Origin of the sequence: Paenibacillus sp. FSL R7-0345 (genome assembly GCF_038595055.1) — a bacterium.
Taxonomy (GTDB): domain Bacteria; phylum Bacillota; class Bacilli; order Paenibacillales; family Paenibacillaceae; genus Paenibacillus_AQ.
The window spans coordinates 6,497,843-6,728,528 of the sequence record NZ_CP152002.1; the positions used below are offsets into that span (position 1 = coordinate 6,497,843).

Below are 230,686 nucleotides of genomic sequence, written 5' to 3' on the forward strand. Positions count from 1 at the left end.
AGGTGATCTCCGTCTTCCCCGCTCCCGTCACCGCCCAGAGCAGGAACCGCTCTGGGCTTTGCCCGGCTGCGCGCCCAAGCCGCGCAGCCAAAAACCCCAGTGCAGCCCCGGCGGCCCCCGCCTGGGCTGCACTAAGCCCCCACCGGCGTGCCGCAACGGTGGGGCTGGTCCCGGCCGCTGTGCACCGCACGGCCGGAGAGGCCGCGCTGCGGAGCAGCAGCGCGCAAGCCCGGCTGCGCCCGAGCGCGAGGCAGGCCTCGCAATAGGCGCAGCAGGCAAGGCCGCACGCAGCGCAAGGCGTGCGGCCTGTGGGTACGCTGCCGCAGCGCAGGCAGCGCTCATCAGCGCGGCGGCGGGCAGAGCCGCGCAGGAGCAGCTGCGGCAGGCGAAGCGCCGCGCGCACCGCACTCCAGCGGATGCTGCCCATTCCGCTGAAACCGTGCTTCTTTTTAATTAAGCCACCTTCGGTCCTCTCTTTATTTCTGTTTCTAGAGCCAACAGCAGCCCCCAGCATAAGCCGTCCCTGCAAATATGCAAGCTGGGCAGCAGCCATCCAGTGCTGTTCAGCACCAGGAGCCTGCTCTGCCAGCAGAGCCTCCACTTCCGGCTGCAATAGCGAGCGGCCTGATATTAGGGACACAAAATAATCAGCCTTCCTGCTGAGAGAAGCAATATACTCATGTGAATCCAAGCCAGCGCAGACATTCCCCTCACTTTCCCACCCGCAGTCCTCACTCCAACCTGAGCTGGCGCTATCACTTACCTGCTGAATTCTAATATCCTCAAACCACCTGTCTGTTGGCTTTCCGCAAGTCCTCTCTTCTTCATTGATTTCCATTTTAAGAACATCCATCAAACAACCCCGCCACTCCGCCGCCGTCCATCTCCCCATAGCAGATCCGCATCTAATCCGTTCCCGCAGCTTCACAGCCCATCCAAGAGGCATTGAAGATGTGAGCAGCACAATCCTTTCTGCTCTAGTGTGATTCCAGCCTTCTCCTCCCGCACCCTCCCACCAGATCCAGTCAACCGCCGGGCAAAGCGAGATCCGCAGCGTCCAGCGTCCTTCTGCTTCCACTGCATAGACACTAACTCTCATATTTCTCCTTCCTCTCCTGAAAATAAAGCTCCATGATCATCCTGTCCGCTCTTTCCAACACAAAACCAACATAAAAAAGCACACTCCCCCAAACTGGAGAGTGTGCTTCACCCGTTGCTTGCATATTCAGTTAGCTTCCGCCGCACGTTTATTGCGATCCCCCGCTTCCCGGCATCCGTAAGTCGATTACGGTCTGCCGCTGAGGTTCGGGGCCATCCTCATAACGATACAGCTGCATCAGCGGCGCAAATTCAATCAAAGAGCCGCTCCGGGCTAGTCTGGCGGCTACAGCCACAGTACCATCCCTGGATTCGTCATCAAGCAAAGTTACCTGATACGTTCTGCCGGCCCAGAAGGCCCGCCAGGCAAGCATCCGGATATAACCTTCAATAACCGCCTCATGATTACGGGTAATCAGAATATAATGAATCCGCTTGCTGATCCGTCCGGCATACCGGATTCGCTCCCGGTGCTGCAGGATGTGAACGAGAGCTACTGCCGATCCATAAACAGCCGCAATCCATATTAACTGGGCTACCATGGAGATGCACCTCCTCTTATACCGACACTATATGCCGGTGCTCCAAGGTCGGTGACTGCCCATGGTTCCCCTGCGGCTGTAAGCCCTTTGCTTCGCTGTACCTGACAGCGGGCAGGGTCAAACTGCCTATATCCGGGTACATACTTAAATCAGCATTTTGCAAAATTCGAATATAACTGCGACTGAACAATACGCTGACAGATGGTAAAGTAATACCTGCCGTTATGTAATGTTGTTCCGGATCATTTGGATTCTCCAAAACGCTCAGTTAACGTTATGCCGGTTATAGGGTGACCCAGCCGTATTTAATCGAATTGATTACAGCTTGTGTACGGTCATCAACTTCCATTTTCTGCAGGATACTGCTGACATGGTTTTTGACGGTCTTTTCGCTGATAAAGAGGTATTCCCCGATATTCTTGTTGCTCTTGCCTTCTGCCATTAGACGCAGTACCTCTGCCTCACGGCGGGTCAGCGGGTTATTGTCACCGGCAACGAACTTCACGCCTGCTTCTTTAACCGGAGTTTCGGCCATTGCACCTGTTTCATTAAGATAAGTCATCCGGCGCAGCTGGTTGATCAGCTTACCGGTAACCTTAGGGTGAATGAACGCATGCCCTTCACATACCGAACGGATGGCATTAATCAGTGACTCAGCCTCCATATCCTTCAGCAGATAGCCGTTGGCACCCTTGCGCAGTGTTTCGAATACATAGCTTTCATCATCATGAATCGACAAAATAATAACCTTAACATCCGGAAACATCTCACGTACCTTCTGGGTGGCTTCGACACCGTTCTCCACAGGCATATTGATGTCCATCAGTACAATATCCGGTTTGTTGACGTTGCAGAACTCCAGTACCTGAATACCGTCACCGCACTCGCCGATGACTTCAATGTCATCCTCCATATTTAAAATCCGCTTAAGCCCTTCGCGAAACAACTGATGATCATCGGCCAAAAGTACTTTTATCGGCAATTTGCCAGAGCTTTGGTTTTCCATCACATTACTCCTTCCCCTTTTCCACATTTGTCGGAATGTGAATAACAATAGTTGTTCCCTGATTCTCCTCCGACTCGATCTCAATTCTGCCTTCAAGCAGTTCTACACGTTCCCGCATGCCGACCAGTCCAAAGCTTTCCCGGCTGCCCTGCTCACTTACCTTCTTTACATTGAAGCCCAGACCGTTATCCTTAACAACAATTTTGATCAGCTGCGCCTGATAGGTGATTTCCACCAGCACATAGCTCGGATAGGCGTGCTTCGCAGCGTTGGTTAGCCCCTCCTGCACAAGACGGTAAACAGCTGCTTCCATAGCAGACGAGAGCCGGTGCTCTTTACCTCTTGTTTCAAAGGCAGTGCGGATTTTGGTTTTTTCCTCAAAGTCATGCACATATTTGCGGAGTGTCGGAATCAGCCCAAGATCATCCAGCGCCATAGGACGCAGATTAAAAATAACCTTGCGCATCTCTTCCAGACTATAGCGGACCTGTCCCTTTAAATCTATTATTTCGTCCTGCACCATGCCAAATTCCTGCTTTACCAGCATTCTTTCTACAATTTCCGTCCTTAGGACTAGATTTGCCAGCATTTGAGCAGGACCGTCATGAATTTCCCGGGCAATTCTTTTACGCTCTTCTTCCTGAGCCAAAATAATCTTAAGCCCGATCAGCTGCCTGTTCTTGGCCGTTTCTACAATCCTGGTTACTTGTCCCATTTCTCCGGCCAAATAATCAATAACTACACTCATTTGTGAGCCGATCGATTCTGCACGCTCGACTGAATTTTCTACACTGCGGACCCGCATCTGCAGCTCATCCCGTCTGCTGCGCAGATAAATCTCACGTTCTCTTGTCATCATAAGCTCGAGCTGCAGCTCAGTCGCTTTCTCATAAGCAATCCGGATATCCTTCTCCGAATAGCGGACGAAATCCCGGCTGACCTCGGTCAGCCGGATCCGTGAGCGGTGATATTGCAGCTCCAGCGTGTCAACTTTTTGCAATGTTTCATCCGTTTCTTCCATGACCCTCTGCAGTTCTTTAGTGAGTGCACCAAGCTCGTCCCGGGCAACATGCATTATTTCAAAAATCTGATACTTGCTGCTCTCCATCACGTCGATGGTATTCTTAATGACGCGATCTATCGCATCGGCCTGAAATTCCACGGATGCTGCCCCATTTCTATCGGATCGTATTAAAGGCTTTCCTTTATATTAACATATCACGATTCGATCGTTACGGTCTTCGTTTTCTGTTCCCATTTTACGGTCAGTCCAAGCTGCTCCGAGACGAGTCTAAGCGGTACTAAAGTCCTACCGTCTAGGATTAAAGGAGCTACTTCGGCACTTTGGCGCTTCCCGTTCAGTACATATTCCTTTTTGCCGACGGTCAGATCCATCGCCTTGGAACCGCGCAGAACCATAATTTTCTTAGTATTCTGATCCCATGCTGCACTTCCGCCGAAGACATCCACCACATATTTGATCGGGATATAAGTGGTGTTATCCTTAACGATCGGAGCCACATCAATCGTCTTCTTGGTTCCGTTAACGGTCAGGGATTTCGAACCGATGATCATCGAAGCTGTTCCTTTCGGAAGCCCGGCTTCACTGGACAGCGACGGCATAACAAAGGAAATATTATCAAAGCCTACCGTACCGGTCTTGGCCCGCTCGTCCTGGCCCTCCTCCACGTTGACTACATATACTCTTTTCAGGGATGCCGGGAACTTGATTCCCGATCCGGACAGATCAATGTTCAGGCTCTTCCAGCCATTCCAGTCAATTACTTTAGCTAAATCAATATACGCTGTGGTGCCTGCATTGTCGACTACCTCAGCCCGCAGCCAGTTAAGGCTCATATCGCCCATAACATCCAGCGACATGGAAGTCGCTGCGGCTGGAATGCTCTTGCCGGAGGTTCCGTTGAACTGGGCGTAAGCGTACATTTTTCCGCTGCCAGCTGTCATGTCATAGCTGAGTGACAGCACTTTCGAGCCTGCACGTTCTGCAGAACCTGCTACGACCGCTGCAGTTCCGGTAACGCCTGCTGCATTGGTAGTGAAGGCAATCGGATAATTCACATTTTCGAAATTCTCCCAGGCTGTAGCTGCTGCTGTAGACAGTACAACCGCTGTGCTGAAGCCGTCATACCGGGCAATAGCGTAGCCTGTCGTTACACCTGCGTTGACCGAGTTAACAGTAAGCTTGCCATTTTGCACACTCCCGTTAAAGCCGACAAATTCCCATTTCAGCGCCGAAGCCGGTACGGTCAGCGATGCCCCGCTTTTAGAGACTGCTGTAACAGGAACTGATACTGTTGTTCCTGCTGTCAGAGGAGCAGTGGCGATTCCGGCTGACAGGCTGGCAAGATCGTCGCCTCCCAGAACCGTTACCTTTGTTGAAGCACTGGCTGATCCGCTGGTAGCGGTCAGTGTAGCCGTTCCTGCCTTGACTGCTGTAACTTCCCCTGCGCTGACTGTCGCACTGCCGCCGCTTGCTGTCCAGGCCGGATTAGCTGAAGCCACATCTATCGGATTATAGTACGTATCATAGCCTTTTAGTGAATAAGTAGCCTTTTGCCCAATCAGAAGTACAGAGCTGCCGCTGATCTTGATTCCTTTTACTGCCCCCTGCGGAGCAGAGGTGTACACTCCAAGCCCGTTTACAATGCTGCGCTGTTCTGTGCCGTATTCTGTATTAAAGGTCAGTGTTGTCGAGGTTTCAGCCAGCGGGCGGTCTACCATCGTTGTAGAGCCCCCTCCATCGAGGTTTATTCCTTTCCATACTCCAATATTGGTCATAAAGGATTGCAGCTCTGTCAGCGACATACCGGTGCTGTTAGCGTTATCCTCTACTGCAATCAGATAGACATAGCGGCCATCCTGGGAGTATCCCAGCGCTGTCCGCGCCCGGTAGCCGCCAATACTGGAAGTCGACCGTGAGAACGTGGCTGCCTTGCCGTTGTTGACAAGAATGGTATGTCCGCCAATCATCATTTGCAGGCTGGCCGGATCAATGGACTGCTGGGTAGTCTTGGACTTCAGTGAATATACACTGCTCAGCTTCTGGCCTACTGCCAGATGGGCCTTGACGAATTGCGCGGCCAGCCCGTGAGTCCGCAGGATATAAGCCCCTTCCGGAACAGCCATAGGCAGCGCTGCATCCAGTGAGATCTGCGTAATCACATCATTCTGTACCAGCACCTCAGTCGGTGTTGTTGAGCTGTTCTTCGGCCGGTCCAAGGCAGTCCAGGCATCGGTATAGATGTAAGCAGCATTGGCATGGCTGTAGGTGGAGCTGCCGCCTTCCGGGTTGTAAGCCCCTTTGTTGATACCGGATAACGGGAACTGGGAACCGTCTTCTGCGGTAACAAGCCCTTCAAACGTATATTCATCAATGACCGGCTTGCGGTCCTTGGTCACTGCAAAAGCATACATTCCGTCCAGCTGCGAAGGCGTCGAAACCACTACCCCGCCGGATACCTGCCCCCCGATAGGAGCTCCTTCACCACCGGTATTAAAATAATCCCCGTTGATTGCCGCAACCGCTCCGGTCTCTGCTGCCATGCCGCCGGTACTCTGACGGGTAGTCAGATTACCTCCCTTGCCGGTCATCACATCCAGGGAAACATATGGATTATTCAAATCAACGCGGATGACGTCCGCCAGCCCGGTTGCACTTTTGCCTGAACGCAGTGCCGTGAATTTATATTTCATCATCAGCGCTCCGGAGGTAATGACCTCCTCACCTAACTTCGTTACTGTAAAAGAACTCGCTGCAGCCTGGGCTACAGGCGCTGTACCTGTTCCTAATCCCGGCAGTCCTTCGCTTCCGATCACCGGCATAATCCAGAGCACCCCGGCTAAAGATGCGGCAATCCAGCGTTTTGCCGCCGGCTTCCCTGTACCCCGTCCCGGCTTCTTGTCACTGTTCCCCATAAAAACTTCACTCATTTCAGCGTAACTCTCCCATCTCTTTGTATAATCTCAATCTTTCATTTGTCTGCGTCTATTTTGTAGTCAAAAATCAGGCATCTGCTTCCCCATTACTATTACATAGACTGAAATATGGATGAAAAGTTGCGAATATTGCTAGATTTGTCTCCTTTATTTGCTGGCTGCCGAGGCTGCATAGCACATAAAAAAGCCCCGCGTACGCGGGGCTTCCCTCTTTAAAACCAAGTTATTCTAGAGATATCCTGCCATATTCAGCATCCGCTGCAGCATGACCGCAGCCTGAGCCCGGGTGGCATTGCCCTGCGGCTGGAACTCCGTTGTGGTCATTCCCAGGATAATTCCTTCCTGAACGGCTTTTGCCACAAATTCGGCTGCTGCATTCTGGATTTTGTTTTTGTCTTTAAATACGCTCAGTTTGGAGGCTGCTGTACCGCTTAGAGTAATCGGATGCTCCGTATATTCCATCGCACGGATAATCATAATTGCCAGCTGTTCCCGGGTAATATTGTCGTTAGGCCGGAATGTACCGTCAGTATTACCGGTAATGATCCCTGCCTTGGCTGCTGCCCCGATATAGTCACCGGTCTGGGTTGAAGACTGTACATCCCCGAAGCGCTGTGCCGTTTCCCGGTCGCCCAGGAGTCCAAGCCCCCGGCTAAGCATTACAGCGAATTCAGCCCGTGTGACTTTCTGCTCCGGCTTGAAGGTACTGCCGTAGCTGCTGTCGATAATATTTTTGGCAGCAAGGAGTGTAACAGTCGAATTAGCCCAGTGCTTGCTCATATCTGTAAAGCTGCGGGTCGACAGGAATGTTCCGACTACCTGATTCCCTGTTACATTCGCCCGTATAACGGTATAGCTTCCGGCTGAACTGATCTTCGTCGGCAGATACGTCGCATCATAATAGACAAGATCCAGTCTGACAGCCGAAGTCTGGTCGCTGTTTAGCGTAGCAGTAGTCCGTACAGTATATTCTCCAGGGGAGCTAAGTACTGTGCCGTTCGAATAATTACCGCTCACTACTGCACTCATGCGGATATCAGTCAGGCCTGTTACAGTTTGCAGGCCTTGAGTTTTAAGCTTCTGTTCAAATGGCGTGTATGTGCCTGACGGCACCTTCTCCAGCCGGATCACAAGCGATATTGTGCTGCTGTCTGCAATGAGCTTGGCAGCAAGACTGTTCATGTCTATATCATCCAACGCCAGATTATACAGATTATCTCCGTACCGGATGCCGAAGGTTGATTTGCTGTTCCGGTTGACCGCATCCAGCAGTGGTTTTAACGGCACCGATACATAAGCGGCAAGCTCAGTCGCAGGCACCTCGAATACCAGGGAGGGCGTACCCAGCTTGTGCAGGTACTCATAGCTGGCAGCCAGACGGTCAGCTGTAAGCACATACCGTTTGACGATCTGGTTATAGACGGAACGGTCATCTGCTGTGGTAGCAGAGTCACTTTTGAGCAGCGGATATTCCTTGCCGAATTCACCGGCAGCAAGAATACCAAGATAGGACGGGCGGCTGGATGCTGAGGTTGAGCCTGCCGTTCCGGTCAGATTCTGTACAGCAAGAGCTGTAAACGAGGCAAGCGCAGTACCGCTGGCATCGAGAATGCTGCCCGCACCAGTCATGTACGATAAATCAACGGTTTGTCCCGTTTTGACTACCGTCGACAAAACCAGCTTCAAGGTTGTGCCGGATACATTAACCGTTTGTACGCCTACCGTACTGCCGTCCACCCGGACAGCAAACTGGCCGCTATACAGCGTTGAGCTCGCCTGCATGCTTTTACTAAAAGTGACCGTTAGTTCATCCCCGGCTATCATTGCTGAACTAATATTCGGCACAGTTGTAACACTGCTTCCGGAAACGGATACCGGCTGAAGATTGATGTAAGCGGCCCGGTTGCCGTTCAGATCACTGATTCCGGCAACTCCCGGAACATAAGAAACCGTGGTATAGCTGCCCGTTGACAGAGTGCTGGCCAAAGTCAATGTTACCTGATTGCCGTTCACAGCTACGTTAGTCACATAGTTAGGCGTGCTGCCGACCAGTACCGAGTACTGGCTGACCAGCGGCAGACTGGATGGAGAAAGCCCCTCATTATAAGTCAGAATAATCTGCTTGTCCGATCCTGCTGCGCTCTGGTAGACCGGGGGCACTGAATCGCTCGTATTCCGGACATAAAAATCACTGAAACTGGCTATGTTCTGCCCGTATTGATCCTGCAGCGGATAAGAGCCGGCATAATACGTTACGCGGACACTTTGCCCGCTAGCTGCAACATTATTTAAACCGAGGGTAAGGGAAGACCCGCTGGAGCTAACCGAACTAACTCCCAGGGAGACGCCGTCCGCATACACATAGAACTGGCCGTAACCGGCTGTTGACGCTGTTCTAAGCTGATCGTTAAAGTTCAGCACTAATGTTTTGCCGGACAAGGTTCCATCCTTAGGTGTAGGCAGCACAGACTGGATATTATTAGTCACCAAACGGGCTGAAAAGGAGCTTGCTGTATTTCCGCTTAAATCCTGTATCATTCTTATTCCCTGGGTGTAGGATATTCTAATAACTTGTCCCACGGCAACTCCGGTACTAAGCGTAACGTAGACACTGTCACCCTGAATGTAGACACTGTCTATATTCCGTTTCTCCTCATTAACCGTAACCGCAAAGCTGCTCAGCATCAGAGACACGCCCGAATGGAGTGCTTCATCGTATTTCAGACGGATGGTACGATTGTTCTCAAGCAACGCAGATGAGAGCAACGGAGCTGTCTTATCAAGAGCTACTGTTTTAAAACTCCAGCCGTTTCGGCCGTTTATGCCTTCGAACGGATTGTTACTGCCGTCAACAAAAGCTCCCTGGGCAATATCAACATAATAAATGGTATCATTATCGAGTCCTGTCGAAGGTGCAATAGTAAATTCCTTTGAGTCGGCACTCGGGGTTACACTCGTTGGAACTAATGTACCATTGCTCTTATATAAAGCTACCCCGCTCGGTGCAGTTAAAGTGGTTGCCTGGTTAAAAGCAATCTTAATCGGCTGCTTAATCTGCACTGCTTCACTGCGGTCAGCCGGACTTAGCGAGGTTATTCCGAAACCTGTAAGTGAAGTAGTGGTGAAGGTCCATGTGTACGATCCTGAGGCAGGAAATACATTACCATCCTGGTCGTAGAATGCCCCCTTCGGAATAGTTACCGTGTACTGAGTGTTGCTTAATAACGGATTCGCTGCTGAAGCAGCTGCCACACTAATGAACCGTGTTCCTCCGCCCGTTACCGAAGCAGAATTCACGTTAAAATATCTGGCATATGCTGTGTTACTCGGCGATACAGTTATGATTCCTGCAGCCGGCATCATCGGCTGATCAAACGTAAGCTGGATACCTGTTGATACCGGCACTGCACCTGCCCCGTTTAATGGAGAAACTGTCATTCCCGGCACAACCGACCCTTTTACCGAAAAGCTCCAGACGTTACCTGTGGTAATGCCTGCATAGGACTTATTGTCATCATCCTTTAGTGCATATGGATCGATCAGCACATAATAGCTGCTGCCGGCTGTAAGTTTACTTGCTAACGTTAGTGTTACAGTTGTAGTAGAATTTGTGTTGTCATTTTGCAGATAGAAGTACGGCTCTCCATCTTTAATTTTAAATTCCTGGACGACTGAATTATCCGCTGAAGCGATCAGTTTGATCGATCCGCCGCCCTTCTGTAGCTTATTATTTAGCTTTATGCTTAGCTGAGTGAGACTGCTGTCAACACGCGAGTAATTCGCCGGAGAATATTCCGTAGCAGTAATGGCAGTATTAATAGATGGCGCTGTAGTAAATGTTGAAGACGTCGCTAACGACTCGAGCCCTAGATTATCCTTGAACATCCCTTTTGGCACATTAACGGTATAGGTCTTGTTATATTCAAGCTCCTTGCCTAACTTAACCTGATACTCGGTTGAACTGCTGATCAGACCTGAACTCCCCACCGGAATTGTTACATACGGCTCACTCACTCCCTGAGCTGTTACTGTGATGTTGCCGCTTTGCGGGCTTACCAGCCTGTCAAAGCTAAGCTTAATGGATGAGCTGATATTGACGTTCTTTTCACCATCCGCTGGTGAGATGCCTACGCTAAATTCATTTGCGGCATGTACCGTCTGGCTGCCGATTCCGATAGACGGATACCCGGTACTGAGCAGCATATTCCCAGCCAGAATGAGTGCGGTCCAAATTGAAACTTTCCTTTTCATGCGCTAAAAGACTCCTCTCAAACCATACTTTCTCGTCTGTATACATATCCTTATATTTCGGCTTCCAGGCTTCCAAAGTTTAGAAGACACCCTCTTTTGAGGCAGTTACATACTCATTCTGTTGTAAAATAACGCAAAAAAGCCCGCAGCCAGTAGTCTTCTGCAATAGAAGTACTGTCCGCAGGCTTGTCCGAATTATATTTAAAAAGGTTAGATTCCAGCCTTGGCTCTCAGCATATCCGCTTTATCTACGCGTTCCCAAGGAAGATCCACATCAGTACGGCCGAAATGTCCGTAGGCTGCAGTCTGTCTGTAAATAGGCTTGCGCAGATCCAGCATCGAAATAATACCGGCAGGGCGAAGATCAAAGCTGCTGCTGATCAGTTCAGCCAGCTTTTCTTCACTGATTTTACCTGTTCCGTATGTATCCACATTAATCGAGACAGGATTAGCCACACCAATGGCATAGGCCAGTTGAATTTCGCACTTGTCTGCAAGTCCGGCAGCAACCAGGTTCTTGGCTACATATCGGGCAGCATAAGCAGCCGAGCGGTCAACTTTGGTTGGATCTTTACCGGAGAATGCGCCTCCGCCATGACGGGCATAACCGCCATATGTATCTACAATAATCTTACGTCCGGTTAGACCGGCATCGCCCTGAGGACCGCCGATAACGAAACGTCCTGTAGGATTAATGAAGTACTTTGTATTCTCATCCAGCAGTTCTGCAGGAACTACCGGCAAGATAACATGCTCTTTAATATCTGCCTGAATCTGCTCCAGCGTAATTTCCTCAGCATGCTGAGTCGATACTACGATGGCATCTACACGTACAGGCTTATCATCCTGATACTCAATGGTAACCTGTGTTTTGCCGTCCGGACGCAAATATTCCAAAGTGCCGTTTTTGCGGACTTCGGACAAACGACGGGCAATCCGGTGTGACAGAGCGATCGGCAGCGGCATAAGCTCAGGTGTTTCATTGGTTGCAAAACCGAACATCAAGCCCTGGTCGCCGGCACCAATATTTGCAGTTTCCTCAGCGACCTGTGCAGGATCACGGTGTTCCAGGGCAGCATTTACGCCTTGAGCGATATCGGCAGACTGCTCATTGAGCGAGCTCAATACAGCGCAGGTATTGTAGTCAAAACCGAATTTAGCACGTGTATACCCAATTTCTTTAATGGTATTGCGTACAATCGATGGAATATCAACATATTCCGATTTGGTGCTGATCTCGCCGATGACAAGCACAAGACCGGTGGCCACAGCCACTTCACAGGCTACACGGGCATTCGGATCATTTGCTAAAAAAGCATCCAGAACTGCGTCGGAAATCTGATCGCAGATTTTATCCGGATGCCCTTCCGTTACGGACTCGGAAGTAAACAAATGACGTCCTTTGATAGACATGTACTCAACCTCCCATATTATTAGTCTGACACTGTATAAGGGGGCTCCTTAAAACATAACAGGTCAAATATAAAGTATAAATAATAGCGTAAACGAACGGCTGCCCATTCAAAAAACGAACCTTTTCCATATGGAAAAGGTCTAAGGCTTTCCTCAAAAGTCATATTATCTTATTTGCCGGATGGTGTCAATTAAAGGCAAGTACCGCTCTAATTATAAAAGAGACTGCTCAGCCTGCTTTACAAGCCTCTTTGTAATTTCTCCGCCTACAGATCCGTTATCTCTGGAGGTCAAATGACCCAGATATGGACTCCGCCCAACTCCGCCCGAACCTCCCATAGCTCCCAGCTCAGATGCAAATTCAGTATCTGCTCCTCCGCCATAAGATGCACCATATAACCCGAATTCAGCTGCAATTTCATATTGCATTTGTTTAAGCATTGCGCGGCTTTCCGGTACTACTGTCCGATTAGTACGTGCCATGATACAGCACCTCCTGAATGATTGTTTAGAATTACAGGAAGTATTGTGTACCTGAACCATACCTTTAAACCGGGTTAATGTTTGTCAGGCGAGGGAAAGAGTTCCTAGCGTATGAAATCCGCTTTACAGGGGAATCTTATTATATAGAAAGAACACAAAAAGTTATTTCAGCGTGTACGATCCGCGTACCATTACAACGAGTCCCAAGGTTTGTCCGGCTTGGACCGATATTCCCCGTCCATCACGGGGGAAAGATAATAAATGATTAGATGGTGCGGCTGCTCCATTAAGAAGATCAACACCAGCAGTCAGATCAGCAACACCGTTACTATCCTGTGAAAAAATAACCGCTTTACCGGCTCGTACAATAAATTCAGCACCGGCCCCGGCAATTAAAGTCTGGCCCGGTTTAACGTCAACGATTTCCGAAGCATCCCCGCTTTGGACTGGAGCAGTTGTCGCAACTGGTGCAGTAGTAGCTGCAGGTGTTGCAGTTGCAACTGGCGCTTGCGTTGCTGCAGGTGCTTGCGTTGCTGCAGGTGCTTGCGTTGCAACCGAACCACCGCCGCCTTGCAGCGCCTTTTGAATTTGCTGGTCTACATAGCTTTTAGTAACTACAGGGTCATCTGCCGTTCCAGGCTGGGAACCGACACTTGCACCATCAGCAGTTACATTTAGTAAAGAGCCCGCCCATAAGCTGCCTGCTAAAACGCCTGTTGCCAAGGTGATTTTCCATACCGTTTTCATTAGCGTCCTCCTTATGTGTAAAAAAAAAGAATAGCCTCCGAAGAGGCTATTCTGTGCTTCGGTATAACCGAGAAGCTAATTATTTACCGTTAACAGTAGTGTCTTTAACGATAACATTACCGGAAGTATCCTTAGTTGCAGTGTTTACAACTGTAACAGTAATGTTGTTTACATAAGTTGCGCTCAGGTTAACTGCACCTGCTGCGTCAGATGTGTAAGCAATAATCTCGCTTGCTTGGATGCCTTCAGTACCATTTTCAACATAAAGTACTCTGGAATTGTTGTAAGTTCCCTCAGTAGCATTAAGTTTGAAGAAGTATTTGCTTCCGGATCCACCATCTGCAGTTACGTTCTTAATGGTTACACCGTTAACCTTGAATTCAAGGTCGCCAGCAGCCAGAACAACATCTTCAGAGAAGTTAACGATCAGGCGTTTGGAATCATCAGTAGATACGGATGCAGAAGCCAGCTTAGGTGCAATACCATCAGCAAGTGCAACTGATTGAACTACTGGAGTAATTGTGTTACCAGCAGTATCCTGGATACCGTTGATTACGAAATCAAAGCTCTTAGTAGCATCAATTCCAGTTCTAGGAATGTAGAGAGTTACAGTAACTTCCGAATCAACTGGTTTCGAGCTGCTGTAGTCAGTTGTGATGTAGCTTCCTGCAGGTAAGGCTTTACCAGCCAATGTGTAGTTGTTAACGTCACGAACTGTAGTGATGTTAAGACCATTAACATCTTTCACACCGAAGATGATGTTCTGATCAGCATTACCAGTATTAGCTGCGTACGGAGTTGTAACAACAACCGGACGGGAAGTATCTGTAGAAGTTGTAGCAGTAATCGCTACAGTGTGTACAGAAGCAGCGTTTCCGTTAGCTTGAGCAGATGTATCCTTAACAAGGCCAGCTGTCAAACGAAGAGTGTAGTTACCAGCAGACAATCCAGTTACATCTTTGAACAGGATGTCTTTGCTGTCGTTAGATGTGGAGTATGTTGCTGTGCTAACAGTTTTAGTTGTAGGGTTACCAGTAGCATCGCTAATCAATGTGTATTGGGCTCCAACTACAGGGTTAACTGTTTCAGAGAATTTAACTGTAAGACCAGTGCTACCGTAAGTTGCGCTAACAACTGTAGGAGCAGTAGTATCCTTAGCGAACGATACAGCTTGGCTGGAAGAAGAAGCTACCAGGTTACCCAGTACGTCTCTGATGCTGGAACCAAATACTACTGTTCCGCTGAACGAGCCGCTTGTAGGGAATGTGAAGGAAGGTGCTTTCAGTGTGAAAGTCTTCTTGTCACTACCAGCAGTAACATCGAAAGTATCTACTTTTACTCCGTTGGAATCCAACAGTGTAATGCTGCCATACAAAGAGTTGATATCAACGTCTTTGTTGAAGACAAGCTTAGCAGTTCTTTCACCCGTTACAGTGAAGCTAGAGATCGTTGGTGCAGCAACATCGGACACAACAGTAACAGTTGTTTTAGTTGGGTTCGGTGTAATATAGTTACCAGCAAAGTCTTTAACATTCAACAGGGAAACGTCATAAGTTTTGCCAGTTTCCAGAGTGGATGTAGTCAGAACGATTTCATCAAGAGTAGAACCCTTAACAACAGCTGCAGTAGCGCCATTTACATAAGCGATAATTCCGCCACCATTAGGCTCGGATACTACTGGCTCGCTGAATTTAACTGTTACTTTTGTAGTTGTAGCTTTAGCAACAGAAGAAACAGAAGCAATTGTAGGAGCAGTGGTGTCAGCAACAGTCAGCAGAGTAGTGTAGGCAGCTACGTCTTCGCCTGCAGAAGTGTTCACTTTATCAGTCAAAGTAAACGCATATTGACCCTTCAGATATTCAGTGCCAGCAAGGGTAATCCAAGCCTCAGTACCATCAGCTGCCAGTACTGCGTTAGCAATATCAGCATTTACTGCTGGTGCATCACCAAGTTTGCTAAGGGAAACAACGCCATCGATAAGGCTAGTTGTTCCACTTACTGTTTGAATAAGAGAATCAGCATCGATAGAACGGTTGAATTTAACAACAATCTGCTTGGAGTTAGGCGCAGTAACGGAAACAACCTTAGGAGCAGCCAAAGTTACTTTTGCTGTGTAGTTGTGACCATTGTTAGTGAAGTTAATTGTAGTTTCAACATTTGCTACCAGAGCAGTTGTCAAAGTTACAGTTGTAGTAGTTTTGTCAGAGAAAGTAACGAATACGCTAGTTGGGCTCAGCGCTTCAGCGGATGCTACAGTTGGAACTGCAGTCAGGTTGTCAACTGCATAAGCTGCTTCTACTACCAAAGAGCGAGTAGCGTTAGCTTTGAAGTTGGTACCTTGAGCAACCAGACCAGCGTTGATAACTGCTTGAGCATAGCCCTTAGCCCATGCGGATGCGGAGTTATCAGTTGTAGCTGGAGTTTCCAGTTTCAGAGCGCGGAACAATACAGCCGCTACTTCTTCAACTGTTACTTTACCGTTGTAATCGAAGATACCTTTAACAGTATCTTTACCTTGCATCAGGTTAGCTGCAGTAACAGCTTCGATGTAAGGAACTGCCCAGTTAGTAGCTGTGTAACCTTTGTCGTTGTAGGACAGTTTACCAGTTACTTCTGTAAGACCGAACAGCTTAGTAACGATCTTAGCGAACTCAGCGCGAGTAAGATCTTTTTCAAGGTGAGCTTGACCGTCTGGGTAGCCGTTCAGGATACCTTTAGCTGCCAAAGCGTCGAATTTAGCTTGTGGAGTTGTTGCAGTTTCACCAAATGCTACAGAGGCAAACATCGAGAATGCCATTGCTGTAGATAATGCTACGGATAAAATTTTCTTCATAACCTTTTTTTCTCCTCCTTGGACATTCATGAACTGAGATTTTTCTTTAGTTGGGTAGCTCATGTCACTCATTAGCCGATGCACCCCCTTTCCCGAGTTGAGCATATTAAGTATAAATAATGTCTGTGACGGGTATCACAGAAACTTGTAAACAGGTTTAAGGCATACTAATACTAGATTCCTAATTCTACCTAAGTATTATACAATGTGCCTCAAGTCACGTAAAGCTAATTTTTCCATCTGGCATTGCCCGAACCAACTGATACTAGGCAAATGCCCGGTGTAATTGACTCTACATCTTAAACGCAGAAGTTTTTAAAAAGTTGCGCTTGGTTCAAAAGTTTTTTAAAAAATAATTGCTTATGTCCTTTGATCCACTAAAAGATACATTTGTATCTTCTACTAACTATTGTTAATCATGGGCGGCTACGGGAATTAGTATAGCATAGCGAATTCGGCAGCGTCATTAAGCAATATTTGTTAAGTAAATAAACATAATTCTCCTGTTCTAAACCCACCTGCTGAAGCTTTAGAGCAACAAAAAAAGCGCCGTTGCCGGCGCTTTCCTTCTATAAACATATCCTAACGGATCTTCATGGACAGCTGAATCAGTTCCTGACGCTTCTCAGGGCTGAAATTTACATTTTCATACATCGCATCGATTGCCCCGCGGTTCTCGCGGTAGGCCTTCTCATGCTTGATGGTTGTATGGGACCATTCAATCAAAGCATTCTCCGCGATGACAAGATCATTGTATGCATCATGGAATCCGGTAGCCTGTACAAGCTCTTCCATTACTTCCTGTGTAATCTCCTGCAATGCGCGCTTTGCGGCAATTTCCTTCTCCAAAACTTTAGCTCTATTCTCAAACAGGTTCTTTGCTTTCGTGTAATCCAGTTGGGCTTTAGATAAAATCGGTTTCATCGATGGCTTTCACCTTTCAGAAAAAAATTATTTTCTAAGTTATTGTAACGTAAAACAGTACAGATTACAAAGTTAATGTCGGCGATATGTAATTTCCTTCAAACAGTCTGTTACAGATTCATAATCTAAAGTATATCCTCATCAGCACAAAATAACTCTCATTATAATGTAGAATTTGAGCAGTACACTTAATCCTGACTTAATAAAAGAACCGGGCCGCGAACAGTTGTCGCAGCCCGGCGTACTGTAATTAATTAAAAGTCTTAGGGAATATGCTGGTGCTCTTCTGGAGAAGCGCTACAGCAATTTTGCCGGCTTCCGCTCTGGTGAGCTTACCTTTTGGATTAAAGTTGTATACGGGCTTGGTCTGGCCGGTAACCGTAACTGCGCTACCTTCCATGATCTTGGCCTTCGATACTGCTTCAATCGCCGGACGGGAATAGAAATCCATGCTGCCTGAATCGACAAATGATTTACTGAGGCTGGAGAGCAGCTTGGCATCATTGGTGGACATTTTGAGCTTAAGAGCCCGGGCAATCATAACTGCCGCCTGCTCTCTTGTCAGTGGCTGGTCCGGACCAAAGAATCCGTCACTCAGTCCCGTTACAATCCCCGCCCTTGCCGCTGTCTCAATGCTCTTGAAGTTCCATGTTGTCGATACAGCCTCCGGTACAATATCAAAGAAGGTCTGCTTATTCGTATCGTACTCGAGCGGAATGCTGAGCCCGGTAACCAGCAGGGTAGCGAACTCTCCGCGGGTTGTTGTATCATCTGCACCGAAAGCATCGGACCGCAGGTTCGTCATAATACCTTTGGAATACAGGCCATTCAGTATATTTCTTGCCCACGGATGGTTCGTAATATCGGTAAATCCGCGGCGCAGTTTCATTACAGTATAGTAGCCGAACTCATCAAAAGGAACGGTTACTGTATGATTTTTGGTATCTACTTCCCCGCCGATATTCTCCCATTTACCAGCATCCGTGTAACGGAATACAGTTACGGTCGAACCCACTTCGTCAACCACGTTAGGACTGAAAGTAAGGGTCAATTCACCGCGCTGGGAAGGAACGATTTTGCGAGACTGGCTAATCTGTGTGAAATTGCCTTCGATGGAGTATGGAGCAACCCCGTTTGTTGCAGGCACATAACTACTGCTGCCCTTAGCGCCAACCTCACCTAAACCGCCGCTCAACCAGTAAATATCCGATACTCTGGAAAAGTTGCTGTTGGTCGCTGTTGAGGTGAAGCGGAGAACCAGCTCCTGCAGAATGACAAGCTGCTTCTGGACACCTACAAATCTTTCATCGACCGGGCTAACGTTAATGATATTACCGTAGTCGTTAGCACGCTCTACAACTCCGTCAGTAGGGTCGGCAATTCCGAACAGCAGCTTGGTGTCAGGATAATACTTAGCTGCCCCTGAACTGGTATAGCCCTTCATCAAGGTTCCTTTAGGGAAGTTCAGCTCCAGCTGCTTGTTGAATACACTATACTTGGTGGCAACCTTCTCAGCCATGTACTCCGTATCAATCTGCACCGCGCTGGCATAGTAGACAGTAATTGTATCATTAAGGGTTGAATCCTCGCGTACGATCTGAATCTTGATCGTTGTAGACTTGTCCGGCTTCAGTCCGACATAGTCATAGGTGAAGCGGTTAGCCAAATCAGTACGCGGCACTGCTTCATACTTATCGATCATTACCTTTGTTGCACCTTCAGCTTCAATGTCAAAACGCACGAAGTTTTTGTTTACAACAATCTGGTCTCCGACTGTAGCTACAGGAGCCAAAATACGGTAAGGCAGCACTTCACGGACTATTTCAATTCTTTGTGTCGTTCTCGCTCCGGTTTTATTGATCAGTTCCAAAGTGTAAACATGACTGCCTGGAGCATCGAACTTCAGATCACGGATACGCAAAAGGAAGTCCTTAGTTGTTCCAACATAATCGTAGATCAGTGAGCCGTACGTTCCTGGTGATGTAAAATCATCCTTGCTGTTTTCTTTAAGCATACTGGTGTTGCCAACAGTGGTGAAAACCAGGTCAGAGCCCATGTAGAGATTAAGGGTTGTAGCTCCTCCACCTTGCAGAACCAGATCGTAATTGTCTCTGGTTGTTACATACTTGCCGTCAGTGTAGGTAATCTCCGCCGGCAGAGCCAATATTGCATTCCGTTTAGCATCATTGGAACGGGAGTCGGTTTCGAATGGCTGACGGTTTGTCACCAGTACCGGATGGAACTGCGTCAGATTCGATACATTAGTATCAATAATATAGATGCGCAGCTCTTTGGTGATAACGCGCTGGTTACCTGATCCATCCATCGAAATCCCCGTGAATCTCAGTGTATTTTCCCCGTATACCAGCGGGCCAGCCTGATCAATCTTCAAAGTAACTTTGAATTTGGGTGCCTCCATGCTCACTTTGAACTGCGGAGCTGATGCAGGATCCCATGAGGCGCTATCCTTTCCATTAATCTGGAATTGCGCTCCTGAGATATTTTCAAAACCGATATACTCACCCTCAACAGTAATAGTTGTGCTTGAGTTAGAGTTGTACTCAATCGTCTGGCCGTCCTGCAGGTTGCTTACATAAATATAGTTTTTGGATACATAGGAGATATCAACGTTATATACCGATTTGGAAGTGCCATATTTAAACTGTACCTTCTGTTGTCCGTTAGAGAAGCCGGTAACTTTATAGACCTGCTGTGTACTGGTAAGTCCGTCAACACTTACATTGGTAAGCTCCAGACCTTTAGTGCTCAGAGGCAGGTACATTGCACTCAAAGTCCCTCTAGGCTCAACATTGGTTTCAAGCATGATGTAAAAGTTGTCTTTTTCCATCTGCTGTCCGTTCAGCGGAAGCTTGGATACTTCACTGATTTTTTTGCCTGTTGTGTAGTCCGGAAGGTAATAGATATTATTAATTACCGTTTCACCAGGAACATAATAGTAAGTCTTAACAAGCGACGCAGTATAATTGCCGAATCTTACAGTTAAAGTAAAGTCGTTGCTGCCGGTAGCAATTGGAACATCCTCAGAGGTTGTGAACTTTACCAGCTTGTATGCCGGCGTAATGCCGTCCGGTCCCGGGATAGTCTGCTCCTGAGTGGTGGTAATGGTTCTGATTGCAACCTCACCTGTTGTTCCGGCATTGATAATAAATTGTCCTGTTCCTGTATTGCCGCCGAAAGCAGCAGCATTGTATGGAAGCAGGATTTCCCCGGACAGGCCTGCAGTAAATTTATTCTCTACCGAAAGAGTCGGTGTATTGTTAATCAGGGAATACTTGCCGCCAGCATGAACCAGATCAAGGGAAGCATACGGCTGGTCTGTATCAAAAAAGTACACGTTGCGGTCTATGGTTATTTTGTCAGAAGCATTCTGGACAATAATCTGCAGTGAGCTTAACCCGGGCTGCAGAGTCAAGGCCGGCGTAAAGAAGGTTCCGTCCTCCAGCAGGGAGGTCTGAAGCGCTGTCCCTCCATTGAGTGATACAGTTACTTTAGTAGCATTGGCTACCTTACCCTGCAAAGTTATCGAGGATACAGGAACAACAACTTGTGTTCCTTCATTTAAGTTGAGCGCAGCCGGGCCGCCCAGTACCTGAAGTGATGTTATATAAGGCACCCTGTCATACAGCACATAAAAAGACTCCGAACGCGTCAGATTCCCCTGCAGACCCGAGAAGGTGACTTTATTAAAGCCGGAATACAAGGTTACTCCGCTCGTTGTAAAACGGTTGCCCGGGCTGTTGGTATCAGTAGTCACAGTCCCTGTGGTCAGCCGCGTGGAATCTGTTACCCATCTGCCTAAGCTGTCCTGCGACAGCTGCTCTACAACAACCTTCATTGTTGTAGAAGTTACCTGTGAGTAAACACCGGTTATATTAAGTGTGGAGTTGCTCGTCAGATAAACTTTGTCACGGGTAATGGCATTTGCTGATCCGGTAACAGCACTTGGATCCAGTACCACTGTGGACCGCAATGTCTGATCATCGGGAGTAAAGTACGTGGTGATAGCATCGGCTGCCGCCGCCTGAGGCATATATTTGCCAGGGAACATAGAAACGATCAGAGCCGCAAGCAGCACCCAGACAAATGGTCTCTTAAAGCGTTGCATGTGTATATCTCTCCTTTGAGTTAAAGTTCTCTTTGTGACCTTCACTTTTCTCTTTATCGGTCGTTTCCAGCTATCTTGTTAGGGAGAACAGCAAAAAACTCACCCTTAAAAAGGATGAGTTTTGGTAATTTTACAATATAACCCTGGATTAGAGCGGTAAACTAGGACTTTGAGCCGCGTTCAGGCGCAAGCTTGAGACGCATTCTTAAAAATAAATCAATCAGCGGACGTTTCGTTTTACTGATGACGCCGGTGATTTCTGCACCGATCTGCAGGAAGAACAGCATGACACAGATCACTACGAAAGTAACCCAGTTGGCTTCATAGAGCGAAGCGGAAGTCTGAATGACGGCCAGCACTCCAAAGAATGCGGCAATCCCGTAAATGATCAGTACCGTCTGACGGTGACTGAACCCAAGCTCACGCAGACAGTGATGCAGATGCCCCTTATCCGGCGCAAAGATCGGCTTCTTCTGCAGCTTACGGCGTACGATTGCAAAGAATGTATCTGATAAAGGTACTCCGATGATCAAGAGCGGTGTAATAAAGGATACGACAGCGATCTGTTTAAACCCGAGCAGCGCCAGCAGCGCCAGACAGAAACCAAGGAACAGCGAACCTGTATCCCCCATAAATATTTTGGCGGGATGAAAGTTAAAGAACAAAAACCCTAAAATACTGCCAAGCAGCAGCAGACACAGAAGCGCAACCATTGTATTCCCCATCAGGAAAGCCATAACTGCAATTGTAGCAATTGCTATACCTGATACACCGGCAGCAAGCCCGTCCAGGCCGTCAATAAGGTTAACGGCATTGGTGACACCGACAATCCAGAAAATCGTCAGCGGAATGGCGATCCAGCTCTCCAGCGAGGAATACGTATTATTAAATGGAATATTTACGAAATCAACAGTAATATTAAAACCGAAAACAACGATGCATGCTGCAGCAATCTGGCCCAGCAGCTTCACTTTGGCTGAAAGCTCGAACCGGTCATCCAGTCCGCCGATCAGAACAATCAGTCCGCCGCCGCAGAGCAGCGCTTTGATGAAATGTGTTTCCCGCGAAGTGAAATCGTATGGAATAATCGGCAATACGGCAAGCAGGCCTAACACAAACGCCAGAAAAATACCAAGTCCGCCAAGGCGGGGCATAATTCTCGTATGCACCTTACGGGCATTAGGCACGTCGGTGGCACCGATCTTGATAGCGAATCTCTTCACTAGCGGTGTCAGGAGAAGTGCAAGTCCCATGCACACAATAAATCCAGCGATGTATATGATTAACATTTGAAAAGTCGACCCCCATTTCTCTACCGCATTGAATTATACGCTGAACTAAAAGCAAATTCCAATTCCGTTTTTAGGCTGTTGTTCGGATTTTTCCGGTAAATTCGCTCGTTTCTTTAGGATTTTGTCACTTTATCTTTCTCACGCACCACTTTTACTGCAAATTTCGGCAGTGCAAGCATTCTTTTGTAACGTGTTGGTTCTTTCAAAAGCCGGTATAGCCACTCCGCACGCAATTTCTGGAAGGCAACGGGTGCCCGTTTGCTCTTGCCGGAGATCACATCAAAGCTCCCGCCTACCCCCATCATAACGGGAATATTCAGCCGGGATTTGTATTTGGCAATCCATGGCTCCTGACTGTCCGCCCCTCTGGCGACAAACAGCAGGTCAGGCTGGACCTTTACAATGTCCGCAATAACGGCCTCATCCGCATCGGGTCCAAAGAAGCCGTCACGGTAGCCGGCAATTACAATACGCGGATACTGAGATTGTAACCTGGAGACGGTCTCGCGAATCACCTCAGGTGTCGAACCCAGAAGATACACTTTCCAGCTATAGCTTTCTCCCTGACGAAGCAATTCATGTAAAAGGTCAAACCCTGCTACACGCTCAGCTACAGGCTCCTTGCAGTACTCAGCAGCCCACACTACGCCTGTCCCGTCCGGGACAACCAGCTCAGCTGACTTCATAATATCCATATAGGAAGGGTTCTCCAGTGCAGCCATAACCATAATGGGATTAGCCGTAATCACCTGATGAGGCTCCCGGTTACGTACGGCATCTGTCAAATAGGAGACCGTAGTCTGCATATCGACTTTGGAAATACGTATACCAAAAATCGGTACTGTAGGCAAAATACTATCTGCTTTCACGTTCAATCATCCTTTACGGCTCAAATATTCAACAATCCGGCGGGCTGGTGCTTCAGCTTCCTCGACCAGAGCTGAGATCAGCGACTCCCGCTCCTGCCTCCAGGCTTCCCCCTGCTTAAGAAGCAGCAGAAGTTCTGCGGCAACCTTGTCTGCTTCCAGTGTAGCTGTTGACCCGACAGGTCTGGAACGGACACGCTCCAGGAAATGGTCAATCTTCGGATCATAGGAGATACCCATCAGCGGCACCCGTCTGCCAGCGGCATAGATCAGGCTGTGCAGACGCATGCCAATCAGCGCATCACAAGCTGCAACCTCACGCAGCATCTGCTGCGGATGCAGCGCATCCTCGCATATACTAACGCTTCTCCCTAATGCAGAAACCTTATTCTCCAGCTTCTGCATTACATAACGTGATGCTTCATTATCCAATGGATGGTGGAATGGCAGGAACCGCAATTGCAGCGGCATTTCGGCACTGGCCTTCAGCAGCCCCTCCACAATGGCATTCAGCTCATGCCGGGACTCTTCCCAGTATCGCACGGAGATACCTACAGTCTTCTGCTTAGAAGCTGTCTCTGCAGCAGATACACCTGTGGCGGCCGGAGAACCGGCGCTTTGCGGAAGCTCCAAACCCATTACAGGGTCAGGTACAACCTGAATATTGTTCAGATTCAGTCCCATGCTCTGCAGCAGCTGGCGGGACTGCTCGTCCCGCACGGATATATAGGCAGATTTGCGGAAAACCGACTTAATCAGCGGGTGAAACAGCTTACGGTTAACAGGCCCGATCCCCTGCGCATAAATAAAGGTCGGCTTGCCCATCCATTGGGCAAGCTTCAAGATTCCCAGGTAGTACGGTATGGTCTTTGTGCCGGTTACGTCCTGCAGCAGGCTTCCGCCTCCGCTGATCAGTCCGGCACTTTCCGAGATGGCTTGCCGGACCTCGCCCAGCTTCATCCGGTGAACGGACTTGACGCCGTAGGTGGCGGTTGTCCATTCCGGATCTATCGATAAAACAACCGGTTCAATGGCTATGCCGGCGGCTTGTGACTGCCTCTGCAATGCATTCAGGATGGATTGCAGAACAGCCTCATCTCCGCTGTTGCGGAAACCGTAATAGCCGGAAATTACAATTTTTTGAGCAGTGGTGACCATCGTTTCCAACACCCTTCCGCAATCTGCCAGACGCCCACAGCAATCAGGCCAATAATCAGCCCGAGTCCCAATCCAAGGAGTCCGCGGATCAATGAAATCAGCGCCGGAGTATGAATATGGGCAAAGGTATCCACCATCGACAGCTGGCCGATGACCGCAATAATCATGATGAATGCGGCATTGCGGTATTTATAGGCCATAAAGGCTCCTAAAATAAACAGCGGATGGGCAAGCAGGAATTCCTTATTACGCGGCCGTACACCGACTGTATTCTCCAGGAAGATACGGAACGAACGTTCAAGCGGAGTCACACTTCCGCTGTTGCCCGTACGGCTCAAGTAGTACATCCCAACCACACCAAGAATGCAGGCGGCGATTACCATGGCTAGTGTAATTGGAGTGCGCAGAAGCTTGCCCGTCTTATTAAAGGCAAACTCTCCACGGTATAAGAGCACATATAAGGCAGTCAAGGCAATCGGGGCCAGATGCAGCAGGCTGACGCCGCGGAACTGATTAAGAACCAGGGCATAAGTAACGTTATTCAGCAAGGCAATAACAAACGGCACGGCACTCAGCGAGATAAGTGCGGTTTTGATATAGAGCACAAGGCTATGCGCCAGACGGCGTCCCGGGCTCATGACTGCATAAGTCAGCTTATTATGCCGCAGCGGCGGCCCCTGCTCATTGATTTTGCGGACAGCCAGCACAGTCGCAACCGTCGGTGCGCTTATGGCAACCGCAAGCGCAAGCGCCTGTTCAAACAGCTCCGGCTTCACCAGCATCAGACCGGCACTGCCTGCGAGGCCCAGAATCCAGGCAACAAGGGTAAGCATGGGAATGAAGTACGAAACCAGCAAGGCTACCATCGATACCGCACCGATCACTGCCCCCAGCTTAAAGTAACGCTGGTAGGAAGAATCAACGACATCAAACGCTTCAGCCTGTCCCAGTGTGAATCCGTTATCTTTGATCTTCTGTACGGCTCCGTCCGGTCCGCTTAGACTGGTCACCAGATTGTCCAAGGTATCTTTAATCTGCGCTGTAGTGGTATCCCGCGAAGGGATCGTATTAAGATACAGCATCCGGATGTTGCGGTCCTTGGTTGCCAGGGCAAACCGGTCCGCGATGACTTCCGGAGCCAGCCCGGAATCGCCTTCACTAAGCGAATACAGGCGTGCGACATTGTAATCAAGCAGATACGCCAGCTTACCGAAGCCCTTTTGCTGGGCTTTGATATTTTCAATAGCAGCCAGCCCTATCCCGCGTTCTTTAAGGAGATCAGCAAATGCGGTCAGACTGCCTGTATCAGCATCATCTGTAAAGCCTTTGACTGATTCGCCTTCAAACAGGATACGTTTAACACCAAGCTCCTGGTAGCGGTCAAGCAGCCTCGTAACAGCCTCCTCATTATAAGCAAGAGAATCCACCAGGCGGGGCACAATGCTAAAACCCTTTGCATGCAGCATCTCCAGATTGAACGGGTCAGGCTGGAGCGGCTTCAGGGTAGCATCTTCCAGCGGGGTCTTAATAATCAGCCCCTGCTGCCCGCGGAAGCTCCAATTTTCAGTCTCAATGTTAAGAGCATTAAAAGCTTGCTGAATTAACGGTGTGAGCACCGAACTATTCTCCGTGCTCGTAAAGAGGACGTATGTATAGTTCTCATTCTCGGGGATGACCGTATCGGTCAGATTGGCAATGTCCGTTGCCCCCCAGATCATCAAACGGCGGGCTTTGCGGTAATCCTCCAGCGTACTCTCATAAATAGCCATACTCTGAACGCCGGCTTCCTTCAGGCGGTCAAGCTGCTGGGAGATATAATCCTTGGGATTTACCCGGTAACTTGCTACCTCCACCAGATCACGGTAATCGAATACAAACTCAACTGTCTTGGAAGATTGCTCTGTCTGCAGGCGGTCATAGACAACCGGGAGAGCGGCCAGAACACCGATCACCACGAGTATCCATAACCATTTGCGTGAAGTAATATTCCATTGTTGCCATTTCTGATGCACCAAAAGTACCTCCTCTTTCACTTCCTTACTCAAGCAGAAACGGATGTGCGTCCGGTCAGGAGCAGTATCCGTTTCTGTGAGAAAGCTTTATATCCAGGATTATTATTTCCCGTCGACGCGGGTCATAACCTGCTCTGTAAGGGCAGCCACCTTGTCTTTGGCATTCTGAAGCGATTCTCCGCGAACCGCAAAGTATACTTTAATCTTCGGCTCTGTACCGGATGGGCGCAGGCAGAACCAGGATCCGTCAGACAACAGATACTTGAGTACATTTTCCTTTGGCAGCCCGTTAAGACCAAGTGAATAATCGAGTACCTCCGTGACAGAGGCGCCGGCAATTTCCTGCGGCGGATTGCTGCGCCAGTCACTCATGATCCCCTGGATCTGGGCTACACCGTCCTTGCCTTTAAGAGTACGTGATTCCAGGCTTTCCAGGAAGTAGCCAAACTGTTCATATAGCTCCTGAAGCACATCATACAACGTCTTGCCCTGTGCCTTATAATAAGCTCCAGCTTCAGCAATCAGCATCGAGGCAAGCACGGCATCCTTATCTCGGGCATAGTTGCCGGCCAGATACCCGTAGCTTTCCTCATATCCGAACAGATAGGTATATTCACCGGACTGCTCGAACTGGGTCATTTTTTCTCCGATGTATTTAAAGCCTGTCAGTGTATTGAACACAGTTGCACCATAATGCGAAGCTACAGCGGCGCCCATCTCACTGGTAACGATGGTTTTGACAACCGCACCATTGCTAGGCAGCTTCCCCTGCTCCTGCAGACGGCTCAGGTAATAATGGATCATCAGCGCGCCCGACTGGTTACCGGACAACACTACGAACTTACCTTCATTATCACGGACAACAGCGCCCATACGGTCTGCATCCGGGTCTGTTCCGATCAGCAGATCGGCATTAAGCTCCTCACCCAGCTTGATGGCCAGCGTAAAGGCCTCGCGCTCTTCGGGATTCGGCGATTTCACAGTCGAGAATTCAGAATCCGGCTGTTCCTGTTCAGGAACGACGTGTACCTCGGTGAAGCCGATTTTGTTCAAAACACTGCGGACCGGCAGGTTGCCTGTCCCGTGCAGGGGAGTATAAACGATCCGGAAATCCTTCCCGAGCGCAGATGTAATCTCTTCGCGGGCAACACTGACAGCAGCTACTGTATCCGTAAAGGCTTCATCCTCTTGTTCTCCAAGCCAGTGCAACAGGCCTTGGCCTTCCGCTTCTTCCCGGGAAAGACGTTTAACACCATTGAAGGAATCCACCTCCAATATGTATGAAATCACCTTCTCCGCTTCATCCGGTACAAGCTGTCCGCCGCCGGCATTGTATACCTTATAACCGTTATACTCCGGAGGGTTATGGCTTGCCGTAATAACTACGCCTCCTGAAGCCTTCAAGTGGCGTACGGCGAAGCTCAGCTGCGGAGTGGAGCGCAGGGATGGAAATAAATGCGTTTCTATCCCGTTACCGGCCAGAACTAGCGCTGCTTCCAGCGTGAATTCCGGCGAGAACCGGCGTGAATCATGAGCGATCACGACCGAGGGTCTGCCTTCACCTGTATGCTGCTCAAGAATATAGTTAGCGAAGCCTTGGGTGGCTCTGCCCACAGTATAACGATTCATCCGGTTGCTGCCGGCGCCGATTACCCCGCGCAGACCGCCTGTACCGAATTCAAGATCTCTGTAAAAGCGTTCTTCCAGCTCCTGCGGGTCGTCCGCCAAAAGGTTCAGCTCTTGTCTGGTGTTTTCATCAACAGAAGGGTCCTGCAGCCAGCGTTGGAGTGTCTCTGCGGCTTTCGGGCTTAACTGAGTCATATGAATCTCTCCTTCTCCATCTATAATTTAGGGTAGTATAACTGGAATTAGCTGAGCGCAAACATAATTTCTCCGGAAGCCACGACCTTACCGTCAACTTTAGCGGTAGCCTGGCCTTTTCCGATACTTCCTTTGAGTCTGGTGATTTCTACCTCAAGCGTAAGGGTATCGCCCGGCACAACCTGGCCGCGGAAACGGAAACCGTCCAGCCCTGCCAGAAAGCCGATCTTGCCGCGGTTGGCTTCAACCCCGAGGATTGCTACTGCACCTACCTGAGCCAGTGCCTCTGTAATCAGCACACCCGGCATAACCGGATAGCCCGGGAAATGGCCGGCGAAAAACGGCTCATTCACCGTCACATTTTTGATGCCTACCGCCCGTTTGCCCATTTCAATTTCGATAATTTTGTCCACCAGCAGAAATGGGGGCCGGTGGGGGATTATTTCCTGGATTTCATTGATATTCAGCATTTAGGCAAAGCTCCTTTCGGATTTAACCGCGTCGTTTGGCAGTCCTGCAGCAGGCTGCAGCTTTATTCTTTGCTGATCCCTGCATAAAGTTGGACTGCTCCGGTAAAAACTATAAATATCCTTCACCACCTGCAGCAGTGGAGGTTGAGATAAGGGGCTTTCTCCGCCGCACGCGGCAGCTTGACGGAGAGGGCCCTTTTTGGGTTGTCAAAAGGAATCCCTTTCGCGGTCCCCGCAAAGGTTCCCGGTTGCTTCCCTATGAAAGCTTTGCCTGTCCTTAAGTCCCCACTCATTATACATTTTCCAGTATAAAAAAGAAAACTCCCCTGTACAACAAGGGAGTTCCAAAAAACGCGTAAATTAAGGTGCAAAGACCAGATCATAGACATGCTTCCATGTGCTCCATTGAAGCACATCGCTGAATTCTCTTTTGCCGATAATAACATATCCCGCAACTAATCCGCCGGCAAGAGCAGCAACCAGCAGGAGCGGAATAAGAAACCATTGGGTAATCGTCCACTTGGATACACCACGCCGTTTGGCGGGCTGCTGCTTGTCCTCTTCAGGCGTTGGTTTATTCTTAGCACTCATTCGGTCACCTACCCGCGCATATTATTGGCCAGGCCAAGCATCTGGTCACTGGAGGAAAGCGCACGGGCAGCCAGCTGGTAAGTGCGCTGAAGCTGCATGAGCTCCGTCATTTCCCTGCTTAAATCTACATTGGACTGCTCCAGATATCCCGAGCGGACGCCGAAAGCTGTCTCTTCACCGGGCTGACGCTGAAGAAAAGCCTGCGCTTCCGCTACACCCTCAGGCAACGCATAGAAGTTACCGTCCACAGCCTGCAGCGCCGTCTTGCTCAGCGGCTCCACAATCATGATTGTCCCCGCTACCTGCGCAGGTGCATTCTCGCTGGTCTTAGTAAGCACACGGCCCTTCTCATCTATTGCCGCACTGACATTTGCCGGCACCCTGAGCGGGTTACCCTCCGTGTTCAGCACCGGATTGCCTGTATTGTCCACCAGCATCATCTGCTGTGCATCTGCCGGATCGGGAGTGAAGTGGAAGTCCCCCTGACGTGTATACGCTATCCCGCCGTTAACCTGCACCCCGAACAGTCCGTTGCCCTGCAACGCCAGATCTGTCGGATTGCCTGTCTCCTGCAGCGGCCCTTCCTCCCAGTTGCTGGTTACCGAGGATACACGGACCCCGAAGCCCATATTGAAGCCAAGCGGCATACTGCGGCCAGGCTGGTCATAATCCTTGGACTGCTGCTGGACACGGGTCAGCACATCTTCAAAGGAGCCTTCCTTGCTCTTGTATCCATTCGTATTCATATTGGCGATATTGTCCGCTATGATATCCAGACGCTGCTGAAGACTGGACATAGAGACGGCCGCACCGATCGTCGAATTGTTCACAGGTCATTACCTCCTAAAATAACCCCACAAAGTGAGGCTTTTACATCGAAGCTGACTCAGGTACTTTGCGGGGACCCCGAATATATATTGATATGTTCAGAAAAAACTTGTCCGCCTTGCTCCGGCTTATACTCTGCCCACTTCATTGACGGCCTTCTGCAGGCTTGTGTCATAGAACTGGATTACCTTCTGATTGGCCTCATATGCCCGGTAAGCGGCATTCATATCTACGGTCACCTGGGTAGCATCAACATTGGAGCCTTCAACATAGCCCTGTTGCAGCTGAAGGTTGTCTCCGTCTTGTGCAAAACGGATCTCTGCCGCATCTGTATCATCAGCATGGAACACGCCATTACCGTCACGTACAAGCTCCTGCGGTCTTCCAACAATACTAATTCCGATCTTCTCTCCGGAAGGAAGGCCGGTAGCCGGGTCCAGCAGGTTACCCTGCCCGTCCACTGTGAAATCATCCATCGGTTCTGTCAGAACAAGCGGATTGCCTGCAGCATCCAGCACTTTGAAACCTCCGGAGCTAAGAACTTCGCCCGTTGCATTAACAGTAAAACTGCCGTTTCTTGTATATAAATTATTGCCTTCATTATCCTGTACAGTAAAAAAAGCCTGCGGCTGGTAAGTAACCTCGCCGTCCTCGCTTACATTTTTGCCCGATCCGTCAAATAGCATGTCCGCTCCAGTCGCGGGATCCTGAATCCGCAGATCAGCAGACAGCGCAAAATCAAACGGCTTGCCGCTCTCAATCAGATCGCCCTGCAAATACTGGGAAACGGCCTGTTCAGCGAATACCCCGGTATTGAGACGTCCGACCTGCTTCGTTGTACCGCCGCTCATTGCCGAGATCAATACATCAGGAAAAGCGTGGGTTACCGTATTAACCTGCTTGTACCCCGTAGTATTTAAATTGGCAATGTTCTGCGTAGCCGTATCATGTCTGCGCTGCTGTGTGACCATACCGGCAGCGGCCGTATACAATCCTCTGATCATGCGGGCAATTCCCCTTCCTGAATCTGCTGTTATCCCTTATATCGGCAGCTTAGAACTTTTTCTTAACAACCTTGTCCAAATGATCGAGCATCATTCCCGTTCCCTTAACGACACAGTGCATCGGATCTTCAGCTACCCAGACCGGAACATGAAGCTGTTCAGAGAGCAGCTCGTCCAGTCCGTTAAGCATCGCACCGCCGCCTGTAAGGACGACTCCGCGGTCAATAATATCTGCCGACAGCTCCGGCGGCGTACGTTCCAGTACAGACTTGGCTGCTGCCACAATCATTGAAACCGGGTCCCATAGTGCTTCCTTCACTTCGCCGGACGAAATGGTGAGCGTCTGCGGAAGTCCGCTGACCATGTCCCGCCCTCTGATGTCCATCTCGGATTTCATGCCGCCGGGGCGCACGGAGCCGATTGAAACCTTGATATCCTCTGCAGTCCGTTCCCCGATAAGCAACTTATATTTGTGTTTAATATATTTTAAAATGGCCTCATCGAACTTGTCCCCCGCGACTTTAATGGAGGAGGCGGTAACGATGTCGCCCATGGAGAGGACAGCTACATCCGTCGTTCCGCCGCCAATATCGACGACCATATTCCCGCTTGGCTGATAGATATCCATACCCGCCCCGATCGCTGCAGCTTTGGGCTCCTCCTCCAGATACACATCCTTGGCCCCGCTTCGTTCAGCAGCTTCCCGGATGGATTTCTGTTCAACGGAGGTAATATTTGTGGGGGCACAGATCAATATGCGGGGCTTGGAGTACCAGGTACGTCCGCCCACGCGGTCGATAAAATGCTTCAGCATCATTTCCGTAATAGCAAAGTCAGCAATGACTCCATCCCTGAGCGGACGGATCGTTGTAATATTGCCAGGTGTACGCCCGACCATCCGGCGCGCCTGCTCTCCTACCGCAAGGACCCGCTTCGTATCACTTTCAAGTGTGACCACGGAGGGTTCATCCAGAACGACTCCCCTCCCTTTTACATGAATGAGCACATTGGCAGTGCCGAGATCGATTCCGATATCCTTGCTAAGCATAATGAAAGAGCCCCCAAAGTGTTATTTTAAATGAAGAACAGTCCGTCTTGGAACATGAACTTAAGAATGCTACTAGCGCCTCATTCTTAAGTTCATCCTATATAGTACCAAATTTAAAAATACCATACTTTAGGGGGAGTATACAATGCAGTAAAGCTTAATTATTCCTTAAATAACTGAAAAATTCATGGCTTTGCGGCTACGGCAACCTCACGTTTTTTTCCTGTTGATTTTTTGTACTTGATCTTGGTGGCTTCTCCCCCCCGCAAATGCCGGATTGACTTATGATATTCAAGAATGTGCTTCACCTGATCTGCCAAATCCGGATTGATCTCCGGCAGCCGTTCGGTTAAATCTTTATGCACCGTGCTCTTTGAAACGCCAAATTCCTTGGCTATGGTCCGGACCGTATGCCTGGTTTCCACGATGCAGCGTCCGATTTTAATCGTCCGTTCCTTGATGTAATCGTGCACGCTCCCGCCTCCCAACTGTGGATAGTTTGGTACATTATATGAGGGGCGGGCCTATATATTCGCGCTTTCAGGGCGTGACAAGCCTATGAAAGCCCATTTTCTTTCCGGGACAACCGTTTGGCCTGCTGATTTATGGAATTAGGACTAAAGTTGCGCTTTTTAAAATATGTATTAAAGGTTACCCGTCTCAGGACGCATCAAAAAAACAGGGAGCGTATGCCCCCTGTCTCCTGCGGATATGATTAGCGCTGAGCCAGCAGATCGGACGGGTTCACTACCTTGCCGTCCTCGTACACTTCAAAGTGCACATGATTGCCGAGATCCTTCTCGATCTCACTGCGTCCCGCCGTTGCCAGCGTGTCGCCCTGCTTCACTTCATCGCCCTGCTTCACTTTAACATCGCCGAGGCTCTGATAAACGGTCTTCAGATTGCCCGGATGGGTAATCTCCACCACTTTGCCAAATACAGCAACTTCTTCGACACGGGTAACTTCACCGCTAAGCGCAGCTTTAACGTCAAACGTTTTGTTGTCTTCACGGGCGATATCGATGCCGACATTCGGCACGAAGGTGTCATTATACTGCACCATAGCCGCCACATGATTTTCCTCTGTACCATTTTCATCATAGAACGGCTTAACAACCTGCACTTCACTTGGACTGGCTACCGGCCAGGCCAGACTTTCTGCTGATGCGACAACTTCCAGCGCCTCCGGATCAGCGGGTGTGCCGGCTTCATTGCCGGTACCGCTGACGTTCTGCGACACAACTGCGGCGGTGTCAGGATCAAGCGGCTTCTGGCCGGCATCCTGATAGAACCACACCAAAGTTAGGATAAGAGCCGCTGCCGCCGTGTAGACTGCCGGGAATACCCAGCGTTTGGATAATGCTCTGTTCCATGAAGAAGGCTTGGCGCCTGAATCTCCCTGCTTGTTTTTGAGAGATTCATCATGGTTTTGCTTGTTTTTGTCTTGTTCATTCATAGTTTATCACCTCAGTAACCAGTGTTACCGGGCGGTTCGCTTTTATACGTATCTTTTAAGTTATTTTTTCAGGAGAGTTGAGACTTGGGAAAACTGGACTCCGCTATAGTAGTGTTTGAGAATTCCCGTGGCTGTACTCCCTTCCTTTGCCATCCCGTTTGCCCCCCATTGGCTCATCCCTACTCCATGCCCGTTGCCGTAAGTGGTAATCAGCACTTCACTGCCCTGGCGCTTCCAGGTGAACTGGCTGGAGCGCAGCCCCAGCTTCTCGCGTACCTCCCGGCCGGTGAATATCTTTCCGCCGATCGAGATTTCCTTCACCCGGTGACCGTCGGTTAACGACAGCACCACGGCCGGCAGTGCCGAGGAAGACGAGGATACGGGCTTCACCTTGCCTGCAGCCGCCAAATCCTGCGACGCAGGCAGAGCTGCCGGGTCCAGCCCCAGCTTGCCCAGCAGCTCGGAGGTGGTGAAGCTGACCGTGACCGCCAGATTCGGTGTAATCTCCAGCTCCCAAGGGCTGGCTACGCTGCGCAGATAAGGAACAGCCACATTCCAGTAGTCTTCCGAATTTTCGGTATAGCCTCCGCTGGAGGCAAAGAAGGAAGCCGTAATCGGCTGTCCTTTATAGGTCATGATCACCCCGCGCGTCTCAAGGACCGCGCGGCGCAGTTTGGCCAGCGCGGCGCTCTTGCCGCCGTGCTCCCAGTCCCGTTCCAGCACCGCCTGCGAGATGTAAGCCTGATGGCTTACTGTATCGCTTACGTCGGCCTCCGGAACGGGCACCCCGCTGTGGTCGCCGGCCAGCAGGCGGCGGACGATAAAGGTGCGGGCGGCCACGGCCTGGGCTTTGAGCGCTTCGAGCTCAAAGTCCGCCGGCATCTCGGCCGCCAGCACGCCGCTGACGTAGTCCTCCAGCGGCAGGGTCTCTATTTGTCCGCTCTGCGACAAATAGACGGTCACTTCCGGCTGCGGGACTTCCGCAGCAGCCTCTGCCGGCGAGGCCGTGGCCTGCGGCACGGCCACGGGGGCTGGCTCATGTCCTCCGCGCAGCGGGACAAGAGCCAGCGGCAGCAGCAGCCCCGCGAGCAGCGGGGCTGCCAGCCAGGCGGCGGGGGCGAGCCGCCTGATCCGGGGAGCGCGCGGCCGTGCAGCGCGCCGGAACTTCATTCTGCGTTTCAGGTAGCGGAACTCTCTCATCTCTTCTATGGCTCCTTCCGTAGGCACTGGTGATTCTTATAGATATGAATCTGCGGAAGCTGCTAGAACGTGATTTCTGAGAGTCAGAGAATCCCGGAGCACAAAAAAGACCGTCCGCCTAAGCGGAACGGTCTTCGAATGAACAATGAATTATACCCAGGTCGGCTGAACCTGGAAACGAGGCTTCAGCTCTTCACTTTTAGGAGCTTCCGGCTGAACTGCTTCTTCCTTCGCAGCCGCCGCCAGAGCAGCCGAATCCTGCAGGGAAATACGCCAGATGTCCGCGCCAAGTCCTGAAAGCTTCTCAGCCAGATTCACATAACCGCGGTCAATGTGATGGGTTCCGCTTACTTCTGTGGTACCCTCGGCAACAAGACCCGCCAAAATAAGCGCAGCCCCTGCACGCAGATCCGTCGCGCATACCTTGGCGCCCACAAGCTGGGCATTGCCGGTTACGATCGCAGAACGGCCCTCAATCTTGATTTCGGCATTCATGTTGTGGAATTCATCCACATGCATGAACCGGTTCTCAAACACAGTCTCAGTAACGACAGAGGTGCCTTCCGAACGGAGCAGCAGCGCCATCATCTGTGACTGCATATCAGTCGGGAAGCCAGGGTATGGCAATGTCTTCAGATCAACAGCCTTCAGCGGCTTGTCACTGATGACACGGATGCCGTTCTCGTCTGGAAGAATGGTTACGCCCATTTCCTCCATCTTGGCAATTACCGGACCAAGGTGATCGGCAATAGCGCCCTCAACATAAACATCGCCGCCGGTAATCGCTGCAGCCGCCATATAGGTGCCTGCTTCAATCCGGTCAGGGATGACATGATGCTTCACGCCGTGCAGGCGCTCAACGCCTTCAATACGGATAACGCCGGTTCCCGCACCGCGGACAATGCCGCCCATGCCGTTCAGATAGTTGGCCAGATCGACAATCTCCGGCTCTTTTGCGGCGTTCTCAATTACAGTAACACCTTCCGCGAGTGCTGCGGCCATCATTATATTCTCAGTTGCGCCTACGCTGGCCACATCCAAATAGACCTTGGCTCCGCGCAGACGGCCGTTAGATTTAGCTTCAATGTAACCCTGGCCCAGACTGATCTCGGCACCCAGCGCTTCAAAGCCCTTCAGATGCTGGTCGATCGGTCTTGTGCCGATTGCACAGCCTCCCGGCAGTGAAATGCGGGTATGGCCCATACGGGACAATAGCGGGCCCATGACTAGGAAGGATGCACGCATTTTGCGCACCCATTCATAAGGCGCTTCACAGGAGGATATGTTTCTGGCATCCACCTCGATGATATCGTTCTGGTATGTAACACCCGCACCCAGAGATTCCAGCACTTTGCTGATGGTCATTACATCGTCTAGCGGAGGAGCGTCTACAATAACGCTGACTCCTTCTTCTGCCAATAGAGAGGCGGCTATGATCGGTAGTACGGAATTTTTTGCGCCGCTAACTTTCACGCTCCCGGTCAATCTGTTGCCACCGCGGACGATAAATTTGCTCATTTCGGTTTCCCTCCGCGTCCATTATTTCTTAATTTAATTTTTGAAGGTAAGATGCATCTGTTAAAATATCGGATATTCCGTCATTGCGCCCGATGTGCGGGCACGTTCCTTAAACATCAGTGTTGACATAATAAAACCTTATTATTCGACACCATTTTTGCCGTCTGGGCCTAAGACAGATATAACCAAACCACCTGCCATTAAAACATGTTGCGGATCTGCCCGCTCCAGCCCAGGTAATCCAGCAAAAAGCCAGCCACGAAGTGGCCCAGAACGATGGCCAGCAGCAAATGCAGCAGTCTGCCCTGAGGGCTCTTGGGATATCTTATGACCAGATCGAGCTTAAGGTTCTGAAGTGCCCACCAAGATAAGACTACACAGAGCAAAGAAACGATCATGGATACCAGACCGCTGGTACCGACCGCACTGGACAAATCTTCAACCAACAATTGATCCATGGAAAACCTCCGTGTAAGTTACTTGGAAATCGACTCTTATATCATACTTGTGCAGGTCAAAAGAATCCAGTACTTTTACAAAGTTTTAAACATTACATGCCCGAATAGCCTGGATTGTTACGAGATTTTCATAATATTTGCAGTACCGTACCATGAAAAAGCGGTCAAGCCTTAGGCTTGACCGCTGAATTGCTACTGTTGTCCTTTTCCGGTGGACACTTTAATCCGTGTAACAGCGCGCTGAAGCGCAAGCTCCGCACGGCGATGATCAATCTCGTCCTGTTTGCTGCGGGTCTGAAGGCGGCGCTGAGCGCGTTCTCTGGCCGCTTCGGCGCGTTCAACGTCGATGTCCTTAGGCAGCTCGGCGCTTTCAGCCAGAACTGTCACTTTATCTTTGTGCACCTCTACGAACCCGCCATGAACAGCGATAGTGGTCGTAACGCCGTCCGATTTGACAGTGAGCGGAGCAACCTGAAGTGGAGTCACCAGCGGAATATGTCCCGGCAAAATGCCCAGCTCCCCGTCAACTCCGCGTACTGTCAGGCTGGTAACCTGCTTGGAGTAAACGAGATGCTCCGGTGTGACAATTTCAAGCAGAAAGGTATTCACTTCCATTCCTCCTAAAAGCTTAACATCGTTAAGCTCACATCGTAAGCATAAGCTTAAGCTTTACGAAGTAAAGCTCGCTATCGAAAGCTTAATCTTAACAAAATTACATGGATTTCGCTTTTTCGACTGCTTCTTCAATCGTACCTACAAAGAGGAAGGCTGCTTCCGGAAGATCATCGTGCTTGCCTTCCAGAATTTCTTTGAAGCTGCGTACAGTTTCTTTGATAGGCACGTATTTGCCCTTGAAGCCGGTGAATTGTTCAGCTACGTGGAATGGCTGGGACAGGAAGCGTTCAACTTTACGGGCACGGGCCACGATAACCTTGTCTTCTTCACTCAGCTCATCCATACCCAGGATCGCAATGATATCCTGAAGTTCAGTATAACGCTGCAGCAGCTGCTTAACGCCTTGTGCCACATTATAGTGCTCATCGCCGACAATTTCCGGAGCGAGGATACGCGAGCTGGATGCCAGCGGATCTACCGCAGGGAAAATCCCCTTCTCGGAAATCTTACGCTCAAGGTTGGTCGTTGCATCCAAGTGGGCAAACGCCGTTGCCGGAGCCGGGTCAGTATAGTCATCCGCCGGTACGTAGATCGCCTGGATCGAAGTAACGGAACCCTTCTTGGTGGAAGTGATGCGCTCCTGCAGCTGACCCATTTCTGTAGCCAGTGTAGGCTGGTAACCTACCGCAGACGGCATACGGCCGAGCAGGGCGGATACTTCGGAACCCGCCTGGGTAAAGCGGAATATGTTATCGATAAAGAGCAGCGTATCGCGGCCTTCCACATCACGGAAGTACTCTGCCATGGTCAGACCGGTCAGAGCTACACGAAGACGTGCGCCCGGCGGCTCGTTCATTTGTCCGAATACCATTGCGGTTTTCTTGATAACGCCGGAATCCGTCATTTCATGATAAAGGTCGTTCCCTTCACGGGTACGTTCACCAACACCGGCGAATACGGAGATACCGCCGTGCTCTTGCGCGATGTTGTTGATCAGTTCCTGAATCGTTACGGTTTTACCAACGCCGGCACCGCCGAACAGGCCAATTTTACCGCCTTTGGCATAAGGGGCCAGCAGGTCGATAACCTTGATTCCTGTTTCCAGGATTTCCGCTTGGGTGGACAGCTCATCAAATGTCGGAGCCAGACGGTGAATCGGGTTGCGCTCTGCGACTACTGCAGCGCCGTTATCAATAGGATTGCCCAGTACGTTGAACACGCGGCCAAGTGTAGCTGCGCCAACTGGTACGGAAATCGGTCCGCCCAGGTCAATAACCTCAAGTCCGCGCACCAGGCCGTCCGTGGACGACATAGCGATACAACGAACCAGATTGTCACCCAGGTGATTGGAAACCTCAAGAGTCAAATCAATCGTACGGCCATTTTCCAAGCTGGTTTCAATCTTGATAGCGTTGAAAATCTCGGGCAGCTGGCCGCGTTCAAATTCAATATCGACAACCGGACCCATAATGCTTACAACGCGTCCTTTGTTCATCTTATTATTTCCCTCCTCGAAAGCTGTTGCATTGAGAAGAAACGGGAAGGCCTTCACCAAGCTCCGGCGCCCGTTTCCATTGTTTAAGACTGCGCGTTCGCTCCGGCCACAATCTCGGTAATTTCCTGGGTAATAGCCGCTTGACGGGCACGGTTATAAGTAAGTCTGAGTTCACCGATCATCTTCGATGCGTTCTTCGTGGCACTGCCCATCGCGGTCATTTTTGCACCGAGCTCACTGGCTTTGCCGTCGAGAACCGCACTATAAATCAGGGTTTCCGCATATTTGGGAAGCAGCACGCCGAGTACACCTTCAGGAGAAGGCTCATATTCGTAACTGGCACTTGCCTCGTGATGTTCCCCTGCACCTACAGTATCCATTGGGAGCAAGCGGTCTACGGTCGGCACCTGGCTGATCGCATTTACGAACATGTTATAACAGATATACAGTTCGTCGTACACGCCTGTTTCGAACTGCTGTACCGCCGAAAAAGCAATCGACTTGATGTCGGAGAATTTCGGTGAATCGGACAGTTCTGTTATTTCCTCTACAATCGGATACTCACGGCGGCGCAAAAAGTCGCGGCCTTTACGGCCGATCACGAACAAAGCATACTCGTCTTTGGATTTATGCTTTTCTGCCAGGAGCATTGTCACCTTACGCAGAATATTGGCATTGTATCCGCCGGCGAGGCCTCTGTCGGAGGTAACGATAAGATAAGCAGTCTTCTTCACGGGACGGCTCACCAGCATCGGATGGCTAATCCCCTGGGTACCGGCAGCAATGTTCGCTACAACCTCTTTCAGCTTCTCCGAGTAAGGACGGGCAGCTTCCGCTTTTTCCTGCGCTTTGCGCAGTTTTGAGGCGGCTACCATTTCCATTGCCTTGGTGATCTGTCTGGTGTTTTGAACGCTCTTGATTTGACGTTTAATATCACGCATGCTTCTTGCCATGATTTCACCACCTTAAAGCTTTGACGAAGTCAAAGCTATCTTCGTAAGCGTAAACTGAGCTTTAACAAAGTTAAAGCTATCTTTGTAAGCATATCCCGGAGCTTCGGCAGTGCCAACGCCCCGGTTCAGGCTATGTTTGTATGTGTATTAAAGATTAGCTGGTTGCGAAGCCTCTTTTGAACTTATCGATCGCTTCTTTGAGGGCAGCTTCGTTATCTGCAGTCAAGTCCTTGGTATCCGTAATGGACTGAACGATACCGGCAGCTCCGGAATCCACAAATGCCAGGAATTCCTTCTCAAACCGTCTTACATCTTTGACCGGAATATCATCCAGGTGGCCCTTAACAGCAGTGTACAAGCTGATAACTTGATGTTCTACAGACAACGGCTGGTTAACGCCCTGTTTGAGAATTTCCATCATACGCGCACCGCGGTTCAGACGGGCCTGCGTAGACTTATCAAGATCGGAACCGAACTGGGAGAACGCCTGAAGCTCACGGTATTGAGCCAGATCCAGACGCAGGGAGCCGGCAACCTTCTTCATCGCTTTGATCTGTGCCGAACCGCCTACACGGGATACGGAGATACCGACGTTGATCGCCGGACGCTGACCGGAGTAGAACAGGTCGGATTCAAGGAAGATCTGGCCGTCAGTGATCGAGATTACGTTCGTAGGAATGTAAGCTGATACGTCGGAAGCCTGTGTTTCGATGAAAGGAAGGGCGGTTAATGAACCACCACCAAGCTCGTCGCTAAGCTTGGCTGCACGCTCCAGAAGGCGGGAGTGCAGATAGAATACGTCACCCGGGAATGCTTCACGGCCCGGTGGACGGCGGAGCAGCAGGGACAACTCACGGTATGCAGAGGCTTGCTTCGAAAGGTCATCATAGATGACAAGCACGTGCTCGCCTTTGTACATGAAGTATTCGCCCATTGCGCAGCCTGCGTATGGAGCGATATACAGCAGCGGGGACGGCTCGGAGGCCGAAGCCGTTACAACGATTGTGTAATCCAGCGCGCCATGACGGCGTAGGGTTTCCACAACCTGAGCTACTGTAGATTGCTTCTGGCCGATGGCTACATAGATACATTTCATGCCATTGCCTTTTTGGTTGATAATCGCATCAATAGCGATTGCTGTTTTACCGGTCTGACGGTCACCGATGATCAGCTCGCGCTGTCCGCGGCCGATTGGCACCATCGCGTCGATAGCTTTAAGACCTGTCTGCATAGGCTCATGTACCGATTTACGGTCGATAACGCCTGGTGCATTATTTTCGACCGGACGGAATTCTGTTGTTGCAATCGGGCCTTTGCCGTCCAGCGGCTGACCCAGAGGATTTACTACACGGCCCAGCAGGGCTTCGCCTACAGGAACCTGCATAATTTGTCCGGTACGTTTTACTTGATCGCCTTCGCGAATTGCTGTGTACTCACCCAGGATAACAACACCGACGTTGCTTTCTTCCAGGTTGAGCGCCATGCCCACTACTCCGTTGGAGAACTCCAGCAGTTCCCCTGCCATCGCGTTTTCCAGACCGTAGACACGGGCGATACCGTCGCCGACTTGAATGACGGTGCCGATTTCGGCCACTTCAATATCGGCTTTATATTGCTCAATTTGACTTTTGATCAAACTGCTGATCTCTTCAGGTCTAATGCTCAATATCCTCACCCCTATCTTCTATGCTTATCATTAAAAGATTTCTCAAGACGTGCAAGCTTGCCCGCGAGGCTGCCATCATACAGCGTATCGCCGATAACGACCTTCAATCCACCGAGCAGACTTGGATCAACGAGATTCGTAACACGAATCTTCCGTTTGGTAAGCTGGCTGAATTCCCGGGCTACAGTATCCTGTTCCGCCTGGCTCAGTGCATAAGTAGAGTAGACAGTCGCATCGCCGATACCCTGGGCTTCGCCTTCTATCTTCACGTATGCTTCCAGCAAATCTGCAAAAATATCGGTTCTGCCCCGTTCTACCAGCAGCTCTACCGTATTCAGTACCGTATCAGAGAGCTTGCCCTGAAGTCCGGTGCGCAGCACCTTCAGCTTGTCGGACTGTGAAATGCGCGGTGCAAGAATAAACCGCTTCACCTCTTCATCAAGATGGAGCACCTCGACTACCGTCTTCAGCTGTTCTTCAACCTCAAGCGTATTGCCCTTCTCTACCGCAGCACTGTACAAGGCTTTGGCATAACGTTTGGCAACTACCGCACTGCCGCTCATGGCCGGCCTCCTACCTCTTTGAGGTATTGATTAACAAGCTGCTCCTGCTCGCCATCAGCCTTAACTTCTTTTTCAAGCAGCTTGGAGGCAATCCGGACGGAAGCAGCACCAAGCTCCCCGCGCAGCGCTTCCACTGCCTTGTTCTTTTCATTAGCAATATCACGGACAGCCTCATCTTTAAGACGGGCAGCCTCATTCTTAGCCTGATCGATCAGCTTGTCAGCCTGGTTAAGGCTGGTAGCCTGCGATTGCTGGATAATCTGCTGAGCTTCCTCGCGCGCCTTCTGCAAGGCTTGCTTCTGCTCTTCTACATAAGCGACCGCCTGCTCTCTGGTCTTAGCCGCTTCGTCCATCTGCTGCAGCACAAGTTCACGGCGTTTCTCCATGATTCCGAACAATTTGCTGAAAGCAAATTTACTGAGCAGGATATACAGGATTACAAATGCGACAATTGAAAATACTATGTTAGTCCATACTATAGTCACTGTGGTCACTCCTTTCCGTTACCGCGGTGTGCGGATATATACAAAAGTAAGGCGCGGATGGCACTAGCCCTCCCCGCCAAACCGTAAGAACGGTTTATTATGAAAACATGATCAAGAATGCAATAACTGTTGCCGCCAAAGGAATAACTTCGACGATACCTACACCGATAAACATTGTAGTCTGCAGGGCGTTACGAGCTTCCGGCTGACGGGCGATAGATTCAACCGTTCTACTTACGATCATACCGTTACCCAGACCTGCGCCGAGTGCGCCCAAACCAACCGCGATTGCTGCTGCCAAAAATTCCATTGAAAATATCCTCCTTTAATTTCGGTTCATTTTTTGTGGTTTTAATGATATAAAAATCTCCCGCGAAAACCCCATGGCAATTGCCGCTCAGTCTCACGGCAGTTCATTAATGCGCTTCTTCTTCGTGAATGGTCATCTGTGCGATGTACACCATCGTCAGAATGGTGAAAATAAACGCCTGGAGTGCCCCGACAAAAATACTGAAGCCTTGCCAGACTGCCAGGAACGGTATACTTACTATTCCCAGCTTGAGAATTACAGTGATCAGAACCTCACCGGCAAAGATATTCGCGAACAAACGAATAGCCAGTGCAACCGGCTTAGCCAGGTTTTCGATGATGTTGAGCGGCAGGAAAATCGGAAACGGCTCAATGTAGTGCTTGAAATAATGCTTGCCGTTCTGCTTGATGCCCAGGAAGTTCATCAGTACGAAAACGATGATCGCGAGTCCGGCAGTAATGTTGATGTCGGCAGTCGGTGACTTATACCAGAGCAGCTCAACATGGTCGCCGTGCGCCAGATTTTTGGTCGCATCAATCACGTGTCCAAAAATATATACTGGCTCATGGGCCTCAGTGATAAAGGAAAAAGGCAGACCCAGGAGATTGGAGACAAAGATAAACAGTATCAGCGTCAATCCCAGTGATATGTACGGCTTGCCCTTTTTCAGGTCCATTGCACTGCTGATAATCCCTTGTACGAACTCAACTACCCACTCCATAAAATTCTGGAGTCTGGACGGATTATCGACAGACAGGTTGCGGACAGACAGCATCACCAGAACAAAAACAACAACAGAACTGATTAGCAGTGTCAGTACAGCAGATAGATCAATTGGTATGCTGCCAAGATAGATTATTGGCATTTCATGCATGGTATCATCCCCCTTTCCCTTTAATCTTACATCTTGTTCTTTACACTTAAATAAATCCCTACCGGAATAGAGAGAAGCTGGGGAATAAAGACTCCAGCAATAGTAGCCTCAAGCGAGAAATGCTCAATCTTGACCGAGAACATAGTGACCAGAATGGCAAAGCTGATCCGTGTTACAAACCCGAGACTGAAAGCCTTCCCCTCATTATTTGCAACCGATTCAGCTACCCGCCGCACCTTTACGGCCAGATAACGGAAATTCACTATACCCGCAAGCAAACCGAGTGTCATCCCCAGTGTGACTGCACGGGTTTCATGATGAAGAGCATATCCCATCAGCAATCCGGCCATGAGTACAAATGTGACTCTTGTTACGGCATTGATCATGGGAGTCATATTATCCATTTTGCTCCCCCAGAAATTTTTTAATTAACAGGACGACGTTAATAATTCCCAGAGCCATTCCGGAAATCGCGCCGATTGCAACCCAGAATTCAGGGCCGTCAATCTGGCGTTGAAGCCACCTTGCTGCAAAGATACCTATCATAATGTAAGCGGCAAGCAAAGTGCCTGCACTTGCAATCACCAGAGCGGTTTTTCCCAGCCCGGCTTCACGCTTCGGCTCTTTCATAGGCTACAATCCCAACTAATTTTACTGAATATCCAGACTCTTTGTCAATTCACCGAAAATTGCCCAAAAGTGCATGAAAACATGAAAATAATCACAGCATTTTTATTCAAAACCATACAAACCGTACAGTTTCACTGTATGCTGTATTTTCATTTTCGTATATTAGTAATTTTAGCCTTTTACCTCATTTGTGAACGTTTTATGAAATTCTTCTGGACGATCGGCATTTACACCGAAATGGTGCTTAATCGCATTGACAATTCTTTCAGAAGCTTTGCCGTCTCCATACGGGTTGGCGGCCCGGCTCATCGACTGGTAAAGTGCCTGATCAGTCAGCAGAGCATGTGTCCGTTGATACACCTTCTCCTCGTCCGTCCCCACAAGCTCCAAAGTTCCGGCCTCGATCCCTTCCGGGCGCTCAGTCGTATCACGCAGCACGAGCACAGGAACTCCAAAGGAGGGAGCTTCCTCCTGCAGGCCGCCGGAATCGGTCAAAATCAGGTGGGTATGCGGATAAAAATTGTGCAGGTCAACAACATCCAGCGGATCGATCAGCTTGATTCTCGGATGTCCGCCCAGGATCTCATGCGCCGGTTCCTTGACTGCAGGACTCGGATGCACAGGATAGACAATAGCGACATCTTCAAACTCATCAGCGATTCTTTTGACAGCACGGAAAATATGACGGTGCGGTTCGCCTTGAGACTCCCTGCGGTGCGCCGTCATCAGAATTAATCTTTTTCCCGCCGCAAAATCGAGCACCGGATGCCGGTAGTCCGGCTGTACGGTATATTGAAACACATCGGTTACGGTGTTGCCTGTGATATAGATACTTGACTCTTTTTTGTTCTCGTGTCTCAAATTCCCTGCAGACCAGTCAGTCGGAGCAAAGTGTAAATCAGCCAAAACCCCTGTTAATTGACGGTTCATTTCCTCAGGATATGGAGACAGCTTGTTCCAGGTCCGTAGTCCCGCCTCTACATGTCCAACCTGAATCTGCTGGAGGAAGGAGGCATAACTGGCCAGGAAGGTTGTCAGTGTATCACCATGGACAAGTACCAGATCCGGCTTGGCTTCACGGAGAACAGGCTCAAGCCCCTCCAGCACACGGATAGTGATTTCATTAAGCGTCTGCCGGTCCTTCATTACGTCCAGATCATAATCGGGAACGATTTTGAACACTTCCAGTACCTGATCAAGCAGCTCACGATGCTGTGCGGTTACACACACAACTGACTCGATATGTTCAGGATGCTTGTTCAGCTCAAGTACGAGCGGCGCCATTTTGATAGCTTCCGGACGCACGCCGAAGATAGTCATTACCTTTATTTTCTTAGTCATTTCCCCACCCCTTTCTACTATATAGGTAGCAAGCCGCACAGACAGAAGTCTGCGCCGCTATTCTCTAATACTCCGTTACGTCCTATTTGGTTCCGTATAAACGGTCTCCGGCATCCCCGAGTCCCGGAATAATGTATCCGTGATCATTCAGGTGATCATCAAGCGCAGCTACGTAAATATCAACATCAGGGTGAGCAGCCTGTACAGCCGCAACGCCTTCCGGAGCAGCGATCAGGTTCATCATCTTGATCTGGGTACAGCCGCGGTTCTTCAGCGACGTGATTGCCGCAATAGCAGAGCCGCCTGTAGCCAGCATCGGATCGATTACAATCAGTTCACGCTCCTGTACATCAGTAGGAAGCTTAATGTAATATTCAACCGGCTGCAGCGTTTCCGGATCACGGAACAGGCCTACATGGCCTACCTTGGCTGCAGGCAGCAATTTGAGAACGCCCTCAGTCATTCCAAGACCGGCGCGGAGAATCGGAATCAGCCCGAGCATTCTGCCCGAAATAACCTTGCTCTCTGTTTCTGCTACCGGTGTTTGTACAGTGATTGTCTCCAGCGGAATATCCCGTGTAATTTCATAAGCCATAAGTGTCGCCACTTCATCTACATGCTCTCTGAATTCTTTTGTGTTGGTCCGCACATCGCGGATAAATGTCAGTTTGTGCTGAATCAAAGGATGATCGCAAATTACCAATTTTCCCATTTCTGTCCCTCCGGTAAATGTAAGTCTTGTCAGCCGCAGAAAGCGCTTTTGCCGCTTCTGAGGCTAAATCTTGTCTATTATATCATCACCGGAGGTGTATTTCACCTCCGAAGGGAAAGTAGCTGCATAAAACTGCAGCTCCTCCTGAAGCCTGTAAAGACAAGTCTAGGCTTATTCCTCAATCTCTCAGGATATAAACCGAGCCTTAGTGTATGCTATTTCACCTTTTTAATACCATTCACATTTTTTTCACTGTTTTTATTGAAATTTCCATGAACTTTCATGGATATTTCATGGAATTTATCGACAATTTCCGCGTTTAAATTGTGAACATTATGCAACTTTACACCTTAGCAATAAAAAAAGCCCCGGCAAAGACCTTCAAAAAACAGTCTTTGCCGAGGCGTAATTCCGCTCCATAAGCTGAAGCCGGATTAGTTATTAGTATTGCAAACCAGGATAGATCGGGAATTTCTCGGTAAGCTCAGCTACCTCGCGGGCCGCTTCACTCAGCACCGTCTCATCCTTAGGATTCTTCAACACCTTGGCAATAATGCGGCCGATGACGCTCATCGCCTGCTCGTCCATTCCGCGGGACGTAACCGCCGGCGTACCGATGCGGATACCGCTTGTTACAAACGGGCTGGTCGGATCAAACGGAATAGCATTTTTATTTACGGTAATTCCGATGGAATCCAGCACCTTCTCTGCATCTTTACCGGTAATATTCAGGTTACGGGTATCCAGCAGCATCAGGTGGTTGTCTGTACCGCCGGAAACGATATTAATACCTTCACCGATCAGCGTTTCCGAGAGTACCTTGGCGTTCTTTACAACATTCTGGGCATAGGTCTTGAAGGATGGCTGCAGTGCTTCACCAAAGGATACGGCTTTGGATGCAATAACATGCATCAGCGGTCCGCCCTGGGAGCCCGGGAACACAGCCTTATCAATAGCAGCAGCCCAAGGCTGTCTGCACAGGATCATCCCTCCGCGCGGTCCGCGCAGCGTTTTGTGGGTTGTTGTTGTAACAAAATGGGCATGCGGCACAGGGCTAGGGTGGAGTCCGGCAGCAACGAGGCCGGCAATGTGCGCCATATCAACCATAAACAGCGCACCGACATCATTTGCAATCTTGCCAAGCGCTTCGAAATCAATTGTCCGCGGATAGGCGCTTGCTCCGGCAACAATCAGCTTAGGACGGTGCTTGAATGCAGCTTTGCGCACTTCGTCGTAATCAATCAGGAATGTATCTTCCTGTACACCATAAGCCACAAAGTTATACAGCAAGCCGGAGGCATTAACCGGACTGCCGTGCGTCAAATGACCGCCATGGGCCAGGTTCATACCCAGTACAGTATCTCCAGGATTCAGCGCAGCCAGATAGACCGCCATATTCGCCTGGGCACCGGAATGCGGCTGAACATTGACATGCTCGGCACCGAACAGCTCCTTGGCACGGTCGCGGGCAAGGTTCTCCACGATGTCTACATCTTCACAGCCGCCATAGTAGCGTTTGCCGGGATAGCCTTCGGCATATTTATTCGTAAGCACAGAACCCATTGCTTCCATTACAGCTTCACTGACGATATTCTCTGATGCAATAAGCTCGATGTTGGCACGCTGACGGCTCAGCTCCAGCCCCATTGCTTCCAGTACTGCCGGGTCACTCTTGCGCAATTGTTCCATGATTTCTTACTTCCTCCCTGTATTGCTCATAATTTTATGTGGTGTTAAATCAAAACCTCTGGCTGACTGCTGTACGATGCTGCAATTTTTATTCCGCGGGTTTAATCACACTGCGGGGAGCCGCTGGTCTCCTGTGTGCGGTAGACCGCACGTTCACCGCCGATCAGCGGCGGTCTGCTGAAGGCGGCATTCACTCTGGCTAAGCCGATATACCGCAGGCTTGGCCGGAAAGGCACAGCCACCCGCCGGAGATGCATGCCGATCAGCGTCTCGCCGATATCAATGCCGGCATGGGCCTCTACTGTCTCGGCCAGAACCGGATCTTCCATGGAGCCGTAGGCTGCTGCAGCCATCGAACCGCCGGCGCCGGGAACCGGCACAGCCGAAACCTCCCTCAGACCCAGAGCTTCCAGCAGGGAACGTTCCATAACCAGTGAGCGGTTCAAATGTTCACAGCACTGGTATACAGTATGGAAGCCCCGCTCATCTGCTATCCGGCGTATTCCCTGCAGCAGCTGCTGCGCCACATCCAGGGCACCGCCGGTGCCGATCCGTACACCCGCAACTTCACTGGTGCTGGCCCCGACTACAAGAATCCTGCCGGGCCCAAGCTTACCGGCTTCCGCCAGCTCGCCCACAACCACAGCAGCTGCCTCTGACAGCGAAAGCTCCGCACCCGCCGGAGACTCCCCCTGCCCTGATATACTGCCTGCTGCGCGTTCTTCCGGCGAGTCCTGCTTCATGACCTCATCCATCGCTTACGCCTCCTCCAAGCACTCATTATGTCAATTTAAACAAAAAAGAGCAGTCCGCAGGTGGCTGCGGATGTGCTCTTTTGCCCAGGCGACCGGCCGTTTATTCCAGTGCTCCATCGTGGTTTCATCCACACTTGTCGCCAGTCACACCGGAACCGGGTAATATTTATTACATCTTAATGGATAGCCTGCAAAAAATCAACCTTCTTTACAAACGGCGTAAGGACTCTAATTTGTCGAGCAGACTGTAAAGCGCAGTCCGGATCTCGGCAGCGGCAAGCTCATAATCCTCACGGGAGCCGCCAAACGGATCAGAGATATCGAAGCTCGGAATCCGCTGCCGGATTTCAATAATCCGCTGCAGGTCTGCTGATTTGGGCTCCCGGCCGAGTGCGACAGAGAGCTCTGCCTCCGCGTACAGGCTGTCCAGCTCCTTAATATCGCCGTTTACAGAGTCCTCATTATATACATATTCCTTGAGTGTGTGAGTTTTGGATACCGCCTCCGGGAAATACTGCAGCAGATGCCGTTTATGCCCGCCGGTCAGCGTCAGCACCAGGTCCGCCCAGTTCACGGCCTCCGCACTAAGCTGGGTGGAGCTCATCGGATCGTTAATTCCTTCCTCGCGCAGAATCGCTGCGGCATGTCTGGATACGGATGTGCCGGAAATGGCGGAAACGCCTGCAGACCGTACTGCAAGCTCGATGCCCCGCTCCTTTGCCAGCTTCCTTAAAAGCCCCTCAGCCATAGGACTGCGGCATGTATTGCCGGTGCAGACGAATAAAATATTCAGCATGCTTTCCACCTCCATGAAGGATAATATAAAATTCTGATGCCGTTATTGTATCAGAAGATGAACAGCAAGCCAAACCCCAAAAGAATCGCTCCGCCCAGCGCCTCACCGTAATCACCAAGCCCGCGGCTGACATGCCTTCCCAGTAGCAAACCGGTAATAGCCATGAAACCGCCGCAGACTCCAAAGGCCAGTACGGTTAAAATAATACTGTCCACGAACATCCCCAGGGATACCCCTACAGAGAAGGAATCAATACTCACACTCAGTGAAATAAGCAGCATGCCCCAGAAGGTGCGGTGATCCATCGGCCGGCTTGTGTTTTCCTCTTTGCGGAAAGTGTTCCAGACCATATGCCCGCCCAGCAGAATTAGCAGTCCTCCGGCTGCATATGTCGTTACTTGTCCCAGCAAATGGCCTACGTAACTGCCGGTGAACAAACCGAGCAGAGGCATCAGTACATGAAAAAAAGCAATCAGCAGGCTGAGCTGCAGTACATGCAACAGACGGATGCCCTTCATTCCAATCCCCACGCCCAGCGAAAAGGCATCCATCCCCAGTGCAATTGCCATGATGGCAATCGTTACAAGCTGGCCCCAGCCAGCATAAACCCCCGCCATGCCCATACCCCCAAAGTCTGAATGTCTTGTACAACAACGATATGCAGACAATGGGACAATCATGACTGGGGAGAGGCTGTGCGCACAATAAACGGCCCCATCCAGGACGGGGCCGAAGCTGCTATATTACTATGACCAAATATTCATAATTCCGGATCAGGCCCACAGCCCGCTAATCCAATTCCATAGATTCTTCAGCATATCCCAGAGGAAGAAACGCACCTCCGGCGCTTCTGCTTCGCCGCCGTCTGCAGCTGCCGCTGTTTGTTTTAAACTATTATCATTGTTATCCGCAGTCTTATTATTCATGCTTGTCTCAGCTCCGGCAGCCGAAGCAACTCCTGTTCCTTTAGCGGCGGCGTCACCAGTACCTGCATCAATGAAGCAGAGCGGCGGAAACAGCACGCACCACCAGTTTTGTCCTTTTCCCGCTCCCAGCGTAATCCGCACGGCTTCATACTCACCAGCCGGATATACTGTTCCGCCATACAGCTTGGTCGGGAATGGCACGACACCGAGCTCGACCTGGAAATCATAATCAATTCCCCGCTGCAGCAGTTCCCGGGCAACCAGCTCATTCAGCTCCGGTAAATGGCTTTTGATCAAAGCCCGTGCCTGTTCCAGACTTTGCGGGTCCTCCAGTCCGGAAACCCACTGGTTCATCTGCTCCACCACGGCATCGCGGATCTGGCGTTTGACCAGCTGATCCCCGGCTCCGTCAGAATTAGCAAGAATGCGCAGACGGATCGATTCCTGCGGAATAGCCGACTCTGCTACAGCCGCATCGCTTTTTTGTCCTTCCCAGACCATCATCAGCACCATCAGAAAAGAAAATAAAATGGCAGTATGCTTAAAAGTAACGCGTAAGGCTTCCTGTCTCTCCGGCGAGAATAATTTCATTTCCTGCAGCCCCTCTCCCTGAACCTCTTATACTCCCAGTATGTCCGGAAATGAGAGACTGCAAACCTATTAAACTATTAAAAGTTTATCTCCTGCTTAAAAATACATTGCGGGGACAGGCAGCTCCTCCTCCACATCCCGGCCGTATATATGCACACTCATGGCAATGCCCATACTCGCCATATTAATCAGAACCGAAGTGCCCCCAAAGCTGATGAACGGCAGCGTAATACCCGTAAGCGGCATCAGGCCGATATAGGCTCCGATATTCTCCAGAATCTGATACAGCAGCATCGCAATTATGCCAATGATCAGAAAAGGCCCGGCCTTATCCTTGCATTCCAACGCGAATAGAATCATCCGGTGAATCAGGATAAAAAACAGCATCAGCAGCACCGCTGCGCCAATAAACCCGAATTCCTCAGCAATTTGCGCAAAAATGGCATCAGAGTACAGCACTGGTATTTTATTAGACTGGACTGAACTGCCCTCAAGATAACCTTCCCCGCTCAGGCCGCCTGAGCCAATAGCGATCCGCGCATTTCGCGTCTGGTAGCTGTCATCACTGCTGGCCCGCTCCGGCACCAGCCAGGGGTCAAAGCGTTTGATAAAATGCTCCCGGCCGATCGTTGCGCTCAAAAAATCCGCCGTTTGCTCATGATAGTTAATATAGCTGTAAACAAAAGCCCCAAAAGCGCCTCCGGCTATCAGCAGCCCGATCAGCGCGTGTGAAGCCTTGATCCTGCCTATCCACAACAGGCCGACGAGAATAACCATATAGCTAAGGGCATTCCCCATGTCATTCTGGAGAATAACGATACCAAACGGCAGCAGGCCAACCAGGCTAAGCGGTACAACATCACGCCAGAACCGGAGTTGGCTCCGGCCAAGCCGGACCAGCAGGGCCGACAGCGCCAAAATCAGAATCAGCTTGAACAGTTCAGCCGGCTGGAAGCTGAAGCCCCCAATTTCCAGCCAGGCTCTGGCGCCAAACTTTACGGTTCCAAACAAACTGACCAGCACTAGAATCCCGATCCCCAGAATGTAAATATATATTGCATACCTGACCAGAATCCGGTAATCGAATAAGGATAATCCGAAAAAAACGACAAAGCCCGCCGCGTAATATTGGGCCATCTGGATATGGAAGCCGTCCTCAGCCCGGCCATGGGTAACGCTGTATATCGACAACATGCTGACAGCCATCAGCAGGAGCAGCACGATTACGATTATCCCGTCTATCTTTTTAATTCTTTGCAGCATCTGGCGGACTCCTATCAGTACAGGAAATAACTTCTAATTCCCATATTAAAGCATGCCGCTGCCAAAATACAAATGTACGGGTATTCACCAGCCAAATAAAAAAAACTGCCGGAGCCCCAGTTCCGAGGTCCGGCAGTTTTCATTATCCCGTCTTTAATTATCCTTGCTTAGCGGCAGCCGGGTAGACAGCAGGAGCCGGCAGATCCTCCTCCACTTCCTGCCCGTGCAGGCGAACACTCATGATAAGGCCGATACTTGCCATATTAATCATCAGTGAGGTTCCCCCGAAGCTGATGAACGGCAGCGTAATCCCCGTGAGCGGCATCAGGCCGATAAATGCACCGATATTTTCAAATATCTGATACAGAATCATCGCCACAACACCGACAATCAGAAAAGGTCCGCTGCGGTCCTTGGCCTCCAGGGCTATCAGAATCATCCGGTGAATCAGGATAAAATACAGCAGCAGCAGCAGAGCAGAGCCGACAAAGCCGAACTCCTCGGCAATCTGCACAAAGATCGAGTCAGAATACGTATACGGTACGCGGTCGGTCTGCACCGAGCTTCCGTTCATATAACCCTCCCCGCTCATGCCGCCTGAGGCTATAGCCAGCTTCGCATTCTTGGTGTGGTAACTGGCTTTAGCCGTCGCTTTTTCAGGGACGAGCCAAGGGTCAAACCGTTCAACCCAGTGCGAACGGCCGATATCGGTCAGAAAGGTCTTCAGCTCATCGTGATAATGGATATAACTCATTATTCCGGCAATTGCCGTTCCCGCTACGAGCACAATTCCGATCAGCGCATGCGAGAATTTGATATTTCCGATCCACAGCAGGCCGGCCAAAATGACGATATAAGACAAGGCATTACCAAGGTCGTTCTGGCTGATTACAATCACGAACGGCAGTAGAGTCAATAGCCCGAGCGGCACGACATCCTTCCAGAACAGCAGCTTGTTCTTATTTTTGCGGAACAGCACCGCCGCCAGAAACAGAATCAGGATCAGCTTAAACAGCTCCGCCGGCTGGATGCTCAGGCTTCCGATCTTCAGCCAGCCCTGGGCACCATTCTGGGTTTTGCCGATAAAACTGACCAGCACCAGAATTCCGATACCGGTTATATAGATATAAAGTGCATATTTGACGATCAGCCGGTAATCAATGAACGTCATGCCCAGAAAAGCAACCAGGCCAAGGATATAGAACTTGATCATTTTAATATGATGACCGTTCAGGCCGTCTCTTCCGTGGGTCACACTGTATATAGAGAGAATGCTGATAACCATCAGCAGCAATAGAACGACTACGATAACGCCGTCAATCTTTTTAATCTTCTGAAGCATATCCTGTCTCCTTACTCGTTACTTGAGCTTCCACTTCAGCAGCTGTAGAAGTCCGTTCATTCTTATTGTAAAGGAAGGGGCAGCAAAAATACAATTTCACCGCCGGCTGTTCTTCTAACAGCGGGGGCGGTGAAAGATAGAGAATTACATTCGTGTAATGCGCGTTAGCTCAGTGTAAGGCTCACGGCCTGCGGCTGAGATGCAGGGGCTCAAGCAGAGGCACTTAGCGCGCGATGCCCAACACGTGGCGGGGGATGCCGGCGAGATCGTCGATGGTGACGATCTCGGTCCAGTGGCCCGCCGCGCGCAGCAGCGCGGCCACATCGCCGGCCTGTCCCTGGCCGAGCTCAAAGCCGACCAGGCGCGGGGCTGCCGGCAGCAGCGGCAGCTGCTCCATCATGCGGCGGTACGGGTCCAGCCCGTCGTCGCCGCCGTCCAGTGCAGTGCGCGGCTCATGGTCGCGCACCTCGCGCTGCAGCCCGGCGATGTCACCGCCGGGGATGTACGGCGGGTTGGAGACGAGGATATCCGTCTCCATCCCCGCAAACGGCTCGAGCAGATCGCCGAGCCGCAGGTCCACAGCCGCGCCATGCCGCAAGGCATTGCGCGCGGCCACGGCCAGTGCGCCTGGCGAGATGTCGCCGGCGCAGACCCGCCACGCCGGCGCTTCGGCCGCCAGCGTGACGGAGATGGCTCCGCTGCCGGCGCCGATGTCGACGGCGGCCAGCGGCCTTGCGCCGTGTGCGTCGCCAGCGGACGGGACGAGCCCGTCCGGCCACAGCTCCGCACCGTACTTGAGAATAGCCTCGACGAGCAGCTCCGTCTCCGGCCGCGGAATCAGCACGTCCGGCGTTACCTCGAACGCCCGTCCGTAAAACTCCTGCTCGCCGATGATATACTGCACCGGCTCACCAGCTGCCCGCCGGCGGACTGCAGCTTCCCAGGCGTCCTTGAGCGCCGCGGGAAAAGGGTCAGCCAGCGCCATATAATAAGCGGCTCCGCTTACGCCCAGCACATGCTCCAGCAGCAGCTGGCTGCTGCGCTGCGGCTCGTTGCACCCGCTTTTGTCCAAAAAAGAAGAAGCCTCCGCAAAGGCTTCCCGGATGCTTTGCACATGAGGCATGACATATAAGCCGTGTTTCAAAGCATTATTCTCCTTTTTCCATCAATTCTGCCTGCTCAGCAATCGACAGCGCCGAAATGATGTCTGTAATTTCCCCGTTCATTACCTGCTCCAGACGGTGCAGCGTCAGGCCGATCCGGTGATCGGTTACCCGGCTCTGCGGGAAATTGTACGTGCGGATCCGCTCACTGCGGTCGCCAGTACCGACCTTGCTCTTACGTTCCCCGGCATACTTCGCTTCCTCTTCCTGCCGTTTCACATCGGAAATCCGGGCACGCAGTACCTGCAACGCCTTCTCTTTGTTGGAGTTCTGCGATTTGCCGTCCTGACAGGTAGCTACGATACCGGTAGGAATATGGGTTACGCGCACAGCAGATTTAGTCGTATTAACGGACTGTCCGCCCGCTCCGCTGGAGCAGAACGTATCAACGCGGATGTCTTTATCATGAATCTCAATTTCAAAATCTTCCGCTTCCGGCATCACTGCTACCGTTGAAGTGGAGGTATGAATCCGTCCGCCGGATTCTGTGGCTGGAATACGCTGTACGCGGTGTGCGCCGCTTTCGTACTTCATCTTACTGTAAGCACCGCGGCCGTTAATCAGGAAAATAACTTCCTTGAAGCCGCCAAGGTCGTTTGAGTTCACATCCATCAGCTCAACGCGCCAGCCTTGGGCATCGGCATAACGGGTGTACATCCGGTACAGGTCGGAGGCGAACAGCGCCGCTTCATCCCCGCCGGCCGCGCCGCGGATTTCGACGATTACGTTCTTGTCGTCATTCGGATCCTTGGGCAGCAGCAGAATGCGGATTTTCTCCTCCAGCTCGGTCTGGCGCGAGGACAGGTCCTCGATCTCCATTTTGACCATTTCTTTCATTTCATCATCAAGCTTCTCGGCCTGCATCATCTTGGCTGCCTCGAGCTCTTCCATTACATTTTTATATTCAGCATAGGCCTCAAAGGCCGGCTGCAGATCGGATTGTTCTTTGGAATAGTCCCTCAGTTTCTTACTGTCGTTTGCAACATCCGGGTCACAAAGCAGTTCACTGAGTTTCTCATAGCGGTCCGCCAATGATTGCAATCGGTCCAACAACAAGGGAATTCACCTCTCCTGATTCAATATATTTCGCTTAAATACTTAAAATTACAGGTTACAGTAACAATAGATATACGACTTTATATTATAGCACCGTTCTTGTCAGTTGGCTACAGTACGGCGTGCTGAATGCGTATATCTTTGCAAAAAAGTTTCCAGCCGCCCTATAGTATGCAGAACCCTTTGTCATTTATTCCGACGGTCCTGCAAAAAGAAGCCATTTCAGCAGCGGATACCCGCCGCAAAAATGGCTTCCTATCTTTAAGCGCTAGCAGCTGTGCAATTTACACATTGAAACGGAAATGCATAACATCGCCGTCCTGAACCAGATATTCCTTGCCTTCGAGGCGCAGCTGTCCGCGTTCTTTGGCACCGTTCATTGAACCTGCAGCGAGAAGGTCGTTGTAGGCCACAACCTCGGCACGGATAAAGCCGCGTTCGAAGTCGGTATGGATAACACCGGCAGCGCCCGGCGCCTTGGTTCCTTTGCGAATCGTCCAGGCACGGACTTCCTGCACACCGGCAGTGAAGTAAGTGTACAGACCAAGCAGCTTATAAGCCGCTTTAATCAGACGGTTCAGACCGGATTCCTGCAGACCCAGCTCTTCGAGGAACATTTCTTTGTCTTCGCCTTCCAGCTCGGCAATTTCAGCCTCAACCTTGGCACTGATCGGCACTACTTCAGCATTCTCAGCAGCTGCAAATTCACGGACCTGCTTAACGTACGGGTTCTCCTCAGCAGTTGCCACTTCATCTTCGCCCACGTTAGCTGCATACAGCACCGGCTTCAGGGTCAGCAGGTGCAGATCGCGCACGATCAGCCGCTCGTCATCCGACAGCTCCAGGCTGCGCGCCGGTTTGTCTTCGTACAAAGCTTCCTTCACACGCTCCAGCACTTCAACTTCCTGGGCGTATTTCTTGTCGCCGCCCTTGATGTTTTTGCGGGAACGCTCAATGCGCTTCTCCACGCTTTCAAGGTCAGCCAGAATCAGCTCCAGGTTAATCGTCTGGATGTCGCTGATCGGATTAACCTTACCGTCTACGTGGGTTACATTCTCATCCACAAAGCAGCGGACAACATGCACGATTGCATCCACTTCACGGATGTGGGCGAGGAACTTGTTGCCCAGGCCTTCGCCTTTGCTCGCACCGCGTACCAGTCCGGCAATATCAACAAATTCAAAAGCGGTCGGAACTGTCTTGTTCGGCTGCACCAGCTCAGTCAGCTTGTCGAGACGCTCGTCCGGCACTTCCACGACACCGACATTCGGGTCAATGGTGCAAAAAGGATAGTTAGCGGATTCCGCACCCGCTTGTGTAATTGCGTTAAACAATGTAGATTTACCAACGTTTGGCAATCCGACGATACCAGCTTTCAAAGCCATTTATATGACAACTCCTATTTTCGGTTGTATTGATCCACCGCATAATTACCGACTTGTGATCTAAACCATTATATATTAGAACAAAACCGCCAGCAACAGCGGATGTCCGGGGGGTGTGTCAGAAAAAAGGCGGGGTCCGGACGCAGACTGTACAGCCGCTTCTATGGTATGTGTAGGAAGTAATGTGCGTTTTCCCCTGATGCGTGTGCTCTTCAGTATGAAAATACGGCAAAACACATCATTCCGCCTGCCCTTGGCCCGACCCATAATTCTAACGGACTCAGATGCGCTTATTCGAGCCAAAATCCGCTTTGAGGCACGCTAACGGACTCCAACGCTCTTATTTACGGAATTTTGTCTTGGTTGTGGTCGTTTGTGAGCAGATAAGAGCGGTACAGTCCGTTAGCGCTTCCGGCCAGCCGTTGCATCAAGAAGGGCGGCCGCAACCTGCGGATACAGTTACTTAATGGGGCAATCCAACCAGCAGCTTATCTGAGTAACTCAGCTGAACACTCCTCTATCCCCCGGCATGCGGCTTTTAAACCATTACAGCTGCTATTCCTCCCGTAACCTTTGGCAGCTCATGCTGGCTGCGGTGGTTTATAACACATCCGGCCGGGATCGTACCCGCACAGGCGCAAAGTAGCTTTTGCAAAATAGACAAAAAAAGACCCCTATGGAGTCTTTCAAGTCCAAGTCCAACTTCCAGCTCCGTTAAAGCTTTTTGGACATCGTAATATCCGTAATCCCGTAGCCCATCTTCTGATACAGCTTAAAGGCGCGGTCATTATCACCGAAGACATGCAGGCCGATCCGTGTTACTCCCATGGAGCGCGCCTCCTCATCCAGCAGTGTCAGCGCCATGCTTCCATATCCGTTCCGCTGGTAAGGCTCGAAGATATAAAAATCGTAAATAAAAGCTTCCTTGCCCTGGCGGCCCTGAACCACGTTAAACCAGATGTATCCGGCCTGGTCATCGCCGGCGTTCTCGACAATGGAATATAAGTAGGCACCTTCGGTGTACAAGCCCTGCGGCAGATAGCCGCTCATCTCTTCCTGAGACAGCTGCATCGCGGTGTCCTGCTCCCAGGCTCCGATTCTTATTTTGTCCTCCGCATAATCGCGGGTTGACTGCTTTAGAAAAAATTGAAAGGTCGGTTCGTCCATCCTGACCAGCTTAATCATGTGTCCAGCACTTCCTTTATACTTCATTAATTATTGGCGCTTCAGCAGACGGGGTGTTCCCCGCAGTGCTGACAGATCGGCTGCGCCGATGCCGAACATGGCAATCCGCAGCTCCAGCTCCACCTGAGCCAGCGCCCGGTCCAGCGCCTCCTCGGACTCCACCGCCGGCCCGAGCAGGCTGCGGCCGAAGCCGGCCAGATCAGCGCCGAGTGCGAGTGCTTTGGCGGCATCCACGCCATGCTTCAGGCCGCCGCTGCCGATCAGCGCGCCGTGCGGGGCGGCCGTCCGTACCCCGCGGATGCATTCAGCTGTCGGAATGCCCCAGTCGGCGAATGCCTCCGCTGCTGCCCGCCGCACAGGGTCGGTGCTGCGGAATTTCTCCACCTGGCTCCAAGAGGTGCCGCCTGCACCGGCCACATCGATGAAAGCCACGCCGGCATTGTACAGCCTGAGCGCAGTATCACCGTCGATGCCCCAGCCAACCTCCTTGATGCCGACTGGTACCGGCAGCGCCCGGCATACTTTTTCGATTTCGGCAAGCAGGGAAGCGAATCCGGTATTGCCTTCCGGCTGGAACACTTCCTGCAGCCCGTTCAGATGCAGCACAAGCCAGTCAGCCCCGGCGATCTCAACAGCCCGCCGGCACTCCTCTACACCGAATCCGTAGGACAGCTGCACGGCCCCGATATTGGCGATAATCGGTACGCCGGGCGCCCGCTCACGTACACGGAACGTCTCGGCCAGCTCCGCCCGCTCCACGGCTGCCCGGACAGAGCCGACACCAAGCGCCCAGCCCCGGCGACCGGCGATTTCAGCCAGTCTGGCATTAATCGCGCCAGTTGCCTTGCTGCCGCCAGTCATGGAGCTGATCAGCAGCGGTGTCTGAAGCTCACGCCCCAGGAAGGCTGTGCGCAGTGAGATGTCGTCGAAATTCAGCTCAGGCAGCGCATTATGCACAAACCGGTAATCTTCCAGCCCGGTCGTAATTCCGCTGCCGCCTACGTCCTCATTCAGACAGAGCCGTACATGCTCCAGCTTGCGCTCCCCTGTTGTGGAGGAAGGCAGCAGGGACTTCTCCCCGGCAGCGACTGGCAGCTGCGGGTCCCCGCCATCTTCAGCCGATGAGGATTGTGTAATCTTATACGGCAATTGTTCCATGCTGTCTCCTCCCTTGTTCCTGATCTGCACATCCAAAACCGTAAAATGCCGGACCGGCCGGCATCTCTTTTGCCAAGAGCACGCTTCATTATAGCATCGCTGTCCGGCAATTGACAGAAACGCAGGCCACTCCTAGCTTTCACCTGCAATATGCTCGCCTACAAGCCGTCCCGATAAGGATACGACCGGTGTCCCTCCCCCGGGATGCGTCGTTCCGCCCACATACCACAGCCCCTGAACATCCCGGGAACGGTTAGCCGGGCGGGAGAAGGTCTGGCGGACAGAATTGGAGGAGATGCCGTAAATCGCGCCCTGATGGGCAAGAGTGTCGGCAGCAATATTTTGCGGGGTATAACGCTGAAGCACCTCGGCCTGCTCCAGTCCCCCAATCCCGAAGCCGTTAAGTGTCTCTGTGATCCGCCGCCCGTATACCTCCGCCTCTCCGGCCCAGTCGCAGCCGCTGTTCAAATAAGGGGCGTTAGCCAGAATGAACAGATTGCTGCCATCCTCCGGGGCCATGCCGGGCTCAGAGTAACCGGAATAGCATACGTATACTGCCGGGTTTTGCGGAGGGCGTCTTTTGCCAAAAATGTCTGTGAACTCAGGCTCATACTGCTCCGGAAAAAATACCGTATGATGCAGCAGCTGCTCATATTTCTGCCTCACACCGGCAAGAGTCACCAGACCAGACAACGAGGGTTCATAGCGCGCGATCCTGCGGTCACTCATCGTCCTTCTGGCAGATCCAGGCAGCAGCATGCGGCTGACGCTGAGCACATCCCCGCCGGCAATAACAGTCCGCGCCGGATAAAAGCCGCGTGAAGTCTCAACCCCTTCGGCCCTTCCGCCAGCCACAGCGATGCCTGTAACCTCTGTTCCGGTAATGATTTCGACGCCCAGCCGCCGGGCCAGCGCCACCAGCCCTTCCACCAGCTTATATGTACCGCCTTTAACCCCGTATACTCCAAGTTTAGCCTCTACATGGCCCAGCATCGCAAAGATCGCCGGAGACTGGTAGGGGGATGATCCCACATAGGTGGCATAACGCCCCAGCATAGCAAGTGTATTGGGATGTCTGAAATAGCGCTGAAGCAGTGACTGCAGAGTTAGAAACGGCCGGACCCGCAGCAGGTCCCGTACCAGCGGCAGGGACAGCTTATCTTTCCAGGAGAGCAGCAGCCGGTTGAGGAACTGCTTTTCACTCAGCCTGTACAGCAGTTCAGCTTCGGCCATGAATTCCCTGTAGCGGTCAGCGTCATGAGGAGAGTAGGCTGCAATCTGTTCACGCATAAATGCCGTGTTCCCTGATAAGTCGACCGTATGCCCGTCTGCAAAAATATTCCGTGTCCGCGGCTCCAGCTCATACAGCTCGACGTACTCCTCCATCTCAGCGCCGGCAAGCTCGTAGAGCGAGCGGAATACATGCGGCATGGTTATAGTGCTCGGGCCCCTGTCAAAGGTATACCCTTGCTCCGTAACACGCTGCAGCTTGCCGCCAGGCTGTGCCTGCCGCTCCAGCACGGTCACCTTCCAGCCCTTTGCCGCCAGCGTGACTGCACAGGACAGGCTGCCGAAGCCGGCACCGATAATAACCGCCTGCTTGTTCAACGGTACCGCCTCCCTTTCCATTCATAGCCCTGGCCGGATACAGCGCCGCGCCAGGATGCGGCTCCAATGGCAATCAGGCTGACCATACTTGCCGGCAGCAGCAGGCAGAACCAGACCGGCTGCCGGCCTGCACGGTCGGCCGTTCTTTTTATGGCAGCCCCTCCGGCTATGGCGGCTGCCGCCCAGACCAGAGCCTCCATTTCTCCGGTGATCAGCGCCCCGACTGAGGCAATCACCGGGAATACATACAGAAGCGCATAAAACAGCAGTACACCCAGCAGCAGCAGCGGTTTGCGTCCGAGGCCGGCGTAAATGTTTTTGCGGTAGCCCTTCCAGACCTCTGCCGCATTGTGATACATCCGCATTTCTGTATGCCCTGTAATATCGGCCAGGGTCACCGGTTCACCGGCCAGCTTGACCGCTCTGGCCAGTGCCATATCGTCCACCAGCTGGCCCCGGATACCGCTGTGCCCGCCGCAGCGGGTGTAGCTGTCCCGGTGGATCAGCATGAACCCGCCGTGGGCGGCCACAAACCGCGGGTCCCTGGAGCGGCGGACGAGCGGAACCGGCAGGTGGCAGACAATAGTAAACACCATCAGCGGAACCGCCAGACGCTCCAGCCAGGTGCCGGTCAGCTGCCGCGGAAAGCCGGTGATCAGGCCGCTGCCCTGCGCCGCTGCTGATGCTAATGCTGCTGTAAGCGCCTGCGGCTGCAGGCGGATGTCCGCATCAAGGAACAGCAGCCACTCTCCCCCGGCTGCTTCGGCCAGCTGGGCGCAGGCATGGCATTTACCTGCCCAGCCTTCGGGCAGCTCTGCGCCTGCAAGCACTTGCGTCCGCGGGCCTCCGGCAGCTGCGGCAAGCTCAGCAGTGCCGTCGGCTGACCGGTCATCCAGCACGATTATTTCAATATGGCGTCCAGCGGTGCTGCAGGCAAGCACGGAGGTCAGGCAGGCGGTGATATTCGCCGCCTCATCGCGAGCCGGAATCAGCACCGACAGGGAGGGTACTTGTGTACCAGCCGGCTTTGCCGGCTTTTTCCTGTGCTGTGCATCCGCTGGCTCTGCCTGTTTATTCCTGCGCTGCGCCCCCAGCACGGGAAGCCGTGCAGCATTCCACACAGCAAACGCCAGCTGCAGCAGAACCATAGCTGTAATTCCTTGCAGTACGGCAATCATCGGCTTCCCCTCCGCCAGGCGTCATATCGTTCATGAACCGATCCGCCGGTTTTGATCAGCGGTGTAAAGCAGGAAGGCATATGTCCCTTATGCTCAAGAATCAGCTGGCGGTGCCGGTCCAGCTGCTCCTGCAGGCAAGAGGCCAGCAGTGCTGAAATACCGCTTCTGTCCAGCTCCTTCCACGGCTGCAGCAGCGGTTCACCTGCCAGCAGCGTAGCCTCAGGCTTGGGATGGAAGAACAAGCCGTGATACAGGGTCACAGGTACAACCGCCGCATCCGGACACAGACGCAGCACAACTGCAGCCCCTTCCTTAAGCTGCAGCGGGCGGTGCTCAAGCGGCAGAAGCTCCCCCTCAGGGTACATCCAGACGCTGCCGCCTTCACCAAGCAGCCTGGCTGTATACCGCAGCGAGGCACGTACATCCGCCGGCTCATCCCGGTTGATTGAATAAGCACCCAAACGGCGGAAAAATTGAAATTTGCGCAGCTGCGCCTCCTCCATCATGAAATACTGCCTGCGGCGGGTCTGCATTCTTGCTGCATGATAGGCCAGCAGACCGTCCCACCAGGAGCTGTGGTTCATGATGTACAGCACCGGCCTGCTCCCGGCTGAAGCCGGCTGCAGGTCACCTGAGAGCCCGATAAAGCGGAAATGCCTGCGCAGCAGATAGGAGGTATTATAGCGGCTGAACACCGCATCAAAGCTTCGGGATTTGGCTGCTTCGAGCATAGCGCAGGCTCCCCTCCGCCAGAACGGCCCCAATACCGGCGATGACCATGCACAGGGGAAGGCCTTCACGCAGGCCGACAAGGCCGAACATAAGGATCACCGCCTGATAAAGCCTGGTGCCGCGCCGCAATGCCCTTCCGGTTAAACGGACAGGAGGGACAAAGAGCGACAGCAGCGAGCCGGCAATCAGCCAACCGATGAAGTTACTCACAGGTACCCCGTAGAAGCCGCCTCCGTCTCCCCAGCTCCAGAAGCCCCGCGCATGGGCAACAGGATCAAGCACCAGGTCCAGCAAAACGGTCCAGAAGCCGACCTGCACCGCCCGCAGCACCATAAGCCGCCAGCCGGACTGGCCGAAGTCACGGGCCAGCAGAACGGCATTGCAGACTACTGCAATCCAGGCGAAGCCCAGAGTGGCCGGCACACCGTACAGCAGCGGACCGAGGATATCAGAGTATCCGTAACTGCCGAACAGATGACCGGTATGAACGCCATACCATTCCACAGCCATTCCGCCGGTCCAGATTAACACAGCAGAAATGAGGAAACGGACCGGATCAGGCTGCGCCGAAAAAATGACTGACCGGTCGGCCACAAAAGGGCGTTCATATCCCTTGATGATAAGCTCTCCGGCATAAACAGCATAAAACAACAGGAAAAGTCCATTTGAAAACTGCAGGCCCTGAGGCACAGTGAAAAAGATAAGCAGCAGTGCCCCGATTGCATACCAGATCCAAAATACAGTCCTGATCATCTACAGTACCGCAGCCTTCGCGGTTCTGCCGCCCAGCCTTGAGGCATAACGTGCCGCTGTACGGCCCAGCATCCGCAGCTTGGCTTCATCGCTGACATACGCCCTGTTGCGGAATACATCGTACCCGGCTTCAGCCACCGAATCCAGAATAGCCGCATAAAATGCCGCCGCCAGCTCTACCGCCAGACCGCTCTCAGGCGGATAGGTCTCCACATGGGCAAGCCCCTTTTCGAACCAGCCCAGCGCTTCCCGGCGGAGGTCTTCGATCACGTTCACGAAACGCCGGTCGACGATCCCCGACTCCAGCTCCTCCTGGGTGTACCCGTGCTTCTGCATAAGCGCAAGCGGTATATAACGCCTGCCCCGCCGCAGATCTTCGCCTACATCGCGGATAATGTTGACAATCTGCATACCGATACCCAGTGCAATGCCTGCTGCCTGCACATCCTCATCCGAATCATCGCGCAGAACCGGAAGCAGCATCTCGCCGACAGTGCCGGCTACCAGGTAGCAGTAGCTTTCCAGCTCTTCCATGGTCTCGTAATGGGTGAACGTCAAATCCCCCAGCTGGCCCTGCATCTGCAGCAGGAACGGTTCCCTTGTAAGCTTCGGGAAGCTGGCGAACAGCCAGCGCAGCGCCGGCCAGATAAAGTGGCCTTCCGCTTCATCAAGCTGCTTAAAGTGCCGGCGCAGCTCATGGATGGTGTATGGCGACTTTTCGGGCTCATCTACACTGTCGTCAATAATCCGGCAGAAGGCATAGATGACATGCACCGCTTCCCGGCGCGGGCTCGGCAGTCCGGCAAACGCTTTATGAAAGGAGGTAGAGCCCTTCTTCATCAGTTCCTCACACTCACGCATAATGCTCTCATTTATCATTGTTTCATCTCCTTCATAAGTTCATGGACAGCCATCCTTGCTCCTTGCATAACAATCGGCACACCGCCGCCGGGATGAACGGAAGCGCCGGCAGCATAAAGACCTTTAATCGGGTAAGGCCGGGGCTGTGGCCGGAATACACCCAGCTGGCTGAGCACCGGAGCAATGCCGAAGCTGCCGCCGCCGTACAAGCCATCCTTCTGCGCATCCGCAGGGGTACGGATTGTCTTCCACCGCAGACTGGCCTTCAGGCCCGGAAAGCCTCTCTGCTCCGCATCATCCAGGACACGTTCCGCCAAAGGCTCTGCAATCGCCTCCCAGTCCAGCCCCGGATCAGCAGGCACGGGAATCAGGAAGTAAAGAGCGCTTTCCCCCGGCGGGGCCGCACTGTCGTCAAGCGCCGCCGGATTAAATACATAATAGGAGGGCAGCTCTGAAATTCTGCCCTGGTCAAACAACTCACGCAGGTTGTCGTTCAGGCTGTCCGGCAGGAAAAACTGATGCGTCTGGGATTCCGGCCAGCGCCGGTCAGCACCGGCATAGATCAGCACACAACCTGAGGAGGGCTTATACCGGCCGCGCTTGATCCGGCCTCCAGCACCGGAGCTGACCTTCACTGCCCCGTTCCCCGGGTCTGTACTCCCGGCGAACAGCTCAGCCGGCAGCAGCCCTTCCAGCTGCGGGAACTCACCGTTGTAGAGCACAGCATCATACGAATGCTTGACGCCGCCGGCTGTAAGTCCGGTGCACCGTCCATCTTCAACGGTCAGGCCCTCAACCTCTGTGCCGGTATGAATCTCAACCCCGCGGCTGAGCAGCTCGCGGGAGAGAATCTGCGGGAGCTTACCGTAGCCGCCCTTCAGCATCCAGATGCCGAACGCGCTCTCCGCATACGGCAGCATCGTGTATATGCCCGGGGTGCGGAACGGGGCTCCGCCAATATACAGGCTCTGCAGGGAAAAGGCATCCCGCAGCTCCTCGCTGCGGAAATAGCTGCCGACCGCCGACCGCAGGCTGCGGTAGGCACGCAGACGGCTCATCAGCCGCAGATTCGCCGGACTGAAGAACTCACGCCGCCGGTGGAACGGCTGCTCCAGGAAGGAAGCCTTGCCCCGGGGGAACAGTCCGGCCATATCGCCCATAAACCGGAGGAAGCCGCTGCCCTCTCCGGGGAATTCACGTTCAATCTCCGCTGCCTGCTCCTCCAGGCCCGCCACCTTGGTCAGCACACGCCCGCTCCGGAAGTGAATCCGGCAAAGCGGATCGCAGCGCAGCAGCTCCAGACTGCCGGGCGGAAGCCCACCTTCCTCCAGAATGCCGTTCAGCATCTCCGGCAGCAGTACAATCGTCGGCCCCTGGTCAATCCGGTACGGCCCCTCCTCTTCAAAAGCGACCCGCCCGCCGACCCTGCCGGCACGCTCATAGATAGCAACCTGCTGCCCTTGGCGGCTTAACAGCAGCGCCGCGGTCAGCCCGCCGATGCCGCCGCCGACGATAGCTACGCGGCTCACAGCGGCACCCCGCTGCCCGCTGTCCCCGCAACGGCAACTGACCGGCTGCGGGCAGCCCGGTCATGCTCCTCAAGCAGGCGCGCGCTGATCTTCGCCGACTCAAAGATCGTCGGCAGCCCGCTGCCCGGATGCGTCCCGCCGCCGACCAGCCAGATGCCGGACACCTCCTGGAAGGTATTGTGCGGGCGCAGGTACATCATCTGGCCGAGGTTATGGGCCAGGTTGAAGGTTGCGCCGTTATATACATCCAGAGTGTCCCGCCAGTCCAGCGGCGAGAAGAATTTGCTCTCCTCCACCCGGGAAGACAGGCCGGCAAGCTGCGGAATCTGCTCCAGCCGCTCCATCAACTGCGCCCTCACAGCCGATCCCTCCTGCCGCCAGTCAATACCGGCCTGCAGATTGGGAACAGGCATCAGCACATACAGCGACGATTTGCCGGCCGGAGCCAGGGTAGAGTCAATAACCGAAGGATTGTGTATATAAATGGACGGGTCAGCCGAGAGGACGCCCTGCCGTGTAATTTCATCAACATTACGGCGGTAATCTCCCGAGAAATGAACAGAATGATGCGCCAGGTCAACGGCGCCGTCCACCCCGAGATACAGCATCGCGGTAGAGCAGGAATAACGCTTGCGCGCCATCTTGACCGGTGTATATTTTTTGAGCAGGCCCGGCTCGAACAGCTGGGTTACTGCTGTCCCGAAGTCAGCTCCGAGCACAACGTAATCGGCGTGCACCTTTTCCCCGTCCTCCAGCAGCAGGCCCGAGGCTTGCCGGTTATTAACCAGTATCCGCTTCACTGCACTTGAAGTATGGATCCGCCCGCCATGCTCCTTAATAACATCCGCCATAGCCTCCAGCACCTTATTAATACCGCCTTCAGGATGATACAGGCCGTAACGGTGCTCCAGGTAAGACAGAATCGTGAACGTGCCGGGACATTCCCAGGGCGACATCCCGAGGTATTTGGCCTGAAAGGTGAAGGCGTAACGCAGCCGTTCATCATCAAAATACTTGGAGAGCCGGTTGTACACCGTATCGGTCGCGTGCAGCTTAGGCAGCGCGTGCAGCACATCTCTTTTTATGTAATCTGCAGGTGACTGAAAGGGGCGCTGCAGCAGCGGCATAACCCTGGCAAACTTATCGTCCTCATCAGCCATAAACCGGCGGTAACCGGCCCCGTTCCCCGGAAACAGCCGTTCAATCTCCGCTGCGGTCTGCTCCTGGTCGGTAGACGGCCGGAACACGGTCTCCCCGAAGTGCAGGGAGTACAGCGGGTTAAGCTCCTTCATGGAGACATAGCTGTGCAGGGAGCGTCCTGCCATCGTAAACAGCTCCTCCAGCAGATGCGGCATCATCAGAAAGGTGGCCCCGCGGTCAAAACGGTATTCACCCAGCCGGAGCTCGCCCGATCTTCCGCCGACCGTATCCTGCTTCTCAAAGACCTCTACCTCATAGCCCTTTGCGGCCAGAAGCATGGCGGCAGCCAGACCTCCCGGGCCGGCACCGACCACCGCAACCTTTGCGGCGCTTTTTCCAGTCATCAGTCCCACTCCCTAATCCACTTGGTTTTTATTTCTCGTATACATCGTTATTTGCGCAAACATTATACAAAAACTATACATTGGTGATACAAATATCATACATACTTTATTTACCCCTGTAAACAGCTACCCTTAACCCGGTTTACCGGAAAAAACAGGATTATTTAAAATTAAGGAAACTGATTTTCATTTTCCCGGATAAAAAATGCACAAAAAGCCCTTCCGCTTCACCTGCAGGTGATTCAGAAGGGTTTTTGCAAGTTCTTGTTCAGCGCTGATTCCTGAGTGCCGTAAATGAAAAATCAAACCATTCCTGCCAGCGTCCGGGAGGACCCGATATCACTTCAGCACCTTCCGGAACAGGCACTCCCGTCTCTTCATAGGCCTTGCCTCCCAGTATAAACCGCATGTCCGTCCGTACCGTTTTCAAGCGTGCAATCAGCTCTTCACAGTAGGGCAGCAGCTCCTTGTCGGTAACCGACATGCAGACAGCCCCGATCCGGCTCTGCGTTTCCAGCATGGCTATAATCCCGGCCTCCGGCGTATTGGCACCGAGATAGACCACTTCGACCCCGTTTTTGCGCAGGAAAAGCGAAAACAGCAGCAGGCCGACCTGATGATGCTCTCCCTCCGGACAAAAGGCCAGCACTTTCGGCAAATGGGCATACACCGGGAACAGATGGAAAAACTGATAGAAGCGGTTGGAGACCATATGCGTCATGTAATGCTCCTGCGCCACTGTCGCCGTGCCTTCTTCCCAGGCATCGCCAACCCTGACCAGAACCGGTACAAGCACCTGATGGAACATCGCCTCATACCCGTACATGGAGAAGCCGAAATCAATCAGCGCATTCGCCCGCTCGCCCTGAAATTCCAGCAGCGCTGTATAAATCTGCTGCCTCATCTTCGTGAAGGCTTCCCGGGACGTCCCGTCGCCCCCTGCCGGGCTTTCTCCCGCCGGACCCTCCTTACGGGCTTTCAGCAGCCGGACCGCATGTGAAATACTGATCCCCTGCTTCTCTGTCTGCTCCTTCAGCCAGCGCAGGTCTTCAATATTGTCCTGGGTGTACAGCCTGTAGCCGGATTCCGTCCGCTCAGGTGTAACCGCCTGATACCTGGTTTCCCAGGCTCTCAATGTGACAGACGGTATGTCCAGCATTTCGACGACCTGTTTGATCGAGTACACGTTGCACCCCACTCTCTTTCCCGTAAACCGTTACATAATATTTAAAAATTCAAACCTTATACAAATCATTTACACTCATTATACAGTCGTACCTGTATTATGTCATCAGATGCAGCTAACAGCAGGAGCTGTGAGTGCCGGCGAATAAACCTGCCATGCTCCGGCAAAAAATACACGTTCAGGCTTTTTGGATACAGCTGCTTCACTTGTCCTTCCGGGGCGGTAATAGGTAGTTACAATACCAGGAGCAGACTCAGGAGGATCCTTCCATGAATTCAAGCAAGCAACCCGGCACACCGGAACGGCTTTATCAATTCAGCAATTCCATAAGCGCACCTTCCACTGCCTCCTCCAGGCAAAAATGGACGCTCCGCCGTAAAGTATCGGCAGTGATCCTGCTGCTTATTCTTTGGCTGGCCGGTGTCATGCTCTACCAGACGCACAAGCCCCTGCCGCCTGGCATTTCCTACGAAAGCCCGGTGTATAAGGTTAATGACGTTCAGTTCTGGCATGATCTGACTTATCAGGACGGCAGCACGGACGGGGCACGGGAGGAGCAGATTCTGCCGAGGATTTTGCAGATTATCGGGGAGTCCAGGCAATTTCTTGTTATTGATCTGTTCCTGTTCAATGATTATACCCATAAAGACCAGCAGTTCCCGGCAGTCAGCCGTGAGCTTACAGATAAGCTTATTGCCCATAAGGCCGCTTATCCGGAGATGGAAATTGTTTTTATTACCGATGAGGTTAATACGAACTACGGCTCGGCTCCCAATCATCTGCTGGAGGAGATGAAGTCTGCCGGCATCAAGGTGGTTATCACCGATACAGACAAGCTCCGCGATTCGACGCCTGCTTACTCTGCAGTATGGCGCACCTTCATCCAGTGGTTCGGGCAGTCCGGCAGCGGCTGGATTCCCAATCTGATGGCCAGCGGCGGGCCCGATATTACTGCCCGTTCTTATCTGAAGCTGTTGAATGTAAAAGCCAATCACCGCAAGGTCGTGGTCAGCGAAAATACAGCGCTTATATCATCAGGCAATGTGCATGATCCGAGCGCCTATCATTCCAACATTGCGCTGGAGGTACAGGGTCCGGTGATTACCGACATTCTGCGCACCGAGCAGGCGGCGGCCAACCTCTCCGGTGCAGGCCCGCTGCTGGACAGAACGCCCGAGGGTACGCAGGCCAAGGAAGGTCCGCTGGACATCCGCTATCTGACGGAAGGCAAAGTCTACAAATACACGCTGGAAGGTATCCGCAGCGCAGGAGCGGGCGACACCATCTGGATGGGCATGTTCTATCTGGCCGATGATGCCGTCATCCGGGAGCTGCTGAAGGCAGCAGAGCGTGGTGCAGAGGTGCGGCTGCTGCTCGATCCGAACCAGAACGCCTTCGGCCGCGACAAAATCGGCATCCCCAACCGCCCTGTAGCCATGAACCTGAATAAGCGTTCCGGCGGGAAGATCGAAATCCGCTGGTATAACACTGGCAAGGAGCAGTATCATACCAAGCTGATGTTCATTGCCAAGGCTTCCGGCAGCTCTATTGTGCTGGGCGGCTCGACGAATTTCACAACCCGCAATCTGGATGATTATAACCTGGAAAATAATCTGTGGGTGTCCGTGCCGCAGGACCAGCCGCTGTATACAGAGATGACCGGCTACTTCAGCCGGCTGTGGAATAACGAAGGCGCCGAGTACAGCGTGCCTCTTGAGGAGTACCAGAGTGAAGTGACCTGGCTGAAATACATTCTGTTCCGGATGCAGACCAGGCTGGGCTTTACTACTTTTTAAGCAGCAAAAAACCGCCGGGAAGCCTGGATCGCTTCTTCCGGCGGTTTTTGTATTGGCCCGTGCTTGTCCCCGATACGGCGTTCTCCGTCCTGCTTACAGCAGCGGCGACATCAGCCGGGCCGCCGATTCCAGCAGCCGTTCCAGCAGCCGCTTGTTCATAAAGGCCTCATGTACAATCTGGCGGGTGGACAGCAGGTCACGCTCAAAGTCAGCCACAATGCGGGCCACACTTTCCGTCTGCAGGAGCAGCGCATTCACCTCAAAATTCAGGTGGAAGCTGCGCATATCCATATTCGCTGTGCCGATCGTGGCCACTTCCCCGTCGATGATGAGCAGCTTGGAGTGAATAAAGCCTTTTTCGTATTCGTAAATCTTCACACCGGACTCCAGCAGCGCCGGAAAATAGGAATGCGAGGCCAGAAAAGGCAGCCATTTGTCCGGCTTGGCCGGGAACAGCAGGCGCACATCAAGCCCGGACATGGCGGCTACCCGCAGTGCAGTCAGAATGTCCTCATCCGGGATAAAGTAGGGGCTGGCGATCCAGACCGATGTTTCCGCAGAGGTAATCATCGAGAAAAAGATGTTCTTCAGCGCGCGGCGCTCATTGTCCGGCCCGCTGGCAATAATCTGCACAGCCCCGTCCCCGTTCGTAAACCGCAGCTGCGGCGAGAGATAATCCTGCTCCAGAATCGACTCACCGGTGGTATGCATCCAGTCCTGCAGAAAAATAATCTGCATCGTCCGCACCGCCTCGCCCCGCAGCAGCATGTGGGTATCGCGCCAGAAGCCGTATGTTTTGCTGCGGCTGAGGTATTCATCCCCGACGTTAAGCCCGCCCATAAAGCCAACATCCCCGTCGATGACAACGATTTTGCGGTGGTTGCGGTAGTTAACGCGGCTGGAGAAGAAAGAGGTGGAATTGCCGTAAGCCGCCACCCTCACCCCTGCATCCGTCATTTCCTTCAAAAAAGCCTTGGAGAGCTGCATGCTCCCCACCGCGTCGTACATAAATCTGACAACGACACCGGCACGGGCCTTCTCAATCAGAATCTGCTGAATCCGCGTCCCGATGTGGTCAGCCCGGAAGATGTAATACTCCATATGGATATGATGCTGCGCCTGCCGCAGCTCCAGCAGCAGTGTGCCGAACGTCTCTTCCCCGTTGGTCAGAATCCGCGTCTCCGAGCTGAACGAAACCGGCGTGCGCGCCAGCCGCTGGGACAGCCCGAGCAGCTTTTGGCGGGTGGAATCAAATATGGACCAGTCCTGGTATGTATGCAGCGCATCATTCTCAATCCGCTCGTAGGCCATCAGGTCACGCTGTGCTTTTTTATCATACTTGCGCCGTTTAAAGACGTTCTGTCCGAACAGAAAATAAAAGACCAGCCCCAGCACCGGAATAAGCGCCAGCAGCAGAATCCAGGCCATCGTAGTGGAGGGGTTACGGTTCTCCATAAAGATACCGAGGCCGATGGAAATCACCGTCAGCGTGGAAAAGATACTGATAATGGTCCCCGCCGTACTGCCGAAAACACCGAAGCCGAAATAATAAAATGCCAGCAATGCCGCAATAATGACCAGAGCCTGCAATCCTCTTCTCATAGGCAACCTACTCTCTTGTTCAACCTTTCAACACTTGAATTTCCCATCTATATATTACCTGAAGATTCGGTTACTTCCTATATGAAATACTTTGTAAAAAACAATTTAAAACCACCTCTCCCGCCTTTGCCGGAGCGCGGTTTGTAATGGCCCGGAATCTATACTATAATCTTTCTGACCATGCAGTCAATTGTAGAACCATTCAGTCAGAAGGGGGGTTATACTGCTTGTGGCTGATAAAAACGCAACCAGACAGGAACTGATTATCAAGACGGCTATGCAGCTATTCGCGGTAAAAGGCTCGTCCTCCACCTCCATGCAGGAAATTGCCGAGCTGTGCGGGATTTCCAAAGGCAGCCTCTACCTGGTGTTTAAATCCAAAGAGGAGCTGGAACGCAGCATCTATATGCATTGCTTCCGGATGATCCATGATCCGCTGCAGCAGGAGGAACAGAACAGCCGCAGTAACCCGCGGGAAAAGCTGCGCAACCAGGTGGAGATTCTGCTCACGCATGTACACGAGCTGCGCGGGTTTTTGCAGCGCCAGTTTCAGGAGGTCGCCGGAAGAAGCGGGGACGAGATACCGGAATGGATCCGTAAGGCCAATGCGCCGCTCGTACTCTGGTTCCAGAACAAGCTCACCATCCTCTACGGCCCGGCAATCCTCCCGTATACAGGTGATTTATTCCTGTTCGCGGACGGCATGATCCATGCCTTTATCCGGCTGATCTTTGGCCAGGAATCGCCGGTATCGATCTCCCGTATGGCTGATCAACTGGTCGATCTGCTCGACATCGTTGCACAAGGCCTGCTTGCCGGCAGGCAGGAGCCGCTGATTGCCGCAGCCGTGCTGGAGAGCTGGCTGAGCGGCCATGAGGACAGCCGGCGCCGCAGTCCGCTGCAGCTGATCAAGGAGATGCGGACCACACTCAGCAGCGCTCCGCCTGCCGGCCAGCCGACTGCAGACGACGGCCTGGAATCCCTCGCCATCCTGGAAAGCGAATTTCTGATGCCGGAGCCCCGCAAAGCTATTATCCGGGGAATGATCGCCAACCTGCAGTCTTATCCTGCTGTACATGGGGAGCTTGAAGCACTGCAAAAGCTAGTTTCGCCTTACATTCCAAATTCATGCGGTTTTTTACAAGAGAGAGGAGCAGAAACGTAACTTATGAAAAGCCTGATTCAATTTTCCCTCAAAAACAAATTTGCGATTTGGCTCCTGACGATCATTATCGTATTTGCCGGACTGTACAGCGGTCTGACAATGAAGCAGGAGACACTGCCGAATATCAGCATTCCTTACCTTAGCGTAACTACGATTTATCCCGGCGCTGCACCTGAAGGTGTCGTCAATGATGTCAGCAAGCCGCTGGAGCAGAAGCTTCGCAATGTGGACGGCGTTAAGACCATTACGTCCTCCTCGCTGGAGAATGCCTCCAGCATCCAGATCGAGTTCGACTACGGAACCAATCTGGATAATGCAACTGCGGCTGTACGTGAGGCTCTAAATGAAGTAACCCTGCCGGCTGATGCCCAGAAGCCGCAGATCTCCCGCTTCAGCCTGAGCTCGCTGCCGGTTATCTCGCTCAGCCTGACTGATAACGGGTCAACGGATCTTGAGGAGCTGACCCGTATAGCCGAGAACGATATCCGGCCGGCCCTGGAGGATATCGAGGGTGTCGCGTCTGTGTCGATCGCCGGCCAGTATGTGAAGGAAGTCTCCCTCAAGTTTGACCAGGCGAAGCTGAAGCAATACGGCCTGACCGAAGACACAATAAAAGGTATCGTCCAGGCCTCGTCCCTGCGTGTCCCGCTTGGCCTGTTTGAAATGGACAAATCGCAGAAGGCGGTTGTCGTAGACGGCAACATCAGCACGGTCGAGGATCTTGAGAATCTGGCGGTGCCGCTGGTTCCTTCTGCAGCCTCCGGAGCAGGTACTGCGGCTGGTGCGGGCGCTACAGGTGCAGATGTAGCTGGTGCTGCAGGTGCAGGTGCAGGCGCGGTTAATCCAGGTGCCGCAGCTGCCGCCGGGCTGCCGACAGTGAAGCTTGGAGAGCTTGCTTCCATTGAGGTTACCGGCAAATCAGAGTCGATCTCCCGCACGAACGGCAAGGAATCGATCGGGATTCAGATCGTGAAAGCCAATGATGCCAACACTGTAGAGGTTGTAAACAGCGTAAAGGACAAGACTGAGGAGCTGAAGCAGCAGTACAGCTCGCTTGATCTGACCGTATTGCTCGATCAGGGTAAGCCGATTGAGGATTCTGTGCACACCATGCTGTCGAAGGCTTTATTCGGCGCCCTGTTCGCTGTCGTGATTATCCTGCTGTTCCTGCGGAACATCCGCTCCACTATCATTTCCATTATCTCGATTCCACTGTCGCTGCTAATTGCTGTACTATGTCTGCGCCAGATGGATATCACCCTTAACATGATGACGCTGGGCGCGATGACCGTGGCCATAGGCCGGGTAGTCGATGACTCGATTGTTGTTATCGAAAATATTTACCGGCGCATGTCGCTTTCCGGCGAGAAGCTGCGCGGCAGAGAGCTGATCAGCGCGGCTACGCGCGAAATGTTTGTGCCGATCATGTCTTCGACGATCGTTACGATCGCCGTATTCCTGCCGCTTGCCTTTGTCAGCGGAATGGTGGGCGAGCTGTTCCTGCCTTTTGCCCTGACTATGGTCTTCTCCCTTATTGCATCGCTTATCGTAGCTATCACCCTGGTGCCGGCATTGGCCCACTCGTTGTTCCGGGGCGGCCTCAAGCAAGGCAAGAAGGTACACGAAGAAAAGCCGGGCAAAATGGCTGCCGGCTATCAGAAAATTCTGGACTGGTGTCTCTCCCATAAACTGATTACCTTTGGAGCCGCAGTTCTGCTGCTTGCAGGCAGCTTGTTCCTGATCAAGCCGATCGGGGTCAGCTTCATGCCGTCCCAGGAGGACAAGAGCGTAATCATGACCTTCTCGCCGAAAGCCGGGCAAACGGCTGAGGACGTGCAGGAGCAGGGTCTGAAGGCAGAGAAATTCATTCTCGCCCAAGAGCATGTATCAAACCTGCAATATTCCATCGGAGGCGGCGGGTTCATGGGAATGGGCTCTAATAACTCCGGCCTTTTCTACATTACCTATGACAGCGACACCCCTGATTTTGATACGGTAAAAGAAGAGCTGATTGAAAACCTGACCACTGAAGTGCCTGACGGCGTATGGGGTGATATGTCCGGTATGGCTAGCGGCGGGCTCGGCGGCAATACGCTGACCGTAAATGTCTTTGGCGACACACTTGAGCAATTGAAGCCGGTGGCCGACGAGATTGCCGGTATTGTGAATGCCGACACCAAAAACTTCAAGGACGGGGAAACCAGCCTCTCCGAATCGTATGAGCAATACACCATCGTTGCCGATCAGGCCAAGCTCAGCTCGCTGGGTCTGACTGCCGGACAGCTTGCCATGAAGCTTAGCCCGGTCAATACCCGTCCGGTGCTGACTGAAGTGGCAGTGGACGGCAAGAACTACAACGTCTACATTGAAGCTGATACAACCACTTACAGCAGCATTCAGGAGATGGAAGACGCGATGCTAACCTCACCGCTTGGGTTTACGGTGCCGGTCAGCCAGGTCGCAACGATTGAAAAAGGCACCTCGCCGGACTCAATCACCCGGATCGACGGCAAAATGAGCGTTGAAGTCACTGCAGACATTATTGCAAATGACGTCAACAGCGCCTCCAACGGTGTGAAAGAGAAAATCGAAGACATCGACCTCCCTGATGGAGTTACCGTATCCTTTGGCGGTGTAACTGAACAGATCAACGAAACGTTCGGCCAGCTTGGAATTGCTATGGCGGCTGCTATTGCCATCGTATACTTCGTGCTTGTCGTCACCTTCGGCGGCGGTCTGGCACCGTTCGCGATCCTGTTCTCCCTGCCGTTCACCGTCATCGGCGCTCTCGTCGCCCTGCTGCTGGCCGGAGAGACGCTGAATGTATCTGCACTTATGGGTGCGCTGATGCTGATCGGGATCGTCGTGACCAACGCGATCGTACTGATCGACCGTGTCATCCATAAGGAAAATGAAGGAATGACCACACGCCAGGCCTTGCTGGAAGCCGGCGGCACCCGTCTCCGCCCGATTCTGATGACAGCACTCGCCACCATCGGCGCACTTCTTCCGCTGGTCACCGGGCTTGAGAACAGCGCCGGCATTATCTCCAAGGGACTCGGCGTGACCGTTATCGGCGGTCTGGTCAGCTCCACCTTGCTGACACTCGTGGTCGTGCCGGTAGTTTATGAGTTCCTGATGAAATTCCGCAAGAAGCGGGTAGAGGAGTAAGCTGCCCGGGAGCGAATAGGCATACAAGTAGCTTGTTCAACAAGCAGAAATGTGAAGCAGCCTGTGATGAACGACCCTGACTCTGCGCTCCACCATTACGTGTTGCTGAATAGCTGTATAATGTGCAGCTAAAAGTCATCGAAATTAACATTTGCGTCATATAAGTGTATTCTGTGCAGCTAAATTTGCCCGAATCAGCCCAATTCCGAAATATTAGGTGGTTTAGTTGTACGAAGTACACTTAAACAGAGGCTGTGCTGGAAAATGGGCAGGTTTAGTTGTACAAAGTGCAGTTAAGTTGACCATCTAGTTCAGAAATTAACTCTGCGGGATTTGTTGAAAGGGATTGTTAAACAAACAAAGAGGACTCTCTTCAACGTCAGCGTGTCCCCTTCATACAACAAAGCCAAAAGGCGCCTTTCTTAAACAGAAAGGCGCCTTTTCAGCGTTAAGCATATTCCATTCAATATAGCTCAGATCGCATTCCCGCCATCTTAAGCCATCGACGAGGCGCTGCTCTCCAGCGAAGCCTTCCAGGCCCGCAGCATCTGCAGATCCTGCGGCAGAAATTCCTCCAGCATATGGCTTAGGCCGAGATATAAAGGACTGGTAGTCTCTTCCTTAAGCAGACTGCAGAATTGTGGAATCCACTTCAGCAGATGCTCCTCCAGAAAGCGCTCCTGAATGTCCAGCATTTCCATTGACCTGCGGACAGAGAAGCTGTTGAACAGCATCCGTTCATGCATAACGGCCATGAACTCCAGTTCAATCGAGATATGGTCATCCGCTTCTCCGCTGCACTTATTAAACACAATACCTGCTGAAGCATACAGCTCGGAGAGCTCATTGCAGAATTCCTTCTCGCGGCCGAGCTGAATGGCTTCCCGCGCGGCGAACGGGCTTACCGTACGGTCGTTCAGGAGCCTCATATATTCGGCCTTTTCCTTCTCGCAGATCTGCGGAAGCTCTGACGGGTCCTGTCCGCACAGGTAGCGCTTCAGCTCCCGTCCGCCCTCTGTCATCTCGGCAGCAATACTCATCATCTGCCGGTTTGCCCTCCATTGAGCGACGAGTGAAAGCGTCGGCTTGCGGCCGTAAAAATCAACCAGGATCTGATATATTAATCCGCGGCTGTCCAGCCAGCGGCTGAACACCTCCGGTACAACAAGCGCTGGAACAGTGGGTATCGTCATTTTGCAAAACCTCCCTATTGGTTTTACCGGGCGCCTATTCTATGGCAGCAAATCTGCTGCTGCGCTTCCGGTATCATAGCTGTGTCTTTCGCAAAAGTTCAAAATTTAAGACTTCTGTCTAGGCACCTTTATTATATCGAACATGTAAAGCGCCTTCGGTGAGCATTCTATGACCATTAGGATAAATTGTCGCACTTCTGTCAAATTCAGGCTGCGTGTCTATGCTTCTGTCCCCTATTATTAGGTTGTCCTTTTATTGACGGGAACAAAAGTAATCTTTAAAATTTAATATAAACTGCATCACGAAGAAGGGAAGAGCCTATGGAACCACTGACGGACCCTTTTGGACGACTACATGACTATCTCCGCATTTCGGTGACAGACCGCTGCAACCTGCGCTGCATCTATTGTATGCCCGCGGAAGGAATGCAATTCCAGCCGCAGGACGAGATTATGAGCTATGAGGAAATTACCGCCGTAGTAGAGGCACTCGCGCCGCTCGGACTGCGCAAGGTGCGGCTCACAGGCGGAGAGCCGCTGGTCCGCAAGGATCTGGAGCAGCTTGTCGCCATGCTTGCCGCCATCCCCGGCATTGATGATATATCGCTCACTACCAACGGCCTGATGCTCCCTGCCAAAGCCGCCCTGCTGAAGCAGGCGGGGCTGTCGCGGGTCAATATCAGCCTTGATTCACTGAAGCAGGACCGCTTCTCGATGATCACGCGCGGCGGCGATGTCTCCAAGGTGCTGAAGGGAATTGAAGCCGCCCACGCGGCAGGCCTCTCCCCGATCAAGCTGAACGTTGTCCTGATGAAGGGGATTAACGACGATGAGATCAAGGATTTCATCTCGCTTACTTTGAACAGTCCGCTTAACGTGCGGTTCATTGAATACATGCCGATCGGCAGCGCAAGTGATTCCTGGCGGCAGACCTACCTGCCGCTGGAGACGGTCATCGATGCCTGCACTGCTGCTGGCTGGACAACCGAGGAAGCCGAGCTGCCCTTCGGCAACGGCCCGTCCCAGAACCGGCGTGTTACCGGAGCGCAGGGTACCTTCGGGCTGATCCATCCGGTCAGCGAGCATTTCTGCGACAACTGCAACCGGCTGAGGCTGACGGCTGACGGCCACATCAAGGCCTGCCTGTACTGGGAGGACGAATACAATGTGCGCCCGCTCGTGCAGGACCCGGCAGCCGTGCAGGACTTATTCCGCCGGGCGCTCGGCAACAAGCCGCATAATCATGAGATGGCGCTGGCCTTGGAGAAAAAGGCGCAGAGTCATACCCCGACCAAGCGGCGCATGTCGCAGATCGGCGGTTAACAACGAGCAGGGGTATTCCACAAGCCATGTAACGGCTATTAGGAACACCCCTGTTTTTCTAAATTAAAACCTTACTATGCGGAGGATGTTATGCCTGAATGCTTCCCCATAACTGCAATCCCATATAAACAGCCATAGCCCAGATCAGCAATGCAGATCCCCTGTTCAGCAGCCGGATGGCCTTGCCTGAAGTATCCGCCCGCCCCAGTATTCTCCCTGCAGCTGCCAGACCCAGGAACCACAGCCAGGACACCGCGGCTGTAGCCGCCGCAAACCCCCAGCGTTCAGCCCCATCGTAACCGAGCGAGCCCGTCCCGATCACACCAACCGTATCCAGCAGGGCATGCGGATTCAGCAGAGACACCGACAGCGCATAGCCGATCTGTCCTCTGGTGGAGAGCTGCTTTGCATCCCCGGATGCCGGAGCTGCCGACCATATCTGCCAGCCCATATACAAAAGGAACAGCACACCCGCACCGTAGACTACCGGAGTCAGCCAGTCCAGTGTAAGCAGCAACAGCGACACACCGCCGACCGCAGCTGCAATCAGCAGCGTATCACACAGCGCAGCTGTTACTATGACCGGCAGTACACTGCGGAACCGCGAATGCAATGCCCCCTGGTTAAACACAAATATGTTTTGCACCCCTAGCGGTAATATCAGTCCAAAAGCCAAAATCATTCCGTGTACAATTGCCTCAGTCATTCTAAACTCCCCTTTTCCGCCATTCATATGCCCACTTATCGTACACGCTTCCGTCCCTGCAGTAACCATCCAAAGTTTAATCAGCCTACCAGCCAAGTTAAGAACAGACTGCGGAATATGATATACTCCGGGTAAGTGTCCCCAAGGGATGAGACATATACAATAAGCATGCTTAGCATAGAAAAGGAGTCTGCCCTTTGAATTCTAACTTCAGCCAGCCGGACGGCTGGCAAGCCTCCGCTTACTTCCATGAAGATTGGCGGCCCGATCCGGCTTCCCCTCTGCCGCTGCACCTGCAAATCTCAGCATGCTTCAGTGCAAGGATCAGCAGCGGCGCCTGGCCGCCGGGCATGAAGCTGGCCCCGCAGCGTGAGCTCTGCCGCCTGCTCGGCGTGAACCGGAGCACGCTGATGACGGCACTGGGGACGCTTGCCGGGCAGGGGCTGATCGAGGGCAGACGGGGCGGGGGAACCCGGGTTGCCGCCACCGGCAGCCACAGTAACAGCAGCACAACTCCCGGCAGCTGGACGGATTATTTGGAAGAGGGCACACACTATCCTAATCTGCCCGCTGTGCAGGCCATCAACCGGCTGGAATTTGAGCCGGGGCTGATCCGCCTCGGCACCGGTGAACCCGCGCCTGAGCTGCTGCCCGGCACAGCCATGAACCGTGTGCTGGCAGAGCTCGCCGCCGGGCCGCTGCCGCCTTTATCCTATGAGGAGCCGCTCGGCAATCCCGGACTACGGAGTGCTGTCAGCCGCCAGCTGCTGAAGCAGGGGATTCAGGCCGATCCCGGCTCCATTCTGATCACCTCCGGCGCGCTTCAGGGGCTGCAGCTGATTGCCCTCGGCCTGCTGCCGCGCAGCTCGACAATCCTGCTGGAGAAGCCCTCCTACCTGTATTCCATTCATGCCTTTCAGTCCGCAGGCGTAAAATTCAGCGGCCTGCTGATGGACGAAGGAGGCATAGTAGTCAGCCGGCTGGCGGCGGAGGCCCTGCGGACCAAAGCTGCCATGCTCTATACCATTCCCAGCTTCCACAACCCAACCGGGATTGTCATGGATGCGGAGCGGAGGCAGGAGCTGATGGCGGTCTCCGGCGGGCTTGGACTGCCCATTCTGGAGGACGGAGCTTATCAGGAGCTTTGGCTGGACGCTCCTCCGCCGCTGCCGCTGAAGGCGCTGGACCGCGAAGAAAGAGTGCTGCATCTGGGCACACTCTCCAAGGCAGCCAGCCCGGGCCTGCGGATCGGCTGGATCGTCGGCCCGGAGGCGGTCATCCGCCGGCTTGCCGACATCAAAATGCAGACCGATTACGGTGCAAGCTCCCTGTCACAAATGGCCGCCGCCCGGTGGCTGGACGGCGGCTACCACGAGGAGCATCTTACGCTGCTGCGCGGCAGGCTGCGAGAACGCCGCGCGCTTATGCTGCAGCTGCTGGACACCCACTTCAGCAGGCTGGCCTCCTGGAGCGTTCCTGCCGGCGGCTTCTACATCTGGTTGTCCCTGCACCGCCCGCTGCCGCTGCGCCGGCTGTTCGAGTCCGCCCGGCAGGCCGGGCTGCTGCTCAACACCGGCGATCTGTATGACCGGAGCGACAGCCGGCATCTCCGGCTCTCTTACTCCTATGCAACGCCTGGACAAATGCACAGCGGAATACCCGCACTTGCTGCAATAATAAAACAAGTATCAAATGACAAATAATATTATTTGTCATTTGATACCGTCTATGATAAGCTACGTTAAAGAAAGGAACATCACTTATGAATAAAACCGGATCTTTTTTGAGTAAAACTGAAATACTGGATGCCGCTGAACAGACCCTGCGCAGATTCGGTCCCGATAAAACCTCGGTAACCGATGTTGCCAAGCTGCTGGGCGTGAGCCATGGTACACTGTACAGGCATTTTCCGAGCAAGGCTGCGCTTCGTGAGGCCGTAACCGAGAGATGGCTGGAGGAACAGATCATCCTTCCGTTAACTGAAATAGCTGAGGCTGAAGAGACAGATTCGCTTAAACAGCTGCAGCAGTATATAACAAGACTGTTTGAGCTTAAAGCGCATCATGCCGAGCAGGACGGGGAGATGTTCAGGATGTATGCAGCGGTAACCGAGGAAGCCGCAGCTCTGATTGAAGCGCATATCGTGCGGATCATCAGCCAGCTTAGCACAATCATACGCAGAGGGCAGGAGACTAATCAGCTGTCACAAGCTGAAAGTGCCTCCACGCTTGCCCGGGCACTGTTCTATGCAACGGCCCGGTATCATCATCCGGCTCATGCCTATGAATGGCAGAGCAGCCTGATCCGGCAGGATTTCACACAGCTCTGGGAGCTGCTGGCCAGAGGACTGAGCCCAGCTGCGGGGCCGCATATCTAAAGGAGGAAATCATTATGATGAATGATCTTCAGGGAAAAGTCGCTATTATTACAGGCTCATCAAGGGGCATCGGACGGAATATTGCCGAGAAGCTTGCTGAACAAGGGGCGGCAGTTGTTATAAATTACTCCAGCAGCCCGGAGCTGGCAGAGGAAGTTGTCCAGGGCATACAGCAGAAAGGCGGCCGGGCAGCAGCTGTTCAAGCCGACGTCAGCAAGCCTGGGCAAATCGCCAGGCTATTCCTGGAGGCAAAAGATAATTTCGGCAAAATAGATATTGTCGTCAACAATGCCGGCATTATGATCAACTCGCTAATCGGGGATGCTACAGAGGAACAGTTCGACAGGCAGTTTGCAATCAATGTCAAGGGTACTTACTTTTCCTGCCAGCAGGCATTCCTGCATCTGGAGCAGGGCGGCCGGATTATTAATTTCTCCACTTCGGTCAATGGCCAGATGTTCCCGGCTTACAGCATCTATGCCGGCACCAAAGGTGCAGTGGAGCAGTTTACCCGCCAGTTAGCCAAAGAATTCGGTGCAAAGGGTATTACAATTAATGCCGTAGCTCCCGGTCCGGTTGCAACAGAGCTGTTTCTGGAAGGCAAGTCAGAGGCTCAGCTCGAAGGGCTGAAGAAGGCCAATGCCTTCGGCCGTTTAGGGGAGACTGAGGATATCGCCGGCGTTGTCAGCTTCCTGGCCGGCGAACAGTCCGCCTGGATTACCGGACAAACGCTGCGGGTGAACGGCGGCTTTATTTAAGCCGCTGCGGCAGCCGGACCACAAAAGCCGTCCCCTCACCGGGGCGGCTTGTTACCGTTATGCTGCCTTCATGGAGCTCGACAATCTTTTTTACCAGCGACAGACCCAGCCCGCTTCCGCCCCCGCTGGCGCTCCGCGCTTTATCCGCCTTGTAGAACCGTTCAAAAATCCGCGGCAGCTCCTCCTCCGCAATCCCGATTCCGCTGTCCCGCAGCTCCACTTCGACGCCATCCTCCACCGGCCGCAGCCGGACATAAATCTGTCCGCCCTGCGGTGTAAATTTGATGCTGTTATGCAGCAGGTTCGTCCATACCTGGCTCATCAGATCCTGGACGGCAACGACCATGGTTTCCCCCAGATCTGCCTCCACTTCAATATCCTTTTCCAGCCATTGCGGCTCGGCAGCCAGAATCATTTCGCGCAGCTGCCTGTCCAGCCGGTACGGCTTCGTCTCAAAGGGAAAGCTCCCTGCCTCCAGCGCCGACAGCTTCAGCAGGTTATCGCTGAGCCCCGACAGCCGGCTGCTCTCCGCCTCAATAATATCCAGATAATGCAGCCTGGACTCTGCGCTTAAGCCTTCATTCCGAAGGGCACGGGCAAAACCGCGGATGGAGGTCAGCGGCGACTGGATCTCATGCGACACATTGGAGATAAAATCCTGGCGCATAATCTCCATCCGGCCCAGCTCACTGGCCATTTCATTAATCCCTTCAACTATGCTGCCGAATTGCCCGTAGCGCCGGCTGTTTTCGATCTCCACCTTGAAATTCCCTTTAGCAATTTGCCGCATGGCTGTAATGATCGGGATATAAAAGGCCCGTTTATCTCCTCTCAGCCGGCCGATCAGCGCTGAAGTCCCGGCCAGCAGAAACAGAATAAAGAACTGCAGCACCATCGTCAGCAGCTGGGATGTGTACGGCGTCAGGGACCAGCCAAAATACTTCTCGAGCAGCTTTAACCCGAAATACCCGCCGTTCCAGGAAAGATAGAAGCCTGTAATTACCACAAGGATTCCCGCAACTGCTTTTAAAATATCCCCGGCCCTGCTCCTGTCCATCTACTTATCCACCTCCAGGCGGTAACCCAGCCCGCGAATAGTGCGGATTTGGAACGCATACTGTTCCCGGGGAAACCGCTCACGCAGCCGCCCTACGTGCACATCCAGCGTCCGCTCGTTTCCCTCAAAGTCATAGCCCCAGATTTCCTCAATCAGCCGGTCGCGTGTCAGCGTCTGTCCCGGATAGCTCGCCAGCTTGAACAGCAGCTCAAATTCCTTGAGCGGCAGTGTAAGGCTGCCGAGCTCCGAGGAGACCTCATAGGTTTTGCGGTTCATCCGCAAACGGCCGCTAGTAACACTCTGCGCAGCGGAAATCTGGTAGCGCTTCAGCAGCGCTTTTACCCTGGCAATCAGCACCGGCGGCTCAAACGGCTTCACCAGATAATCGTCTGTACCGAGCTCAAACCCTTTGACAATCTGCGCGGTCTCTCCCTTGGCAGTCAGCATCAGTATCGGAATATCGTAGCTCCTGCGCAGCTCGCTGCACAGCTCCCAGCCGTCCATACGAGGCATCATCACATCAATAATTGCCAGATCGGCACCGTTATCCTCCATGAGCCGCAGCGCCTCCACACCATCGGACGCACAGCAGACCTCATCCAGCCCCTCAGCCCTCAAAAAGACTTCCACCAATTCGCGGATGTTCGGATCGTCGTCCACCACCAGTATTTTCGCCATATTCAAAAGGTCCTCCCTCTGCCCGGCTGCTCTCCGGCTCCGGTACGTTCATCTGCAGCTGCTGCTCTGCGAATTCCCGGTACAGCTCATGGTTCTGCAACAGCTCTTCGTGCGTGCCTTTGCCGGTAATCCGGCCTTTTTCCATAAAAACAATCTGATCCGCGTTCACGACCGTCGCCAGCCGGTGGGCAATAACAATCGTCGTCCGTCCCTTCATCAGGTTCGAGAGTGCTCTCTGTACTACCGCTTCTGACTGGCTGTCGAGACTGGACGTCGCTTCATCGAGCATCAGAATCTGCGGATCACGCAGCAGCGCCCGGGCAATCGCAATCCGCTGGCGCTGTCCGCCGGAGAGCTTCACGCCGCGTTCACCGACATCCGTCTGGTACCCGTCCGGCAGCTCCTCAATGAACTTGTCAGCATAAGCCATCTCCGCCGCACGCTGCATTTCTGCCTCCGTGACTTCCCGGTCCAGCCCGTAGCCCAGATTGTCGGCAATTGTGCCGGCCAGCAGCGGACTCTCCTGAGATACATAGCCGATCAGCTTCCGCCAGGAGCGCAGTGAGAATGTGAATACCGGCTTAGAGCCAAGTTTAATGAGACCATGACTAGGCTGATAGAAGCGCTCCAGCAAAGAGAATAGAGTCGTTTTTCCGCCGCCGCTCGGACCCACAATTGCGGTTACCTGGCCCGGCTGCATCGTAAAGCTGACCTCCTTCAGCACCTGCTCACCTGTTTTGTACGCGAAGCTCAGGTCTTCCACAACAATCGGCGCCTCCGCCTGAACGGCTTCCTCTGCACCTTCGTATACTTCCTCTTCTGCTGCCAGCGTTTCAATGATCCGTTCCGAAGCGCCCTTGGCTTTCTGAATCTGGGTGAAAAATTGCGTAAGCTGCGTCAGCGGCATAACAATCTGAATCAGATACAGGATAAAAGCGACCAGCTCTCCCGCAGTTAACGCACCCGATGACACCTGCATGCCCCCGTAGCCGATAATCACCACCAGCAGCATCATGAATACGAAGGAGACGAGCGGACTGATCATTGCACTGATTTTACCTTCCCGTATGCCAAAAGAGAGCAGATTCATAATGCCGGTCCGCCCGGCCTCATATTCTCTATCTTCCGCCCCCGAGGCTTTCACCAGCCGGATTTCAGACAGCACCCCGCTTAGCGTTGCGGTAAAAGAAGCTGTCTCGTCCTGTGTTCCTTTGGATATTTTGTACATCTGCCGGCCCAGCGGCACAAGGATGAGCGCGGACAACGGCAGGACTGTGAATAGTACGAGTGTCATTTTCCAGTTCAGATACAGCAGCACTGAAATCGAGCCGACAATCGAAATCACGCCGGTGAACAGGCTGGCCAGATGCTCGGAAATAAGCGTCTTAAGAATCCCGGTATCATTGGTCATCCGGCTGACACTTTCGCCTGTGCGGTTATCGTTGAAATAGGACACGGGTAGCATCAGGAATTTGCGCCATAGCCGGTCGCGCAGCGCCGCTACCGTCTTTTGCCCCACATAATTCAGCAGATAAATCGAGACGCCGCCGGCAATAGTCTGGGCGATGAATGCTCCGGCAATGCCGGCAATCTGCAGCTTGCTGATAGAGGCAAGGGAGAAGCCGTCGACCAGATTTTTGGTGAACATGGGAATGACAAGGCCAACCAAAGTGGAGACCATGCTCAGCAGAACGGCGACTGTCAGCAGCCCGTAGGAAGGTTTCGTCTGATGCAGCAGCTTCAGAAACGGCTTCATGGCCGCACCCTGCCGCTCCTGCCGGGGCGATTTAATGTTATTCATGGGAATTCCTCTTTTCTTGGCGGATTGATCTTCTGGAGCTTAAGTCTTGCGTTTAGGTTCTCCGCCTCAGTCCTTATCATATTGCGGCAATTTAAACTGAAATTAAACAGGTTCCTTGAAAAGCTGTCTAGCGGCGGTTTACTGTACCATTGCTGCTGCTGCAGCGTAGTCCTCCGGTGTATTCATGTTGAATACAGGCGAGGGTGCTGAGGGATCAGCTGGTATAAACCCGGACTCCGGTACATACAGGACATCCAGCTTGTTAAGACAGTCCATGAACCTGTAATTTCCGGCAGCAAGCGCGGCCTCCAGTACCGGAACCACCCGCTTATGATACAGACCGAGCAGCGGCTGCACCCGGCCTTCGCGGGATACTGCTACTGCGGCATCTGCGCCGCTGCCTTGGTTAGAGCTGCCCGTATGTGTTTGAGCCTCCGTATGAGTGCCGAGGATATAACGCAGAAACTCTGCCGAAGCAAAAGGCAGATCGCAGGCTGCTATCAGATTCCACTCATGCTGCGTATGGCTTAGCGCCGCATGAAGTCCGGCCAGCGGCCCGCAGCCCGGGTAGACGTCCGCAACCTGCTGCAGCCCGAGGCCGCTATACTCCTGCCGCTGCCGGGGGCCGCAGGCAATGATTGTGCTGCCGGCCAGCTGACCCAGCTCGTCTGACAGCCGGGCAATGACGGGTCTGCCGCCAAGCTCCAGCAGCGCTTTATCTGTGCCCATCCGGCGCGAAGCTCCGCCGGTGAGTATAATTCCTGAATAGTGTGCCATATTATCCTCCTGTTGCGGGATGTAATAGGATAAGCGTAACAGACTTTACAATCTGAAAACAGCAGCCCTCCGCTAAAAACGCCGGCATGTACTCTTTTTAAGCTTGCAATTTGTAAAACTTGGTTTGTATCCCTTTTCAACTAATGTTACAGTGATATATGGGGCCTATCTTCTTGGTGCCTCCATGGAAGGCATGGCATCTGGCGGGAAAGGAGTGCCCAATTTGCGGGACAATAACAGTAAGCAGCCAACTTTTGCCTCTCTGAAATGGTTTAACTTTTTCGTATACGGGACAGTCGTTCTGTTCACCAGCTTTTTTCCGCTTTATCTGCAGGATGTCGGTATGAACAAGCTCGAAATCGGCAGCCTGATGTCTGTAGGCGCGCTGGTTTCCATCGTAGCCAATCCGTTCTGGGGAATCTGGACCGATAAGTACCAGAATATCCGGAGGATCGTCCTTGTTATGCTTACCGGGACGCTGGTGCTGTCGCAGCTTGTTTTTCAGGCCTATACATATGAAACGATCTATATTTTCATCCTTTTTTTCTATTTCTTTCAGGGACCGCTGTTTGCCCAGAGCAACACCATGATTCTCAGCTATATCGAGGATACCGGGCACCGCTTCAGCTCTTTCCGGCTGTGGGGATCGCTGGGCTGGGCATTTACGGCTATTTTGGCGGGTCCGGTGATTGAGTGGGCTGGCGTATCCGTGTTGTCTTACCTGTTTGCAGTACTGCTCGGCATGGCAATGCTCGCTCTGGTTGCGCTGCCGCGGCTGAATCACTCCATCGGGATTGCGCCGTTGCCGTTTAAGGGCTTCCGGCAGATTTTTTATAATCCGTTCTTTTTGTGCTTCATCCTTTTCGGCATCCTGGTGTCCATCCCCAATACGATGAATAACACCTTTGTGTCGCTGTATATAACGGAGCTGGGCGGCAGTAAAACCATGATCGGACTCGCCGTCTTCCTTTCCTCCATCCTCGAGATGGGCGTGCTGGTGCTGTGCGACCGTTTCCTGAAGCGCAAAATATCCGTGCTGCTGGGATTGCTGGCTGCGGTGAGCGCACTGTTCCTGATCCGCTGGGGCCTGATGGCTGAGGCGACAACCCCGGTTCAGGTAGCGCTGATCCAGATTCTGCACTGCATCACCTTCGGCGGCTTCTTCTATGTCGGCACCCAGCTGACGATGCTGCTGGTCCCTGCTCCGTTCCGTTCCTCGGGACAGGCTCTGTATACACTAGCCTGGAGCGGCATCGCCGGCATTCTGGGCGGCGTGCTTGGCGGCTGGCTGTACCAGAACCTGGGCGCGCAGAGCATGTACCAGTCCGGTGCGTTCCTCACCTTTATCGGAACCTGCGGCTTCGGCCTGATGGCGCTGTTCGTCATCCGCGGCGGCTACCGTCCTAATGATGAGGAGGAGCTGGAGGAGTTTTAGCATTGATGTAATGGATGTTCAACTTCCCCGGCTCGGAATGCCGATTCGTCATTGACGGTGCAAACCTAGGGATTTTATAATCGAAATAAAACGGACGAAGAACGTCCCGTACTCCAAGCTTATTGGGGTGCGGGACTTTTTTTATATTATTATATAGGGGAGATTTAAAAATGGGATTTGCTGAAGAGCATGAGAAATGGCTGAGCCGCCATAAGCGGAGGAGAACCGGCGAACGTCTGGATCGTCTGGAGCGGGGGCACGGGCATGGGGAGAAGTTATTTGCAGAGCGGGTATGGTGGCCGTTATTCGGGGATTTTACACATCTTCATCCAGAGTATGAGGTTTCCGATTGGCGCGGCCGTCCTTACTTTATTGACTATGTCTGGAAGCCGGGGCAGGTTAAGTTTGCGATTGAAATCAAGGGCTATGGCCCCCATGTACAGAACACCGACCGGACCAGATACCGCCAGGAGCTGAACAGGGAAACTTATCTGCAGATTGCAGGGTATCGTGTGGTTGCCGTGCCGTATGATGATCTGGAGTCTGCGCCGGAGTTGACTATATCATTATGTAAAACTTTATTATTCCCGTGTCTGCTGCAAAAATCCGCCGATAGGCTCAGCAAATATACAAAAGTGGAGCGGGAAATCCTGCAGATTGCAGCATGCTCGAACGGGATCATCCGGCCTGTTGATTTAGTAAATGGTCTCGCGGCTGATCCAAAAACGATCAAAAGGTACATCAATCAATTGTGTGAAAAAGGCAGGCTGAAGCCTGTCCCGGGCCCCAGCGGCAGCCGAATCCGAAAATATGAGTATATTCATAATATGCTGGACAATGATCTATGGTAGTAGTTAACGGGATTTTTCCCTCTATTCGTGCGCTCAGCAGGGTAGATCGGGCTTGTTAGTGGGATTTTTCCCTCTATTCGTGCACTCAGCAGGGTAGATCGGGTAGCGTCAAGAAGTTTGTGTAAGAAAGTGAAAAGTGGGTTCTCAGGTCTTTATTATTTCAATATGGGTGTTCTAGGGGCGGGGGAACCCCGGCCCTAGAACACGGGAATTAGGTTGCTTGCTACAGGTCTTCTAGCACCGGGTACCTGGCTTCAAACATAGCAGTCAGTTTCTTCCGGACTCCCGGATCGCCAAAGCCACGAGTGACTCGCTCGGCAAAACGGCTGTTGTACTCCATTATTTCAAGGTAAATAATTTTCTCTGCTGCGTCCATGTTCGTCAGACTGTTCATCGGCTTAAGACGCTTGCGGATTTCCTTGTTCATTCGTTCAATTGGATTCGAGGTGTAAATGGCCTCCTTTATGAGCGGAGGGTACTTGTAGAATGTCAGCAAGGTAGAGAATTGGTTCTCCCAAGACTGTAACTCTTTTGAATACAACTTGCCCCATTTCGCCTTCACCGTATCGAACGCAGCCAGTGCTAATTCATGGTCTACAGCTGTATACACTGTCTTCAAATCTTCAAAAAAATCGGTCTTGTGCTGAACCCGAATATTAGGAAAGGTTCCACGGATTTTGTGGACGACGCAGTGCTGCACATCCGCCTTGGGATAGGTTTCACGGAAGGCGGTATCTAGTCCTGGCAGCCCGTCAAATACACCCAGCAAGACTTCATGGACGCCGCGGCTGTACAGATCTTTAAGCACCTCACGCCAGCCGTTTGCGCTCTCCTGGCCGCCGACATAGAAGCCAAGGATCTGGCGCTGTCCATCTTCGTCGATTCCCATCGCGAAATAGACGACTTCACCACTCACGGTTCCGCGCTTCAGTTTGACGTATAAACCATCCAGATAGATGACCGAGTAACGTTTGTTTAGCGGCCGTTTCTGCCATTGCTGGATGTCTTCGAGTACAGTTGCTGTAATGTTGCTGACGGTGGTCGCAGAGTAGTGGCTGCCAAACATACTTTCAATGAAACGGGCTACATCCCGTGTGCCCATGCCTGCTTTGTACATTTGGATGACAGCCTCTTCTAGCCAACCGTCTCGTCTTTGGTACGGTTCAAACATCTGAGTCTGGAATAGGCCCTGACGGTCGCGGGGGACCTCTAGATCCTCCACATTGCCATACTTCGTGTGTAGATTTCGGGTGTAGTATCCGTTGCGGCTGTTGCGTGTACCGGCAGCTTCACTGGACATGAAGGCCCCAATTTCCGCACGCAGGATCGATTCCAAATTTTCTTTTACGAAGTCAGTGACAAGTTTTTCAAATAGATTATTCAGCATATTTTCGGGTACAATAGTCATTGAGTAGGGCTCCTTCTCGGTGGTGTGGTAATCCCGAGAATACCCTACTTTTTTGTTGCCTGCTAGGCTCCAAATCTTGGTACACAACTTATTTTACGCCATCGTAGATCGGGCTTGTTAGTGGGATTTCTCCCTCTATTCGTGCGCTCAGCAGGGTAGATCGGGCTTGTTAGCGGGATTTTTCCCTCTATTCGTGCACTCAGCAGGATAGATCAGGCCTGTTAGCGGGATTTTTCCCTCTATTCGTGCGCTCAGCAGGGCAGATTGGGCTTGTTAGCGGGATTTTTCCCTCTAAATTCGTGCCGGTAGCAGGCCGCTGACCCGAGCAGCTACTGTCACCAACCGCCAGCAGGAAACAAACAGGCCGCAAAAAAGGCTGCCCCCGTCAGCGTAAGACAACAGGGGCAGCCTTTTATAGTGCAGCCTTACTTCCCAGGCTGGAATGAGCTTTTCAGCGACACGACCAGGTTGAACACGAGGTGTTCAGGTGTCGAGTATTTGCTGTCCACGTTAAAGTAACCGTGGCGGAAGAACTGGAACTTGTCCTGCGGCACGCTGTCCTTCAGGCCCGGCTCGACGAAGCCCTGCAGAATCTGCAGCGAGTTCGGGTTGAGCTGATCGAGGAAGGTTGGCTCCGGCTTGTCGGCAGACACCTCAAGGCCTTCTACTTCTGCCTCAGCATCGGCTTCTTCAGCCGAGATCAGCGGCTCATACAGGCGGAACTCCGCCGGAACAGCCTGACCGGCATCGACCCAGTGCAGGGTGCCTTTGACTTTACGGCCGGTAAAGCCGCTGCCGCTTCTTGTCTCCGGGTCATAGGTACAATGCAGCTCCACAACCTCGCCGTTCTCGTCCTTAATGAAGTCATTGCATTTGATGAAGTAGGCGTTCTTCAGGCGAACTTCATTGCCCGGGAAGAGACGGAAGTACTTGTTCGGCGGCACTTCCATGAAGTCGTCGCGCTCAATGTAGATTTCACGGGAGAATGGAATCTGGCGGTTGCCCATCTCCGGATTCTCCACATTGTTCTCGATCTCAAAATACTCCGTCTGCCCTTCCGGATAATTCGTAATTACGACCTTCAGCGGCCGCAGTACGGACATGGTGCGCGGCACCGTCAGCTTCAGGTCCTCCCGGATGAAATGCTCCAGCATTTGCAGGTCAACAAGACCCTGGCTTTTGGAAATGCCAGTCTCATGTACAAAGCTACGGATCGCTTCCGGCGTATAGCCGCGGCGGCGCAGTCCGGAGATAGTCGGCATGCGCGGATCATCCCAGCCGTCCACATGGCCTTCATCCACCAGCAGCTTCAGCTTCCGTTTGCTGGTCACCGTCTGGGCCAGATTAAGCCGGCCGAATTCATACTGATGCGGCGCCGCCGGCATCTCGCATTCGGCAATAACCCAGTCATAGAACGGACGCTGGTCCTCGAACTCCAGGGAACACAGGGAGTGGGTCACAGATTCAATAGCATCCTCCAGCGGATGGGCAAAGGTATACATCGGATAAATACACCAGGCATCGCCTGTATTATGGTGATGGGTGTGCGAAATCCGGTAGATTACCGGGTCACGCAGGTTGATGTTAGGCGAGGCCATATCGATCTTGGCGCGCAGCACCTTCTCGCCGTCCTTGAACTCACCTGCACGCATGCGCCGGAACAGGTCCAGGCTCTCTTCGCTGCTGCGCTCACGGTACGGGCTGTTCTTGCCGGGTTCAGTCAGCGTGCCGCGAAGCTCGCGGATCTGGTCGGCGGACAGGTCGTCCACATAGGCTTTGCCCTTTTGGATCAGCAGCTCAGCACGCTCGTACATTTCTCCGAAATAGTCAGAGGCAAACCGCATCTCCTCCCACTCATAACCAAGCCACTTTACATCCTCTTTGATGGAGTTTACATATTCCGTATCTTCCTTCAGCGGATTGGTGTCGTCAAAGCGCAAGTTGGTTTTGCCGCCGAATTCATCAGCCAGTGTAAAGTTAATCCAGATCGCCTTGGCATGTCCGATATGTAAATAACCGTTCGGCTCCGGCGGAAAGCGGGTGACCACTTCTTTTACTTTACCCGAGCTCAAATCTTCGGTAATGATATTCTTGATGAAATTGGAGGGTGTTCCACGGTTCTCCACAGCTATCAACCTCTCGTTCTGTAATTTACGTCCTTGTATGAACATGTTTCCTATTAATATACCCGTTAACCGGAGAATGATCAATGAAATGGGTATGGGAGCCCTTTCTCCCGTGATGCTTTGACTTCACTCCGGGCGATAGAGTAGCATTGGAAGCATAAAGCTTTTACATTTTTTTCTGCCAGGCTGAAACGGACATGCGGTCCCAAACAAGACGGCAGCCGTTTCAGCGAAAAAAGTATGCGGGGAATATTTACTTTCTATTTTTATAAAAAGGGGGATTCATCGTTATGAAGCCAATGAAGCTGCCAAAAGAACAGCGCGATCTGATTACCGAAAATATCCGCAGCTACTTTGAAGCGGAACGCGGAGAGACGATCGGCCATCTCGCGGCGGACAGTCTGCTGGACTTTTTTCTCAAGGAGCTCGGTCCGGCTATTTACAACACTGCGCTAAGCGACTGCCGCACCCTGGCTGTGCAGCGGATGCAGTCGCTCGAAGAGGACATTTACGCCCTCGAGTGGAAAAAGCGTTAAGCACCATACCGGCCCCGTGCCGTGAGAGGAGACAGCAGCATGTTTAATTATGTCGTAGATGATGAGCTTGTACTGAAGCTGCTGATGCCGGAGCATGCCCGCCAGATGTTCGCGCTGGTTGAGCGCTCGCGGCTGCGGCTCAGACAATGGCTGCCATGGGTAGACGGGGTTGCCGAACAGGCCCATATCACCACCTTCATCAAAAATGCCGTCAAGCAGGGCAGCGACAACGGCGGCTTCACCGCCGGACTGTGGGTCCGCGGGGAGCTGGCCGGCATCATCGGGTACCACGAAATTGACTGGCTGAGCCGTTCGGTCGGCATCGGCTACTGGCTGGGCGAAGGCTATGAAGGCCATGGCTATATGACCAGCGCCTGCCGGGTATTTGTCGATTACGCCCTGCTGGAAATGGAGCTCAACCGGATCGAAATCCGCTGCGCCACCGGCAACACGGCCAGCCGGGCCATTCCGGAACGGCTGGGCTTTGTATTCGAAGGCGTGCTCCGCCAGTCCGAGAAGCTGCCCCACGGCTATGTAAACCACGCCGTATACGGCCTGCTCCGCAGCGAGTGGAAGCTGCTCGGCTAGTGCCTGGGCGGCCGCGGGTCACACCGCAGTCTACACTACATACACAAGCAAACAGCCTGGGGGCTTGGCCACCCAGGCTGTTTGCTGCTCCGGCAGCAGCTTCCGGCCGCTCCACTGCTGCTCCGGCAGCTTCCAACCGCTCCACCGCTGCTCCAGCAGCAGTTTTCCGCAGGACGCAGACTCATCCCCTCAGCTGCTACCCGCTCCACCGCTGCTCCGGCAGCAGCTTCCCGCATGCATGCCGTAGCTTCAGCCCCGGCTGTAGCCCTCTACCGGATGCAGCCCCTTCGGCTATCTGCTGAATCCAGCCGGTTCTATTCCCGCTCCAGCCATTTCCGGAAATCCTCACGGATTTCGTCGGTCAGCGTGCTTATCTCAGCCAGTTCTTCGAGATCAGACTTATCCTTCCGGCCGACCTCCATCGCTTTGAGCACCCGCCGGACGGTGTAATCCCCCTCACCGGTTTCCACTTTCACCACAGTGTCACCGGCGCCAACCGCGCCCTCGCGCAGTACGCGGAAATAAAAGCCGCTGTACCCGGTGGACAGCACCTTGGCCGGCATGTCGTTTGCACCATGCTTCTGTGAAAGCTTGAAGCACGGGAAGCGCGGCTGGCTGACCTGCAGCAGGGCTGTACCGATCTCGTACACATCGCCGATGCAGACCTCGGTTTCCAGCAGTCCGCTTACTGTAATATTCTCTCCAAAGGCGGAATACGCCAGCTTTTTGCCGAGGTGCTCCTCCCAAAAGGTATAATGCTCAATCGGGTAGACACAGACTGCCCTGTTGACTCCCCCATGATTGACGAGATCCGCCTGGCCGTCACCGTCGAAGCCCAAAGCGTGGAGCCGTACCGGCCCCTCCGCGGGCAGCTTGTAAATCCCTGTCTCCAGCGGCTTGCCGCGGTAATCTACCGTTACCGGCTTGCCTACATTAAGCGAAATGACTTCCATTCTGATTCCCTCCAGTCAGCATACAGCTCATAAACACTTCATCGACATAATGACCGCCCAGGTAAAATTCTTCCTTCAGCCGGCCTTCCTCCTGAAATCCGCATTTGCGGTAAAAAGCAAGCGCCGGCTCATTGCTCGACAGCACGCGCAGCCGCAGCTTCCGGATGCCGTTGTCTGCGGCATGCTGTTTGATCGCCTCAATCAGCCTGCTGCCGATTCCCTGGCGCTGAAACTGCGGATCGACTGCGATGTTCACCTCACAGACATGCCGGTTGCTCTCCATACCGCTCGGACAGCCAAAGCCCACATATCCGCACAGCTCGCCATGCTGCAGGGCGACAAGCTGTGAGCCCGGCGGTGCATGCAGCAGATAATCCTCACGGGAACGCCACATAAGCGGCCCCGGTGTCGTATCTTCTGTCCAGATCATATTGTCCAGGAGGATCAGCTCACGCACATCCCTGATTTCCGAGAGACGGATCGTAAGCGAGCCTTCGTTGATTTGTTGCATAACGCTCCACCCCTTGCCTTGCCTTTTATCTCCAGGTTCTATCTCCAGATTACCGGATACGCATCCAGTCAGCTTTATCCATTATACCGCATTTTGCTCCAAGTGACGGGATGAACGGTTAACGTAAGCGTGGATAATAAAAAATCCGACGGCCAGCACGGCCATTGCACAGGCAAGCCATCCGGTGGGCGCAAGCCCGCCCTGGTCGAACAGGCCGCCCATCAGGGCCGGTCCGATAACTCTGCCCGCCGCTCCGATTCCGCCGCTAAGCCCCATGTAGAACGGGGCGCTGCGTCCGGCGGTGTCCGCGATAAAGGCCGGAGTGGCCGGGGAGATCAGCATCTCACCAAGCGTTGCCAGAATCATCGCCAGCACAAGGCCGGGATAGCTTGGCATGAGCAGAATGACCGCGTATCCGCTCAGGTAAAACACAGCGCTTGCCGTCATCTGGGCATTGGACGTACCGGCGAACCAGCGTTTAATCAGACTTACGACCGGCTGCGCGACAAAGATCAGAATGCCGTTAAGCGTCCACAGGAAGCTGTAGAGGCTCTTGGACCAGCCTTCCGAAATAATAAACGGGGAAACGCCCGTGTTCCAGACAGAATTGCCGATCAGCAGGAACATCGATCCCAGCGACATGTACAGGTACAGACGTGTGTTGCCGGCCAGCTTCCAGGCTGACTGCTCCCGCGTCCGGTTTCTGTGCGGCACATGCTCGTACTCCGGCGCATTGGTGATTTTCCGCAGATAAATCAAGAAAAATACAGCAAATATGGCTGAGGTCAGCCCGTTCATCACAAAGCTTAGCATATAGGATATTTCGGCCAGGAAGCCGCTGAGGATCGTGCCGAGCGCTACCCCGATATTGTTCGCAACATAAATGATATTGAACAGCTCGCCCCTCCGCTCCGCAAAACGGAAGCCGACAAAGGCCTGAATCGCCGGCTGTGCCATGGAGTTAAACAGGCCTACCAGTCCCATAGCTACCATAAACAGATACCAGTTGGTGCTTGCTGCAGGCAGTGCAAACAAGGCGAGCGCGTTCATAGCCAGTGCGCCGACAATCAGGCGCTTGACGCCGAGCTTATGATAGAGTGAACCGCCCAGCAGCTGTCCGGCAATCCCTCCCAAGGACTGGATAGCGATCACGAATCCGGCTTCCTGCATACTGCGGCCGAGCTCCTCAAAAACATACATCGTCACGAGCGGCCACATAAGTGCGCTGCCGGTCGCATTGACGAGGCTTGCGATCAGAAATACTTTGACTTCTCTAGGATAGTCCTGCAAAAACTTCATGGCTTGTCTTTCATCCCCTGTTACTTATGTGTCATCAATCCATCCAGTATCATCCCAAAACAGGGTGAAGGGCAAGCTTTTACATTACCGCTTTATCGCGTTATTCAAATATAGAAATAATAAGACCATTTTGTCCCTGATCAGCTGCAACCTGGCTCGGCCAAGGGCTGCTCCCGTTTCTTAACTTCCACTGTAGCCGAGAAAAAGGTGGCCCCGCCGTCCATATCACTAAGCCGGTCGGGCGTGAGCACATTGATCCGCTGCTTTTTGCCTTTGCCGCCCCACCACAGCCCCTGGCTGATCACGGTGCCCGGCAGCATTTTGTCAGTAACCATGGCTGTAATCTCAACTCTGCCTCTGCCGTTATACACGGTGATTTCATCGCCGTGCGCGATGTCCCGGGCTGCCGCGTCCGCAGGATGAATCTGCAGGACAGGAGCCTTTTCCATCCGCTGATGCTTCTCCACATTGCCGAAGGTTGAGTTGAGGAAGTTATGATTCGGCGGAGAGATGAACATCAGCGGGTAGTCCGCTCCCTGCTCCGGACGCCGCACCCCGTCATAACCCTCCTTAACCGGAGTGTAGACCGGCAGCGGCGGCAGACCAGCAAGCTCCATCGCTTTCGAATAGAGCTCGATCTTGCCGGAAGGGGTCGGCAGCGTCTCCAGAAAGTGCGCCTTCGGCGACATATCCAGCTTAACGAAGCGCTCTGCCTTCAGCCGCTCAAGCGTCACCCCGTTCAAGTACGGGTTGTCCGGATAATCCAGCGCTTCCCGGATCATGTCCTCCTCCGGCTGGCCAAATATCTCCGGATCAAAGCCCATAGCCAGCCCCAGCAGCGAAAAGAGCTCGACATTGCTTTTACATTCACCCTGACGTTCCAGTACAGGCTCCTGCAGCTGCATATAATGATGCCAATATGAGCTGTACAAATCTGTATTTTCAAAAGTGGAGGTGGCCGGCAGCACAATATCCGCATACATCGCTGTGTCCGTCATAAACAGATCATGCACGACCGTGAACAGGTCCTCCCGCGCAAACCCCGCCTTCACCTTGTCGGCACTCGGCGCGACAACCAGCGGATTAGTACCATAGACGAATAAGCTCATAATCGGCTGCTCCTGCTGGGCCAGTGCCTCCCCGATCCGGTTCATGTTAATGCTGCGGGCCAGCGGATTACTGCGCAGATCATGCCGGGCCAGCGCCTGGGAATGAACAGAGCTATAGCCGCCGTTGGACCTGATCGCCCCGCCGCCCGGCTTCAGCCAGGCCCCGACCAGCGCAGGCAGGCAGGCAATACTGCGGACGTTCATTCCGCCGTTGTCATGATGCTGCAGCCCGTTGCCGATGTGGATATACGGCACCTTGGCTTCACCGTACAGCCTGGCCAGCTGCTCGATATCTGCTACAGTCACGCCGGTAATCTCTGATACCAGCTCGGGCGGATACCCCAGCACCTGTTCGCGCAGTTCCTCATGTCCAACCGTGTATTCTTGCAGAAAGGCTTCATCGGCCAGTCCGTCGCGGAACAGGATATGCATCAGTCCGAGCGCCAGTGCAGCATCCGTCCCCGGGTACAGCGGCAGGAACCAGTCTCCCCACTGTGCAGTGCGGTTGCGGTGCACATCAATAACTACCACCTTTGCCCCGCGCTTGCGGGCCTGCTCGGCAAAGACCACCTGATGCATATTGGTGCTTACAATATTGCCCCCCCAGACGACGATCAGATCGGCGTTCACCGTATCCTCCGGACTGGCTCCACCGTCGATCCCCATCGTGTACTTCCAGCCGGTTGTCCCGGCTGCATTACAGATTTTGGCGTCCAGGCGGCTTGCACCGAGCCTGTTAAAGAAGCGGCGGTCCATCCCGCCGACGCTGAGCATACCCATATTTCCGTAAAAGTAATAGGGCAGGATACTCTCCGGCCCGTAATCTTCAGACAGCTGCTTGTAACGTCCGGTGATTTCTGTAATCGCCTCGTCCCAGCTAATCTGCTCAAAGGCTCCGCTGCCTTTAGGGCCTGTGCGGCGCAGCGGGTGCATCAGCCGCTCGGGGTGATGTACCCTTGACGCCATGTTGCGCACCTTGTTGCAGATGGCCCCTTTTGTGACCGGATGTGCCGGATTTCCCTCGACTTTTACAATGTTACCGTTCTGCTTATGCACCAGCAGCCCGCAAGTGTCCGGACAGTCCAGCGGACATACCGCCGGAAAAACACCTTCACTGCTATACTTCAAAGCGGATGCCCTCCTTCCTAATTTACGCGTATAATCTGAAGCTTTTGATCATATAAACAGCCCGTCTGTCCATTGTAAAACGGGGGCTTCATCGCGTAAAGAAATTCACGGAAAACGGGTGATTCGAACTTATTATGTCCGGGTAATAGAGCATATGAAACACTCCCTATTTATTCGCCGTGAATCCGATTTCGTTCCCCCGAGTCGGATATGCACGGCGAATTTTGTTTTGTAAACCTTTAACTATGAAAAAAACACTCCCTGATGTCCGCTTCCCCTATCCATTACTAACGGACGTTGGCGGTCATACAAGGAGTGCCTATTACTATTCCTTCTATATAAATCTGTTCCAGGCAAGCTTCAGCTCACTGCTAAGCGTGCTTCTTCACTGCAGAGGCCGCTACACCTTCAACCGTCTGGACGGCTGCCGGCGTTTTGCGCAAGTAAGCCATGTAATAAGCCGCTGCTACAAAGACCGCCCCCCCGGTCAGGTTACCGAGCCACACCGGAACGAAGTTGTTGAAATAATCCAGCCAGGTAAAATGTCCTTCAAATATAGCAGCAGGGATCAGGAACATGTTAGCAACAACGTGCTGGAAGCCGATAGCAACAAACGCCATTGTCGGGAACCAGATCCCGAGAATCTTGCCGCTGAAATTATCCGCCCCGTAAGAGAGCCACACCGCCAGCGCTACCAGCCAGTTACAGCCGATCCCGGAGACAAAAGCCTGAACAAAGGTAACATCAATCTTATGCTCAGCCATACTGATCAGTTTCTCCAGATAGACGCCTTCAGCCGTCAGGCCGACTACATGACCGAAGAAATAAGCAACGAACAGGGCGCCTGCCAGGTTACTGAGCGTAATCAGCACCAGGTTCTTCATGAGTTCCCAGAACGAAATCTTTTTTGCCAAAAAAGCCAGCGGTACCGCCATCATATTCCCTGTCAGCAACTCCCCGCCAGCCAGCAGCACCATGATCAGCCCGACCGGGAAAACAGCCGCCCCGATAAAGTTGGCGATGGAGCCCCATTCTGCAGGTGCACCCGCAATGACACGAATATCCAGTAAAAATCCGAGCGAAATAAATGCTCCTCCCAGAAAACCGAGAATAAGTACGGCCGCAAGCGGGTTATGAGCCTTCTTGACTCCGTTCTCTACCGTTACCTCGGCAATCTGTTGCGGTTTGTTGTATGCCATGATTCCTATCCCCTTCGTAAAAATACTTAAAATTTGTTCCTTTATCTCATTGTAGCGTGATCCCAATCACATTTACGTGATAAATATCACCACAGGAAACGCTTCGTGAAAGTTTTCACTGACATGTCAAATTTAGCACAGCACAGGTATGGTGAATATAAAAAAAGGCACAATAACCGTTCACCCGTTTTTATGTATACAGCACAAAAAAACCGGAGCCAGGGCGGCTCCGGTCATCATCCTCATCTATAGGTTATACATTCACTGTCTCTTTACGCGGGGTTGTCTTAGGCAGGGCCTGAAGACCTGCTGTGTTCAGGAAGTTCCAAGGCTTGTTGTAATGCGGCTGGAAGAAGAAGTCGATAAAGGCCAGCTGATCAACAGTCATCCGGTTCTGGATGCAGACCGATACGGTATTGATCGACTGGGTCAGGTCCATTTTGGACATGATCTGCGCTCCGAGAATCCGGCGTGTGCCGCGGGCATAGACTACTTTCAGCTGTACCTGCTCCACAGTCGGCATGAATTCCGGACGGTAGTTGTCGGTGATCATCACACTTTCTACCTCAATGCCTTCCGCTTTAGCTGCTTCTTGGGTCAGGCCGGTGCCGGCAATGTTGTCTTCGTATATTTTGATGCCGGAAGTGCCCTGAGTGCCCATATAAGGAATGGTGTTCTCAACCAGATTGCGGGCAACCAGTGTACCCATGCGGACTGCGTTGGTAGCCAGCGGAATATAAGCATGCTGACCGGTCGGGTTGTAATGGATCGCACAGCTGTCACCGGCAGCGAATACGTCCGGCAGGCTGGTCTGCATATAATCATTGACCATAATCGCCCCGTTTGGCAGCATATCCACCTGGCCCTTGAGCAGCTCTGTATTCGGACGGAAGCCGATGCAGAGGATAACCAGATCCGTTTCATGTTCGCCTTTGCTCGTAACAACCTTGGTTACTTTGCCGTTCTCTCCAACAAATGAGCTTACCTTTTCGCCGAGGGCCAGCTTGATCCCGTGATCCTCAAGTGATTTTTGAATCGGAGCGGTAAACTCTTCATCCAGGTATTTGCTGAGAATGCGTTCTTCACCGTCAATCAGAGTTACCTCTTTTCCGTTCATCTGGAAGGCTTCAACCAGCTCTACCCCGATGTAGCCGGCACCGACAACGGTAATTCTTTTTACCTGCTCAGCCCGCTCAATAATGGTATTCGAGTGGTTATAGTTCTTGGAGAGCAGGATGCCGTCCAGGTTCATACCTTCGAGCTTAGGAATAATCGGCCAAGAGCCGGTAGTCATGATCAGCTTGTCATACGTATCGTTAAATTCCTCACCGGTTGCCAGGTTACGGGCACGCAGTGTTTTGGCGGCGGTATCTACATTAATCACTTCATGGCGCATCTTGGTGGTCACACCGAGCTCGGCAAGCTTTTCCGGCGATGAGTAGAACAGGCCTTGCGGGTCTTTGACTACTCCGCCTACATACAATGCAATGCCGCACGACAGGAATGAGATGTTATCGTTGCGTTCGTACACCGTAATCTCGGCATCCGGGTACAGCTGTGCGGTATTAACAATTGCGGCGGTTCCGGCATGGGTACATCCAATGACTGCTACTTTCATGATTTCTTCCTCCTCCAAATTGGAAAGCTTATTTAAGGTATAATGAATGTCATTTGTGATTAATTTCACTTTATACGTTGATTATATTGTGATTTTTCTCACATTACAAGTATAATTGTGATTTTTCTCACATTGTTCACAATTTGGATTGCCTCCTGATTTGTTACCTGCAGCCGGCATGGTCTCCGGTTATCTTATTTTCCCCAAGCAGGCAGAGTTTATGTCTCCGGCGGCAGGATGCGGCGATGTAAGGAATCCGGGGTGGATCCTATAGCGCCTATTTATTTTTACCCAAAAAAAATCCCTGATACCACAGCGGCAAGCCGCCGGGCACAGGGAGCCGTATTAAATTTTTTTCATTTAGACAGTCTATTCCAAGCCGTGCAGCACGCCATCCTCATCGACCAGCAGCCCCTCGGCAGCAGGCTTGGCCGGAAGTCCCGGCATCGTAACGATATTGCCCGTAATAACTACGGCAAAACCGGCGCCAAGCGACAGTGTAATATCCCGCACTCCCATCGTAAAGCCTTCCGGTGCACCTAACAGTCTCGGCTGGTCGGAGAAGGAGTACGGCGTTTTGGCCATGCATACCTGAAGCTGCTGCAGTCCAAGCTTCTCGATAACGGCCAGGCTGCGTTTAGCCGCCGGAGAGAAGGCTACTCCTGTGCCGCGGTAAATTTCGGTGACGATTTTATTGATTTTGGAAGGAATATCGAGCTGATCCTCATAGAGCGGCGCGAAGGTTGCTGCGGGCTCACGGTCAAGCAGCTTTTTGAGCTCTTCGGCCAGCTCCAGCCCGCCGGCTCCGCCCCCGGCCCACACCTTGGAAACGGCAGCAGGCACATCCAGACGGCCGCAGGCCTCCAGCACAGCGTTCACCTCATCAGGTGCGTCGCCCTCAAAATGATTCAGCGCGACCAGCACCGGAACGCCGAATTTGCCTAGATTCTCGATGTGGCGCTCCATGTTCGCCAGCCCCGAGAGCAGCGCCGCACGGTTGCCTTCATACAGCTCCTCCTTGCGGACGCCGCCGTTGTACTTCAGCGATTTTACAGTAACGACAAGTACAGCTGCATCCGGAGCAAGCCCGGCCTGGCGGCATTTAATGTCCATGAACTTTTCTGCTCCAAGGTCAGCCCCGAAGCCGGCTTCAGTGACTACCACATCCCCCAGCTTCAGCGCGTAACGGGTGCCGATTACACTGCTGCAGCCATGTGCGATGTTGGCAAAAGGCCCACCGTGAATAATGACCGGTGTTCCTTCCAGCGTCTGCACCAGATTGGGCTTCACCGCCTCCTTGAGCAGTGCAGTCATCGCTTCAACAGCTCCAATCTCCTTAGCTGTAACCGGCTGGCCCAGCATATCGTAGCCCACCAGCATCCGGCTCAGCCTCTTCTTCAGGTCGGCAAGGTCATCACATAAGCACAATACCGCCATAATTTCGGAAGCCGTCGTAATCTGGAAGCCGCTCTCCCGTACTGTCCCGTTACCGTCGCCGAGACCGGTCACAATGTTCCGCAGACTGCGGTCATTCATGTCCATTACACGTTTCCAGACAATGCGCTGCGGATCAAGGCCCAGGGCATTCCCCTGGAATATATGATTGTCAATCATCGCCGACAACAGGTTATGTGCGGAAGTTACGGCATGAATATCCCCTGTAAAATGCAGATTGATCTCGTCGGCCGGGACAATCTGAGCTTTGCCGCCGCCTGTTGCTCCGCCCTTCATACCGAGGCAGGGGCCGAGTGAAGGCTCCCGCAGCGCAGCTACTGTTTTTACGCCGGCTGCATTCAGCGCCTGGGACAGTCCGATCGTGGTCAGTGTTTTCCCTTCACCGGCGGGAGTAGGATTAATGGCGGTAACAAGCACCAGCTTGCCGTCCGGCCTGTGCTTTACCTCTTCCCAAAGGGAAGGAGCCAGCTTGCTTTTATATTTTCCGTACAGCTCCAGATGCTCCCCGCTGATTCCTGCTGCTGCTGCTACCTCTGTAATTAATCTCATAACTGTATAAAACCCTCCTGCCGTTATTATCCTGCTCAGCTTGCTCTTTATGTATGACGCGCGGTGATGTTTCCTTCTTCAAAGAATACATTGTCCGTGAAAAGCGTCAAGGAATATTTTCATAGTATACCCGCCGGCAGGGTCTGCACTCCATAGCAAAAAAGCCCTCCCGCAACCGGTAATCCCGGTCAGGGAGGGCTGGCTGAACATTTCATGGTAATTGCAGCTGCACCGTGCAGTTACAGCAGGGACTCAATAAGCTCCTTCATGGATTCCGGCGATTCCTTCGGCTCTACCCGTGCCGTCACGTTACCGCTGCGGTCAACCAGGAACTTGGTGAAATTCCACTGGATGTCGCTGCTGTCCGCCGTCCCCGGCTGCTGTCCCTTCAGATACTGGAACAAGGGGCTTGCGTCTGGGCCGTTAACATCGGTCTTGGCGAATACGGGAAACGTTACCCCGTAGTTAACCTGACAGAACTCTTCTGCTTCCTCACTCGTTCCCGGCTCCTGGCCGGCGAATTGGTTGCAGGGGAACCCGAGCACAACAAGCCCCTGGTCGCCGTATTGCTCATACAGCTTTTGAAGGTCCCCATACTGCGGAGTAAGCCCGCATTTGCTGGCTGTATTGGCAATCAGCAATACTTTGCCCTCGTAATCCTTGAGCGGCACTTCCTTACCCGCAGGGGTAACAGCGGCAAAACTATAGATCGACATTGGCTTTTCATCCTCTCGGCTGTTTGATTTAGTCAATGTCATCATACCTTATACTGCTGTGTGAATACAAAACAGGAGACAGATTACCGCCGGGCCAGCTTAACCAGCATATGGGCCAGCCGGTGCCGCTCCTCCTTGTTGCCGACTTTCCACAGCTCCTGCAGCAGCTTCTCCTCACTGTTGCGCGGCTCCTCGTGATCGGCCAGATAATCAGCGACTTTTTCCGCGGCCACTGCTAGCTGTTCCTCACCGAGCCCGATTTTCTGCGCCAGTTGAATGCGCTTACTTAAATAATTTTGGAAGCTTCCGAAATCCTCAAGAATCTGCTCCCGCTGCTGTGGAGCAATCCGCTCCAGGGCATCACCCACCCGGTTAATGCTGACATCCCCTTCCTTGCTGACCACGTGATTATGCTCAGACATCTCATCCGCCTCCCGATCTAAGTTAGTATGGTTTCCCAGTACTTAACCAGCCGTTTACAGGGTGAACCACTTGTCCTTTTAGAGCAGGGTAAGTCCGTGAAAGAGGGAATATCCGGGCATCCCAGCGAAAACGAAAATAAGTAGAAACGGCCACACGAGAATTAGAAGGATTATTGATAGCCTAGAACATACTTAAAAAGGCAGCCCCGGATACCGGGACCGCCTGCTTATTAGTTCGATACCGGAACGGCATCGTAGTATTCTTCCAGCGTAACGCCTCTGGCCACAATATCCTCAGCGATATCGATGCCTACATAACGGATATGCCACGGCTCGTATTTGTAGCCGGTAATCGACTGCTTACCTTCGGGATAACGGATAATAAAACCGTATTCTGCGGCATGGTCAGCCAGCCAGCCCGCTTCCTTGGTTCCTCCGAAGCAGCTCTCTGCGGCACATTTACCGTCACTGCCGGATACGTCAATCGCCAGCCCTGTCTGATGCTCGCTGTGGCCGGGAACGGCGCTGTAGGTACGGGCTTTCTCTTCGCCATCGCGTTTGACATAATTGTTAAACAGCGTGGTCTGCGTTTTCTCCGAACGGTAGGCGGACACGCCGGCAAGATGGACACCATCACTCTTCGCACCGGCAAACATCTTCTCCAGCGCTGCGGCCGCTGTCTTGCGCATCATCCGCTTCTCAATCTTCTCCGAGAAAATAAACGGGACATCCGGATAGACCAGATCCGCAGGCTTGTACCCTTCGGGCAGCTTGTACTGCTTATTAACCATGACCGTTACGCTGTCCGGCTCGGCGGCAGTAAGCTCGGCATCAGCGGACCCGCTGCCGCCGGATGGCTTAGCGGTTGCGGCCGGTTTAGTAGTTGGCTTAACGGTAGGCGCCGGCTCGGACGGCTTGACTGTTGGTGCTGCGGTAGGCTCGGCCGCTTCAGTCTGCTGCGGCGCAGCAGTGGCCTCCGGAGTAGCCACCGGCACAGCAGACGCCTCAGAGGATGCCTCAGGCTGGGCAACCGGCGGAGCCTGAAGCTCATTGCCTGCGCCTGCAGACGCCCCTTCTTCCTGTGAAGCCGAAGGCGACGAGGAAGTATATTTGCCGATTCCCCAGCCTATGGCGATTACGGCTATGAATAAGATAACGATTTTGACAGTTCTGGACATATGCTGCTTCCTCTCAAGTTGTTTTTTATGATGTTTAACCTGCTGACCTGCCGTGAAACTTTATTTTCAATTTTCATTATAGACAAGCTTTGCGTCCAAAATGTTTCAAAATGTTAAATTTAATGTAATCAATGAACGCTAGCAGGAGTGGAAATGAGTAAAGTAGTGCAGTTATTATGACAGCTTTCCCTCATAGGAGGGTAACCTAGCCGGCTTTGGGCGGAATCAAGGGCATAAGTGCCTTTGATTTGCTGCTCGGGCCGGCTTTGGGCGTAATTAAGGGCAGAAGTGCCTTTGATTCGGTGCTCGGGCCGGCTTTGGGCGAAATCAAGGGCAGAAGTGCCTTTGATTCCGCGCTCGGGCCGGCTTTGAGCGGAATCAAGGGCAGAAGTGCCTTTGATTCGGCGCTCGGGCCGGCTTTGGGCGGAATCAAGGGCAGAAGTGCCTTTGATTCGGCGCTCGGGCCGGCTTTGAGGGGAATCAAGGGCAGAAGTGCCTTTGATTCCGCGCTCGGGCCGGCTTTCGGCGGAATCAAGGGCAGAAGTGCCTTTGATTCCGCGCTCGGGCCGGCTTTGAGCGGAATCAAGGGCAGAAGTGCCTTTGATTCCGCGCTCGGGCCGGCTTTGAGCGGAATCAAGGGCAGAAGTGCCTTTGATTCCGCGCCCGGCCGTGTTAGGCTGGATCGCCGAAAAAAAATGTTACCACAGGAACGGCAGCCTATTGTGCTGGCCACCGCCTATGGTAACAGGTTTCGATCTTATTCAGGCGCCTTTATCTGGAGGAGCCGCGTCCGCCGCGTGAGCCGCCGGAACCGCTGCCGCGCCCGCCGCGCGATCCGCCGCCGCTGCTCCGTCCGCCAGCACTGTAGCCGCCTTTACCGCCCTTGGCGCTGCCTTGGCTGTAGCTGCCGTAACTGCCTTTGCCGCCCTTTGCACCGCCGGCATTGCTGCCGCTGCGTGAGCCGCCCGCGCCGCTGCCGCCGCGGGAGCCGCCGCCCTTGGCCGGCGGCGAAGCGCTCCATGCGCCCGCTTCATTGCTGCGGGCGACGTTCGCTCTGTGTTTCGGGCTGGCCTTAGCCCCGCCCGGGTTATAGCCCTCGCCGGAGCCGGCGCCCTTGGAGGCTCCGTAGCTGAAGCCACCGGCATCCGCACCGCGCGATACGTTGGTGCTGTAGCCGCTGCTTGGGCCGCCCTTGGAACCGGCGGCCCCTCTGCCGCCGCGCTTGCCGGCGGCGTTCACTCCGGCTGCAGAATCTGCAGCCGCATTGCTGCGGGCGTCGAAGCTGCCGTAGCCGCCGCCCGGTCTTGGCTTCGCCGCGCTGCGGCCGGCGGAGTCTCCGCCTCTGCGCGCTGCTGCGTCGTAGGCGCTGCGCTTGCCCGCGGACGTTTCGCTGCGTCCGCGGCCTTCTGCAGGCGCGTCCCAGCCGCCTGCTTCTTTACCGCGTGCGCGTCCGCCCTGGCGCGCACCGGCTTCCGCACGCGGCGCTCCGCCGCTGCGTCCCTGGCTGCGCCCGCCGCGGCCGGCACGGGCCGGCTCAGGCGCACCGCTGCGGCGGCCGCCCCGCGGGGAGCCGCCGCCCTGCACGGAGGTGAATTCGCCGACACCGAATTCATCCTTCTCATAGCGGCGGCGGTCCAGCCGCTGGGAAGTCCCGTGCTCGATCAGATCGAGCAGGTTGTATTCACGCGGCGAGGCGAAGGTAATCGCCAGGCCTTTGCCGCCGGCCCGGCCGGTCCGGCCGATCCGGTGGATATAGCTGTCCGCATCCAGCGGCAGGTCATAGTTGAAGATATGGGTAACCCCTTCAACGTCGAGTCCGCGGGCGGCAACGTCCGTAGCAACCAGCAGCTGCAGCTTCGCATCGCGGAACCGCTTCATGACCGCCTCACGCTTGGCCTGGGACAGGTCGCCGTGCAGCTCGTCGCAGTCATAGCCTGCAGCCTGCAGTGCTTCGTTCAGCTTTGACACCCGGCGCTTGGTCCGGCAGAAAATAATCGCCAGATAAGGACGGTCCCGTTCAATCAGCGCCTGCAGCGCCTCTTCCTTATTGCGGTCCGAGACCTCTACAACCTGCTGGCGGATATTCTCCAGCGGAATGGAAGATCCGCTCTTGATAATGATATCCAGCGGCTCTTTCATATAATTCGCAGCCAGACGCTTGATCGCGTCCGGCATCGTTGCCGAGAACAGCATCGTCTGGCGGCGGTAAGGAACGGCTGTAATGATGGTTTCCACGTCCTCCAGGAAGCCCATGTGCAGCATCTGGTCTGCTTCATCGAGCACGAGCATTTTCACGCCGCCCAGATCCAGGGTTTCGCGGCGCAGATGGTCAAGCAGCCGGCCCGGAGTACCGATAATCAGGTGCCGGCCGCCTTCCAGCTTGCGCAGCTGCTTCTCGACATCCTGTCCGCCGTAGACGGCCAGGATCTTCACGCCTGTATGACGGGCAAGCTTACGCGCCTCTTCCGTAATCTGCAGTGCCAGCTCACGCGTCGGCGCAAGAATCAGGGCTTGCGGATAAGCCGCTTCTACCCGGATCTTGTCCATAATCGGCAGCAAAAAAGCCAGCGTCTTTCCCGTTCCCGTCTTCGCTCTGGCGATAACATCCAGTCCCTGCACCAGCGGCGGAATCGCTTCCTCCTGCACCGGCGTCGGTTTAACGATGCCTTGTCCTTTCAGCAAATCACTCAATACTTCTGAAACGCCCAACCCTTTAAATCCCGGCAATTGCTCCACCTCACTAATTTCATTAATTTGTCCTGTTACATAACTTATTGGCATCCATGTCCGGAGTAATGTACGATCGATTTCCCTTTAAGGGACAAATAAAAGCGGAAGAACCCGCCTTCCCGGGTCCTTCCGTCCCATATGCCGCCTTGTACCCAGCAGAAGTGCGGTCAAAGTACGGTATCTGGGGCAGCAGCGATCCACCGGACATTGATGACGGCATTCCTTTTGCGTTCCATTACACTCTATACAATAGTCTGTCCGGCAAGCAGCTCCCGGAAACATTATGCCAAGTAAAAACGGCTTTGCCCGTCCTGAACAGGACGGCATCCGTTTCTGCGCGAAATATAAGGATAATTTATAGTGTAAAACATATACATTCTTATATTTTTAGAAAGTTATCCTACTTATTGTACTTGATCTTGGCGTCTTTGTGTAAATTGCTTGAAAATAATAATTTGACCCTGCGGCCGTTAGAACCGTCCCGACTTGAAAATCGACAGCAGCAGCCAGATCACCATCAGCAGCGCGATGACAGCACCGATCTCGACCGTGGGAAAATCCCACAGCAGCGACGGCGTGCCGCGCAGGGAAGAGCCGATAATCAGGCCGGCCATAATGATGCTGAAGGCCAGCAGCACAATACTGAAGGACAGCCGGTTGCCTACCCGGCTGAATTTGTGCTCCATATCTTTCAGCTCCGGCAGGCCCACCTCAACCTTCAGCTTGCCGCTGCTGATCAGCGCCGACAGCTGGCGGGCCTGCGCAGGCAGCTCAACCAGGCTCTCGGCCAGATCGGCTATGCCTTCCAGCACCTTGCGCTGCACCCGGCTGCCGCTGAAGCGCTGCTTCACCAGCTGCCTGCCAAAAGGCTCCGCCATCTGTACGATGCTGAAGGACGGGTCCAGGTTGGCCACCACACCCTCCAGGGTCAGCATCGTTTTGCCGAGCATCGCCAGATCAGGCGGAATGACCAGCCTATGTTTTCTGGCGATACCGAACAGATCGTTCAGTGCCTTGCCGATGCTGACCTGGTTAAACGGAATGTCGTAATAAGACTCCCGCAGCCGGTCCATATCATCACGCAGGGCTACGCGGTCGGCATCCTCCGGGATGACTCCCAGACGCAGAATGGCCCGGACCATCGAATCGGTATTCCTGCGCATCAGCGCGATGATCAGTGCGGACAGGCCGTCCTTCATTTCTTCACTGAGCCGCCCGACCATACCGAAATCAATGAGGGCCAGCTTGCCGTTGTCCAGCAGCATCACGTTGCCGGGATGGGGATCGGCATGAAAGAAGCCATGGATAAAAATCTGATCCAGCATCATTTCAACCAGCTGCTGGGCAACGGTCTTCAGCTTAAGCCCGCGCGTAAGCAGTTCCTCCCGGCGGTTCAGCGTAATGCCGCTGACGTATTCCATCGTCAGGACTCTGGCTGAGCTGTAGTCCCAGTAGATTGCCGGAACAACCACTTTAGCCTTGGCCTGATCCGGCTGCTGGCCGGCAATACGCTCAGCGTTGCGTCCCTCCTGGGCATAGTCCAGCTCGGCCAGCAGGGAGCGCGAGAATTCCTCGGTCATCCGGGCCAGCCCGTACTGCCTGGCCCAGTCGAGTTTTTTCTCGGCCAGGATGCTTAGATCCTGCAGAATTTCAAGGTCGCGGTGCATCGTGCGTGTGACACCGGGACGCTGTATTTTGACCGCCACGCTCCGGCCCCCATGCAGCACAGCCCGGTGCACCTGGCCGATCGAGGCCGCCGCGAGCGGCGTATCTTCAAAGGCTTCAAATATATCATGCAGCGGCTGGTCCAGCTCCTGTTCCACAATGCTGCGCGCAGTCTCCGCCGGAAACGGCGGCACGCTGTCCTGCAGCTTGACCAGCTCGGCAACAATGGACTCGGGCAGCAGATCTGAACGGGTGCTGGCAAGCTGGCCCAGCTTTACAAAGGTAGGTCCCAGATCCTCCAGCACCAGCCGGATGCGTTCCCCGAGGGTAAGTGCGGCATGTGTCTCATGCTTGATGATCCGGCGCGGCAGGGACAGCAAATGGTAAAGCCCCAGTTCCTCCACCATATAGCCGAAGCCATGACGCATAAGCGCCATGGCAATGGTCCGGTACCGTCCGGCGTGTCTGATTCGTACTGCCATTTAATCCGTACGCGTATCCGTAATAATATCTTCCTGGGAACCGGCGGAACCGGAATCCGGGACAGTAGCTGCGGAGCCGCCTTCCAGCTCGGCTACCCGGCGCTCAAGCACAGCAATGCGTGCCTCCAGCTCAGCGATATCGCTCTGCACAGGCACCTTCAAATCCTTCAGTACCTTCTGAACCTGCTCCTGTACTGCGGTCTTGAATGCGCCGCGTTCTTCATCGCCGCGCTCCACCAGCCGGTCAATCAGCGCTTTCGACTCCGAAGGAGCGAGCTCTCCGCGTTTTACCAGCTCATCTACTGCCTTCTCGACTTTCTCTTTGCTGACTATGGTGAGGCCTACTCCTAATGATATTGCTTTCTTGAACAAATCACTCATCGCTTTTTCCTCCCAAGGATTGCAGTTATGGATAAAGTATACCCCTTGACGGCCTAATTCACAAAATTTGGGCTGCAAGGGGCAAAGGTATCATCTGATGAAATTATCTTGGAATACGTGCCGCCCAGGTAGCCGCCCGCAGAATCAGCTGACGGACCGCAGGATGGCGGAATGTAGGCTCATGATGGCCGGGCATCAGGAATACAACCCGGCCCTGCCCGTAGCGGTGGCACCAGGCCGCCGGATAAGTCTCGCCATCCGCCTCATATTCAAGCAGCACCGTCTTCTCCGTGAACGGATCGAACTCAAAGCGGTACGGCTCCTCGTCCAGATGGAAATCTTCGATGCCCTCTGTAATATCATGCTCCCGCACTTTGAATTGCAGCGGGGCATACGGCGGATGAGTCGTAAATCTCGCTCCGATCAGCCCGGCCAGCTCGTACCGTTTGGCCAGCGAGATGCCGGTATGCAGCACAATCAGGCCGCCCCCTCCGCTTACATAACTAAGCAGACCCGCCGTCTGCTGGGGGGAAACGGTCTCGTTCCATAGCTCGTTGTAGGCTATGCATAAATCATATCCGGCCAGATGCTCACCGAGCATCAATTTTTTATTCTCTGAACACTGAACGGTCAGCAGATCGTTCAGAATTTCACCGATTTGCTGGTCCACACCCTGCAGCGGGTGGAACCGGGGATGGGTGTAATCGCCCAGGAGCAGGCATTTTCTCTTGTCCATAAGTATCCTCCTTCATGAATCTTTCCACATAATTTGTCGTATACGTTGCTACTATTCTAAGGAAAACTGCTGAGGATGTCCATGATGATTGCCCGGCGCCGGCCGCCAAAAACAAATCCCGCTCCGGCAGGAACGGGAACACACCTCTGAGCTTGCTTTAACGGCCTGCGGCCACATAACGCCCCAGCTCAACGAACATGCTGCCCATCCGCTCATGCTCAGGCATTACAATTCTCTGTAAGCCTTCTTCCTTCAGCGCCTGAGAGGTAATCTTGCCTACAGATACCGCCAGCACTGTATGTTCAAAGGCATGCAGCATTTGCTCATGCTTCCCTTGCTCCTGTGCATACTGCGACAGAAAGCGGAATTGCGGCGCACTGGTAAATGCCACTGCGTTTACCTTCGCCTCAAGAATTTCGGTGAGCAGCAGCTCCAGCGCCCCGGGCTCAGGCGGAGTATGACGGTAAGGCTGGACTTCCCTGACCGAAGCCCCTGCTGCCTCAAGCCAGGCAATCAGCCGGGGTGCGGGCTCACCGTGCAGCTGCAGCACAACCGATTTACCCGCAAGATCGAATTCCTGCAGGCCGCGGATCAGTCCGCTGGTGCTTCCGTCATCATCACGTACGGCGGGCACAAGGCCGCGCTTCTTCAAGGCATTAACGGTCTTGTAACCCCGGGCTGCAATGGAAGAAGCAGAGAGCACCTCCAGAAAACGGCCGCCGAGCCCCATTTCTTCAGCCATGCCGAACAGCGCATCCAGCCCCATGCCGGTAGTCAGAACCGCCCAGTCAGGCGGCTGCAGTGTCCAGGAGTCCAGTCCTTCACGCAGCGCTGTGTCATCCAGAAAGACCGTCCCCTGGGCCGGACGGAACAGCGGGATGCCGCCCATATTTCCGACCAGCTTGGCCATTTCCTCCGATTTACGCGGACCCGCAAGGGCGACGGTCATTCCCTTCAATTGCTCTGCCATAATCTTCGTTCCCCCTTGTTAACCCTGCATTATTGTCTACCAGTATACTTGCAAAGGGTGTAAAAAGAAAAGCGCCATGTAAGCTGTTTCTTCACTATTCCTTCTTGACGGAATGCAGATTGAAGCGGCTTACCAGCTTCTGCAGCTCCTCGGCCAGATGACTCAGATTGGCTGTCGAGGACGAAATCTCCTCTACGGCTGCAAGCTGCTCCTGTGCTGCCGCAGAGATCGTCTCGGTACTCCCGGCTGCTTCCCTGGAAATACCGCCAATCTCACCGATGGCCTGCTCCATGCTGGCAGCTTCAGCCGACAGGGTTTGCACTGCACCGCCCATGCCTTCGATTTTTTCGGCTGCCCCCTTCACTGCCCTGCGGATCCGCGAGAAGGAGCGGCCGGTGGTATCTACCGCCATAATGCCGTCTGATACCCGGTTCTTGGCATCTTCCATCGTGGCTGTAGCCATCTTCACTTCTTCGTTGATGGAGGAGATCTGCTCATAGATCATCCGTGCCGATTTCTCCGACTCTTCTGCCAGCTTGCGTACCTCGGAAGCGACAACAGCAAAGCCGCGGCCCTGCTCGCCGGCCCGCGCTGCCTCGATAGAGGCGTTAAGGGCAAGCAGATTGGTCTGGCGTGAGATGCCGGTAATGACCCCGACAATGCCCTGAATCTGCTCTGTACGCACATTAAGCTTATCGATTACAGCGCCGAGCTCCTCCACGGTTTCATGAATGCCGTTGATTTTGTCGACCACACTGATTACCGATTCATTCCCTTCCGCAGCGGACAGCGACGTTTTATCCATCATCGCTGAAACCTGCTCCATAAAGCCGGAAATATACTGGACCTCACTTGCGGTAGCGGCTGTGCTCTCCGTCCCCTTTACCACACTGGCCACCTGGCGCTCCATGCCCGCGGCGACCTCCTGTATGGCGAGCGTAACATGCTCAATCGCCCGGGTGGTCTGGTCAGCTCCGGCAGCCAGCTCCTCGGCGGAGGAGGACACATCCTCGGTCATCTCCTGAACGCTGGTAATCATTTCACGCAGACTTATAACCATCACACGGAAATTGTCGGCAAGCATGCCGATCTCATCGCGGGGGAAAGCTCCGATATCCTCTGAAAGGTCCCCTTGCGCGATCACAGCTGTAGCTTGACGGAGTCTGCCCAGCGGACGCAGAATAGACTGAACATTGATGTAGATCAGAAGGAGTGCCAGCACAACCGAAATGCCGATTACCAAAAAGACAGTCTGGCGGATATCAGCTGTCGCACCCGATACTTCGCTTTTATCGATTGTCCCGGCGATTCTCCAGCCGGTCAGCTCATTTTGCATATAGGTCATTTTTTTGTCTGAATTCTTGTATGTATAGTCAAACGCTCCGGAGTCTGCTTCAAACATCTTTTTGACAAACTCATCAGATGATTCCTGGCCGACCTTTTCCGTCGGATGCACCAGAAACTTCTTGCTGCTGTCCAGAATGAAAATATAACCCTGCTTGCCTACTTTAATACTTGTAAGCTCTGCGAGTGCCGACAGATCAAGATCAAGAGACACCACCCCGTTCCCGCCCGCAAGCACAGCTGAAATGGCAATTACCGTCTCGTTATTCACAGTTTGAAAGGCCGGCGAGATGACGACACCGCTGCCATTTTTCAGCGCGTTCACATAAGAACTCTCCTTGCGGGGGTCATAGCCCTCCGGCCGCTCCTTCTCAGAAGCATGAAGAACCCCCGCCCGGCTGGTTCCCACATAAAGATCCATAACATCGGGATGCAGCGCCGCATACTCCCTTAGCCGGGCCGTAATACCGGCCGGAGTCCCTGCCGATTCTGAATTGACGTCTTCGGCAGACAGACTGGCTGCAAAATACTCAATATCATTCATTTTGGCTTCAATGTTGGCATTGATAATCTCATTAACCGCCTCAACACTCCCAGCAGCGTTATTCATCAGCTGCTCCTCCACTTTGCTGCTGGCTGATTCGTAGGTCTGCCAGCCTATAATCAGACTGGGCGCCAGGAGGACGAGCAGGTATGTAAGTGTCAGCTTCATACGGATGTTCCAATGGAATCTTTTTCGCAAGGTGGTCACGCTCTCTTTCGTTCAGGTCTTAAGTACGAGCAACTTTGTCATTTAATATAATTATATACCGTAGCTAAAAACCCTTTTTTCAAGTCGCAATTATTGTTTTTCTCCTATATTATCTGAGAATTTTTATAAAAACAGCAAAAGACCGCTTTCGTGAAAGCGGTCTTTTGTTATATCTATATTTAGTTAGCGGCAGCCATTCCGCTTTGCTTCAGCCTGTCCCGGGTCCTAATTCACTACTTTATTCTTGCATGCCGGGCATACTCCGCCAAAGACAACATGAGCATGGGAGATCGTATATCCGGTTTCCTCCGCTACGCTGTTCATCCACTCCTCCGGCACATGGGTCATCACTTCATCCACCGCTCCGCAGACCTCGCACAGGATATGCTGGTGGTCGTCCATCCGCGCGTCATATCTGCTCGCAGCCTCCCCCAGCTTCAGCTCACGGATCATCTCTTTATCGGTAAGATAACGCAGAGAGTTATAGACAGTGCCGTAGGCCAGGTTATGACCCTGCTCTACCAGCCGGTTCATCACTTCTGCAGCAGTCGGGTGGTCATGCGAATTACGGACGATATCATAAACGGCTTGCCGCTGTGAGGTTAAGTTCAGGTTTCTCATCGTTATCATCCTTTAACTTATTTTTAGATCAAGTATAAATCCTGCAGACTCCAGCGTCAATCTATCGCCCGCCTATTTTATTTGATCAGCCCGGAATACTTCACTCTCACGACAGCCATAATTTCGAATTTCAAGTCAGGATACAATGCCTCCCAATCCTCTGCTTCCGTTTCGTTATTCCAGTGCTTTGCCCCGTAGCGCAGTCCCCAACCGAAGGGATCAAGCCGCTTTTCCTTGATTTTTTCAAGCAACGCCTTAACCGACTGTTCCAGCTCCTTCCCGCCGGCCTCCGATATTTCCCCCAGCAGATTGTGGGTAATCAGCTCCTGGGTGCTGTTCTCCTCTACAATGCCTTTAATCTTGATCTTATAGCGGATCAACGGCGCTCCTGAGGAGGATGTTGTAATCTTGTAGCTGGAAGCGCTGCTCTCTGTATAGTACTGGAAATCGCTGTCCTCCACCCTGGCCGGAAAATTGGTCCGCAGGTCAGACCTGGTCAGCAGATTAAACAGCCGTGTCTCCTCCGGATTCAGCACCAGCTGAACCTTTTGTTTGTCGAAAAGGGCTATTTTATCTATCAGGAACTGGGTCTCACTTTCCGCTTCAATGACCGGCAGGATCGGATCCTTGCCCTGCTCGTATATATCCCTCATCAGCTGGTAGGAATAGACGCTGGCGATAAAAGGGGACTCCGTGCCCTGACCGCTCATCGCCATAATCAGGGAATTTGAGGGAATCCGCTCAGACGGGGGCTTGACCTTGAGTACATCCAGCGCCGCCGGACGCCCGATGGCAAAATTAAGGATCAGCTGGATATCCCTGCGCCGCACCGCCCAGTCGAGGATATGCCTGATATTCCGGCTGGCCATTTCTTCCCCTATGATGATTGATTTGCAGTGTACGTAGTCCAGCTCCTTTTCAACTTTCGATTTCATCAGGCGGAGCGCCTCGGAGATGCTGTCCGATTCTTCCGTAATAATCAGCATTTTCTCATCAATCTTGGTTACCTCTCCCTGCGGGATTGCCAGCTTCAGGCTGACCTTGAAATCCTCCTTCTCCCCGGGGTCAATCCCGATGGCAACCACAAATATCCGCCGGTCAATATCCTTGTACTCGCAGCCTGTTGTAAGGCACAACAGCACGATTCCTATGTACAGCAGCAGCCTTCTCACGTGCTCCGCCTCCTGTAAGCTGCCGCATAGCAATAGAACAGCAGCATAATCATAAACAGCTCTCCGAACCAGCGGGTATAAAGAAACACAACCCCGAACTGATTGAGCTGATATTGGTCAAGCCGCATAAAAAACAGGGTGATTCCGCTGAACAGACCGAGAACCGCCAGCTCCTGCCATACCTTGGTCCGGGCCTTTGCCCGTTTGCGCTGGCCGAACAGACCGGTAAGGAGTTCCTTGCCGACGTGCCAGTGAACCGTCACACTGACCAGGGACAGCGTTAAATAGGCAATATAAAAAATAAACAGCATCCGTTCTATTAAAAAGGTATCGATCCGGATACTGTCTGCTGTAGAAAACCAGGTATAAACGTGTTTTTCCACACCGATCGTCCCGAAATAGCCAATGGGCACATAAAAGGTCAGCAGCAGCACAGCCAGCCCGTTAACCGCATAAACCCAGCTGTGCTTCATCTTCATCTTGGGCAGTACCCGGTTAAAAATAGCGAGATTGAAATAGCCGCTGAAGGAGAAGGTGGCGGCGGCAATGCTTTTCATATCCGGTGCATGGGCTGAATAAGTCACAATCTGCTGCACCGAATCCCAGTTGAAATCGGGATTGACCAGCGCTTTGATAATGGCGTACAGAATCAGCGGCAGGATGATCGCCAGCATCATTTCCATTCCGTACAAAATGGATAGGGAATCCATACGTGCACAGAAGCATACCAGAACAAGAAAGCTGAGAATTACGAGTTGCGGGCCGGTATCCGGACTGACAAAGCGAAGTGTAATGTCCACAAAAGACAGGAGCGTAATCAGTCCGGCAACACACCAGAGTGAAGCAAACAGAATAATCAGCGGAATAATCAGCCATTTTGGCAGGGCAGTTTCAAGAATATCCTGAATGCTTTTACCCGGAAACTTTGCGATCAGGATAGTGAAGACAGTCAGAAAGAGGGTCCCAAGAACGACAGCAACAAGGATCGAGGTCTGTGCCCCCTTGAAACGGGCGTCCAGCAGCTCCCGCGGGACAAAATTCAGGATGTTCAGCAGGCTGTTCATCAAAAACAGCCAATACACGTAGCGGCTTTGGTTCATCAGCTTCCGCCGCCCTTCTGTTTGCCTGAAGAAGCTCCCAGGCTGTCCAGAACGAACATTTTGAAATAAGGCTGGCCGAAGCTGCGCTGGCTGCACAGATACATGGTGAATCCGACCAGACAGACCACAACACCCACCAGCCCTACTGCGGCGGCGGCTATAACAAACAGATATTTAAGGACACGGATGGAGAAACTCATCATATTCAGGGGGATCATGAAATTAGAAATGGCGACCACCGATACCAGGATAATCATAATATTGCCGACCAGTCCGGCCGCCGTTGCCGCCTGGCCCAGAATCAGACCCCCGACCGTCGTTGCCGTCGGCCCGATTGCCCGCGGCAGCCGCAGGCTCGCCTCCGTCAGAAATTCCATCATGATCAGCATGATCAGCACTTCCACAAAGGAAGGATAGGGTACAGTGGCCCGGCTCCCGGCAACCAGCAGTGCAATCTGCACCCTTATAATCTCCGGATTATAGGAAGTGAATGCGACATACAGCGCGGGCAGCCACAGCGTCATCGCTACACCCATAATTCGCAGCAGCTTCAGGAAGCGGCCGACAAAGGGAAGTTGAATTTTATCATCCATCGCTACAAAGAAATCATTGAAGATTACCGGCAGAATCATCGCGAAGCCCGTTGTATCCAGCATGATGGCAATTTTGCCCTCAGCCAGATTGAAGACCACCCGGTCGGGCCGCTCCGTTACAATCGTTTTCGGAAAGATGCGCAGCTTGTCGCTGCTGATGTATTTTTCCAGCTCACCCGAGGCCTGCAGCATATCTACCCGGAGTGTGCTCAGTCTCTCGCGCAGCTCGTCAAGCACCTGATGATTCACCCTGCTGTCATCATACAGAATGGCTACTTTCGTTCTGGAGATATTTCCGATAAGCAATGATTCCATCTTCAGCTCCGACGACTGGTAGCGCCTGCGGATCAGGTTCAGATTGACTGCCAGATTCTCTGTAAGCGCATCTGAAGGCCCCTGGGTAATGCTCTCCGTCACCGTCTGGCTGACACTGCTGGTCTCCGCCTTCAGGGCATCAAAGAAAATCAGCTGTCCTTCGACCTCCACACAAGCATAGCCGGCCAGCATCAGGTCCATCGCCTGCTTGTTGTCCTTAACGGCCTGGCTGCCCGGGTAGTGCGCCAGATATTCGGCATAGGCGGCCGGATCATTCATTTCATAAAAGGCTGCGACCAGGCTGCGGTTAATAATCTGCGGGTCGGTGATGCTCTTGATAAACAGCAGTTTTCCCGTTCCGGACGCTGCGGTCAATACCCTGTTCTCCAGATCAGCAAAGTTGTCCAGCTGCCCCTTAATTTCCTGAAGTGTTACCCCTTCCGTGTTTTGCTGTGCCGGCATCCTTACTCCCCCTCAGCCGGATTTCTCCGGAAATTATACCTTATTCTGACACACAGATACTTCTTTCATGCACAGAGACGGGTTTAGGTTTCTTTTGGCGGGAGTGTGGTAATAAATGAAATGAATCTTGCTTATGGAGGGATTACAGATGAGTACACCGAACGGCCAGTCCGAGAATACAGGTTCACAAGGTCTTCCGCAATTTCCGGAATCCCTGTGGAGAGGCACGACAGAGCTGCCTGCATTTCCGAAGCTTGCGGAAGATCATGTTACAGATGTAGCCATTGTGGGAGCGGGAATTACCGGAATTACGGCGGCTTATCTGCTTAGCAAGGAAGGCTACAAGGTCACACTGCTGGAAGCCGGTGAAGTACTTGGCGGCACAACCGGGTTTACCAGCGCCAAAATCACAGCCCAGCACGGGATGATCTATGCCGATCTTATGAAGAATTTCGGAGAGGAGCAGGCCTGGGCTTATTACCAGTCAAACAGCGAGGCGCTGAAGTGGATCATCCGTACAGCCGAAGAGCTTGAGCTTTCCTGTGGCATACATGCTGAGGATGCCTATCTGTATGCAGACAAAGGCGACGACAAAACACTGAAGCAGCTGGAGCAGGAGTTTGAGGCTTACCAGAAGCTCGGTATTCCGGGGGAATGGCTGGACCATATTCCGCTTCCGCTGATGGTAGCCGGGGCGATCCGGTTGCCGGATCAAGCCCGCTTTCATCCCCTGCATTATCTGAAAGGCATGCTGCAGTTCGTACTGGATAAAGGCGGTGTAGTTTACGAGCATACCATGATCGGCGAAAAAGTGGACAAGGAGGACCGTATTACCCTGTACACGGAAGGCAGTGAGCATCAGATCCGCTGCCGGCATGCAATCTCGGCTTCCCACTTTCCTTTTTATGACGGCGGAGGGCTGTATTTCTCACGCCTGCATGCAGAGCGTTCCTATTGTCTGGCCATTCAGCCGGAAACAGATTTTGCAGGCGGAATGTACCTGAGCGCAGGCGAGCCTACCCGCTCGCTGCGTGCCGTGGAATGGAACGGACAGAGCCTGGTCATCGTCGGCGGAGAAAATCACAAAACCGGACAAGGCATCTGTACATTCGGGCATTACGAGAATCTGGAGCAGTTTGCCGGCGGGCTGCTGGGCATTAAGCAGATCCCGTACCGCTGGTCGACCCAGGACCTTATTACGCTGGACAAGGTTCCTTATATCGGCCAACCCTCTGAGGATAAAGAAATCTATATCGCAACCGGCTACGGCAAGTGGGGCATGACAAACGGTACGCTGGCGGCACAGATCATCACCGACCAGATTGCGGGCCGTGCAAACCGCTACAGCGATCTGTATGACCCGTCCCGGTTCAAGGCGCGCCCGTCGATCAAGAACTTCATCATGCAGAATGCCAATGTCGCCAAGGAGCTGGTGGTAGGCAAGGTGGAGATTGTCCATAAAAAGACCAGTGAGCTCGGTGCTGATGAAGGGGCTGTTGTTTTTCATGACGGCAAGCGGGCCGGCGCCTACCGTGATCTTGAGGGCAAGCTGCATCTGGTGGACCGAACCTGCACCCACATGGGCTGCGAATGCGAGTGGAACAACGCGGAACGCTCCTGGGACTGCCCGTGCCACGGCTCCCGGTTCTCCTATGAAGGTGATGTGCTGGAGGGGCCGGCTACCGTACCGCTGACCAAGCTTAAAGCGGACGCATAGCACCGCGCTCTGCCGGCCTTGAAGACGGGCTGCTGCCCAGCCGCTGCCGGAAATAACCGCACCACTGCCGGCCGTATACGCGCAAACAGGGATGCCCCGCCTGGCCGTAAGGCCAGCGGGGCATCCCTGTTTATGTTACCGGTCGGCGGTGAGTCACCCGCCGCTTATTCTTTGCTGCCGGATGGCTGCGGCTGCTCTATATGCTTGCCGGGCCAGAACGCCCAGCGGCCGCAGAGCATCGTAATCGCCGGCACCAGAAACGGCCGGACGATGAAGGTATCAAGCAGCACACCGATGGCAGTGATGATGCCGAACTGCACCAGCACCTGAATCGGCAGGCTGGCCAGGACGGCGAAGGTGCCGGCCAGGATCAGCCCGGCAGAGGTGATGACCGAGCCGGTCTCATTAACCCCTTCGGCAATAGCCTGCTTCAGCGGCATCACTTTACGCTTTTTCCAGATGTTCGAAATCATGAAGATGTTATAATCTTCGCCAAGCGCAACCAGAAAGACAAACGAGTACAGCGGAATAGCCCCCTGGATCGCATCGGCGCCCAGTACATAATGAATAATAATCCAGCCCAGGCCAAGCGCGGAGAAGAAGGAGAGAATTACCGTTCCCACCAGATAGACGGTTGCCGTCACCGACCGCAGATAGATCAGCAGCAGCAGCGTAATCATACCGATAACGACCGGAATAATCAGGTCGGTATCACGCTCACCCAGCTCTTTTGTATCATACTGGGTAGCCGTCTGCCCGCTTACCCATACGCTGTCATGCGCCTGCGATTCCTCAAAGCCCGATTCCACCAACGCCTGCTCCGCTGTGTTCAGCAGAGCCGGGATATGATTCATCGCCTCCAGGGAATAAGGATTGTCCTTGAACTCCAGGTCAAAGCCGATCATTTGCGGATTGACTGCCCCCTGCTGCGGGTCGGATACGGTATCCACATAGGACAGTCCGCCAAGAATCACCTTGAAGTCCTCTCCGCTTACCTGGCCCTTAGTATCAATGATCAGCTTGGCCGGAGCCAGCTCGCCCGGCGAGAACTGTGTACCTATCAGGTCAAAGCCCTCCCGGGATTCCATATCCTCAGGGAATGAGGAGAGCAGATCATAAGTAAATTTAATGCCGGTGGAGAAGGAGGCTAATATGCCCAGGCCGATAATTGTAACAGCTACAATCGTCCAGGGGCGGGATACCACCAGGCCGCCGATCCCTTTTTTGCCAGCTTTCTTCGCATTCGGCTGTGGCACCGGTTTGCCTTTAGCTCTTGCCCGTTCCTCCTCCATCTGCGGTGTCCGCGGTACAAACGGGAAGAATGACATCCGCCCGAAGATCGCCAGCAGCGCCGGCACCAGCGTCAGGCTGGCAATGCCCATGATCAGGATGGAAACGCTGAATGGTACTGCGAACCGGTGATACGCCCCGTATTTAGCCAGCAGCAGCGCGAACAGCGCAAGCACCACCGTAAAGCCGCTCATCGCAATTGCTCCGGAGGAATGAGTGATCGAGCTAAGCAAAGCCCGCCCCTTGTTCTCCTCTACCTTAAGCATCTGGCGGAACCGTGAGATCAGGAACAGGCAATAGTCCGTTCCCGCCCCGAACAGGAGCACGGTCATAATCGAGATGGCCTGTGAATCTACTGTAATCCAGCCTTCTCTGGCCATCAGGCCCAGCACCGGGCTTGTCACCCCGTAAGCGAAGCCCACGGCCACCAGCGGAATCAGCGCCAGAATCGGTGAACGGTAGATCAGCAGCAGAAATACAAGCACGAGAATTACAGTGGCAATCAGCAGAGAGACGTCAGCATTCTCGAACAAGCCTGTGGCATCAATTGAAATACCAACCGGTCCGGATACGCGCAGGCTCAGCTCATTGCTGTCCACACCGGCTGCAGAAGGATCAGTGCCCGTTTCCTCACGGACCAGTGTCTTTAGTTCAGTGATGCCTTCACCCAGCGCGTCACTGTCTGCCGACTTGTCGAACAGCACCGGGGTTACCAGTGTACTGCGGTCCTCCGACAATGAAGCCTGCAGCGCCTGCGGCGGCAGCTGGCCCAGCGGTGGCACAAAATTCTGGGAGGGCAGCGGCTGCTGCTCCAGCTTGCCGTACAAGGCAATAATATGTACTAAATCCTCCTCCGATAATCCGCCGTCACGGTGCCACACCAGCAGTGCAGGCACACCGCTGCCGCCCGGAAACTCCTGATCCGCAACAGCCGCTGCCTGGACTGACTGTGAGGTCTCCGGCAGGTTCTGCGCATTGTTGATTACCTGTGAATTCACGGAAGGCCATAACAGCGTGAGCACTCCCACCAGCACGATCCAGATCAGCAAAGTGATCCACTTTGTAATCCGGCCAGCCACCCATTTCCCGTAGCCCGACATCCTGTTCATCCTCTCTTTGCCCAGACTCTTCTCAAAAATGAGCCGCGGGTCATTTTATCATCCTTATCATATATACCCCGAAAATTTTAATCAAATCTTTTTTTAAAACAGCCCTTCCATTATTATCCTTGCCACTCTTTCCATAATAAAAACACCGCTCCCTATAAATACAGGAGCGGTGCGGGCGGTGCATTTTGTGGTGAGCTTTAGCCTGCATCCGGCAGATCGTCGCCGGAGAACTGGCTGTTGTACAGGTCGGCGTAGAAGCCGCCCTGCTCCAGCAGTTCAACATGCGTACCTTTTTCAATCACGCTGCCCTGGTTCATGACCAGAATAAGATCGGCATCGCGGATCGTGGACAGGCGGTGGGCAATGACAAAGCTCGTTCTTCCGGTCATCAGCGTCTTCATTGCCTTCTGGATCTGTACTTCAGTCCGCGTATCGACGCTGCTGGTCGCTTCATCCAGAATCAGAATCGACGGATCGGCCAGAATCGCCCGGGCGATCGTCAGCAGCTGCTTCTGTCCCTGGGAAATATTCGATGCTTCCTCATTCAGGATCGTGTTGTAGCCAAGCGGCAGTGTACGGATGAAGTGGTCGGCATGAGCCGCTTTGGCCGCGCGTACCACATCAGCTTCCGTAGCACCTTCACGTCCGTAAGCGATATTATCACGGATCGTACCGTTAAACAGCCAGGTATCCTGCAGCACCATCCCGAATTTGCTGCGCAGCTCGCTGCGCTTCATTTCGGTGATGTTGACACCGTCGATGACAATCTCGCCGCCGCTGATTTCATAGAAGCGCATCAGCAGGTTGATCAGCGTTGTTTTACCGGCGCCGGTCGGTCCGACAATCGCAATCGTCTGTCCCGGCTTGACGTCGATATTCATGTCTTCGATCAGAATCGCATCCGGTTTGTAGCCGAACTTCACATGGCGGAATTCAACAGCGCCTTCTTCAGCGCCAGCGGCAGCCTTAGACCGGGACACTGCTGTTTCCGGCACTTCCTCTTCTTCGTCGAGCAGTTCAAAGACACGCTCTGCCGAAGCAATCGTTGACTGGATGATGTTGGCGATATTGGCCGTCTGGGTGATCGGCATTGTGAACTGGCGGGAATACTGGATAAAGGCTTGAATGTCACCGACTTCAATCACCTTGCGGGTTACAAAAATCCCGCCGACTACACAGACAAGCACGTAGCCAAGGTTACCGATAAACATCATCAGCGGCATAATCATCCCGGACATGAACTGGGAACGCCAGCCGGAGTTGTACAGATCATCGTTGATTTTATTGAAGTCGCTGAGCGACTGCTGCTCACGGCCAAAGGCTTTGACGATCCGGTGCCCGGTGTACATCTCCTCAACATGGCCGTTCAGCTGGCCCAGTGATTTCTGCTGGCCGATAAAGTGGCCCTGGGAACGCTTCGTGATGGCCATAATGACCACAAAGCTCAGCGGCAGGGTGATGACTGTAATCAGGGTCAGCCACGGGCTGATCGTCAGCATCATGATGATGACCCCGATAATGGTCACGATGGACGTTATCAGCTGCGTCAGACTCTGCTGCAGCGTTGTACTGATATTATCTACATCATTGGTTGCCCGGCTGAGAATTTCCCCGTGGGTACGGGAATCAAAATATTTCAGCGGCAGCCGTTCCAGCTTGCTGTTAACCTGCTCCCGCATATCAAATACAACCTTCTGGGCGACTCCGGCCATTACGTACTGCTGAACGTAACTGAATAAGGAGCTGAACAGATACAATCCGCCCAGAATAAGCAGAATTCTATTCACATAATCGAAATCAATGTGTGCTCCCTCTACTCCGGTCAGCATCCCGTAGGCGCCTTCGAACAGCTTGGTGGTCGCCTTCCCCATCACTTTCGGGCTGAAGATGCTGAATACGGTACTGGCTATAGCCGTGATAAAGACAATGAGCAGCTGCACCTGACGCGGACGCAGGTACGTAATCAGCCGGCGGAGCGTACCCTTGAAATCCTTGGCCTTCTCCGGAGGCATCCCCATGCCGGGGCCGCCGTGACCGGGGCCGAAGCCGCCGCCGCGGCGGGCCGGAGGCTTCATTTGCTGATTTCTTTCACTCATGCTATTTCCTCCTCTGACAACTGCGAGGATACAATCTCGCGGTACACTTCGCTATTCTCCATCAGCTCACGGTGATTGCCGATGCCGGCCACCCGGCCTTCATCCAGTACAATAATCCGGTCGGCATCCATAACAGTGCTGACCCGCTGGGCGACGATCAGTACCGTTGATTCCGTGGTCTCCTCCTTCAGGGCAGCGCGCAGCTTGGCATCTGTCTTGAAGTCAAGTGCGGAGAAGCTGTCATCGAACAGATAGACTTCCGGCTTGCGGACCAGTGCCCGGGCGATGGACAGCCGCTGCTTCTGGCCGCCGGAGACGTTGCTTCCGCCCTGGGCGATCTGTGAGCCGAAGCCTTCCTTCATCGCCGAGACGAAATCATAAGCCTGGGCCACCTTGGCCGCGTGGATGATTTCCTCATCGGTTGCATCATCTTTTCCGTAGCGGATATTCTCATTGATGGTGCCGGTGAATAATACCGCCTTCTGCGGAATATAGCCGATCTTGCTGCGCAGGTCCTCCTGCGTCATTTCACGGACATCCACGCCGTCCACCCGCACAGCCCCTTCAATCACGTCATAGAAGCGGGGAATCATGCTGAGCAGCGTCGATTTACCTGACCCGGTACCGCCGATAATAGCCGTAATTTCACCCGGACGGGCACTGAAGCTGATTCCGGACAGCGCCGGCTGCTCCGCTCCCGGATAAGAGAAGGATACGTTATCGAACTCGACGTAGCCGCGCAGGCCGTCCCGTCCGTCCAGCTTTTTCGCATCGGAGGTGGCCAGCAGGTCTCCGGCTGTCGGATCAATAATCTCAGGCTGCATATCGAGCACCTCATTGATCCGCAGTGCGGAAGCAGACGCCCGGGGAATCAGTACGAACATCATGGAAACCATGATCAGGGAGAACATAATCTGCATCGCATATTGGATAAAGGCCATCAGTGAGCCGACCTGCAGGTCTCCGTCACCGATCCGGATACCGCCGTAGTACAGAATGCCGATCATGGAGAAGTTCATAACCAGCATCATAATAGGCATCAGGCCGGCCATAATTTTGTTAACCTTAATCGCCGTATCCGTGAGATCCTTATTGGCTGCGGTAAAGCGCTTGTTCTCATGTTCAATCCGGTTAAAAGAACGGATAACCCGGATACCGGTCAGATGCTCGCGCAGCACCCGGTTTAGGGTATCCAGCTTCACCTGGATTGCTTTGAACAGCGGCAGTCCCTTCATCCCGATCAGGAATATCGCTCCTACGAGCACCGGAATGACAACGACAAAGATCAGGGACAGCTTGGCATCCTCGGATACCGCCATAATAATCCCCCCGATCATCATCATCGGAGCGCCGACCATCATGCGCAGCATCATAGTCAATACTGTCTGTACTTGCGTAATATCGTTAGTAGTGCGGGTAATCAGCGAGGCTGTGCCCAGCTTATCAAACTCATGCAGTGTAAAATTCTCTACATGCTCGAACATCCGCGAGCGGGTGTTTCTGCCGAAGCCGGCAGCTACCTTGGCCGACAGATAACTTGCGATGACTGAACACAGCGCTCCGCCGCCGGCAACCAGCAGCATGTAAGCGCCGATTCTCCAGATATAGGAGCGGTCTCCCTGCACAATCCCTTTATCCACGATATCGGACATCAGGGTTGGAAGGTACAGATCCCCCATGGATTGCAGAAAGACCAGAATCAGTACTGCAGCTACGCCCCACCGGAAGGGCTTAAGTCCCTTTAACAATTTAATCAATCTTCTCATCTCCGTTCGTTTGTAACAGGTCCAGATCAGGCCGCGGATTCTCTTCGACAAAAGTCTGCACCTTCATCAGCAAGTCTGCTAGAAGGTTGCTCTCTTCTTCACCCAAATATTCCACCAGCTTGCCCAGTGAGGCGTCCATATGATTTCGCGCTTTTCTGGTTACAATCCTGCCCTGCTCAGTCAGGCGGATCCGCACCACTCTGCGGTCGGAGGGGTCCGGCTGACGCTCTACCATGTCTTTGGCCTCAAGGCTGTTAATCAGCTGCGTAACCGTGGGGGGCGTGATTCCCAGCAGACGGCTGATTTCGGAAACCTTGAGCCCTTCCTCCGGCGAGCGGGATTTTCTGGCGAGGCATATCAGTAAAGTCATTTCACTCGGCTTATGCCCGTCTACAGCCTGATGCACATGTGCTTTGCGCAGCTGCCGCAGGGCCATAAACAGCCGTTGTGCGACTGGATTTTCGTTGTTTACCCCAACGTTTTCCGCCTCCTCATTTTAGTTAGGTCTACTAATAATTAAACACAGTATTAATTAGGCAACCTAATTATATTTTCAAGCCCGCCCTTTGTCAAATACTGAATGCGTTATCAAATTTTACGGAATAACGAACAGTTCTGCCTGCCGCAAAACGCAAAAACTCCCCTGCCATATAAGCGGAGGAGCAGCTATAAATCACATGTCAAATGGAGCGTTCTGTTGTGCCGGAGAGCAGGCGCCCCTCTTCAGCCGGTTCCTTTTGCGGCCCCAGCCCTCTGATAAGCTCGCTGTATCGCTGCAGCTGCTGCCTGGACGCCTGTCCGCGGTTAGCTTCAAACAAAGCCACACATTCAATCATATCCCGGGCGCTGTTTAGCAGAACTGCCGTTTTGAGGCATTGGAGAATATAAGTGACTCCCCGCTGAGCCTGTCCCCGTTCCAGATAATACGCAGCCAGCTGATAGCCGAGCCGGTATATGCGGTCAATATTGATATAATCCTTGAACCGGTCAAAGCCGGTCATTTCCTTGGAAAACCGCTCTAACACATGATCGGCAGAGAAACCAAAGCGGTTGGCCGCCTCCAGAATGCTCAACAGACCGGCCAGCACTTCAGAAGGATACTCTTCCAAATAGGCGATATAATCCGACAGAACCGTAATATTTCCCTTTAAGAGCTCCAGTGTATAGCGGTTACCGACGGCATACGACCTGAAAGCATCAACAAGGCGCTTCCCCTCCTCATCCAGCACTTCGAACCAGCCAAGGTCAGCATACAGGTTGGTAAAGGTTATAGCCTCCTCATACTTCCCCTGTTTGGTAAGCGAAGTCGCCTTCATCAAATGCCCATGGCCGTAATACAGCACGAGCGGCCGCAGCAGCTGCAGCTCCCCACTTCGCCTGCCGGCTTTCTGCCTCAGCTGCTCCCGGTAAGTCCCGGTTGCCAGGCTTCTGAGCTCGTCGGCGTATTTCCCCATATCATCCCACCGGTGCAGGGAATAACAGACATTGGCCAGCTTCAGCAGCCCGTCAAGCTGCAGATGCTCCGGCAGACGCCCGCGGAACGGCTCAAAAGCAATGACCCCCCGCAGCATGTCCTCCGTATCAGCAACAGTTCCCAGTGCCTTGAAGAGGCGGTATTGGCTGATAGCCATCCTTTCAGAGTAGCCGTCCTGCTCATGCTCCACAATGATTTTATAAAAAGGTTTGGATTCCTGAATTTTTCCGCAGGCAAATAGCTTCTCTGCAACCGAATAGATGACATCGAGCGGCTTCTGGTATTCCATAATCCGGCTTATACTTTCATCTATACACTGCTGCCGGCCAGTGATAGCACAGCGGACCAGAAAGGGTTCCACTCTGCGCCTCGAGATCTTCTCCTCACTAAAGCATTCATCCACATAAAGCGGGTAGAACCATCCTTCCGGATATCCTAAAGCCTCTGTTAAGGTATCCAGCTGGCCGAGCGAAACCGGCTTGGGGGGATGGCCATGGAGAATAGCGCTCAGGCTGCCGCGGTTAAGGCCGGACACTTTCGCAAACGAAGCGAGATTGTATCCGGAGCGGGACAGATTTTCCTCAATTGCAGAACGTAATGTTGTCAGCTTGTTCTCCACCGGGCGCCTCCTTGCCATACAAAATTAGACTTCTTTTTAATCCCATTATAGGTAATGATTATTGAAAGCACAACAAAACGGCCCCGCACATGCGGGGCCTCAAATAATGTAGTAAGTTAATGTAGGAAGAATGGGGCTGGGGGATTACTGCTGCAACGCAGACTTGCTTCTTACGCGCTTCTTTTTGGAAATGGCCCCGTACGGGACGGGCTCCTTCTGGCGGCTCTTGAGGCTCTCCATCATTTTGTTCTGGGCCATCACAATGTATCCGTCCAGACGCTGGCTCAGCTCTACCACCATATGATCACTGAGACTGCGTTCCTGTGCGACCTCCAGCAGCTCACTTCTAAGGCTCTCTATAGTTAAAAACAACTCATCTTCTCGGTAATCGCTCCGGTCTTCATGGGAACTGCGGTAAAATTTCATAATCAGCCACCTGCCCTCTATCAAGTTCTTTCCTATCATAAGGCATGATGCCAAAAAACATATTTTGAAAAAAAAGAAAAAAATGTCGGATTTATTACAGCTGGACTTACATTTATTTCATTTTAGCATTTTTTTTCGGCGGAAGATAGAGCTCCCCCAGAACCTCCATGGCAAAAGAAATCCACTCCCGCGCCGCGAAGGAAAGATAGCGGTCCCTGCGCCAGATCATGCCCAGCTGCCAGGGAATAACCGGCTCCGTGAGCGGTATTACGGCAATCCGTGTGCGGTCCATGTCGCGGCAGATCGTCTCCGGCAGCAGGGCGATGCCCATTCCGGCCTCCACCATCCGGCTGATCAGATCCCATTGCGAGCTTTCATAAACAACATTCGGCTGAAACCCCGCCTTTACACACTCGGTAATAATCCGGTCATGCAGGGCAAAATCCTCACGGAACAGCACAAATTCCTCTGTTTCCAGCTCCCGGAGCGCGACACTATCTGCAGCAGACAGACGGTGGCCTGCCGGCACGAGAAGCTCCAGCTTCTCTTCAACAAAGGTAAAGCAGTGGAATTTCGCCGTATCCACCGGCAGCACAATTGCCCCGATATCCAGCAGCCCTGTCTCGACATCATCCGCCACCTTTTTGGCCCCGTCCTCATGCAGCCGGATGGTCACATCAGGATACCGCCGGTGAAATTCTCCGATAACCGCAGGGAAAAAGCTCGCGCCCACCATCGGCGGCAGGCCGATGCGGATATGCCCGCGCTGCAGCTTGCGCAGTCCGTCCAGCTCTGCGGACAGATTGGAGAAGGACTCCACAATATTCTGTGCCTTGGCCAGCAGAATTTCGCCTGCGTCGGTCAGCCGGATGCTCTTTCCTTCACGGTAGAACAGGTCGGCTTCAAGCTCCTCTTCAAGATTGCGGATCATTTTGCTGATGGTCGGCTGGGTAATAAACAGGGATTCTGCCGCTTTAGTGAAGCTTTTCAGCCGTGCCGCCTGCACGAAATACTGCAACTGTCGTATATCCATACTATTCACCTCATACATAGACAAAAGGAATGTCATTTATTCAATCTATTCATTTTACCTATGAAAGTAATTGATGTAAACTTTCAATATATTGAAAGGGGCGAAGCCTTATGAAAAAATTAATTATAGGCTTGCTGCAGGTTGCCGGACTCACGGTTTTCTCCATGCTTATTAATACATTAACTCCGCTGCTGCATCTTCCCCTTCCGGGAAGCATTATCGGCATGCTTATCCTTTTCCTGCTGCTGGAGACCGGTGTGGTCCGGCTTAGCTGGGTAGAGGTAGGCGCTTCTTGGCTGCTTGCCGAGCTGCTGCTGTTCTTTATCCCGTCCGCGGTCGGAGTTATGAAATATACGAATCTGCTTGAAGTAAACGGACTTCAGGTGCTGGCAGTCGTATTGGTCGGAACCTTCGCTGTAATGGCCGGATCAGGGCTGCTCACAGGCGCTATATATAAAGTAAAGGAGCGTAGAGGCTCATGATTACAGGAATGGTTCTGTTAGGAATCACGTTACTGGTCTATCTGCTGGCTAAACGGATTTATACCACCAGCGGCAAAATGTACTTCTCTCCGCTGATCCTTACCCCGCTGATCATCATCGGCATTCTGCTTGTGACCGGCGTTTCATACGAATCCTACAATGCGGGAGGCAAATGGCTGACGGATCTGCTGCAGCCGGCAACCATCGCCTTTGCAATCCCACTTCATAAAAACTTCAAGGTGCTCAAAAAGCACGCCGCGGAAATTGCGGCAGGCGTGCTGTCAGGAACGGTTATTGCAGTGCTCTCCTCGATGCTGCTGGCCAAATGGCTGCATTTAAGCGGAGAGCTGGTTAACAGCCTGGTGCCCCGGTCGGTGACTACACCGATCGCCATGAGCATCTCCCAGAGCATCGGCGGTGTTCCAAGCATTACGGCAGTCTTCGTTATCCTGACCGGTGTGCTGGGCACGATGATGGGGCCTTCTGTCCTGCGCCTCTTCCGCATTGACAATGAAATTGCGCGCGGTGTATCGCTGGGAACCGCGGCGCACGGTACCGGCACCTCCAAGGCCTTCGAGCTGAGCTCGCTGACCGGTACCATTTCAAGCATTTCAATGATACTGGCTGCGCTGTTATCCATTGGCCTTGCGCCGGCGCTGCTCACTGTTTTCCTCCACTAGGCCGACCCCGCTTGGGCCGAAAGGCCGGCAGATCTGTTAGCAGATCTGCCGGCCTTTTTCTTTTAGAGCTTTATAGGCAGCCCGCTCTGGGCTGATTCGAAGGCTGCACAGGTCACCTTCAGCGTCTTATACCCGTCCTCATAATCGCTCAGGATCCGCGAGCGGTCCCCGGTACGCACAGCGTACAGGAATGCCTCGCTCTCAGCCAGATAAGGATTGCCGGAATTGGCATGCTCTATACTGTCGCCGCTGCGCACCTCCAGCAGACGTTCCGGATTCCAGTCCAGCAGCCCGTTGTCGTTGTAGAAGCTGATGCCGCTGCGCCCTACGCCGCCCGGTAACACGCAGGTGTTCGAGATATTGGCAATTACACCGCTGGCCAGCTTTAGCGACACGGTCCCGACATCGGCTACAGTCACTCCGTCATGCTTCTCATGCATAATCCGGTTGCCGAACAGGCCGTATACCTCGGTCACCTCGCCCGCCAGATAACGCAGCAGGTCGACAATATGGGTGGTCTGCTCTGTGAACTGCCCGCCGGACTGCTCCTGGTTGCGCCACCAGGCTACTCCCGGCATGTCACCCATCCATTGGCCGACGATCATGCCGACCTTGTCCCCCTGCAGCGCACCCTTCAGCCGCTGGATATTCTCCTGATACCGGAAATGGTAACCGACCGAGGTCAGCAGATTCTTCTCTTTGATATCCTGCAGCAGGCTGGCCGGGATTTCCGTGCTTGATCCAAGCGGCTTTTCGATAAAGAACGGAATCTCCCGCTTGATCAGCGACCGCTCAATAGCCCCGTGCGATTGCGGGGGTACACAGATATAGACCGCATCAAGCTTCTCCGCGTCCAGCATCTCCGTGATTTCACCATAACCTTCAGCCCCGTATGGACGGGCCATTTCTTCACCTTTGGCTTTGCTGCTGCCGCAGACGGCCTTCAGGGTCACATCCTCCATCCCCGCCAGCAGATCTGCATGTACCTTGGAGAACCAGCCGGTGCCTACAATTCCTATGTTTAGTGTCATCTTCTTCCTCCCGTGGGTGCTATTTAAAATGAATTCAAGAATTCAATCTGGCGTAGGGCGACTACGGAGAATGTTTGGACTTCCGGCCGCTCCCCGCCTTATTGCAGGCTTAAAAATCATTTTAAATAGCCGATTTTTATTCCGCCTTACTTCCGCCTAAATTAAAAGCCTATTATAGGTTGTGATTCTATAATTAATAGTTATTATAAGCGCTTACGTGAGGACAAGGTAGTCCTGCCATTCATCGGGAAGCAGATGGCGGTAAGGCTGCTGGAGAAAACGGTCGTCGGCGAGGACAATGACCCCGTTGTCGCTCTCGCTGCGGATCAGCCGGCCGCCGGCCTGCAGCACCTTGCACATGCCGGGGTAGACGTAGGCGTAATCGAAGCCGTTTTTGCCCTGGGACTGAAAATAGCTGCGCAGCAGATTGCGCTCCAGTCCCACCTGCGGCAGGCCGACGCCGACCACCATCACGCCGTTCAGCCGGTCACCCGGCAGATCTACCCCCTCCGAGAATATCCCGCCCAGCACGGCAAAGCCGAGCAGTGTCTGCGGATTATCCGGACGGAACGAGGCGAGGAAGCCCTCCCGCTCCGGCTCGCTCATCCCGGTGCTCTGCACAAGGGTCGGCACCTCCGGATATTTACCGGCAAAAAGTTCATATACATTCTGCAGGTAAGCATAGGAAGGAAAAAACACAAGATAATTGCCTTTACGGGCCGTCATTCCCTTCAGAGCATCGCAGAGCGGAAGCAGCGAGGCTTCCCTTTCCCGGTACCGGGTAGATACAGGAAGCACCGACACCTGCCACTGCTCCTTATGGAAAGGAGAGGGCACAGTGAGGCTGTAATCCTCTTCCCCGGCGCCGATCATGTCCCTGTAATAGGAGAGCGGCGACAGTGTAGCCGAGAACAGAATCTGGCTGCGGAAGCTCTTGCCCATCTGCTGCAGCAGATGGGACGGGTCCAGATTGAACAGCTTCAGGTATACATCCCCGCGCCGGACCTCGGCATAGGTGATGTACCGCTCATCATAGGTTTTGAATGTACGGAGCATATTCTGCACCGTAAAGTAGGTATCCAGCAAGCCTTCCCCTTCTTCAGCTTCCGCACCGGGCACAGGAAGCAGAGAAGAAGGTGACAGCAGCTCAGACTCGGCCTCAATGGAAAAGGCCTCAAGCAGGCCGGGCAGCTCTTCCGGGTAAGTGCTCCACTGCCCTTCCCCGTCTTCACTGCAGCTTTTGCGCAGGGCGATGAAAAAGGCATTAACGTCCTTGGCCGCCGTACTAAGCGCCTTGTTTACAGTCTTAAACTGCCGCTGCAGGGCGAGGAAGGGCGCTTTTGTAAGCTCCGCCGAATACATGGACCGCCCGCGGTCGACCAGATTGTGGGCCTCATCGACCAGCAGCACGGTCTTGCGCTTACGCTCCTCCGGCAGGCGTTTCAGGCTGATCCGCGGGTCATAAATATAGTTATAATCACAGATAACTGCGTCACAGGCATACGCGGTGTCCAGCGAGAATTCGAACGGGCATACCTCATGCTTTCTGGCGTAGCGGGCAATAACCTCCTGGGTCATCAGCGTCTCATGCTCCAATATGTCGAGCACTGCCCCGTTGATCCGGTCATAGTATCCTTCCCTGTAGGGGCAGGCTTCGCTGCTGCACAGTCCTTCCTCCCTGAAGCAGGACTTGTCCTTGGCGGTGAGCGTCACCGTATGCAGCTGCATACCTTGTGCAATCAGCATTCCGATAGCCTCCTGCGCCGCCAGCCGGTTCACGGTCTTGGCTGTCAGATAGAACAGGCCTGCCGCCTTCCCCTCCCCCAGAGCTTTGAGCGCCGGAAAAAGCGTAGACATCGTTTTGCCGATCCCGGTCGGCGCCTGGGCGAACAGATTCACCTTCTCCGACACCGATTTGTAGACGGCCGCCGCAAAGTGCCGCTGCCCGTTCCGGTAGTCCGGAAAGGGAAATGCCAGCGCACGGATGCTCGCATCCCGCTGCTCCTGATGCCGGACCAGCAGCTCCGCATACGGGGCGTACCTGGCAACAGTATCGGAGGCGAATGCCTCCAGCTCTACTGACGTCATCTGCCGGTACAGGCTCTGCTGCTCTTCCCCGCCGCGCCGGACATAAGTAAGCTTCACCCTGATCGCTGTGAGCTCCAGATCCAGGCAAAGGATGTGGGCATACATCAGCGCCTGCGCCCAGTGGACCTCTTTTCCCGCAAAATCCGGCTCCAGCAGCTCTCCTGTAGATTTAATTTCCTCTACTGTAACTGTCCCGTCCTCTCCGGTCAGCAATCCGTCACAGCGCCCGTCAATGATAAACTTAAGCCCTTCATGAACCAGCTCTGTTTTTAAATAGACCTCTTTCCGGTCACCTTCCTTGTATTGCTTTTGTATATGCTGATGAATGCGTGTCCCCTCTGCCATCGCAGCACCGCTGCTGAACCCGGGCATAAGGCTCCCGCTGCTGAATACATATTCAACCAATGACCTTACTGATATGGAAATTTCCGCAAAATGCATTTGTCCAGCCCACCTCCATCAGTTCCCTCGCCCTTTTTTGGCGTGAACCGCCGTTTTCATGCTTTTCAATCCGTATACTCTCATCCGGGTAAGATTATATCAGGCTTACAGAGCCGCATCATTTATTACGCAGTTCAATGAGGTTATACGGCATTTCTGTTTTTTGACATTCATAAGCCAGCGCTGCATAATAAGGTCTATTAATATAGGAATTCTCTTGTCCAAGCGCTGCATCCTCCCAGCCGGGAGCGGCGTTTCATCTCTTAGAAAGAAGGCGAAGCTGTGTCATCCCTTACTATTAAACGGTGGGTAGTTAAACCATTCGTGTTTTTCACGCTTATTTTTATCCTCAAAAGCTTCCTGGCCTGGGGCGTTATCTTCGGTGATCTGCTGTCCTGGAAATCACTGATTACGGAAATCCCCTTCATTTGGGCCTTGTTCTGCCTGATTGAGGCCTTTGCCTCCAAACGGAAAATGGGACTTTATATGCTGGTCAATCTGCTGGTTACGGCGATCTTTTTTGCAGCGATTATGTACTTTAAATATTACGGGGTTATTGTCACCTATCAGGCGGCTGAGCAGGTCAATCAGGTTACCGCTGTACGCAACAGTGTCTTCTCACTGATGGACCCGTATTATCTGCTGATCTTTTCAGATATCATCATCTTTGGCATTTATTTCTTTTTCAATAAGAAGGGCCGCAATTATAAAAAAGAAAACATCAACCGTCGCAGCGGCAACACCCGATTCTCCTTTAGCCTGCTGTTTGCCGTATCGCTCGGCTTGTGCCTGTTCAATGTGCTGCCTAATAAGGCCAGCATGAACGAAATCAAGAAGGCCCAGGAGATGGGTATTCTTAATTATGAGGTCTACGCGATTTTTGCTCAAGACAAACCGGAGCTCGTTCAGGCCAGCGAAATTACGCAGGATGCTATCAATGAGGTAAAAGGGATTGATCCTGCCGCAGTCTCCCCGTTCGAAGGAGCGGCCAAAGGCAAAAACCTGATTATCATCCAGCTGGAATCGTTCCAGAGCTTTCTGCTGGGCCTCAACATCGACGGCCAGGAGATTACACCTAACCTGAACAGCCTGATGAAAGACAGCCTGTATTTCCCTAACTTTTATCAGATGGTCGGCCAGGGAAATACCTCGGATGCGGAATTCGTAGTCAACTCGTCCTTCTATATTCCGCCAAAGGGTGCGGCAACGATGTCTTATGTCGATAAAGAGCTGCCAAGTCTCCCGCGCCTCCTGCAGGCCAGCGGCTATCAGACGGCTACCTTCCACACTAACGATGTGGAATTCTGGAACCGCGGGGAGCTGTACAAGGCACTCGGCTTCGAGAATTATTATGATCACAAGTTTTTTGGGGATGAGGATACGTTCTTCTTCGGACCATCCGATGAAGTGCTATACCGCAAGACAGCTGATAAGCTGAAGGAAATGGATCAGGACGGCAAGCCATTCTATGCTCAGGTCATTTCGATGTCTGCCCATCACCCGTTTACCATTCCTGAAGAGAAATACAAGATGAAGCTGCCTGAACGTTATGAGGGCACCTTTGTAGGCGATTATATCCGTTCACAGAACTATGCGGACTATGCCTTCGGGCAATTCGTTGAAGAGCTTAAGGCCAGCGGTGTCTGGGACGACAGCCTGATCATGGTCTACGGAGACCACATGGGTCTGCCGATTTATTCCCTGGATCATGACGATAAGCAGCTTATGGAAGAAATCTACGGACATGAGTATGAGTACGCGGACATGCTGAACATTCCGCTGATCATTCATGAAGCGAACAGCCTGCAGCCGCAGACACTGGCGCAGGTGGGTGGAGAAGTCGACATTATGCCGACTGCGGCCAGCCTGCTGGGCGTTTCGCTCGACAGCACGATTCATTTCGGGCAGGATCTGACTGCCCAGACGTACAATCTGCTGCCGCAGCGTTACTATCTGCCGACCGGCTCATTTATTTCCAGTTCCGCGCTGCTTATTCCCGGCAACAGCTTTGAGGATAATACGCAGTATGGTCTTGCTGCCGGAGGGCAGGCGCCTGCCGGAACAGAGGACGAATATAACCGTGCACTGAGATTACGCCAGCTGTCTGACAGCTATGTCACCCAGCTGCCGGAGAAAGAACCTGCTGCCGAGTAGAATGCAGCAGTAAACCACAACAAACAGCCAGACTCCGGTAATGGGGCCTGGCTGTTTGTTATTTATAATACACCGGCCGCAGCCGATCGGTCATTGCCGCTCCTGTGTCTCCAGCATCGTATAAATGTCAGCCAGCTTCTTCAGCTCATCCGGCTTAAGAATGGCCAAATGCTCGGTCAGCAGAACCAGCGAGCGGTTCTGCGCTTCCTTGAGCAGCTCCTCGCCTTTTACCGTGAGGGTCACGGTTACAGCTCTCCGGTCATTCTCATCCGGTACGCGGGCGGTAAGGCCAAGCAGCTCCAGACGGTCCAGCATCACCGTTACCGCGCTTGACTTCACATCAAGCAGATCAGCCAGCTGGATCACCCGCGCTTTTTTTTCGCGGGCAATGATATGCAACAGATGAAATTGCGGCACGGTCAGGCCAATTTCTTTATGCAAAGACATCTGTGATGTTATTTTACGCTGTACTCTCCACATGGATAATCCAAGGGCTTCTATCAACGGATCAATCTTCTGTGCCATCTTTTCACTCCCAGTCCGTTTGTCCTGCTTCAAGCGTACCATTTTCAGCAGTGCTGATTCAATGTTTTTGTCGTTTGGACATGATGAGAGTCATTGCAAAATCAAGGACTATGCTTCCAACTCTTACATTCATGCCCGCCAAAAAGATTGAATTTGAACGATTCCTCCAGCATTACAAATCTGCGGTTTTCCGACACAAAAATACTATATTCTCGCTGATGCTCCCTGAACATTGTTGCGCTATAATCGTAGCAGTGATAGCAATTATCACCTAATTTTAGAGAGTCAGGGCTGGTGGTACTAACAATGAAACTGGCAACAAAATTAACTTGGATGATGCTCATCGTATTACTTCTCGTCGGATCATCCATCGGGTTCTTCGGATACCGCGCCGCGTACAAGCAGTTAGATGAAGCAGCGGGGATCGAGTTGGTCGGCTGCGCCAATATTACTACCGGACTCGTCAATCCCGCAGATATTTCAGCACTGGCTGCAGGAGATACCAGCAAGCTGGCTGCTATTGAAGACCGTATCGGCTGGATCAATGACCATAAACCCATTTTTAAAGAAGCGTTCATTCTCTCCCTGGACGGCACCATTCTTGCCGCTGACGCTAACCTCAAGGAAAGAGGATATAAAGCCGGCGACCCTTTCTACTTCTCGGAAGAAGATAAACATATGATTACCACCATGAAGCACTCCGCATACTCCAAGGTTTACACCTATCAAGGTACCTCCCTCAAGACCGGCTACGGCCCCATCTATCAGGATCATGATCCCACTAAGCCTATCATCGCCCTAATGGCTATTAATTTCGACGGCACTCTGGTGCAAGACCGGACGCAGGATATTATCCTTCAGCCCTTCATCATCGGCACATCTATCCTGATCACCGCCATTCTTGCAGCTTACCTGTTTATCCGCAGAACAACCAGACCGCTGACCAGACTTTCCCGCTCCGTGAACACTGTTGCCAAGGGCGATCTTTCCCATGAGCCGCTTCTGTTCAAAAGCAAGGATGAAATCGGCACGCTGGCCCGGGACTTTAATGAAATGACGACCAGTCTGCGCAATCTCATCACTCAGGTCAATGATACGTCGATGCTGGTTGCCTCCTCTTCACAGGAGCTGTCTGCCAGCGCGCAGGAAACTAATCGTGCCGGAGAGCACAGCGTCAATGTCACTATTGATCTGGCTGACGGAGCTAACACCCAGCTGCGCAATCTGGAAGGCAGCTACCGGTCTGTACAGGAAATGTCGCGGTTTATTACTGAAATCGCCAGCAATGCCGACAGCGCCATGAACACAGCTGCCAGCAATGCGCTCAAGGCACGCAGCGGGCGCGAATCCATGGACTCCACCACCTCCCAGATGCAGGTCGTCAGCGAGAGTATCAGCGACCTGTCAGGGATCATCGAAAAGCTGGGCAGCCATTCCAAGGAAATCGAGAGTATCGTCGGCACTATCGCCAGCATAGCTGAAGAGACTAACCTCCTCTCATTGAATGCAGCGATTGAAGCCGCCCGGGCCGGCGAAGAAGGCCGCGGCTTTGCCGTAGTGGCCGCCTCTGTACGCAAGCTAGCTGAGCGCTCGGCCAGATCAGCAGCCCAGATCGGCGAGCTTGTCAGCCTCATCGTTAATCAGATGGACAAGGCCGGAGAGACCATGCAACGCTCCACCGATGAAATGGTTGAGGGCAAAGCCATGATTATGGCTGCCGGCAAATCGTTCTCGGAGATTGAAACCTCTGTATCAGACATGTCCTCCCAGAGCCGGCAGATCTCCGAGACGGTCCGTGATCTCGCTCTGATCTCCGAGGATCTTGTGGCTGCGATCCAGAGCATCGTCGCTGTCTCGAATCAGACTGCCGAAGGGGCGGAGATGCTTTCCGCATCTTCTGAGGAGCAGCTCGCTGCCATGCAGGAGGTGGAGGCATCCGCTGCTTTTCTTTCTTCGCTGGCGGAGAAGCTTCAGGTACTTGTTGAGAACTTTAAAATATAGGATTTGTTATACATATACTAAAAGAAAGCTATCTCACGTGAAGGGCGCAGTTGCAGGGAATGTTTGGACTTCCGGCTGCTGTTGTCTGCAGATTTCTTGATTTAACCGCTATTCGCGGTGGAAATCCAAACATAACTTATGCTTCCGATGCTAGCTTTCCTTTGGAAAGCTTTTAGGCAGACGCTGACGCTCCTACAGTTCCAAACTTCCCTTCCACCGCTTTCACCATGAATCTTTTAGTATAATAATTATAAAGAATCCCCCCTTTAAAGAGGGGGGAGAAAAAAGCAGCAAGTCCTGTTAACGGACTTGGCTGCTTTTTGGGGTTAGTTTTAAGGATAAGAAGGTTTTTCTGCGTTAAACCTTTCGGCGGACGTTACCTTAAGGCGGCAAACTCCAATTCTGAAACTCTCACAGCTTACATCTGAAGCTCAAACCATCTAATTGGATTTTTGCTACTTAATTCCGGTGTTTTTCTGAATTTACGGCTATTAAGTGGAAAAACGTCATCTATATTAAGCCTTATATCGCCCTGGAGGCTATTTCAGCGAAATTAAGTAACGTTTTTCCACCTAGTCTTCCGTCAGCAGCAGAAATCAGAGAATTAGATAGCAAAAATCCAACTAGCTTCCGCGACAATCGCAGCGTCCGCGGATTTATCAGCTATTTCTCATCTATATAAGAAGAAGGTAGCGGATCGCTACAGTAAATTACTGTATTACCCATCGTGATAGCTGCGCCAGAGGTGTTTTGTCCGTATTCCGCGTAACAGCCGCTTCCAGCAGGAATAGAAGCACTTTCGCACCTCAAACCAACCTTTTCCCGGCTAATAAAAAAATACGCGGCAACCCGCTCTTCAAGCAGATTGCCGCGTAAACAACGGGCAGATACGTTATGTACTTGTCTAAGCCGTATTCTCAATAAACCACTGGTCCAGCTCGTTCACCGGCATCGGGCGGCCGTAATAGAAGCCCTGCATGACCCGGCAGCCCAAGGACTGCAGCAGCTCGATCTGCTCGGTCGTTTCGACACCCTCGGCGACTACCTCCATATTGAGGTTGCTGGCGATGGCGATGATATTGCTGATGATGGCCTTTTTAGAGTGCATTTTGCTTTTGCGGATAAAGACCTGGTCAATCTTGAGCGTGTTAACTGGAATCTCATCGAGATTGCCAAGTGAGGAGAAGCCTGTCCCGAAATCATCCAGAGATACGCGGACCCCGATATCCCGGAGCTTGGAGAGCTGTGCCACCGTTTCCTCCATATTGTTCATCGCAATCGATTCGGTAATCTCCAGCTCGAGGAAATGCGGCTCCAGCCCGGAGCCCGTCAGCGCCTCTTCCACTACATCGTACAGGCTGCCGTTCTCGAACATCCGTGCTGACATGTTAATGGATACAGGGACATTCGCAATCTGCTCCTTATGCCAGAGCATATTCTGGGCACAGACATCATGCAGCATCCAGTAAGTAATCGGGACGATCAGGCCGGTCTCTTCGGCAATCGGAATGAATTCCGCCGGAGAAATGAGCCCGTGTTCCGGGTGCTTCCAGCGCAGCAGCGCCTCAAGGCCGACTGTAACGTTCATCAGAGAGTCCCATTTCGGCTGATAGACAACAATAAATTCCGAGCGGGCAAGCGCTTTGCGCAGATCCTTCTCCAGCGACATGCGCCGCAGCTGAAAGCTGTTCATCTCCTGATCGAACACACTGAATTTGTTCTTGCCGGAGTCTTTTGAAGTATACAGCGCCGTGTCGGCAGCCTTCATCAGGGCCGAACGGTCTGTACCATGTGCCGGTGTCATACTAATACCGACGCTGGCCGTCACATACAGCTCATTGCCTTCTATGCTGTATGATTTCTTAAGCTCCTGCAGGATGTGCTGAGCTTCTTCCTCGGCAGTCCCGATGCTGGCACCCGGGAGGGCGATCAGAAATTCATCACCGCCGAGCCGGAATACCCTGCCTTTGGAGCCTACGCATTGTCTTAGACGGTCTGCAACCTCCTGCAGCAGCAGGTCACCGATATCATGCCCAAGGGTGTCGTTAATCGACTTGAAGCGGTCCAGATCCACGAAGAATACGGCGCCGGTATTGACCCCGAAGAATTCGTCTTTAAAATAACGCTCCAGACCATGGCGGTTCGGCAGCTCTGTGAGCGGATCATGGTAAGCCATCCGCTCCAGCACATGCCGGTCAAGAAACACTGCCCCGCCGGAGATCGCCAGCATAAACAGGGTCACAAGTGACACGCCTGTCAGCAGAATAACGTCCGTCTCCATCACAACCGGCTTGGAGCCGAGCCAGCTATCGTATTGAATATGGCTCGTTCTGAGACTTATATAGTGCATACCGGTAACTGCGAATCCGATGAACAGGGCGGAGCCGAACTTCCAGCGCCGGCTGAAGAACTCCTGCTCCCGGAAACGCCGGAACAAAAAAATACCGATGTAAGATGCCAGCAGGGCGATCAGAACCGAGATGCCCTGGGCAAGCGGCTCAAAATGAATGGTGCCGTTCATCTCCATAGAGGAGATTCCTATATAGTGCATAATTGAAATTCCTGTACCAAGAATCAGTCCGCTCACAACCAGCCGCCACATCCTCTGGCGCGGCACAGCAGCAATCCACAGCGCCCCAAAGCTGCACAGCATGCTGACCAGCAGGGATAAGACCGCTCTGCCCGGGCGGTAGCCGATCTCAAATGGGAAATGAGTAGCCATAATACCGACAAAATGCATCGCCCACATTCCGCTGCCGAGAACGCATGCAGCTGACATCAGCCAGAGCCGGCGGATTCTTCCGGAGGACTGGGGAACCTGGGAAATCAGGTTAAGTGCCGAGTAGGCTGCAGTCACAGCAAGTGCAAAAGATAGTAAAACAATCCAAGTATTATAGTGGGTTCCCATTTGATCCATAGTTGACCTCTTCACCGGTTATAATATCATTATCGTTGAGCTCATTCTCAAGTACAAAAATCTATATACAAATATCAGATAGACGGAAGAGTGTTTAGAGATCATAGAATGCTATGAGAATTGACTTTAGCTGTATTCTACCTTGTATTTGCTGGACTGTCTAAGTAAATACTGGAACTTAGACCCTTTTTTCGAAGGCGGCAAAAAATGTCCATATTTCTCCGCCCCTGCAGCCTTTCCCGGCTGGCAGCTATTGCTCCTGCAGCTCCGCCGGGGGAAAAGTAATCCGCCAGATCCACCAATTTGCAATTACCAGAACTGGAGCGTAGATGTAAATTCCAAACGGGATCAGACTGACTACATAATGAAGTCCCGCCAGCCCTATCAGAATAAAGATCTGCACAAAGGCGATTCCTGTAAAATCCTTTTGCTTAGCAGCGCTATACTGCTCCGAGAACGGCAGCGCCTTCGGCAGAAGCCGGAAGCACAGCACCGAATACAGCAGCAGAGCAGGCAATACAACAATCAGGTGCGGCAGAAAGCGCGTACCGAATAACCACGTGAAGATGGCCCCTTCAATGACCAGAAGCGGGATCTGCAGGCGGAGAATCGCCGCCTTGAGCATTCCGCAATAGACCGGGGACATACCTGGCAGCGGAATAGTCCTGTAAATCCAGGCTGCCCGGTAGCTTGTCGAATAACGCAGCATCTGCACAGCTGTCGGCATCAGCAGCGCACAGAGATAAATAAACAGGAACGCTGCGGTGCCGCGAAGATCCTCCAGGTTGCCGCCGCCCCACAGAACATTAAAGATGAAGATAAACGGCAAAATCAGCGACAGGCCAAAGTTAGGATAGACCTTAAGCTTGAAATCCCGCTCATTACGCATCATTGACCAGGTGAAACGGAAGAACAAGGCTTCCTCCTTACCCATGCAGAATATATCCGCTAACCGGCGGGCAACATTCCCGGTGTCTTTACCGGCCCCGTCCTCTGACGCCAGCTTCTGCAGGCTCCGTTCAAACAGCGGCATCAGCCTGATATATACAGCCAGCAGCAGCAACGGAACCACCAGGGCTAGCACGGACATCACGGCCAGATGAGCCGACCGGTTGCCGCTCAGCAGAAGCTCAAACGGTGCTGCGAACCAGGCCGGCGCAACCAGATACTGCCACCAGGCCGGTTTATAGGACACCGTAAGATCTGCAAGGTTGAACATGCGGGAAACCAGCTGGTAACCTACCGTAATTCCTATGGACAAAATGATCTGCACATAATTAATGATGTCCTTCAGCTTTTCCCCGTCAAAGACCCGCATAATCAGTAAATAGATCAGTGCTGTAATGACAAGAATCAGACAATCCAGCAGAATAATAGCCGCGGCATAGAGAAGGAAAAAGACGATGCCCTGCTTGAACAAGGACACAATCAGCGAGGGGCCCGTAATGGTCAAGGTTAAAGTAAGCAGATAGATCAGGATATGTAAGCTTTTAGCCATATTCAAAGTACGGCGGTCAACCGGCTTGGAGAACAGGATATTTTTATCCCTCAGATCCAGCATGACCGAGGAAAAGTCTGAGATCAGCGTCGTTGCGATCATAAACATCAGAATAGCGAAGGTGATGCTCATAGAAAAGATATAATTGCTGTCCTGCACAACGAAAAGAATCAGCATCAGCCCCAGCAGCAGATAGATCCACTGAATCCGGAAGGGTGAACCTTCTGCATCAGCCTTCTTGCTATCCTTCCCTCCGGCCAGTACGGTCGGGGTACGCCTGCTGTCCATGGTCAGCTTGACCTGGAGAATGCTGCGCAGCACAGGGTAATTAACCCCGATTCTCCGGAAACCTCCCTGCAGCCGGTCAAGCAGCTTCAGCACATAAAATTCATTCATAGGAATCACCTTCACCAATAACGGCAACGAATTCCCCGGCAATATCCCGGAAACGGTCAAATCCCGTCAGCTCATTAAAAATCGCCTCAAGCGAGCCTTCCCGGCTCTTCTCCTTCAGCTCGGCAAAGCTTCCGTCCGCTACAATATCCCCGCCGTTAATCAGGATGATCCGGCTGCTGATTTTCTCAACCACGTCCATAATATGCGAGGAGTAAAAAATCGTCTTGCCGCGGGCAGCAAGCGATGCAAAAATCTCCTTAACAATCATTACACTGTTGGCATCCAGCCCGCTCAGCGGCTCATCCAGAAACAGGATATCCGGATCATGCAGCATGCTTGAGATCAGCAGTACCTTCTGCTTCATTCCCTTGGAATACGAGGAAATCCGCATATCGTAAGCGTGTTCCATGTTAAGCAGCTCCATCAGCCGCTGTGCTTTCTGCTCGGCATCCGTCCGTTTCATCCCGTAAAGCTCACCGATAAACCCCAGATATTCCTTGGCCGTCAGGCTGTCATAAAGCTCGGCAACCTCCGGCACATAACCGATCCGTCTTTTGTAGGCAGCATCTCCGTCTGAAATATCCCTGCCAAAAATCCGCACCGTACCCGTATAGCCTTCGACCAGGCCCAGCATAATTTTAACTGTAGTGCTCTTCCCAGCCCCGTTCGGTCCGATATAGCCGATAATCTGGCCGGGATACACTTCTAGGTCAATTCCCCGCAGCACCATTCTGTCACTATAATTCATCCATAGGCCTTCTATTGCGATAACCGGTTCTAGCGCCTGGCTCATAAGTATAGAAACTCCCTTCAGCAGCTGTAGTAGGAAATAAGGAAATGAAATCATTTGTTTTCCAGCAATATTCCTATTCTACCAAAATTCAACTTAGGCAGGCTATTATAATTATCCGCAGCAAAAAGGCGGCCCGGGGGCCGCCTCCTGCTCTTTTACCGCTATTGTTACAGATTATTTGGACAGCAGGTTGTAGATAACCTGGGCTGCCTGGGCCCGTGTCGACAATCCCTGAGGATCGAGCTTGCCGTTATTTCCTTCAATAATGCCGCCTGCTGTAAGAGCCTGCAGCGCTTCCTGTGCATAGGCTGCAACCTGTGCAGCATCGCTATACCCGGACAATCCGGCAGATGCGGTTCCTTCAGGCAGCTCATTCAGGATTTTCAGCGAGCGGTACAGCAGTGTGAACAGCTCCTGACGTGTAATCTGGTCATCCGGTTTAAACCGGTTATCCCCGGAGCCTGTTGCCACTCCAAGCTTTTTGGCTGAGGCTAAGTAACCGGTATAGTACGTGTTGCCGGCATCCGCAAAGTTAACAGCACCAGCCTCTTCCGGTGCAATGCCGTAAGCTTTCAGCAGCAGCACTACGAACTGGCCTCTCGTAAGCGCAGCATTCGGGCTATAGTTATTGGCATCCGTGCCGGAAGTGATGCTTCTGGCTGCCAGGTAGCCGATTGCCTCGCTGTACCAGGAGGATGACGCTACATCAGTAAAGCTGACCGGATTGTATCCGATGATATATTGCGAGAAATGGGTGGTTACAAAATCCACCTTGCCCGATGCGGCCTGATAATTTCCGCGTACAGTCTCCAGACTGCCTTCAGGCGTAATGTAGTAGATAACTACAGCATGGGCAGCCTCACCCGCCTGCAGCGTATAGGCAACACTAACCTTAACTTTGCCGCCGCCAAATTCGCTGACATTGCTGTCTCCCGCTTTTACCGCCAGGTCATATACCGGTCTGTCGCCAAGCACCGCTTTGCCTTCTTCGTTCAAAGACACTTTGGCAATGGTAATACTGATATCCCCCGCATCGGCTGCTCCGCTGATCGCTGCTGCCGTCTGGGCATCAAAGGTGATGGTTCCCACATTAGCATAATTGATTTTGATGACCGCATCGGTGCTTTCCGCAATGGCATTAAAAGCGCTTCTTGGCAGCTTCAGCTCTGCCGTCTGTGTCAGGGCTGAAGACGCTACTTCAATCTCCAGCACAGCCTGCTTGCCTTCAGCTTCAGCTTTTTTGGCACTGTCGGCAAGCTGCTGGACTTCAGCCGCTGTAAGGGTCGCAGTAGTCACACCTGTCGCTTCATCCGTAGTGACTGCAGCTTTGGCTACTGCCGTTACGGTGTTGCCGGAAGTAGTCGTCGCAGGGGCTGGAGTAGCCGCCGGAGCCACGGCACCTCCGCCAGAGGAGTTGTTCCCGTTAGAAGGAGCTGTGTATGCCGGAACCACGACATCCGTTACCTTACCTGCCTTATATCCCTCTTTTGCTACAAATCTTACATGATACGTCCCCGGAACAAGTCCGGTAATCTCCACATCGGTTGCATATACATATTCCGTTACTGTGGACAGCTTATACTCCAGTGCCTTTGTTGTCCCTGTAATACGTCCGTCCTTGTTCTCCGGCGTAGTCGGGGCAACACCGGCAAGACCGGTCGGTGCAGCCTGCTCACCGTAAGCCGGAACCTCTATTGCAACGGATTCTCCTGCGTTATAAGGAATTGCTGTTGCACCGTCTAGAGCAGTCGGTCCCTGATAGCCAGGCTTGGAAGCATATCGGACCAGATAAGTTCCCGGTGCAAGACCGGTGATGGCTTCCCCGGTTACCGCAGTGTACACGGTATCCGTAACACTTCTGTATTCCAGTGTTTTGTTCAGCGTGCCGGTAATCTTCCCGTCACTGGCTCCGGCAGCAGTAGGGGCTGCTCCGTTCAGTCCGGATGGTACAGCTTCAAGTCTGGAGAAGATGCTGTTCAGCGCCTTAACCGTATTGTTGAATCTGTGTCCTGTAGGATAGGTAGTATTTCTGGTATCCACATAAGTCGGCTGGATATTCTCCCAGCTGTACATCAATTCCACATGTCCGAGAATCGGTGCGCTGTTGCCGTCTGCATCCTTATTGTCCTTGTTGTAAGTGAACAGGTATGGCACCTGCAGCCGGTCACCTGTAATGGTGTTGCCGTTCGCATCAACATAGCTGATAACCGAAGGCTTTGCAGCTGTGTTGTTTTCTGTCTTGATATTGGTCAGATAAGTCTCAACCAGATCCACATACAGCTTGGCATAAGCATGATTCGTGGTCCGGATCTGCAGCTCGTTGTTATTATGCGGGTTCGCACTGCCTTTGGTCCCGCTGTTGTTGCCTGACTCGGCAACAGTCACACCGGCGTCAAGCTTCGTATCGAAGAAGTAGACCTTACCGATATTATGTTTTTTGGCATATTCGTTGATGTACTTAATGATGGCCTGTGTGTTCGGGCACCAGGAGCCGCCGAACAATATCGCATAATTGCCCTGGCTGGCAAGAATCAGCTTCAGCTGGTGATAAGTCACATGCTCAAACACAAGGTCTCCGTCGGCCTCCGTGAAGATCGTCGGCTTGCCTTCATTCTCACCCTCATAATTCAGATTGAAGGCTGCTTTGATATAAGCCGATTCATCAATCACGTTGTAAGTACCCACAGCGCCGAGCACCTTGCCCACCTGGGCTTTATACGCACTGACCTTAGCTGTATCCAGCGCACCGCCGGTCTGGAAATCACTCCAGGACTTGCTTTCGTTCAGATAAGCAACGACCGGTGCCTTATTGCCGTTAGCATCGACATTGTTTTTGTTATAAATGAACAGGAACGGGGATTCAATTTTATTAGCGGTAACCGTCTGCCCGTCTTTAGTAACATAGCTTACATTGTGCTCAGGATCATTTTTATCATAAAGATTCAGGTTCTTCAGATATTTACTAACCAGATCCACATATTTGTAGGCAAATTTATTCGAGCTGTCCGCAATATTAAGACTGTCGCCATCCAGCCGGGTATCAAAATTGTATACGGTCGATACTCCATACTCCTTGGCTACCTCATTGATAAAACCGATCTCGGCCTGGGTCTGCTCACTCCACGCACCGCCCACCAGCACCGCATAGTTCCCTTCACTTTCAAACAGATGGACAATATCCTCATAGGTTGCTGTCTTGAAGACATGGTTCTCATCATTCAGGTGCTCATACACGTTGTTAAAATAGTTATAATGGCTGACTTGCCCTTCAGGCAGGCTGCTCAGGACAGCTTCCGCCTGTGCCGCCGGATCTGCCTTGGCGGCGTGAACCGGCAGGACAAGCAGGGAGGCTGCCAGGAAAAGCGATAGTATTTTTTTGGTTTTTAGCGGTCGTATCATGTATGCACCTCGTCTTTTGGAATTGGATTACAGCTCATCTGAAGCCGGACCGGGGAGATTCAGGACGTACGCTTTGCCTGCCGCTTACGGGCAGATCTCTTCCTCGGCCGCTGGTGCAGGTGCGGCTGCAGGCTCAGCAGCTGGTGCACTTACCGTTTCTGCCGGTGCGCTTACTGTGCTTGATTGTGCAGGTGCCGGAGCTGCGCTTGCTTTCGCCTTCACCACTTCCGTTGTCGAGAACGTAACGGCCTTGGCCGGTGCAGGTGTCGCTGCCGGCTCAGCTTTAGCCGCTGGTTCAGCCTTGGCCGCCGGTGCAGGTGCTGCAGTCGCAGCAGGCTGTGCAGCCTGGGCTGTTACCTTAACAGGCGCAGCAGTCGCTGCCCCCTTTGCAGCCTGCGGCTTGGCAGGCTCAGCTGCTGCCGGAGCTGCGGTTGCCGCTGCCTTCACCGGAGCAGCAGCCGCTGCTGCGGCAACGGCCTGCGGCGCTGTGCCCGCAGCCGCCTGCTTCACGGCAGCGGCAGCAGGCGCAACCGCCGGTGCTGCCGGCTGGGCAGCTTCCGCAGGTGCTGCCGGTGCCGCTGTTGCCTGCGGCTGTACCGCTTCAGCCGCTGCAACTTCTGCCGCCGGCCCTGTGCTCACCGCCGGTGCTGCCTCTGCGGCAGCCTGCGGCTCGGCAGCAGGCGCTGCCGTTGCTTCAGGCTCCGGTGCGCTTTGCGCCGGTGCAGCTTCAGCAACAGCTGCCGGAGCAGCAGCTGCGTCAGCTGTGGTTTCATTCTTGGCCGACACCGCTACAAAGGTTAGTGCAGAGAACACTACGGCTCCCGCAACAATAGCAATCGTAAGTTTTTTCATAAGTAATCCCATCCTTTTCTTCATAATAGTTAAGATCCCGGCGTTTTCGAGCAACAAAAAAAGATCCAACATAGATACGCATAGCTGCGTCTCATGCTGAATCTCCGGCGGTCCAGTCGATTCCAGAATCACTTGCAATTAAGTTCCATATTATTCATGCTTCCATCCCTTGTCAATTAAAATTTTATTTTTCTTAGTGGTATTATCGGAATTAAAATTTATTACATAATATTACATTGACAATCATATCATTCCTTTATACATTATTCACATCAAAAAAGTCGGCTTAGGGGGTCTTTGGTTACAATGAAAGATATTGATAACAATCTGCTGTCCGCGCTTCAAACGAGCTGGTATGGCCTTGTCGTCTCCATTGTTGTATTCGCAGTGCTGTTTATCCTGGCACGCAAACGCATCGGATTCGGCACACGGGTCATCATCGGTCTGGCGCTCGGACTGGTCACCGGTATTTTCTTTCAATATTTTGAATTTGCAACAAACGCGATTACAACATTCGGCAGTATTTATGTCAGCCTGATCCGCATGCTCGTCATTCCGCTGGTCTTTGTTCTTGTGCTCAACAGCATCGCTTCCTTAACCAACCTGGAGGCCCTACGCAAAATCGGGATCAAAACCTTTGCCTGGTTCCTTGGAACAACCGGTATCGCTTCTATTATCGGGCTGCTCATAGCCCTCCTCTTCAACCCGGGAAGCGGAATCCAGCAGGCTGTGCCGGAAGACTTTACTGCCCGGGAGATTCCGACCTTCTCACAAGTTATTCTGGATCTTGTGCCTTCCAACCCTGTTAATGAAGCTGCTACGGGTAAGGTTGTGCCGCTGCTTATTTTTGCGATTTTTGTAGCGGTTGCCATCATTAAAGTAGGCTCCAAGAAGCCGGAAGCCGTCAAGCCCGTTCGCGATCTGATTGAATCCCTGACTGCAGTGCTTCATCAGGTTGTAAAATTCGTAATCCGGCTGACCCCTTACGGTGTATTCGCTCTGATTGCAGGCATTACAGCCCGCTACGGCTGGGAAACCCTGCAGGAGCTGGGCAGCGTCATTGTCGCCTCTTATGTAGCACTCATTCTGCATTTTGTGCTTGTGTTCGGCGGACTGGTGCTGCTGGTGGTTAAAGTGAACCCGCTGCGCTTCTTCCGTAAAGTGTATCCTACAATCACTGTTGCTTTTACTACCCGCAGCAGCTATGCTACACTTCCGATCAACCTTGAGGTGATCACCAAGCGCCTGCATGTTTCGCCCCGGATTGCCAGCTTCGTTGCCCCGCTGGGAGCATCCGTGAACTTCAACGGCTGCGGCGGTGTATGGCCCGCCATCGTAACGGTGTTTACCGCCCAGGTCTATGGCATCCAGCTCACCTTGACTGATTACATTACGCTGGTGCTAGTCAGCATCATCTCTTCCATCGGAGTAGCCGGCGTTCCCGGTCCTGCTGTAATCTCAACTACTGTCGTGCTCACAGCACTCGGGCTGCCGCTTGAAGGCCTGGCCATCGTTGCCGGTGTAGAAGCACTGATCGATATGGGCCGTACAGCAGTTAATGCTACCGGAACCTCTGTTACTGCGCTGCTGGTGGCGAATTCCGAAGGTGAATTTGACCGCGAGGCATTCAACAGCGACGACGATGATGTCCTGCTTAGCCCGGTATAAGCATTAGCGGATCATTGCTCCGCAACAAAAACCCCAGTACCCGCTGCACTAGCGGGTACTGGGGTTTTTACGTACGTTTATCCTACAGCAGGCTGACCCGCTCGCGCCGCCGGGCAGAGTCAAGGCAGGCTTCGATCAGCTGCATGCTGAGCACCGGATCATTCTCAGCGGCAAGCGGCGTGGCGCCGCGGACGGCTGCTGCGAAATCATCAGCCTGGACCACATACGGATTGGCGCCGGCCGCGGCAAACCGGCTTACCTCGCCGCCTTTGTACATCAGGAAATCCGCATCCTCAAATCTGGCGTTGAACGGCATCGGAATCTCGATCATCCCTTCCGTACCGAGTACCTCCAGCAGCTGGCGGTTATATGCCCACATGCCGCAGTCGAAGGTCAGGCTCAGGCCGCCCGGGAACTCGACCAGACCGGAGGCCATCATATCCACGTTATCATGCTCCGGAGAAAAGATTGCCTGTACCGTCACCGCTTCAGGCTCCGTACCGAACAGCAGCCGCGCCGCGCTGAGCGGGTAGCAGCCGACATCATACAACGAGCCTCCACCCCAGGCGGACTTGAAGCGGATATTCGTCGTGTCCGTTGCATCGTTGTAGGTAAAAGCGCCGCGGATCGCACGCAGCTCACCGATATCGCCCCGGGCGATGATCTCCCGCAGCTGCACAATGCGCGGATGATGCCGATACATGTACGCTTCGGCCAGATGCACGCCCGCTTTGCGGCAGGCCGCTACCATTTCCTCCGCCTCGGCGCTGCTGAGCGCAATCGGCTTCTCACACAGTACATGCTTGCCTGCTTCGGCTGCACGGATTACCCATTCCCGGTGCAGGTGATTGGGCAGCGGAATATATACGGCATCAATTCCCGGATCAGCCAGCAGCTCCTCATAGCTGCCGTAAGCCTTGCTGATGCCGAACTCTGCTGCCACCCTGCTGCTTTTCTCCAGCCCCCGGCTCGCCACCGCCTCGATTACACCTGTCTCTGATTCCTGAATCGCCGGCATCACGGAGCCGGTTGCGATCTGGGCACAGCCGAGTATTCCCCATCTGAGCTTCTGTGTCATAGATGTACACCCTCCTTGTATAAGAATGTAAATATATCTACTGACACCATATCATAGAATAGGAGGCATCACTAATCAGACAATTGTCAGATATTCAGCAGACCCAGCAGAACTGCAGCCGCCAGTACAATAATCCGGGCTGTACTCATCAGCACAAAATTTTTGACCGACAGGATAAAGGTTGACGCCTTCTCCTGCTTCTGCTGGAACAGTGCGATATTCCGGCGCAGGGGAACCAGCGTAACCAGCAGCAGCGCCACCAGCAGCGGATTGACCCCGAGAATCAGCAGAACGATCATATCGACAAAAGAGACATAATAGAGCAGCTTGAACAGCAGCAGTGCATTGTTGCGGCCGATATAGACCGGCAGCGTATACCGGCGGTTCTCCAGGTCATCTTCGATATCGCAGATATTGTTGGCCAGCATAATCCCGGCAATCCCGAGGATTGCGGGCACGGAGAACCAGAAAATGTACACAACCTCGATAAGGTTAACATGCAGGTCGACCCAGCCATTTTGCAGCAGCAGCGTAACCACCCTCTGGTCCGAGTGGATATAAGCCGAAATAAAGATAATCACAAACCCCATAAACAGTCCCGAGAACAGCTCGCCGAGCGGCATCCGCGATATCGGAATCGGCCCGAAGGAGTACAGGATCCCGATCAGAAACGACAGCCCGCCCAGCAAAAAGATCAGCAGCCCTGTCTGGGAGACAAGAGCAATGCCCCCGCCCGCCGCCAGAACGAGCAGGATGATGATGGTTGCGACTACCGTGCTTTCTTTTAGCTTATAGTGAACAATGGCATTATGGGTCTCATAGCCGTAGCCGTGCTTCTTGGCGGCTTTTTTAAAATCATAATAGTTGTTGATGGCCGTTGTCGCCATATCGAAGCTGAGCAGGGACACGAGCATCAGGATAAACCGCAGCATATAAAAATCCTCAAACCGGTACAGCGCGTACAGTGTCCCCAGAAGGAACGGAAGCATACTGGCCACCTTGGTCGGCAGCTCCACAAACCGCAGAAAGCTCCTTACATTCACCGCAAACCCACCCTTATCCTTAAAAAACTTAGCTCATGCCCTTTAGCGTGCAGTCGTTGTTACAGTTACCGGAGACCATTCGGCAATGACTGTCTGTCCATGCGCCGACACGCTGCCTTCCGGAGTCAGATCCTTCTCCGTCATAATGCCGAGCGCCACGGTAAAGCTGTTGAATTTCACCGGAACATTCCGCTCGCGGCGCACTTCCTTACCATTGACATAGAAGACCGCCTCGTCATTGCCGCGGTGATATGTGATTTTGTAGGTGTTAAATTCGCGCGGCTTGAAATCCTCCGCTTCTGTAAAAATGCAGAAATATTTTGTACCGCCTGTATCCGGAACCTGGACGCCCGGGAAGGGCAGGATGCCGTAGACGCTGGCGTATTTATCATTGCCGGCAAAGAAATCAAGCGCCGCACCGGTCGTGAAATCCAGCAGATTCAGTGAGACATAGCCGTCGTACAAATCTCCCGGAGCCGTCCCCTGCGTGCGGGCGCGGATCTGCAGCTCGAAGCTGATCTCCCCCTCCTCCGGAATGTCTACCGGCTGTGCCGAATAATACATATGCTTGGCATTGTCGAGAATCTGCACCTGGTTATGCTGGCGGCTGAGCTGTGCCCGGACATACAGATAGCCGTTGCGTACAATTACTACCGCCTCCGGCTCACGGTAAGCCCAGAACGAGCCGTCAGGCAGGGCAAATCCGCCCGTCTTCCACACTTTTCCCTCTGACAAAATGGTATGAAAATCTCCCAGTACAGTCTGGCTGCTCACAGCCGGCTGCAGCTGCTCGGCATTGTCTTTATTATTGTCCATAATCGCTCTCTCCTTCTGGAATGAGATGTTAGATGAGGCCCTGGATCAGCAGGGCCAGTGCCATAATAAATCCGCAGCGCACGGAGGCCTGCTGTGAAGCGCCCATAAGCGGCAGATATGCCATGGAGGCATTCTGCGGCTCAAGCCCGCGGTACACACGCAAAGGGGCAAACACGGTAAGCAGCGCCAGCAGCGCATAAACCGGCAGTACGCCGGACAACACACATACAACCAATGAACCATAGGACAGGAACAGCAGGATGCGGGAAAGCACCAGGGCTTTGCGTTCTCCCCAAACGACAACCAGCGTACGTTTACCGGCCTGCTTATCTGCTCTCCAGTGCAGGAAATGATGATTGAACAAGAGCAGTGTAGTTAACAGGCCCACCGGAACAGACAGCAGCACAGGCTTCAGGCTGAATTCCCCTGTCTGTACGAAATAAGAGCCGAGTACGGGCATTACCCCAAAAGCGACAAAAATGGCAAACTCACTATAGCCCTTGCCCCGGTATCCGAAGCGCAGCGGCGGTGCTACATAGAAATAGGCGATCAGCGCTCCGCCGAGCACGAACCAGAGCGTCTCCCAGCCGCTGGAGATACTGAGAATAAGGCCGCAGGCCACGGCCAGCGCCAGCAGAGCCCAGGTCATCAGAGCAAAGAGGGATTCCTTCATCAGTCCGCCTGACAAAAAACCGGAGTTCGTCGAAACCATTCCCGGTGTATTCTTAGCTTCAGTATCCGTTCCATTACGGAAGTCCCATAAATCGTTCACCATATTCGAGAACAAATGGGCGGCGACCGCACCAACAAGCGTTATAACAAACAAAAACGGATGGAAGCTGCCTTCCCAGACATAGGCTCCAACCGTCCCCAGCACAACCGGTATGAGCATTACAGGAATCGTTCCAAACCGTGTAATCTTCTTAAATAATGTCCATTTATCCATTGCCTGACGCTATCTCCTTCTATAATATTTATGTGATTATTATTATTGCAAGATTATTATACATCAAATTTCGACACATGGGACAGATTTACTCTGCAAAATATTACCTTTTCATGGTACACTGGATAAGGTGGTACTAATTTCCTAATTAAAGTCTATTATTACTAGAAGGGAAACAACATGAAGCTGAGCAGAAAAATAATCATTTTCGTCTGTGTTGTGGCCCTGTTCGGATTAGGTGTTACTTATCTACTCCTGCACTTCATTCTGCTGAACCGCTTTGAGCAGCTGGATGAGGCCACTCTGCGGAGCAAGCTGGATAACGTGGTTTCATCTTACCAGAGCGAGCTGCAGATGATGAGAACCGGATTGCTGAAGTATTCAACATGGGACGATACATACCAGTTTATGCAGCCGGAAGCGCCGGACAATCCGGCAGCTTCTGACAGACAGGATTACCTCGACAGCAATTTCAGCCCGTTCACCTACGAGATCAATCAATTCGATATGGCGGCGCTGCTGGATAATTCCGGAGAGCTCCGGTATGGCGGTGTTTATGATCCCGATACCCGGGCGGTCTCCGCCCTGACTCCGGAATACCCCGCGCTGTTCAAACGCATTCAGGACCGGCTGCCAGGCTTGACGGAGACCGCGGAAAGCCGTTCAGGCATCGTGCTGCTGGATGATGGCCCGATGCTGATTACAGTTGCCCCGATCCTCAACAACAGCGGCGACCAGCCCGTAATCGGCACAGCGGTTGCAGGGAGGATGCTGCGGCAGAATGAGATTACCCGGATCTGGGAAGAAACGCAGTCCTCCCTGCAGATGACGGTCATCAATTCTGCTGTATTGGCAGAGAGCAACGGCCAGACCACGTGGATGAGCTCAGACACCGGCCAGATGATGTCCATCCATACTGTAGTTAACGACCTGTTCGGGAATCCTGCAATCGAAATGACGCTGAAGCAGCCGCGCGAGATCTACGAGAGCGGGCTGAAATCCATCGTCAGCTTCCGGAAATTCTTCCTGGCCTGGACCCTGCTGATGTGTATAGCCAGCCTGGTCTTCGTCAAACGTTCCATCCTGCGGAGAATGTCCTCCCTGGTCAGAAACATCCGCGCCATCAGCAGCAGCAAGGACCTGTCCATCCGGGTACGCAGCTCCGGAAACGATGAATTCAGTGAGGTGGAGCATGAATTCAACCGGATGATCGGTTCACTGCAGCAGGCTCAGAAGGAGCTGCAGCTGCAGTCCATGCTGGATCCGCTGACCCAGCTCCCCAACCGTTCGCTGTTTTTCACCAGACTTAATGAAGCTATCGCCTCGGTTAAAGATACCGGCCGGCAGATCGTCCTCGTCTTTATTGATCTCGACCATTTCAAGACCGTCAATGACACGCTCGGCCATGATTTCGGGGATGCGATGCTGAGGGAGACCGCCCTCCGGATTTCCAGGGTCATCGGCAAGCATGATGTGGTCTCCCGCCTTGGCGGAGACGAATTCACCATTCTGCTTGCCGACGCTCCTGATTCAGACAGCATGAACGTACAGCTGTCGCGCATACAGGAGGCACTCTCATTGCCGCACCGCATCCAGGGGCACCTGCTTTATAATACTGCCAGCATCGGGGTCAGCGTCTATCCGCAGAATGGCGAAGACGCCGACTATCTGGTCAAGCAGGCTGATCTGGCCATGTTTCATGTCAAAGAATCGGGACGCAACAACATCCTGCAATACTCAGAGGAGCTTGAGGAAAGCATCCGGCGCCGGAAGGTATTGTCCCAGCAGCTGCTGTCCGCAGCCATCAATGATGAATTCGAAATCCATTACCAGCCGATCCTGGGCTCCGACAGCCTGAAGGTCGCCAAGCTGGAAGCCCTGCTGCGCTGGACCAGCCCTACTTACGGGCCCATCTCTCCCGCTGAATTTATTCCGCTTGCCGAAACCAGCGGCTCCATTATCAGCATCGGCAGCTGGGTGCTGCGGCAGGTCTGCTCCGACCTGAGCCGGTTCCGCACAGGCGGCCTGGAGCTGACGGCTGCCGTTAACATCTCGGCAGTACAGCTGATGCAGCCTGGGCTGACTGAACTCCTGCTGGCGCTGCTGGCGGAATATCAGCTGCCCAGCTCCAGCCTGGAGCTGGAAATTACGGAGAGCGTACTGGTCTCCGGGGACCATATCCTGTCCTCCCTTCAGGAGCTGAGAAGCCACGGGCTGTATATCTCGCTGGATGATTTCGGCACAGGCTTCTCCTCACTGAGCTATCTGCGCCGCTTCCCGGTGGATGTGATCAAGATTGACCGCTCCTTCATTTCCGAGATGACCCTGGAGCCGCAGGGCGATGTGCTGGTTAAGGCGATTATTGAGCTGAGCCATAATCTGGGGCTGAAGGTAGTAGCTGAGGGCATTGAGCTGAAGGAGCAGTTCGATCTGCTCCGCATGCTCGGCAGCGATGAGCTGCAGGGCTACTATATCAGCAGGCCGGTGCAGGCCGTGAATATTCATTCCTTTTTATCGCAAAATAATCTGATAATCGCCAAAAATTGACCACTTCTTTTATAGGCAAGCTCATGGCGATATGATATGATAGGCAAGCTGATAACAGCACCCGGTCCGGGTGCTGTTATACTATGCGAACAATTATGAAAATTGGAGGCTTTAATTGCTATGTCAGCGCAATCCCCATCCACGCAATCCGTCAAAATCGTCACTGCCGATCCCAGCGCCATCGGCTTGTTCGGACTTGCTATCGTTACTCTGGTCGCTTCTTCTCAAAAGCTCGAAATTACAACAGGACTCAGCTACGCTATTCCTTGGGCAATCTTCCTCGGAGCCTTTGCTCAGCTATTCGCCTCGATTCAGGATGCGAAGCACAATAATACCTTCGGCATGACTGCATTCGGCGCATATGCCTTCTTCTGGTTCGGCATGGGCGCAAGCTGGCTGATCAAGCTCGGCGTATTCGGCGCTACACTCGCTGAAGGCGTAGACCCTAAGCAGCTCGGCTTTGTATTCCTGGGCTATCTCGTCTTCACCCTGTTCATGACCATCGGTGCAGTTGAAGCCAACCGGGTGCTGCTGATTATCTTTATCCTGATCGACTTCCTGTTCCTCGGCCTTTCCATGGATGCTTTCGGCGTAGCTGCGGAATTCTTCCACAAGCTGGCTGCAGTATCGGAATTGGCAATTGGTGTGGTTTCCTTATACGGATGCGGAGCATCCGTGCTTAACGCCCATTTCGGACGCACCTTCCTGCCGATCGGCGCACCACTGCGTATTTTCAAGAAATAAGCTGACGCTGGCTTTGCCGAAATATATATAGCAACACCTGCAAGAGCAACGGATAAATACAAGCTGCCCTTAGGCGGTCCGTATTTATCCGTTTTTTGTTCTCTCCCCGGCTATCAGGTTTCTCCTTGCACAAAAACACAAAAAATGACATGCTATAGAGACACCTACGACATATCTCGACATTTGACGGTGGTGCAGGAACCACTTTGGCCCAAATTACTTATACAATGTTGAATTTTTATGATATCGGAGGCACTCCATGGCTTTCATTAACAAAAAGCCTTTAACGATCATCCTCGGCTTCCTAGTCGTGCTGCAGCTTTCTCTCTTCTATTACTATTCCATATCGGTAGAACGGGAATACCGGGCTGAAAAAGCCGATTTATCCTCTCAAGCCGTCACACTCACCTCAAACCTTGAAGAGAAAGTATCGATTGTCAAAGGAATCAGCTCCTTCATTCAAACGGTAGGCTTTGACGCAGAGCCCGCTCTAATTAACCAGTATCTGCTTACTGCCTACAACAGCTCAAGTACAAACGTTTTGAATATTGTGATTGCTCCCGACGGAGTGATCCGCTATCTTTTTCCGCTGTCCGGCAACACCGCCATTTTGAATAAAAGCCTGCTGCTTGATCCTGCCCTGTCCTCATCCGGCAAGGTTCAGGAAACGATCCGCTCCCGCAGTATCACCATCGACGGCCCCCGCATGCTGGCCCAGGGCCAGTACGGCATAGTCATCCGGCAGGCCGTTTATAACGGCAATACCTTTGCCGGTATCGTCTCGGCAACGGTAACAGTGGAGGATATTGCCGAGCAGATGCAGTCTCTGGATTCTTCTGTTTATGTGACAGATGCAGACCACAACCTGCTGTTCGGCAAAGAAACCCGGGCTGCAGGGCAACTGGTGGCAACACCAATCGATATTTATAACCAGCACTGGCTGATGGGGACTCTCATTCCGGCGCAGACCAAATGGGCGGTATTCCGCAGCGTTCTCTGGATTGATATTGCCTGTCTGCTCATAATCGCTTTTATCCTGTATTTTTACTGGCATCAGAACCGTTTCAACCATGAGCTGGAACGTGTAGTCAGCCTGCGGACCCGTGATCTCAGTGTTTCCCAGAAGCTCTACGAGAAGCTCGCCCATTATGACAGTCTGACCGACATTCCGAACCGGCGGTATTTCATGGATGAGTTCGAACGCCTGCTGCAATGCTCGGAGCCGACACAGACCTACACCCTGTTCTTTTTTGATTTGAACCGGTTCAAGGAGATCAACGATACACTGGGCCATTCCATCGGTGATCAGGTCATCAAAACACTGGCCGGCCGGCTCAAATGTGCGGGGCTGCCTTACCAGCTGTTCGCGCGTACCGGAGGCGACGAGTTCGTCATGGTCTTCTCCAATCTGCCGCAGGAGCGGATTCCGGAAACCGCCGGACAGATCAGTATGCTGATCTCTCAGACGCTGCTGATTGCCGGGGCGCATCTGAGCCTGTCTACAAGCATCGGCATTTCGCTGTATCCCGAGCACTCTTCCGGCACGGATGATCTGCTGAAGTTTGCCGATATGTCGATGTATCAGGCCAAGTCGCAGGAGGACTGTAACTACTTTATTTTTGACTGGGAGCTGCGTGAGAAGCTGGAGCAGAAGACCATGATCGCCAAGTACCTGCATTCTGCACTGGAGCGGGAGGAATTCGTGCTGCATTACCAGCCGCAGATCAATGCAGTCACCGGTAAAATGGTCGGGCTGGAGGCGCTGGTCCGCTGGAATCATCCCGAGAAGGGGCTGATCGGACCGGGCACCTTCATTGCCGCCGTCGAGGAGGCCGGACTGATGATCCAGCTGACCGACTGGATCATCGGCGAGGTATGCCGGCAGCTCTGCGAGTGGCAGAAGCTGGGCATGCCGCTGCTGCGGACTTCCATTAATATTTCCAACAGCTGGTTCTACAACCGCAATCTGATTGAGAATCTGCTGTCTGTGCTTGATCATTACGGTCTGGATACCGAAGTGCTCGAATTTGAGATTACCGAGAGCACAGCCCTGCTGGAGGAGCACTATCCGCTGCTGCAGCAGATGCGCGATCACGGCATTGTCGTCTCTATCGATGATTTCGGCACCAAATATTCGTCACTCAACTACCTGAAGCATTTTCCTGTCAACAAAATCAAGATCGACCGCACCTTTATCACCGGTATCGGCATCAGCTCGATTGACGAGACGATTATCAAGTCCATTGTCTACGTAGCTTCACAGCTCGGCTATGATCTGATTGCCGAAGGCGTTGAAACAGCGGAACAGCTGGAGTTTCTGGTCAATCACGACTGCCCGCATATCCAGGGCTTCTACTTCTCCCCGCCGCTGCCGGCGGAGGAAATCCTCAGCAGAATGGCTTCATAAAAACCTGCGCGGTCTGCACTTGGTAAAACAGCTGCGGACCGCTATAATAAGCTTGTACTACTCTGCTGCAATGAGCAGGAAGTTAACCCGAAAGGATTTCGAGAAAAATGAATGCGTTTACTAATTCAGAACTGATCGGCACCATTATCTTTGCGCTGATTCTGGCTCTGCTCGCTTACCGGATCATCCGCGGCATGCCCGCAATGGAAGGGAACATCACCGCTTTCCGCAAAAGAACGCTGGTCTGGACACAGGTTGCACTTGTCCTGACTGTTCTGCAGCTGAACTTTAAAGCCGGCGACTGGCGGTTTGCCATCATTCTCGGCCTGATCGTGCTGTTTACCGGCAGCATCTGGTGGGCCGCCCGCCATTATGACATGCTCCGCCCGGCTGAGAGCGAGCCCGCCGTCAAGGAAAGCTCTGAAGAGCAGTAATGCAGCGCCCGGCCGCCATACTATAATCAAGCTCCCTGCCGGGGGCTTTTTTGTTGCAAAAAAGTTGCAGGAAATTTGGCAGATAACGTGATCCCTGGTACATCTTTGTGAAGGCGGGCATACGCCGCTGCCTCTGCAAGCATACTAGTTGCATCCTGAAATAGCGGAGGTACACAGAGATGGACAAGAAATTAAATCTGCTGATGTTCAGCGGAGAGTATGACAAAGCAATGGCCGGACTGATTCTGGCTAATGCAGCGCGGGATATTGAGGTTGAAGTTACGATGTTTTTTGCTTTCTGGGGCTTGTTTCTTGTGCGTGACCCGGAAAAAATGACGCTGGAGGACAAGACGGTCTATGAAAAGCTGATGGATGTGTTCACCCCCAAGGGCCCGCAGCAGCTGCCGCTCTCCCATATGAATTTCAGCGGCCTGGGCCGGATGATGCTGGAGGAAATGATGGAGGATAACAACGCGCCGAAGCTGATCCATTTCCTCAAAGGCGCACGCAAAAAGAACATTAAATTCTACGCCTGCAAGCTGTCCGTTGAGATTATGGGATTCAAGCCTGAGGAGCTGCTCCCGGAGGTCGAGATTATGGATGCCTCCGCTTATCTGAAGGATGCGCTGGAGAGCGATATGCAGCTCTTTATCTAGCGGCAGCATGGGCTTTAACCTATCTGCCCTGCCGGGCATATACTGAGCCATAATGACACAGCCGGAGCCTTCAGGTATCTGCCGGCGAGTGTGTCAGCCAGAAATAACCGGCTGGAGGGATTGTCCGTGCTAACCATCAATCAAGCCTTCCCGGAGGAGGCACCGGCTTCGCTTGCGGCGCATTTCACCGCCTTTCGCGAGCGTACCATCGGCATCCGCCATCAGATTACGACGCCCTTTGGGCGGAAACCGCTGATTTACGCTGACTGGACGGCCAGCGGGCGCCTGTATGAGCCGATTGAGCGCCAGATCCAGGAATCCTTCGGTCCTTATGTCAGCAATCCGCATACCGATTCCAACAGCACCGGGCTGACGATGACGCTGGCCTACAACGAGGCCCGGAGAATTATCAGACAGCATGTCCACGCAGGTCCACGGGATGTTCTGCTCTTCTGCGGCAACGGCACGACTGGCGCCATTAATAAACTGCAGCGGCTGATAGGCCTGAAGCTGCCCGAGTGGCAGCATCCGGCCTTCCATTGCCCTCCCGAGGAGCGCCCTGTCATCTTCATCAGCCACATGGAGCATCACTCCAACCTGCTGCCCTGGCAGGAAGGAATCGGCGATGTCATTACAGTACCTGCCGGAGCGGACGGCAGCATAAGTCCGGTTGACCTCGAGGAGCTGCTGATCCGCCACCGGAACCGCCGCTTCAAGATCGGCTCCTTTACCGCCTGCTCCAATGTTACGGGAATCGAGACCCCTTACAATAAGCTGGCTGCCGTCATGCACCGCCACGGGGGTCTGTGCTTTATTGATTTTGCCGCCAGCGCGCCCTATAGGGACATTAATATGCATCCCTCTTCACCGCTGGAAAAGCTCGACGCCATCTTCTTCTCCCCGCATAAATTTCTCGGCGGCCCCGGCACAGGCGGAGTGCTGCTGTTTGACGAAGCACTCTGCAGCGGCAGGCTTCCGGATGAACCCGGAGGCGGAACCGTCGTCTGGGTCAATCCCTGGGGCGGACGCCGCTACATAACCGATGTGGAGGTCCGCGAAGACGGAGGTACACCGGGCTTCATGCAGGCCATCCGCACCGCGCTCTGTATAAAGCTGAAAGAGCGGATGAACGGCAGCGGGGAATGGATCAGGCTGCGGGAGCAGGAGCTGTGCCTGCGGCTCCTGTCCGGACTCAGCCGGATTCCCGGCTGCAGCATCCTGGCCGGCGGGCAGACAGAACGTCACGGAATTGTATCTTTTACCCTGCACAATATCCATTACAATCTTGCCGTAAAGCTGCTGAACGACCACTTTGGCATTCAGGCCCGCGGCGGCTGCTCCTGCGCCGGCCCCTATGGCCATTATCTGCTGGGGCTTGGCCGCAAGCAGTCGGAGCAGATTGTCCAGGACCTGCATGCCGGCAACCAGTCCACCAAACCGGGCTGGGTCCGGCTCTCCCTCCATCCCATCATGACTGAGGCCGAAGTTGACATTATCATAACAGCTGTGCAGGACATTGCCATTCACGCAATGGAGTGGAGCGGGGATTACAGCTACAATGCGGCAACGAACAGCTGGGTCCACCGCTCAGGCCAGACCGAGACAGAATCTGCTATCCGGCACCTATTCACGGTGTAACGGATCTCCCGCCGAGGCCCGGGCAAACCGGGCTTCAAGTGCCTTCACACACCATAAGGACACCCCGATAAACAGCAGCACATAGATTATTTCCCACGGATTGCGGATAAACCGCTGCACATCATTACCGATATAGGATACGGCAAACACCATAATCGCCTTGCCCGCACTAATAGCCAGCAGATAGGAGCGCAGACGCATGCCGGCCAGCCCTGCGGCCATATTAATGACGACAAACGGACCGACCGGAAACAGGCTGAGCAGAAAAACATAACTGAATCCGCTCTGCCGCACCCAGGTCATACTTCTGGCTACCTTGGGCCGGCGGGCCCAGTTTTGCAGATAGGGATGGGAAGCAATTTTACGGATAATCAGAAAAGTCACCGCACAGCCTGCAACCAGCCCCAGCCAGGAATATAAGAAACCCAGCCATAAGCCGTACACCGCCCCGTTTAAGCCTACGATGGCAATAGTCGGCAGCGGCGGAACGAAGGATTTCATAAAAGTCAGCCCGATTCCGGGCAGCGGCCCCAGCGTCCGGTATTGTTCCAGCAGCATCCGCAGACGCTCCTCCGTCAGCCATGACGATACATCCAATAAGTACATCGCTTGCCCTCTCCTCATCCTACTCCTGATTTCTTGAACCACGAGCCTCAATTATACAACACTTTTCCAGACACTTGTGACTGGACAAGCAGAAGCTGGCAAGGCTATGATGAAATTATTGACGAAGGTTGAGGAATTTTCTGGAATGCTGTATTCTACGAAGCGAGGTTTCTATGAAACTGTTTAATTTTAGGCCGCTGGCTACAAGAGCCTTGGGTCTGCTCTGTATCCTCCTGCTTACTGCCGCAGCAGTATACCCCCTGCTAAATAGCAGGAGTGCTTCATGCGCCGTAGCAAAACCCGGCATGATTGATTTATCAGCCTGTACTTTCGATAATAATTCAACCTACAAGCTGGATGGAAAGTGGGAGTTTTACTGGGGGCAGCTGCTTGATCCTGCAAACATAAGCCAAGCAGAGGGTCTCGGCTATATTTCTGTACCAGGAAGCTGGAAAACAATCACACAAAGAGAGTACAACCGCTATGGATTTGCCACATACCGTTTGGAGCTGCTGCTGCCGGCGGACAGCGAGTCCTTTGCACTCAAGGTGAACAATATCCGCAATGCCAGCCAGCTCTTTATAGACAGCAAGCCGCTGGGAGGCAGCGGCATTCCCGGACAAACGCTGGAAACCACGAAGCCCCGCAATCAACCCTATTCAGTTAGCGCCCCGAGCATTAATGGGCGGGCTGAAATTGTTATCCATGCATCCAACTTCACCTACGACAGCGGTGGAGTCGCTGAATCCATCCGGATAGGAACACCAGAGGCAGTTTGGGCACTCGACAAGCGGAACAGCATCTACGATATCATGTTTGTGGCCGGCTTCGCCTTTATCGCCGTTTATTTCCTGGGTCAGGGACTGCAGCGTAAAGAAGACTCCTCGTTTTTCCAGCTGGCGATGTTCTGCTTTACAATTGTCTTATATATGCTCACCCACAGCGAAAAGCTGCTGTTTGACCTGTCTCCTTCAATCTCATATGAGTGGTTCAGCAAATTACAGCTAATTTCGGGCGTAATCGGCTTTTCCTTTGTGGCCGGCTATACCTACACTTTGTTCCCTGCCCTGTATTCAAGGCTATTCATGCGGATTACGTTCACCTACTCTATCGGGTTCTGTCTCCTGACGCTATTAAGCTCAATTCGGGTTTACTCACGGGCGTCCAGCCTAATGCTAATCTTTTGCGTAATATCAATAGTCTATACCTTCTATGTGATGCTCCGCTCAGTGGTCCGGAATGAAATCGGCTCCTTTTATTTGCTTATCGGTGCAATCGCCGCCATTATGTTTACGCTCTCGTTGACCAGCAACCTGGCGCTGGGTACAGGGTTTTATTCCGTACCGCCGGTGTCCGGGCCCATCTTCATTCTCTCCGAAGGGCTGTTTCTTTCCGCCCGGCAAGCCCATGCCTATGAGACGATCAAGCTTTTGTCCCAGCAGCTTGCGCGCAAGGACAGAGACAAGGATGAATTCCTGCTGAAAACCTCTAATGAGCTGCGCACACCGCTGAATGCCATCATCAATATCTCATTATCACTCTATGAAGGCAGCGGAGGCTCGCTCAGTTCCTCACAGCGCGAGGATATGCGCCTGATTCTCGGAACCGGCAGACGCCTGGCATTCATGGTCCGGGATATCCTTGATTATGAGCAGATCAAACGGGAGCGAATCACGCTCCACTGGAAGCAGGTCGACATCCAGGGGATTGCCAATATCGTTATTGAAGTGTTCCAGTTTCTGAATATAAAGGATGACATCCGGATCAAAAACCGTATTCCCCCCGGGGTCTATCTGATTGAAGCAGATGAGCACCGGCTGATGCAAATCCTATACAACCTGCTTGATAACGCCCTCAAGTTCACTGACCGCGGCAGTGTCGTCTTCGAGGCAGAGCGGCAGGAGGACATTATCGCCATCTCCGTTACCGATACAGGCAGAGGGATTCCCGCTGAACGACTGGAGCAGATCTTCCGCGATTATGAGCAGGTCAATGAAGCCGACTCTCTGGAGAGCGGCGGACTCGGTCTGGGTCTGGCTATCACCCGTAAGCTCGTCGAACTGCACGGAGGCAGCATTAAGGTAGAGTCGGTGCCGGGACGGGGCAGCACCTTTACCTTCACCCTCCCGGTCAGCCAGCCCGGGGCGGTAATAGCAGAAGCCGAAAACCGCGAGCTGCTGCTTACACCGGTAAATCCTCCATTGGAGGCTTGGGATGATGATTGGAAGTATCCCAATATCCCGCTGCCACAGTATACCCGGGATGAAGAAACCAACGGGTCTGCTCCGCGAATCCTGGTGGTAGACGACGACTACGCCAACCTGAAGGCATTAACCAATTTGCTGTCACTGGAGAATTACAGGATCACCAGCATCCGCAGCGGTAAAGAGGCGCTCGCCATTCTGGCGGAGGACCGCAATTTTGATCTTTGTATCATCGATGTGATGATGCCGGAAATGTCCGGACTGGAGCTATGCAGAATCATCCGCAAAACCTTCAGCCCGCTGGATCTGCCTGTTCTTATGGCTACCGCCGGACAGCAGCTCCATTTCAACGAGTCTGCCTTCCGGGCCGGAGCCAACGATTTTATCCATAAGCCTTATGCCTGGAGCGATTTGAAGGGACGTGTCAAAACACTGGTTGATCTGAAAAGATCGGTAGCCGAGCGGCTCAGCTCGGAAATCGCCATGCTGCGCGCCCAGATCAAGCCTCACTTCCTATACAATGCAATTAACACTATCATCTGGATGAGTACAAGAGATAACGAGAAGACAAGGCATCTGCTGTATGATCTCAGCCATTTTTTGCGGGGAAGCTTTGATTTCAGCAATCAGGAAACAGCGATCCCTTTTGAAAAGGAGCTGGAGCTGATTGAAGCCTACTTGTCACTGGAGCAGGCCCGTTTCGGCAAACGCCTGAGTGTGCAGTACAATATCGAGGTCTCTGAATTTACTCTGCCGCCGCTGATCGTCCAGCCCATTGTCGAGAATGCTGTCCGGCACGGCCTGATGGAAAAAATCGGCGGGGGCACGCTCATCCTCAGCACCCGTCTGCAGGGCGGGAACATTGTCATTACCGTTGCCGACAACGGCAAGGGCATGAGCGATGAGCAGCTGGCTTCCTGGATGATGGACGATTACCGCTCGTCCTCGCGTCAGGGGACAGGGATTGGTCTAAAAAATATTAACCGTCGGCTGCTGAAGCAATTCGGGCATCCGCTGCTGCTTACCCGCGGCGAAGACGGCGGGATCGAAGTACGTATAAGAATACCGTGGAAGGGTGAGGTCTCCTGAATTACTCTGTAATGGTTGTAGATGACGAATGGCCGGCGCTGGAACAGATGCGCGAGCTGCTGCAGCAATGTGAGAACATTGCGTCAATCCATGTTTTTGATAATCCCCGGGAGGCCTTCACGGCCGCCGCTGAGCTGAAGCCGGATCTGATCTTTCTCGATATTCAAATGCCCGAGCTCTCCGGGCTTGCCTTTGCGGAGAATCTGCTGCCGTTCTCACCGGATACGGAGATTGTGTTCGTAACCGCCTACCGCAGCTACGCTGTTGAGGCTTTTGACCTCTCGGCGGCCGATTATCTGCTGAAGCCGGTAGACCCGCCCCGGCTGTTCAAAACCTGGTCCAAATTCCTTTCCAAGCGGATGCAATCCGGACAGCCCGGACAGGCAAGTCCAAGCGCACACTTTCAGTATCTTGGCGGCCATTCCTTAACCGGGCCGCTTGGCGCAGTCAAGTGGAGCACGCACAAGGCCGAGGAGTTGTTTGCTTATCTATGGATACATAAGCAAGGCAGTGTCAGTGTCATTCTGAACGACGTCTTTCCGCAGTGGAATTACGAGAAAGGTAAGCAGTATTTGCACACTACCGTCTATCAGATCCGCAAAACCTTAAAAAATGCCGCTCTGGGCGACAATATTGAACTGACCTCGGACCGGGAGAATTATCGTCTGGAGGCCAGAGACATTGAAGGGGATGCTGAACGGTTCCAGGAAGCAGCCCTTGCTGCGCTCCAGGACAATAATCCGGACAAGCTGCGGGATGCCTCTTCCCTTTACAAGGGCGAGCTGCTGCAATCACTGGACAGCCTCTGGATTTATTCCGCCAGGGACAAATACCGCAAGCTGTACCTGAAGCTGCTGGAGCAGCTTACTCTGGGGCTTATCCAAACCGGCCGCCACTATGAGGCAGAGGAATACGCCCTGCGCCTGGCCGAGCTTGAGCCGCTGGAAGAAAGCTACGCCCTGCAGATCATCTCGCTCTATTATGAGATCGGCAAACCCCTAAGGGCCCAGCGGCGCTATACCCAGTTTCGTGATTCCTACAGGAACGAAATGGGCGGGGAGCTTCCCGAGTGGTTCCTCGAAGCATACGGGCGCCTCGGAAGCTGATTGCACACTTCAGATAATCACGGGCACCAGGACGTCAGTTGGTATAATTTTTTGATGCTTAAGTTACAAAAAAGTAGCCCGGCAGCAGTCTGCCGGACTATTTTTTTTCGCTATTTTTCGTATAAAGCGGTATCATTTCGATTTTTTCTGCCAGTCTTCGACTTTTTATCAGTGTTTTATCAGTGACAAATAGTACCATTGATTTACAAGGCAATGATTATTACTCATCGGATAGTCTCATACGAGTATATGGAGGTTGTTACATTGAACAGATGGCTGGGATTCAAAAAATATTTTAAAGGTACGAATTTACTGACACTTATGTTCTCCATGGTGCGCGAGGTCACTGTAGACAATACGCCGTCCGCTATGTCTGTAGAGGTTACAACCGACCAGGCTGCTTATGCGCCGGGAGACGAAGTAACTGTGATGGTGAACCTGCGGAATTTTGCTCCGAACGACAGCGGCTACAGCTATATGAATTTTACTGTGCAATATGACAGTGAAGTTTTTGATAACTCAGAGTATCTTGTACAATCAGCCTATAACGATTCTTCCTTTACACCAGGCAACGAGGTTGGCAACATTTTTCAGTTTAATTTCCTGAATCCGGTCGACGGAGGTGTTTACTTCGGAATGGACACAACCATGCGCGGTATTGATATTCAAGTAGAAGCGAACTCGAAGCATGCGCAGATTCCTGCTGTTGATCAGACACTGCTTACCTTTAAACTCCGCGTGAAGGAGCATACCCTTGCATCCTCCGGCTCAATCAGTCTGGCCAATGAGTTCACCCGGATCAGAACATCCGAAGCTAACAACAGCTATTATCTATATTCTCCGGACATCACCGCACTCGAATCCGAACCAGTAGCTATTGTCCCGACCCCTCAAGTCTCCGTATACTCGATGGGACCTAACGCTACTGCTCACCGCTTAGCTTAATAATAGCCATTGTATGTATGTATTTATGTATGCTATCCGGCATATTTAATATAATTAACCAAACTTTTTAGTGATTAATCAGGCTTTTCTACGTTTCTTATAACGGGATGCGGGAAAAGCCTTTTTTTGTGTTGGTATTCCTGCTAATCCTGAGACAAGAATTTAAAGAACTTACTTCCCACACGCGGTAGATAAAACTTCCTTCTATACAAAAACTGCCGGTTGGCGGCGCACTAGGGTACGTCCGGCAACCGGCAGTCTGCTATTTTTCTCCGATGATTCCTTATTTCAAATAGATGCCTCAACCGGCGCTGCCGGCCTGCCGCCGGCAAAAACGATTGTGGCCACATGCTTGCGTGCATCGGCCGTCAGCAGCAGCAGCTTCGCTGAATCAGAGCCGCCGCGCACAAACGTCACCTCGGCACCGTCCAGATCCTCTTTTATATTCACGATTCCGTACCCCTGCTGCAGCAGCTTATCAACCGCTTGACGTTCCTTGTCAAACTCCTCGAATGCTGACATATCAGACCACTCCTCCGCTGATTTCCGCTTTGACAGGCAGCGCCGTTTCCGCCGCAAACCGTTTGCGGTGCAGGTATTTACCTGCTCCCGCCTGTCCGACGAACTGCTTGTCACGGATGACAAATTCCCCGCGGCTAAGCACTGAAACCGGCTCGCCTTTAACCTCGAAGCCTTCGAACGCATTGTAATCGACGTTCATGTGATGGGTGGCGGCAGACAGGGTTCTTTTCACGGATGGATCAAAGATGACAATGTCAGCATCACTGCCGATTGCGATCGTCCCCTTCTGCGGAAAAAGGCCAAACAGCTTAGCACTGGAGGTGGAGATGATATCGACGAACTTATTCAGTGAGATGCGGCCCTTCTGCACACCCTCGGAATACAGCAGGCTGAAGCGGTCCTCGATGGTCGGTCCGCCGTTCGGAATTTTGGAGAAATCACCGCGTCCAAGCTCCTTCTGTCCTTTAAAATCGAACGAGCACTGGTCGGAGCCGATGGTCTGCAGCGAACCGTTCCACAGCGCATCCCACAGCACATCCTGATTCCACTGCTCACGCAGCGGCGGGGACCAGACATACTTGGCACCTTCGAAGTCAGGCTTTTCAAGCGCAGTCTGATCCAGCACCAGGTACTGCGGGCAGGTCTCGCCGTACACGCGCAGCCCCTTCTTGCGGGCCTCGGCAATTTTCCATGCCGCTTCAGCACAGGTCACATGCACAACGTACAGCTGTGAATCAGTCAGCTCTGTCAAATAGGCAGCCCGGCCGGTGGCCTCACCTTCCAGCTCCGGCGGCCGGGTCAGCGCATGATAGATCGGGTCTGTATTGCCGGCGGCCAGCGCTTGATCCACCAGATACTCAATCACATCCCCGTTCTCTGCATGAACCATCACAAGTGCACCCTCCCGCTTCGCGGCCTGGAGCGTCTTGTACAACACCCCGTCATCAGCCTGGAAGGTGTTCTTATAGGCCATGAATACCTTCAGCGAGGTAATGCCTTCCTGCTCGATAATCTGCGGCAGCTCGCCAAGCACCCGGTCATTCAGCTCGGATACCATCAAGTGGAAGCTGTAGTCAATCACCGCTTTATCCTGCGATTTGTTATGCCACGTATCCACAGCGCTCTGCAGCGGCTGGCCTTTGGCAGTCAGACAGAAATCAATCACTGTAGTCGTGCCGCCGTAAGCAGCAGCGATCGTCCCGCTCTCAAAGTCATCAGCCGTAACGGTTCCGCCAAACGGCATATCTAGATGGGTATGGGGGTCAATTCCGCCGGGGAATACGTAGCAGCCGGAGGCGTCCACTATTTCAGCACCCGGCACATCCAGGTTGAGGCCGATCCCGGCCACAATCCCGTTTTCGATCAGGACATCTCCTGTATACGTGTCTGCAGCAGTGACGATAATGCCGTTCTTGATGATTTTTGCCATCCTAGACCACCTCCGCTTCTGAGTATGAGCCGTTCAGGGTGCTGATCACCTTCTGCCGCTGGTTCCAGGTCATCGGGGCAGCCCCGCTGTCCAGCGCGATCATATCGATTGCGCCATCGGCCGGGCAGACAATGGAACACAGGTTGCAGCCTACACAATCTTCCTCACGGACCTGCAAGACTGCTTTGCCGTCAGCATTCGTCAGCATATCGATACATTGATGCGAGGCATCCTCGCAGGCAATATGGCACTTGTTACAGTTGATGCAGTTCTCTTCATTAATCCGCGCAACCACTTTGTAATTAAGGTCCAGGTCACCCCAGTTGGAGTATTTCGGCACCGACTTGCCGATCAGTTCCGTCACTGAAGCAAGCCCCATGTCATCCAGATAGTTGTTCAGGCCGTCGATCATTTCCTCCACAATCCGGAAGCCGTGATGCATGACTGCCGTACAGACCTGGATGCCGGTAGAGCCCATCAGCATGAACTCAACCACATCCTGCCAGGTGGAGATCCCGCCGATTCCCGAGATTGGTACACCGACTCCGCGGTCACGGGCACATTCGGCCACCATGCTCAGGGCAATCGGCTTCACCGCCGGGCCGCAGTAGCCGCCGTGCGCACCTTGGCCGCCGACATTAGGAATCGTATTCCAGCTGTGAATATCCACTCCAGCCAGGCTGTTGATCGTATTAATCAGGCTGATCGCGTCCGCGCCGCCTTTCACGGCATGCCGGGCAACAACCGTAATGTCGGTAATATTGGGCGTAAGCTTCACGATTACCGGTGTGGTCGCCACTTCTTTGACCCAGGTGGTCTGCGCCTGCACCAGATCGGGCTGCTGGCCAGAGGCAGCGCCCATTCCGCGTTCAGCCATCCCGTGCGGGCAGCCGAAGTTCAGCTCCAGTCCGTCGACACCGACGTCCTCCACCCTTTTAACAATCTCATGCCATTTTTCCCGTTTCGGCTCTACCATCAGGGAGGCAATCACCGCATGATCCGGGAACCGTTTCTTCGTTTCATAGATTTCCTTCAGGTTAACCTCCAGCGGGCGGTCCGTAATCAGCTCAATATTGTTAAAGCCGGCTACGCGCTGCCCGTTGAAATGAACCGCAGCAAAACGGGAAGAGGTATTAATAATCGGGTCGCCCAGTGTCTTCCATACGGCACCTCCCCACCCGGCCTCGAAGGCCCGCTGTACCTGATAGCCTGTATTGGTAGGCGGCGCAGAGGCCAGCCAGAACGGATTGGGTGATTTAATTCCTGCAAGATCAATTCGCAGATCTGCCATAGTTGTTCCCTCCCTGTCATATGTAGTCCGGGGATAACCGCCGGGCCCGCTACTCCTTTTCCTTCATAAAACGGTTAAACCGCAGAACCAACTACACTGTCCTGCAATCCGGATAATTGCTTCACTATCGCATATGCCGCATCCTTGCCCTGCTGGGCAGCCGATACAACCATCGCCTCCCCGTTGCCGGAGCCGAAGACGATATCGCCCGCAGCATAAATCATCGGATCAGAGGTCCGCCCGGTCTTCCGGTCAATCCGTACCACACCCCAATCGTGTTCCAGGCCCAGCGACTCAATCAGGTCAATCCGCCGCTTCTGGCCAATTGCGACAACTACCGCATCAACCGGCATTATGAATTCCGAGCCGTCAACCGGCATCGGCTTCAGGCGCCCGTCCTTACCGATCTCGCCGGTCAGCTTCATCTGCACACATTCCAGCCCGGTCACATTACCCAACTCATCGCCGACAATCCGTTTGGGCAGGGTCAGCCAGCTGAATTCCACGCCTTCCTGCTTGGCGAATTCATATTCAAAGTCGTAGGCCGTCATCTCATTGCGGGTCCGGCGGTAGACCATTTTCACATTCGCCGCCCCAAGTCTTGCTGAGCAGGTGGCCGCATCAATCGCGGTGTTGCCTGCACCAATAACTGCCACGCGCTGGCCCATCAGCTCCAGGGTCGGAATTCCCGTCTTGGTCGTCTCTACCAGCTCAATGGCATCATATACACCGGACAGCTTCTCGCCTTCAATCCCCAGCGGCGGTACATATCCCATTCCGGCAGCAAGTACAATGGCATCATATTCTCCCCTGAGCTCCTCCACAGTGATATCAACACCCACCTTAACACCAGTCCGGATCTCTACGCCCAGCTTCTCAACCTGTTCGACTTCCCATAGCGAGATAGACTGCGGAAGCCGGAAAGAGACGATTCCGTGTGTATCCAGGCCGCCGGCCAGCTGCTTGGCCTCATAGACCACCACAGTAAAGCCTTCCCGGGCCAGCTCTCTGGCGGCGGATAAGCCGGCCGGACCTCCGCCGATAACAGCAACTTTTTTGCCGTTCGGCGCGCCGGCCTTGAATAGCTGAACCCCGCTGTTAATGGCCCAGTCCGTGGCATAACGCTGCAGCAGCCCGATCTGGATGGGGGCCGAGGCATCATTCAGTACACAGGCACCCTCGCAGAGCTCCTCGGTCGGGCAGACCCGGGCGCAGCTGGCTCCGACCGGATTGGACTCCATGATCGTCATGGCCGAGCCCTTCAGATTGCCGGTGGCAATCCGCTTAATAAAGGAAGGAATATTGATGCCGGTAGGGCAGGCCTTAATGCAGGGTGCATCATAGCAATAGAGGCAGCGGTTGGATTCCTCGGCCGCACCTTTACGGCTGAGTCCGGGCTCCGCCTCGGCGAAATTGCGCATGAACATATCAGGTGTAAATGCAGTTAACGGAGAAGTGTGCTCCATCAGTTATCCCTCCCTTTTAATAGTAGCCAGATGCACATTAATGTTATATATGTTTACATTATTACGATAATATTCTTAATATTTTGCTTACACTCCGGGCTTTATGTAGTAAAATATAGTTAAAACCTCATAAAACCGTTTGCCCCGCAGCACATTAAGTTATATTTCCTAACATATCATATTCAAACTATATCCATTTCGTTTTTTTGTTACATTAGACACATTGTCTAATTTCAAAAGTGTATTTTTTACGCAGGAGAATCGATCGAGGGGGAACGCATATGGATTGGGAACTTGTATTTACAGTCCGCGACGCACTGAGAAGACCGATGTTCGCAGATGCCGAAATGATCGGCGGAAAAAACGGGCTGAACCGGGCAATCCGCTGGGTGCATGTACTGGAGAGCGCCAGCTTCGAGAGTCTGATCCACGGTGAGGAAATGATCCTCACAACAGGGATGGGAGCCAGCGCCGACATAGAGGCTTCCTTGGACTTCATGCATAATCTGATTGATAAAAATGCCGCTTGTCTGTGTATCGAGCTGGGAGCTTACTTTAGCACCATTCCGCAAGAGATGATCGGGCTCGCTAACCGCCATGACTTTCCGCTGATTGTATTCACCCGTACCGTACGCTTCGTAGATATTACACTTGACCTGCACTCTCTCATCATCAACCGCCATCACCGGATGCTGCAGGAGCTGGAGAGTATCTCCCGCGAATTCCACCGTCTCACCCTGACCTCACAAGGTACCATGAAAGTCCTGCAGTTATTATGCAAAAGCACCCGCACCCAGATTGTCTATATGCAGCTCCAGGGTAAGCCCTTATTCTTTCCTGCACTCCCGCCGGAGGAGCAGCTCCCGCTGCTGGGCTTCTTCGAATCACTGAATGACGAGCTTGAAGGTATACAGCCTGATGCCGCGCCCTGCTTCCGGGAATTTGGACACAGGAAAGTTGCCCTGAAGCCGGTAGGGGCGCTCGACCAGACCTGGGCGTATATTATGATGGTCAGCAACCACAAGCCGCAGGAATTTGACTGTCTGCTGCTCGATTCCGCCTCCCTCTCAATTGCCCAGGAGCTGCTGCGCACCCGTTATATGGAAGAGCGCAAGCTGTTCTCCGAAAATCTCTGGGTCGACGAGCTGATTAGCGGACGGACCCGGGATGACAACCGGCTCAAGGCACTGGTCGGCCCGGATTTTAATGTTTTAAATGAGCTAAGCTACCAGGTCTGTCTGATTGAAATCGAGAATCCGCGCGATGTCCGCTGGAACAGCTCGGAGAATGATTGGGAATCCATCACCTTCCACCTTTCACTCATCCTGAGATCCCTCTTCGAAAAATACTCTCTGCGGCCGCTGATCACTCTGAAGAACAACCGGCTTACCGTTATCGCACTAGATATCCAGTCCAGACTTCCCGGCAAGCTGCGCCTGCAGCAAGCTTTGGATGCACTGCAGCACATCCGGGCCGATGAAAAACTGAAGGACCTGCAGCTCGTCACCGGAGTCAGCAAGTCCCACAAGGGCCTGAAACAGGCATACGCCGGTTATCAGGAAGCCGTACAATCTCTGTCGCTTTATTCTTGTTACCAGAAGCCGGTGCTGTTCTACGAAGAGCTAGGCGTGTTTCAGCTGCTCCTCAATCTGAATGACGGCAAGACACTGGAGAACTTCATCCGCAGCTATCTGGGACCGCTGATTGACCATGACCAGTCCAAGGGCAGCGAGCTGCTGCTGACACTTCGCGTGTTCCTCGATCATGACGGCTCCAAGCAAATCGCCGCCCGCAATCTGTTCATCGTCAGACAGTCTCTTTACTACCGGCTGGACAAAATCACAGAGCTGCTGGGCGATGACTTCATGCTCCCCGAGAACCGCATCTCGATCCAGGTTGCCCTGCGCGCCTACCAGCTGCTGTATCCGGATAAGCTTACGCTCCCCAGCTCCCGTTCAGCACAGCTGTGACCGTATCAATAATGAACTGGATATCCCAGTCGGTAGACGAAAGCGGCGGCGCCAGCGTCAGTACATTGTTGAAGCCCGCTACAGTGTCTCCGTTCTTGCCGATGATAAGCCCTTTGGCTTTGCATTCGGCAATGATGCCTTTAACAATATCCAATCCGGCCGGCTGCCGGGTCGCCTTGTCTGCCACCAGCTCAATGCCGGCAATCAGCCCAAAGCTGCGGATCTCACCGACCAGCTTGTGATCAAGCAGCCCGGATAACCCGCTGTGCAGTCTTTGCCCCAGTATGCCGGCACGCTCCACCAGCTGTTCCTGTTCCAGAATCTCCAGATTGCGCAGCGCCAGGGCACAAGCCGCCGGATTACCGCCGAACGTATTAACGTGGCGGAAATGGCCGTAGCCGTCGCTGTTATCCTTGAAGGCTTCATAAATATCCTTGCGCACTGCCGTTGCCGACAGCGGCAGGTAGGCGCTGGTCAGCCCCTTGGCCATGGTTACGATATCCGGCTTAATCCCGAAGTTCTGATGACCGAACTTACGCCCTGAGCGCCCGAAACCGCAGATGACCTCATCTATAATCAGCAGCACGCCATATTGGCGGCAGATTTCCTGCACCCGGTCCAGATAGATCTGCTCCGGCACAATGACGCCGCCGCCGGTTATAACCGGCTCCATAATTACTGCCGCAACCGTCTCTGCACCTTCCCACACAATCGTGTCTTCGATTGCCTGGGCACATTGCAGATTGAATGCTTCCACAGACATGCCTGCAGGGCGGCGATAGCTGTCCGGCGGGGCTACATGCAGAAAGCCTGCAGCCAGCGGCTCATATTTGTATTTGCGCTGCGCCTGGCCTGTCGCCGACAGCGCCCCGAGCGAGCTGCCGTGATAGCCGCGGTAACGGGCAATGAATTTGCTCCGGTAATGCTGGCCGGTCTGCTGATGATATTGGCGGACGATTTTGAAGGCCGCTTCATTTGCTTCAGATCCGCTGTTGGAGAAGAAGATTACATAGTCGCCTTCCAGCCATTCGTTCAGCTTCTCGGCAAGCGCAACCGCCGGCATATGGCTCTGGGTAAGCGGAAAATACGGCAGGCTGAGCAGCTGGTTGTAAGCAGCCTCCGCCAGCTCCTTCCGCCCGTATCCGACGTTTACGCACCACAGTCCGGACATTCCGTCCAGGTATTTATTCCCGTCAATATCGGTAACCCACGAGCCGCTGGCCGAAGCCGCAATCATCGGGGGACTTTGTTCATTGTAAGGTGTGATGTTATGCCATAAATACCGCTGGTCCTTCTTCAGAGCCGCTTCACTCTCTTTGCCCAGACTTTGCATGGCAGACTCTCCTCTCCAAATCGTGTTAATAACGAGCAGTAATCATTTTTTTGCGGGTATAGAATTCTACACCGTCACGCCCGTTGGCATGCAGGTCACCGTAGAATGATTTTTTGTAGCCGGAAAAAGGGAAAAAAGCCATTGGCGCCGGTACCCCGAGATTCACACCCAGCATCCCTGCATCCACTTCTTCCCGGAACTCCCGGACCGCCCGGGCACTGTCCGTATACAGGCAGGCACCGTTGGCAAACGGCGAGCGGTTCGTAATCTCTATCGCTTCCGTAAGATCTTTAACGCGCACAACAGACAGCAGCGGAGCAAAAATCTCATCCTGCCAGATCGTCATGCCCGGCTGCACCCGGTCAAAGATCGTCGGCCCCAGAAAATAGCCCACACCTGCCGCAGCGCTGTCCCTTCGGCCATCACGCACCAGCTCCGCCTGCTCCCTGATCCCTGTTTCAATATAGCGGATCGTCCGGTCCTTATTCTCCTTCCGGATCACCGGTCCGAGAAAAACTCCGTCCTCCCTGCCGTCCCCGATCTTCAGCTCATCAGCGGCCCGGACCAGACGACTCACCAGTTCATCGGCAATATCCTCATGCACAACCACAACAGAACAGGCCATACAGCGCTCGCCCGCCGAGCCGAAGGCTGCAGCCGTAATATTCTTCACCGCATTGTCCAGGTCGGCATCCGGCAGCACAATTGAGTGATTCTTGGCGCCGGCCAGCGCCTGCACCCGCTTGCCATGGGCTGTTCCCTGTTTATAGACATATTCAGCCACCGGCTGCGAGCCGACGAACGAAATCGCCTTCACTTCCTCATGCTCCAGCAGACCATTCACCACCTCATGCGCACCATGCACTACGTTCAGTACGCCCGGCGGAAAGCCGGCTTCAGCGAACAGCTCCGCCAGCCGGTTGACCAGCAGCGGTGTACGTTCCGACGGTTTCAGCACAAAGGTGTTGCCGCAGGCTATCGCCAAAGGGAACATCCAGCAGGGCACCATCATCGGGAAGTTAAACGGCGCAATTCCGCCGATTACGCCCAGAGGATAGCGGTACATGCCTGATTCGATCCCGGAGGCGATATCCGGCAGCTGGCTGCCCATCATCAGCGTGGGAGCTCCCGCGGCGAATTCCACACATTCAATGCCGCGCTGTACCTCGCCCAGCGCTTCCTCTTTGCTTTTGCCGTTCTCCAGTGTAATCAGACCGGCCAGCTCATCCCGGTGCTGCATCAGGAGCTGCTGGTAATGGAAGAAATAGCGGGCCCGCCGTGGCACAGCGACCTTTTTCCATGATGTATAGGCGACTGCCGCAGCCCGGACTGCAGTATCGGTTTCCTCCCTGCCCGAAAGCGGAACGTAGGCAATTACTTCGCCTGTAGCCGGATTGAATACCTGTTCTTCCTGTCCGGAGGGCGAATCCACCCAGGCGCCGTTCACGTAATTCTTAACTTTCTCTGCCTGTCTCAATGCCAGTGACATCGTCCTCACCTCTTTCTTTCAGATCTGGGCTGCCGCTGATAATAGATGACCGCCTCACCGGCGGTCATCTGCATGTCGTTTATAGCCGGGAAACTTACTCTGCGGCCATCTCTACAATTTCATTTGTATAAGCTTCATTCACATCGGAAGCTTCCTTGATTACGCCGAACTTGAGGGCAATATCAGCTGTCTGCTGGAAAGCTGCAGCATCGGTGTAGCCAAGCTTGGCAATATCAAAGCCCTCCGGCTGAATCAGTTTGGCAACCTCGGTCATCATCGTCAGCTGATGCTCGCGGGAAGTACTGCCTTCCTCGGCAAGCTTCATGACACTGTCTACAGCCGCTTCAGGATCGGCGATGGCATCCTTCCAGCCCTTCAGTGAAGCGCGGACGAACTTGGCTGCTGTCTCCTTATTATCCGCAAGCCATTCTTTATTGGCGAAGAGGTTATCCTCAAGCATCGCTACCCCTTCATCGTTCATATCGATAACATTTAAATCCTCCGCCTTAACGCCCGACTCCAGCACAACCTGGTATTCGTTATAGGTCATGGCCGAAGCAGCATCGATTTCACCGCCAAGGAACTGATCCATTGTAAAGCCCTGCTTTGTAAAATTGAGGTCCTTGTTGGGATCGAGCTGATACTTATCGAATAAAGCCAGCAGCTCAAATTCATTGCCGCCCATCCAGTTCCCGACCTTCTTGCCCTTCAGGTCAGCCGGGCCGTTAATACCCGCCTCCTTCTTGGACACCAGAACCAGTCCGCTCTTCTGGTAAATCTGCGCGATCTGCACAAGCGGCATCTCCTGCTCCTGGCTGGTCAGCAGACTCGCTACCCAGTCCACGCCGATTTCGGCTGATCCGCCGGCCACCTGCTGCTCCGGTACAATATCCGGTCCGCCGGGCAGAATCTCAACATTCAGCCCTTCCTCGGCATAATAGCCCTTATCCTGTGCCAGGAAATAACCGGCGAACTGCGCCTGCGGCACCCATTTCAGCTGCAGCCTGACCGTTACAGGTTCTGCGGCCGGCTCAGCTGTTGCCGTTTCCGGTGAAGCGGTAGTCTCCGCCGCATTCGCTTCAGCAGCAGTTGCATTAGTGTTGTTGTTACCTCCGCAGCCTGCCAGCAGAGAGATAAGCATAATCATTGCCGCCAGCAGCAGTCCGGCGTGTAATCCGCCCTTTTTCCTGTTCTTCAAATGCAACTCCCCCTACCATTTTGAGTTTGTGGTTCTGCACAGCACAGTATGGTTGCTATCATGATGCCTATATGCATACGGTCCGCAGCCGGGTTCTCTGTCTCCCTTACGCGGATTCCGGATGTAACGGATCGAAGAACGTTATGAACGCTGGGAGGAATGCCATCTGATAAATACTTTCTCCAGCCGCTCCACAGCCAGATAAAAGATCACACCCGCAATGGCTGCGAGCACAATACAGGACCAGCCGAGCGGCATCTTCGCCACCTTGATGGAGTTGGAGAGAAGATAGCCGAGTCCCCTTGAGGAAAAGAAAAATTCGCCCACGATAGCTCCAATCATGCTTGAGGTAGCATTGATTTTGAGTGCCGTGAATATATACGGCAGACTGTTCTGAATCCGCAGATAACGGAATACTGCAGGCTTGCCTGCTGCATAGGAGTGCATCAGATCCAGCGCCAGCGGATCTACTGCCGACATTCCTTTGTAGGCATTGATGGCCATAGCTGCCATTGTGGTCGCAGTAACGATTGCAGCCCGGGAACCGATGCCATCGCCGAACCACAAATTCATAATCGGGGCCAGCGCCACAATCGGCACGGCATTGAGCGCCGCTACCAGAGTCAGGCTGCCGCCGCCCCAGCGCGGCCAGGCAGTTGCGGCCAAGGCGATCAGGAAGCCGCAGGCTGACCCGATCAGCATCCCGGCTACCGCCTCAGTCAGGGTATAGCCGGTATAAGACAGCAACAGGCTGTAGTTCTCCCGCATCGCTTCCCAGATCGCAGAAGGCAGCGGGAGCTGATATTTTTTCAGGTCAAACAGCTTATGAAACAGCTGATACTCCCAGAGAAGCAGGAATATTACGCCGGCTGCCAGCGGTAAAAGCACACCTGGATTAAGCCACTTGAACAGGTGCCACCGCTTCCTCTTCGGCTTATCAGGGTCTGAATATACTCTTTCTACCGTTGTTATAAGAGATGTGGACGAATTCTCGCTTCCAGCCGCAGCAATATACACAGGCTCTTGCACTGAACTGTTACCCATCAGCGGTCGCCTCCCTTCGGCCGGAATTCAGGCTGCCATGGCGCTGCAAAGCGTTCAATCAGTGTCATCAGCCAGTAACTGGCGATCCCGAGCAGAGCCCCGACCAGTACCGTAGACCAGAACATATAAGTATGGGAAGGACCATAATACAGGTTGCGCAGCATGATGACACCTATGCCATGCCGGGCACCCATCAGCTCTACCAGGATAGCTCCGGTTACCGCGAGCGGAGCCGCAATCTTCAGGCCGCCGAACAATCCCGGCAGTGCTGCCGGGAGCTTCAGCTTCCAATAGACAGCCCACGGTTTAGCTGCGCAGGAATGCATCAGCTCCACCGCAGAGGGATCAACACTGCGCAGACCGCGCAGCATGTTCAGTGCAACCGGGAAGAAGGTGATATATCCGGAGATAATAATCCGTGATACCTGCTCATCCCGCACAATGCCGTAAATAATCGGAGCTAATCCAAGAATCGGAATCATCTGTGAAGCAACGGCATACGGGAAGGCGAGCCGTTCAATGATTTTGGACAGGCTCATCAGCACAGCAAGCAGTACTCCGGCAGCGGCACCGATCAGAAAGCCCAGTCCGGCATTGCCGAAGGTCGCCCCGCCTTCCTTCAGGAGCGTGCCGCTGTATTTCCATAAGGTTGCGGCCACCTCATGCACATAAGGCAGCTTGGATTGGGCCAGCGGCGTCTTTACCACATGCAGCAGCATCCAGGAGACGGCTTCCCAGACTACCAGCAGGCCGCAGATCCAGACGAAAAGCGGCAGATAACGGCTGCGGAGCAGGCTGTTCCCCTTCATCGCTACACCCCTTCAAAACTGTCGCGGATCCGGGCGACCAGTTCAAAAAACGGCGGGCTGTTTCTCATCTCCGCCGTACGCGGGCGCGGCAGCGGAATATCAACGACAGCAGATAATCTGCCCGGATGCGGGGAGAGCACGAATACTCTGTCCGAGAGGAAAATCGATTCGGGAATACTATGGGTTACAAACACAATCGTACTCTGCACCTTGCTCCAGACGGAGAGCAGCTCCTCATTCAGCCGCTCGCGCGTGAATTCATCCAGGGCAGAAAACGGCTCATCCATCAGCAGAATCTCCGGCTCCATCGAGAGGGCCCGGGCAATCGCCACACGCTGCTGCATCCCTCCGCTGAGCTGCCACGGATATTTGTCGGCAAAGCTCTGCAGCCCGACAAGCTCCAGCAGCTCCAGTGCCTTTTCCTCGCGGGCCGCCTTCTTGACGCCCATCAGTTCAAGCGGCAGCGTAATATTGTGCCTGACCTTGCGCCAGTCATACAGCACCGGGCTCTGAAAAACAATGCCGTATTTCCGGGCCAGCCTCGCTTCCCTGGCACTTTTCCCCGCTACTGTCACATTCCCTGCAGTTGGTGTCAGGAGATCTGCCATTAACCTCAATAGTGTAGTTTTGCCGCAGCCCGAGGGACCCAGTAAAGAAACAAACTCCCCCTTGGCAATATTAAGGCTTACCTGATGCAGTGCCAGAACCTCGGCGGTATCTGTCTGATAGCGCATTTCGACGTTATCCAGCTGTATCTCAGGAATCTTTGCCGCTACAAGTGACATATCCAGCTCCCCCTTTATTCCTGAATCTGATTATTAAATGTTAATTAACACAACATATAACGTCTTTGTTGGGACTAAGTTGATATAGACATGTAGGATTAACTAACATCTTACACCCTGCTCTCAGGACACTCACTAGACAAAAGGTAAAATTGCGCCTGCGAAATTCCGTCACTTTGTCTAGGTACCAAATTAGATTATTAAAGATTACAGTTTATGCCGATATATATAAATGGGGGATTTCACTCCCTGTCCAGAGCTGTTTGGACTACTTTGGTTATGCCTGAAGGCCGAATGTTATCCATAGCCAACTGTGATACTATTTATGTATATCCTTGATAAAACGGGAGAAAATTCGCCGATGTTCAATACTGGTCTTAACGGGCTGCGGCCCGGTATAGCAGAACAGGCAATTGACGCCTACCCTGTGAGGAGGCCTGCAGCATGGAATCTTTGGTGGCAAATTATATTATTATCGTTTCTATATCCGGAGTGCTGAATGCGCTCCTTGCACTGTTCGCCTACTACAAGAAGACTGATTTTGCGGGGATTAGAGCCTTTATTTGCAGCTCTTTTTTCTCGGCGGTTTATATATTCGCGTTTGCTCTGGAGCTGTCAGGCAACACCATGCAGGAAATCGGGTTCTGGATCAAGGTGGAGTATCTGGGCATGCCTTTCATTGCTCCCTGCAGCCTGATTATGATCATGCATTTTGTAGGGCTGGAGCGTCTGATTAATAAAAAGCTGTTAATTCCGCTCTTCGCTGTTCCTATTATTTCAGTGCTGCTGGTGTGGACCAATGAATACCACCATCTGTTCTACAAATCCATGGTGTTCCGGGAAGATGCCCCCACCCTGCTGGTTGATGTCGGAATGGGTCCCTGGTATATAGTGCAGGGCAGCGTGACCTTCGGTTCCATGCTCGCCGGGATGTGCCTGATTCTCTGGCAGTGGAACCGGATGAAGCGGGTGTACCGGCGGCAGATGATCACCATATTTATCGGGCAGTTTTTGCCGGCTCTGGGCGCGTTCCTCTATTTAATAGACATGACCCCCTACGGTTCGGACCCCGTACCGGTCATTATGAGTGTGACTTCAACCCTGTATTTCTGGGCAATCCTGTCCAGAGGCATGCTGACTGCCGCTCCTATCGCCCGTGAAAATCTGTTCGAAAGCATGCGCGACGGGGTGCTGGTAACCGACCGTTTTGATTTGCTTATAGACTATAACCAGGTTGCAGCCGGGATGATGGAGGGTCTGGACTCTTCGGCAATCGGCCGCTCTCTGGCCCAGCTGTTTCTGCCTGCCGGCAAGGATGCCGTGGATTACGTGATGAATGCCGACCCGCTGCTGAGTGAAGAACGGGAGCTGGCCTGGAATATAGGCGGCAACACCTGCTATTACCAGGTCCGCTCGTCTCCGGTGCTCAAGAAGGACGGAAGTGCCGCCGGGCGGATGATCGTGCTGATCGATGTAACCGAGCGGAAGCTGCTTCAGGATAAGCTCCAGCAGCTGGCAACCATCGACAGCCTGACCGGAATCTATAACCGGACTCATTTCATGGAGCTCAGCCGGGGGCTGCTGGCGCAGGCGCCGGACAACCGGAGTCCGCTCTCGATTATTTTGCTGGACATCGACTTTTTCAAAAACATCAATGACCGTTACGGCCACCAGTACGGCGATATGGCACTCCAGCATGTCGTAGGCGTATGTTCCAGGCATATCCGTGAAGGGGATGTATTCGGGCGGTATGGGGGAGAAGAGTTTGTAATGTGCCTGCCGGATACCCCGCTGAAGCAGGCTGCCCTATTGTCAGAGCAGATCCGCAGCGATGTGGAGCGAAGCCCTATGTATACAGTGTCGGGTCAGATTAATGTAACAGCCAGCTTTGGCGTAGTGGAGGCTAGTCCGACGAGCTTATCCCTCGAGGAGCTGCTCTCTGAAGCCGATCATGCCCTCTATACCTCCAAGCGTACCGGGCGTAATGCCGTGCACATGTCCAGCGGAGCAGCGATTACGCATTTCAGGCCCTGACAGCATGCGCGGCAGCTAGAACAGGTTATAACACAGTACAGCCCCGTTCCATCTGGAACGGGGCTGTTTTTATGATTTTATTTTGACGGAATCAGCTTAAGCTCCCCTGGCTCCGGCCATAAAGTACTCCACACCCTGCAGCAAGTCTGCCGGCAGTTCATCCAGCTGTAAATCTGCCCTCAACTCAAGCAGCACCCGTTCACGGTCAGCCCCGAAGACCTCTGCCAGCCGGGCTATCCGTTCCCAGGGTGCCAGATCAGCCCGGAACTCCGCCCCGCTCATCGGAACACCATGGGATTCCACCAGCCAGTCTGCTCCGAAGCTATAGGCGGTTTCCAGCAGTCTGAGAAACTCTATACTGCTGTACATGCGCGGCCCCCCGTATACAGACGGTCCAAGCGCATCGCCCAGAAACAGTACTTTGTCTTCCCTGACATACAGTACACAGGAATCTGCAGCATGGTCGCCTCCGACATGACGGAGCTCGCAGCTCACATCTCCGAGATCAATAACAAGGCTGTGAGTAAAAAGAATATCCGGTTTACCGACAGTAATCTGCCTCGCTTCACCGTATTCAAGACGAATATGCTGTGCACTTTCTCTGCTGATAATCTCTGCCTGCACCAGCTCCTCCAGTTCCTCATCCGACCATCCCCGTCCGCTTAGGCCGCCCAGCACCCCGGCCGTTTTCTCATGGGCAATAACCGGAACATTCCAGGCGCTTATCCCGAAGCTGTGATCCCAGTGCCAATGCGTCAGCACGAGCAGATCCGGCTGGCGAAACCCCCGTCTGTCCAGTTCCTCACGGAAGCAGTCTGCATGAGCAGGTGATGCGCCAGCATCCATTAATAACGTCCGGCCCCCGCCGGCAATGGCCGCGAGCACCGGCCGGTCAGTTTCATGCTCCGCATGCATAATCACAATATGCGGACTGATCTGTTCAAACCTGTGGTCCATTTTCAGGTTTCCTCCTATAACATTAATTAGGCTTAGGACAGGCCGGCCAAGTATATCCCTGCATTCTTTTGGCGATAAAGGCACCCATAGCGATATGACCGGATGCCCGCCTTTTGCCGCCGTATCCCCCATGTTGCCCTAGATACAGGGATTAATCAACACTGTTTGTTTGCAGCAGTACAATTTAAGTTTAATAAGAAATAGCTAATCTCCTCACTCCATTACACAAGACAGCCGCAAGGGGGAAAATGCGATGATCAAAATCGGGCTAACCGGCTTCGGTGACCACGATGAGCTGTACGGCAAAATCAAGCCGGCCGAACGCCTCCCTGCCTACAGCGCCCATTTTCCCATCGTGGAAATCGACAGCTCCTTTTATGCGGTACAGCCGGTCCGTAATTATGTAAAGTGGGCCTCACAAACCCCGGATGACTTTCAGTTTATCGTAAAGGCCTATCAGGGAATGACCGGACATCTGCGCGGTAAAAAGAATTACTACGATTCCACCGGTGAGATGTACGAAGCGTTTCATCACTCCATCGCCCCAGTGCGGGAGGCCGGCAAACTGGCTATGACCCTGTTCCAGTTCCCGCCATGGTTTGACTGCACCAAGGAAAATGTGGATTTTCTGCGTGAGGTCAAAGAACGGATGCTGGATGTTCCGTCAGCGGCGGAATTCCGCAATGAGTCCTGGTACAGCCCGGAAATGCGCGACAGAACACTCGGCTTTCTGGAACGCGAAGGCTGGATTCACACCGTAGCCGATGAGCCGCAGGCGGGCTCAGGCTCCATCCCGATTGTCCCTGTAGCGACAAACCCCGATATCACTTATGTCCGGCTGCACGGCCGCAATGTCCAGGGCTGGAACCAGAGCAGCCACCCTGACTGGCGCAAGCTGCGCTATCTGTACCGTTACAGCACAGAAGAACTTATGGAATGGCGGGACCGCCTGCTGGAGCTGGAAAAAAGCTGCCGTGAGCTGTACGTGGTCTTCAACAATAATTCTGCAGGTGACGCTACCCCTAACGCAAAAGAGCTCCAGGCGCTGCTGGGAATCGACGGCGGCCTGGCCCCGCTTCAGCTGGACCTGTTTAACTGAGTACCCGTCCCTACATATTAGGAGGTTATTAGAGATGAAGAGAAACCATACGATGATGCAGTTTTTTGAGTGGCATGTTGAAGCGGACGGGCAACACTGGAAGCGGCTGGCTGAGATGGCCCCGGATATCAAGGCAGCCTATATGGATTCGGTCTGGGTTCCGCCGGTAACCAAGGCTGTCTCCGGCGAAGATACCGGATACGGAGTATACGATCTCTATGACCTGGGAGAGTTCGACCAGAAAGGCTCGATCCGGACCAAATACGGTACAAAGCAGGAGCTGGTTGAGGCGATTGCCGAGTGCCTGAAGAACGGCATTGCCGTCTATGTGGATCTCGTTATGAACCATAAAGCCGGTGCTGATGAGACGGAGGTGTTCCAGGTCATTGAGGTGGACCCGAATGACCGCAACAAGGATATTTCCGAGCCTTTTGAGATTGAGGGCTGGACCAAGTTCAACTTCCCGGGACGCGGCGAGGAGTATTCCGCCTTCAAATGGGATCACACCCATTTTAACGGCACCGACTTTGACGCCAAAGAAGGCCGGACCGGCGTATTCCGGATCAACGGCCAGAACAGGGCTTGGAACCAGAATGTGGACGACGAATTCGGCAATTACGATTACCTGATGTTCGCCAACATTGACTACCTTCATGAGGATGTTAAACGGGAGATGCTGGACTGGGGAAAATGGCTGGTCGATACCCTGCAGTGCAGCGGCTACCGGCTGGATGCCATCAAGCATATCAACCATGAGTTTATTAAAGAGTTCGCCCAGGAGATGAAAAGAAAGCGCGGCGAGGACTTTTATATCGTCGGCGAGTTCTGGAACTCCAATCTCGAAGCCTGCCGCGAATTCCTCAATACGGTTGATTATCAGATCGATTTGTTCGATGTATCCCTGCATTACAAGCTCTATTCCGCTTCTCTTGCAGGCCGGGATTTTGATCTGACGAAAATTTTTGAGGATACGCTGGTCCAGACCCATCCGCTGAATGCCGTGACATTCGTGGACAACCACGATTCACAGCCTCATGAGGCGCTGGAATCCTGGGTTGGCGACTGGTTCAAGCAAAGCGCATACGCGCTCATTCTGCTCCGCCGTGACGGTTACCCTGTTGTCTTCTATGGTGATTACTATGGAATTGGCGGTCCGACTCCGGTTGATCCGAAGAAGGCCGCCATTGATCCGCTGCTCTATACCCGGTATCACAAGGCCTACGGCGAGCAGGATGATTACTTCGATCATCCCAACACCATCGGCTGGGTGCGCCGCGGTGTGGAAGAACTGCCAGGTTCCGGCTGTGCAGTAGTCATCTCAAACGGCGATGACGGCGAGAAGCGGATGTTCCTTGGCGAAGAACGGGCCGGGGAGGTCTGGACGGATTTCACCCGGAACCGCGAGGAGACCATAACCATCGGTGAAGACGGCTGGGCTGTATTTCCGGTAAATGGCGGCAGCGTATCTGTCTGGGCGCTGCCGGACCAGGAGGATGCCGAGCAGGAAGATGCTGGACAGGAGCAGGGTGCTGACAGCGCGGAGAAGCATTAATAACGAAATAGAAACGGCCGCCGTCCTGATCCGGACGGCGGCCGTTTTGTTCTTATAGCCCTACGAGATCTGCAGGCGTCAGCCTGCTTAGCGGCTGATCGTCGGCTGATCACCCTCAGCCCAGCCCCCGCTGTCACTGTTCAGTATCCGCTCAATCGGATATACCTGCCGAACAGCAGTTACGACACCTGCGCAGAGAACCGCTTTGACAAGATCGCCCGGTATAAATGGCCACATTCCTGCAGTCAGCGCCTTGGAGAGGGAATCCATCCCTGTTGAATGGGCCAGCCACCATACCCCTCCGGGATAGACCAGCAGTGCACCAAATACAATGTTGGCAATTGCCAGCTTGGGAAACGTATATTTATTCTGCTTCATACGCTGGGAGCACAGGCCGATCAGGAAAGCTGCAACCGGCCACGAGAAAATATAGCCTGCCGTCGGCCCCACCAGCACCGCCACTCCGCCGCTGCCGCCCATAACCGGGAATCCGGCTGCACAAAGGCCGATGACGATAAGCACAGCCAGCGTTCCGTAGCGCGCTCCAAGCACCGCACCCGCCAGCATCACCGCCAGTGTCTGCAACGTAATCGGCACGGCCGAGATCGGCAGATAGATTTTGAGAAAACTGAGTGCAATCATGACTCCGGCAAATAATGCGCTGAAGATCAGGCCGCGAGTCGTCCATTTTTTCATTATCAGAAGGCCCCCGTAATTTTAGAAACACTATATCATCCCGGTCTGTATACATCAATCTTTAAATTTTTGCTATAATCAAGAGCAATTGTGGACTAATGGTGTGAAGGAAGCAGGTATAACGATGATTACAGCGCAAAATATAGCCTTCTCCTACCGGGACGGCCAGCGCAGGCTGCCGGTATTACAGGGGATTTCCATACATATCGCCCGCGGTGAATGGGTCGCCCTGACCGGAGCGAACGGCTGCGGCAAGTCATCCCTGATCCGGATGTTTAACGGTCTGAATATCCCGTCCGCCGGCAATCTGCATGCGGCCGGCCTTGATCTCCGGTCTGCGGCAAACCGCGCAGCCGTGAAACAGCATATCCAGCTTGTATTTCAGAATCCCGAATCCCAGAACATCGGCTCCACGCCTTATGAGGATGTTGCCTTCGGGCTGGAGAACCGCGGGCTGGCCCGGGGTGAAATGGATGCGCAGATCCGCCGGGTGCTGCAGCAGGTAGGGCTGGCCCATAAATGGGCCGATGAGATTACTGCCCTTTCCGGCGGGGAACGCCAGCGTCTGGCTGTTGCCTGCTGCCTGGCCTTACAGGCAGAGATGATTATCTTCGATGAGGCCACATCGATGCTGGACCCTGCCGGGCGGAGCCGCATTATGGAGCTGGCCCGGGATTTATGGCGCCGGGGAACCACGATTCTGTGGGTGACCCAGCGTCCGGAGGAGCTCGCCGAGAGCCCGAGGGTCGCCGTAATGGAGCAGGGAACAATGCGCTATGACGGTGATCCGCGAACCCTGTTCTACAGCTCCGGGCTCCCGGAGCTGCTCGGCTGGGAGCCGCCGCCGGTCATCCGGATCGGCCGGCTGCTGCAGTCGCGCGGCTGGCCCCTGGAACTGCTCCCGCTAACTGAGCAGGAACTGGAGGCCGTGTTATGAGCATAAGGGCAGAGAAGGTTTACTACGAATACGATACCGCTGCCGCTGCTCTGCGGGATGTTAATCTGGAGATCAGCAGCGGCACCCTGGCCATCCTCTGCGGAGTGACCGGCAGCGGAAAGTCTACTCTGCTGCGGCTGCTGTCCGGGCTCGATACGCCCTCTTCGGGCAGGATTTTTTATGCCGGTAAGGCAGACGGGGCGCCTAAAGTATCCATAGTGTTCCAGCAGCCGGAAACTCAGCTGTTTGCCGGCACCGTGCACAAAGAAATGGAATACGGCCTTGAGCAGCACGGTGTACCCAAAGTACAACGGCTGGAGCTGATCCGCAGCGCCATGTCCAGAGCCGGGCTGCCTTATGAAATCTTCGCCGGCCGCTCCCCTTTCCTGCTCAGCGGCGGGGAGAAGCGGCGGCTGTGCATCGCCGCCGCCCTTGCTGTGCAGCCGGAGCTGCTGATTCTCGATGAGCCGACGGCGGGGCTTGATCCGCAGTCTGCTCATTCGCTGCTGCAGCTGGTGCAGCAATTAAGGGCAGAAGGCATCACCCTGATCATCGGCACACATGAGCTGGACAGCCTGCTCCCGCTGGCCGACCAGGCGGTCGTAATGCACCGGGGAACCGTGCATTACGACGGGCCGCCGGCGAAGCTTGCAGCAGACCATCAGCTGCTCCGGGCGGCAGGACTGGAACCGCCTGCGTACTCGCGTATTGGAGACAGACTCCGCCGGCAGGGGCTGCTGGCGGAGCAGCCGGGCAGCATCGAAGAGCTGCTGGCCGGACTGGCACTGCTGCCGGTGCCTCCGGCTGGCGGCGGTTCAGCTGAGACACAGGAGCCGTACGGTACTGCTGGAGTTAGTTCTGCGGAGCCGCATGAGCATGGCGGTGCTGCAGTCGGTGATTCAGCGGAGATACGTGAACCATATGGGGTTACGGGCGGTAGGCCGGGAGAAAACCAGGACAGGAAATCTGCCCGCCGGGCCCGCTGGAAAGAGCTGGACCCCCGGGTCAAATGGCTGGGGATGCTGCTTGGGTCTCTGATTGTACTAGGCATGAACAGTCTGCCGCCATTGCTGCTGGCAGCACTCCTGATTGGCGGATTAATCAGCTCAGCGGCGCTTCCCTGGAGCAGAACAGTCCGGTTCTTCCGCCCCTTCCTGCTGATGTTCCTGTTCCTGTGGCTGCTGTCTGCGCTGGACTGGAATTCTCCCGACCTCGCGCTCGGGCCGGTCGGGTTCAGTACAGACGGAATGATGCGGGGAGGGCTTAATGTGCTGCGCTTTCTGCTGCTGATTGCTCTTGGCTTCCTGTTTACAGAGACCACAACAGGCGCGCCGCTGCGCGAAGCGCTGGAATGGGTACTCACTCCGCTCAAGAAGCTTGGCATCCGTACCCGGGGCTGGTCACTGGCTGTATCAGTTACCCTGCAGTTTGTCCCCTGGATTCTCGGTAAGCTGAATCAGCTGCAGCTGGCACTGAAATCGCGCGGTAAACCGCAGCAAGGTCTCGCCCGCTGGACTCCGCGTCAGGTCGGCATGCTCATCGTGCCGCTCCTGATCCTAGTCATCAGCATGGGGGATGAGCTGGCCACAGCCGTTGAATCGCGGGGCTATGACCCTAAAAAGGCCAGGACACCGGCATACACGCTGAACTGGAAGTCCGCGGATACACTGGCGCTGGCCTGTGTTGTTCTTACAGCAGCTGTGCTGTGGTGGTTCTCCCTGATCAGCTGAGTTTGTAGCTCAGCATGTATTCTGTGTGCTGGTCGATGACACCCAGCTGCGGGTCGCGCATTGTCCAGACTCCCGGAATGCCCAGTTCCTTGCAGGCCAGCTCAAAATTGCAGGCAGCTATCCCGATATCGATCCGCTGCATTTCAAAACCAAGCTTATTCCCGCTGTAATTCGGCGTATGCTGCAGATAGAAATGGATCTCCTGCCGGTCTGCAGACAGCACAGCCCGCCATGGCTGCTTATTGGAAGCTGACGGGCCGAGCCGGACCATCTCCAGTGCGGCAGCCAGGCTGCCGGCATCCCCGGGCGCCAGCAGATGTTCGAAGCTGGCGTCATAATATAAGTCCCGCCACGGCTTCTTCTGGTCCGCCTTGACCACATAACGCATAGTAGCGTCCAGCAGCCGCTGCTTCTCACGCGGATAGCCAAGCGGTGTAATACAGGGAATAATCTCCCCGGGCTTAGGCGCCAGTTCACGGGTAAACGACCTGCGGTTAAAGGTCCCGCCAATCCAGCAGGTTCCCAGGCCAAGGCCTGTAGCATACAGAATCAGCTTATGAAAAATATAACCAAACTCCAGCAGCGCCTTCCGGTCGTTTGTAACGACCCCTACCAGATAGGCCTGCGGATTCTGGATAACACCATAAGCGCCAAGCTTGATGGCCTTGCTATCCTCGCCGCCGCCTTTGGCCCAGACCCATTCTACCCCGGCTGTCCCGCCGAAGGGACCGCGCAGATTCTCCTCCTGCCGCAGATAATCCATAATGGCTGCATGCACTTTTTCCCCGATCGGGGTCGTCTCATAAGTGCGTACCGATTTACGTTTTTCAATAATATCCATTACCGTCATATCCATAAGCCCGGCCCCTTTTCACCACATTATAATTGCATTAACGCGTTAAAGTTGTAGTTATGATTAAGAACTCACTGAAGCTGCTAAGCGTTAGAGTTCGTAACTTTTTTCACAACCTAATTTTAACATTTGTACGGGTTAATGCATAGCCGCTGGCAGTTCATTCAGAGGGGATTTTTAGCTATATTAAAGCTTTGGAAAACTTATCCTCAAGGTTATGCACAGCTTATCCACAACTGAGGATAAAACTGTATTTTTCTGTTATAAAAAAAGGACCTCCCTCACGGCAAAGGATGTCCTCTTTTTGAACTATCTTATTACAGTGCAGATCAGACCCGGATATCGAATCTTCCTTCACTGTCGGTTGTAGCTGTGGCAATCTGTGCTGCGCTGGCAGCCTTCAAGAGATTGGTGTCTGTTGGTTTTTCAGCCTGTGCGCTTTGCGCCGCTTCAGAAGAACTGCTGCTGCTCTTGGACTTCCGGGCGATCTGCGCTTCAATCTGCTTAATCTGCTGCTCCAGCTGCTTTGTCTTGGTTTCCTTGGTCTTTTCGTCGTCCTTGCTGGCCTCGACCTTTTCGAGGTCGGCTTCCAGCTTCGCTTTTTGTTTCTCAAGTGCACCGGTGTCAGTGGCACTGGATGAAGTATAGGAAGCGGAAGCTGTGGATGTTGCAGATGAAATATTCATACTCGTTCCCCCTTTCACCTTTCAATATATACCCTTTGCCAAAATATAACGTTAAAATGGGCTGAAGGTTTGCTGAAAGTATGGGGATGGTGCACTTCAGGCAAAGGCGGACAGCAGTAAAACGGTGAGATCTCTGCGGCTCATCGCCGTCCTCCCTCTGTGCCTCTGCACAGCAGCAGATAAGACAGGACGGATAAGAGACCTGCGGCAGCAATGACGACTGCCATCGGCAGCGCCGTTTCGTCACCGCCGAGTCCGACCAGCGGAGCGACGCAGCCGCCCAGCAGCAGCGGGAGCAGTCCGAGCAGCGCCGAGGCGCTGCCTGCCGTTTCCGCCTGATCCTGCATCGCCAGCGAGAAGGTCGTTGTGCTGATCATCCCGACGCTTGAGACAACCGCAAGCAGACAGATGAGAATCGGCCACAGGCCGCCGCCGGCCAGAACCGTAATCAGCAGCAGCACTCCGCCCAGCGCACAGAGCAGCAGACCGCTGGCCAGCAGCCTGCGCTCGCCGTACCTGCCGGACAATCTGCCGGCAATTTGTCCCGTAACAATAATGCCGAGTCCGTTAACGGCAAAGATCAGGCTGTACATCTGCGGGGATACCCCGAACATATTTTGCAGCACAAAGGAAGAACCGGAAATATACGCGAACATAGCCGCCATGACAAAGCTCTGTGAAAGCGCGTAGCCCATAAACCGCCCGTTGCGGAGCAGTCCGCGGAAGGTAAGGAGCGTGCCTTTCAGGCCGCTTTTGACGCGCCGTTCCTTGGGCAGTGTCTCCGGCAGGCGCAGCAGAATCGTTGCACAAAAGAGCAGTCCGGCTGCAAAAAGCACGATAAATACACCCTGCCAGGTCGTCACTCTCAGCAGCTGCCCGCCGATAATCGGCGCAAGAATCGGCCCAAGCCCGTTCACAATCATCAGGAGCGAGAAGAACCTGGTTAATTCAGAGCCGCTGTACAGGTCGCGGACGGCAGCGCGCGAGATGACCACACCTACCGAGCCGGCCAGCCCCTGGATAAAACGCAGCACAATTAAAAGGCCGATCGACGGGCTGAAAGCACACAGCAGGGAAGATACGGTGTAAATCAGCATACCGATCAGCAACGGGCCGCGTCGGCCGCGGACATCACTCAGCGGACCTGCCACCAGCTGCCCGGAGGCCAGTCCAAGCAGAAAAAAGTCAGACTAAGCTGTACCAGCGCAGCGCTGGTTCCGAAATGCTGGGCCAGCTCCGGCAGGGCCGGCAAATACATATCAATCGACAGCGGGCCGATCGTAGCAATCGCCCCCAGTATAACTGCCAGCTGCAGCCGCTGGCTGCGGGACGGCCCTCTGCCGCAAGCGTGCGGCTATTCATTTTTTCTTTAATCATGTTTCTATGACGCCAACCTTTCTGCAGCAGCCTAAACGGCCTGTTTTTTAGTAATCTTCATACTACCTGATCGGGGCGGAAATGTTCAATGCTTTTTGATTGGAGACAGCCGGCGGCGTTCAAGCGGTGAGCAGGCAGCCATAGAAAAAAAGGACCCCCGAAAGGAGTCCTGCAGCCGATACCCTGTAAAAGTCTACAGCAAACTTACTGCGCCCGGCGCAGATTATATTCGGTATACGCCTCACAGATCAGACGGTATTCCAGCACGGCATCCGCTATAATCGCTTTGCGTCTGGCCTTCAGCACAATTTGTTCAATATCGGCAAAGCTGCAGCCTGCCAGCAGGCCGGCCGTTTCCGCCACTATCCCTTGCGCATCCTCATTCCCCGCGAGCAGCAGTCCGATGTACCGTTTCCTGTCTTCTACATCCGGGGACGCATACGTCATCCGTGTATCAAAACGCCGCCACACCGCCGGATCGAGCTCCTCCTCAAGGTTGGTTGCGGCGATAAACACACTGTCACCTGCGAACTCGTCGAGACACTGCAGCAGCGTATTGACCACACGGGCCATCTCCTTCACCTCATCCCCGGAGTCGCGCATCCGCCCCAGCACATCAAATTCATCGAGAAACAGCACACACGGCACCCCGGCAGCATAGTCAAAAACCTTCCGCACATTGCTGGCCGTCTCCCCCAGATGGCTGTGAATCACCGTATCCAGCCGGACCAGGACAAGCGGCAGGTCCAGCTGATGGGCCAGGTGAAAAGCAGTCAGCGTCTTGCCCGTACCCGGAGGGCCGAACATTACAAGCTTATTAGGCAGAGGTACATCCGCCGCCGCAAACCGCTCCTTCATACCGAGAATGGTAATGAACTCATCCACTATAGTCCGGTTCTGTCTGCTCAGCACAATGTGCCGGGCCTTCCGCGCACACTCCTTCGGCGTATACACACTCGCCATATCAAGCCCCTTGGCCCGGGGAAGCCGGGCTTGGCTGTTGTTCTTTTTGCTGCTGTTCACGTTATAGTATGCTCCTTATGCCTAGAGTCTGATTTTTAATTAATAGTAATTGTTACGATTAAAATCATAGCAGAGTCTGAAGCAAAATGCTACCCGGGAGAATATTCGCGCTCAGGCGTGTTGAGTGAAGAGGATCAGCGGGAGCGCCCGTCGGATGTGCCTACCGGCGGCCGGCTGGGCGGAGGGTAGTGGAGTGTGCTGAATGTGCTCCATTAGTGGGAAAAATCCCTTTGGCGCAGTGGCAGGCTTAGGCAATTACGCATATTCGAGATCGATCGATAGTAAGCAAAAAACCGCCCGCAGGGGCTCCCAAGAGTTTTTAACCCTCTTGTCGGCAGCCCCACAGGCAGTTACAAGCGTTGCAAGTATTATGTTGCTGGTGTTGCCGGTGTTGCTGGTGTTGCTGGTGTTGCTGGTGTTGCTGGTGTTGCTGGTGTTGCTGGTGTTGCTGGTGTTGCTGGTGTTGCTGGTGTTGCTGGTGTTGCTGGTGTTGCTGGTGTTGCTGGTGTTGCTGGTGTTGCTGGTGTCTATGCTTCTATTGTTACTGGTACGGGAGTTACTAATGTTACTTAAGCAACTACAGCTACTCGAGCACCAATGTTACTTGTCGTACAAATGCCCTTAGTGCTGCAAAGAGCACCATCCGTACGCAAGATGCACGCCTGAGCATGCACAACCGAGCTTACTTACCCCGCTGCCCCAGCCAAGCTCTGGCCGCTTCGACCTCAGCCGTGCTCAGGCGGTGGCCCTGATTGCCCCAGTGGGTAGCGACTTCGGCTCCGGCGCCCTGTAGCAGCTGCTCCAGCTCACGCGTTTCCTCAGTACGGATCAGCGGATCGTTTGTGCCGGCGCCGATGAAGACTGCGGCGTCAGCAAGGGAAGGCAGTTCCATCCCCCGCAGCGGAACCATCGGGTGCAGCAGCACCGCCGAGCGGAAAACCGGCCCGTAATGGAACAGCAGGCTGCCGGCAATGTTAGCTCCGTTGGAGTAACCCACGGCGACGAGGTTGCTGCTGTCGAAGCCGTATTGCTCCGCTGCGCTATCCAGGAACTGTTTTACTTCATGAGTGCGGAACACCAGGTCCTCCTCATCGAATACACCTTCGGCGAGCCGGCGGAAGTAACGCGGCATGCCGTTCTCCAGCACATTTCCCCGGATGCCCAGCACCGAGGAGCCGGGAGACAGCATTTCTGCCAGCGGAAGCAGATCATGCTCATTGCCTCCCGTACCATGGAACAATACAAGGGTCGGCCGGCTGGCATCTGTACCTTTTTTAAAAATATGAATCATACACGGTTCGCCTCCACTTCACGGATTTTAAACGGGCTCAGCTTCTCTTCAATCACGGCACGGTTTGGTTCAAACCAGGCTGGCAGCATGAGCTTTTCACCCAGCTTATCAGCGTCCTCATCACGGGCAAAGCCCGGAGGATCGGTAGCAATTTCAAACAGGATGCCGCCTTCCTCGCGGAAGTAAATGGCGTTAAAATACTGGCGGTCCTGCACCGGCGTCGGCTGATAGCCATGGCTCTGGACAGTGCGGCCCCACTGAAGCTGCTCGGCATCATCCTTGGCACGCCAGGCGATATGGTGCACAGTGCCTGTGCCTCCGCCGCCCTGCGGTACCGGTGTTGTTCTCAGATCAATAATGTTGCCGATGTCTGCAGAAGAACGGTAGCGGATATACCCGTCGCCTTCGGCAATCTGCTCAAGGCCCAGCGTGCGGGTCAGCGTATCGGCTGTTTTATCAGGATTCATGCTGTAGAGCACTGCGCCGCCAAAGCCTTTAATCGCATGCTCGGCAGGCACTCCCCCGAAGGACCAGGTGCTGAGCGCGCCGGCTTCACGTTCCACCAGCTCAATCCGCAGCCCGTCATAATCCGCGAACGACAGGTACGATTCGCCAATACGCGTTACTTTGGTCACTGGAATCCGGTAATCGGCCAGCCGCTGCTCCCAGAAGCCAAGCGACCCGGCCGGCACAGCATAAGTAGTCACTCCGACCTGACCGCCGCCGATTCTGCCTTTGCGTCCTGTTGCCCAAGGAAAGAAAGTGATAATTGTACCCGGAGAGCCCTGCTCATCCCCGAAATAGAGATGGTACACCTCCGGCACGTCGAAGTTGATCGTCTTTTTTACAAGTCTCAGTCCAAGAATGCCGGCATAAAAATCAGCATTCTGCTGCGCATCTCTGACAAAAGCGGTAATATGGTGGATCCCTGCAGTTTGAAGTGTCATTTTTCCCATCTCCTCTAAGGTTTGTGTTCTATTAATGTGTCCTATTTATAGTAGAAAGCTAAAGCGCCAAGCCTTACCTGTCTCAGTTAAAAAAGAGGGCATCCAGCGAAATCGAACCAGGTCCGGTCAAAGCCACCGCTACTGCGACTACCAGCACTGTCAGCGGAAACTCAATTCCGTTAGCGGTTGACCAGAACCCGTTCGGAGCATGAACCTTAATGATCGCCCCGAGCATCGTTACTGCAATCAGTACAGCCGCCACCGGAGTCAGCAGCCCTGCTGCGAACAGCACCCCGCCCGCCAGCTCCATGATCCCGGCCGCAATGGCCATCGCAACCCCCGGTTTAATGCCGATGGATTCCATCCAGCCTCCCGTTCCTTTCGGGCCGTAACCGCCAAACCAGCCGAACAGCTTTTGTGCACCATGACCGATAAAAGCAACCCCGATAACCAATCTCAACAATAATAATCCTACACTAACCATTTTAAACACGCTCCATTCTCTTTTTTTTAATTATCTTAACATTAAGATATAGGGTAAAAATTTTTGGCCTATCCGGCCTGTATATTATCTTTCTCTCTCTATACCGTATGCTTTTTCAAAAAAAATCCTACACGCCTTTGCCCAGCTTCTTCAGCAGCTCTGTCGTCTGCTTCTTCTCGTCCTCGCTAAGTCCGCCCATCAGCCCGTGAATCGAGGAAACATGCTTGGGGAAAATGTCGTCGAACAGCTCGCGGCCAGCCTCCGTAATCTCAGCGTAAGTCACACGGCGGTCCTCATCACAAGGCACCCGCTTGAGCAGCCCGCGCTTTTCCAGCTTGTCGATGTTATAAGTGATACTTCCGCTGGTAACAAGAATCTTCTCGCCGATCTGCTGCAGCGGAATCCGTGTCCGGTGATACAACACCTCCAGGACCATGAATTCAGCCGAAGCCAGACCGTGGCTCTTCATATCCTTGACCGCGTGATCCATCAGACTTTTATATGCTTTGGACAAAACAACGAACAGCTTCAGTGATGCGGCCTGATCCAGGTCGGGGCTGCCGGTTGTTTTGCTAATCAGTTCATTATAGTCGCTCATCTTGCACACCTCCATTTCTCGTACATGCCGGTCACTTCTTGCGGGTGAACCGCTCGCCGTTATGTCTTTAAGTTAATTATCTTTAAGTTAAGATAAATATACGCCATCTATTCTCTATTGTCAACAGTATATTGCAAAATTAATCTGCCCGGGTTTGACCTCCCTTTCAAAACGGCGTATCCTTTTGAATACGGTGCTGACGGGACAGGCTGCTGCTGCGGACCGGAGCCGAAAGGATCGGCTGTACATATAAACGCCGGGACCGGCAGGGACAAACAAGATCTGTCACAAGTAGAACCCACCTCGCCGTCCCTCAAGGAAAGCGGCAACGATAGCGCAGAACATATCGATTCTTATCATTATAAAAATAACGCAGCCGCTCTTCATAGCCTACTAACCGTACGCCTTATTAAAAAGCTTAATTTGCCCATACATTCTATTCTCTTCTATGGAAGGAGTCCTTTAATTGAACGATACTAACCAATTTCCCTCCGGAGTTCCTGCCGGCCGGGCAGCGGCAGGTGAAAACCGCGTGCTGATCGTGACGGCAGTCGCGGCTGAGCGCGAGGCCATCCTCCGCGGCCTGGGCGGCAGCACCAGGTTCGAGGTCATTGCGGCGGGCGCCGGCACCGCCGCAGCTGCGGCCGGCACGGCCGCCGCCCTGGCAGCCGGCAGCTACGGCTGCGTCATCAGCGCCGGGATCGGCGGCGGCTTTCCGGGGCGGGCGCCCTTAGGCTCGCTGGCCGTCGCCAGCGAGATGATCGCCGCCGACCTCGGAGCCGAGACGCCGGAGGGCTTCCGCAGCGCTGCCGAGCTCGGCTTCGGCAGCAACACCGTGCCGGCGGCGCACGGCACGGCAGAGGCTCTCGCGGCCGCGCTTGCAGCGGCCGGCCTTCCGGTCAGCACAGGGCCTGTGCTGACCGTTTCGACGGCGACCGGCACCGCCGGGACGGCCGCCGCTCTTGCCGCGCGGCACCCCGGTGCCGTCGCGGAAGCGATGGAAGGCCACGGGGTCGCCGTGGCCGCCCAGCGGTTCGGGATCGCGGCGCTGGAGCTGCGCGCGATCTCGAACCCTGTCGGCCCGCGCGACCGGGCCGCGTGGCAAATCCCTGCAGCGCTGAACGCGCTAGCGGCAGCAGCCGCTATACTATTGGAGGTGCTGTAATGACAGCAACAACAGATCAGTTGAACATTGCCTTTTCCCCATGCCCGAACGACACCTTTGTTTTCTATGCTCTGGCACACGGGCTGGTGCCGGGTGCACCCAAGCTGAATGTAACCTTTGCCGATATTGATATTACCAATGGCCTGGCCGCAGACGGCGCCGGACCCGAAGTGCTCAAAATCTCCTACGCCGCCCTCCCCTGGGTGCTCGACCGGTACAAGCTGCTGCCCTGCGGCGGCGCGCTTGGCCGCGGCTGCGGCCCGCTTGTGCTGACGGCCGGCGGCCAGAGTGCGATCCGCCGTCCGGCGGATCTGTCCGGCCGGCGGATCGCCGTGCCAAGCGAGCGCTCCACAGCTTATCTCCTGTTCCGGCTGTGGGCGGCGCAGCAGGTGCCGGGCGGTCCGGGCGAGATTGTCGTCATGCCGTTTGACGAGATCATGCCGGCCGTCCGGGACGGACAGATTGATGCCGGACTGGTCATTCACGAAGCGCGCTTCACTTACGGCTCCTACGGCCTTAACATGCTGACCGATCTCGGCAGCTGGTGGGAGAGCGACACCGGCCTGCCGATTCCGCTGGGAGCGATCATTGCCCGCCGTGATCTTGATGACGAGGCCATTACCGGCTGGATCAGAAGCTCACTGCAGTTTGCCTGGGATCATCCTGCCGACAGCGGCTGCCGCGATTTTGTACTCAGCCATGCCCAGGAGCTGTCACCTGAGGTAGCCAAATCGCATATCGACCTGTATGTGAACGGGTTCTCCATGGACCTCGGCGAGGAAGGCTATGCTGCGATCTCTGCGCTCCTGAACCGCGCAGCTGCCGAAGGGCTTGTACCGGCGGTTGATCCGGAGCTGCTGCGTTAACAAACTGCCTGCAACTGATTTAACTATTATGGATGGGAGAGGATTTCATGATTCCTGCCGGCAACAGCAAACAGAATATTGACCGTTTTTTGGGCTACCAGAACGACTACGACCGTTACCGTCCGGAAGCACCGCCGATTATTACTAGCCTGCTGAGCAACTATCTGGGATCACGTCCTGCTGTCGTTGCCGATATCGGCTGCGGAACCGGACTATCCACCTTTGTATGGAAAAATGCCGCCGATACTGTTTACGGAATTGAACCCAATCCCGACATGCTGAGTAAGGCTGCCGAAAAGCTGCAGCAGGACGCTGAGGCGAAATCCCTGTCTTTTCAGCAGGGCTACTCCAACCAGCTTCCGTTTGAGTCCGGCAGTGTTGACATCATCACCTGCTCCCAGTCCTTCCACTGGATGGAGCCGTCCAGCACCCTGCAGGAAATTGCCCGCTGCCTGCGCCCCGGCGGCGTCTTTGCCGCTTATGACTGTGACTGGCCGCTGGCGCTGCAGGCGGATATTGAAACCCGGTACAACCGGCTCACCACCTCTGCCGACAGCCTGCTGGCTGAGCTGCAGCCGGAGGCCGAGCGCGCTTTTAAGTGGGATAAAGAGGGACATCTCGCGCGGATTCAAGCCAGCAGCCACTTTTCTTTTGCCCGGGAAATTGTCTTTCATAATACGGAGACCTGCGATGCGGATCGTTATGTGGGGCTGATGCTCAGCCAGGGCGGGCTGCAAACGGTGCTGAAGCTAGGATCAACGCTGCTGGATGAGGCCATTGCCGATTTTACGGCAGAGGCGGAGCGATATTTTGACGGCCGGACCCTGCCGGTTCTGATCAGCTACCGTATGCGGATCGGAATCAAATAACTGTACTGTGCTGAATAATCTGGTCATTTTCGCCAATTTAGCTTATACTGACTGCAACGAGACGAAGAACGTCCCGGTTATCCCTTTGGGGAGGCCGGGGCGTTTTCTATTTTTACGGGGAGCGTGGGCTTAATGTTATTTGAAGACGCACATCAGCAATTTATCGGAAACCATCTGGCCGCCAGGCCTTTGGGGGAACGCAGGGGCCAGATGGAACGGGGGCATCAGCATGCGGAGGTTCTCTTTTTGCGCAATGTATGGTGGCCGCTGAGAGGGGATTTCTCCAGTCTGCATCCTGAATATGAGGTGACGGACTGGCGCGGGAGGTCTTACTTTGCCGACTTCGCCTGGCTTCCCGGCTACATCAAGCTGCTCATTGAAATTAAAGGCTATGCCTCCCATGTCCGCGATATGGACCGCAATAAATTCTGCAGCGAGCTCAACCGGGAAACCTTCCTGCAGGCGATGGGCTACCGCGTAATCTCCTTTGCCTATGATGATGTCGAGCAGCGCCCGGAGCTATGTATGACCCTGCTGCAGATGAACTTGGGCAGATACCAGGCTGCTGAGGCACCCGCCTCACGTTTGCAGCTTATGGAGCAGGAAACGATCCGCCTGGCTATCCAGCTTACTGGAGCTATCCGTCCCCAGGATGTTAAGCAGCATTTTGACGTTGATTACAGATCAGCAATCCGCACTTTGCGCAGTCTATGTGACAAGGGCTGGCTGCGGCCTTCCTACAAAGGCAAACACGAGCGGGTGATCCGTTATGAGCTAACGCATGGTGTGCTGGATTATTTTAATTAGTTGGTGATCAGCCGCCGGCTGTGAGTCTAACGTACTTTGGCAGATAGCAGAGCTATAACACCACTACCCAACCGCAATCCGCCGTATGCAATCCACACACTACCAACAACACCTAAGTGGAAAAAAGCTACCTATTTAGCCCTGTAGAGTAACTTTTGAGTAATTAAGTGGAAAATCGCTACTTAGTTTGGGCAATATGCCTCTGTGGGAGCGAATTCGGCTGAATGAAGTGTCCTTTTTCCACCTAGATTCTCCGTCTCGTGGTTTTAAGCAAAATTAGGTGACGTTTTTACACTTAGTTCGATCCAGCACATTCAAAGTGCCGGGGTACGGGGTACGGACTAATTACTCTAACTTACTCTAACTAACTGGCAGTTGACCAGCAGCGTGCAGATTTCCGTTTCAGGGTATGCAAACAAGCGCCCAACCGCGGTCCATACCACGATCAGGCGCCTGTTTATCCAGCCATATCACCCTTACTTCTTATTCATCTTAAACTTCAGGAACAGCTCGTTGTAATGGGCGAGCATGCGCTTGCCGAGGTTGTCGTAGACCTCGAGGCGGTCGGTGATTTCTGCAGGCGGGTAGAAGCGTTCGTCGCCGGAGATGTCCTCCGGCAGCAGCGCCAGTCCGGGAACGTTCGGGGTGGAATACCCTACGTATTCGGCGTTCTGGGCTGCGACCTCAGGCCGGAGCATGAAGTTGATGAACTGGTGCGCGCCGTCTACATTGGCTGCCGTCTTCGGAATGACCATGTTGTCGAACCACTTGTTCGAGCCTTCCTCAGGCACGACATAGTCGAGCTTGTCGTTCTCGTCCATGATCTCGGACGCATCGCCGGACCAGACGATCCCGACAGCCGCTTCTTCATTAGCCAGCAGCATCTTGATCTCGTCACCGACAATTGCCTTGACGTTAGGCGAGAGCTTGTTCAGCTTGGACAGTGCCTCCTGCAGATGATCCTCGTTGGTATCGTTAACCGAGTAATGCAGGCTGTTCAGCGCCATCCCCATGACTTCGCGGGCTCCGTCCACCAGGAAGATGCTGTTGTTCAGCCTGCTGTCCCAAAGGGAGTTCCAGCTGCTGAAATCGATGTCCCCCGTCATCTCAGGATTAAAGATAATCCCTACGGTGCCCCAGAAATACGGCACAGAGTATACATTCCCCGGATCGAAGGACAAGTCCATGAACCGGGAATCGATGTTGGCCAGATTCGGGATTTTGCTGTGGTCTAGCGGCAGCAGCAGGTTTTCCTCGCGCATTTTGGCAATGGCATAGTCGGAAGGAATCACCACATCGAATACCGTCCCGCCCTGCTCCACCTTGGTTAGCATCGCTTCATTGGAATCGAAGGTCTGGTAGATAACCGTAATGCCGGTCTCCTCCTGGAACTGCTCCAGCAGCTCAGGGTCCACGTAATCGCCCCAGTTGTAGATCGTCAGCGTATTGCCGCCGCTATATCCTTCCGCCGAGTTCAGGCGCATTGCAAGAAACATCAGCCCGAAGGCGACCAGCAGGATCGCCAGAAAAGCATTTACCAGCTGTTTCATCTAGGCACCCCCGCTTCTGCAACCGGCTCCGCTACTGCGGCGGACGGTTTGCTCTTCCGCTGATTCAGGAAATAGTAACCGACGACCAGCAGAATGGTAAAGAGGAAGATCAGCGTCGACAATGCGTTGATCGACAGCGATACCCCTTGCCGTGCCCGGGAATAGATTTCCACTGGGAGCGTCGAGTAGCCGTTGCCCGTTACGAAGAACGTTACTGCAAAGTCATCCAGGGAATAAGTCAGCGCCATGAAGAATCCGCTGAAAATCCCCGGCTTGATAATTGGCAGAATAACTTTGGTCAAAACACTCATCCGGCTGGCCCCGAGGTCACGGGCCGCATCGGTCAGCGTCGGGCTCATCTCCTGCAGATGCGGCAGGATCATCAGTACGGCAATCGGGATGCTGAACGCCACATGGGAGAGCAGGACCGAAGTGAAGCCAAGCTGAATGCCGGCAATCGTGAACAGGATCAGAAAGGACGCCCCTATAATAACGTCCGGACTGACGATCAGGACGTTATTCAGCGACAGTAAAGCGTTCTTTGAACGCCGTCTGCGGCTGCGGTGAATGGCTAATGCCCCGATAACTGCAATCACAGTAGCGATTGAGGAGGAGAGCAGCGCGATAACGAGCGTGTTGATCACAATAATGATCAGGCGTGTATCCTGCAGCACCTCACGGTAATAATCGAGTGTAAAGCCTTCGAATTTATGCATCGTACCGCCGCTGTTGAACGAATAGTACATCAGGTAGAAGATCGGAGCGTACAGGACCACAAAGACCAGGACCAGATAGATGTTGGCGATTCCGTTTTTATTTTTCATGCCGCACTCCTTTCCGCGAGCTGCCGGTCAGAAGCATGAACAGCGCCATAATTACGATCAGGAACACGGCAACGGTTGAGCCCATGCCCCAGTCCTGCGTAACGAGAAAATGCTGCTCAATAGCGGTGCCCAGTGTAATAACCCGGTTGCCGGCGATGAGACGCGTGATCATAAACAGCGACAGCGCCGGAATGAATACCGCCATACAGCCGGAGCGCACCCCGGAGATCGTCAGCGGAAAAATAACCCGGCGGAACGTCGTCCATCCGGAAGCACCGAGATCGCGGGCAGCATCCACAAGCGACAGATTCAGCTCCTCCAGGGCGCTGAAGATCGGCAGAATCATAAAGGGAATGAAAATATACACCGATACAAACACAAAGCTGAATCCGGTGAACAGAATCTGCTGCTCCCCGATCCCCAGAACATCAAACAGGCTGTTAACCGGTCCGAAGGTGCCGAAAATCCCGATGAACGCATACGTCTTCAGCAGCAGATTGATCCAGGTCGGCAGGATAATCAGCAGCAGCCACAGCTGTTTATGCTTGGTGCGGGTCAGCAGATAAGCTGCAGGATACGCAACAAGCAGTGAGAAGGCCGTGATCAGGAACGCGTACCAGAAGGAGTTCAGCATCATTTTCATATACACCGGGGTAAAAAAGTTCACATAGTTATCCAGTGTAAGATTTCCGTCCAGATCAAACAGGGAATAATAGATAACCAGCAGCACCGGTGCGATGACGAACAGGGCGATCCATAAGTAATAAGGGATGAGATAATACGAACGGCCCTTATTGTTCATGGCTCTCTACCTCGCCGTAAGCTTCCAGACGTCTGTCGAATTCTTCCTCCGTTTCGCCGAAGCGCATAACATGAATCGCTTCCGGGTCAAAATAAAGCCCGATTTCGCTGCCTACCTCCGCTTTGCGCGTGGAGTGCACCAGCCATTCGTGGCCGGATTCGTCATAACAGCTGATCTCATAGTGTACGCCGCGGAACAGCTGGGAGTCGACACGCACCTTCAGCTTACCCTGCTCAAGTGTGGAAATTTCCAGATCCTCAGGGCGGATAACAATCTCTACCGATTCATTCGGCCGCAGCCCGGCATCCAGACATTCAAACCGGTGGCCGCCCCACTCCACCAGATAATCCTCGATCATCACGCCCGGCACAATATTCGACTCTCCAATGAAGTCAGCGACAAAGCGGTTGATCGGCTCATCGTAAATATCGTTCGGCGTGCCGCTCTGCTCGATTTTCCCCTTGTTCATGACAAAGATCCAGTCCGACATCGCCAGCGCTTCCTCCTGGTCATGGGTAACGAAAATAAACGTAATGCCAAGACGCTGCTGCATTTCCCGCAGGATATACTGCATTTCGGTGCGCAGCTTCAGGTCAAGTGCTGACAACGGCTCGTCCAGCAGCAGCACCTGCGGCTCATTAACGATCGCACGGGCAATGGCCACACGCTGTCTCTGGCCGCCCGACATTTCGTTAATTGCACGCTGGTCGTAGCCGACCAGATTGACGAAGCGCAGCGCTTCCTGCACCTTTTGAGTAATAACATCCTTTTTAAGCTTCTTGATCCGCAGACCGAAGGCCACATTCTCAAATACGTTCAGATGCGGGAACAGGGCATAGTCCTGAAATACCGTATTAACCTGACGCTCATTAGCGGGAATGTGGTTGATCATTTTACCGTTCAGATAAATGGAGCCTTCCGTCGGTTCCGCAAAGCCGGCAATGAGACGCAGAATGGTCGTCTTGCCGCAGCCGGAGGGGCCCAGCAGTGTATAGAATTTGCCGCGTTCGATTTCGAAGCTGACGCCTTTTAACACGGCCTCCTCATCATCATACTGCTTAGTAACCTGGTCAAAAGAAATAATAGTGCCTTCCGGGGTAGCTATAGCTAACAACCTCCTTACCTTATGTAATACAACCTATTTTACCCTTATCTTACAGTGCACAATCGGCTTCTACCGGCGGAGCCCCGCCTGTACCGACAATTCCGCCCCTGCTTCGACAACATTTCATATTATATAGCATATCGGATGAATCCCATATATGCGATAACGAACAATGTAAACACTCAGACCTAATCTTAACAACTTCGTAAAATATCGGCCCGGCACGCCCGCTTTGAGATGCTATAATGAAAACGGCTGAAACAGCTATGAAAATTTCCCTTTTTACGAAAGAAGATGACTGAAATGAACGAGGGGTTACAGGAACGCCTTGAAAAATTTGGATTATCCCTTTATATGATACGGATTACACTGGCCGCTACCCTCTCCTGGCTGGCCGTCCACCGCCTTTATGGCGACCATTACCTATACTTTGCACCGCTGGCTGCAATTCTGATCACTCAGGGCACAGTGAAGGCTTCACTGGAAAAAGGCTGCTACCGCCTGCTTGGCATTGTGCTTGGCGGAACAGTCAGCCTGGTTGTCGGCCGCTTCATGGATATCAGCATTGTCTCCATCCTGCTGATTCTGCTGATCGGCATCGGCGTCGCCACCGCCTGCCGGATTAATATCCAGGCTGTCTCGCAGGTTGGCGTAACTGCCGTGCTTGCACTCACCTTCTACCATGACCATTATGTCGTATGGCGGCTCGCCGAAACGCTGATCGGTGTACTCATCGCCCTCTTGATTAATATCATTGTCGTCCCGCCGAAGGGCTTCGCTAAAGTGAAGGGTCTGGCGCTTGAAGGAAGCCTGCTGCTGGCTGATTCTTTAAGCAGACTCGCTGCCGGCGGCAGAAACGGCGAGCCTGCCCGTGATATGCTGAAACGCTCCGGCGGACTGCTCGCGAAGAGCAGCAGCCTGCAGAAGGAGCTGCTGCACACGCTGTCGCACTATCCTTGCCGTAAAGATATGCGCGGGCTGGTCCAGGCTACTTCGCATTTGCAGAAGGTTCACTTTTATCTTCAGGAGATTGCCGAAGAGCTTACCCTGCTGCCTGCCCACTACGCTGCCTCGGACCGGATGAACGAGGTGTTGTCCGCAGCAGCTGACTGCATCGCCCTGTACGGCACCAGAACACTGTCTGATGCCGAAGCCCGGCGCCAGCTGCCGGAATGCCTGCGCCGGGCGCGCGAGCTGCAGCTGTCCTGGTTCTCGGAGCTGCAGGCCGAATGCCCGCTGACCGCGATCCGTGATCTCGGCGCCGTCTTTTCTCACCTGAACCGGGTGCTTGATGTAATTGAACAGGCCGATTATGCGGCCGTTTCCGCCGCGCCCGTGCCGGTTAGAGGCGAAGCGGCCCGCAGTATCCGCCTCGGCAGCAAAGGACTCTCCCACAAGCTGTAAGCTTGGGAGGGCCCTTTTTTTATAGTTTTTTATGTCCCGGCGTCTGACTGGAGATAAAGACCCATTACCGGCTTGCACACCGTACTTCAGCTGCACTTTCCGGATGAATTTACAGTTGAAAACTCGCTGCACAAGTATTAAAATTAAGCTTATTTGCAGCAGTGCCTAAATTCAGTACTATAGCACCAGTTATGAATCTTTATTGTCAACTCTGACCCAATAAATGACCTCAGGCTGAATGTTTATCAATGTCTCATGTATAAAGGCAAACTGTCTGAAAGGGCAGGACGCAAAGCAATGGGCCTAACAATGCTATGTGCATTCATGGCTGCCAGGCTGCCGGTTTCGGATCATTCTAAAAGCGAGGTTAAAACAATGCCGCATCACACCCTTGAACAGCCACGGCATGCGTTCAGCACCGGGCCTTCCTTCAGCTCTGACCACTCAACGTATTCTTCCGCCCAGTCCCGGCCGCTTAGCGGGACACCCGGCAATGAGGAGAAGAACGGAAAGGTCATCGTGCAGAACGACCAGATCTTTATCACTCCTCCCTTACCCGGCGGCAAGGCTGCCGTTATCTCTGCCCTTCACCCCGTTGTCCTCAAGATTAACCGGATCAAAGTAAATGAGCCTGCCGCCATCACTTCATCTGTCCAGCTGAGCTGGGAAATCAGCGAGAAGCCGCAGTACCAGATTACCGTGTCTGAAGACGGGCTAAGCGCTTATTTTACACTCTACCGGGTTGAAAAGTATGCCTGGAAGCTGGTCAATTGCCCCGCCTCGGCCCAGGTCTGTGTCCGGGCAGAGCCGAATTATGATCTGCTCCTGTCCAGGCTGACCGTCAATCAGATCCTGGCCGACTTCTCCTCAAGCTCCTTTATGCCTAATCTCAACATTCCTGCCCTGTATGCCGAGCTGAATAATCCGACCTATCTTCCGGTTTGTATCGCTGTGGGCAAGCCGCCGCTGCCTGGAATAGACGGCCGGCTGGAGCTGCCGGCCAGGCTGCCCGGGACTGATGACGATGTTCCTGATTATCCGGAGATTCCTTCTGCGCGGACAGGCGGGATACTTGCCCGCAAGCTGCCTCCGCAGGAAGGAAGGCCCGGCTTCAATGTGCACGGCAGCATTTTGCCACCGCCCCGGCCGGAGGATATTACCCTGAAGCCTGCTGATTGCTATTCCCTGCTCCCGGGCGGCGAAATTGTCGCACTCCGCGATGGACGGCCGCGGATTACAGGCTGGGGAACCCGGACTATGAGCATTGATTTTCCGGAAACCCATATCATCCAGGAGAGCATGACATCAGCAGACAGTCCTGTTCTATTCGCAGGAGATGTAATAGCCCCGGACGGAATCGCGGATCACTGTACTATAGAAGTATTAGGAAACGTATACATATCCGGCGACGTCCGTCATGCCGTCATTGCCGCTACCGGCAGTGTAGTCATCCGCGGCAAGGTTACAGACAGCCACATTTATTGCGGCGACTGTGGTGCAATACAGCACCGGCTGCATCAATTCCCGAGTCAGCTGATGGAGGAGCTGATGCTGCTCAGAAATGCCGCCCTGATGCTGGAGGAGAATCTCCGCTCCCGTCAGCAGCCTGTGAAGTACGGGCTGGTCGTGCTGCTCCTGCTGGAGGGCAAATACGCCCATCTCCCCGGCCTGATGAAGGGTCTGCAGGAGCTGCTTGCCGGGAACGGGCCGGCTGCCCCTGTTGACACCAGGCAGCTGAAGCATATGCTGGAGATTTTTCTGCACCCCGGACAGTTCACCGAATTCATTAATGATGCTGTGCTCGTTACCTTCCTCGATCTGCTGGAGGAGCTTCGTGACGGGGTTCTACACATGCATGAGGGTAATGTCCGGCTTGATCTCGCCCAGGCGGAGAATTGTCTGCTCCGGTCCGGGGGCAGCATCTTTATTCATGGAGAGGGCGTTCTGCACAGTACACTCCTGGCAGCGGGTGATGTCCGCTTCCTGATGACACAATCGTTATGCAGCGGCTCTAAGGTTGAGGCCGGTGACTCCATTTCGGTACAGCAAACCAGAGCAGCAGACCGGCAGACCGCACTTACCGCCGGCCACCAGATCAGCGTGTGCCAAATCGAAGGTACCCGGATATCCATTGGTGAATATGCGGCTGAGTTCACGGCACCGGCAGGAGAAGCCGTCTTTACCGCCCAGAGCCTGCGGCTGAGAAACCAGACCTGATTAAACAGAAAGAGCCTGCAGAATGCCGTCCGGAGGCAGTCTGCAGGCTCTTTCTATGTTTATATCCGGTTTAGCCGGAATGCTTCAGCCGCCGCGTACGCCCCAGCTTCACGTTCACCAGCAGAATGCTGCCAACGATGAGCACCATCCCCGCAATAAGATTAAGCGTGATCTGTTCATGCAGCAGCACTACGCTGGAACCGATTGAGATCAGCGGAATCAGGAAGGTGAAGGAGCCTACCTTCCCGGCTTCTCCTTCATTAATCAGCTTGAAGTAGACCATCCACCCGAGAGCGATTACGAATACGGCGATAAACAGCGTGCCCGCAATAAAAGCGCCGCTCCAGGTAATAGCTGCCCAGCTTTCCGTGACCGAACCTGCCCCAAGCAGAATGACTCCGCCGATCATAATCTGCATCGCAGTCAGCCACAGCATATCCACCCGCGCCGCATTCCGTTTCATATATACGGTACCAAGCGCCCAGCACAGCGCGCTGGCCAGTGCCAGCAGCACACCTGCGGCAGAAATGCTGCCGGTAAAACCTCCGATGCTGAGTGCGGCAACTCCGGCAAAGCCGAGCAGCAGGCCGAATATTTTCAGCCCGTACATGCTTTCTCCGAGCCAGATCCAGGCGAAGATGCCCAGCAGCACCGGCTGCAGAAAGACAATGGCCGAGAACAGGCCGGAGGGAACGTATTGCAGGCCTATTGTCTGGAATCCGTAATAAAAGACAATGCTGAGTACCGCCGAAGCCAGATAGACCGGCCACAGCCGCCGGAACTCAAGCTGCCTCCATTTCGGCAGTGCCGCTATGATCAGAATGATTCCGGCAATTACGGTACGGATACCGGCAAACAGCAGCGGGGGAGCATAGATTAAGGCAATTTTGGACAAGGGCCAGTTGATGCCCCAGACAATCACCAGAAAAGTAAGCAATGCGATCGTTCGATTACGTTGAGACAATGTTTTCACCTCTTGTATCATTTTCATTTCAAATGATACAATAAACACATTCATAATTGAAATGCATAATAATCATGAGGGGCATAGCATATTTGATATGAACAATAATCAGATCCTCTTATTTGTCAAAATTTCCGAAACCGGCAGCTTCACCAAAGCCGGCCAGGAGCTGAATATGACCCAGCCGGCAGTCAGCCGGGCCATTTCCGCACTGGAAACCGAGCTGGACGTCAAGCTGCTGCTGCGTGACCGCCGCAGCGGCCTCATGCTAACCGAAGTGGGCAAGCGTGTGCTGATTATTTTCCGGGAAATCCTCAGCGGGTTCAATAAGGTGCAGCAGGAGGTTTCTGCTGAAAAGGGCCTGGAGCAGGGTTTGATCCGGATTGGGGCTTTTCCGGTAGCGGCCGCTTACTTCGTGCCCAAGATCATCCGTTCGATCACGAACAGGTATCCGGGAATAGACATTTCTGTACATGAGGGCTCAGTGGCCGAGGTGAAGGAATGGCTGGAGACCCGCCAGATTGATGCCGGACTGATCATTCCGCCGCTTGAGGAGTTTGAGACGATTCCGCTGTTCCGGGAGAAGCTGTACGCCGTGTTGCCCGAGGGGCATCCCCTGGGTCATAAGAGAATAGTCCATGTAAAGGACCTGGAGCAGGAACCAATGATGATCTGCAAAGCCGGCTATGAGCCTCCGGTGGTTGATTTATTCAGGCGGGCTGACAGTAAGCTTAATGTAAAATATGTGGTTAACAGCTACAGCACGGCACTCAACATGATCAAAGAGGGACTGGCTGTCGGCGTGCTGTCCGAGCTGTCGCTGCTCTCCCCGCCCGGCAATGTAATGATCCGCGGGCTGTCTCCGGATGCTTACCGCGATGTTCACATTGCCGTCCATTCACTGGAGGAGGCCTCCATTGCCGTCAGGCTGCTCATTGATACTGCGCTTGAGCTGTTCGCTGCGGACGGGAAGCTGAATCCGCCAATAAACCCTTCAGAGGAGTGACACGCATGAAGTTTAACCGGTTAGGCAACAGCGGGCTGCAGGTATCCGCCCTCGGCCTTGGAACCAATGCCTTCGGCAAACGGGCTGATGAAAAAACCTCAGTTGAGATTATCCATACCGCCCTGGATCAGGGCATCAGCTTTATCGACACCGCCAATATTTATGCCGGCACGGAATCGGAGCGGATCATCGGATTAGCGCTTGAGGGCAGACGGCAGGATGCCGTACTCGCTACTAAAGCTGGATTGCCGCGGGCCGAAGGGCCGTACGGCAGCGGCTCCTCGCGCCGCCATCTGATGCAAGAGCTGGAAGGCAGCCTGCGCCGCCTGAAGACGGATTATGTGGATCTATACCAGATTCACACCTTCGATCCTTATACTCCGCTTGATGAAACGCTGCGCACCCTGGATGATATGGTCTCCTCCGGGAAGGTCCGCTATATTGGCGCCTCCAATTATGCCGCCTGGGAGCTGATGAAGGCACTGGGCATCAGCGAAGCGCGGAACTATATGAAGTACACCTCAATCCAGTGCAGCTACTCACTGGCCGACCGGACACCGGAAATCGAGCTGCTGCCGCTCTGCCTGGATCAGGGCCTGGGCATCATTCCTTACTTCCCGCTGGCCGGCGGCATTCTGACCGGGAAATACAGCGTGAGCGGCGCTGCTCCGGCCGGGTCACGCGTAGAGACCGATCCGAACTTCAGCCGTTTCCTCAGCCCTGAGCGGATTGAGCTGGGCAATGAAGTCAGCCGGATTGCGGCAGAACTCGGCACCACTCCTACCGCCCTGTCTCTGGCCTGGCTGATGCATCAGCCTGCCGTATCCACCGTCATTGTCGGCGCTACGCGCGCGGTGCAGGTGCAGCAGAACCTGCCCAGTGCTGCACTTGAGCTGGACAAGCAGACGCTGGAGCGGCTGGAGCAGGCCAGCCGTCCCTTCAGAAGCGGCGAGCCGTTCGCATTCTACCGGCTTCCATAAGCCGGAACACCAAAAAGCCTATAGCAACCCCGGCGAAATCCGGCGGGGCGCAGCTATAGGCTTTTTCACATAACTATGAATTACACAACGGCCATGAACCGTTCCATGTCTTCCTGAACCGTGGTAATGCCGCCGATTCCGAAGGTATCAACCAGCACTTTAGCCACGTTAGGCGACAAGAAGGCTGGGAGCGTCGGTCCGAGATGAATGTTTTTGACGCCCAGGTGAAGCAGGGCCAGCAGCACGATTACCGCTTTTTGCTCATACCAGGCAATGTTGTAGGCAATCGGCAGGTCATTGACATCGTCCAGACCGAATACTTCCTTCAGCTTGAGGGCAATAACGACCAGGGAATAGGAGTCATTGCACTGGCCGGCGTCCAGCACACGCGGAATACCGCCAATCGCACCGAGATCAAGCTTGTTATATTTGTACTTCGCACAGCCTGCGGTAAGAATAACAGTATCCCCCGGCAGCTCGGAAGCGAAGTCCGTGTAGTAATTACGGCTCTTCATCCGGCCGTCGCAGCCGGCCATTACGAAGAACTGCTTGATCGCGCCGGTCTGCACCGCCTCAACCACCTGATCAGCCACGTTCATCACCGCAGCATGGGCAAAGCCGCCGACAATTTCGCCGGTTTCAATCTCGGTCGGAGCCGCACAGCCCTTGGCCTGGGCAATAATCGCCGAGAAATCCTTCTTGCCATCTGCATCCGCAGGGATATGCTGTACCCCCGGGAAGCCGGTGTTGCCTGTGGTGTACAGACGGTCTTTATAGCTGTCTTTTGGCGGCACGATGCAGTTGGTAGTCATCAGAATCGGACCATTGAAGCTGGCAAACTCCTCGTTCTGCTTCCACCAGGCGTTGCCGTAGTTGCCGACAAAGTGGCTGTATTTCTTAAAGGCCGGATAGTAGTGGGCCGGCAGCATCTCGCTGTGGGTATACACGTCCACCCCTGTCCCTTCCGTCTGCTTCAGCAGCTCCTCCATGTCCTTCAGGTCATGTCCGCTAATCAGAATTCCCGGGTTATGGCCTACACCGATGTTGACCTTGGTGATTTCCGGGTTGCCGTAAGTCGTTGTATTGGCCTGGTCCAGCAGAGCCATCACGTCAACGCCGAACTTGCCGCATTCCAGAACCAGAGCGGTAAGCTCACCTGCATTCAGGCTGTCATCAAGCGTGGAAGCAAGGCCTTTTTCCATAAAAGCATGTGATCCGGCATCCCCGAAGCCCAGCACTGCTGCATGCTCCATGTAAGCCGCCATTCCCTTCAGCCCGTAGGTCAGCAGCTCGCGCAGGGAACGCACATCCTCATTCTCCGTCGCCAGAACGCCTACCGTCTCCGACTTGGCGATCAGCTCCTCGTCTGTCTCTGCGCTCCAGATGGCCGCATCATGATCCGCAAGCTCTGCTGCCGCTCCGGCCAGCTTCAGCCGGCTGCTCCACTGGTCTCGCAGCTGAAGTCCCGTCCGTACTCTGGATGTAAAGGCCTCAGGAACAAAATTCGCGTTGGTGATTGTGGCAAACAGGCTCTCTATAATGAATTTATCGGTAACGGAGTCGGTCATGCCAAGCTCCCGGCCTTTGCGTGCGAAAATGGAGATTCCTTTAAGCGTATAAATCAGCAGGTCCTGAAGATTGGCTACCTCACTCGTCTTGCCGCATACCCCCTGGATGGTACACCCTGTACCCTTCGCCGCTTCCTGACACTGAAAACAAAACATGCTGCTCACTTGGCGTTCACTCCTTCTCAAATAGGTTCGTCTCATCAGGCAGGACACCGGTTCGTCCGCCTTTACAGTTACTGATTATTGTAGTAGACTTTCGCCATACATTCGGTAACGGATGTTACCGTTTAAATTTTAATTTGGAGGAAACCGATGATACCTGACCCTGCCGTCCTGCAGTCCTGTCTGCTGTTCCGGGGCAAGTCTGCGGAAGAATTGGAGCACCTCCTGCACAAGATGATTTATACAGTAACTGCTTACCAGAAAAATAGGCTGATCTTCGCCGAGGGCGATACTGCAGACCGGATCGGCATCATCCTCTCCGGGCGGGTTGAGGTGCAGAAAACCCATCCGAGCGGAAGCGGGGTCACGATCGCCCACTTGAGTGCGGGCCAGACCATCGGCGAGGCCGTGCTGTTCCGCAAGGAAAATCTCGTTCCGGCCACCGTCACCGCCACCGGCCCCTGCCAGGTCATGTTCATCAGCAAGCACGAGCTGCTGCGGCTGTTCTCAGCCGATACGGACATTCTGACCCGGTTTATCGAAAATCTCTCCGAACGCCTGGTGCTCGTCAACCGTAAAATTGAGATCCTATCGGCGGGCCCCTTGCGGCGGCGGATGATTTATTTTCTGCTGGAGCAGGCGGTACAGCAAGCCTCTGATCAGATCCGCCTGCCATTCAGCCGCAAAGAGTGGGCTGAGCATCTGAATACAGCCCGTCCGTCACTCTCCCGCGAAATGGGGTACCTGCGCGATATGGGCTGGATCGAGTTCAGCGGAAGCCGGATTACGCTGCTGAACCAGGCCGCAATGCATGAATACATCCGTACAGACCAGCCGGCTGCCGGCCAGGACAAATAACGATTTGATTCACGCCAGGAGGGATTAGCTATGCCTGAAACAACTGAACACAGCATCAGCAAGCTATTGGGTGTCCACCGGGAGTATTTTGATACCGGGGTTACGAAAGAGCCCGGCTTCCGGGTCGCCCAGCTGCAGAAGCTGAAAGAAGCCATCCGCAGGTATGAGCCGCGTATTATTGAAGCGCTCCGCCAGGATCTGCACAAAAGCGAATTCGAAGCCTATGCCACAGAAATCGGCTTCACCCTGGAGAGCATTAGCTACATGATGAAGCATGTGCGGCGCTGGGCGAAGCCTGTAAAGGTCAAATCGCCGCTGCATATGTTTCCGTCCAAAAGCCTGATCCTCAGCGAGCCTTACGGCACCGTGCTCATTATCGGCCCGTTCAATTACCCGTTTCAGCTGCTGATCGAGCCGCTGATCGGAGCCATTGCCGCCGGTAACTGCGCTGTTCTCAAGCCGTCAGAGAGTACGCCGGCAGTATCAGCCGTGATTGAGGACATGATCCATGAAACCTTTGAACCTGGTTATATCCGGGTTATCCAGGGCGAGAAGGAAACCACCAATCTGCTGATTCACGCTAAATTTGACTACATATTCTTCACCGGCAGTGTCGCTGTCGGCCGGATCGTCATGGAGGCTGCCGCCAAGCAGCTTGTACCTGTAACCCTGGAGCTTGGCGGCAAAAGCCCGGTCATCGTTGACCAAAGCGCCAATCTGGAAACAGCGGCCAAGCGGATTGTCTGGGGCAAGCTGATTAATGCCGGTCAGACCTGCATCGCGCCGGATTATCTGCTGGTTCACAGCGGGGTTGCCGGCCGGCTGATTGAGCTGATGAAGCAGCAGATCACCGCCTTTTACGGGGATGATGCCCGCACCAGCCCGGATTACGGGCGGATTGTTAACGAACGGCAGCTCCAGCGGATCGCCGGGCTGATCGGCCGGGACCGCTCCAAGGTGATTATGGGCGGTACGGTGGATGCCGGAGACCTATATATTGAGCCGACCCTGCTCCATCCGGCTGACTGGAGCGACGCTTTGATGGAGGATGAAATCTTTGGTCCTGTCTTGCCGATCCTGGAATTCGACCGGCTGGAGGAAGCCATCAGCAGCATTAAACAACGGCCCAAGCCGCTGGCACTGTATTTATTTACCGAAGACAAGCAGGCAGAGCAGAAGGTGCTTGGCAGCGTCTCTTTCGGTGGAGGCTGTGTGAACGATACAATCAGCCATGTTGCCAGCTCCCGCCTGCCGTTCGGCGGCGTCGGCAACTCCGGCATCGGCGGCTACCACGGCAAGCATAGCTTTGACCTGTTCTCACACCGCAAGAGCGTTGTGAAACGCAGCGCGAAGGTTGATCCCGGCATCGTATATCCGCCTTATGGCAATAAGATTAGTCTGGTGCGCAGGCTTTTAAAATAGTTGGGTGATAGATGAAGATGTACACAGAGCTATTTGAACGGAAAGCGGGGAAGGTAGAATGGAACGCAAGCAGGTATTTACAGGATCGCCCTGGGAGTCATCTGTAGGCTACTGCCGGGCACTCCGGATCGGAGACCGGATTGAAGTAGCGGGGACTACAGCCATGCGGAATGGAGAAGTCGCCTTTGCCGGCAATCCCTATGAACAGACGAAGTTCATTCTGCAGACGATTGAGCAGGCACTGAAGGATCTTGGCGCAGGTCTGAATCACGTAGTCAGAACTAGAATGTATGTTACGGACATCTCACAATGGGAGGAATATGGCAGGGCGCACGGTGAATTTTTCCGTGATATTCAGCCGGTGGCCACGATGGTTGAGGTCAAGGCGCTGATTGATCCGCAGCTGCTGATCGAAATTGAGGCGGAGGCTGTCGCGCCTTAATTTGTATAACGATAACAAGGCTGCTGTCCTTTATGTGAGGACAGCAGCCTTTTCTATATTTATGAGAGACTATCAATACCCAGGCTGATGCGGGAAATCAGGTGTCAGCCCACCCGCCGCTCCTTCACCCATTTGGCCACATCCTTCTGCGGAATCGGCCGGCTGATGTAGTAGCCCTGAATCTTGTCACAGCGGGTCCGCTCCAGAAAAGCGAGCTGGTCCGGCGTCTCCACACCTTCTGCCGTAACCTTAAGTCCCATATCATGCCCGATGGTGACAATCGAACGGGCCAGCGACATATTGTTAGGCGAATCAACGCTGTCGATAAACGACTTGTCGATCTTCAGTGTGGTGATCGGCAGCTGCTTCAGATAGCTGAGGGAGGAATAGCCTGTCCCGAAGTCATCCAGGGCAATGCCGATCCCCTTCTCCTTGAGCGACTCCAGCTTCGAGCTGATGGCCTCAAAGGATTCCATAAAAATAGACTCCGTAATTTCCAGCTCCAGGTATTCCGGCGGCAGCCCGGTCTCCTGCAGGATGCCCAGCACCATATCGGTGAAATTCTCCAGCATCAGCTGGATAACTGAAATGTTCACAGAGATATGGGAGTCCCTGCCATGACTCTGGCTGTTCAGTTCTTTAATGAAGCGGCAGGCTGTACGGAGCACCCATTCACCGATCGGCACAATCAGCCGGCAGTCCTCGGCGATTTTGATGAAGGAGAGCGGGGAAACAAAGCCCAGTACCGGGCTGTTCCAGCGTATCAGTGCCTCAAACCCCCAGATTTCTCCGGAAGCAGTGTCCACCAGCGGCTGATAATGCAGGGATAGCTCCTGATTGGTTATGGCGCTGCGCAGATGGGATTCAATAACCATCCGTTCGTCAAAATGCTGCTGCATGTCCCGCCCGTAGACCACATACGTTCCTTTGCCCGCTTCCTTGGCCTTGTACATCGCAATATCCGCATTCTTCAGCAACTCTTCCGCGTCACTTCCGTTCTCCGGATACTGGGCGATCCCGATGCTGGTGGAAATATGCACAACGCTGGCATGCAGCTCAAACGGTTCCCTGAAGCCCTGCACAATTGATTCTGCATAAGCGATAATTTCACTGAAGCCCCTGTTATCCTGGAACAGGATGACGAACTCGTCTCCGCCGAACCGGAAATATCTGCTGCGTTCATCCCCCAGCTGCAGCAGCCGCTCACCGACCTTTACCAGCAGCTCATCGCCAAAGGTATGGCCCAGTGTATCATTAATATATTTGAAATTATCAATATCAAGAAAGAATAGGGCCGCGTGTCCGCCGTTATGCTCCTTAATGAATACTTCCAGCGCTTCAGCCAGCGACAGCCGGTTCGGCAATCCGCTGAGCACATCGTTGTAGGCCAGCAGCCGGTACTTCTCCTCGCTGGTCTGCAGCAGCGACTGGTTCTCTACTACCTTGGTATACTGTTCGAGCAGCTCGTCCTGCAGCGCGGTAAGCTCCTCATAGGTGGATTCCAGCTCCTGATAGCTCATCTGCAGCTTGCTCTCGTAGCCCTTGCGGTCTGTCACATCTACCATGGATCCGGCAAAACGGACAAATCCGCCTGAAGAATTACGGAGTACTTTGCCGCGCGTCTGAAACCACTTATACTCTCCCGTTTTGCAGCGTACCCGGAACTCACTGTAGTAATAGGAGGTCCGGCCTTCCAGATGGTTGGCACGCTGGCGGCTCTCATCCTCCGCATCCTCAGGATGGATAAGCTCCATCCATCCGTTACGGGCCTCATTTAATTCATCCCGTTCATATCCGAGCAGCTCGTACCAGCTGTCCGAGAAATAATAGGTCATGCTCGACATATCGACATCCCAGATCACTGCATCCGAGCCGTAGGTCGCGACGGCGAAACGCTCATTGCTTTTTTCCAGATTACTGCGGATCTTCTTCACAAGCTGTACATAAAACAGCAGGATCAGAATAAAGGATACCAGAACGGCAAACGCGGCGATAATGCCCAGCACCAGCGTCTTATACGTCTCATAAAAGGAGAATGGCTTGTTGATCACCTCGCTGCCTTGCGGCAGCTTTTTGACAGAGACTCCGAACCGCTGCAGCTCGTTGTAGTCAAAAACACTGCGGACACTGCTGTTATTCACGACAGGAATATTGTCCGCCTGTTCCCCCTCGAGAATCCGCACGGCCAGCCCGGCAGCAGTCCGTCCCTGGATCAGGCCGCTGATCAGGCTGCCGCCGAAGGCGCCGTGATTCAGGCCGAAATCATAAATATGATATACCGGCACACTGCTGCTCTCACCCAGCTCGCCCGCAAACCGGTCGAACTCTAACGTGCGCCCCGTCGAATCGCTGTAGTATGTAGTCATAAGAACAACACTATCAGAGGAAAGTGCGGACACCTGATCAAGGATCTCTTGTCTGGAAAAACGGTTCAACGGATGCAGCTGCAGGTCCGGGTGTAGTGTGGAGATTTGCTCCATTACCATTTTGCCGGTGGACAGGCCGCTTTCTGTATTGTCATATAAAATATACACCTGTTTAACTGACGGGTTAATCTCGAGTGCCATATCAATCGTACGTGCCGGGTTGATCTTTTCAATAACACCGGTAATATTGCCGGGATCCCCCAGGCTCTCTGCACCCAGCTCATTAATGCCGCTGTAGATAATCGGTGCATTGTCGAGAATTTCCTGGCGGTATTTGATAGCGAAGCTCAGTGCAGCATCATCCGTGGTCAGAACGGCATCAATATGCACGGACTGATATTTCAGCTTAATTGTCTGATAAAATTGCTTAAGGTTGTCTGCACCGGGGTAACGTTTCCAATCCATATACTCACTGTAGATCAGCGGCTGTCCCGGCGCACTCTTGAGCGTCTGCTCAATGCCGGTCCCCTGCTCGTCCGTCCAGGCAAACCCTTTATGATAGGAATGCAGCACCAGCACATTCTTGGGGGGCAGCTCTTCTGCACTTGCCTGTGCAGGCTGATAGAAAATCCCGCAGAGCATCATTAGCAGCAGGAGGCTCCGGAATACCTTGAGACCGGTTTGTCTTAAGTCCATTTGCACACTCCCATTCATCCACCTCAAAGTTAAAAACGGAAGGTTTCGGCAATATCTCATTCGCCGAATTCTTTCCCCATCCTCTTTCGTTCAGGAAAACGTTAAAAGCCATTCAGTTCGGGACATGCTGCTTATGTATAGGCTAATTGAGAGTAGATGTGTAGTGTGGCAGTATATGACTTTCTTATCTTTAATTATAGGATGAAACACTAATTTTTGAAATAAAGAATAGCGTAAATATCTAGATACTTTGAATTATAAACATACAAAAAAAGGAAGGTTTGCAGGCACTCTACAATAATAGTCATCCGTTCGGTAAAGTGGTGCGGAAATAGACATAAACCCCGGCATCACGATAGAATAAAGCTGCTAAGAACCGCTCAGGACAGGAGGCTTAACATGCCTACAATTAAAGACGTGGCGCTAAAAGCGGGCGTCTCGGCCACGACCGTATCCCGGGTGCTGAACAACAGGGGCTATTTAAGCGAGGAACTGAAAAAGAAGGTGCTGCAGGCCATGGACGAGCTGAACTACCGCCCCAATGAGCTGGCCCGTTCACTCAGCCGTTCAAGGTCAAATATTATCGGACTGATCATTCCCAGCGTGGCCCATCCATTTTTCGGGGAGCTTACCGGCTATATTGAAGAGTATGCCTACCGCAGCGGCTGCAAGCTGCTGCTCTGCAATTCCCGGCAGGACAAGCACAAGGAGCTGGAATACATCGATATGCTGCGCGCCAGCCGGGTCGACGGCATTATTATGGGCAGCCACACACTGGAGGTGGGGGCCTACCAGCAGATGAATCTGCCTCTCGTTACCTTCGACCGGCAGATTTCGCCGGACATCCCTTATGTCTGTTCCGATAACTACCAGGGCGGTGTGCTGGCAACCAGTCTGCTCATTGAAAAAGGCTGCCGCCAGCTGGCCCATATCGGCGGCCATCCCGGCCTGAACATTTTGTCAGGCCTCCGCTTTGAGGCGTTCGCCGCTACGGCCGGAGCGCACAATATCCCGTATGCCCTGCTGCATACGGATGACAACAGCTTCGATGTCGAGGCCTACGAGCGGCTGCTGGCGCAGCTGTTCCGCGAGCAGCCCGGCACGGACGGCATCTTTGCCGGCAGCGATATTATCGCGGCCTATGCGCTCAAGGCCTGCCGCGAGCACGGCCGGCGGGTGCCGGAGGATGTGCGGATCGTCGGCTATGACGGCATCGCCCTGCGCAGCATACTCGGATCTGCGCTCAGCACCATCCGCCAGCCGATCGAGGCCATGGCCAGGCTGGCCGTCGAGCTGATCATCCGCCAGGTCCACGGCCAGCCGGTCGCCCCGCAGTATGTGCTGCCAGTGGAGCTGGAGGAAGGGGCGACGACTTGAGGGAGGAACGAATCTGACGGTAGGCGACGGTCTAACGGTGAGGTGACGGCACTGACGTTGGGGCGAAAGAGCCGACAGAAGGACGATGACCTGACAATGGGGTAACGGCACTTACGGTGGGGCGACTACTTTGACGGCTCTGTGCGGCGATCTGGCGGGACAATGAGGCAGAACCCTGACGACCTCTGCTGCGTACAACTCCATTCCAACGTCCGGGTCACCACACTGTCTGGTTCATCCCCAACGTACTGTATACGACACGCTAACGTCTCTTTCGACAGCATATGATAATTAGTCGTACATTTCGCAACCACTCCTAATTATTAGGAGTGGTTGCTTGAGTAACCAGGTGTTTAGGCAGGCGTTTGGGATGCTTCAGAACAAGTTGCGAACCAGGCTGTGGAGGCCAAATAGACTGCAACGGCTAATGAGCGGGAATGTAAAAGTGACGGAAGCCGTGCATAGGATGGCTTTGGCTGAATCAGCATCAGTTAATCGGCATCACTCTGCTGTTTCAGGCGGAAAATCAGCGCTCAACAGGAAATTGTATGCAAAAACGGCCTGTTCGGCCTCCCCTTCCGTTTCCCCTTAGAATCTAAGTGTAAAATCGCCACCTAATTCTCCCGTTTCCCCGCCCATAATAAAACTAAGTGGAAAAATGTCACTTAAAAGCTCACATCACACCGCAAAAACAGAAAACCAGCCAAATTAGATGCCGAAAATCCACTTAGATTGCTTAACCGAGCCAAAAGTGCAGGATTAAGTGCCGAATTTATACCTAATTTCTCGCAGGAACAGGGGGAGAAGCTGCATCGAAAGTTGGAGAGGATAAATGAGGCGATACGCGGATTGAAGCAGCAAAGTGGTATTACGGAGGAGCTAGTTTGTTTATTGCAGAGCGGTGTGCGGGTTATCGGGAGTGTCGTGTGTGTTGTTGCAGAACGAAATACAGGCTCATTGTTTAGCGAATGCGAGTCTTGCAGCGGGGCTTGCAGGTTAGATTGCAGGGGGATGTAGGTGTTGCTGCAGATTAGCATACTTATTCAACGAGAAGCGACATGTATGTTTACTGCAGAGTGTTATTGCAGCTGTGTCTTGCTATTCCAGCAAACTTTAATCCGCGCGGCCGAACAAAGCTCCTCAGTTGTCCTCGCCAACAAACGGGAAGCCTGCCCCCACAAACAGGTGGAGGGCAGGCTCCTTTAGTATCCTCCAGAGTACTTGCTGCTGCGTTGTCACATTCAGTGCTGTCCTTACTGCTACTGTTACTGCCACCGCTGCCCTTACTGCCACTTATCTGCTCACTCCTGCTTTCCCGCCCGCTCACTCCCCTGACCGCTGCCAGCAAACAGTGCCAGCAGCCGTTCCACCGTCAGCTCTGCGGTGGAAGACAGCAGCAGATCGGCCGCGCCGAGCTGCTGCCGGCTGCCGATGCCGACGGCGCGCATGCCGGCGGCTTTGACCGCGGTGATCCCGGCCGCCGCGTCCTCTACACCGATGCAGCCCTGCGGCGGCACTCCCAGCAGCTCCGCTGCGGTGAGGAAGATCTCCGCATCGGGCTTGCCCTTTTGCAGAGCCGCCGGATCGGCGATGGCCTGTAACCGGCTGCCGATACCGAGCCGCTGCAGAATCAGCGGCGCATTCAGGCTGGCCGAGGCCAGCCCGCAGGCGATGCCCCGCTGCGTAAGAGCATCCAGCAGCTCCGGGATTCCCGGCAGGAGATCTGCCGGCGTCAGCTGCTCCAGCAGCTGCCTGTAGCTGGCGTTTTTCCGCTCCGCCAGTGCCAGGCGCTCAGTAACGGATAGCCTAAACGGGCTGTCCTCCAGCACAATGTCCAGCGATTCCATGCGGCTCACACCCTTCAGCCGTTCGTTCTTCGCCCGGCTGAACGGGATACCCAGCTCGTCAGCCAGTGCCTGCCAGGCCTGATAATGCAGCTCGGCGGTATCGGTGATCACGCCGTCCAGATCAAAAATCACCGCCTCCAGCTGCCGGGCGAGCGGCAGGCGCACCGGCTGCTGCGGAAGCAGCAGCACAGGCTGGCCGCGGTGCTTAATCTGCAGCCCACTGCCTTCCAGCAGCGTATAAACCACTGCCTCGCCATCAATGCCGACGTCGAGCAGCTGGCCGCCGGCGGTAACCTTGAAGCGGAAGCCCTGCCACTGCTCCGGCAGCGCCGGATCGAAGCACAGCATTCCGTCCACCAGCCGCAGGCCGCCGAACCCGTTCACGATCGACATCCAGGACCCGGCCATCGCAGCCATATGCAGCCCGTCCTTGGCGTTGCGGTTAATGTCATCCAGATCCATCCGGACAGTACGGTCAAAATAGCCGTAAGCCGCAGCCAGATCGCCGATCTCGGCCGAAATAATACTGTGGATGCAGGGCGACAATGAAGAGTCATGGGTCGTCAGCGGCTCATAGTACTGGTAGTTACGGATTTTATCAACCAGACGGAACTTGTCTCCAAGCAGGAACATGGCCATGACGAGATCCGCCTGCTTCAGCACCTGATGACGGTAGATCACCAGCGGATGAAAATGCAGCAGCAGCGGGTATTTATCCGCAGGTGTATGCTCAAAATCCCATTTCTGCTTACTTAGAAAGGTGTCATCCTGGGCGTAAATGCCCAGCCCCTCATCAAACGGGATGAACATCCGGTCAGCGGCTTCCTTCCACACCTCCGCCTCCCCGTCAGTCAAGCCTATCGTCTGGCGGAGCCGTGCGTAATCCGCCGGATACTCCCTCTCCAGCAGATGGACTGTCTCATAAGCGTAAGTAAGCTGATTCTGGACTAACAGATTCGTATAGGCATTATTGTTAACAATGGCTGTATACTCATCCGGCCCAGTGATTCCGTTAATACAGAAGGCTCCGCCGCGCCCCGGATTGAAGAACCCCAGGTCCGCCCAAAAGCGCGAGGTCTCAAACAGGATTTCCGCTCCACGGCTGACCAGGAACTCCACATCCCCTGTCGCCTGCACATACTGCTTAATTCCGTAGGCAATATCGGCATTAATATGAGCCTGGGCCGTTCCTGCCGGGAAATAGGCGGAGTTCTCACTTCCGTCAATGGTGCGCCATGGGTACAGCGCCCCTTTTTGTGACAGCTCGGCCGCCCGCTCCCGCGCCTTATCCAGCGTGGCATAGCGGAATTCCAGCAGCCTCCGGGCTATCTCCGGCTGGGTGTAGGTGAAGAACGGCAGCATGTACATTTCCGTGTCCCAGAAATAATGCCCCTCATACCCTTCGCCGGTCAGTCCCTTGGCGGCAATGTTGGTTACGCCATCCCGGCCGGTAGACTGCAGCAGCTGGAACAGATTGAAGCGGATGCCCTGCTGCAGCGCCGGATCACCTTTGATTTCCACATCGGTATGTGCCCAGAACCGATCAAGATACGCGCGCTGCTCATCCGCAAGCCCGTTAAACCCGCAGCCTTCCGCCATCTCCAGCACATCTCTACTCCGCTCCCGCAGCTCCTCCTCCGGGTAATCCTTCGAGGTGTGATATGTTATATATTTCGTCAATATAACGGTTTCCCCGCGCTGCACCTCGGCCGCATAGCCGGCCGAGATGCGCTGGCCGCCCAGCTGCCGCTGCAGCTCGCGGCCAGACGCCGCCTGCAGCCTGTGGCTTGCCGCCGTCAGCAGCGCAAACCGTGTATGCCGCGTCCGCTGCCGCATCCACAATACCCCAGCGGCCTCATCATAGCCGCTGTCCTCCGGCAGCAGGCTCGGCTCGGCGCCGCCGGAGCCGAGCCGCGGATCAGCGCTGGCCTCGGACCGGCGGATTTCCCCGTCCAGCGCCGAAACAAACCGCAGCGTGCCGGCGAAGTTCAGCGCCGTCACGGCGTAATCAATCGCGGCCAGATGCTTGTGCCGCAGACAAGCCATCCGCCGGATGACCAGCTTCGCGCGGTGCCCGGCGGGCGACTCCCACTCCACCTCGCGGTGCAGGAGGCCGGTCTGCATATCCAGCCACCGCCGGAAGCTGTGCACCTTTCCGCTGTCCATCCGGAACGCTTGGCCCTCAATCTCCAGCCCGATAATCCGTGCATCCGTCACATTCAGCATCGACTGGTTGACCGCAGGCAGCCCGTAGGCTCCCTCCGGATAGACAATCGGCTCTGAGTCGTAGAATCCGTTTAAATAATTGCCGGAGACCGTTGTTCCTGCCGTTCCGTGATAGCCCTCCTCAAAATTTCCGCGCATCCCGATATAGCCGTTGCCGAGCGCAAACACGCTCTCACTGCGCTGATTATATTCCTCCTCATAGGCATCCTCACCCAGACTCCATTCCCGGTACGGGTATAGTGCAGGCGGATGCTCATATGGCTTCATCTTCATGACTGTCCTTCTCCTCCATTCGCTGTTAGCCTTTCACGGAACCGCCCATCAGCCCTCTGACAAAATACTTCTGCAGCAGGAAGAAAATGGCCAGCGGCATCAGCATCGAAATAAACGCAGCCGAGGTCAGCAGATGCCAGTCGTTGCCGCGTGAACCGACCAGATCGGCGATTTTCATCGACATGACCTGCACCGACGGCTGGTTGCCGATAAAGATCAGCGACACCAGGTAATCGTTCCACACCCAGAGGAACTGGAAGATGCCAATGGAAGCCAGCGCCGGAACGGACAGCGGCAGAATCAGTCTGCTGAATATGGTAAAATGGCTCGCCCCGTCAATAAACGCCGACTCAAACAGATCCTTGGGCAGCTGGCTGATAAAGTTATACATGAAGTAAGTAACCAGCGGCAGGCCGAATGCGGTATGCGCCAGCCAAATCCCGAGATAGCTGCCGTTCAGCCCCAGCGCCGTGTAATCCTTCAGCACCGGAATCAGGGCGACCTGAATCGGAATGACCAGCATCGCAATAATGATGACGAACAGTGTTTTACGGCCCGGAAACCGCAGCCAGGCAAAAGCATAAGCGGCAAAAGAGGCAATCAGCACCGGAATAACGGTAGCCGGGACCGCAATCGTCAGCGTATTCCAGAAAGCCTGGGATAAGCCTGTTCCCTTTTGCTTGGTTTCACTGCCGTCCGCTTCCTTCAGCGTGTACTCTTTTCCGGACAGGACATTGTTGTAATTGTCGAGCGTCAGCTCGGGGACCGTCTCCCAGCCCTGCTCCTGCACATTAATCGTGCGCGCCCGGCGGTTTTCCCAGATCAGGCGGCTGCCGCCCTCCTTCACGCCCGCCTTTAACTCATCATCGCTGTAGGTCTTGCCGTTCACCTCTATCGGTTCGCGCAGATCCACATCCTTGGACAGCTGCACCGTCTCGCCCGCCGTCCACTCCTGATGGGGGAACACCTTCCACCAGCCGGTCTGCAGAATATCTGCCGCCGGTCGGAAGGAGGAAATAAACAGACCCAGTGTCGGAAGCAGCCAGAGGAAGCAGATGACGCCAAGGACGATATTAACGAGGGTCTTGCCGCCTTTTCTTTTCTTTTTACCGACCATTTAGAATCCCCCCTGCTTGCGGAACTGGCGCAGATTAATCAGGATGACAGGCAGTACGGCGATCAGGAGCACAATGGCCAGCGTCGAGCCGTACCCGAAATTGCGGTACATAAAAAACTGCCGGTAGAACTGTGTCGCAACAACCTCTGTATCGTATTGACCTCCCGTCATCACCATGACGACGTCAAATATTTTCAATGTAAACACAATAATGGTGGTGGTCACCGTCAGAATGGTGGTGGAAATGAACGGTATCATAATGCCGAAGAAAATCTTGATTTCACCGGCTCCGTCGACGCGTGCGGCCTCCAGAATATCGTCAGGAACCCCCTTGATCGCCGCCGAGAAAATAACCATTGCAAACCCCGTCTGCATCCAGATCAGGATGACAATAAGGAAAAAATTGTTCCAGGGCTGCAGCATACTCGTCCACGCCTGCGGTTCGCCGCCGAAAAAGGTGACCATTGCATTCAGCAGTCCAATCTGCTCATTGCCCGGCTGATAATAATAGACAAACTTCCAGATGACACCCGCGGCCACAAAGGAGATAGCCATGGGCATAAAGATGATCGACTTGGCGATTTTTTCGTAGCTGCTGCGGTCGGCCAGAATAGCAATAAGCAGCCCCAGGCACACGCAGGCCAGCGTTCCGACAAATACCCACAGCAGGTTGTTGCGCAGTGCGGTGGCCATCAGCCGGTCACTGAAGATCGCCGCATAATTGCCGAAGCCGACAAACTTTTCCGAGGAGGCATTGAAAAAGCTCAGGTACAGCGTCCGCAGCGCAGGCAGGATCAGCAGCCAGCCGAGAATCAGCACCGCCGGTCCGACGAAAATAAACGGCAGTACCTTTCTGCGGATGTGATCCGGATACTGCTCAGCTGCCCAGGTCAGGGTGTAATAGATCAGATAAACGCCCAGCACGCCCCACAGCACAGCCAGCACAGCAGTCACCAGCGGGTTAAGCGTGGAATCACGGAAAAAGAGGAAGATCAGCCCGTTCACCACAATGTTCGCCAGCAGCACACCCAGTGATAACAGCACTGCCCTGACGCTGATTTTTTGCTTGGCCCGTGTACCTGCAGCTCCAGGCTTTGCTTTTATTTGCGCATCCATATTAGCTCCTCCTACTCCTATAAGACAAGTAGAAACGGCCATGCCTTCCTTTAAGGAACGGTAACCGTTTCTGCGAGAAATATAAAGATT

The 230,686-nt window shown here is 53.5% G+C and carries 184 protein-coding genes, 1 pseudogene and 2 riboswitches (1 of these 187 only partly in view); of the genes and pseudogenes, 45 read left to right on the forward strand and 140 right to left on the reverse strand.

Annotated features, from left to right (window positions below; all coding sequences use genetic code 11):
* The 59 genes from NST84_RS28205 to NST84_RS28495 all read right to left on the reverse strand — a co-directional run.
* Positions 1-1,099: the 5' portion of a helicase-related protein gene (locus NST84_RS28205; protein ID WP_342563320.1), read on the reverse strand. 944 nt of this gene lie to the left of the window's left edge; only the first 1,099 of its 2,043 coding nucleotides appear in the window; its start codon is at positions 1,097-1,099; the stop codon falls past the left edge of the window.
* A 148-nt stretch (positions 1,100-1,247) separates the two neighbouring features.
* Positions 1,248-1,640, reverse strand: coding sequence for a hypothetical protein (locus NST84_RS28210; RefSeq protein ID WP_342563321.1), 393 nt, complete (start codon positions 1,638-1,640; stop codon positions 1,248-1,250).
* A gap of 283 nt (positions 1,641-1,923) precedes the next feature.
* The gene (locus NST84_RS28215) at positions 1,924-2,646 is read right to left on the reverse strand and encodes a response regulator transcription factor (RefSeq protein WP_039877577.1); all 723 of its coding nucleotides are present in this window, start codon (positions 2,644-2,646) and stop codon (positions 1,924-1,926) included.
* A gap of 4 nt (positions 2,647-2,650) precedes the next feature.
* On the reverse strand, positions 2,651-3,808 hold the full coding sequence (locus tag NST84_RS28220) for a histidine kinase (RefSeq protein ID WP_342563322.1): 1,158 nt from the start codon (positions 3,806-3,808) through the stop codon (positions 2,651-2,653).
* 56 nt (positions 3,809-3,864) lie between these two features.
* Positions 3,865-6,597, reverse strand: a complete 2,733-nt coding sequence (locus NST84_RS28225; protein WP_342563323.1) for a stalk domain-containing protein — start codon at positions 6,595-6,597, stop codon at positions 3,865-3,867.
* A 234-nt stretch (positions 6,598-6,831) separates the two neighbouring features.
* Complete coding sequence (locus NST84_RS28230; protein ID WP_342563324.1) at positions 6,832-10,854, reverse strand: Ig-like domain-containing protein; 4,023 nt, start codon at positions 10,852-10,854, stop codon at positions 6,832-6,834.
* 210 nt (positions 10,855-11,064) lie between these two features.
* Positions 11,065-12,267 (reverse strand): methionine adenosyltransferase, encoded by a 1,203-nt coding sequence (gene metK, locus NST84_RS28235; RefSeq protein ID WP_342563325.1) that lies wholly within the window; start codon positions 12,265-12,267, stop codon positions 11,065-11,067.
* A gap of 213 nt (positions 12,268-12,480) precedes the next feature.
* Positions 12,481-12,750: an alpha/beta-type small acid-soluble spore protein gene (locus NST84_RS28240; RefSeq protein WP_342563326.1), complete on the reverse strand. Its 270-nt coding sequence runs from the start codon at positions 12,748-12,750 to the stop codon at positions 12,481-12,483.
* A gap of 162 nt (positions 12,751-12,912) precedes the next feature.
* Entirely contained in the window at positions 12,913-13,497 is a 585-nt protein-coding gene (locus NST84_RS28245; RefSeq protein WP_342563327.1) for a hypothetical protein, read from the reverse strand.
* Positions 13,498-13,576: 79 nt separating this feature from the next.
* On the reverse strand, positions 13,577-16,402 hold the full coding sequence (locus NST84_RS28250) for an Ig-like domain-containing protein (RefSeq protein WP_342563328.1): 2,826 nt from the start codon (positions 16,400-16,402) through the stop codon (positions 13,577-13,579).
* Positions 16,403-16,912: 510 nt separating this feature from the next.
* A complete protein-coding gene (locus NST84_RS28255) occupies positions 16,913-17,254 on the reverse strand; it encodes a hypothetical protein (protein WP_342563329.1) in 342 nt (113 codons plus the stop codon).
* 250 nt (positions 17,255-17,504) lie between these two features.
* Positions 17,505-21,380, reverse strand: coding sequence for an S-layer homology domain-containing protein (locus NST84_RS28260; protein ID WP_342563330.1), 3,876 nt, complete (start codon positions 21,378-21,380; stop codon positions 17,505-17,507).
* Positions 21,381-21,541: 161 nt separating this feature from the next.
* Positions 21,542-22,669, reverse strand: a complete 1,128-nt coding sequence (locus tag NST84_RS28265; protein ID WP_342563331.1) for an MraY family glycosyltransferase — start codon at positions 22,667-22,669, stop codon at positions 21,542-21,544.
* A gap of 116 nt (positions 22,670-22,785) precedes the next feature.
* Entirely contained in the window at positions 22,786-23,541 is a 756-nt protein-coding gene (locus NST84_RS28270) for a WecB/TagA/CpsF family glycosyltransferase (protein WP_342563332.1), read from the reverse strand.
* 6 nt (positions 23,542-23,547) lie between these two features.
* Positions 23,548-24,696 carry a polysaccharide pyruvyl transferase CsaB gene (gene csaB / locus NST84_RS28275; protein ID WP_342563333.1) on the reverse strand — a complete coding sequence of 383 codons (1,149 nt, stop codon included), beginning with the start codon at positions 24,694-24,696 and terminating at the stop codon, positions 23,548-23,550.
* Positions 24,669-26,708, reverse strand: coding sequence for a DUF5693 family protein (locus tag NST84_RS28280; protein ID WP_342563334.1), 2,040 nt, complete (start codon positions 26,706-26,708; stop codon positions 24,669-24,671). The genes csaB and NST84_RS28280 overlap by 28 nt, the downstream gene beginning before the upstream one ends.
* 102 nt (positions 26,709-26,810) lie before the next feature.
* Positions 26,811-28,529, reverse strand: coding sequence for a phospho-sugar mutase (locus NST84_RS28285; RefSeq protein WP_342563335.1), 1,719 nt, complete (start codon positions 28,527-28,529; stop codon positions 26,811-26,813).
* 47 nt (positions 28,530-28,576) lie between these two features.
* The gene (fabZ, locus tag NST84_RS28290; protein ID WP_068728016.1) at positions 28,577-28,999 is read right to left on the reverse strand and encodes a 3-hydroxyacyl-ACP dehydratase FabZ; all 423 of its coding nucleotides are present in this window, start codon (positions 28,997-28,999) and stop codon (positions 28,577-28,579) included.
* 360 nt (positions 29,000-29,359) lie between these two features.
* Positions 29,360-29,590, reverse strand: a complete 231-nt coding sequence (locus tag NST84_RS28295; protein WP_342563336.1) for a DNA-directed RNA polymerase subunit beta — start codon at positions 29,588-29,590, stop codon at positions 29,360-29,362.
* A gap of 8 nt (positions 29,591-29,598) precedes the next feature.
* The gene (locus NST84_RS28300; RefSeq protein WP_342563337.1) at positions 29,599-30,420 is read right to left on the reverse strand and encodes a flagellar hook-basal body protein; all 822 of its coding nucleotides are present in this window, start codon (positions 30,418-30,420) and stop codon (positions 29,599-29,601) included.
* A gap of 126 nt (positions 30,421-30,546) precedes the next feature.
* Entirely contained in the window at positions 30,547-31,422 is an 876-nt protein-coding gene (locus NST84_RS28305) for a flagellar hook-basal body protein (RefSeq protein ID WP_342563338.1), read from the reverse strand.
* 49 nt (positions 31,423-31,471) lie between these two features.
* The gene (locus NST84_RS28310) at positions 31,472-32,470 is read right to left on the reverse strand and encodes a rod shape-determining protein (protein ID WP_342563339.1); all 999 of its coding nucleotides are present in this window, start codon (positions 32,468-32,470) and stop codon (positions 31,472-31,474) included.
* A 185-nt stretch (positions 32,471-32,655) separates the two neighbouring features.
* On the reverse strand, positions 32,656-32,943 hold the full coding sequence (spoIIID, locus tag NST84_RS28315) for a sporulation transcriptional regulator SpoIIID (RefSeq protein ID WP_342563340.1): 288 nt from the start codon (positions 32,941-32,943) through the stop codon (positions 32,656-32,658).
* Positions 32,944-33,185: 242 nt separating this feature from the next.
* Positions 33,186-33,926 carry a M23 family metallopeptidase gene (locus tag NST84_RS28320; RefSeq protein WP_342563341.1) on the reverse strand — a complete coding sequence of 247 codons (741 nt, stop codon included), beginning with the start codon at positions 33,924-33,926 and terminating at the stop codon, positions 33,186-33,188.
* Positions 33,927-33,986: 60 nt separating this feature from the next.
* Positions 33,987-35,126 carry a stage II sporulation protein D gene (spoIID, locus tag NST84_RS28325; protein ID WP_342563342.1) on the reverse strand — a complete coding sequence of 380 codons (1,140 nt, stop codon included), beginning with the start codon at positions 35,124-35,126 and terminating at the stop codon, positions 33,987-33,989.
* 150 nt (positions 35,127-35,276) lie between these two features.
* Complete coding sequence (gene murA, locus NST84_RS28330; protein WP_342563343.1) at positions 35,277-36,644, reverse strand: UDP-N-acetylglucosamine 1-carboxyvinyltransferase; 1,368 nt, start codon at positions 36,642-36,644, stop codon at positions 35,277-35,279.
* 200 nt (positions 36,645-36,844) lie between these two features.
* A complete protein-coding gene (locus NST84_RS28335) occupies positions 36,845-37,102 on the reverse strand; it encodes a DUF1146 family protein (protein WP_342563344.1) in 258 nt (85 codons plus the stop codon).
* 192 nt (positions 37,103-37,294) lie between these two features.
* Positions 37,295-37,711, reverse strand: coding sequence for a F0F1 ATP synthase subunit epsilon (locus tag NST84_RS28340; protein ID WP_342563345.1), 417 nt, complete (start codon positions 37,709-37,711; stop codon positions 37,295-37,297).
* A gap of 103 nt (positions 37,712-37,814) precedes the next feature.
* Positions 37,815-39,212: a F0F1 ATP synthase subunit beta gene (gene atpD / locus NST84_RS28345; RefSeq protein WP_342563346.1), complete on the reverse strand. Its 1,398-nt coding sequence runs from the start codon at positions 39,210-39,212 to the stop codon at positions 37,815-37,817.
* An 83-nt stretch (positions 39,213-39,295) separates the two neighbouring features.
* Positions 39,296-40,165 (reverse strand): ATP synthase F1 subunit gamma, encoded by an 870-nt coding sequence (gene atpG / locus NST84_RS28350; protein ID WP_342563347.1) that lies wholly within the window; start codon positions 40,163-40,165, stop codon positions 39,296-39,298.
* A 154-nt stretch (positions 40,166-40,319) separates the two neighbouring features.
* The gene (gene atpA, locus NST84_RS28355; RefSeq protein WP_342563348.1) at positions 40,320-41,831 is read right to left on the reverse strand and encodes a F0F1 ATP synthase subunit alpha; all 1,512 of its coding nucleotides are present in this window, start codon (positions 41,829-41,831) and stop codon (positions 40,320-40,322) included.
* An 11-nt stretch (positions 41,832-41,842) separates the two neighbouring features.
* Positions 41,843-42,394 (reverse strand): F0F1 ATP synthase subunit delta, encoded by a 552-nt coding sequence (locus NST84_RS28360; protein WP_342563349.1) that lies wholly within the window; start codon positions 42,392-42,394, stop codon positions 41,843-41,845.
* The gene (atpF, locus tag NST84_RS28365) at positions 42,391-42,879 is read right to left on the reverse strand and encodes a F0F1 ATP synthase subunit B (protein ID WP_342563350.1); all 489 of its coding nucleotides are present in this window, start codon (positions 42,877-42,879) and stop codon (positions 42,391-42,393) included. The genes NST84_RS28360 and atpF overlap by 4 nt, the downstream gene beginning before the upstream one ends.
* 97 nt (positions 42,880-42,976) lie before the next feature.
* The gene (gene atpE, locus NST84_RS28370; protein WP_039877624.1) at positions 42,977-43,189 is read right to left on the reverse strand and encodes a F0F1 ATP synthase subunit C; all 213 of its coding nucleotides are present in this window, start codon (positions 43,187-43,189) and stop codon (positions 42,977-42,979) included.
* A gap of 106 nt (positions 43,190-43,295) precedes the next feature.
* A complete protein-coding gene (gene atpB, locus NST84_RS28375) occupies positions 43,296-44,063 on the reverse strand; it encodes a F0F1 ATP synthase subunit A (protein ID WP_342563351.1) in 768 nt (255 codons plus the stop codon).
* A gap of 26 nt (positions 44,064-44,089) precedes the next feature.
* Positions 44,090-44,467 (reverse strand): ATP synthase subunit I, encoded by a 378-nt coding sequence (locus NST84_RS28380; protein ID WP_342563352.1) that lies wholly within the window; start codon positions 44,465-44,467, stop codon positions 44,090-44,092.
* A complete protein-coding gene (locus NST84_RS28385; protein ID WP_342563353.1) occupies positions 44,460-44,693 on the reverse strand; it encodes an ATPase F0F1 in 234 nt (77 codons plus the stop codon). The genes NST84_RS28380 and NST84_RS28385 overlap by 8 nt, the downstream gene beginning before the upstream one ends.
* A gap of 171 nt (positions 44,694-44,864) precedes the next feature.
* Positions 44,865-46,034, reverse strand: coding sequence for a UDP-N-acetylglucosamine 2-epimerase (non-hydrolyzing) (gene wecB / locus NST84_RS28390; RefSeq protein WP_342563354.1), 1,170 nt, complete (start codon positions 46,032-46,034; stop codon positions 44,865-44,867).
* 82 nt (positions 46,035-46,116) lie between these two features.
* Positions 46,117-46,746 carry a uracil phosphoribosyltransferase gene (upp, locus tag NST84_RS28395; RefSeq protein ID WP_342563355.1) on the reverse strand — a complete coding sequence of 210 codons (630 nt, stop codon included), beginning with the start codon at positions 46,744-46,746 and terminating at the stop codon, positions 46,117-46,119.
* Positions 46,747-47,187: 441 nt separating this feature from the next.
* Positions 47,188-48,438, reverse strand: coding sequence for a serine hydroxymethyltransferase (glyA, locus tag NST84_RS28400; protein ID WP_342566542.1), 1,251 nt, complete (start codon positions 48,436-48,438; stop codon positions 47,188-47,190).
* Between the two features lie 98 nt (positions 48,439-48,536).
* Positions 48,537-49,190: a TIGR01440 family protein gene (locus NST84_RS28405; protein ID WP_342563356.1), complete on the reverse strand. Its 654-nt coding sequence runs from the start codon at positions 49,188-49,190 to the stop codon at positions 48,537-48,539.
* A gap of 75 nt (positions 49,191-49,265) precedes the next feature.
* Positions 49,266-49,348: riboswitch (ZMP/ZTP riboswitch) on the reverse strand.
* A gap of 50 nt (positions 49,349-49,398) precedes the next feature.
* Positions 49,399-49,986, reverse strand: coding sequence for a low molecular weight protein arginine phosphatase (locus NST84_RS28410; protein WP_342563357.1), 588 nt, complete (start codon positions 49,984-49,986; stop codon positions 49,399-49,401).
* A 50-nt stretch (positions 49,987-50,036) separates the two neighbouring features.
* On the reverse strand, positions 50,037-50,609 hold the full coding sequence (locus tag NST84_RS28415; protein ID WP_342563358.1) for a manganese efflux pump: 573 nt from the start codon (positions 50,607-50,609) through the stop codon (positions 50,037-50,039).
* A 150-nt stretch (positions 50,610-50,759) separates the two neighbouring features.
* Positions 50,760-51,503 carry a stage II sporulation protein R gene (spoIIR, locus tag NST84_RS28420; protein ID WP_342563359.1) on the reverse strand — a complete coding sequence of 248 codons (744 nt, stop codon included), beginning with the start codon at positions 51,501-51,503 and terminating at the stop codon, positions 50,760-50,762.
* A 96-nt stretch (positions 51,504-51,599) separates the two neighbouring features.
* Positions 51,600-52,766: an FtsW/RodA/SpoVE family cell cycle protein gene (locus tag NST84_RS28425; RefSeq protein ID WP_342563360.1), complete on the reverse strand. Its 1,167-nt coding sequence runs from the start codon at positions 52,764-52,766 to the stop codon at positions 51,600-51,602.
* A 157-nt stretch (positions 52,767-52,923) separates the two neighbouring features.
* Complete coding sequence (locus NST84_RS28430; protein WP_342563361.1) at positions 52,924-54,108, reverse strand: FtsW/RodA/SpoVE family cell cycle protein; 1,185 nt, start codon at positions 54,106-54,108, stop codon at positions 52,924-52,926.
* A gap of 223 nt (positions 54,109-54,331) precedes the next feature.
* Positions 54,332-55,231, reverse strand: a complete 900-nt coding sequence (gene prmC, locus NST84_RS28435) for a peptide chain release factor N(5)-glutamine methyltransferase (RefSeq protein ID WP_342566543.1) — start codon at positions 55,229-55,231, stop codon at positions 54,332-54,334.
* 25 nt (positions 55,232-55,256) lie between these two features.
* Positions 55,257-56,324 carry a peptide chain release factor 1 gene (gene prfA, locus NST84_RS28440; protein ID WP_342566544.1) on the reverse strand — a complete coding sequence of 356 codons (1,068 nt, stop codon included), beginning with the start codon at positions 56,322-56,324 and terminating at the stop codon, positions 55,257-55,259.
* A 287-nt stretch (positions 56,325-56,611) separates the two neighbouring features.
* A complete protein-coding gene (gene ychF, locus NST84_RS28445; RefSeq protein ID WP_342563362.1) occupies positions 56,612-57,712 on the reverse strand; it encodes a redox-regulated ATPase YchF in 1,101 nt (366 codons plus the stop codon).
* A gap of 714 nt (positions 57,713-58,426) precedes the next feature.
* Positions 58,427-58,897 (reverse strand): GNAT family N-acetyltransferase, encoded by a 471-nt coding sequence (locus NST84_RS28450; protein WP_342563363.1) that lies wholly within the window; start codon positions 58,895-58,897, stop codon positions 58,427-58,429.
* Positions 58,898-58,927: 30 nt separating this feature from the next.
* Positions 58,928-60,055 carry a type 2 isopentenyl-diphosphate Delta-isomerase gene (fni, locus tag NST84_RS28455; protein ID WP_342563364.1) on the reverse strand — a complete coding sequence of 376 codons (1,128 nt, stop codon included), beginning with the start codon at positions 60,053-60,055 and terminating at the stop codon, positions 58,928-58,930.
* A gap of 132 nt (positions 60,056-60,187) precedes the next feature.
* A complete protein-coding gene (gene crtI / locus NST84_RS28460; protein ID WP_342563365.1) occupies positions 60,188-61,684 on the reverse strand; it encodes a phytoene desaturase family protein in 1,497 nt (498 codons plus the stop codon).
* On the reverse strand, positions 61,660-62,841 hold the full coding sequence (locus NST84_RS28465) for a glycosyltransferase family 2 protein (protein ID WP_342563366.1): 1,182 nt from the start codon (positions 62,839-62,841) through the stop codon (positions 61,660-61,662). The genes crtI (NST84_RS28460) and NST84_RS28465 overlap by 25 nt, the downstream gene beginning before the upstream one ends.
* A complete protein-coding gene (locus tag NST84_RS28470) occupies positions 62,838-63,572 on the reverse strand; it encodes a lysophospholipid acyltransferase family protein (protein WP_342563367.1) in 735 nt (244 codons plus the stop codon). The genes NST84_RS28465 and NST84_RS28470 overlap by 4 nt, the downstream gene beginning before the upstream one ends.
* Positions 63,541-64,326 carry a carotenoid biosynthesis protein gene (locus tag NST84_RS28475; protein ID WP_342563368.1) on the reverse strand — a complete coding sequence of 262 codons (786 nt, stop codon included), beginning with the start codon at positions 64,324-64,326 and terminating at the stop codon, positions 63,541-63,543. Before NST84_RS28475 ends, NST84_RS28470 begins: the two co-directional genes overlap by 32 nt.
* Positions 64,327-65,205, reverse strand: coding sequence for a phytoene/squalene synthase family protein (locus NST84_RS28480; protein ID WP_342563369.1), 879 nt, complete (start codon positions 65,203-65,205; stop codon positions 64,327-64,329).
* Positions 65,202-66,716, reverse strand: a complete 1,515-nt coding sequence (crtI, locus tag NST84_RS28485; RefSeq protein ID WP_342563370.1) for a phytoene desaturase family protein — start codon at positions 66,714-66,716, stop codon at positions 65,202-65,204. The genes NST84_RS28480 and crtI (NST84_RS28485) overlap by 4 nt, the downstream gene beginning before the upstream one ends.
* Positions 66,713-68,260, reverse strand: coding sequence for a phytoene desaturase family protein (gene crtI / locus NST84_RS28490; protein ID WP_342563371.1), 1,548 nt, complete (start codon positions 68,258-68,260; stop codon positions 66,713-66,715). The genes crtI (NST84_RS28485) and crtI (NST84_RS28490) overlap by 4 nt, the downstream gene beginning before the upstream one ends.
* 268 nt (positions 68,261-68,528) lie before the next feature.
* Entirely contained in the window at positions 68,529-69,446 is a 918-nt protein-coding gene (locus tag NST84_RS28495) for a MerR family transcriptional regulator (RefSeq protein WP_342563372.1), read from the reverse strand.
* A gap of 269 nt (positions 69,447-69,715) precedes the next feature.
* On the opposite strand from NST84_RS28495, the gene NST84_RS28500 reads away from it, so the two are divergent.
* Positions 69,716-71,242 carry a phospholipase D family protein gene (locus NST84_RS28500; RefSeq protein ID WP_342563373.1) on the forward strand — a complete coding sequence of 509 codons (1,527 nt, stop codon included), beginning with the start codon at positions 69,716-69,718 and terminating at the stop codon, positions 71,240-71,242.
* Positions 71,243-71,335: 93 nt separating this feature from the next.
* Here the strand turns inward: NST84_RS28500 and cls are convergent, their stop codons facing one another.
* Positions 71,336-72,844 carry a cardiolipin synthase gene (cls, locus tag NST84_RS28505; RefSeq protein ID WP_342563374.1) on the reverse strand — a complete coding sequence of 503 codons (1,509 nt, stop codon included), beginning with the start codon at positions 72,842-72,844 and terminating at the stop codon, positions 71,336-71,338.
* Positions 72,845-73,073: 229 nt separating this feature from the next.
* Between cls and NST84_RS28510 the strand changes: the two genes are divergently transcribed.
* Together NST84_RS28510 and NST84_RS28515 are read left to right on the forward strand one after the other, a co-directional pair.
* Positions 73,074-74,009 carry a TetR/AcrR family transcriptional regulator gene (locus NST84_RS28510; protein WP_342563375.1) on the forward strand — a complete coding sequence of 312 codons (936 nt, stop codon included), beginning with the start codon at positions 73,074-73,076 and terminating at the stop codon, positions 74,007-74,009.
* Positions 74,010-74,012: 3 nt separating this feature from the next.
* A complete protein-coding gene (locus NST84_RS28515) occupies positions 74,013-77,180 on the forward strand; it encodes an efflux RND transporter permease subunit (protein WP_342563376.1) in 3,168 nt (1,055 codons plus the stop codon).
* A 494-nt stretch (positions 77,181-77,674) separates the two neighbouring features.
* On the opposite strand, the gene NST84_RS28520 is transcribed toward NST84_RS28515, so the two are convergent.
* Positions 77,675-78,373 (reverse strand): molecular chaperone TorD family protein, encoded by a 699-nt coding sequence (locus NST84_RS28520; RefSeq protein WP_342563377.1) that lies wholly within the window; start codon positions 78,371-78,373, stop codon positions 77,675-77,677.
* A gap of 321 nt (positions 78,374-78,694) precedes the next feature.
* Here NST84_RS28520 and moaA point away from each other — a divergent pair, with 321 nt between their 5' ends.
* A complete protein-coding gene (gene moaA, locus NST84_RS28525; RefSeq protein WP_342563378.1) occupies positions 78,695-79,696 on the forward strand; it encodes a GTP 3',8-cyclase MoaA in 1,002 nt (333 codons plus the stop codon).
* An 88-nt stretch (positions 79,697-79,784) separates the two neighbouring features.
* On the opposite strand, the gene NST84_RS28530 is transcribed toward moaA, so the two are convergent.
* Positions 79,785-80,402 (reverse strand): LysE/ArgO family amino acid transporter, encoded by a 618-nt coding sequence (locus NST84_RS28530; protein WP_342563379.1) that lies wholly within the window; start codon positions 80,400-80,402, stop codon positions 79,785-79,787.
* A 197-nt stretch (positions 80,403-80,599) separates the two neighbouring features.
* Here NST84_RS28530 and NST84_RS28535 point away from each other — a divergent pair, with 197 nt between their 5' ends.
* From NST84_RS28535 to NST84_RS28545, 3 genes are all read left to right on the forward strand, one after another.
* Positions 80,600-82,105: a PLP-dependent aminotransferase family protein gene (locus tag NST84_RS28535; RefSeq protein ID WP_342563380.1), complete on the forward strand. Its 1,506-nt coding sequence runs from the start codon at positions 80,600-80,602 to the stop codon at positions 82,103-82,105.
* A gap of 80 nt (positions 82,106-82,185) precedes the next feature.
* Positions 82,186-82,779 carry a TetR family transcriptional regulator gene (locus tag NST84_RS28540; protein ID WP_342563381.1) on the forward strand — a complete coding sequence of 198 codons (594 nt, stop codon included), beginning with the start codon at positions 82,186-82,188 and terminating at the stop codon, positions 82,777-82,779.
* Between the two features lie 17 nt (positions 82,780-82,796).
* The gene (locus tag NST84_RS28545; protein ID WP_342566545.1) at positions 82,797-83,537 is read left to right on the forward strand and encodes an SDR family oxidoreductase; all 741 of its coding nucleotides are present in this window, start codon (positions 82,797-82,799) and stop codon (positions 83,535-83,537) included.
* Here the strand turns inward: NST84_RS28545 and NST84_RS28550 are convergent.
* From NST84_RS28550 to NST84_RS28565, 4 genes are all read right to left on the reverse strand, one after another.
* Positions 83,530-84,594: a HAMP domain-containing sensor histidine kinase gene (locus NST84_RS28550; protein ID WP_342563382.1), complete on the reverse strand. Its 1,065-nt coding sequence runs from the start codon at positions 84,592-84,594 to the stop codon at positions 83,530-83,532. The two genes, NST84_RS28545 and NST84_RS28550, sit on opposite strands and share 8 nt — an antisense overlap.
* The gene (locus tag NST84_RS28555) at positions 84,595-85,272 is read right to left on the reverse strand and encodes a response regulator transcription factor (RefSeq protein WP_342563383.1); all 678 of its coding nucleotides are present in this window, start codon (positions 85,270-85,272) and stop codon (positions 84,595-84,597) included. It lies immediately after the preceding gene.
* Positions 85,202-87,073, reverse strand: a complete 1,872-nt coding sequence (locus NST84_RS28560; RefSeq protein ID WP_342563384.1) for an ABC transporter ATP-binding protein — start codon at positions 87,071-87,073, stop codon at positions 85,202-85,204. Before NST84_RS28560 ends, NST84_RS28555 begins: the two co-directional genes overlap by 71 nt.
* A gap of 138 nt (positions 87,074-87,211) precedes the next feature.
* Positions 87,212-87,850 (reverse strand): molybdenum cofactor guanylyltransferase, encoded by a 639-nt coding sequence (locus NST84_RS28565; RefSeq protein ID WP_342563385.1) that lies wholly within the window; start codon positions 87,848-87,850, stop codon positions 87,212-87,214.
* A gap of 214 nt (positions 87,851-88,064) precedes the next feature.
* Here NST84_RS28565 and NST84_RS28570 point away from each other — a divergent pair, with 214 nt between their 5' ends.
* Both NST84_RS28570 and NST84_RS28575 read left to right on the forward strand, forming a co-directional pair.
* Entirely contained in the window at positions 88,065-89,285 is a 1,221-nt protein-coding gene (locus NST84_RS28570; RefSeq protein WP_342563386.1) for an MFS transporter, read from the forward strand.
* A gap of 170 nt (positions 89,286-89,455) precedes the next feature.
* Positions 89,456-90,136 (forward strand): hypothetical protein, encoded by a 681-nt coding sequence (locus tag NST84_RS28575; RefSeq protein ID WP_342563387.1) that lies wholly within the window; start codon positions 89,456-89,458, stop codon positions 90,134-90,136.
* A gap of 223 nt (positions 90,137-90,359) precedes the next feature.
* On the opposite strand, the gene NST84_RS28580 is transcribed toward NST84_RS28575, so the two are convergent.
* Entirely contained in the window at positions 90,360-91,544 is a 1,185-nt protein-coding gene (locus NST84_RS28580; protein WP_342561696.1) for an IS256 family transposase, read from the reverse strand.
* A gap of 425 nt (positions 91,545-91,969) precedes the next feature.
* On the reverse strand, positions 91,970-93,715 hold the full coding sequence (locus tag NST84_RS28585) for a glutamine--tRNA ligase/YqeY domain fusion protein (RefSeq protein WP_342563388.1): 1,746 nt from the start codon (positions 93,713-93,715) through the stop codon (positions 91,970-91,972).
* A gap of 245 nt (positions 93,716-93,960) precedes the next feature.
* On the opposite strand from NST84_RS28585, the gene NST84_RS28590 reads away from it, so the two are divergent.
* Both NST84_RS28590 and NST84_RS28595 read left to right on the forward strand, forming a co-directional pair.
* A complete protein-coding gene (locus tag NST84_RS28590; RefSeq protein WP_342563389.1) occupies positions 93,961-94,206 on the forward strand; it encodes a DUF2164 domain-containing protein in 246 nt (81 codons plus the stop codon).
* 39 nt (positions 94,207-94,245) lie between these two features.
* Entirely contained in the window at positions 94,246-94,794 is a 549-nt protein-coding gene (locus tag NST84_RS28595; protein WP_342563390.1) for a GNAT family protein, read from the forward strand.
* 314 nt (positions 94,795-95,108) lie between these two features.
* Here the strand turns inward: NST84_RS28595 and NST84_RS28600 are convergent, their stop codons facing one another.
* From NST84_RS28600 to NST84_RS28700, 21 genes are all read right to left on the reverse strand, one after another.
* Positions 95,109-95,747, reverse strand: a complete 639-nt coding sequence (locus NST84_RS28600; protein ID WP_342563391.1) for an MOSC domain-containing protein — start codon at positions 95,745-95,747, stop codon at positions 95,109-95,111.
* On the reverse strand, positions 95,728-96,258 hold the full coding sequence (locus NST84_RS28605; RefSeq protein WP_342563392.1) for a GNAT family N-acetyltransferase: 531 nt from the start codon (positions 96,256-96,258) through the stop codon (positions 95,728-95,730). Before NST84_RS28605 ends, NST84_RS28600 begins: the two co-directional genes overlap by 20 nt.
* An 81-nt stretch (positions 96,259-96,339) precedes the next feature.
* On the reverse strand, positions 96,340-97,557 hold the full coding sequence (locus NST84_RS28610; RefSeq protein ID WP_342563393.1) for an MFS transporter: 1,218 nt from the start codon (positions 97,555-97,557) through the stop codon (positions 96,340-96,342).
* A 140-nt stretch (positions 97,558-97,697) separates the two neighbouring features.
* The gene (locus tag NST84_RS28615) at positions 97,698-99,794 is read right to left on the reverse strand and encodes a molybdopterin oxidoreductase family protein (protein WP_342563394.1); all 2,097 of its coding nucleotides are present in this window, start codon (positions 99,792-99,794) and stop codon (positions 97,698-97,700) included.
* 371 nt (positions 99,795-100,165) lie between these two features.
* A complete protein-coding gene (locus NST84_RS28620) occupies positions 100,166-100,993 on the reverse strand; it encodes a formate/nitrite transporter family protein (RefSeq protein ID WP_342563395.1) in 828 nt (275 codons plus the stop codon).
* Positions 100,994-101,246: 253 nt separating this feature from the next.
* Positions 101,247-102,611 (reverse strand): FAD-dependent oxidoreductase, encoded by a 1,365-nt coding sequence (locus tag NST84_RS28625; RefSeq protein ID WP_342563396.1) that lies wholly within the window; start codon positions 102,609-102,611, stop codon positions 101,247-101,249.
* 369 nt (positions 102,612-102,980) lie between these two features.
* Positions 102,981-104,615, reverse strand: a complete 1,635-nt coding sequence (locus tag NST84_RS28630) for a formate--tetrahydrofolate ligase (protein ID WP_342563397.1) — start codon at positions 104,613-104,615, stop codon at positions 102,981-102,983.
* A 239-nt stretch (positions 104,616-104,854) separates the two neighbouring features.
* Positions 104,855-105,331 carry a glutathione peroxidase gene (locus NST84_RS28635; RefSeq protein ID WP_342563398.1) on the reverse strand — a complete coding sequence of 159 codons (477 nt, stop codon included), beginning with the start codon at positions 105,329-105,331 and terminating at the stop codon, positions 104,855-104,857.
* An 83-nt stretch (positions 105,332-105,414) separates the two neighbouring features.
* Positions 105,415-105,753 (reverse strand): DUF3243 domain-containing protein, encoded by a 339-nt coding sequence (locus NST84_RS28640; protein ID WP_342563399.1) that lies wholly within the window; start codon positions 105,751-105,753, stop codon positions 105,415-105,417.
* A gap of 230 nt (positions 105,754-105,983) precedes the next feature.
* Positions 105,984-106,931 carry a D-alanyl-D-alanine carboxypeptidase family protein gene (locus NST84_RS28645; RefSeq protein WP_342563400.1) on the reverse strand — a complete coding sequence of 316 codons (948 nt, stop codon included), beginning with the start codon at positions 106,929-106,931 and terminating at the stop codon, positions 105,984-105,986.
* Between the two features lie 205 nt (positions 106,932-107,136).
* Positions 107,137-107,568, reverse strand: a complete 432-nt coding sequence (locus tag NST84_RS28650) for a hypothetical protein (RefSeq protein ID WP_342563401.1) — start codon at positions 107,566-107,568, stop codon at positions 107,137-107,139.
* 134 nt (positions 107,569-107,702) lie between these two features.
* The gene (locus tag NST84_RS28655) at positions 107,703-109,712 is read right to left on the reverse strand and encodes a DEAD/DEAH box helicase (RefSeq protein ID WP_342563402.1); all 2,010 of its coding nucleotides are present in this window, start codon (positions 109,710-109,712) and stop codon (positions 107,703-107,705) included.
* Between the two features lie 419 nt (positions 109,713-110,131).
* Positions 110,132-111,808, reverse strand: a complete 1,677-nt coding sequence (locus tag NST84_RS28660; RefSeq protein ID WP_342563403.1) for an AarF/UbiB family protein — start codon at positions 111,806-111,808, stop codon at positions 110,132-110,134.
* On the reverse strand, positions 111,809-112,189 hold the full coding sequence (locus tag NST84_RS28665; protein ID WP_342563404.1) for a polyhydroxyalkanoate synthesis regulator: 381 nt from the start codon (positions 112,187-112,189) through the stop codon (positions 111,809-111,811). It lies immediately after the preceding gene.
* Between the two features lie 103 nt (positions 112,190-112,292).
* Complete coding sequence (locus tag NST84_RS28670; protein WP_342563405.1) at positions 112,293-112,925, reverse strand: ThuA domain-containing protein; 633 nt, start codon at positions 112,923-112,925, stop codon at positions 112,293-112,295.
* A 157-nt stretch (positions 112,926-113,082) separates the two neighbouring features.
* A complete protein-coding gene (locus tag NST84_RS28675; protein ID WP_342563406.1) occupies positions 113,083-113,895 on the reverse strand; it encodes a uroporphyrinogen-III synthase in 813 nt (270 codons plus the stop codon).
* A 94-nt stretch (positions 113,896-113,989) separates the two neighbouring features.
* Positions 113,990-115,951 (reverse strand): methyl-accepting chemotaxis protein, encoded by a 1,962-nt coding sequence (locus tag NST84_RS28680; RefSeq protein ID WP_342563407.1) that lies wholly within the window; start codon positions 115,949-115,951, stop codon positions 113,990-113,992.
* Positions 115,952-116,215: 264 nt separating this feature from the next.
* On the reverse strand, positions 116,216-116,611 hold the full coding sequence (locus NST84_RS28685) for a transcriptional repressor (protein WP_342563408.1): 396 nt from the start codon (positions 116,609-116,611) through the stop codon (positions 116,216-116,218).
* Between the two features lie 77 nt (positions 116,612-116,688).
* Positions 116,689-117,783 (reverse strand): Ger(x)C family spore germination protein, encoded by a 1,095-nt coding sequence (locus NST84_RS28690; protein ID WP_342563409.1) that lies wholly within the window; start codon positions 117,781-117,783, stop codon positions 116,689-116,691.
* On the reverse strand, positions 117,780-118,883 hold the full coding sequence (locus NST84_RS28695; RefSeq protein ID WP_342563410.1) for a GerAB/ArcD/ProY family transporter: 1,104 nt from the start codon (positions 118,881-118,883) through the stop codon (positions 117,780-117,782). Before NST84_RS28695 ends, NST84_RS28690 begins: the two co-directional genes overlap by 4 nt.
* The gene (locus tag NST84_RS28700; protein WP_342563411.1) at positions 118,883-120,253 is read right to left on the reverse strand and encodes a spore germination protein; all 1,371 of its coding nucleotides are present in this window, start codon (positions 120,251-120,253) and stop codon (positions 118,883-118,885) included. Before NST84_RS28700 ends, NST84_RS28695 begins: the two co-directional genes overlap by 1 nt.
* A 148-nt stretch (positions 120,254-120,401) precedes the next feature.
* Between NST84_RS28700 and NST84_RS28705 the strand changes: the two genes are divergently transcribed.
* Complete coding sequence (locus NST84_RS28705) at positions 120,402-121,970, forward strand: FAD-dependent oxidoreductase (RefSeq protein WP_342563412.1); 1,569 nt, start codon at positions 120,402-120,404, stop codon at positions 121,968-121,970.
* Between the two features lie 164 nt (positions 121,971-122,134).
* Here the strand turns inward: NST84_RS28705 and NST84_RS28710 are convergent, their stop codons facing one another.
* The 7 genes from NST84_RS28710 to NST84_RS28740 form a co-directional block, all read right to left on the reverse strand.
* On the reverse strand, positions 122,135-124,369 hold the full coding sequence (locus tag NST84_RS28710; RefSeq protein WP_342563413.1) for an MMPL family transporter: 2,235 nt from the start codon (positions 124,367-124,369) through the stop codon (positions 122,135-122,137).
* Between the two features lie 197 nt (positions 124,370-124,566).
* Positions 124,567-126,465 carry an ABC transporter ATP-binding protein gene (locus NST84_RS28715; protein ID WP_342563414.1) on the reverse strand — a complete coding sequence of 633 codons (1,899 nt, stop codon included), beginning with the start codon at positions 126,463-126,465 and terminating at the stop codon, positions 124,567-124,569.
* Positions 126,462-128,222, reverse strand: a complete 1,761-nt coding sequence (locus tag NST84_RS28720; RefSeq protein ID WP_342563415.1) for an ABC transporter ATP-binding protein — start codon at positions 128,220-128,222, stop codon at positions 126,462-126,464. The genes NST84_RS28715 and NST84_RS28720 overlap by 4 nt, the downstream gene beginning before the upstream one ends.
* Positions 128,215-128,667 carry a MarR family transcriptional regulator gene (locus NST84_RS28725; protein WP_342563416.1) on the reverse strand — a complete coding sequence of 151 codons (453 nt, stop codon included), beginning with the start codon at positions 128,665-128,667 and terminating at the stop codon, positions 128,215-128,217. The genes NST84_RS28720 and NST84_RS28725 overlap by 8 nt, the downstream gene beginning before the upstream one ends.
* A gap of 244 nt (positions 128,668-128,911) precedes the next feature.
* Positions 128,912-130,324 (reverse strand): DNA-binding protein, encoded by a 1,413-nt coding sequence (locus NST84_RS28730; RefSeq protein ID WP_342563417.1) that lies wholly within the window; start codon positions 130,322-130,324, stop codon positions 128,912-128,914.
* A gap of 144 nt (positions 130,325-130,468) precedes the next feature.
* Positions 130,469-130,750 (reverse strand): aspartyl-phosphate phosphatase Spo0E family protein, encoded by a 282-nt coding sequence (locus NST84_RS28735; protein WP_342563418.1) that lies wholly within the window; start codon positions 130,748-130,750, stop codon positions 130,469-130,471.
* Positions 130,751-130,862: 112 nt separating this feature from the next.
* Positions 130,863-131,783 carry a LysR family transcriptional regulator gene (locus NST84_RS28740; RefSeq protein ID WP_342563419.1) on the reverse strand — a complete coding sequence of 307 codons (921 nt, stop codon included), beginning with the start codon at positions 131,781-131,783 and terminating at the stop codon, positions 130,863-130,865.
* Between the two features lie 110 nt (positions 131,784-131,893).
* Here NST84_RS28740 and NST84_RS28745 point away from each other — a divergent pair, with 110 nt between their 5' ends.
* Positions 131,894-132,265, forward strand: coding sequence for a CidA/LrgA family holin-like protein (locus NST84_RS28745; RefSeq protein ID WP_342563420.1), 372 nt, complete (start codon positions 131,894-131,896; stop codon positions 132,263-132,265).
* Positions 132,262-132,945, forward strand: a complete 684-nt coding sequence (locus NST84_RS28750; RefSeq protein WP_342563421.1) for a CidB/LrgB family autolysis modulator — start codon at positions 132,262-132,264, stop codon at positions 132,943-132,945. Before NST84_RS28745 ends, NST84_RS28750 begins: the two co-directional genes overlap by 4 nt.
* 62 nt (positions 132,946-133,007) lie before the next feature.
* Here NST84_RS28750 and NST84_RS28755 read toward each other — a convergent pair whose 3' ends face one another.
* Both NST84_RS28755 and NST84_RS28760 read right to left on the reverse strand, forming a co-directional pair.
* Positions 133,008-133,976 (reverse strand): Gfo/Idh/MocA family oxidoreductase, encoded by a 969-nt coding sequence (locus tag NST84_RS28755; protein ID WP_342563422.1) that lies wholly within the window; start codon positions 133,974-133,976, stop codon positions 133,008-133,010.
* Positions 133,977-134,189: 213 nt separating this feature from the next.
* On the reverse strand, positions 134,190-136,505 hold the full coding sequence (locus NST84_RS28760) for an ATP-dependent DNA helicase (RefSeq protein WP_342563423.1): 2,316 nt from the start codon (positions 136,503-136,505) through the stop codon (positions 134,190-134,192).
* 282 nt (positions 136,506-136,787) lie between these two features.
* Here NST84_RS28760 and NST84_RS28765 point away from each other — a divergent pair, with 282 nt between their 5' ends.
* Positions 136,788-138,659, forward strand: a complete 1,872-nt coding sequence (locus NST84_RS28765) for an LTA synthase family protein (protein ID WP_342563424.1) — start codon at positions 136,788-136,790, stop codon at positions 138,657-138,659.
* Between the two features lie 90 nt (positions 138,660-138,749).
* Here NST84_RS28765 and NST84_RS28770 read toward each other — a convergent pair whose 3' ends face one another.
* Positions 138,750-139,184 (reverse strand): MarR family transcriptional regulator, encoded by a 435-nt coding sequence (locus NST84_RS28770; protein WP_342563425.1) that lies wholly within the window; start codon positions 139,182-139,184, stop codon positions 138,750-138,752.
* A 306-nt stretch (positions 139,185-139,490) separates the two neighbouring features.
* Here NST84_RS28770 and NST84_RS28775 point away from each other — a divergent pair, with 306 nt between their 5' ends.
* Complete coding sequence (locus NST84_RS28775; protein WP_342563426.1) at positions 139,491-141,185, forward strand: methyl-accepting chemotaxis protein; 1,695 nt, start codon at positions 139,491-139,493, stop codon at positions 141,183-141,185.
* 904 nt (positions 141,186-142,089) lie between these two features.
* Here the strand turns inward: NST84_RS28775 and NST84_RS28780 are convergent.
* From NST84_RS28780 to NST84_RS28800, 5 genes are all read right to left on the reverse strand, one after another.
* Positions 142,090-144,102 (reverse strand): EAL domain-containing protein, encoded by a 2,013-nt coding sequence (locus tag NST84_RS28780; RefSeq protein WP_342563427.1) that lies wholly within the window; start codon positions 144,100-144,102, stop codon positions 142,090-142,092.
* 250 nt (positions 144,103-144,352) lie between these two features.
* Positions 144,353-145,996 (reverse strand): hypothetical protein, encoded by a 1,644-nt coding sequence (locus tag NST84_RS28785; RefSeq protein ID WP_342563428.1) that lies wholly within the window; start codon positions 145,994-145,996, stop codon positions 144,353-144,355.
* On the reverse strand, positions 145,989-146,789 hold the full coding sequence (locus tag NST84_RS28790) for an ABC transporter ATP-binding protein (protein ID WP_342563429.1): 801 nt from the start codon (positions 146,787-146,789) through the stop codon (positions 145,989-145,991). The genes NST84_RS28785 and NST84_RS28790 overlap by 8 nt, the downstream gene beginning before the upstream one ends.
* A gap of 174 nt (positions 146,790-146,963) precedes the next feature.
* Complete coding sequence (locus tag NST84_RS28795; RefSeq protein WP_342563430.1) at positions 146,964-150,188, reverse strand: S-layer homology domain-containing protein; 3,225 nt, start codon at positions 150,186-150,188, stop codon at positions 146,964-146,966.
* A gap of 84 nt (positions 150,189-150,272) precedes the next feature.
* On the reverse strand, positions 150,273-151,040 hold the full coding sequence (locus tag NST84_RS28800; RefSeq protein ID WP_342563431.1) for a hypothetical protein: 768 nt from the start codon (positions 151,038-151,040) through the stop codon (positions 150,273-150,275).
* 306 nt (positions 151,041-151,346) lie between these two features.
* Here NST84_RS28800 and NST84_RS28805 point away from each other — a divergent pair, with 306 nt between their 5' ends.
* Complete coding sequence (locus NST84_RS28805; RefSeq protein WP_342563432.1) at positions 151,347-152,708, forward strand: dicarboxylate/amino acid:cation symporter; 1,362 nt, start codon at positions 151,347-151,349, stop codon at positions 152,706-152,708.
* 82 nt (positions 152,709-152,790) lie between these two features.
* On the opposite strand, the gene NST84_RS28810 is transcribed toward NST84_RS28805, so the two are convergent.
* From NST84_RS28810 to NST84_RS28825, 4 genes are all read right to left on the reverse strand, one after another.
* Complete coding sequence (locus NST84_RS28810; RefSeq protein ID WP_342563433.1) at positions 152,791-153,786, reverse strand: Gfo/Idh/MocA family oxidoreductase; 996 nt, start codon at positions 153,784-153,786, stop codon at positions 152,791-152,793.
* Positions 153,787-153,872: 86 nt separating this feature from the next.
* Complete coding sequence (locus tag NST84_RS28815; protein ID WP_342563434.1) at positions 153,873-154,829, reverse strand: 1,4-dihydroxy-2-naphthoate polyprenyltransferase; 957 nt, start codon at positions 154,827-154,829, stop codon at positions 153,873-153,875.
* 42 nt (positions 154,830-154,871) lie between these two features.
* Complete coding sequence (locus NST84_RS28820) at positions 154,872-155,603, reverse strand: DUF6081 family protein (protein ID WP_342566546.1); 732 nt, start codon at positions 155,601-155,603, stop codon at positions 154,872-154,874.
* A gap of 70 nt (positions 155,604-155,673) precedes the next feature.
* The gene (locus NST84_RS28825) at positions 155,674-156,591 is read right to left on the reverse strand and encodes a prenyltransferase (RefSeq protein WP_342563435.1); all 918 of its coding nucleotides are present in this window, start codon (positions 156,589-156,591) and stop codon (positions 155,674-155,676) included.
* Between the two features lie 180 nt (positions 156,592-156,771).
* Here NST84_RS28825 and NST84_RS28830 point away from each other — a divergent pair, with 180 nt between their 5' ends.
* The 6 genes from NST84_RS28830 to NST84_RS28855 all read left to right on the forward strand — a co-directional run bounded on the left by NST84_RS28830 (position 156,772) and on the right by NST84_RS28855 (position 165,017).
* The gene (locus tag NST84_RS28830) at positions 156,772-159,138 is read left to right on the forward strand and encodes an EAL domain-containing protein (RefSeq protein WP_342563436.1); all 2,367 of its coding nucleotides are present in this window, start codon (positions 156,772-156,774) and stop codon (positions 159,136-159,138) included.
* A gap of 120 nt (positions 159,139-159,258) precedes the next feature.
* A complete protein-coding gene (locus NST84_RS28835) occupies positions 159,259-159,882 on the forward strand; it encodes an acetate uptake transporter (RefSeq protein ID WP_342563437.1) in 624 nt (207 codons plus the stop codon).
* A 259-nt stretch (positions 159,883-160,141) separates the two neighbouring features.
* On the forward strand, positions 160,142-162,289 hold the full coding sequence (locus tag NST84_RS28840) for an EAL domain-containing protein (RefSeq protein ID WP_342563438.1): 2,148 nt from the start codon (positions 160,142-160,144) through the stop codon (positions 162,287-162,289).
* 107 nt (positions 162,290-162,396) lie between these two features.
* A complete protein-coding gene (locus NST84_RS28845; protein WP_342563439.1) occupies positions 162,397-162,723 on the forward strand; it encodes a hypothetical protein in 327 nt (108 codons plus the stop codon).
* A gap of 179 nt (positions 162,724-162,902) precedes the next feature.
* On the forward strand, positions 162,903-163,379 hold the full coding sequence (locus tag NST84_RS28850) for a DsrE/DsrF/DrsH-like family protein (protein WP_068728270.1): 477 nt from the start codon (positions 162,903-162,905) through the stop codon (positions 163,377-163,379).
* 90 nt (positions 163,380-163,469) lie between these two features.
* Entirely contained in the window at positions 163,470-165,017 is a 1,548-nt protein-coding gene (locus tag NST84_RS28855) for an aminotransferase class V-fold PLP-dependent enzyme (RefSeq protein WP_342563440.1), read from the forward strand.
* On the opposite strand, the gene NST84_RS28860 is transcribed toward NST84_RS28855, so the two are convergent.
* Positions 165,003-165,623: a TVP38/TMEM64 family protein gene (locus NST84_RS28860; RefSeq protein ID WP_342563441.1), complete on the reverse strand. Its 621-nt coding sequence runs from the start codon at positions 165,621-165,623 to the stop codon at positions 165,003-165,005. The two genes, NST84_RS28855 and NST84_RS28860, sit on opposite strands and share 15 nt — an antisense overlap.
* 305 nt (positions 165,624-165,928) lie before the next feature.
* On the opposite strand from NST84_RS28860, the gene NST84_RS28865 reads away from it, so the two are divergent.
* The 3 genes from NST84_RS28865 to NST84_RS28875 all read left to right on the forward strand — a co-directional run bounded on the left by NST84_RS28865 (position 165,929) and on the right by NST84_RS28875 (position 170,967).
* The gene (locus tag NST84_RS28865) at positions 165,929-168,916 is read left to right on the forward strand and encodes an ATP-binding protein (RefSeq protein WP_342563442.1); all 2,988 of its coding nucleotides are present in this window, start codon (positions 165,929-165,931) and stop codon (positions 168,914-168,916) included.
* 11 nt (positions 168,917-168,927) lie between these two features.
* A complete protein-coding gene (locus NST84_RS28870) occupies positions 168,928-170,022 on the forward strand; it encodes a response regulator (protein WP_342563443.1) in 1,095 nt (364 codons plus the stop codon).
* A gap of 264 nt (positions 170,023-170,286) precedes the next feature.
* The gene (locus NST84_RS28875; RefSeq protein WP_342563444.1) at positions 170,287-170,967 is read left to right on the forward strand and encodes a cohesin domain-containing protein; all 681 of its coding nucleotides are present in this window, start codon (positions 170,287-170,289) and stop codon (positions 170,965-170,967) included.
* A 288-nt stretch (positions 170,968-171,255) separates the two neighbouring features.
* Here the strand turns inward: NST84_RS28875 and NST84_RS28880 are convergent, their stop codons facing one another.
* The 4 genes from NST84_RS28880 to NST84_RS28895 all read right to left on the reverse strand — a co-directional run bounded on the left by NST84_RS28880 (position 171,256) and on the right by NST84_RS28895 (position 175,675).
* Positions 171,256-171,489, reverse strand: coding sequence for a hypothetical protein (locus NST84_RS28880; RefSeq protein ID WP_342563445.1), 234 nt, complete (start codon positions 171,487-171,489; stop codon positions 171,256-171,258).
* Position 171,490: 1 nt separating this feature from the next.
* Positions 171,491-172,918 carry a dihydropyrimidinase gene (hydA, locus tag NST84_RS28885; RefSeq protein ID WP_342563446.1) on the reverse strand — a complete coding sequence of 476 codons (1,428 nt, stop codon included), beginning with the start codon at positions 172,916-172,918 and terminating at the stop codon, positions 171,491-171,493.
* 1 nt (position 172,919) lies between these two features.
* Positions 172,920-174,209: an NAD-dependent dihydropyrimidine dehydrogenase subunit PreA gene (gene preA / locus NST84_RS28890; protein WP_342563447.1), complete on the reverse strand. Its 1,290-nt coding sequence runs from the start codon at positions 174,207-174,209 to the stop codon at positions 172,920-172,922.
* A gap of 74 nt (positions 174,210-174,283) precedes the next feature.
* A complete protein-coding gene (locus NST84_RS28895; RefSeq protein WP_342563448.1) occupies positions 174,284-175,675 on the reverse strand; it encodes an NAD(P)-dependent oxidoreductase in 1,392 nt (463 codons plus the stop codon).
* Between the two features lie 281 nt (positions 175,676-175,956).
* Between NST84_RS28895 and NST84_RS28900 the strand changes: the two genes are divergently transcribed.
* Positions 175,957-177,645 (forward strand): PucR family transcriptional regulator ligand-binding domain-containing protein, encoded by a 1,689-nt coding sequence (locus NST84_RS28900; protein ID WP_342563449.1) that lies wholly within the window; start codon positions 175,957-175,959, stop codon positions 177,643-177,645.
* Here the strand turns inward: NST84_RS28900 and NST84_RS28905 are convergent.
* The 6 genes from NST84_RS28905 to NST84_RS28930 form a co-directional block, all read right to left on the reverse strand.
* Positions 177,611-178,978, reverse strand: a complete 1,368-nt coding sequence (locus NST84_RS28905; RefSeq protein WP_342563450.1) for an aspartate aminotransferase family protein — start codon at positions 178,976-178,978, stop codon at positions 177,611-177,613. The genes NST84_RS28900 and NST84_RS28905 overlap by 35 nt on opposite strands.
* A gap of 25 nt (positions 178,979-179,003) precedes the next feature.
* Complete coding sequence (locus NST84_RS28910) at positions 179,004-180,467, reverse strand: CoA-acylating methylmalonate-semialdehyde dehydrogenase (protein ID WP_342563451.1); 1,464 nt, start codon at positions 180,465-180,467, stop codon at positions 179,004-179,006.
* Between the two features lie 94 nt (positions 180,468-180,561).
* Positions 180,562-181,665 carry an ABC transporter substrate-binding protein gene (locus tag NST84_RS28915; RefSeq protein ID WP_342563452.1) on the reverse strand — a complete coding sequence of 368 codons (1,104 nt, stop codon included), beginning with the start codon at positions 181,663-181,665 and terminating at the stop codon, positions 180,562-180,564.
* 141 nt (positions 181,666-181,806) lie between these two features.
* Positions 181,807-182,709 carry an ABC transporter permease gene (locus NST84_RS28920; protein ID WP_342563453.1) on the reverse strand — a complete coding sequence of 301 codons (903 nt, stop codon included), beginning with the start codon at positions 182,707-182,709 and terminating at the stop codon, positions 181,807-181,809.
* Complete coding sequence (locus tag NST84_RS28925) at positions 182,709-183,518, reverse strand: ABC transporter permease (protein WP_342563454.1); 810 nt, start codon at positions 183,516-183,518, stop codon at positions 182,709-182,711. Before NST84_RS28925 ends, NST84_RS28920 begins: the two co-directional genes overlap by 1 nt.
* A 2-nt stretch (positions 183,519-183,520) precedes the next feature.
* The gene (locus NST84_RS28930; RefSeq protein WP_342563455.1) at positions 183,521-184,303 is read right to left on the reverse strand and encodes an ABC transporter ATP-binding protein; all 783 of its coding nucleotides are present in this window, start codon (positions 184,301-184,303) and stop codon (positions 183,521-183,523) included.
* A gap of 444 nt (positions 184,304-184,747) precedes the next feature.
* On the opposite strand from NST84_RS28930, the gene NST84_RS28935 reads away from it, so the two are divergent.
* Positions 184,748-186,337 (forward strand): histidine kinase N-terminal 7TM domain-containing protein, encoded by a 1,590-nt coding sequence (locus tag NST84_RS28935; RefSeq protein ID WP_342563456.1) that lies wholly within the window; start codon positions 184,748-184,750, stop codon positions 186,335-186,337.
* A 96-nt stretch (positions 186,338-186,433) separates the two neighbouring features.
* Here NST84_RS28935 and NST84_RS28940 read toward each other — a convergent pair whose 3' ends face one another.
* Positions 186,434-187,294: an MBL fold metallo-hydrolase gene (locus NST84_RS28940; RefSeq protein WP_342563457.1), complete on the reverse strand. Its 861-nt coding sequence runs from the start codon at positions 187,292-187,294 to the stop codon at positions 186,434-186,436.
* Positions 187,295-187,547: 253 nt separating this feature from the next.
* On the opposite strand from NST84_RS28940, the gene NST84_RS28945 reads away from it, so the two are divergent.
* Both NST84_RS28945 and NST84_RS28950 read left to right on the forward strand, forming a co-directional pair.
* A complete protein-coding gene (locus NST84_RS28945) occupies positions 187,548-188,393 on the forward strand; it encodes a DUF72 domain-containing protein (protein WP_342563458.1) in 846 nt (281 codons plus the stop codon).
* 34 nt (positions 188,394-188,427) lie between these two features.
* Complete coding sequence (locus NST84_RS28950) at positions 188,428-189,945, forward strand: alpha-amylase (RefSeq protein ID WP_342563459.1); 1,518 nt, start codon at positions 188,428-188,430, stop codon at positions 189,943-189,945.
* 87 nt (positions 189,946-190,032) lie between these two features.
* On the opposite strand, the gene NST84_RS28955 is transcribed toward NST84_RS28950, so the two are convergent.
* Positions 190,033-190,641, reverse strand: coding sequence for a biotin transporter BioY (locus tag NST84_RS28955; protein WP_342563460.1), 609 nt, complete (start codon positions 190,639-190,641; stop codon positions 190,033-190,035).
* Between the two features lie 124 nt (positions 190,642-190,765).
* On the opposite strand from NST84_RS28955, the gene NST84_RS28960 reads away from it, so the two are divergent.
* Positions 190,766-191,578: an ATP-binding cassette domain-containing protein gene (locus NST84_RS28960; protein ID WP_342563461.1), complete on the forward strand. Its 813-nt coding sequence runs from the start codon at positions 190,766-190,768 to the stop codon at positions 191,576-191,578.
* Positions 191,575-193,308 carry an ATP-binding cassette domain-containing protein gene (locus NST84_RS28965; protein WP_342563462.1) on the forward strand — a complete coding sequence of 578 codons (1,734 nt, stop codon included), beginning with the start codon at positions 191,575-191,577 and terminating at the stop codon, positions 193,306-193,308. Before NST84_RS28960 ends, NST84_RS28965 begins: the two co-directional genes overlap by 4 nt.
* Here NST84_RS28965 and NST84_RS28970 read toward each other — a convergent pair.
* The 4 genes and pseudogenes from NST84_RS28970 to NST84_RS28985 all read right to left on the reverse strand — a co-directional run bounded on the left by NST84_RS28970 (position 193,301) and on the right by NST84_RS28985 (position 197,247).
* Positions 193,301-194,164: a nitroreductase family protein gene (locus NST84_RS28970; protein ID WP_342563463.1), complete on the reverse strand. Its 864-nt coding sequence runs from the start codon at positions 194,162-194,164 to the stop codon at positions 193,301-193,303. The genes NST84_RS28965 and NST84_RS28970 overlap by 8 nt on opposite strands.
* Before the next feature lie 326 nt (positions 194,165-194,490).
* The gene (locus tag NST84_RS28975; protein ID WP_342563464.1) at positions 194,491-194,847 is read right to left on the reverse strand and encodes a FlxA-like family protein; all 357 of its coding nucleotides are present in this window, start codon (positions 194,845-194,847) and stop codon (positions 194,491-194,493) included.
* A gap of 140 nt (positions 194,848-194,987) precedes the next feature.
* Positions 194,988-196,144: pseudogene (locus NST84_RS28980) on the reverse strand (multidrug effflux MFS transporter).
* Positions 196,145-196,428: 284 nt separating this feature from the next.
* Entirely contained in the window at positions 196,429-197,247 is an 819-nt protein-coding gene (locus NST84_RS28985) for an ATP-binding protein (RefSeq protein ID WP_342563465.1), read from the reverse strand.
* A 202-nt stretch (positions 197,248-197,449) separates the two neighbouring features.
* On the opposite strand from NST84_RS28985, the gene NST84_RS28990 reads away from it, so the two are divergent.
* Positions 197,450-197,872: a hypothetical protein gene (locus tag NST84_RS28990; protein ID WP_342563466.1), complete on the forward strand. Its 423-nt coding sequence runs from the start codon at positions 197,450-197,452 to the stop codon at positions 197,870-197,872.
* Between the two features lie 57 nt (positions 197,873-197,929).
* On the opposite strand, the gene NST84_RS28995 is transcribed toward NST84_RS28990, so the two are convergent.
* From NST84_RS28995 to NST84_RS29010, 4 genes are all read right to left on the reverse strand, one after another.
* Positions 197,930-198,538 carry an alpha/beta hydrolase gene (locus NST84_RS28995; RefSeq protein ID WP_342563467.1) on the reverse strand — a complete coding sequence of 203 codons (609 nt, stop codon included), beginning with the start codon at positions 198,536-198,538 and terminating at the stop codon, positions 197,930-197,932.
* A complete protein-coding gene (locus NST84_RS29000) occupies positions 198,535-199,485 on the reverse strand; it encodes a ring-cleaving dioxygenase (RefSeq protein ID WP_342563468.1) in 951 nt (316 codons plus the stop codon). Before NST84_RS29000 ends, NST84_RS28995 begins: the two co-directional genes overlap by 4 nt.
* Positions 199,486-199,567: 82 nt before the next feature.
* On the reverse strand, positions 199,568-199,969 hold the full coding sequence (locus tag NST84_RS29005; RefSeq protein ID WP_342566547.1) for a DoxX family protein: 402 nt from the start codon (positions 199,967-199,969) through the stop codon (positions 199,568-199,570).
* A 127-nt stretch (positions 199,970-200,096) separates the two neighbouring features.
* Positions 200,097-200,567 carry a MarR family transcriptional regulator gene (locus tag NST84_RS29010; RefSeq protein ID WP_342563469.1) on the reverse strand — a complete coding sequence of 157 codons (471 nt, stop codon included), beginning with the start codon at positions 200,565-200,567 and terminating at the stop codon, positions 200,097-200,099.
* Between the two features lie 532 nt (positions 200,568-201,099).
* Between NST84_RS29010 and NST84_RS29015 the strand changes: the two genes are divergently transcribed.
* The 4 genes from NST84_RS29015 (at position 201,100) to NST84_RS29030 (ending at position 204,274) form a co-directional block, all read left to right on the forward strand.
* On the forward strand, positions 201,100-201,732 hold the full coding sequence (locus NST84_RS29015; protein WP_342566548.1) for a futalosine hydrolase: 633 nt from the start codon (positions 201,100-201,102) through the stop codon (positions 201,730-201,732).
* A gap of 20 nt (positions 201,733-201,752) precedes the next feature.
* Positions 201,753-202,598 (forward strand): 1,4-dihydroxy-6-naphthoate synthase, encoded by an 846-nt coding sequence (locus NST84_RS29020; protein ID WP_342566549.1) that lies wholly within the window; start codon positions 201,753-201,755, stop codon positions 202,596-202,598.
* Between the two features lie 47 nt (positions 202,599-202,645).
* Positions 202,646-203,467 (forward strand): class I SAM-dependent methyltransferase, encoded by an 822-nt coding sequence (locus tag NST84_RS29025; RefSeq protein ID WP_342563470.1) that lies wholly within the window; start codon positions 202,646-202,648, stop codon positions 203,465-203,467.
* Between the two features lie 132 nt (positions 203,468-203,599).
* Positions 203,600-204,274, forward strand: coding sequence for a DUF559 domain-containing protein (locus tag NST84_RS29030; RefSeq protein ID WP_342563471.1), 675 nt, complete (start codon positions 203,600-203,602; stop codon positions 204,272-204,274).
* Between the two features lie 476 nt (positions 204,275-204,750).
* Here NST84_RS29030 and NST84_RS29035 read toward each other — a convergent pair whose 3' ends face one another.
* Genes NST84_RS29035 through NST84_RS29050 form a run of 4 tightly spaced genes read right to left on the reverse strand, consistent with a single transcriptional unit; the run spans position 204,751 to position 208,564 of the window.
* On the reverse strand, positions 204,751-205,824 hold the full coding sequence (locus tag NST84_RS29035) for an ABC transporter substrate-binding protein (protein WP_342563472.1): 1,074 nt from the start codon (positions 205,822-205,824) through the stop codon (positions 204,751-204,753).
* Positions 205,821-206,648, reverse strand: coding sequence for an ABC transporter permease (locus NST84_RS29040; protein WP_342563473.1), 828 nt, complete (start codon positions 206,646-206,648; stop codon positions 205,821-205,823). Before NST84_RS29040 ends, NST84_RS29035 begins: the two co-directional genes overlap by 4 nt.
* Positions 206,638-207,450, reverse strand: coding sequence for an ABC transporter permease (locus NST84_RS29045; protein ID WP_342563474.1), 813 nt, complete (start codon positions 207,448-207,450; stop codon positions 206,638-206,640). The genes NST84_RS29040 and NST84_RS29045 overlap by 11 nt, the downstream gene beginning before the upstream one ends.
* Positions 207,440-208,564, reverse strand: a complete 1,125-nt coding sequence (locus NST84_RS29050; protein WP_342563475.1) for an ABC transporter ATP-binding protein — start codon at positions 208,562-208,564, stop codon at positions 207,440-207,442. The genes NST84_RS29045 and NST84_RS29050 overlap by 11 nt, the downstream gene beginning before the upstream one ends.
* Positions 208,565-208,909: 345 nt before the next feature.
* Between NST84_RS29050 and NST84_RS29055 the strand changes: the two genes are divergently transcribed.
* Positions 208,910-209,959, forward strand: coding sequence for an FUSC family protein (locus NST84_RS29055; RefSeq protein WP_342563476.1), 1,050 nt, complete (start codon positions 208,910-208,912; stop codon positions 209,957-209,959).
* 254 nt (positions 209,960-210,213) lie between these two features.
* Positions 210,214-210,303, forward strand: a riboswitch (cyclic di-GMP riboswitch).
* Positions 210,284-212,176: a flagellar assembly protein A gene (locus tag NST84_RS29060; RefSeq protein WP_342563477.1), complete on the forward strand. Its 1,893-nt coding sequence runs from the start codon at positions 210,284-210,286 to the stop codon at positions 212,174-212,176. It overlaps the preceding riboswitch by 20 nt.
* A 70-nt stretch (positions 212,177-212,246) precedes the next feature.
* Here NST84_RS29060 and NST84_RS29065 read toward each other — a convergent pair whose 3' ends face one another.
* Positions 212,247-213,161: a DMT family transporter gene (locus NST84_RS29065; RefSeq protein ID WP_342566550.1), complete on the reverse strand. Its 915-nt coding sequence runs from the start codon at positions 213,159-213,161 to the stop codon at positions 212,247-212,249.
* Between the two features lie 76 nt (positions 213,162-213,237).
* Here NST84_RS29065 and NST84_RS29070 point away from each other — a divergent pair, with 76 nt between their 5' ends.
* Positions 213,238-214,146, forward strand: coding sequence for a LysR family transcriptional regulator (locus NST84_RS29070; RefSeq protein WP_342563478.1), 909 nt, complete (start codon positions 213,238-213,240; stop codon positions 214,144-214,146).
* 5 nt (positions 214,147-214,151) lie between these two features.
* On the forward strand, positions 214,152-215,126 hold the full coding sequence (locus NST84_RS29075) for an aldo/keto reductase (RefSeq protein ID WP_342563479.1): 975 nt from the start codon (positions 214,152-214,154) through the stop codon (positions 215,124-215,126).
* Positions 215,127-215,206: 80 nt separating this feature from the next.
* On the opposite strand, the gene hcp is transcribed toward NST84_RS29075, so the two are convergent.
* A complete protein-coding gene (gene hcp, locus NST84_RS29080) occupies positions 215,207-216,850 on the reverse strand; it encodes a hydroxylamine reductase (RefSeq protein WP_342566551.1) in 1,644 nt (547 codons plus the stop codon).
* Positions 216,851-217,006: 156 nt separating this feature from the next.
* On the opposite strand from hcp, the gene NST84_RS29085 reads away from it, so the two are divergent.
* From NST84_RS29085 to NST84_RS29095, 3 genes are read left to right on the forward strand one after another with little or no spacing between them, the layout of a single operon-like run.
* Positions 217,007-217,714 (forward strand): Crp/Fnr family transcriptional regulator, encoded by a 708-nt coding sequence (locus NST84_RS29085; protein ID WP_342563480.1) that lies wholly within the window; start codon positions 217,007-217,009, stop codon positions 217,712-217,714.
* 30 nt (positions 217,715-217,744) lie between these two features.
* The gene (locus tag NST84_RS29090) at positions 217,745-219,136 is read left to right on the forward strand and encodes an aldehyde dehydrogenase (protein WP_342563481.1); all 1,392 of its coding nucleotides are present in this window, start codon (positions 217,745-217,747) and stop codon (positions 219,134-219,136) included.
* Between the two features lie 58 nt (positions 219,137-219,194).
* A complete protein-coding gene (locus NST84_RS29095; RefSeq protein ID WP_342563482.1) occupies positions 219,195-219,578 on the forward strand; it encodes a RidA family protein in 384 nt (127 codons plus the stop codon).
* A 104-nt stretch (positions 219,579-219,682) separates the two neighbouring features.
* Here the strand turns inward: NST84_RS29095 and NST84_RS29100 are convergent, their stop codons facing one another.
* Complete coding sequence (locus tag NST84_RS29100) at positions 219,683-222,640, reverse strand: ABC transporter substrate binding protein (RefSeq protein WP_342563483.1); 2,958 nt, start codon at positions 222,638-222,640, stop codon at positions 219,683-219,685.
* A gap of 399 nt (positions 222,641-223,039) precedes the next feature.
* Between NST84_RS29100 and NST84_RS29105 the strand changes: the two genes are divergently transcribed.
* Positions 223,040-224,017, forward strand: coding sequence for a LacI family DNA-binding transcriptional regulator (locus NST84_RS29105; RefSeq protein WP_342563484.1), 978 nt, complete (start codon positions 223,040-223,042; stop codon positions 224,015-224,017).
* A 1,140-nt stretch (positions 224,018-225,157) separates the two neighbouring features.
* Here NST84_RS29105 and NST84_RS29110 read toward each other — a convergent pair.
* The 4 genes from NST84_RS29110 to NST84_RS29125 are packed head-to-tail and all read right to left on the reverse strand — an operon-like array spanning position 225,158 to position 230,596.
* Positions 225,158-225,310, reverse strand: coding sequence for a hypothetical protein (locus NST84_RS29110; protein ID WP_342563485.1), 153 nt, complete (start codon positions 225,308-225,310; stop codon positions 225,158-225,160).
* 8 nt (positions 225,311-225,318) lie between these two features.
* Positions 225,319-228,363, reverse strand: a complete 3,045-nt coding sequence (pgmB, locus tag NST84_RS29115) for a beta-phosphoglucomutase (protein WP_342563486.1) — start codon at positions 228,361-228,363, stop codon at positions 225,319-225,321.
* A gap of 25 nt (positions 228,364-228,388) precedes the next feature.
* A complete protein-coding gene (locus tag NST84_RS29120; protein WP_342563487.1) occupies positions 228,389-229,480 on the reverse strand; it encodes a carbohydrate ABC transporter permease in 1,092 nt (363 codons plus the stop codon).
* The gene (locus tag NST84_RS29125) at positions 229,481-230,596 is read right to left on the reverse strand and encodes a sugar ABC transporter permease (RefSeq protein ID WP_342563488.1); all 1,116 of its coding nucleotides are present in this window, start codon (positions 230,594-230,596) and stop codon (positions 229,481-229,483) included.
* Between the last annotated feature and the right edge of the window lie 90 nt (positions 230,597-230,686).

What these genes read in the sequence shown, in the direction of transcription:
- NST84_RS28335 (WP_342563344.1), bottom strand. Translation starts at nt 37,102, where the DNA reads ATGGATCAATTGTTGGTTGAAGATTTGTCCAGTGCGGTCGGTACCAGC.
- hydA (WP_342563446.1), bottom strand. Translation starts at nt 172,918, where the DNA reads ATGGCAAAAATCATCAAGAACGGCATTATCGTCACTGCTGCAGACACG.
- NST84_RS28310 (WP_342563339.1), bottom strand. Translation starts at nt 32,470, where the DNA reads ATGCTTAGCAAGGATATCGGAATCGATCTCGGCACTGCCAATGTGCTC.
- NST84_RS28780 (WP_342563427.1), bottom strand. Translation starts at nt 144,102, where the DNA reads ATGGATCAAATGGGAACCCACTATAATACTTGGATTGTTTTACTATCT.
- NST84_RS28940 (WP_342563457.1), bottom strand. Translation starts at nt 187,294, where the DNA reads ATGGACCACAGGTTTGAACAGATCAGTCCGCATATTGTGATTATGCAT.
- NST84_RS28910 (WP_342563451.1), bottom strand. Translation starts at nt 180,467, where the DNA reads ATGTCACTGGCATTGAGACAGGCAGAGAAAGTTAAGAATTACGTGAAC.
- NST84_RS28295 (WP_342563336.1), bottom strand. Translation starts at nt 29,590, where the DNA reads ATGAGTGCTAAGAATAAACCAACGCCTGAAGAGGACAAGCAGCAGCCC.
- NST84_RS29070 (WP_342563478.1), top strand. Translation starts at nt 213,238, where the DNA reads ATGAACAATAATCAGATCCTCTTATTTGTCAAAATTTCCGAAACCGGC.
- NST84_RS29005 (WP_342566547.1), bottom strand. Translation starts at nt 199,969, where the DNA reads ATGGTTAGTGTAGGATTATTATTGTTGAGATTGGTTATCGGGGTTGCT.
- preA (WP_342563447.1), bottom strand. Translation starts at nt 174,209, where the DNA reads ATGGCAGATCTGCGAATTGATCTTGCAGGAATTAAATCACCCAATCCG.
- NST84_RS28645 (WP_342563400.1), bottom strand. Translation starts at nt 106,931, where the DNA reads ATGTCCAGAACTGTCAAAATCGTTATCTTATTCATAGCCGTAATCGCC.
- NST84_RS28795 (WP_342563430.1), bottom strand. Translation starts at nt 150,188, where the DNA reads ATGATACGACCGCTAAAAACCAAAAAAATACTATCGCTTTTCCTGGCA.
- NST84_RS28415 (WP_342563358.1), bottom strand. Translation starts at nt 50,609, where the DNA reads ATGGGCATGGCGGGGGTTTATGCTGGCTGGGGCCAGCTTGTAACGATT.
- NST84_RS28230 (WP_342563324.1), bottom strand. Translation starts at nt 10,854, where the DNA reads ATGAAAAGGAAAGTTTCAATTTGGACCGCACTCATTCTGGCTGGGAAT.
- NST84_RS28680 (WP_342563407.1), bottom strand. Translation starts at nt 115,951, where the DNA reads ATGAAGCTGACACTTACATACCTGCTCGTCCTCCTGGCGCCCAGTCTG.
- NST84_RS28960 (WP_342563461.1), top strand. Translation starts at nt 190,766, where the DNA reads ATGATTACAGCGCAAAATATAGCCTTCTCCTACCGGGACGGCCAGCGC.
- NST84_RS28870 (WP_342563443.1), top strand. Translation starts at nt 168,928, where the DNA reads ATGGTTGTAGATGACGAATGGCCGGCGCTGGAACAGATGCGCGAGCTG.
- NST84_RS28895 (WP_342563448.1), bottom strand. Translation starts at nt 175,675, where the DNA reads ATGGAGCACACTTCTCCGTTAACTGCATTTACACCTGATATGTTCATG.
- spoIID (WP_342563342.1), bottom strand. Translation starts at nt 35,126, where the DNA reads ATGAGAGAGTTCCGCTACCTGAAACGCAGAATGAAGTTCCGGCGCGCT.
- atpG (WP_342563347.1), bottom strand. Translation starts at nt 40,165, where the DNA reads ATGGCAAGAAGCATGCGTGATATTAAACGTCAAATCAAGAGCGTTCAA.
- NST84_RS29125 (WP_342563488.1), bottom strand. Translation starts at nt 230,596, where the DNA reads ATGGATGCGCAAATAAAAGCAAAGCCTGGAGCTGCAGGTACACGGGCC.
- NST84_RS28610 (WP_342563393.1), bottom strand. Translation starts at nt 97,557, where the DNA reads ATGAAGTTTTTGCAGGACTATCCTAGAGAAGTCAAAGTATTTCTGATC.
- NST84_RS28860 (WP_342563441.1), bottom strand. Translation starts at nt 165,623, where the DNA reads ATGTACTTATTGGATGTATCGTCATGGCTGACGGAGGAGCGTCTGCGG.
- NST84_RS28565 (WP_342563385.1), bottom strand. Translation starts at nt 87,850, where the DNA reads ATGGCACACTATTCAGGAATTATACTCACCGGCGGAGCTTCGCGCCGG.
- NST84_RS28475 (WP_342563368.1), bottom strand. Translation starts at nt 64,326, where the DNA reads ATGATCAGGACTGTATTTTGGATCTGGTATGCAATCGGGGCACTGCTG.
- NST84_RS28725 (WP_342563416.1), bottom strand. Translation starts at nt 128,667, where the DNA reads ATGGCCCTGCGGCAGCTGCGCAAAGCACATGTGCATCAGGCTGTAGAC.
- cls (WP_342563374.1), bottom strand. Translation starts at nt 72,844, where the DNA reads ATGAGAAGAGGATTGCAGGCTCTGGTCATTATTGCGGCATTGCTGGCA.
- NST84_RS29095 (WP_342563482.1), top strand. Translation starts at nt 219,195, where the DNA reads ATGGAACGCAAGCAGGTATTTACAGGATCGCCCTGGGAGTCATCTGTA.
- NST84_RS28850 (WP_068728270.1), top strand. Translation starts at nt 162,903, where the DNA reads ATGGACAAGAAATTAAATCTGCTGATGTTCAGCGGAGAGTATGACAAA.
- NST84_RS28995 (WP_342563467.1), bottom strand. Translation starts at nt 198,538, where the DNA reads ATGATTCATATTTTTAAAAAAGGTACAGATGCCAGCCGGCCGACCCTT.
- NST84_RS28520 (WP_342563377.1), bottom strand. Translation starts at nt 78,373, where the DNA reads ATGACGATACCCACTGTTCCAGCGCTTGTTGTACCGGAGGTGTTCAGC.
- NST84_RS28240 (WP_342563326.1), bottom strand. Translation starts at nt 12,750, where the DNA reads ATGGCACGTACTAATCGGACAGTAGTACCGGAAAGCCGCGCAATGCTT.
- NST84_RS28605 (WP_342563392.1), bottom strand. Translation starts at nt 96,258, where the DNA reads ATGCAACAAATCAACGAAGGCTCGCTTACGATCCGTCTCTCGGAAATC.
- NST84_RS28785 (WP_342563428.1), bottom strand. Translation starts at nt 145,996, where the DNA reads ATGAATGAATTTTATGTGCTGAAGCTGCTTGACCGGCTGCAGGGAGGT.
- NST84_RS28255 (WP_342563329.1), bottom strand. Translation starts at nt 17,254, where the DNA reads ATGAAACCGATTTTATCTAAAGCCCAACTGGATTACACGAAAGCAAAG.
- NST84_RS29105 (WP_342563484.1), top strand. Translation starts at nt 223,040, where the DNA reads ATGCCTACAATTAAAGACGTGGCGCTAAAAGCGGGCGTCTCGGCCACG.
- NST84_RS29055 (WP_342563476.1), top strand. Translation starts at nt 208,910, where the DNA reads ATGATACGGATTACACTGGCCGCTACCCTCTCCTGGCTGGCCGTCCAC.
- NST84_RS28470 (WP_342563367.1), bottom strand. Translation starts at nt 63,572, where the DNA reads ATGCTCGAAGCAGCCAAATCCCGAAGCTTTGATGCGGTGTTCAGCCGC.
- NST84_RS28865 (WP_342563442.1), top strand. Translation starts at nt 165,929, where the DNA reads ATGATTGATTTATCAGCCTGTACTTTCGATAATAATTCAACCTACAAG.
- NST84_RS28285 (WP_342563335.1), bottom strand. Translation starts at nt 28,529, where the DNA reads ATGACTCAGTTAAGCCCGAAAGCCGCAGAGACACTCCAACGCTGGCTG.
- NST84_RS28545 (WP_342566545.1), top strand. Translation starts at nt 82,797, where the DNA reads ATGAATGATCTTCAGGGAAAAGTCGCTATTATTACAGGCTCATCAAGG.
- NST84_RS28385 (WP_342563353.1), bottom strand. Translation starts at nt 44,693, where the DNA reads ATGAAAGAGCCGAAGCGTGAAGCCGGGCTGGGAAAAACCGCTCTGGTG.
- NST84_RS28640 (WP_342563399.1), bottom strand. Translation starts at nt 105,753, where the DNA reads ATGTCTGAGCATAATCACGTGGTCAGCAAGGAAGGGGATGTCAGCATT.
- NST84_RS28515 (WP_342563376.1), top strand. Translation starts at nt 74,013, where the DNA reads ATGAAAAGCCTGATTCAATTTTCCCTCAAAAACAAATTTGCGATTTGG.
- NST84_RS28225 (WP_342563323.1), bottom strand. Translation starts at nt 6,597, where the DNA reads ATGAGTGAAGTTTTTATGGGGAACAGTGACAAGAAGCCGGGACGGGGT.
- NST84_RS28740 (WP_342563419.1), bottom strand. Translation starts at nt 131,783, where the DNA reads ATGGATATACGACAGTTGCAGTATTTCGTGCAGGCGGCACGGCTGAAA.
- NST84_RS28215 (WP_039877577.1), bottom strand. Translation starts at nt 2,646, where the DNA reads ATGGAAAACCAAAGCTCTGGCAAATTGCCGATAAAAGTACTTTTGGCC.
- NST84_RS28665 (WP_342563404.1), bottom strand. Translation starts at nt 112,189, where the DNA reads ATGAGTGATTTGTTCAAGAAAGCAATATCATTAGGAGTAGGCCTCACC.
- NST84_RS28835 (WP_342563437.1), top strand. Translation starts at nt 159,259, where the DNA reads ATGTCAGCGCAATCCCCATCCACGCAATCCGTCAAAATCGTCACTGCC.
- NST84_RS28625 (WP_342563396.1), bottom strand. Translation starts at nt 102,611, where the DNA reads ATGAAAGTAGCAGTCATTGGATGTACCCATGCCGGAACCGCCGCAATT.
- NST84_RS28790 (WP_342563429.1), bottom strand. Translation starts at nt 146,789, where the DNA reads ATGAGCCAGGCGCTAGAACCGGTTATCGCAATAGAAGGCCTATGGATG.
- NST84_RS28430 (WP_342563361.1), bottom strand. Translation starts at nt 54,108, where the DNA reads ATGCTTCAGAAGATTAAAAAGATTGACGGCGTTATCGTAGTCGTTCTA.
- NST84_RS28930 (WP_342563455.1), bottom strand. Translation starts at nt 184,303, where the DNA reads ATGTCACTTGTAGCGGCAAAGATTCCTGAGATACAGCTGGATAACGTC.
- NST84_RS28770 (WP_342563425.1), bottom strand. Translation starts at nt 139,184, where the DNA reads ATGGCACAGAAGATTGATCCGTTGATAGAAGCCCTTGGATTATCCATG.
- NST84_RS28465 (WP_342563366.1), bottom strand. Translation starts at nt 62,841, where the DNA reads ATGATTGCCGTACTGCAAGGAATTACAGCTATGGTTCTGCTGCAGCTG.
- moaA (WP_342563378.1), top strand. Translation starts at nt 78,695, where the DNA reads ATGGAACCACTGACGGACCCTTTTGGACGACTACATGACTATCTCCGC.
- NST84_RS29075 (WP_342563479.1), top strand. Translation starts at nt 214,152, where the DNA reads ATGAAGTTTAACCGGTTAGGCAACAGCGGGCTGCAGGTATCCGCCCTC.
- pgmB (WP_342563486.1), bottom strand. Translation starts at nt 228,363, where the DNA reads ATGAAGATGAAGCCATATGAGCATCCGCCTGCACTATACCCGTACCGG.
- spoIIR (WP_342563359.1), bottom strand. Translation starts at nt 51,503, where the DNA reads ATGAAATTATTCTCGCCGGAGAGACAGGAAGCCTTACGCGTTACTTTT.
- NST84_RS29045 (WP_342563474.1), bottom strand. Translation starts at nt 207,450, where the DNA reads ATGAACAATAAGGGCCGTTCGTATTATCTCATCCCTTATTACTTATGG.
- NST84_RS28580 (WP_342561696.1), bottom strand. Translation starts at nt 91,544, where the DNA reads ATGACTATTGTACCCGAAAATATGCTGAATAATCTATTTGAAAAACTT.
- NST84_RS28800 (WP_342563431.1), bottom strand. Translation starts at nt 151,040, where the DNA reads ATGAAAAAACTTACGATTGCTATTGTTGCGGGAGCCGTAGTGTTCTCT.
- NST84_RS28715 (WP_342563414.1), bottom strand. Translation starts at nt 126,465, where the DNA reads ATGAGTGAAAGAAATCAGCAAATGAAGCCTCCGGCCCGCCGCGGCGGC.
- atpB (WP_342563351.1), bottom strand. Translation starts at nt 44,063, where the DNA reads ATGCATGAAATGCCAATAATCTATCTTGGCAGCATACCAATTGATCTA.
- NST84_RS29040 (WP_342563473.1), bottom strand. Translation starts at nt 206,648, where the DNA reads ATGAAAAATAAAAACGGAATCGCCAACATCTATCTGGTCCTGGTCTTT.
- NST84_RS28975 (WP_342563464.1), bottom strand. Translation starts at nt 194,847, where the DNA reads ATGAATATTTCATCTGCAACATCCACAGCTTCCGCTTCCTATACTTCA.
- NST84_RS28760 (WP_342563423.1), bottom strand. Translation starts at nt 136,505, where the DNA reads ATGCATTTTGCGGAAATTTCCATATCAGTAAGGTCATTGGTTGAATAT.
- fabZ (WP_068728016.1), bottom strand. Translation starts at nt 28,999, where the DNA reads ATGCTGAATATCAATGAAATCCAGGAAATAATCCCCCACCGGCCCCCA.
- NST84_RS29035 (WP_342563472.1), bottom strand. Translation starts at nt 205,824, where the DNA reads ATGAAACAGCTGGTAAATGCTTTTCTGGCGATCCTGCTGGTCGCCTTC.
- NST84_RS28630 (WP_342563397.1), bottom strand. Translation starts at nt 104,615, where the DNA reads ATGAGATTAATTACAGAGGTAGCAGCAGCAGCAGGAATCAGCGGGGAG.
- NST84_RS28710 (WP_342563413.1), bottom strand. Translation starts at nt 124,369, where the DNA reads ATGAACAGGATGTCGGGCTACGGGAAATGGGTGGCTGGCCGGATTACA.
- NST84_RS28945 (WP_342563458.1), top strand. Translation starts at nt 187,548, where the DNA reads ATGATCAAAATCGGGCTAACCGGCTTCGGTGACCACGATGAGCTGTAC.
- NST84_RS28250 (WP_342563328.1), bottom strand. Translation starts at nt 16,402, where the DNA reads ATGAGTGACATGAGCTACCCAACTAAAGAAAAATCTCAGTTCATGAAT.
- NST84_RS28620 (WP_342563395.1), bottom strand. Translation starts at nt 100,993, where the DNA reads ATGGCATACAACAAACCGCAACAGATTGCCGAGGTAACGGTAGAGAAC.
- NST84_RS28845 (WP_342563439.1), top strand. Translation starts at nt 162,397, where the DNA reads ATGAATGCGTTTACTAATTCAGAACTGATCGGCACCATTATCTTTGCG.
- NST84_RS28210 (WP_342563321.1), bottom strand. Translation starts at nt 1,640, where the DNA reads ATGGTAGCCCAGTTAATATGGATTGCGGCTGTTTATGGATCGGCAGTA.
- NST84_RS28880 (WP_342563445.1), bottom strand. Translation starts at nt 171,489, where the DNA reads ATGTCAGCATTCGAGGAGTTTGACAAGGAACGTCAAGCGGTTGATAAG.
- wecB (WP_342563354.1), bottom strand. Translation starts at nt 46,034, where the DNA reads ATGACTAAGAAAATAAAGGTAATGACTATCTTCGGCGTGCGTCCGGAA.
- NST84_RS28305 (WP_342563338.1), bottom strand. Translation starts at nt 31,422, where the DNA reads ATGATCAGAGGATTGTATACGGCCGCTGCCGGTATGGTCACACAGCAG.
- prmC (WP_342566543.1), bottom strand. Translation starts at nt 55,231, where the DNA reads ATGCCTCATGTGCAAAGCATCCGGGAAGCCTTTGCGGAGGCTTCTTCT.
- NST84_RS28555 (WP_342563383.1), bottom strand. Translation starts at nt 85,272, where the DNA reads ATGGCGAAAATACTGGTGGTGGACGACGATCCGAACATCCGCGAATTG.
- NST84_RS28450 (WP_342563363.1), bottom strand. Translation starts at nt 58,897, where the DNA reads ATGATTAAGCTGGTCAGGATGGACGAACCGACCTTTCAATTTTTTCTA.
- NST84_RS29010 (WP_342563469.1), bottom strand. Translation starts at nt 200,567, where the DNA reads ATGAGCGACTATAATGAACTGATTAGCAAAACAACCGGCAGCCCCGAC.
- NST84_RS28380 (WP_342563352.1), bottom strand. Translation starts at nt 44,467, where the DNA reads ATGGATAATATGACTCCCATGATCAATGCCGTAACAAGAGTCACATTT.
- NST84_RS29085 (WP_342563480.1), top strand. Translation starts at nt 217,007, where the DNA reads ATGATACCTGACCCTGCCGTCCTGCAGTCCTGTCTGCTGTTCCGGGGC.
- NST84_RS28750 (WP_342563421.1), top strand. Translation starts at nt 132,262, where the DNA reads ATGATTACAGGAATGGTTCTGTTAGGAATCACGTTACTGGTCTATCTG.
- NST84_RS28905 (WP_342563450.1), bottom strand. Translation starts at nt 178,978, where the DNA reads ATGCAAAGTCTGGGCAAAGAGAGTGAAGCGGCTCTGAAGAAGGACCAG.
- NST84_RS28320 (WP_342563341.1), bottom strand. Translation starts at nt 33,926, where the DNA reads ATGAATGAACAAGACAAAAACAAGCAAAACCATGATGAATCTCTCAAA.
- NST84_RS28635 (WP_342563398.1), bottom strand. Translation starts at nt 105,331, where the DNA reads ATGTCGATCTATAGTTTTGCCGCTGTTACCCCTGCGGGTAAGGAAGTG.
- NST84_RS28705 (WP_342563412.1), top strand. Translation starts at nt 120,402, where the DNA reads ATGAGTACACCGAACGGCCAGTCCGAGAATACAGGTTCACAAGGTCTT.
- NST84_RS28260 (WP_342563330.1), bottom strand. Translation starts at nt 21,380, where the DNA reads ATGCAACGCTTTAAGAGACCATTTGTCTGGGTGCTGCTTGCGGCTCTG.
- NST84_RS28830 (WP_342563436.1), top strand. Translation starts at nt 156,772, where the DNA reads ATGAAGCTGAGCAGAAAAATAATCATTTTCGTCTGTGTTGTGGCCCTG.
- NST84_RS29100 (WP_342563483.1), bottom strand. Translation starts at nt 222,640, where the DNA reads ATGGACTTAAGACAAACCGGTCTCAAGGTATTCCGGAGCCTCCTGCTG.
- ychF (WP_342563362.1), bottom strand. Translation starts at nt 57,712, where the DNA reads ATGGCTTTGAAAGCTGGTATCGTCGGATTGCCAAACGTTGGTAAATCT.
- NST84_RS28925 (WP_342563454.1), bottom strand. Translation starts at nt 183,518, where the DNA reads ATGAAGGGGAACAGCCTGCTCCGCAGCCGTTATCTGCCGCTTTTCGTC.
- NST84_RS28590 (WP_342563389.1), top strand. Translation starts at nt 93,961, where the DNA reads ATGAAGCCAATGAAGCTGCCAAAAGAACAGCGCGATCTGATTACCGAA.
- upp (WP_342563355.1), bottom strand. Translation starts at nt 46,746, where the DNA reads ATGGGAAAATTGGTAATTTGCGATCATCCTTTGATTCAGCACAAACTG.
- NST84_RS29120 (WP_342563487.1), bottom strand. Translation starts at nt 229,480, where the DNA reads ATGGTCGGTAAAAAGAAAAGAAAAGGCGGCAAGACCCTCGTTAATATC.
- NST84_RS28695 (WP_342563410.1), bottom strand. Translation starts at nt 118,883, where the DNA reads ATGAACCAAAGCCGCTACGTGTATTGGCTGTTTTTGATGAACAGCCTG.
- NST84_RS28655 (WP_342563402.1), bottom strand. Translation starts at nt 109,712, where the DNA reads ATGCCAATAAGTTATGTAACAGGACAAATTAATGAAATTAGTGAGGTG.
- NST84_RS28805 (WP_342563432.1), top strand. Translation starts at nt 151,347, where the DNA reads ATGAAAGATATTGATAACAATCTGCTGTCCGCGCTTCAAACGAGCTGG.
- NST84_RS28700 (WP_342563411.1), bottom strand. Translation starts at nt 120,253, where the DNA reads ATGCCGGCACAGCAAAACACGGAAGGGGTAACACTTCAGGAAATTAAG.
- hcp (WP_342566551.1), bottom strand. Translation starts at nt 216,850, where the DNA reads ATGTTTTGTTTTCAGTGTCAGGAAGCGGCGAAGGGTACAGGGTGTACC.
- NST84_RS28670 (WP_342563405.1), bottom strand. Translation starts at nt 112,925, where the DNA reads ATGGACAAGAGAAAATGCCTGCTCCTGGGCGATTACACCCATCCCCGG.
- NST84_RS29030 (WP_342563471.1), top strand. Translation starts at nt 203,600, where the DNA reads ATGTTATTTGAAGACGCACATCAGCAATTTATCGGAAACCATCTGGCC.
- NST84_RS28585 (WP_342563388.1), bottom strand. Translation starts at nt 93,715, where the DNA reads ATGTTCATACAAGGACGTAAATTACAGAACGAGAGGTTGATAGCTGTG.
- fni (WP_342563364.1), bottom strand. Translation starts at nt 60,055, where the DNA reads ATGGAACAATTGCCGTATAAGATTACACAATCCTCATCGGCTGAAGAT.
- NST84_RS28935 (WP_342563456.1), top strand. Translation starts at nt 184,748, where the DNA reads ATGGAATCTTTGGTGGCAAATTATATTATTATCGTTTCTATATCCGGA.
- NST84_RS28360 (WP_342563349.1), bottom strand. Translation starts at nt 42,394, where the DNA reads ATGAGCGGCAGTGCGGTAGTTGCCAAACGTTATGCCAAAGCCTTGTAC.
- crtI (WP_342563371.1), bottom strand. Translation starts at nt 68,260, where the DNA reads ATGACTGGAAAAAGCGCCGCAAAGGTTGCGGTGGTCGGTGCCGGCCCG.
- atpD (WP_342563346.1), bottom strand. Translation starts at nt 39,212, where the DNA reads ATGAACAAAGGACGCGTTGTAAGCATTATGGGTCCGGTTGTCGATATT.
- NST84_RS28425 (WP_342563360.1), bottom strand. Translation starts at nt 52,766, where the DNA reads ATGCTGCAAAGAATTAAAAAGATAGACGGGATAATCGTAATCGTGCTG.
- NST84_RS28600 (WP_342563391.1), bottom strand. Translation starts at nt 95,747, where the DNA reads ATGGAAGTCATTTCGCTTAATGTAGGCAAGCCGGTAACGGTAGATTAC.
- NST84_RS28825 (WP_342563435.1), bottom strand. Translation starts at nt 156,591, where the DNA reads ATGGATAAATGGACATTATTTAAGAAGATTACACGGTTTGGAACGATT.
- NST84_RS29090 (WP_342563481.1), top strand. Translation starts at nt 217,745, where the DNA reads ATGCCTGAAACAACTGAACACAGCATCAGCAAGCTATTGGGTGTCCAC.
- NST84_RS28900 (WP_342563449.1), top strand. Translation starts at nt 175,957, where the DNA reads ATGGATTGGGAACTTGTATTTACAGTCCGCGACGCACTGAGAAGACCG.
- NST84_RS28840 (WP_342563438.1), top strand. Translation starts at nt 160,142, where the DNA reads ATGGCTTTCATTAACAAAAAGCCTTTAACGATCATCCTCGGCTTCCTA.
- NST84_RS28480 (WP_342563369.1), bottom strand. Translation starts at nt 65,205, where the DNA reads ATGATAAATGAGAGCATTATGCGTGAGTGTGAGGAACTGATGAAGAAG.
- NST84_RS28735 (WP_342563418.1), bottom strand. Translation starts at nt 130,750, where the DNA reads ATGAAATTTTACCGCAGTTCCCATGAAGACCGGAGCGATTACCGAGAA.
- csaB (WP_342563333.1), bottom strand. Translation starts at nt 24,696, where the DNA reads ATGGTCACCACTGCTCAAAAAATTGTAATTTCCGGCTATTACGGTTTC.
- NST84_RS28990 (WP_342563466.1), top strand. Translation starts at nt 197,450, where the DNA reads ATGTGCTCCATTAGTGGGAAAAATCCCTTTGGCGCAGTGGCAGGCTTA.
- NST84_RS29025 (WP_342563470.1), top strand. Translation starts at nt 202,646, where the DNA reads ATGATTCCTGCCGGCAACAGCAAACAGAATATTGACCGTTTTTTGGGC.
- atpE (WP_039877624.1), bottom strand. Translation starts at nt 43,189, where the DNA reads ATGGAATTTTTGGCAGCAGCAATCGCGGTTGGTTTGGGCGCACTCGGC.
- crtI (WP_342563365.1), bottom strand. Translation starts at nt 61,684, where the DNA reads ATGGAAAGGGAGGCGGTACCGTTGAACAAGCAGGCGGTTATTATCGGT.
- NST84_RS28530 (WP_342563379.1), bottom strand. Translation starts at nt 80,402, where the DNA reads ATGACTGAGGCAATTGTACACGGAATGATTTTGGCTTTTGGACTGATA.
- NST84_RS29000 (WP_342563468.1), bottom strand. Translation starts at nt 199,485, where the DNA reads ATGACACTTCAAACTGCAGGGATCCACCATATTACCGCTTTTGTCAGA.
- NST84_RS28575 (WP_342563387.1), top strand. Translation starts at nt 89,456, where the DNA reads ATGGGATTTGCTGAAGAGCATGAGAAATGGCTGAGCCGCCATAAGCGG.
- NST84_RS28685 (WP_342563408.1), bottom strand. Translation starts at nt 116,611, where the DNA reads ATGAGAAACCTGAACTTAACCTCACAGCGGCAAGCCGTTTATGATATC.
- NST84_RS29065 (WP_342566550.1), bottom strand. Translation starts at nt 213,161, where the DNA reads ATGATACAAGAGGTGAAAACATTGTCTCAACGTAATCGAACGATCGCA.
- NST84_RS28410 (WP_342563357.1), bottom strand. Translation starts at nt 49,986, where the DNA reads ATGCTGAATATTTTATTCGTCTGCACCGGCAATACATGCCGCAGTCCT.
- NST84_RS28970 (WP_342563463.1), bottom strand. Translation starts at nt 194,164, where the DNA reads ATGGATATGACGGTAATGGATATTATTGAAAAACGTAAATCGGTACGC.
- NST84_RS28950 (WP_342563459.1), top strand. Translation starts at nt 188,428, where the DNA reads ATGAAGAGAAACCATACGATGATGCAGTTTTTTGAGTGGCATGTTGAA.
- NST84_RS28745 (WP_342563420.1), top strand. Translation starts at nt 131,894, where the DNA reads ATGAAAAAATTAATTATAGGCTTGCTGCAGGTTGCCGGACTCACGGTT.
- NST84_RS28955 (WP_342563460.1), bottom strand. Translation starts at nt 190,641, where the DNA reads ATGAAAAAATGGACGACTCGCGGCCTGATCTTCAGCGCATTATTTGCC.
- metK (WP_342563325.1), bottom strand. Translation starts at nt 12,267, where the DNA reads ATGTCTATCAAAGGACGTCATTTGTTTACTTCCGAGTCCGTAACGGAA.
- NST84_RS28500 (WP_342563373.1), top strand. Translation starts at nt 69,716, where the DNA reads ATGAATTCAAGCAAGCAACCCGGCACACCGGAACGGCTTTATCAATTC.
- NST84_RS28405 (WP_342563356.1), bottom strand. Translation starts at nt 49,190, where the DNA reads ATGGATGAGGTCATGAAGCAGGACTCGCCGGAAGAACGCGCAGCAGGC.
- NST84_RS28965 (WP_342563462.1), top strand. Translation starts at nt 191,575, where the DNA reads ATGAGCATAAGGGCAGAGAAGGTTTACTACGAATACGATACCGCTGCC.
- NST84_RS28560 (WP_342563384.1), bottom strand. Translation starts at nt 87,073, where the DNA reads ATGAATAACATTAAATCGCCCCGGCAGGAGCGGCAGGGTGCGGCCATG.
- NST84_RS29060 (WP_342563477.1), top strand. Translation starts at nt 210,284, where the DNA reads ATGGCTGCCAGGCTGCCGGTTTCGGATCATTCTAAAAGCGAGGTTAAA.
- NST84_RS28675 (WP_342563406.1), bottom strand. Translation starts at nt 113,895, where the DNA reads ATGGCAGAGCAATTGAAGGGAATGACCGTCGCCCTTGCGGGTCCGCGT.
- NST84_RS28245 (WP_342563327.1), bottom strand. Translation starts at nt 13,497, where the DNA reads ATGAAAACGGTATGGAAAATCACCTTGGCAACAGGCGTTTTAGCAGGC.
- murA (WP_342563343.1), bottom strand. Translation starts at nt 36,644, where the DNA reads ATGAGCAAATTTATCGTCCGCGGTGGCAACAGATTGACCGGGAGCGTG.
- NST84_RS28775 (WP_342563426.1), top strand. Translation starts at nt 139,491, where the DNA reads ATGAAACTGGCAACAAAATTAACTTGGATGATGCTCATCGTATTACTT.
- NST84_RS28660 (WP_342563403.1), bottom strand. Translation starts at nt 111,808, where the DNA reads ATGGCAGTACGAATCAGACACGCCGGACGGTACCGGACCATTGCCATG.
- NST84_RS28755 (WP_342563422.1), bottom strand. Translation starts at nt 133,976, where the DNA reads ATGACACTAAACATAGGAATTGTAGGCACCGGCTGGTTCTCCAAGGTA.
- NST84_RS28920 (WP_342563453.1), bottom strand. Translation starts at nt 182,709, where the DNA reads ATGGGTAACAGTTCAGTGCAAGAGCCTGTGTATATTGCTGCGGCTGGA.
- NST84_RS28810 (WP_342563433.1), bottom strand. Translation starts at nt 153,786, where the DNA reads ATGACACAGAAGCTCAGATGGGGAATACTCGGCTGTGCCCAGATCGCA.
- NST84_RS28595 (WP_342563390.1), top strand. Translation starts at nt 94,246, where the DNA reads ATGTTTAATTATGTCGTAGATGATGAGCTTGTACTGAAGCTGCTGATG.
- NST84_RS28550 (WP_342563382.1), bottom strand. Translation starts at nt 84,594, where the DNA reads ATGGACAGGAGCAGGGCCGGGGATATTTTAAAAGCAGTTGCGGGAATC.
- NST84_RS28265 (WP_342563331.1), bottom strand. Translation starts at nt 22,669, where the DNA reads ATGTTAATCATATACATCGCTGGATTTATTGTGTGCATGGGACTTGCA.